This window comes from Sphingobium sp. BYY-5 (assembly GCF_022758885.1).
In the GTDB taxonomy this organism is placed as follows: Bacteria; Pseudomonadota; Alphaproteobacteria; order Sphingomonadales; family Sphingomonadaceae; genus Sphingobium.
On record NZ_JALEBH010000001.1, the window covers coordinates 2,611,817 to 2,839,748 of the forward strand.

The following is a 227,932-nucleotide window of genomic DNA, read 5'->3' on the forward strand; positions in this document are numbered from 1 at the left end:
GATACGATCGACTGGGATATTTCGGGTGCTTATGGTCAGAGCGAGCAGGTACAGACCCAAAAGGGCTACTGGCTGAATTCGCGCGTGCGCCAGGCTCTGCTGGCAACCAATACCACTAGCTGCCTTGATGATTCGAATGGTTGTGTTCCGCTCAATCTGTTCGGCCCCGACGGTTCGATTACGGCGGCCCAGAATGCGTTCCTGAATGCCAATAGCCAGGTCACGACCAAGACCTCGTTGGCACAGGTTAAAGGCACGGTCAGTGGCGATATTGGCATAGCGGCTCCTTGGGCATCTGATGCAGTCGCTTTCGCAATCGGTGGTGAATATCGCAAATATACCGCCACGCGCGAATCCGATCTGCTGTCCCAGTCGGGTGATCTCGGCGGCGCTGGCGGCGCATCGCCGAATGTTGATGGCGCCTATGACGTCTACGAAGCATATGGCGAACTGATTCTGCCGCTGGTGCAGGACAAGCCATTCTTCCAGGATCTGACCGCGGAGGCGGGCATCCGCTACTCCGACTACAGCGTCCGTGGGGGATCGGGCTACAAAACCACCACGTGGAAGGCGGGCGGTAGCTGGACTCCGGTCGATGGGATCAAGATTCGCGGTAACTACGCGCACGCTGTTCGTGCGCCTAATATTTCGGAACTCTTCTCGCCCCTCAACACCGTGCTGACCAACTTGTCGGCCGATCCGTGCGCGGGTATCGCTCCGACCCAGAATGCCAATCTTGCGGCAATCTGCATCGCGCAGGGGGCAACGGCTGCTCAGCTAGGTTCGATCATCAACGATCCGGCTGGCCAGGTGAACACCACTACGGGCGGCAATCTCGCTCTGAAGCCAGAAAAGTCGAACAGCTATACCATTGGCGTTGTGTTGCAGCCGACTTTCGCCCGTGGCCTGTCGATTACTGTCGATTATTACAACATCAAGATCACCGGAGCGATCACCAACCCGACGCCGGATGACGTGATCAATGGCTGTTTTGGCAATGTCACTGCGGCCAGTGCGACGGATCCGGCTTGTACGAATATCCGGCGTGACCCATCGACTGGTTCACTCTTTGGTGAAGCCGCGGTTGTGGGGGGCTTGTACCAGCCACTGTCGAACCTCGGTCGACTGCAGACGGATGGTATCGATGTTTCGCTGAACTATTCGAAGGACATCGGTTTCGCCCAGTGGTCGCTGGCCGCGACTGGTAACTGGACCCATTCTTCGAAGTTCCAGGCGACGCCGACTTCTGTTAACCGCGAATGTGTCGGCCTCTATTCGGTCAATTGCGGCTATAGTGGTTCGCTGCAGCCGGAGTTCCAGTGGTCGGTCCGTAACACCTTGTCCTTCGGCGTGGCTGATGTGTCGCTGCTGTGGCGCTATATCGACGGTATGAAGTATGAGGACGGTGATGCTTTCGTTGGTGAACTCAACGGCAAGCAGGTTGATTTCAACCATATTCCGGCTGAACATTATTTCGACCTGACCACGCGCTTCCATGCGTCGGATGAGCTTACCTTCACGCTCACCGTGCAGAACCTGCTGGACAACAAGCCCAAGGTTGTTGGTAACACGATTGGTGCAACCGCCTTCAATAGCGGTAATGTCTATCCGTCGACATACGACGCGCTCGGCCGTCGCTATGCGGTGTCCGCGAAGTTCCGCTTCTGATCAGCAATCGCGTTTAGACAAAAAGAAAGGGGCTGGTGGAAACACCGGCCCCTTTTTTATGTGTTATCGGGGAGGGAGCAGAAGGGATTTGAAATTCAGCCCAGAAGTGGGCGCGGCAACGTCATGGGAATGGCGGCATTAGTGGCGATGATGCTGGCCCAATGCATGACCTTCTCGACCTCTTCCCCATAGGTTTCGAGATCGCGCTGCGCCTGACGAGTGCGTTGGCCATCGACAAATTCGACGCCGCTTTTGGCATCGCGCGCGAAGACTGGGCCAGTGACGATCTCATCGATCATTGCTTCGTCCATGGACAGGCTGAACAATCCTGCCAGTGCGGTGAGGCTATCCTTCGGCCGCGCGACCAAAGTCTCGCTGTCGAGTGTTGCCACCCGATCGCCCAACCGCTGGGTAAGCATGAGAAACTGCCCTTGTTGTGCCAGCCAGCCAACCGCAGCAACCTGGATATCGGTTAAGTCCAGATATTGATCCGGTGCGATACCGACAGGCGCAAGCATCCCCTCTCGCATCAGCTTCTGGAACAGATCGCGGACCCAGAGTCGTCCCCACATGCCCTTGCGCGCGATTGAGGCGAGATACATGTCTAATGGGGCGTGTAGCAGCAAGGCTCGTGCTTGTGGTCGCAGGCCCATGATACCGGGGATCAGCGGATTGACGATGTTGGAAGGTTTGACCACTGTGGTTTCGCCGGGGTTGAATGGGCGGGCGAGCAAGCGCATCCCCTCGTCCAGCACCCGCGCCACGTCTGCCCCCTTGGCGCCTCGATGGCGCCAGCCGATCAGGTCGTTGAGCAGTACGGGTTCCTTGAGGCCCATGGCGATGCCGGTTTGATCGAAAGCGGCCGCCAGCAGGGTCGAACAACAATAGGCCGAATGAAAGAGGAAATGGATCGGTCCTGGCGCGGCGGCCTGTGCCATGGCATCAGCGCGACGCAGGACCATAGGTTGTTCCTGCCCTAGATACTCGTCGATCAGGAACGGAATCTCCGCATGCCGTTTGCGTGGAACGTGCAGCATGTGGAAAGCATCATGGCCAGGATCGTAGCGATGGGCGAGCCATTCGGCATTGGTCATGGCGTTATGGAGGGAAGGGGCGCTCATGACCATCAGCCTTCGCATGGTCGCCATATTCGCACAAGGTGACAAGATTTCACCCACTTGCCATGGCTAATGCGTCTGATAGCCTGACGGATCAAAGCTGGGGGGCTTTATGGATGTGACGGTTGGGCGGTTGTTGCAACAGGCGGTGGAGGCGCGGCGTCAAGGCCGTATCGCCGAGGCTGAACGAATGCTGGGGGATGCGCTCAAACATCAACCGGGTGAGCCGCAGGCGCTCAACCTGCTTGGTCTGATCGCTCTTGATCGACGCGACTTCGCGGCGGCGCATAGTCATTTTCTGGCGGCGGTGCAGGTTGATCCGAAGGAAGCCGCGTTGTGGATGAACGTTGCGTCGGCAGAGCGCGGATTGGTTGACGTCGAAGGAGAGCGCAGCGCGTTGATTCAGGCGATTGCGATCGATCAGCGTAACTTGATGGCGCAGGTTCGCATGGCCCAGTTGCAACAGAAGCAGGGGGAAGCGCAGGCGGCGGCTGATAGTTGGGGCAAAGTGCTGGCACTGACAGCGGGCCTGACCGATATTCCGCCTGCGTTAGCTAGCACGCTGGAGGAAGCGCGCCAGTTCGTTCGCGATCATAATGCCCATTTTGCTGCCTTTATCGAGGCGGGCGTGGCAGAAGGATTGAATGTAGCTGACACTGTTGCTCGGCGGCGTTTCCAGGCCTGTCTCGACCATGAGTTCGGCCGTCGCTCCATCTATCAGAATCACTGTTCCGGGTTGCACTATCCGTTTCTTCCGGCCGATGAATTTTTCGACCGGCAGCATTTCTCCTGGATGGCAGAATTGGAAGCGCAGAGCGATGCAATCCGCGCAGAGTTCCTGGCATTGATAGAGCGGGACGGCGCTAACGTTCGTCCCTACGTGCAACAGGACGCAGGGACTCCTGAGAACCAGTGGACGGCTCTGGACGGATCACTTGATTGGAGTGCCGCCTTTTTGTGGGAATATGGCGTGCGCAACGAGACAGTTTGTGCTGCCTGTCCGCAGACAGTGGCGGCGCTCGAAGCGCTGCCTCGCGCCGATATTCCCGGCCGCGCCCCTTCGGCCTTCTTCTCGCTGCTCAAGCCTCGAAGCCGAATCCCGGCTCATACCGGCGTCACTAATACCCGCGCCATCATCCATTTGCCGCTCATAGTTCCGCCCGGCTGCCTCTTCCGTGTCGGCGGCGAAACAAGGGCTTGGCAAGAAGGTATCGCCTTCGCCTTCGATGACACAATAGATCACGAAGCCTGGAATGATAGCGATCATTTGCGTGTGGTGCTGATTTTCGATGTCTGGAATCCACATTTGTCACTTGAAGAGCAGAAATTATTGAAGCAATTCTATGCAACGGCCGATGCCAGCAAGACGAAAGATATCCAGGTGAGCATCTGACCGACGGCAGGAGAGCGAATTGCGCCTCACAAGCGAAAGATCTTTTCCATTGCCTCTCAGGGAGATTTTAAGTGCATGTTTTAAAAGCAGTAACCGCGTCATGTCTGTTTATCATGGCCATGCCTGCACTGGCAGAAGACAAGCCCCAGGTGGCTCGGAATGATCCCAATGCCGTGCGCTGCAAGCGGCTTGAGGTTACCGGATCGCTGGTGCGCAAGGAACGAATCTGCAAAACTAATGCGGAATGGCGCGCTATCAGCGAGCAGCAAAATCGCGACGCCGATGACCTGATTACCCGCAGCCGCGTAGGGATGAATCCTAACAATTGATGCGCAGCCACCCGTCGGCAATCGGAACGACATTGCTGGGATGGCCGATTAGCAAAAGGCCCATCGTTCATGCGACGGGCCTTTTGCTTATATGACGCTCAGTTTCAGCGCCCCATCCCCATCCTCGACCTTCACCGTCGATCCATCGGGTACTTCGCCGCGCAGGATCAGGTCGGCGAGCGGGTCTTGCAGGTAGCGTTGCACTGCGCGCTTGAGCGGTCGCGCGCCATAGACGGGGTCATAGCCGACGCGGCCCAGCCACGCCCTTGCGCCGCTGGTCAGGTCGAGCACGATCTTGCGGTCCTTGAGCAGCTTGCCGATCCGGGCGACCTGGATATCCACGATGGGCGCCATATGGGCGGCGCCCAGGCGGTGGAACAGGATCACTTCGTCCAGGCGGTTCAGGAATTCGGGCCGGAAATGCGCGCGGACGATGTCCATCACCTGATCCTCGACCTTCTCGACCGGCTCGTCGTCGGTAAGGCTCGTCAGAAACTGGCTGCCCAGGTTCGACGTCAGCACGATGATGGTGTTGGTGAAGTCCACCGTGCGGCCCTGTCCGTCGGTCAGGCGGCCGTCGTCCAGCACCTGGAGCAGGATGTTGAACACGTCGCCATGCGCCTTCTCGACCTCGTCGAACAGGATGACCTGATAAGGGCGGCGGCGGACGGCTTCGGTCAGCACGCCGCCTTCCTCATAGCCGACATAGCCCGGAGGGGCGCCGATCAGGCGGGCGACGCTGTGCTTTTCCATGAACTCGCTCATGTCGATGCGGACCATCGCGCTGTCGTCATCGAACAGGAAGCCGGCCAGCGCCTTGGTCAGTTCGGTCTTGCCGACGCCGGTGGGGCCAAGGAAGAGGAAGCTGCCGAGCGGCCGGTTCGGGTCCTGTAGTCCGGCACGGCTGCGGCGCACGGCGGTCGAGACGGCCTTGACCGCGTCGGCCTGGCCAATGACGCGCTTGCCCAGTTCCGCTTCCATATTGAGCAGCTTTTCGCGCTCGCCCTCCAGCATCCGGTCGACGGGGATGCCGGTCCAGCGCGACACGACGGAGGCGATATCCTCGCTCGTCACTTCCTCACGCAGCATGGCGCCCTGAGTCACATTCTGCGCCTCGGCCAGCTTGCGTTCCAGATCGGGGATGCGGCCGTAAGCCAGCTCGCCCGCCTTGGCGAGGTCGCCCGCGCGCTGGGCCTGTTCCAGTTCCAGTCGCGCGGCGTCGAGCTGTTCCTTGACCTTCGCCTCACCGGCGATCTTGTCCTTTTCCGCCTGCCAGCGCTGGGTGAGTTCGGCCGATTGCTGCTCCAGATTGGCGAGGTCTTCCTCCAGCGCGGCCAGACGATCCGCCGACGCCTTGTCCGTTTCCTTCTTCAGCGCTTCCCGCTCGATCTTGAGCTGGATGATGCGGCGATCGAGATTTTCGATCTCTTCGGGCTTGGACTCCACCTCCATGCGCAGGCGGGACGCGGCCTCGTCCATCAGGTCGATGGCCTTGTCGGGCAGGAAGCGGTCGGTGATGTAGCGGTTGCCGAGCGTCGCCGCCGACACGATCGCGCCGTCGGTGATCCGCACGCCATGGTGCAGCTCGTACTTCTCCTTCAGGCCGCGCAGGATGGAGATGGTGTCTTCCACAGTCGGCTCGCCCACGAAAACGGGCTGGAACCGCCGCTGGAGCGCGGGGTCTTTCTCCACATATTTGCGATATTCGTCGAGCGTGGTCGCGCCGATGCAATGAAGTTCGCCGCGCGCGAGAGCGGGTTTCAGCAGGTTGCCGGCATCCATCGCGCCTTCGGATTTGCCCGCGCCGATCAGCGTGTGCATCTCATCGATGAACAGCACGACCTGCCCCTCGGCGGCTTTTACTTCGTCCAGCACGCCTTTCAGCCGTTCCTCGAACTCGCCGCGATATTTGGCGCCTGCGATCAGGCTGCCCATGTCGAGCGCCATCAACGTGCGGTCCTTGAGCGTATCGGGCACGTCGCCATTGGCGATGCGCAGCGCCAGGCCTTCCGCGATGGCGGTCTTGCCGACGCCGGGGTCGCCGATCAGGACGGGGTTGTTCTTGGTCCGGCGGGCGAGAATCTGGATGGTTCGGCGGATTTCCTCGTCCCGGCCGATCACCGGGTCCAGTTTGCCCGCCCTGGCTGCTTCGGTCAGGTCACGGGCGAATTTCTTGAGCGCGTCATAGCGATCCTCGGCGCCCGCCGTGTCGGCGGTGCGGCCACCGCGCAGGGCATTGATCGCGGCGTTGAGCGCTTCGGCCTTCACGCCCGCCGCCGCGAGCGCCTTGCCCGCCGTCGTGGTGGTGGCGAGGGTCAGCGCCAGCAGCAGCCGTTCGACCGTGACGAAGCTGTCGCCGGCCTTGGCTGCGACCTGCTCTGCGCTGTCGAGAACCCGCACGGCGTCATTGTCGAGGCCCGGCGTCTGCTGCGCGCCGCTGCCGGAGACGGACGGCACCTTGGCCAGCGCTGCGTCGGTGTCGCGCAGCGCGGTCGCCGCGTCGCCGCCCGCCGCTTTGATGAGGCCGGACGCCATGCCCTGCTGGTCCTCCAGCAGCGCCTTCAACAGATGTTCCGGGCCGATCCGTTGATGGCTCATGCGGATCGCCACTGTTTGCGCCGACTGGAGGAAGCCCTTGGCGCGGTCGGTGAATTTTTCGAGGTTCATGCGGTCCTCATGGAAATGGATTGCCAGCGATGTAATGTTGCCAAAAAGTCACACAAGGCCTGGCCTCGAAAAATCCTTATCGTCTTGCCTTGGCGGCTTGCGGTGCGAACAGGTCGCCGAAGAAGTCCTGCGCGAACCATTGGGGCAACGTATCGCTATCGGCCATGGCGCGGGTGATGCGGTAATTGGCTTCGGCAAAGCGCGCGCCTGCATTCCAGTCGATCTTCTGGCTCATGTCGTCGCCCGGATGATGATAGGCGCCGCCCAGGAAATCGCCCCAGGCTTTTTCGCCGCCATTGGCGTAGCCGGTGGCGAGAAAGACGGCGGGCACGCCCTGCTTCACGAACATATAATGATCGGAGCGGACGAAGATCGTCTCCTGCGGCATCGGGTCGGGGGAGAGCTTCACGCCCATCGGCGCGACGGCCTTGGCGACGATCGGCCCCAGCGTCGAATGGTCCGCGCCAAAGGCGATGAGGTCGGTGAAGGGGTAGAGCAGCAGCGGCATGTCGAGATCGACATTGCCGACGATCTGGTTGACCGGAACGCTTGGATGGCGCGCGAAATAATCGGCGCCCAGCAACCCTTTTTCCTCGCCGGTCGAGGCGAGGAAGATGATCGAGCGGCGCGGCTTGTCTGGCGATTGCGCCATGGCGCGCGCGACTTCCAGCATGGTCGCGACGCCCGCTGCATTGTCGAGCGCGCCGTTATTGATGCGATCCTTGTCTACCGGATCACCCGGTTTCGCGGGGCTGACCCCGATATGGTCGAGATGGGCGGACAGGACGACATATTGGTCCTTCAGCGCCGAATCGCTGCCCGGCAGGATGGCGACGACATTGGGGCTGGTGACGCGCTGGCTGATGCTGTCCGCCTTGATCTGTACGCTGGTCTTGAGTGCGAACCCCTTGGGCTTGCCGCCTACCTTGTCGGCGGTCCTGCGGATCGCGGCGATGGTCGTGGGCGCAGCGGCGAATACTGCGTCGACCGCCGGATCATTGAGCGAAGCCGATGCGCGGATGCCCGGCGCTTCGTCGAAAGGCACGCCCTGCGGTGAGACCCAGGTGAAATCGGGTTCGTCGGCAAACTGCACCATGCGCGCCCATGGCCGCGCTTTCATCGACTGGATCGTGCCGACCGAGACCATGCCGATCGCGCCATGCGCCTGCGCGATCATCGCCTTGGTGGCGGAGAGATGCGCGCCTTCCTCGCTCGGCAGCCCCTTGGGATAGCCGCGCAGGGTGACGACAATCTTCCCTTTGACGTCCAGCCCCGCATAGTCGTTGAGGCCCAGCGGCGCATTTTCCAGGCCATAGCCGACGAAGACGAGCGGCGCCGTGACGTCCAGATGCGGCTCGGCGGCGTTCAGCCCGACCAGCACGTCGCCGGCATGGGTGAAGCGCGTCGCGCCGCTGGGGCCGGTCACGGTCAGCGTGGCGGGCGTCTGCGCCCGCTCGGTCTTCTGGAAGGTGATGCGTTGCAGCCAGCTTCCATCATCGCCTGCGGGCTTGAGGCCCAGCCCGTCGAACTGGCTGGCGACGTAGCGGGCGGCGATCTCATGCCCTTCGCTTCCCGTATCGCGGCCCTTGAGCAGATCGTCGGCCAGAAATTCGACATGCGCGCGCACGGCGGCGGGCGAGAAGGCGGGATCGGTTGATGTCGCCCTTCCCGACGAAGATTGGGCGGACAGGGCGGCGGGAAGGGCGAGGGCGGTAGCGGCAGCCAGCAAGGCCAGGCGTTTCATGGATGGAAGGACTTTCGGAATATTATCTATGGCGACAGACTTGCCGCCCGCCTTTCGCCTTGTCCAGCATGGCGATGGCATTTGCCGCCGAACGCTCTTGTATATTGCGCCTCTACCACGCCCCGCTATGGTGCGGGTCATCGCGGCGCATATCCTTGGCCGCACGGTCCGTAGCTCTTGCCAGAGGCCTTTCATGATCCTTTCCCCTTTGTCGCGCCGGCTGCCCCTGCTGATCGGCCTGTCCGCGCTTGCCCTGACGCCGATGACCCAGGCGATGGCCCAGACCGGGTCCGCCACGCAGAGCGCGGCGCCTGCGCCGCTTTCCAGCCTCGTGTCGAAGGTAGATATTCCCTATGAGGAGTTCCGGCTGCCCAACGGCCTGCGCGTCATCGTCCACACCGACCGCAAGGCGCCGGTGGTGGCGGTGTCGGTCTGGTATCATGTCGGGTCGCGCTATGAGCCGGCGGGCAAGACCGGCTTTGCCCATCTGTTCGAACATCTGATGTTCTATGGCTCGGAAAATGCCGATGGGCCTTTCTTCGGGCGGCTGGAGGATATCGGCGCGACCGACTGGAACGGCACGACCTGGTTCGATCGCACCAATTATTTCGAGACGGTGCCGACCGGTGCGCTCGACCGGGCGCTGTTCCTGGAATCCGACCGTATGGGCCATCTGCTGGGCGCGGTGACGCAGACCAAGCTCGACGCCCAGCGCAGCGTTGTCCAGAATGAAAAGCGCATGGGCGAGAATGAGCCCTATGGCCTGGTCGAATATGCGCAGCTTGCCGCTTTGCTGCCGGAGGGGCATCCCTATCATCATTCGACCATCGGTTCGATGGCGGACCTGAACGCCGCAAGCCTGGCCGACGTCCAGAACTGGTTCAAGACCCATTATGGCCCCAACAATGCCGTGCTGGTGCTGGCCGGGGATATCGACGTCGTCACGGCCAGGGCGAAGGTGGGCAAGTGGTTCGGCAATATCCCCGCCGGCCCCGCGCCCAAGGATGTGGACGCGACCGTGCCGACCCTGGCCAAGGATGCCGAGGTGGCGATGCACGACAATGTCGCGGCGACCCGCCTCTATCGCAACTGGGTGGTGCCGGGTGTCAATTCGGCCGACCTGCCGCAACTTGACCTTGCCATGACCGTGTTCGGCGGTCTTGGTTCCTCCCGCCTCGACAATGCGCTGGTGCGCGACGAGAAGGTGGCGGTCGGGGTCAAGGCCAGCATCCAGCCTTTCGAGAAACTGAGCTTCGCGGAGATCACCGTCGATGTGAAGCCGGGGGCAGACCCGGTGGCGGTGGGCAAGCGGCTGGACCAGTTGCTGGCCGATTACCTCGCCAAGGGACCGACCGCCGATGAGGTGCTGCGCGCCGCGACGCAGCAGGCGTCGGGCACGATTTCGGGGCTGGAGAAGGTCGGCGGTTTTTCGGGCAAGGCGGTGACGCTGGCCGAGGGCGCGGTCTATTCCGACGATCCGGGCAAATATAAGAAGGATCTGGCCGTCTATGCCGCCGCGACGCCGCAGACGGTGGCGGCGGTCGCCCGCAAATGGCTGGGCCGGCCGGTGCTGCGCCTGACCGTCGCGCCGGGCGAGCGGACGGCGGCCGACAATGCGCTGGCCGGTAATGCAACCCACAAGCCTGCCTATTTCCGCAATCCCGATGCAGCCGCGCCCGCCGCTGCGACCCCGCCCGCGCCGACCAAGATCGCCGAACCGCCGATCGAGCCGGTCAAGGATCTGGTCTTTCCGGCTATCGAACATGCCACGCTGAAGAACGGCATTCCGGTCGTCTTCGCGCGCCGGACGGCGGTGCCGACCGTGCGCGTCTCGGTCGCCTTCGATGCGGGCAACGCCGCCGACGACAAGGCGAAGCTGGGCACGGCGGGCCTGACCACAGCGCTGCTGGATGAAGGCACGACGACCCGGTCGTCGGTGCAGATCGCCGAGGAGCAGGAGCGGCTGGGCGCATCGATCAGCGCGGGCAACAGCATGGATCGCACCAATGTCGGCCTGTTCGCGCTCAAGCCCAATCTCGACGCCTCGCTGGGCCTGCTGGCTGACGTGATCCGCAACCCCGCCTTCGCCCCGGCCGAGGTGGAGCGGCTGCGCGGGCAGGTGCTGACCCGCATCGCGGCGGAAAAGACCGAACCGATGGCGATCGCCCAGCGGATGCTGCCGCCGCTCCTTTATGGCCAGATGCATCCCTATGGCATCCCCTTCACCGGGTCGGGCACCGAAGCGGGCGTCAAGGCGGTGACGCGCGCCGACCTTATCACGTTTCATGACAAGTGGCTGCGGCCGGACAATGCGACCATCTTCGTCGCGGGCGACACGACGCTGGCCGATTTGCTGCCGCTGCTGGAAAAGCGGTTCGGCGACTGGCAGGCGCCCGCTGCGGCGAAGGGGGCCAAGCTCTTCCGCATGGATCGGATGATGCGTCCTGCGCGCATCGTGCTGGTCGACAAGCCGCAAAGCCCGCAGTCGATGATCCTGGCCGGGCTGCTGACCAACAAGGCGGGGACCGACAATCCGGTGACGCTGTCGACCGCGAATGAAGTGCTGGGCGGCAGCAGTTCCTCGCGCCTCATCATGGACCTGCGCGAGACGAAGGGCTGGGCCTATTATGCCGGCACCGCGCTGCCCGGCGTCAAGGAGACGATCCCGCTGCTGGTCTATGCCCCGGTGCAGACCGACAAGACCGGCGAATCGATCATCGCCGCGCGCAAGGACATCAGCGAGTTCCTGACCAGCAAGGGCACGACCGAGGCGGAGCGCAACCAGACTATCAACAGCCAGATACTGTCGCTGCCCGGCAGCTTCGAAACCTCGTCCGACCTGCTGACGGCGATGATGCGCAATAATCTGATCGGCCGGCCCGACGATTATTATGAGACGCTGCCCAAGACCTACCGCGCCATGACCGCGGCTGACCTGGACAAGGCAGCGCGCGAGGCGATCAATCCCGACCGGCTGATCTGGGTCGTGGTGGGCGATGCGAAACTGGTGCGGCCGCAGCTTGACGCGGTGGGCTTGCCGGTGGAAATGGGCACATTGGCTGATTGACGCCAACGTAAAGTTAAGGAGACAGGATATGGCTGCAGTGGATGGCGCCTATGATTGCGTGGCGAAGACGCCGATGGGCGACCAGAAGGGTGTGTTCACCGTCATCAGCAGCGGCGACCGGTTCAACGGCACCTTCGCCGGCATGATGGGGTCGCTGGACGTGATCGACGGCAAGGTCGACGGCGCCAGGCTGAGCTGGAAGATGGACATGACCATGCCCATGCCGATGACGCTGGAATGCGAAGCGGATGTGGCGGGCGACGCCATCACCGGCACGATGCAACTGGGCGCGTTTGGGGCTTCGGCCTTTACCGGGACGCGACGGGCGTAAAGGACGACATTCCAACCTCCGTTCGTTTCGAGTGAAGTCGAGAAACGAACGGAGGGAATGGCCCTTCCCAAATCGGGAAGTGCTACAGCGATGCGTACAGCTACATGCGCATTGACAATATTCATTAGTTAGCTATCTAATAAGAATGCCCCTTGCAGAGTCGAAGCGCGCGCTGGCGCATAAAATGGCGCCGGTCGCCCGGAACTGGCGGCAACTGGCCGACAGCATGTTGGCCGAGTTTGGCGTGTCGAACAGCGCGGGTTGGTGCCTGATCCATATCGATCGCATCGGTCCGGACGTGCGCCAGGCGGAACTGGCCGATTCGCTCGACATCAGCCAGCCGTCGCTGGTCCGCACGCTCGACCAGTTGCAGGCGGCGGGTCTGGTCGGCCGCTCGCCCCATCCCGAAGACAAGCGATCCAACATCATCGCGCTGACGCCTGCCGGACAGGAACTGGTCGGTCAGATCGAGGACAAGCTCGGGGCGCTGCGTGCCGACCTGCTGCGCGATGTTCCCGACGAGGCGATCGAGATCATGGTCGAGTTGCTCGACCTGCTCGGCCGCCGGATCGCCGAACGGCGGAGCCGGACGTGACGCTGCGCCTGCTCAGCGAAAAGCTTGGTGTCCCCGCCGCGCTCTTTTCCCTGAAATGCCTCGTTGCGGCGATGCTGGCGCTGTTCGTCGCGTTCAGTATCGGGCTGGAACGGCCCTATTGGGCGTTCCTGACCAGCTATATCGTCGCCCAGCCCATGGCCGGCGCGGTGATTTCCAAGGCGTTGTTCCGTATCGTCGGCACCTTTGTCGGCGCGATGTTTGCGGTCGCCATCGTGCCGCCGCTGGTCAATGCGCCCGAACTGCTCTCGCTTGCCATGGCGTCATGGCTGGGATTGAGCGTCTTCGTGTCGCTGCTCGACCGCACGCCGCGATCCTATATGTTCGTGCTGGCGGGCTATACCGCCTGCCTGATCGTCTTTCCCGACGTCGACACGCCGCAGACCGTCTTCACCGTCGCCTCGCTGCGCGTGCAGGAAATATTGATCGGCATCCTGTCGGGCGCTCTGGTGCATGGCATCATCCTGCCCGGATCGATCACCGGCGTGCTGCTGGGCCGGGTGGAGGCGATATTGCGCGATGCCGAACGCTGGTCGCGCGACGCCATCGCGATCGATCCGGTGCAGGGATTGGACGCCGAGCGCCGCCGTCTGGCGCAGGATGTCACCGAACTGCACCAGATGTCGGTCCATCTGCCCTTCGACATCAGCCGCCTCGCGCCCCGCGTCCGCACCGTGCGCGCGTTGCAGGACCAGTTGTCGCTGCTGCTGCAGCTGGGTGCGGCGGTGGAGGATCGGCTGGCGCAGCTCAAGGCTGCCAATCGCGGTGTCGTGCCGCGACGGGTCGAGAGGCTGATCGCCGATGTGCGGCTGTGGCTGGACACGCCGGTTGTCGACAATGGGGTGCGCGCGGAAAAGGCGCAGGCCCTGATCGATCGCTGCGTCGCGCTGGAGCCGGTGGTGCGCACCGGCATGGGCTGGCGCGATATGATGCGGCTCAGCCTCTATGCCCGGCTTGCCACGCTTATCGCGGTGCATCGCGACTGCCGCGACCTGTGCGACCAGATGGCGATCCATAGCCGCGCCGCCGTGACGCCCCGCGTCGCCGAACTGCTGGAGGGACGCCGCAACCGCGAACTGCACCGCGACTATGCCGGGGCGGCGCGCGGCGCCTTCGCCGCCTTCACGACCGTGGCCGTCGGCTGCGCGCTGTGGATCGGCAGCGGGTGGAAGGATGGCAGCACGGCGGTCATGCTGGCCGGCGTCTTCCTGGCGCTGTTTTCGGCATCGGACAATCCGCTGGCCCCGCTCAAGGGGTTCATGATCGGCACCATTGCCGCTTCAGCGCTGGGCGCTGTCTATGGCTATGCGATCATGCCCCGGCTGGATGGCTTTGCGATGCTGGCCATGGCCTATGCGCCGATGCTGCTGATATTGGGCGCGATGATGGCGTCGCCCCGCTGGATGGGGATTGCGCTGCCGACCCTGTTGGGGCTGGGCAGCCCGGTGCTGCTGTCCGACCATTATGTCAGCGCCTTTGGCGCCTACATCAACGGCGCGGTGGCGCAGATCGTGGGCATCTGGTTCGCGATCATCATGGCCGGGCTGCTCCAGTCGGCGGGCGTCGAGCGGGCGATCCGCAGGACCGTGCGTGCGGGCTGGACGGATATCGCCAATCGCGCGACATTGATGTCGCCGCCGGACGTGCGCGGCTGGATCAACCGGATGCTCGACCGGATCGCCTTGCTCGCGCCGCGCCTGGCCGCCACGCGCCGGGACAGCGGCAAGCCGCTCTACGACGCGCTGCGCGACCTGCGTACCGGCGTGGCGATCGGCGAGTTGCGGCAATTGCGGCTGGATCTGCCGCTTGATGAAGGCGCGCCGCTGGCCGATGTGCTGGGGGGCGTAAGCGCCCATTATCGCCGGCTGGACCCCGATGCGCCGCAAGCCGCCGATCCCGCCCTGCTCCAGCATATCGACGCGGCGATCGACGATCTGGCGGCCAATCCCGGTGCCGCGATCCGCCGTGAAGCGGTGCTGGGGCTGGTCAGCCTGCGCCGCAACCTGTTCCCGGAGGCGCAAGGCTATCGGAGGGCCGCCGCATGACCGGAGAAATCGCATTTGGGGGCGTCTTCGTGCCGACGCTGTTATTGCTCGCGCTGGTGGCGCTGGTCCTGGCCTGGGTCGTGACCCGGCTGATCGGTGCGGCGGGCCTCTATCGTTTCCTCGCCTATCGGGCGGCCGTCGACCTCAGTATCTTCATACTGATCCTCGGCGGACTCGCCCTCCTCGTCCCTGCCCTTGGAATCCGTCTATGAACCGCCTCACCAATTCAAAGCTTTTCGGGGGGCTGATCCGCAGCGCCGCCACCATCATCCTCGTCATCGCGGCTGCGCTCGTCGCGATCTGGATGTGGAACCATTATGAGCGCAGCCCCTGGACTCGCGACGGGCGCGTGCGGGCCGATGTGGTGCGGGTGACGCCTGATATCAGCGGCCTCGTCACATCGGTCGCGGTGCATGACAATCAGGTAGTGAAGGCGGGCGACCTGCTGTTCGTCATCGATACGCCGCGCTATGCGCTGGCGCTGGAGCAGGCGGAGGCGCAGATCGCCAGTGCGCAGGCGACGCTGGGGCAGGCGCGGCGTGAGGCGAAGCGCGACACGGCATTGGGCGATCTGGTGGCGGCCGAGACGCATGAGCAGAATCTGGCCAAGGTGGAGACGGCACAGGCGGCGCTGGCCGAAGCCTATAGCGGGCGCGACGCCGCCGCACTCAACCTCAAGCGGACGAAGATCGTCGCGTCGGTCAATGGCGTTGTCACCAATCTGGACCTGCATCCGGGCGACTATGTCGGCGCGGGCAGCCAGGCGATGGCACTGATCGACAGCGACTCCCTGCGGGTGGAGGGCTATTTCGAGGAAACCAAGCTGCCTTTGATCTGCATCGGCGCGCCGGTGACGGTGCGGCTGATGGGCGAGGCGCAGGATGTCCATGGCCGGGTTGAAAGCATCGCCTATGGCATCAATGACGACAGCCGCAGCAATTCGGGCAACCTGTTGCCCTCGGTCGAGCCGACCTTCTCCTGGGTACGACTGGCCCAGCGCATCCCGGTGCGGGTGAAGCTGGAGAAGGTGCCGGCGGGGCTGCGCCTGATTTCCGGCCGGACGGCCACGGTGACGGTGCAGCCGGCGACGAAGGACGCCAGGCCGGGGGAATGCCGCCATGGGTAAGGGCGTCTGGACGCCGTTGCTGGCGCTGGGCCTGGCCGCCTGCGCCACTGCCGGGCCGGACTATCGTCCGCCCGCACAGTCGGCCGCGACCGCGTCGGGGGCGACGGGGGCCTTCCATTCGGCGCAGGGCGCGCAGTTCAGCCAGGCGAAACTGCCCGACCATTGGTGGCGGCTCTATGCCGACCCGAAGCTGGATGCGCTGGTCGAGCAGGCGCTGACCGCCAATGCCGACCTGCGCGCCGCCGACGCCAATCTGGAGCGGGCGCAGGCGGTGTTGCAGGAGGCGCAGGCGGGGCGGACGATCAGCACGTCGGTCAGCGGCGGCGAGACGTTGTCGCGGCCATCGGGCGTGGCGCAGCATCTGCCTGGAACGATCGGCTATGACCTGGGCCTGAGCGCCGCCTATCCGCTCGACCTCAACGGCCGGATCAAGCGTGCAATCGAGGCAAGCGGGGCGGATGTCGAGGCGGTGACGGCGGCGCGCGACTATGTGCGGGTGAGCATCGCGGCCGCGACGGCGCAGGCCTATGCGCAGGTCTGCGCGGCCAATTACAACCTCGCCATCAACCGCAAGGTGGTGGCGTTGCAGCGCGATACGCTGGATGCGACGCGGCGGCTGGCGAAGGGTGGGCGCGGCACGGCCTTCGACGTGAGCCGGGCGCAGGCGGCGGTGGACAGCAGCGCGGCGGCGCTCCCGGCCTTCGACGCGCAGCGGCAGAATGCGCTCTACCTGCTCGCCACCCTGCTGGGCCGCCCGCCCGCCGATTACCCGCGCGAGGTAGAAAGTTGCGCCGCGCTACCGACGCTCGGCCAGCCCCTGCCGGTGGGGGATGGCGCTACGCTGATTCGGCGGCGGCCCGACATCCGTCAGGCGGAGCGGACGATCGCGGGCGACACTGCCCGGCTGGGCGTGGCGACGGCGGACCTCTATCCGCAGGTCAGCATCGGCGGGTCGGTGGGGCTGACCGGGCCGCTCAAGGATTTCGGATCGGGATCGGCCTTCGGTTTCAGCCTGGGGCCGCTACTGAGCTGGAGCTTCCCCAACCGGCCGGTGGTACGGGCACGGATCGCGCAGGCCGACGCGCAGGTGAAGGCCGACCTCGCCAGCTTCGACGCGGCGGTGCTGGAGGCATTGCGCCAGACTGAGACGGCGCTCGAAACCTATCGCCGCAATGCGGAGCAGGCGGCGGCGCTCGACCGGGCGCGTCATAGCGCAAGCGTGTCGGCGGGCCAGGCGGGCAAGCTGTTCCGCTTCGGGCGTGGCGACTTCCTCTCGCTGCTTGACGCGCAGCGCAGCCTGGCCGGTGCGGAGGCTTCCGCTGCGGCGGCGCGGGCGCAACTGGTGCAGGATCAGATCGCCATCTTCCTCGCGCTGGGCGGGGGCTGGAACTGATCTTCCACCTCCGTTCGCTTCGAGCGAAGTCGAGAAGCGGCCAACGCTGTGCCACCGTTTCTCGACACGCTCGAAACGAACGGAGATTTTACGCGATCGCATCGACCAGAGCGTGGGGAACGCGCAGTAAGGAACCGTGGCGGGCGCCCGGCGGCATGGTCAGGCGGGCGCTGACATCCTCCCACGTCACCATGTCGCGAGTCATGGCCGCGCCCCAGCGGCCTTCCTTATAGACATCATAATAGCAGACCAGCGCGTCGCCGATACGCGCGGTCATCGGGCCTTCGACCCAGGCGGGGGAGAAGGGTTTCGACAGCGGGCCGAAGGGGCCGGTGGGGCCGTCCGCCTTTGCGACTTGAAGCCATTTGCGCGGGGGCGCGACCGTTTCGTCCTTGACGATGAGGTAGAGGCCACCTTCCGGGGCATGGGCGAAGGTGCCGTCGATCACGCTGAAGCCGGGATCGTAGAGCGGCTCGGGCTTTGAGAAGCGCTCGAAATCGGCCGTGCTGGTGCGCCAGAGGCGATGATTATAGCCAGCTTCGGACGTGCCGGCACTTTCGGTGAAGCGGCCGGTGACGGTGCTGGACCAGAAGATTTCGTAACGGCCCGTGCGGGGATCGTGGATCGCTTCAGGCGCCCAGCAATTGCGGGTGCCGGGGACGTCCTGCATCACCGGGATCGCCTTCTGCCCGGACCAGTGGATCAGGTCGGCGCTGGTGGCATGGCCGATGGTCACACCTTCCCAGGCGGTGGTCCAGAGGAGGTGATAGACCTGCCCGTCGTGGAAGAGGAAGGGGTCGCGCAGCAGTTTCTTTTCGCCGACCTCCGGGACCAGCAGGCTGCGGCCGCCCGCCAGTGTGCGGAAGGTGAAGCCGTCCTCGCTGACCGCGAGTTTGAGGCCGTCCGCCTCGCCCTTCTTGCCGGTGGAGAAATAGGCGAAGACCAGGGGGTCGTCGCTGCGCGTCGTCCGGCCGGTGGCGCAGGCGGCAAGGCTCAGCGCGCCTAGGCCGAAGGTGAAGTCGCGGCGTTTCATGCTCATCACCGCGCGAGCCACCCGCCATCGACGGGTAGGGTGTGGCCATGGATATAGGTGGCGGCATTGGACGCCAGGAAGACGGCGGCCCCGCCGATGTCGCCTGGGTCGCCCCATCGGCCGGCGGGGATGCGTTCCTGGATCTGGCGGTTGCGGGTCTCGTCGGCCTGGAGCGCTGCGGTGTTGTTGGTGGCGATATAGCCCGGCGCGATCGCGTTGACGTTGACGCCCCTGGCCGCCCACTCGTTCGCCAGCAGCTTGGTCAGGCCCGCCACGCCGCTCTTCGACGCGGTGTAGCTGGGTACGCGGATGCCGCCCTGGAAGGACAGCAGGGAGGCGATGTTGATGATCTTGCCCGAACCTTGGCGCAGCATGTGCCGCCCCGCCGCCTGGCAGAGGAAGAAGACGGTCTTGAGATTGGTGTCGATCACCGCGTCCCAGTCCGCCTCGGTAAAGTCCACGCTGTCGGCGCGGCGGATGATCCCGGCATTGTTAATGAGGATATCGAGCCGTCCGAACGTCGCCAGCGTCTCATCCACGACGCGCTGGACCGGTTCGATGCTGGAGAGGTCGGCCGAGACGATCTGTGCCTTCCTCCCAAGCGCGCGGACCTGATCGACGCTATCCTGCGCGGGCGTGCGGCCCACTGCGGCGATATCCGCGCCCGCCGCGGCCAGCGACAGCGCGATCGCCTGGCCAATGCCGGTATTGGCGCCGGTGACGATCGCCACCTTTCCAGTGAGGTCGAAGGGGGTGGTCATCTTGCTTCTCTCCAAGAACATGCCTGTTGTGCATCCTCCCCTGGTAGGGGAGGTGGCAGGGCGAAGGCCTGACGGAGGGGTGTCACCCTATCGATAGGGGGGACACCCCTCCACCACTTCGTGGTCCCCTTCAGCAGAGTCACGTGCCTCTGCTGAACCTTACAGGGGAGGATTAAAGGCTTCAGCGCAACTGGCAGATGTCGAGGACATTCATGTCGGTATAATCCAGATTCTCGCCGCCCATCGCCCAGATGAAGGCGTAGCTCTTGGTGCCCGATCCCATATGCACCGACCAGGGGGGCGAGATCACCGCTTCCTCATTCTCGATGACGATGTGACGCATGGCGTCCGGCTCGCCCATATAATGGAAGACGCGGTCGCCGCCCTGAAGGTCGAAATAGAGATAGATCTCGCTGCGCCGGTCGTGGAGGTGCGGGGGCATGGTGTTCCACACGCTGCCGGTCTCCAGCACAGTGAGGCCCATCAGCAGTTGCGCGCTCTCGCACACGCCGGGGATGACGAGCTGGTAGATGGTGCGGTGGTTACTGTTGCTGAGGTCGCCGCGCTCCAGCGGATTGGCCTCACCCAGCGTGATCTTCTTGATCGGGAACGCCTTATGCGCGGGCAGCGAGGCGATGTAGAAGCGCGCCTCGGCCCCTTCGAAGATCACCTCCTTCGTGCCCATGGGCACATAGAGGCATTCCTTGTTGCCGATCTCATAGCGCGCGCCATCGACGATGATCGCGCCCGGCCCGCCGATATTGACGATCCCCGCCTCGCGCCGCTCCAGGAAGGGATGACCCGCCGCCGACGCCGGCTCGCTCTGGTCGGGCAGCCTGATGCTGCCGCCCGCCGGCACCGCGCCGCCGATCACGAAACGCTCATTGTGCGAATAGTTCAGCACGACCTGCCCATCCACGAACATGCCGCCCACCAGATAACGATCCCGCAAACTCTCATTGTCCACGCAATCCATCATCTCTGGATGCGTCGCATGATAGGTCTTCTCAAACACAGGAATCTCCCTAAAGGCTTTGCTATGCTTATAGCGTCCCGGATCAGGAAAGTAAGTCTATATTCCCGCAATGTGGAATTAAGTTCCGGAATGCGGTAGCTATTCCCGCAGCAGAATGATGTGCAGAAAGCGCGGGCCATGGGCGCCGCGCACATAGGTGCCCTCGATATCGGTCGTGCCCGAAACCCCTGTAATCCAGTAATGGGCGCGGGGCTGAGGGCCGGGCAGCGGCGCGTCCTCCAGATAGGGCATAATATCCCTGACCGCCAGCAGCACGATATGGTGTAGCGCCAGAAAATTGGGCAGCATCGGTGCGTGCGGTGCGGTTTCGAAGACCAGCGATCCGGTTTCGGCAATGCCCAGCCTTGCAATGGCGAGAGCGGCGGCTTCGTTCGGCGCGGCGGACTCGTGGAGGGTGAAGCTGCTCCAGTCGCATGTCGTCAGGCGCGGGTCGGGCGGCAGGCAGAGGATCAGGGGCTCGCCCTGTCCGTCCAGATAACGGGCGACGGCGGCGGGCAGCTCCGCGATGCTGTCGATCATGTCATGGCTGGCGCTGACGCTGGGGAGGGCGAGGCGGGCGAGAAATTCCGCTTCCAGCGTGCTGCCGTCCAGCGCCGGGCGCTCAGGCGCGATCAGCAGGGCGTCGGCTTCCGCCTTGTCGGGGGCGGAGCCTGTGAGGCGGGCGAGAATCGTGTCGCGGGCGCTCATTTGCGCCGCTCCTTGCGATATTGGGTCATGAAGGTCTGGGGCGCGGGTTTGGGCATGTCGCGATGGCGGGTCCAGCCGCCCGCGAGCGGCAGCGTGCCGATCCAGCCCTTCTTCCCCAGCAACCGCATGGCGCGGACGGCGATGCCGGTGCCGAGGCGATACAGACTCGGACGGCGCGCGACGAAGGCCCAGAGGCCAAGGCCCCAGCGCATGGACGTCGGCTCCAGCCCCTCGCGCCAGCTTTTCTCGCGCCAGCCGCGCAGTAGCGTGGGGAGTGGAATGCGAACCGGGCAGACTTCCTGGCATTTGCCGTTCAGTGTGCAGGCGTTGGGCAGGTCGCGGCTTTGCTTGAGGCCGTCGAGAACCGGGGTCAGCACAGCCCCCATCGGCCCCGGATAGGTGCCGCCATAGGCATGGCCGCCAATCTGGCGGAAGACGACGCAATGGTTCATGCACGCGCCGCAACGGATGCAGCGCAGCATCTCCGCCAATCCTTCCTCGCGCATTTTCGTGCGGCCATTGTCGACCAGGACGATATGCATCTCCTCCGGCCCGTCGCGGTCGCCGGGGCGTTTGGGGCCGGTGTAGAAGGTCGTATATTGGGTCAGCGCCGCGCCGGTGGCAGATCGCGCCAGCATCCGCAGCATATGGATGGCGTGTGGCATCGACGGCACGATCTTCTCGATCCCCGCCGTCACGATATGGACGCGCGGGGGGACGAGCGAGAGTTCGGCATTGCCTTCATTGGTGACGGTGCAGACGGCGCCCGTATCCGCGATCAGGAAATTAGCGCCGGATATGCCCACGTCCGCACCCAGCATCCGGGATCGCAATTCCCGCCGGGCGCTTTCGGCCATGGCGGCGATGCTTTCTTCCTGGTGCGGGGTGCGATGCTTCGCCTTGAAGAGGGCCGACACCTGCTCCCGCGTCTTGTGCATCGCGGGCCAGATGATGTGGGAAGGGCGTTCGTCCGCCAACTGGATGATATGTTCGGCAAGGTCCGTCTCGACCCGGCCGATCCCGGCTTCGGCCAAGGCATGGGGCAGACCGATTTCTTCGCCCAGCATGGATTTGGAGCGGGCCACGCTCTTCGCGTTCGCCGCCTTGCAGATGTCGATGACGATCTTGCAGGCTTCGTCGGCGGTGCTGGCCCAATGGACCTTGGCTCCGGCGGCGACGGCGTTAGCCTCGAACTCTTCCAGATACGCGCCCAGATGGGCGATCCCATGATCCTTGATCGCAGCGGCACGGGTGCGCGCGGCCTCGAAATCGGGGAAGGCGGAAACGGCGACGGTGCGCTTGGCTTCGGCAGTGCCGGCGGTGCGCTCTACCGCGATTTTCAGGATGGGGTCGCCCAAGGCGGCGTCGGCGCGTTCCTTGAAGCTCGCCGTGCCGGCGGGGGCCGTAAAGCCGCTCATGCCTCTTCCCCGATGGCAGGGCCGTCGCCCATGCCGGCGATCAGTTCGATGGCGTGATAGGCGCGGACTTTGGATCCGTTGCGGTTCAGCTTGCCTGCCATGTTCATCAGGCAGCCCAGGTCGCCCGCCAGCAGCAGGTCGGCGCCGGTGGCGTCGATCGCATCGGCTTTCTCCCCGACGATGGCGTTGGAGATGGACGGATATTTGACGCAGAAAGTGCCGCCGAAGCCGCAGCAGGTTTCCTCGCCTTGCAATGGAGCGAAGGTCAGGCCGTCGATATTCTTCAGCAACCGACGCGGCTGGGCTTTGATGCCCAGCTCGCGCAGCCCCGAACAACTGTCATGATAGGTGGCTTTGGCGTCGACGGTCACGCCTTCGGGCTTCCAGCCGCAGACCTGATCGAGATAGGTCATGATTTCCCAGGTCTTGGCCGCCACCGCCTGCGCGCGGGGGAGCCATAGGGGATCATGTTCGAAGATTTCGGGATAATGGCAGCGGATCGTCCCCGCGCAGGAGCCGGAGGGGACGACGATCGCTTCATAGGGTTCGAGCGCTTCGATCGTCTGCTTCGCCAATGCGGCGGCATGATCGCGGTCGCCGCTGTTGAGCGCAGGCTGGCCGCAGCAGGTCTGCCCTTCAGGCACCACCACGTCGCATCCCGCCGCCTCCAGCGCGCGAATCGCGGCGAAGCCGATGCGCGGGCGCATCAGGTCGACCAGGCAGGTGACGAACAGGGCGACGTGTCGAGTCATGCGCCGTGGCGCTTCGCGAAGGCGAGGAAGAGGTCGGGCCAGGGGGCGGAGGCTTCGGCCTGCGCGGTGATGCCGAAACCATGGCCGCCGGTTTCGAACAAATGGCATTCGGCCGGGATATTCCTGGCCTTGAGCGCGCTCAGCATGGCGACGCTGTTCTGGAACGGCACCACCTTGTCGTTGAGCGCGTGGGCGAGGAAGGCGGGCGGCGCGGTGTCGCTGACATTCTGGTCGAGCGAGTAAGCGTGCATCCGTTCGGGCGTAGGGTCGGGGCCGAGCAACTGGGTCCGCGATCCGGTATGAGCAAACGGCCCCTCCATCTGGATGACCGGATACATATAGGCGGCGACGGCGGCCTTGACCGGTTCGCGGTCGGCGGCGTCCACCGGACTGTAGCTTTCGGCGGTGCGGGTCGTCAGCCATGCGGCGAGGTGGCCGCCGGCGGAGAAACCGATGACGCCGATGCGGTCGGGATCGAACCGCTCGCGCGGGGCGAAGCTGCGGATCAGGCGCAGCGCGCGCTGGGCGTCCTGTAGCGGCGCTTCCGGCCCCGCGGCCCAGCCGTCGCCGGGCAGGCGGTAGAGCAGGACGAAGCAGACATAGCCGGCCTGCGCGAAGCGGCGGGCGATGCTGTAGCCTTCATGGCCGATGGCGACGCGGCTGTAGCCGCCGCCGGGGATCAGCATCATCGCTGCGCCATTGGACCGCGATCCAACGGCTTGGGGACGCAATATGGTGAGGGTGGGCGTGACGATATGCGCGAACACGCCGTCATCCGGGCCGCTGTCGGGGCGGCGGAGGGTTTCGACCTCCTGTACGGTGACATGCTCGCCGCCGGGTGCCTTGCCGGGCCAGATCGGGATACGCTCGAAACCCTGGGGGATGGGGAAGCTTTGCGCCATGGCGGCAGGGGCGAGGGCGGCGGTCGCGGCGGCTCCGGCCAATAGCGTGCGGCGGTCGATCAGGGTCATTGGCAGCTCGTCTTTCCCAGCGGCGTGGTGCGGGTGAGGGCGGGGCGCTGGTCAAGCACCTTGACGGAAATGGGGAGGTTGAGGGATTTGAGGCCGCCCGCCACCAGATTCGCGACATTGCGGGCGCCCAGTTCGCTGAAATGGGTGTCGTCCTTCACGCCCTTGGGAAAGCCGGGGGCGTGATCTTCGGGGCGGTAGTGCAGGAAATAGGCCTTGGACGCTTCGGTTCCAGCCCGGTCGACCCAGGCGCGGGAAAGGGATTCCAGGTCGATCAGCGGTGTGTGGGTGCTGGCTGCCAGTTCGCGCATCACGGCGGAATAGGCGGCGAAGTCGGCCTTGGCCTTGCCGTCCGGGCCGAAGCTGCGACGGGCGACGGGGGTGACGAGGACCGGGGTGCCGCCCGCGGTGCGCACGTCCCAGATGAAGCGCAGCAGGTTGTTGCGATAGTCGGTCTGCGCCGGCGCCCAGCGTTCGGGCTTGGCGCGGTTGGCGTCATTATGGCCGAACTGGATCAGCACCGTATCGCCGGGGGTGACTTCGCCCAGCAGCTTTTCCCAGCGGCCTTCGGAAAGGAAGGTGCGGGTGGAGCGGCCCCCCATGGCGTGATTGCTCACCCTGACTTCGGGCGAGAGTCCGCATGACAGCATCATGCCCCAGCCGGTCTGGGGATAGTTGCCGGACCTGTAATTGGCGGCGGTGGAATCGCTCGCGATCAGGATCGTATCGCCCGGCTGGGTGGCGAAAGCGGGCAGCGGGGCGAGCAGGGCGGCGAGGACTGCTGCGACTTTGGGGATGATCCTCATGGGTGGCTTTCTGTTTCGTCCCATTTTCCGTCATCCCGCCTTCGCGGGAATGACGGTGGTAGGGGCGGGTTCTTATTGCAGATTCACATACATGCCGCCATCTACCAGCAGCGCGGCGCCTGTGACATAGGCCGCCATGTCGGACGCAAGGAAAACGATCGGCCCGGCCAGATCCTCCGGCTGGCCCAGGCGGCCCAGCGGCGTGCGGCTTTCCATATATTGGCGCTTCTCGACATCGGCCAGATCGTCCTTGTTGATCTCGGTCAGGATGGTGCCGGGCAGGACGCTGTTGCAGCGTATGCCATGCTTGCCGAGCGCGATGGCCGTGGACTGCATCAGCGAATGCACGCCCGCCTTGGTCGGGGTATAATGGGTCTGATACTCGCCGCCGACCAGGGCTGAGATGGAGGAGACGGCGACGATCGATCCGCCATGCCCCTGTTTCACCATCTGCTGGGCGGCGGCCTGCACCATATAATAGGCGCCGTGCAGGTTGACGCGAAAGGTGCGTTCCACCGTCTCGACCGGCATGTCGAGGAAGGCGTGGAAGGGGCAGATGCCCGCATTGCTGACCATCACGTCGACCTTACCGAAGGCGTCCACCGCGCGTGCCACGAAATCCTGCGCGGTCTGCGGATCGGCGACGTCGCCCTTCACCGCGATGGCGCGCTGGCCCAGCGCCTCGATCGCCGCGACGCAGCTTTGCGCGGGGCCGTCGCTGTTGGCGTAGTTGAGGGCGACATCGGCGCCATGCTGGGCCGCGCCGATAGCGGCGGCGCGGCCGATGCCGGTCGACGCACCGGTGACGAGGACGGTCTTGCCTTCAAGCAGCTTCATGGGTCAGGCTTTCCTTGGTTTGACGATTTTTGGGTAAGAGGGAACGGTCATCCTCCCCTGGCAGGGGAGGTGGATGGCCGCAGGCCAGCCGGAGGGGTGTCTCGCTCTCGATAGGGTGACACCCCTCCACCGGCTTCGCCGGTCCCCTTCAGCAGAGTCACGTGCCTCTGCTCAACCTTGCAGGGGAGGATTTGGTTTGCGTATGTCACCACCCTAGCGCCGCACCGGGCGGCGGGGTGGTTTGACGCCGGGGGTCCAGCCCAGATCGGCGCTGATCCTGTGCGCAGTGTCGCGGACATCGGTGCTGAGTGTCTGCATCCGGTCGTCAGCCATATATTGGGCGGCGCTCGACAGGCTGATGGCGGCGATGATCGCGCCCGATGCGTCGCGGATCGGCGCGGCGACGCACCGGATCTGGTCCTCATTCTCTTCCAGATCGAAGGACCGGCCCGCCGCCGTATAGCCGCGCATCCGCTCCAGCCATGTCTCATAGGCGATGGGATGGGTGCCGGCGGCCTGGTCGGCATCGAACAGGCGGTGCCAATTGGCTTCGAGATCGTCGAGCAGCAGCGCCTTGCCCAGGCCCGTGGAGGTCAGCGGATGACGGTCGCCGATTCGGCTGGAAATCTCCACGCGGCGGCGGCCGGGAATCTTGTCGAGATAAAGCGCCTGATCGCCGTCCAGCCGTCCCAGATGCACCACATCCTCGCTGGCGGCGGCGAGCGCTTCCAGATGCGGTCGGGCGATCTGCACCACGTCCGCTTGCGCCTGCGCCAGGAAACCCAGTTGCAGCAGTTTCGGCCCCAGTTGATAGCCTTCGCGCGGCAGGAAAGTCAGGAAACCGCGCTCCACCAGCGCATTGGCCAGGCGGTGCGTGGTCGACCGGGTCAGGCCCATCCGATCCGACAGGTCGGCGAGCTTCACCGGTCCGTCGATCACCTGGTCCAGCAGATCCAGCCCCCGTTGCAGGGTTTGCGACCCCGACGCCTTGGCCGGGTCCGTCTTCTCCGGAGCCTTCGACATTTCCTCTCTTGCTCCCGATTCTGGGTTTGACGAATTTTGTCTCATCTACTAACACTCTATCCCACAAAATGAGAAAAACAAGGGGTGAAGGAGAGGCCGACATGATAGTTTGTGATCGCGCCAGATCCCTACTCCCCGCCATTATACTGCGAGTTTGACCATATATTGGAAGTATTTGCCGCTGTTTCCCACGATTTGAACAGCGGTCAGGCTCAAGGAGTGAGTGCGTGCCGATCGTGACCTTGCCGAAGATCAAACATGTCCGTGCCTTCACCGTGCGCGGGGGCGGCGCCGACTATCATGACCAGGGCGAAGGCCACTGGATCGACGACCATATCGCGACGCCCATGTCGCGCTATCCCGAATATCGCCAGTCGCGCCAGAGTTTCGGCATCAACGTGCTGGGCACGCTGGTGGTGGAGATCGAGGCGGAGGACGGAACCGTTGGTTTCGCCGTCACGACCGGGGGCGAACCGGCGGCCTATATCGTCGAGAAACACCTCGCCCGCTTCCTCGAAGGCCGTTCGCCCACAGACTATGAGAAGATCTGGGACCAGATGTATTTCTCGACCCAATATTATGGGCGCAAGGGCTTGGTCGTGAACGCCATTTCCGGCGTCGATCTGGCGCTGTGGGACTTGCTCGGCAAGCTGCGGCAGGAGCCGGTCTACCATCTGCTGGGCGGCGCGGTGCGCGACGAACTGCAATTCTACGCCACCGGCGCGCGGCCGGACAAGGCGAAGGAATTCGGCTTCATCGGCGGCAAGATTGCGCTGCACCATGGCCCGGCCGAGGGCGTCGAAGGCCTGAAGAAGAATATCGCCGAACTGGCCGATATGCGGTCGAAGGTCGGCGACGATTTCTGGCTGATGTGGGATTGCTGGATGGCGCTCGACGTCGACTATGCCACCCGCCTCGCCATCGCCGCCCATGACCTTGGCCTCAAATGGATCGAGGAAGCAATCAGCCCGGACGATTATTGGGGCTATGCCGCATTGAAGCGCAACGTGCCCAAGGGGATGCTGGTGACGACCGGCGAGCATGAAGCGACCCGCTGGGGCTTCCGCATGTTGCTGGAAATGGATTGCTGCGACATCATCCAGCCCGATGTCGGCTGGTGCGGCGGCGTCACCGAACTGCTCAAGATCAGCGCGCTGGCCGACGCCCATGGCAAGATGGTCGTGCCGCATGGATCGTCGGTCTACTCCTATCATTTCGTCATCACTCGCCACAATTCGCCCTTCGCCGAGTTCCTGATGATGCATCCGGGGCCGACGGAGGTGGTGCCGATGTTCCACCCCCAATTGCTGGGTGAACCGGTGCCGGAAAATGGCCGCATGAAGGTCAGCGCGCTCGATAAGCCAGGCTTCGGGGTCGATTTGAACCCTGATATCGCGATGCATCGTCCCTATACCCATTGATTGCCTGAAGAGAGAAAAGTCCCATGAAATTCTGCCGTTTTGGCCGGCGTGGCCAGGAAAAGCCCGGTGTCATCGACAGCGAAGGCCAGATTCGCGATCTGTCTGCAGTCGTCCCCGAACTGACGGTTGCGACCCTCGCCACCGCCAGGGGGGTGGATGTGGAAGCGCTCCCGATCGTCGAGGGCGAACCGCGCTACGGCGTGCCGGTCAAGGGTATCGGCAAGATCGTCGCCATCGGCCTCAATTATGAGGATCATGCGATCGAATCGAACCTGCCGATCCCGACCGAGCCGATGATGTTCATGAAGGCGCTCTCGTCGCTCAACGGCCCGAACGATGAAGTGGTGCTGCCGAAAAATTCGACCCATGGCGACTGGGAAGTCGAACTGGGCGTGGTGATCGGCGAAACCTGCCGTTTCGTAAGCGAGGAAGACGCGCTGTCGAAGGTCGCGGGCTATGTGCTGGTCAACGACGTGTCCGAACGTTTCAACCAGAAGCAGCGCGGGACGCAGTGGAGCAAGGGCAAGGGCCATGACACATTCTGCCCGGTCGGCCCCTGGCTGGTGACGGCGGATGAGGTGGGCGATCCCCAGAATCTGGCCATGCATCTGGATATCAACGGCGCGCGGATGCAGACCGGCAATACGAAGACGATGATCTTCAACGTCGCCCAGCTCATTTCCTATGTCAGCGAATATATCACCCTCTATCCCGGCGACCTGATGATTACCGGCACGCCGCCGGGCGTGGGGGAGGGCAAGAAGCCCGATGCCATCTACCTCAAGGCCGGTGACGTCATGGAACTGGGCATCGAAAAGCTGGGTACGCAGAAGCAGACCGTCTCCGCATGGCGCCATCTGGGCGATGAGGTGCTCGGATGAGCGTCTATACCGGACGCTATGAAGGGCGCTGCGCCATCGTCACCGGTGGTGCGTCAGGCCTGGGCAAGCAGGTCGCCGCGCGCATCGTCGCCGAAGGCGGCAAGGTGGCGCTGTGGGATCTCAATCCCGAAGCGCTCGCCGCCACCGCGCAGGACATCGGCGCGACCCATGTGGTTGCGCTCGATGTGTCCGACCAGGCCGCCGTCGTCGCCGCCGCCAAGGAAAGCGCGGCTGCGCTGGGCAAGATCGACGTCCTCATCTGCTCGGCCGGCATCACCGGCGCCACCGCAACGGTGTGGGACTATCCGGTCGATAGCTGGCAGCGGGTGATCGACATCAACCTGAATGGCCTGTTCTACTGCAACCGGGAAGTCGTGCCCTTCCTGCTCGAAAACGGCTATGGCCGGATTGTCAACCTGGCCTCGGTCGCGGGCAAGGAAGGCAATCCCAATGCGTCCGCCTATTCAGCTAGCAAGGCGGGCGTGATCGGCTTCACCAAGAGTCTGGGCAAGGAACTGGCGGGCAAGGGCGTGATCGCCAATGCGCTGACCCCAGCCACTTTCGAAAGCCCGATCCTGGCGCAGCTACCGCAGAGCCAGGTCGATTATATGCGCTCGAAGATACCGATGGGCCGCTTGGGCCTGATCGAGGAATCGGCGGCGATGGTCTGCTTCATGGCCAGCGAGGAGTGCAGCTTCACCACCGCGTCGACATTCGACACGTCGGGCGGCCGCACCACTTTCTGATTATGTTTTGTACGCGATTTCCGAGTCATCAGATGCAGGCATCTGATTAGAAATCGCTTCCGCAAGTCGCGCGGCGCGACCGGCCACCAAGAGCCGGCGCGCTGTAATCTCTCCTCCGTTCGGGCTGAGCCTGTCGAAGCCCCGCACTTTTTGAAGAAAAGAACAGCCCTTCGACAGGCTCAGGGCGAACGGGGATCAGGTTGATCCCGATTTAACGTCTGTGGCTCTGGTTCAGGGGAGAGGAAATATGGTCCCTTTTGTCGATGCCCATATCCATCTGTGGGATCTGAGGCACATCCGCTATGACTGGCTCAGCCCGCCCTTCTCCAACGAGGGGCCGAACGGCAGCGTCGAGGCGATCGCGCGGGATTATGGCGTCGCCGACTATCGCGCCGACCTTGCCCGCTGGAATGTCGTGGGCGCGGTCCATGTCGATGCGGGGGCGGCAGCGGAAAGCGCGCTGCGCGAAACCCAGTGGCTGGACGGCCTGGCCGAAATCGAAGGGCTGCCGACGGGCTTCGTCGCCTTTGCCGCACTGAACGACCCGCAAGTCGATGCGCTGCTGGGCCAGCAGGCCGCTCATCCGCGCGTCAAGGGCATCCGCCATATCGTCAACTGGCACGCCGATCCGGTGCGCACCTATGGCCCGGTCGACCTGACGCTCGATCCGGCATGGCAGGCGGGATATGCGTTGCTGGGCAAGCATGGCCTGTCCTTCGACCTGCAATGCTATCCGGGCCAGATGCCCGGCCTCATGCCGTTGATAGAACGTCATCCCGACATCCCGGTCATCATCAACCATATGGGGATGCCGGTGCTGACCGACCCCGATGGCCTTTCGGACTGGCGCCGGGGCATGAAGGCGCTTGCAGCCCTTCCCCATGTCGCGGTCAAGCTGTCGGGCATGGGTTTCATCCGCCGTGACTGGAGCCGCGAGACGGTGGAGCCGCTGATCCGTGAAACCATCGACCTGTTCGGGACGACACGTTGCGCCTTCGCCAGCGACACGCCGACCGACAAGCTGTTCGGCCCGATCGATCGCTATATGGAAGCCTATCACGCCATCGTCGCCGATTTTTCCGAAGCCGATCGCCGTGCGCTGTTCGCCGGCACCGCCAACCGCCTCTATCGCCTGGGACTTGACCTATGACCCCCAATCCTCTGCTCGGCGTTCTCTTCCACTGGCTGGGCGGCTTCGCCTCGGCCAGCTTCTACGTCCCCTTTCGCGGCGTCAAACGCTGGAACTGGGAAATCTTCTGGCTGACCGGGGGCATTTTTTCCTGGGTGATCGCGCCCTGGTTCTTCGCGTTCATCCAGACGCAGGACCTGATGGGCGTGATGCGCCAGGTGCCCGGCTCCGTCGTCGGCTGGTGCGTGTTCTTCGGCCTCCTCTGGGGCTTTGGCGGCCTGACCTATGGGCTTACCATGCGCTATCTCGGCCTGTCGCTGGGCATGGCGGTGGTGCTGGGCCTGTGCACCGTGTTCGGCACGTTGATCCCGCCCATCTTCGACGGGACGTTCATGACACAGATTGCAGGCACATTGCACGGGCAGATCGTCCTGGCTGGACTGGCCGTCACGGTGCTGGGCATCATCGTCGTGGCGCGGGCCGGCGCCCGCAAGGATGAGGCGCTGTCCCAGGAGCAGAAGGCAGCCGCCGTCGCCGAGTTCGATTTCAGGAAGGGCATTGCCGTCGCCATCTTTTCCGGCATCATGTCGAGCTGCTTCGCCTTCGGCCTGGCGGCGGGCGAGCCGGTCAAGGCGCTGTCGGCCGCCGCCGGCACCGGCCCGCTCTGGACCGGGCTGCCGACGCTGTGCCTCGTCATGTTCGGCGGCCTCATCACCAACGCGCTCTGGTGCGGCTGGCTGATCGTGAAGAACAGATCGGCCGGGCAATGGCTGGGCGCCGCGGACGCATCGGGCAAGCGCCCTGCGTTGCTGCCCAATTTCCTGCTGTGCGCGCTGGCCGGCACCGCCTGGTATTTCCAGTTCTTCTTCTACACGATGGGGGAGAGTCAGATGGGCCGCTTCGGCTTTTCGAGCTGGACGCTGCACATGGCCTCGATCATCATCTTCGGCACCTGCTGGGGCTTCGCCTTCCGGGAATGGAAGGACGCCGCACCCGCCGTCCGCCGCATGGTGTGGAGCGGGGTCGGTTTGCTGATCCTCGCCACCATCATCATCGGTTATGGCAACAGGCTGGCGGTCTGATGGGTAAGCTGCTGGCCGCCCTGCTGCTGGCGCTGGCCGTCCCCGCCGGGGCGGCCGACGCGCCGTTGCTGACCTCCCACCTGCGCATCCATGATCCCTGGGTGGTCGCCGACGATGCGGCCAGGACGTACTGGCTCTTCTCGAAGAATGATCCGGCGGTGACGGGCGACAAGAGGCTGGGCATCATGGCCTATGCCAGCGGCGACCTGGCCCATTGGCAAAGGCCGCGCGTCGTCTTCGCCCTGCCCGAAGGGCATTGGGCCAATGACGGCGGCTGGGCGCCCGAAGTGCATCGCTGGAAGGGTCGCTGGTATCTGTTCGCGACCTTCCACAATGAAGGCGCGGCGATCCCGTCCACGGTCCGGCGCCCGGCCTATCGCCGCGCGACCCTGCTGGCGGTGTCGGACCGGATCGACGGCCCCTATGCCCTGATCCACAAGGGGGAACCGATCACCCCCGCCACCGACATGACGCTGGACGGCACGTTGCATGTCGATGCGGCGGGCAAGCCGTGGATGGTCTATGCCCATGAATGGCTGCAACTGGGCGTCGGCACGATGGAGGCGGTGCCGCTCAAGGACGACCTGTCGCCCGCCGGCCCGCCCAGGCTGCTGTTCCGCGCCAATGAGGCCGACTGGGTCGTGGGCGAGAAGCAGCCCGAAGGCGACAATGGCTATGTCACTGACGGGCCGGAACTGTTCCGCACGAAGACCGGCGCCTTGCTGATGCTCTGGTCGAGCTGGGGCAAGGATGGCTATGTCCAGGCGCAGGCCCGGTCCCGATCGGGGACGCTGGCCGGTCCCTGGGAGCAGCTAGGCCCGCTGGTCGAGCGCGACAGCGGACATGGCATGATCTTTCGCGTCTTTGACGGGCGGCTGATGATGGTGCTGCACCGCCCCTTCAAGCAGGCGTTGGCGAAATTCTACGAGATGCGCGACGCGGGCGACCGGCTCGAAGTGGTGCGCGAGGCGGTGGAACTGGATGGCGAAGCCTATCCGACGCACGGATGCCCGATGGGGGGAACGGATGCTGGCTGCTGATCTGGTCTGGCCGCTGCATGATGCGGCGGCGGGCGCCTTCATGCTGGAGGATGCAGCCGTCGCGCCGGACCAGGCGGTCGTGACGGCCGTCGATCGGCCGGTGCTGCTCGGCTATGCGCCCGACAGGCCCAATGGCCGGGCGATGCTGGTGCTGGGCGGGGGCGGCTATACCGCGCTGATGGCCGGGCGCGAAGGCGTGCAGGTGGCGCGCTGGCTGAATGGGCTTGGCTATCATGCCTTCGTCCTGATCCACCGGTTCCCCGATGCGCGCGCCGGTCCCTCCGCGCCGCTGGACGATGCGCTGGCGGCGATGCGGATGATCCGGGCGAGCGGGCTGGCGACAGAGGGGCTGGGCGTGGTCGGCCTGTCTTCGGGCGGGCATCTCGCCGCCTGCCTGATCGCCACCTATCCGGCCGAATGGGGCAGGGCGGAGCCGCAACGCCCGGATGTGCTGGTGGTGGGCTATGCCCCGATTTCGACCAATGCGCGGGGGCGGACGATCATTCCCGACAAGCCGCCGCTGCCGCCGGTGGAAAAGCAGGCGCTCTATGATGCGCTCCAGCCCGATGCGCAGCTTCTGCCCGATCCGCCGCCGACCTTCATCGTCTATGTCGGTAACGACCCGGTGGTGCCGGTGGACAATGCCCGCCGCCTGTACGGTTCGCTGAACGCGGCTGGCGGCAGCGCGGAACTGCATATTTTCGCCGATGCGCCGCATGGCTTTGCGCTGGATACGGAAGGCCTGCCGGTGTCGATCTGGCCGACCCTGTGTGTGGCCTGGTTGCGACAGGTGGGCTTTCTTTGACGCCTCAATGCCGCGCCGGAACGGCGTCCGACTGGCGGCGGATGAGTTGATAGTCGAGCTTCACCCGGCCGGGCGCTCCTTCCTCCCTACCCTCGTCCTGGTTGCGGAAATAGATGCCCAGTAGGCCGATCGCCTCGCGCGCCATGTCGCGGATCGGCTGACGGATCGTCGTCAGCGCCGGCCAGATCGCGCTCGCCAGCGGCGTATCGTCGAAGCCGCAGATGGTGACGTCCGCCGGCACGTTGATCCGGCGCTGGTGCGCCACGGTGATGGCGGCGGCGGCCATATCGTCATTGCAGGCGAAGATGGCGCTCGGCGGCGTGTCGAGGCTGAGCAACTGTTCCGCCGCGTCCAGCCCTGAGCGATAGGAAAAGTCGCCCGGCACGATCCAGCGTTCGTCCAGCGTGATGCCGCGATCGGCCAGGCAGTCGCGAAAGCCCTGCAACCGTCGGGCGCTGGCGCGGTGGCGGGGATTGCCCTCGATAAAGCCGATCCGTCGATGGCCCAGGTCGATCAGGTGGCGGGTCAGGTCATAGGCGGCGTGCCGGTCATCGGTCCCGACCGACAACATGCCGGCCCCTTCCCGGTCATCGGGCGCGATCGCGACCACGGCAATGTCGCGCGCCTGGAGCTTTTCAACCAGTTCGGGCCAGTCGCACAGCGGCGGCGGCAGGATGACGCCCGCGACATGGGCATGGGCGACCTGATCGACAATCTCCTGCGCGAAGGCGCCGGGCGCGCATTGCTCGACCACCAGATGGAGGTGACGCTGCGGCGCTTCGCCCAGCGCGCCCAGCAGCAGTTCGCCCAGATAGGCGGAGGTGGTGGAGTTGCTGTGCAGCAGGGCGACGCGCCGGTCGGCGCTGCCGGCGAGCGCGCGGGCAGAGGCATTGGGGACATAGGCCAGTTCCGCCACGGCTCGTTCCACCGCCCGTTGCGCCTTGGCGCTGACCAGCGCCTTGCCGTTGATCGCGCGCGATGCGGTCATCACCGACACGCCGGCCCTGGCGGCGACGTCGCGGATCGTGGGGGGCTTCTTCTTCTCGCTTTTGTCCATCGCGCCCTTCCTAGCCGCTTTTACGGCTCAGGAAAATCGGGCGGATCAGGGATTTAAGCGGACATGGGTGGGGGCATCGCGATCGACGCTGATGATCCCGTCCTTCTCCTTCAACTCCGCGATCTGGAGCACGGTGCGGCGATGCCAGTCGGGATCAGCCTTGGCCTCCTCCTCGCCCTCCTGATGCACGAAGTAGATGATGTAGGCGCGGTTGCCCGCGACGACGATGTCGGGATGCTGCCCCTTCGCCTTGTCGGTCGGGTGGATGCCGGGCGTGGCGAGGATATGGCCCGGCTGGGTCGTCCAATGCTTTCCATCGTCGGAACGCATCACCAGCAACCCCTTCCATGCGTCGGAAATCAGCCAGTATCGCCCCTTCCAGCGGAAGGCCTTCGGTCCTTCGCCCGGCGTCTGGGTCAGCCGGTCCTTGACCGTCCAGTGAACAAGGTCGCTGCTGTCGGCAGTGCGGATCGCCTTGTTCATCCGCTCGTCGTTGAAGAAGAGGCGATAGCCGCCCTTTGGCAAGGCCAGCACGGCCGCGTCGATCACCCTGTCGGCGCCAAGATCGAGCCGATCGCCACAGGTCCATTTCCTGAGGTCGGGGCTGGTCAGATGGACGATGAAGCGCGGCGCGTTCCAGTCGCGATAGACGCCCGGCACCACCGTCAGCCACATATGCCACTGGCCCTCCAGCCATTGCACCTCGGGCGCCCAGAGCGTGTCGCCGGTGCAGCTTTTGGGAATGTCCGCCGTGCCGCCGTAGCGCCAGGTCGCGCCATCCTTCGACCGTGCGACGCCGATGGCGGTGCCATGGACCCAGCGCACGTCCTTGTCGTCCTCCAGCGGAAGGTCGGCACGACGGTTGGTGTAGAACATCACCCATTCGCCGGTCTTGCGGTCGCGAACGGTGGAGGCGTCGGCCGCACCGTCATGCACCGGGTCGCGGAACAAGGGTTTGGGCGCGATCGGGCCGCTCGCGGCGGCGGCCATCAGCAGCAGCGATGCGATCATTGGAACAGCTTCAGATCGACGGCGGCGGCCATGGCGCGGAAACCCTCGTCATTGGGATGGAGCGCGTCACCCACATCATAGGGCTTGGCCATGCGTGCCGGATCGGCGGGGTCGGCGATCGCCTTGGCCAGATCGATGAAGCCGTCCGCTTCGCTGTTGGTCCTTATCCAGTCATTGACCGCGACGCGGGTCGTGTCCCCCTCCGCGCTCCAATAGCCCGCGCCCTTATAGGGCAGGATGGTGGCCAGGATGACCTTCACGCCCCGGTCATGCGCGCGGGCGATCATCTGGCGATAGGCGCCGATCAGCGCTGCGGGCGGCAGCATCGGCAGCTTGTCGCGTGCCGCATTGCCAAGGTCGTTGACCCCTTCCAATATCACGACATGGCTGACACCCGGCACCGCCAGCACATCGCTGTCGAAGCGAGCAAGGGCGTTATAGCCGTCGCCTTCGGACAATAGCCGGTTGGCGCTGATCCCGGCATTGGCGACGCTGGTCAGCGTGCGCCCCGCCTGTTGCAGCCGCTCCGCGAGCAGGTCGGGCCAGCGGCGATTGCTGTCGGGTGTGGCGCGCACGCCGTCGGTGATGGAATCGCCCAGCGTGACGATGGTGTGGCCGGGCTTTCTATTCTCCACCTCGACGCCGGAGAGGATGACGCGCGGGCCGAGCGTGGCGGGATCGGACAGGTTGGTCGCCGCCGTCTGGTCGCCTGGCGCGGTCCAGCCGGTCGCGGCGGAATAGCTGTGTACCGTTGCATCGGGCGCACCCTGGGGCAGGTGGATGCTGATGGTCAGGCGGGTGAGCGGCTTCACCGTCATCGCGATCGGATCGCTTAGCAGCGGCGCGCGTGCGGGGATCGTCGCTCCCTGCGCCTGGTTGAAGGTTACGACATGATCGGTGCCGGGCAGGATCGCGCCATTCTCCCCCGCCAGCGCGACATGCACCGCGCCCAGCAGCAGCGGCTGGGTCGACATTTCGTTGGACAGGCGCAGGCGGATGCGTGTCCCCCCGCTGCTGATGCGCACCACCTGCCGCAGCGTGCGATTATGGAGGTCGGGGCGCTTTTCCGGTGGCGCCTTCGACACCAGGGGCGCGGCCATCCAACTGCGCGTCCAGCTTTGCGCACCGGCAGGCGTGGTCGCAAGCGCCAGCAGCAATGCCGCCGAAAGGGCCATTTTCCGCGTCATCCCGTCCTCCCCTTAGAGCATTTTCTAGTCAGGTGGCGTCACCTGACGACTCGGAAAATGCGTCAAACCAAAAACTTAAAGCGGTTCATCCGATGCAATCGGATCAACCGCTCTAACGCGTGGCCGATTGGGCCACCGGGTTATTGCCCCATAGCCGGTCGTAACGCCAGCCCGACAGATCCTCGACGATCGCGCCCGCTTCCGGCGTTGTGGGGGTCCGCCCGCCGCCGCGCAGATGCTCGATCTCGCGCATCAGCACGCCATGGGTGACGGGGCTGAGGCGGAAGCGGGTCGAAATGGTGATGCCGAAGGTCAGGCAGCCGATCGTGCCCGCGCCCAGCAGCAACGCCATGGTCAGGATCGCGCCATGGCTCTGCACCGGTGCGCCCGACACGAAGCCGCCCGCCTGCATGATAAAGCCCACGCCCGCGACGGCGGCGGCCTGCGTCGCCTTGCGCACGAAGGTCATGACGCCCGCGAAACTGCCCTCGCGCCGCTGGCCGGTGACGATTTCGTCCACGTCGGCCATATAATTATAGGTCGCCCAGGGAATATAGTTGAGCGCCCCCCGGCCAAGCCCGGCGAGGATGATCGGCAGCCAGATCATGGCGCTGTTCGCCGGGATGCCCGCCGCCCACAGGCCGATCAGGGTCAGCGCCCCGGCGGCGAAGGCGGCGGCCGCAATCTGGTAGGCACGGCTGGGAGAGGATCGCAACGCCAGGTTGATGGCGATGATGACCGCGACGAACTGGACGATATACATGGTGCCGAGCAGGCCGGAGGCGATGGCGGTGGACCCCGCCAGCGCGAAGATCACGAAGAAGGTGAAGGCCGCGTTAAAGATGTCCTGGCTGATATAGCCGCCCAGATACATGCCCAGATGCAGGCGGAACGCCCGAATGCGCATCGTCGAGAAGAGGTTGCGGTAAAGCGCCTTCAGCGCCTGCCCTGCGCCGCCGGCCCTGGGCGTTTCGGGCATGGCATCCGGTGCGCCGGGCATATGCCGTTCCCAGCTGAACAGATAGAGCAGCCCTGCTGTCAGCATGAACAGGGCGGCGAAGATCAGGCCCATGTAAAAGAAGGTGTCGGCGCTGTCGCGGCCCAGCGTGTTGATGAGCCAGAGCGGCAGGAAACCCGCCAGGATCGCCGACGCCTGACCGAAGAGGATGCGCGCGCCGGCGAACTTCGCCTTTGTCCTGTAGTCGCTCGACATCTCCGCCGCGAGCGTTTCGAACGGGATGATCTCCATCGCATAGACCAGTTCGAACAGCACATAGCTGACCAGATAATACCAGAATCCCTGCCCCGGCAGCCACATCAGCGCGAAGCTGGGCAGCAGCGGAATGGCGGCGAGGATGAAGAAACGGCGACGGCCGAAGCGACGGCCCAGCCATGTGCTCCCGAAATGGTCGGAGATATAGCCGATCATTGGCGAGGCGAAGGCATCAAGGATGCGCGCCACCGCGAAGATGGTCGCGGCCTGTCCGGCAGTGAGGCCGCAAAATTGGGTGTAGAAGATCAGCACCCAGCCGGAAATCACCGCCATCGACCCCGCGCCCAGCACGTCATTCGATCCATAGGCGAGATAATTTTGGAGGCGGACGGGCCGGGGTGCGGCTTTGGCTATGTCACTCACTCTCGGCCCCTCCGCCTCTTATATTATTTCGGTCCGGGCGGCGGCCGTCCTTCCACTCCAGCCGCCGCCCGGGTTCGACCATCCTCAGATATAGGTACGCAGGAACTCGCCCAGCGCGCAGATGGCCAGGCTCTGGCCATAGGGCATGGAGGTGAGCGCGATGTCCTTGTAGAATTGTTGCGTGTCGCCCATCGCGGTGCCGAAACTGACCTGCTGCAACTCGCCCGCCGCATCGATATTCGCCAGCACGCCGCGGACTGCCCGGATGCCGACCTCCTCATAATGGCGGGGCAGATAACCCTTCCGCACGGCCTTGAGGATACCATAGGCGAAACCGGCGGTGGCCGATGCTTCCAGATAGCTGGTCGGATCGACGATCAGCGTGTGCCACAGGCCGGTTTGCGCGTCCTGCGTCTCGCTGAGCGTCTTCACCTGCGCGGCCAGCGTGTCGATCAGGAAGGTGCGGAACGCATCGCCCTGCGGCAGGTCCAGTATCTCGATGATTTCGGGAATCGCGATCGTCACCCAGCAATTGCCCCGCGCCCACAACGCTTCCGCGAAATTGTGGCGGCCGTTGAAATCCCAGCCGTGGAACCAGAGGCCCGTCTTCTTGTCGAACAGATATTTGATATGGACCAGGAACTGGCGCCTGGCTTCCTCGACATAAGCGGGGCGATCCAGCAGCAGGCCGATCTTGGCCAGCGGCAGGACCGACATCATCAGCGTATCGTCCCACATCTCGCCGGGATTCTCGTCATTATAGACGATATGTTGGAAGCCGCCCTCTTGCGTCTTGGGCAGGCCATCATCGGCCATCAGCCATTCGGCCCAGCTATCCAGATAGGGGATATAGCGCGGGTCCGGTTCATGCTCATAGAGGTAGGCAAGCGTGATGAAGGGCGCCATGGTGTTGATATTCTTGGTCGGCGTGCCTTCGGCGAAGCGATCCTCGAACCACTGCTTGATGATGCCGAGCGCCTTGGCGTCGCCGGTCTGCTCATAATAGCGCCACATGCCGAACAGGCCGATGCCGTGGGTCCATTCCCATCCGGCCCAGCCCTTGGTGTCGATGATGCGGCCATCGTCCAGATGGAGCAGAAATTCGCCCGTCTCGTCCTGGATATTGACGAGATTGTCCATCAAACGATCGATCGCGTCGATGACCTGCGCGCGCGGTACATCATGCGTGAGAGCGGCCACGTTACTGTTTCTCCTTGAGATCTGAAGGGGCTTCCGGGGCGGCTGGCTGCTGCACCGGCAGGCCGCCCTTGACGTTGCGAAGGGTGACGATGCGCACGGTTTCGAGCGCATCGCCCGGCGCGCCGTCGGAAGTGACGGCAAGCGCGATATGGTTCTGGCCCCGGTGGTTCAATATGCCTTCGGGGATGGGGAAGGTCCGCTGCGGGCCGACATGGGCGATGAACTGGCCCATGTTCCAGCCGTTGACGAAGATCAGCACGCGATAGCGGACCGGGGAGCGCGGGGTTCGCGTGTCGCCGAACGCCAGCGCGATCGTGGCGTCCTGCCCCTTGGGCACGTCGAGGGTGAAACTTGTGCGATACCAGCTTGTCCCGGCATCGGCCTGGGTCGCGGGAATGGAGGTCTTGGCCCAGCCCGCATCGTTGAAGCCGGGCAGGTGCCAGCCCATGCGCTCGCCATATTGCCCGCCGTTGTTCGCAGGGCCACGTGCGACATCGGGCAGGTCTTCGCCGCCCTGCTTGCCCTGGATCTTCCACGCGATCGGCACGGCGAAGCTGCGTCCACCCGGCGCTTCCACCGAGGCGGAGACCAGGCCGCGCGCTTCCTTGTGGAAATCGTCGCTGTCCAGATCCCAATTATGGCCGTTGTTGCGGACCATGACGGAGACGACATGCTCGCCCGGTGTCTGCGCTCGCGCGGGCAGGGTGAAGCGCGCGGTGCCGGTGGTGATCGGGCGCGGCAGGCCACCGGGCGTTTCTGCCTCGCCCACGAACTGGCCGTCGACCCAGGCCTGCACCAGCCCCGAACCGCCCGCGCCATAATAGAGCGAGAGCGTCTTCGCGTCCGGCGTGCCGGTAAAGCGGCCGCGATACCAGACGTCGCCGTCATGGAAGCCATAGGCGTCCATGCTCATGTTCGGCTGGCCATCGGGCCGCGCGGTGATGCTGGCATAGGCGCGGTTGTCGATCGCCTGCCATGCGCTGTCGTCGAAGGCCGGATCGGTTTCGGGTGATCCCTTGGCCATGCGCCAGTCGGTCAGCGCAGGCAGGGCGAAGTCGACCGGGCCGGCAAGCGGCTGGACGGCGGCGAGGCTGCCGACGGCGGTGGTTCTGGTCGCGATCTTCGCGCCGTTCCAGGTGATGGAGCGGATGGCTTTGGGCGCCCAGATTTCAAGCGGGCTTGGCGCGGCGGTGTCGCCGGTCAGGGCGAGCGTGCTGCCCCTGGCGGAGGCGGTACGGACCAGTACGGGGCCGCGCACAAGCGCGTCGCCCTGCCGCCAATAATGCGCGCCCTCCGCCTCGTCGGCGAGGATCAGCGTCAGCGGCGGACGCCCGCCGCCCTCGATCCGCACCACGGTGCGACCCCGATGGGTGTAGCCAAGCTTGAGGTCGCCTTTCGTGGCGTCGAACGCGCTGGTCGCATTGCCTTCGACTACCTTCACCGTTGGTGCGGAAGCGTAGCGCAGCACCGTCTCGCCCGGTTCCCCGGCACGGCCGTAGAGGAGGAGCAGGTCGCCCAAATTCCTATCTTTGTCATTCCCGCGAAGGCGGGAATCCATCTCTTGACCGTTTCGCCTGGAACTACGGCTGGGAGATGGGTCCCCGCCTTCGCGGGGATGACGGTCTTGATGGAATGACAGCGCCGATTGCAGTTCGGAGGTCGAATAGACCAGCCGCTGTCCGCCCAGCGTCACCCCCGCGACCAGCCACTTCGCGTCGAAGCCGTTGAGCTGCATCGGCACCGTATAACGGCCATCGGGCAGGCCGGCGGTGAAGCTGAAACTGTCGCTGGTCCGCCCGTTGGACGGCTTGTGCGTCACCATCAGGAAGCGGGCGTCCGTTTCCGGGCTTTTATTATGATAGATCTGGATATTGGGCGAAGAAATCTCGACCGATCCGGCCGGGATCATACCTGCAAGGTCGGGTACGGAGGCGATCAGGCCGCCCAGTTGCTTCATCTCCATTGCCTTGTCGCGCAGGTCGCGCGGTTCGGAAATGGCGGCGCCATAATCATAGCTGGTGAACACCACCGGCGCGGGCAGCCAGCCCCAACTGGTGCCGCCATAGGTCATGTAGAAGCTCTGGATGCCGATGCCGTTGGCTAGGTTGGTGCCGTAGAAGACCCGCTGGAACCGCTTGCCGCGCTGGATCGCGTTGCATTCATAGCCGCCGTTCGACCCCCAATAGTCGAACCAGCCGCCGCCGAACTCCGCCAGGAAACCGGGGGTGTCGGGGGAGGCCGATGCGCCGCCCTTCGCGCCGCCGGGACCGTAAAAGCCCCAGTCGGGCGCTGCCGATTCGCGCGTCGGCTTGCCTTCGACCGTGCAGGTGCCGCCGGGATAGCCGTCGAACGCATACATGTCGTTGGGACCGGGAACGACCTTGTCCACTTTGGGGGTATTTGGGCTGCTTTCCGGCGTCCAGTAACCGTTGCGGCCCTGGTCATTGTGGAAGAGCGGGATGGTGATGCCGTCGGCGCGTGCCTTGGCGGTGAGATGGTCCATGTAGCGCCGCTGCGCCGGTGTGGTCAGCGCAAGCTCATTCTCGATCTGGTGCAGGATGACGGTGCCCTTATGGCCTTTCCCGTCGCCGTTGATCTGGTGGCGGGCGATGATCGCGTTGATCCGCGTCAGCCATTCATCCACCGCCGCCAGATAATCGGGATCGTCGGTGCGGGCGCGGGCGCGCTGGTTGACCAGCCAGCCGGGAAAGCCGCCGCGCGACAGTTCCGCATTCACATAGGGACCGGCGCGGGTGATGACATAAAGGCCTTCTTCCTGCGCCATGGTGAGCAGCCGGTCGATGTCGCGGATGCCGCTGAAATCATACACGCCTTGCTTCGGGCTGTGATAGCCCCAGTCGAAATAGAGGGCGACGGTGTTGAAACCACTCGCCTTCATCTTCTGGAGAATGTCGCGCCACAGGTCGGGCGAGGGCAGGCGGAAGGGATGGAACTCGCCGCCCCAGATCACCAGCCTTTTGCCGTCGACCATCAGCGAGCGCGCATCATAGGACACGCGGCCGAACGTCCTGACCGGAGCGGAAAGGTTGGCCGTGGGCTTCGCCTCCTGCGCGTACAGGGGCATGGCCAGCGTGGAGCCGAGCAGAAGGGCGGCGATGAAGGCGCGCATGGAAATCCCGGCTCAGTCCATATGGAACAGCAGGGGGAGCGGCCATTCCCTGGGCTGGTTGCCGGGCTGCACCTCCATCAGTGGGGCCATATAGTCCCACCAGCGCTTCATCACCGGATGATCGGGCAGGGTGTCGCGGCTGTTGTCGTCGCGCAGTTTCAGCACCGCGAACAGGCTCAGCGTGTCTTCGTCCAGGAAGATCGAATAGTCGTAAATCCCCGAATCGGACAACAAAGCGGACAGCTCCGGCCAGATTTCATCATGGCGCCGCTGATATTCCTCAACCACGCCGGGCTTGAGCTGCATTTTGAAGGCGTGGATGGCCATGTCTTCCCCTTAATGAACCATATTATGGAACTTGAGACCTATATTTGGTAGCATCGTCCCACATATTAGTCAATTGCCCAGAGGCGTTTGTCGGACGGACAGCGTTGCCACATCGTCGAACAGAAAGGGAGGGCGCGCATCCGGTGTCGCCGTTTCCGCCGTGAAGCGGTCGATCGTCAGCCGCTCGACATGGCGCGCCCAGAGCGCCCAGCTTGGCAGCACGCCGAACATGCTGGGTTCGGGATAGGCGTCGGGCAGTTCCGCCGGCACGCGCGCCGCATCCGCCGCCGTGCCACCGCCCCGATAGGCCAGGTGGATGTCGCGCAGCGTCACGTCGATGATGCGATGGCCGGGCAGGCCAGCGATGCTGGCGGGAAAGCGATGGTCGATCCCGCGTGCGTCCACTTCGCTGAGCATGACATGGCGGATCGCGCCGATGCCCGTCCCCTGCGGCCCGCGCCGCCGGTCGCCCAGCCGCAGGAAGAGCGGCGCGGTGGTGACGTCCCGCATGGTGAGGCCGCGGGCGACGATATTCTCCATCACCCCGCCGTCCACCGTCTCCAGCGCGAGGCCCCGGCAACGGGTGAAGCGGCAATCCTCGATCCGGATGTTGCGATAGCCGCCATTGCTTTCGGTGCCCAGCTTGATCCGGCCGGTCACGCGGTCGCGATCGGGCGCGATCTCCTGCGAGGTACGACGGGTGCCGTCGAGCAGCGATCCCATGTCATAGCCCAACACGTCGCAGTCACGGATGAGTATATCCTCCGCCGCGACGGCGCGGCCCAGCGCATGGCTGCTCTTGACCACGATCGCGTCGTCATTGGGCGAATTGACCCGGCAGCGCTCCACCCGCACGTCGCGCACGCAATCGAGGTCGATGCCGTCGCGCTCGGTGTCGATGGTCAACCCCTCGATCCGCAGCGTCCGCGTACCCGTGGCCAAGATCGCGAAATGCCCGCCCTTGAGGATGGTGAAACCCGACAGATGGATGTCGCGCCCGTTCCTGAACGCGATCGCCTTGTTGCCCAGCCCCTGCATTGCGGCGATGTCCGGTTCCAGATGGCCGATCTCCGCCGCCGTCATGCCCTGCATCGACAATGGCCGCTCGCCCGCCTGCTTCTTCCAGCGCGCGCCCGGCCCGTCGCGGGTGAGGCCGATCCCGTGGATCATGCCGGGGCCAAGGATCGCGACCTCCTCCACCCCATCGCCCCAGATCAGGCTGTTGCGCCAATGGCTGTGGCCGAAATCCTGATATAGCTGGTCGATACCCGGTTCGGGCAGGTCATAGCGTCCGGCATGGCGGGCCGGGTCGGCCGCCTCGATCACGGCGCCTTCGCCCAGCAACAGCGTGACGCGGCTCTGCAACCGGATCGAGAAGCAGAGATAGCGTCCGTGCGGCAGGATGACGGTGCCGCCGCCCACTTTCGACGCCGCCTCTATGGCGGCGTTGATCGCGCCGCTGTCGATCGCGACGCCATCGCCCCGCGCGCCATGATCGCGCACGTCGAAGCGGCGCGCGGCATGGCCGAGAAAGGGCAGGGCGGACGTGGGCAGGAACGCGACGCCCGCCGCCAGTCCCAGCGCTACGTCGCGGCGGTTCATGCGCATCGGTTCAACTGCCGGCCGGGCGTTGATCGCTGTGGATCAGGCTGGGGACGATCGCCACGTCGGCGGCCGAAGGCGGCCTGGCCGGAACGAAGACGGGCATGGTCACATGGCGGGCCAGGTCGGGAATCTGCGTGCGGATGCGCTGCGCCACGGCACTGGCGAGCAGCCAGGCGCCATAATCATTGTGATGCGTCTTGTCCACCCCGCCAGCATTGAAGGCGGTCGGCGCAGCTTCCGGGCCGAGCGCCTCGTAGAGGACCCGGCTGTCGGCATTGAGGTCGATCAGCGGTACGCCCTCTTCCGTCGCGACCTTGCGCGCTGCCGCTGCATAGCTGCCCAGCGTATCCTTGATCTTCCCATCCGTATCGAAATTGCGCCGTTCGGGGGATGTCACCAGCACCGGATGCGCGCCGCGCCGCCGCGCTTCGGCGATATAGGCGCGCAGCCAGGCCGGATAGGTGATGTCCGGGTCGACATAGGTCTGCGGCCATTCCTTCTTCTGGTCGTTATGGCCGAACTGGATGAACAGCCAGTCGCCCGGCTTCATGGCGGACAACAGCTTGTCGAAGCGCAGGTCGGTGAGGAAGGATTTGAGGGTCGCTCCCGACTTGGCATGATTGGCGACGGCGATCTGGTCGTCCAGCAGGGCGGGCAGCATCTGTCCCCAGCTTGCGGCCGGCTCGGCAAATTGGTCGGTCACGGTGGAATCGCCCGCCAGATAGAGCGTCGGCGCCTCCACAGGGGCGATCGTCACCGATCCGACCTGTGGCCGCCCGAGAAATTCCAGCGTCAGTTTCTCGTCCCACGTATATTCCTGCGCGTCGTGCGGGGCCAGGCGCACCGCCCGCCCACCCGGCGCATTGGCGGGCGGGGGCGGCAGCGCCGATGTGCGGATATTGACCAGGAAACTGCGTTCGACAAACTGCCCCTTGCGGGTCGCGACATTGCGCAGCATCAGCCGGCGCGCCTCCGCCTTGACCGTGGTATCGCCTGCCGTGCGCGCGTCCCCCAGGCGGAGCGTGACCCGGTAATTGCCGTCGGGCAGCGCCACCGAGAACAGATAGTCGGACGGCGTGCCACCCGGCTCCATGCCATGGCCGCCGGCCCGATAGACTTGCCGCCGCAACGGCGATGCGGCGCTGAGGTCGAATGTCTGCGGGCCGGGCGCGGCGGCTGCGGCCATCAGGAGCAGGAGGCTCAGCGGCATGGGGCGATGATCCTGTCGGCATGACGGAAAATGAGGGAATGCGCCAACATGGGCGCATTCCCCCAAAGCCGCCGCCCGTGCAGAGGCGGCGATAGCTGCGGCCCGCGCCGAACGGGGAAAAGCAGGGGCGAATGCCTCAAGGGATTCTCCATCCCGTTAATTAGGTCTTGAATCCATATAGCGGGACTGATGGCAGGGCAAGCCCCTTGTTCCACCATCGGGGTTTTTCCACAATATGGCCTATAAGATCATATAATGATTTTTTTGGCGAGGCCGCAAACAATAATATATAGAGGGACTAAGTTCCGTATTATGGAATAGTGCCAAGCCTGGAGAAAATGGAGAGGATGAACAACGGTGCCGCCACGTTAGCAGTTCGGCCATCGCGCGCTCTCAAGATCATCATTGAGGCGTAAGAACCTGACTGACGAACAGAACCGTCTCTCTATCGACAGCCGGCGTCAGGATGCGCTGTTCGAAACCCGGATCGGCCGCCCCTTCATCTTTGGCGTGACCTACCGGATGTAACACTTCCTCCCAACTGGAGGGCGCGGTCATTTATATGGACCGCGCCCTATTTTTTGGGTCAGATGCGAAATCGAGCGCCGCATTTCCTATCGGCGCGGCCCGCTATACCCCACCGCACCGCTGATCTGCTCGGCCGACCGCATCACCTGTTCGGCCAGGTTCGGACGCAGTTCGTCGGTCAGATAATGGGCGGCGCTGGCGATCGAGATGGCGATGCAGATCTTGCCCTTGGCGTCGCGGATTGGCACCGCGATCGAGCGGACCCCGTCGCCCAGTTCACTATCGTGCAGCACCGCGCCCCGCGCCTTGTGCGCGCGCATTTCCGCCAGAAAGGCATCAATCTGCTTGCGGGTGGCCTTGCCGCCCTTGGCCACGACATAGAGGCGTTCCCAGATCGCCTCATCCTCCTCCAGCAGCAGCGCCTTGCCCAGGCCGGTTTCGGCGATCGGCCGGCGGTCTCCCGGCGCGGTCGCGACGCGCAGCCGCTGCGTGCCGGTGACGCGGTCGAGGTGGCGGGAAAAATCATCTTCGCGCTTGCCGACGAACACGCAGAATCCGGTGCGATCCGACAGCAATTCCATGAAGGGGCGAGCGACGCGCACATAGTCGATCTGTTCAGTGGCGAGCACGCCCAGTTGCAGCAGCTTGGGGCCAAGCGCGAAGCCATCGCGCGTGACCGACAGATAATTGCGCGACCGCAGCGCCTGCACCAGCCGATGCGCCGTGGTCTTGCTCATGCCCAGCTTGCGCGCCAGGTCGGCGGCGCGGATCGGGCCGTCGATCACCTCGTCCATGATGTCGAGCGCGCGCATCAGCGTCTGCGTGCCCTTGACCCCCTGTTCCTGTTTATCGTCATTATCCTGCATGGTTGTCCCGTTCATGATCGCGTTCCACAACGCATCCCACATATAGGGAGTCTATCGACCAATTCGGGGTGTTTGTCAGCAGCTTTGTTACGCATAGAAAAGGCCCGCCGGTCGCGGGAACTGGCGGGCCTTTCATGATCCGGGAAAGGATCAATATTGGATGGTGACGGTCACGGCGCGGCGGTTCTGCGCCCAGGCCGCTTCGTCCGAACCCAGCGCGGCGGGGCGTTCCTTGCCATAGCTGACGGTGGTGATGCGGCCGGAATCGATGCCGAGCGAGGCGAGATAATTCTTCGCCGCATTGGCGCGGCGTTCGCCCAGCGCGATATTATAGTCGCGGGTGCCGCGTTCGTCGGCATGACCCTCGATCGTTACGCGCACGGTCGGGTTCTGCTGCAACCAGGCGGCCTGGCTTTGCAGCGTGGCCTGATCCTCGGCATCGACATCATATTGGTCGAGGCCGAAGAAGATGCGGTCGGACGCGACCGAGGCGATGAAGTCCTGCTGGCTGCCCTTGACCGGGCCGGACGGCGTGCTTGGGCCGGTCGGCGTGGTGACGTCACCGGTGCCGCCGGGGGCGGGGGGCAATTGTGCGGGCGGCTTCTTCGAACAGGCGGCCAGCGCGATGATGGCGGTCGCCATGACCAGGGTTCGGGATAATTTCATCGGGGATCTCCTTATTGCGCTGTCCACCGACCCGAAGGGACGGCGGCAGGGTTCGTGATATTCGTTACGCTGTCAAGACGATTGGGTTCCGCCGGGGCATGGATTCCTCGGAAATCTCAAGGTAGCAGCGGTCCCCAGGCCGGATCGGAGCCACTCAATGGCGTGGGGATGCGGCGTTCGTTGACCCCGGTCAGGTCGACCTGCCACACTTGGCTGGCGCCCTGCCTGCCGGGGGTGGTGCGGAAGAATTGCAACACCCGGCCATTGGGCGACCAGGTCGGCGCCTCGTCCTGCCAGCCATTGGTCAGGATGCGCTCATTGTCGCCGCTGGGCGACATGACCGCGATCTTGAAGTCGCCCGACAGCTTGGTGAAGGCGATCAGGTCGCCGCGCGGCGACCATTCCGGCGTCGCATAGCGGCCGCCGCCATGGCTGATGCGGCGCTGGTTGGAACCGTCCGCGTTCATGACATAGATTTGCTGTCCACCCGACCGGTCGCTTTCGAACACGATCTGCCGGCCGTCGGGCGAATAGCTGCCGCCCACGTCGATGCCGGGCGATGTGGTGAGGCGTACGGGCGATCCGCCGTTCGCGGACACGCGATAGATGTCGGTATTGCCCGCTACCGCCATGGAAAAGAGGATGTTGCGGCCATCGGGCGACCAGCGCGGCGCGAAGGTCGCGTTGGTGCTTTCCGTCACCAGCTTCTGCTGCCCGGTGCCGATGTCGTAGATGTAGATGCGCACCCGGCTGCCCAGATAGCTCACATAGACGATCGACTTGTAATCGGGCGAGAAGCGCGGGGTCAGGGCGATCGACTGGCCATTGGTGATGAAACGGTGGTTGGCGCCGTCCGAATCCATGATCGCCAGCCGCTTGACGCGATTATCCTTTGGGCCGCTTTCGGCGATATAGGCGATACGGCTGTCGAAGAAGGGGCTTTCGCCCGACAGGCGGGCATAGATGGCGTCGGCGCATTTGTGCGCGGCGCGGCGCCAGTCGCGCGGGGCGACGACATAGCCCTGGCGGGTCAGTTCCTGCTTGAGCGCCACGTCATAGAGATAGCAGCCGACGGTGATGTCCGCCTCACCCCCGGTCGTGCGGACGAAGCCCTGTGCCAGCGCCTGATAGGTGCCCCATTTGTCATATTGGGGGAAGGTCACTTCCGGGAAGGCGACGGCGGGCAGGCCGCCCGGACCCGATGGGTCGAACAGGCCGGACCCCTTGAGGTCCGATGCGATCACCTCGGCAATCTTGCGGCCCAGTTCGCTCGCAGTGCCAGCGGGTGTGGCCACGTCCTGCTGTGCGGGCAGGGCGGGGACGGCGATCTTCAGATTGCTGTCGATATCGCCGGTGACGTCGACCGATAGCTGCGCCATGGCGGGCGCGGACAGGATGGCGGCAAGCGCGGCGGTCGCCAGGGTCAGCCGGCGCAGCAAATTGATGTTCATCGGTTCAGCCTCGCGTCAAAGCGGAGTGGCCGGAGCCATTTCCATTGGTCATAATATTCGGGCGGCAGGTTCCGGAACGGCGCGGCGAGTTTCACCGCCTGGATCGCGCGTTCGGCATGGAGCTTTGCTTGCGGCTGGTTGCTGGCGGTGACGCCCAACTGGTCGATCACCTCCGGCGTGCCGATCAGCCCGCCATTCTTGTCGAGCCGCACTTCCAGCAGGGTGACGAGCTTGTCGGCGTCCGCGCCCGACGGCGCGCGCCAATGCGGTTTCAACTGCCGGCGGATCTCCGCGTCAAGCGCGGCTTTCTGCTGCGGCCCGATGGCGGCGGCGGGGGGGGGCGCTGCTTTACGCGGCGCATCCTCGGTTGTGTCGATGCCCTTGAGGAAATCCTTGCCCAGCAATGACCCCTTGGGCTTGTCCGCCTTGCCCGCGCCGGAAGCGCGCGCGGGCGCATCGCTTTTCGCCTTGGCGTCGCTCTTGGCGGGCCTGGACGGCGCGGCGGCGGCCCTGGGCTTTTCCGGGGCGGGTTTCGCCTTGGGCGCAGGCTTTTCGAGCGCATGCGCGGGTTTGGCTGGAGTCTTGGCGACGTCCTTCTTCGCCGGCGCAGGCCTTTCCTGGGGCTTGGGCGGCTGCGCCTTCACCACGGGCCTGGGCTGCGGCGGAACAGGTCTGGGCTGCGGCGGTGCGGGCGTCGGTTGAGGTTGCGGCGGCTCAGGCACAGGCGCGGGCTTGGCGTCCTCGGTCGGTCCCTGTTCGGGCGCGACGCTTGGCGGTGGAGGCTGGGTCGAAATCTGCGGCGCTGTGGATTGCAGCGCCACCTCGTCCACCAGGCTTATGTCCATCGGCGGCGATTTCAGCTTCAACGGATTGGGGGTGGCCAGGAATCCGGCGGACAGCAAGCCGAACAGCAGGACATGTCCTGCCGTCGCTACGCCAAGGCCGATTTTTTCCGCGCGCTCCATATAGTTGATCTATGGTCCCTATTCTGAACCGCCGCTGTCCGGCCCGGCGCCCGACCCGGCATCCGTGCTGACCAGCGACACCTTGTTGAGGCCCGCCCGGTTCAGCTCACCCATCACCCGCATCACCCGGCCATAGTCGAGTGCGGTGTCGGCGCGCAGGAATATCTGCGGCGGTTCGGGCTGGCCGGCATGGGCGGAGGCGATCTCGGCCAGGCGACCCGGCAGGTCGGCGTCGCTTATCTGCGCCTCGTCGATGAAGAGGCCGCCGTCGCGGTCGATCGACAGGATTGTCGGTTTGGCGTCTGCATCCAGTCCCTTGGCGCGGGTTTCGGGCAGGTTCACCGGCACGCCCGTCACCAGCAACGGCGCCGTCACCATGAAGATGATGAGCAGCACCAGCATGACGTCGACCAGCGGCGTCACGTTGATGTCCGCCATGGGCGCCCGCCCGCGCCCGCGACGGCCGGAAGGAGGGCCGGACATCGCCATCAGCGCGCTCCTTCGTTTGCAGCGATGCCCAAGTTCATCGCCTTTTCTTTTGCAGCGATGCCCAAGGTCATCGCTGCGCCTCCAGTTCACGGCTGAGCGTCGAATAGAAGCCGTCGGCAAAGCGCGTCAGGCTCGATTCCAGCCGGTTGATGCCATGGCTGAACCGGTTGTAGGCGATGACCGCGGGGATGGCGGCAAACAGGCCGATGGCGGTGGCGAACAGCGCTTCGGCAATGCCCGGCGCGACGACGGCGAGCGAACTGTTCTGCTCCGCCGCGATTGAGGTGAAGGCGCGCATGATGCCCCAGACGGTGCCGAACAGGCCGACGAAGGGCGCCACCGATCCGACCGTCGCCAATATGTTCAGCCGGTCGGACAGACGATCGACCTCTGCCGCGATCGTGCTCGACATGGTGGTCGACAGGCGATCGCGCGTGCCGTCGCGGTCGATCACCTTCTGCGCGGTCGATCGGCGCCATTCGCCGACCCCTGCCGCCATCACCTTGGCTGCGGGGAAATCCGCCTTGCCGCGCGATTCATAGAAGCGGTCGATATCTTCGGCCTTCCAGAAATCCTGCTCGAACTTCCGGCTTTCCTTGCTCGCCTTGCGCAGCGTGAAGCTGAAGCCGAGGATGATCGCCCAGGTCCAGATGCTGGCCAGCAGCAGGCCGAACATCACACCTTTGACGACGATATCGGCCTGCAGGAACAGAGCGAGAGGGGAAATGGTCGCGGCGTCGGTCATCGCGCCGGCAGGCAGGTTGAGGGTCATGGGTGGATGTCTTCCCCTTGGCAAAGGCGGGTAAAAATGTCGGTCCAGGCTTTGGGTTGCCGCTGCGGACGGCCTTGCGGCGTCAGCCAGGCGGCGGTGACGGTGGCGTCGGTCAACTGTTCCTCGCCCCGCATGACTGACTGATGAATGGAACAGCTTGCCGCGCGTACATCGACGACGCGGCTCACCACCATCAGGTCGTCGTCCAGCCGTGCCGGACGGCGATAGCGGATCTGGAGGTCGGCGACGGCATAGACGCCACTGCCACCTTCATGTTCGCCGCGCTGGTCGATGCCGGCGATGCGCAGCATGTCGGACCGGGCGCGCTCCATATAGCGCAGATAATTGGCGTGATAGACAAGGCCGGACAGGTCCGTGTCCTCGAAATAGATGCGCAGGGGGAAATGATGCACGGCGGCGACGAAGCGTCCGGTCGCTGGCGCTGGCATCAATTCGGAAACAGGCATGGCGGGCTTTTAAACATGGTGGCGGCCACACGCAAAGCCGGAAATGTCGAGGACGCGACCAATCCGTCCGAAGGGGCGGCAGGTTTCATCGTCTGAAGGATTTCTCGGAAGGCCCGCACTGGCCGTCGAGCGGCGGCGCGGTTAAGGGGAAGCGACGAGTCAAGACGGAGAGCAAGGCATGACGGATATTCGCACGGTGGGCGTGATCGGTGCGGGGCAGATGGGCGCGGGCATCGCCCAGGTCGCGGCGCAGGCGGGCTATGACGTCATTCTTTCCGACATCGATCTGCCGCGCGCGGAAAAGGGGCTGGCGGGCATCGCCAGGCTGCTCGGCAAGGCGGTCGAGAAGGAGAAGATCACCCGGTCCGACGCCGATGCTGCGCTCGCCCGGATCAGGCCGGTCGGCGACATCGCGCCCCTGGCCGACGCGCAACTGGTGATCGAGGCCGCGACCGAACGCGAGGAAGTGAAGCGCGGCATCTTCGCCAATGTCGGCAAGATATTGGCGGAAGGCGCCATCCTCGCCACCAACACCTCCTCCATTCCCATCACCCGGCTGGCGCAGGCTGCGCCCGACGCAGGCCGCTTCGTCGGCGTGCATTTCTTCAACCCGGTGCCGGTGATGGTGCTGGTGGAGGTCATTCGCGGCCTTGCCACCACGCCCGAAACGGTAGCGGCGGTGGAAGGCTTCGCCGCGAAGATCGGCAAGACGACCGTCCATGCCTTCGACGCGCCCGGCTTCGTCGTGAACCGCATCCTGCTGCCGATGCTGAACGAAGCGGTGTTCGTGCTGGGCGAGGGCGTTGGCAGCGTCGTGGACATCGATCAGGGCTGCAAGCTGGGCCTCAACCATCCGATGGGGCCGCTGACGTTGCTGGATTTCGTTGGCCTGGATACGGCTCTGGAAATCCTGAACGTGTTCCTGAGCACCACCGGCGATCCCAAATATCGCCCCGCGCCGCTGCTGGTGAAATATGTCGAGGCGGGCTGGTATGGCCGCAAGACGGGGCGCGGCTTCTACGACTATTCGGGACCGGAGCCGGTGCCGACCCGCTGAGGGGGCATGGCTTGCTTTCCAGACCCGCTTCCTCTAGGGACCGGCCCGTCATCTGGGGAGTAGCCAGCCGTTCCGCCTTGAGCGAACGGGCCATATGTCAACATATTTGGCCGAGAGGTCATGGCATATGGGAAGCGGCGATGGCCGCATCGGGCGAGACCAATGGCATCGGCGCTTTTCTGTCCGGCCGGGCGGAAGGCGACGATGGCATTGTGTCTGTCAACTTCGCCCGGCCCCGGAATAGATGATGGAAGCTCTCTTCACCTCCGCCGTGCTCGTCGCGCTCGCCGAAATGGGCGACAAGACGCAATTGCTCGCCATGCTGCTCGCCACCCGCTTCAGGAAGCCGGTGCCGATCATCCTGGGCATCCTGGTCGCGACCCTCGCCAATCATTTCCTGGCCGCGCTGGTCGGCCATTCGATCGCGGGCGTGCTGACCCAGCCCTGGTTCCGTTATGCGGTCGCGGCCTCCTTCATTGCGATGGCGGCCTGGACCCTCATCCCCGACAAGATCGATGAAGATGCGCCGCTGAAGGCGCCGTCCAGGGCGGGCGTGTTCGTCACCACGCTGGTCGCCTTCTTCCTGGTCGAGATGGGCGACAAGACCCAGGTCGCGACGGTGGCGCTGGGTGCGCGCTTCGACAATCTGCTCGCGGTGACGGCCGGCACCACGCTGGGCATGATGGTCGCCAACGTCCCCGCCGTGCTGTTTGGCGAGGCGCTGGCCAAGAAGGTGCCGATGCGCGCGTTGCAGGTGGGCGCGGCGTTCCTGTTCCTGTTCCTGGGCCTGTGGATGCTGGCCGACCTTCAGGGCTGGTTCGGGTAAAAAAGGAACGGGCTGCGTGGCTGGCGGTTGTCAGCGCGCGGCGGCTGTTGCAAGGGGATGGGCAGAGTCATTCCCCTTGGCGAAAGATATGGGACGCGCGTGATGAAGGACAGTCTGGTTACGATCTTCGGCGGCGGCGGTTTTCTGGGCCGGCAGGTCGCACAGGCGCTGATGGCGCGTGGCGCGCGCGTGCGCATCGCGCAGCGCGACCTCGCCACCGCGTTCAAGGTCAAGTCGCTCGGCAATCTGGGTCAGACCCAGTTCGTCGCCGCCGACATCCGCAAGCCGGAGACGGTTGCCCGCGCCATCACCGGCAGCGACATCGTCATCAATCTGGTCGGCATCCTTTCCGGCGATTTCGAAGCCTTCCATCATCAGGGCGCGGCCAATGTGGCGAAGGCCGCGGCGGCGGCTGGCGTCCAGGCGCTGGTCCATGTCTCGGCGATCGGTGCGGATGCGGCCAGTCCTTCGGCCTATGGGCGGTCGAAGGCCGCCGGCGAGGAAGCGGTCAAGGCCGCTTTTCCCGCTGCGACCATCATCCGTCCGTCGATCATCTTCGGACCGGAGGACCAGTTCCTCAACCGTTTCGCGGACATCGTCCGCGTGGCGCCGGTCGTGCCGGTGATCGGCGCGGCGACGAAGTTCCAGCCCGTCTATGTCGCCGACGTGGCGCAGGCGATCGCCCATGCCGCGGAGCAGCCGGGCGTTCATGGCGGCAAGACCTTCGAGGTCGCCGGCCCGCAGGTGATGAGCATGAAGGAAATCAACGCCTGGATTGCAAAGGCGATCGGTTGCGACAAGACGCTGGTTGAAGTGCCCGGCGGCATCGCGGCGCTGCTGGCCCTGCTGCCTGGCGGGCCGATCACGCGCGACCAACTCGCCATGCTGGGCCGCGACAATGTCGCCGCACCGGGGACGGAAGGATTGGAAGCGCTGGGCGTCGCGCCCACGCCGCTGGGCGCGGTCGCCGACAAATGGATGGTCCGATACCGTCGCCATGGTCGCTTCGCCGGTCGGGCCAAGGCCTGATCGATCCCTCGCGCTCGACGGGCCGATGATCGGCCGCGACCGGCCGTGATCGGGCGTCCTTGCCTTTTCGCTGCACTGCGGCATGGTGCGGCTCCCAATATGTTGCGCTCTACGGCCCTCTCCGCTTTCCGGGGAGGGTTTGGCGCGCCAAGCCCCGTCGAGGATCTCACAAACCCATGGACCTGCATTATCTGACCGTCATCCTGCTGGGCATTGTCGAGGGGCTGACGGAATTCCTTCCCGTTTCCTCCACCGGTCACCTGATCCTTGCCAGCGAATTGCTGGGATATGATGCTTCCACCTGGGCGATGTTCAACGTCGTCATCCAGTTGGGCGCGATCCTGGCGGTGGTCGTGCTTTACTGGCGCACCTTCTGGGCGGTGGGGATGGGGCTGCTGCGGCGCGAGCCGGTAAGCTGGCGCTTCCTGCGCAACCTTGTGCTCGCGTTCATCCCCTCCGCCATCATCGGCCTGGCGTTGCACGATTATATTGAGGTGCTGCTGGGCGCGCCGCGCGTGGTCGCCTGGGCGTTGATCGTGGGCGGCATCGCCATCCTGTTGATCGAGCGGGCGGTGAAGGAACAGCGCTTCCACGGTATCGCCGACATCCCGGCCGTGCGCGTGATCGGCATCGGCCTGATCCAGTGCATCGCCATGATCCCCGGCATCAGCCGTTCGGGGGCGACGATCATGGGCGCGCTGACGCTGGGCGTGGAACGGCGCACGGCCGCCGAGTTCAGCTTTTTCCTCGCCATCCCCACCATGCTGGGTGCGACGACGCTGGAACTGCTCAAGAAGGGCGATCAGATCACCAGCGGAACGGTAGGCTGGGACAGTATTGCGCTGGGTTTCATCGTCTCCTTCTTCGTCGCCCTGCTGGTCATCAAATGGTTCGTCGGGCTGGTATCGAAGCACGGTTTTGCCCCCTTTGCCTGGTATCGAATCATTGCCGGCGTGGCCGCGCTGATCTGGCTGACGATGAGGTAGGTCCGGATCGGTCTTAATTGCAGCCCGTTACTTGCGATTCATTCGCAACTAACAGCAAAAAGGCCAAATAATTGGTCAGTACAACTGTCCTATATGCCAGAATCCACGTGACTCCGTGAACGTTCCTGCTATGCGCGCTTCAGCAACATAGACAGGGACGCTGGTCATGGCCGATAATCCGATGCTGAAATTCGTGGGCAAGGCGCAGGTCTACCCGGAAAAGCGCGCCGCCGAGGATCGCGCCGAGGATTTCCTGGAAATCAGCCGCAGTTTCATCGTGGACAAGGCGGAGGAGCAGGCGTCGCGCTGTTCGCAGTGCGGCGTGCCTTATTGTTCGACTCATTGCCCGCTGCACAATCATATCCCGGACTGGTTGCGCCTGACCGCCGAGGGCCGGTTGCGCGAAGCCTATGAGCTGAGCAACCTCACCAGCACCATGCCGGAAATCTGCGGCCGCATCTGCCCGCAGGACCGGCTGTGCGAGGGCAATTGCGTCATCGAATTTTCCGGCCACGGCGCCGTCACCATCGGTTCGGTAGAAAAATACATCACCGACACCGCCTGGAAGGAAGGCTGGGTCGAGCCGCTGGTCGCAGGTAGCCCCACCGGCCAGTCGGTCGGTATCATCGGCGCAGGGCCGGCGGGTCTCACCACCGCCGAATATCTGCGTGTCGCGGGTTATGAGGTGCATGTCTACGACCGGCACGACCGCGCCGGTGGCTTGTTGACCTATGGCATTCCCGGCTTCAAGCTGGAGAAGGATGTGGTCATGCGCCGTATCCAGCGCCTCAAGGATGGCGGCATCATCTTCCACGAGAGCTTCGAGGTGGGTCGCGACGCGACGCTGGAGCAATTGCGCGAAAAGCATGACGCGGTCCTGATCGCCACCGGCGTCTACAAGCCGCGCGACATCCGCGCGCCGGGCGTCGGCGCGCCGGGCGTGGTCAAGGCGCTCGACTATCTGACCGCATCCAACAAGGCGGGTTTCGGCGATGCCGTGCCCAGCCATGAGGACGGCACGCTGCTGGCGACGGGCAAGAAGGTCGTCGTCATCGGCGGTGGCGACACGGCGATGGACTGCGTCCGCACCGCGATCCGTCAGGGGGCGACCTCGGTCAAGTGCCTCTACCGCCGCGATCGTGGCAATATGCCCGGATCGCAACGCGAGGTCGCCAATGCCGAGGAGGAAGGCGTCGAGTTCGTCTGGCTGACCGCGCCGATCGCGTTCGAAGGCACGGAACATGTCACCGGCGTCAAGGTGACGAAGATGCGCCTGGGTCAGCCCGACGCATCGGGCCGCCGCGCGCCGGAGCCTGATCCGGGCAGCGAACATACGCTGGAGGCCGATCTGGTCATCAAGGCGCTGGGCTATGATCCGGAGGAACTGCCCCGGCTGTTCGGTTCGGAAGACCTGTCCGTCACCCGCTGGGGTACGCTGCGCGTCGATCATAAGACCATGATGACCAGCGTCGACGGTGTGTTCGCGGCGGGCGACATCGTGCGCGGCGCATCGCTGGTGGTCTGGGCGATCCGCGACGGCCGCGATGTCACCGACCATATGCACAAATATCTGAAGGCCAAGGCCAAGGTGGGCGAGAGGGTCGCAGCATGAAAACGCTGTTGAAGAGCGGCCTGATCAGCCTGACGCTGGCGTCGGCCATGCCCGCTGCCCTGGCGCAGGAGAAGCCCGCGTCCGCCCCGGTGGCGGCAGCCGATCCCGCGCGCGTCGCGGCGGCGCGACCGGTGGTCGAAAAGCTGTTCCCGGTCGGCACCTACAGGCGGATGCTGGGTGAAACCATGTCCAAGATGATGGACGGGATGATGGGCAACATGATGAAGATGCCGATCGCCCAGATCGCCAGCATGAGCGGCGTGGCCGCCGACAAGCTGACCGGCATGAGCCAGGCTTCGCTGGAAGAGGTCAGCACGATCGTCGACCCGCATTTCCGTGAGCGCACCAAGCTGGGCATGGACGCTATGATGGCGGGCATGGCCGACATCATGAACGATTTCGAACCCAATGTGCGCGAGGCGCTGATCCGCGCCTATGCCCGCAAGTTCGACGTCCGGCAGCTTGGGGAGATCAACGCCTTTTTCATCACGCCCACCGGCAACAAGTTCGCCAGCGATTATATGTCGATGTTCATGGACCCCGACATCATGGGCGAGATGCAGGCGCTGATGCCGCAGATGATGAAGAAGATGCCAGAACTGGCCGAGCGCGCGAGGAAGGCCGCTGACAGCCTGCCGCCGCCGCGCAAGATCTCCGACCTGTCGAAGGCGGAAAAGGATAAACTGGCCCAGTTGCTGGGCGTGAAGGCCAATGAGCTGAACAACAGCCATGCCGGGGAAGGAACCGAATGATGACCGATCAGATGCACTTCATGGCCAGCCCGGAAGAACGTGCGCGGATCGCCGCCGAGGGCATGTATCATCCTGAGATGGAGGGCGATGCCTGTGGCGTCGGCCTGGTCGCGGCGACCGATGGGCGTCCCAGCCGCCGCGTGGTCGCCAGCGCGATCGATGCGCTCAAGGCCGTGTGGCACCGTGGCGCCGTCGATGCCGATGGCAAGACCGGGGACGGCGCGGGCATCCATGTCGACCTGCCGGTCCGTTTTTTCGACGACTGCATCGCCGACAGCGGACACAAGCCGCTGCCCAACCGCCTGGCCGTCGGCATGGTCTTCCTGCCGCGCACCGACCTTAGCGCGCAGGAAACCTGCCGCACCATCGTCGAGGCGGAGATCATCGACGCGGGCTACACCATCTATGGCTGGCGCCAGGTGCCGGTCGACGTGTCCGTCATCGGCGAGAAGGCGCAGCGCACGCGGCCCGAGATCGAGCAGATCATGATCGCCGGCCCGATGCCGGAAGAACGCGACATGGCCGAGTTCGAGAAGGATCTCTACCTGATCCGCCGCCGCATCGAGAAGAAGGCGATCGCCGCGCAGATCAACGACTTCTACATCTGCTCGCTGTCCTGCCGCTCGATCATCTACAAGGGGCTGTTCCTCGCCGAATCGCTGTCCGTCTTTTACCCCGATCTGCAGGACGAGCGGTTCGAGAGCCGCGTCGCCATCTTCCACCAGCGCTATTCGACCAACACCTTCCCGCAATGGTGGCTGGCCCAGCCCTTCCGGACCCTGGCGCATAATGGCGAGATCAACACGATCCGCGGCAACCAGAACTGGATGAAGAGCCACGAGATCAAGATGGCCAGCATCGCCTTTGGCGAGCAGTCGGAGGACATCAAGCCCGTGATCCCGGCGGGTGCATCCGACACCGCCGCATTGGATGCCGTGTTCGAGGCGATCTGCCGTTCGGGCCGCGATGCGCCGACCGCCAAGCTGATGCTGGTGCCCGAAGCCTGGCAGGCGGACAGCGCCGAACTGCCCAAGGCCCATGCCGATATGTATGAATATCTGGCCAGCGTGATGGAGCCGTGGGACGGCCCGGCCGCGCTGGCGATGACCGATGGCCGCTGGGTCGTGGCGGGGGTCGACCGCAACGCATTGCGTCCGCTGCGCTACACGCTGACCGGTGACAATCTGCTGATCGTGGGATCGGAAACCGGCATGGTGGTCGTGCCGGAAACCACCATCGTCAGGAAAGGTCGCATGGGTCCGGGCCAGATGATCGCGATCGATTTGCTGGAAGGCGAGATCTACGACGATCGCGGGATCAAGGACCGGATCGCGGGTGAGCGCCCCTATGGCGACCTCATCAAGGATTTCCTCGACATGGGCGACCTGCCCGACGCGCCGACCGCCCTGCCCGCATGGGACAAGGCGGAGCTGACGCGCCGTCAGGTGGCGGCGAACATGACGCTGGAGGATATGGAGCTGATCCTGGCCCCCATGGTGGAGGATGCCAAGGAAGCCATCGGTTCCATGGGCGACGATACGCCGCTGGCCGTCATTTCCGACAAGCCGCGCACGATCAGTCATTTCTTCCGCCAGAATTTCAGCCAGGTCACCAACCCGCCGATCGATTCGCTGCGCGAACGGCATGTGATGAGCCTCAAGACCCGCTTTTCCAACCTCCACAACATCCTGGAGCAGGACAAGCGGAACAGCCATGTGCTGGTGCTGGATTCGCCGGTGCTGACCAGCGCCGAATGGGCGCGGCTCAAGGCCTATTTCGGCCCGGCCGTGGCGGAAATCGACTGCACCTTTCCGGCGCAGGGCGGGCAGGAGCAGTTGCGCGCCGCCATTGCCCGCATCCGGGAGGAAGCCGAACAGGCGGTGCGTGAAGGCCGCAGCGAACTGTTCCTGACCGACGAGCATGTCGGGCCGGATCGCATCGCGATCGCCGGCGTGCTGGCGGCCGCAGCAGTGCATACGCATCTGGTGCGCAAGGGGTTGCGTTCCTATGCGTCGATCAACATCCGCTGCGCCGAGGCGCTGGATACGCATTATTTCGCGGTGCTGATCGGCGTCGGTGCGACTACGGTGAACGCCTATCTTGCCGAAGCAAGCATCGCGGACCGTCATGCGCGCGGCCTGTTCGGATCGCTGACCCTGGACGAATGTTTCGAGCGCCAGCGGACCGCGATCAACGAAGGCCTGCTCAAGATCATGTCCAAAATGGGCATCGCGGTCATCAGCAGCTATCGCGGCGGCTATAATTTCGAAGCGGTGGGTCTGTCCCGCGCGCTGGTGAACGACCTGTTCCCCGGAATGCCCGCCAAGATTTCGGGCGAGGGCTATGCCTCGCTCCACTATTCCGCGATGCTGCGCCATGAAAAGGCGCATGACAGCGCGGTGGTGCGCCTGCCCGTCGGCGGCTTCTATCGCCAGCGCAACGGTGGCGAGGCCCATGCCTATTCCGCGCAACTGATGCACCTGTTGCAGACGGCGGTCGCGACCGACAGCTATTCGACCTATCTGCAATTCTCGCGCGGCGTGCGCGATCTGCCGCCGGTCTATCTGCGCGACCTGATGGAGTTCAACTTCGCCCGCGAAGCCGTGCCGATCGATGAGGTGGAGGCCACCACGGAAATCCGCAAGCGCTTCGTGACGCCGGGCATGTCGCTGGGCGCGCTCAGCCCCGAAGCGCACGAGACGCTGGCGATCGCGATGAACCGCATCGGCGCCAAGGCGGTGTCGGGCGAAGGCGGCGAGGATGCGAACCGCTTCAAGCCCTATGAAAATGGCGACAACGCCAATTCGGTCATCAAGCAGATCGCGTCCGGCCGCTTCGGCGTCCATGCCGAATATCTGGGATCGGCCGAGGAGATCGAGATCAAGGTCGCGCAGGGCGCCAAGCCCGGCGAGGGCGGCCAGTTGCCCGGTTTCAAGGTGACGGAGTTCATCGCCAAGCTGCGCCATTCGACGCCCGGCGTGACGTTGATCTCACCGCCGCCGCACCATGACATCTATTCGATCGAGGATCTGGCGCAGCTCATCTACGACTGCAAGCAGATCAACCCGCGCGCGCGGGTCTGCGTCAAGCTGGTCAGCCAGGCCGGCATCGGCACGGTCGCGGCGGGCGTGGCGAAGGCTCATGCCGACGTCATCCTGGTCGCGGGCCATGTCGGCGGCACCGGCGCGTCGCCCCAGACGTCGATCAAATATGCGGGCACGCCCTGGGAAATGGGCCTGTCCGAAGCGAACCAGGTGCTGACCCTCAACGGCCTGCGCCATCGGGTGAAGCTGCGCACGGACGGCGGCCTCAAGACCGGGCGCGATATCGTGATCGCGGCGATCCTGGGCGCCGAGGAGTTTGGCATCGGCACGTTGTCGCTGGTCGCCATGGGCTGCATCATGGTGCGCCAGTGCCATTCGAACACCTGCCCGGTGGGCGTGTGCGTGCAGGATGAAAAGCTGCGGGCGAAGTTCACCGGCACGCCGGAGAAGGTCATCAACCTGATGACCTTCATCGCGGAGGAAGTGCGCGAAGTGCTGGCACGGCTGGGCTATCGCAGCCTGGATGAGGTGATTGGCCGCACCGAATTGTTGAAGCAGGTCAATCGCGGCGCCGAGCATCTGGACGACCTCGACCTGAACCCGATCCTCGCCAAGGTGGACGCCCCCGACGATCAGCGGCGGTTCAGCCTGACCGAAGGGCGCAATGCGGTGCCCGACAGCCTGGACGCGCAGATGATGCGCGACGCCAAGGCCGTGTTCGAGCGCGGTGAAAAGATGCAGCTCACCTATACGGTGCGCAACACGCATCGCGCGGTCGGTACGCGCCTGTCGGCAAAGATCACGGAAAAATTCGGCATGTCGACGCTGGCCGACGGGCATCTGACCGTGCGGCTGCGCGGCAGCGCGGGCCAGTCGCTGGGCGCGTTCCTGTGCAAGGGCATCAAGCTGGAAGTGTTCGGCGACGCCAATGACTATGTCGGCAAGGGATTGTCGGGCGGCATCATCTCGGTGCGCACGACCGTCTCCAGCCCGCTCTCGTCGAAGGACAACACCATCCTTGGCAACACCGTCCTCTACGGCGCGACCAGCGGCAAGCTGTTCGCGGCGGGGCAGGCGGGCGAGCGCTTTGCCGTGCGCAATTCGGGCGCGCAGGTCGTGGTCGAAGGCTGCGGCGCAAACGGATGCGAATATATGACTGGCGGCACGGCGGTCATCCTGGGCGAAACCGGCGCGAATTTCGGCGCGGGCATGACCGGCGGCATGGCCTTCATCCTGGACGAGGACGGCCGTTTCCCGACCCGTGCCAACCCGGAGAGCATCATCTGGCAGCGGCTGGAAAGCGCCCATTGGGAAACGGAACTGAAGGCGCTGATCGCCCAACATGCGGTGGCGACCGACAGCAAATGGTCGAACGCCATCCTGGACGATTGGGATCGCTGGCGCCGTTACTTCTGGCAGGTCTGCCCGAAGGAGATGATGGGGCGCCTCGCCCATCCGCTGAGCGATGCGCCCGCGCAGGTCGTGGCGGCTGAATAAGCTTCATTGGGGGCTGGCCGGGGCGACGGGGAGCAGAGGTTCCTCATCGGCGTGGGCAGCCCCTTCCTGCGCCATTGCCACGCCCTCTTCGAATCGCGCGATACTGGCCGGAAGCGGATGGACGAGGGCGGGCGGCGCCTCCCGGATCGGAAGCGGCTCCGCTTCGGCCAGATAATCCTGTTCCACCGGATCAGGGCTTTCCGCGATCATGCTGTTGCCGGTCCACCTGGCCATGTCCGCGGCGGAGCGTCGTTCGGCCAGGGTCGGGCCGCAGCCGGTGCAGCGGATTGCGACCGGCGACATGGTGCTTGCTTCCACGGCATGGGGGGCATCGCCGCTGTCCGCTTGCTCATAGAAGCCGGTTGCGCGTTCCAGTGGTGATCGCTGGGCGCTGGTCACATAGCCGCCCAACGCCAGTCCCATGGCCGTTGCGGCGACCATCGTTATCGTCGACAGCATCCACAGTCGCATCGCTGCACTCCCTGGCCCTGTCCACGGACGGGCCACGCCCCTTTTGCCACAATCATAACGCAGATGCAGATCGGTTGTTGCATGGGGCAAAAGCCTTTGCTAAGGGCCGCCTCCTACCAAGGCACCGGCCCCGCCGGTTTCCCTCTGAATGTGCGGTCGTGGCGGAATTGGTAGACGCGCAACGTTGAGGTCGTTGTGGCCGAAAGGCCGTGGAAGTTCGAGTCTTCTCGACCGCACCATTCATCCCCCGAAACAGGATATGCACTGCATCGGGCGGCGACTTCGTCGCTGCTCCATGATCGTGTCGGGATGCGTCGAGCAGGAAAAAGAGCGCCGGTCGCAATTGCGAGGCGCCCTTATACCTTTGGATGGCATCATATCGGAAGGGCGAGCCAAGCCCGCCCCTTGGCGTGGTGCTTCGAGGCTTTTTGAAAATGCGCGGAAGAGCGCATTTTGAGGCCGCACCGGCCCGTACCCCCAAAAACTCTTACCGGTCGGCCTTTTCCCGCGCCGCCTGCTGCCGCGCTGCCGTGGCGGCGGCGTCGGCGGCGGTCACGATGCCATCCTTGTCATTATCCTGCTCGGCAAAGGCACGCGCGCCCGATACGTCATATTCGGCTTGGGTCATCTTGCCGTCCCTGTCCTTGTCGAGCACAGCGAAGCGGACATGTGCCTGGCGGATCTGGCGCTGCCGTTCCTCCCCCTTCTTTTCCTCGGTGCGGTCGGAGGCGGCAAGCTGCTGTTCCAGCCGGTTGCGATATTCGCCGACATATTCCTCCTCCGATACCCAGCCGTCGCCATTGGCATCCGTGGCCTTGAAGCGCGCCAGCCGCCCGGCATCGAACTCGGCGCGTGTGACCTGGCCGTCATGATCGGCGTCATAGTCGCGGATGAAGGCGGACCCTTCGTGCGGGGCGGCGGCGGCCGTGCCGGCGATCGCCAGCAGGGCAGCGGTCAGGGGAAGCTGGATCTTCATATTGTCTCCGTCGAATGGAAGGGACGCGGCGCTCAGGCCGCGTCGAAGGTCAGGGTGTAGGTGTAGCTGCGATAGGGCGTTTCGGCCCCGGCCGGTGCCGGCCCGCGATGACGCACCAGGATCAGATAGGTGCCGGCATCTTCCGGCTTCAGGCTAAACCGGCCGTCGGCGCCGCTCCTGACCTGGGCCGCTACCTTGCGCCCGTCATACAGGCCGGCGCTGCGGAACAGGGTGATGTCGGCTTGTGGCAAGGGCTTGCCGTCGAACAGCAGCGCGAAGCGGGCGTCCGATCCCGCGACGATAGTGTTGGGATGGGTGATCGCCTGGATTTCCAGCCCCTTGCCAAGCGGTTTCAACGCCGTATCGGTCGGCTGGCCGCGCGTCACATAGGCTTCGGCCAGGGTCATGCTCTGTACATCGACCTGTTCGGCATTGGCGGGCGGCTCGCCGCCTTCGCCGCGCATCTGCCATGTGTCGCCCTGCCTGAACATCTTGCCCTTGCGCCCGGCGCGCTGGCCGGTGGTGACGCGATAGGTGCCGTTGGCGGGAATCGCCGCTTCGAAGATGCTGAGGTCGCGCAAATGGGTGACGGGGCCGATCGGCAGATCCGTCCCCTCCGGCCCGACCAGATGGAAGGGCGCGTCGCGCATGGCGACTTCGGGCAGGAAGGCGTCCTCGGCGAAGGCGGACTGGACGGTGATATGGTCGCCCTTCCCCACGTCGAACAGGGTCGGCAGCACATAGGGCATGTGCGCCTGGGCGACGGTGGCGCCGGTCAGCGTCAGCAGCAGGGCGGCGGCGCGGAATCGTGATGGTTTCATAGATACCCCTTTCTGCCTCGGCAGCTAACTCTAATGAGACTCACTTGCAATATCATTTCTAGCTGCTAGGTGCGAGGCCATTCGGGCGATCAACGTCCATCGCTTTGCCTACAGGGGGCCGCACAATGAAGAAGACCAGACCGATGCTGCTGTTGGGGACCGCGCTGATCGCCGCGCCGATCCAGGCCTGGGCGCAGGATGACGCGGATAGTCCGGACGTCACGCGCATGACGCTCGACCGCATGGTCATCTCCGCCGGCACGGAAAAGGTCGCGATCGACACGCCCCAGGCGGTCAGCGTCCTGGATCAGGAGGATATCGACCAGATCCAGGCGACGACGATCGGCGACCTGCTGGAAGGGATGCCGGGCGTCAACGTCCAGGGCGGCGTCGGTCAACTCGGTCAGGGCTTCAACATTCGTGGCATGGGCACCGCGATCGGCGACAGCGACAATCGCATCCTGTTGACCGTCGATGGCGTCACCAAATTCTACGAACAATATCGGATGGGCGCGCTTTTCACGGAGCCTGAACTCTACAAGCGGGTCGAAGTGCTGCGCGGTCCCGCCTCATCGACCCTCTATGGCGCAGGCGCGCTGGCGGGCGTCATCAACTTCACGACCAAGGATGCGTCCGATTTTCTGAGCGATGGCGATCCGCTGGCGGTGCGGCTGAAGGCCGCTACCGAAACCAATGCGGAGGCGCACACCCTGTCGGGCATCGTCGCCGCGCAGCCGGTGGAGGGCGTCGAACTGCTGGGCAGCTATAATTACCGCCGCAGCGACGATTATAAGAGCGGCAATGGCGAGACCGTCGCAGCCTCCGCCACCCTGTCCGATAGCTGGCTGGTCAAGGGTCGCGTGTCGATCGGCGGCAACAGGAAACACGCCATCTGGGCCAGCTACCAGGACTGGATCAGCGACGCGCCGCAGGTCTATGACCAGATTTCCGCCGCCACCGGCGCTTCCCTCATGCGCCGCCGCGTTCACGACAAGACCGCCGTGCTCGGCTATGACAACGACTTCGACGGCAGCAAGCTCTTCAATGTGGAGGCGCAGGTCGCCTATTCCCTGTCGAAAGTGCACCAGACCGAAACCAATTTCCTCGGCCCGCTCGCTTATTCCGATTTCTCCTATGAAAGCTGGCAGGCGAAGGTTCAAAATACCAGCGAGTTCGATCTGGGCGGCGACTGGAAGACCTTCCTGATTCTGGGTGGCCAGTGGAGCTTGCAGGAACGTCGCAATCCGCGCGTCGCCACCAATGGCACCGTGACGCCGGGTGCGGGCACGCATCCCGAAGGCGACATGACGCGCTATGGTCTTTATGGGCAGTTGGAGATCGTCTGGTCGGACAAGCTGACCATCATGCCGGGCGTGCGCGTCGATTGGAACGACCTAAAGTCTGGCGCCACGGTGGTCGGCGGCACGGTTCTCACCGACAAGGTCAAGGATAGCGGCGTTTCGCCCAAGCTGGCCGCCCTCTACAATCTGACGCCCTGGTTCGGCCTGTTCGGTTCGGTGGCGCGTACCGTGCGGATGCCCAATGTCGACGAAATCTTCACTCGCTCCGCCACCCGGCCCAACAATCCAGACCTGCGGCCCGAAAAATCGGACAATTATGAAGTCGGCTTCACTTTCTCCTTCGACGACACGCTGGGCAAGGGTGACCGGTTCCGCGCCAAGACCACCCTGTTCCAGAATGACGTCAAGGATCTGATCGTCAATGTCGCGGCGGCCACGGGGACGCCCTATTTCCAGAACATAAACCGCTCCCGCTTCAAGGGGCTGGAGGTCGAGGCCGAATATGGTGTCGGCGGCTTCTTCGCGCGCGGCAATGCCTCCTTCATCGACGGCAAGAATCGCCTGACGGGCGATTATCTGAATACCATTCCGGCCAACGACTATCGCCTGACCCTGGGCTATGCCGATGCGGCGACCGGGCTGTCGGGCGGCTGGACGGGCGAGTTTGCCGAGCGGCAGGACAAGGTGACGCCCGGCAGCTTCGCCTCGGCCGGGTCGGGCCTGCCGACGCCGGGCTACAGCGTCCATAATCTCTTCTTCGCCTTCAAGCCGCAGAGCGGCCCGGCCAAGGGGTTCGAGTTCCGCATCGCCGTGGATAACGTCTTCGACAAGCAATATCGCCGCCACCTCTCGGCGCTCGCGGCGGAAGGGCAGAACTTCAAGTTCACCGTGGCGAACACATTCTGACGCCATGGCACGGGCGGCGCACCCTTTCCGCATCGGTGGACCGGCGGCGGCTTCGCTGCTGGTCAACGGGCTGCTGATCGCGGCGCTGCTCAATCTGGGGATGGGACATGTCAGCCGGCGCACCGAATCACCGGCGCTGACGGTCCTGTCGCTGGCCCTGCTCAAGGGGGTGGAGCAGGGTCAGGAGAGGGCGGAGGCAGCGGCGCCCAGTGCGTCGGCCGCTGCCACCGTCCCGCCGCCGCCCGTCGAACCACCGCCCCCGCCATCGCCGTCGGTCGTTGTGCCTATGGCCCCTCCGATCGTGGCCGTGCCGTCCCGTATCGCGCTGTCCACGCCGATCCAGCCGGCGGCTCCGGCCGCCAGCCAGGCGGCAACGTCCACGCTATCGGCCCGGCCATCGGCGGTTGCGGCAACGTCTTCCGCCGCTGCGGCCACAGCACGGCGCGGCGTTGCGGATGGGCTGGACGTCAAGGCGCCGTCCGGCACCAGCCGCAGCTATGCCACCAAGATACGTTCCTGGCTCTATGCCCATAAAATCTACCCGCGCCGCGCCCGGATGCGGCGGGAGGAGGGGCGGGTGCAGGTGCGCTTCGTCCTCGATCGCGCCGGCCTGTTGCTGGAGGGGACGATTGTTCAGGGATCGGGCAATGCAGTGCTGGACGAAGAGGCGGCAGCGATGATGCGGCGCGCCTCGCCCTATCCGCGCGCGCCTGCCGAACTGCCCGGCGAACGGATCGAGTTTACCGTGCCGATCGAGTTCATCCTGCCGGCCTGATCGCGATCCCTGCCCCCCACCCTCCTACCCCTTGTGCCATCGGTGGCACGAATGCTATTCGGCGATCATGGATATGCTTTCGATGACAAGTTCGATGACAGGGCCGGCGCTGCCCGACGCCGTGCAGATCGCCCCGGAGGATCAGGTGGCGGTCGCCCTGCGCGCGCTGGAGGCAGGGGAGACGGTGCAGGTCGGCGGCATGGCGCTGCGCATCGCGGAACCGATCGGGCGTGGGCACAAGGTCGCGCTCCGGGCGATTGCGGCGGGTGAGCCGGTCAACCGCTATGGCTGGCCGATCGGCACCGCCACGCAGGACATCCCCGCCGGTCATCATGTCCACAGCCATAACCTCGTCACCAATCTCAAGGCCGAGGAGCCTTATGATTATGCGCCGCTTGCTCCGCGCGTGCAGCCTGCGCCGGGCGAATGGCGGTTCGAGGGATATCGCCGGGCCGACGGATCGGTCGGCACGCGCAACGAAATATGGGTGATCCCGACCGTCGGCTGCGTCGCCCGCACCGCCGAGCGGGTGGCGCAGCGCGCCGCCGGTCGCCATGCCGGCCGGGTCGATGATATCCTGGCCTTCCCGCACCCGCTGGGCTGTTCGCAGCTTGGCGACGATCTGGATGGCACGGCACGCCTGCTCGCCGCGCTGGCCAGCAGCCCCAATGCCGGTGGCGTGCTGCTGATGGGGCTGGGCTGCGAGGAGAATCAGCTCGGTGCGCTGGTGGATCGCGTGCCGGTGGCGCGGCGTGATCGCATCCGCACGGTCGGTGCGCAGATCAGCGCCGACGAATATGAAGCGGCGGCCGGGGCGATCGACGAGTTGGTGGCGATTGCGTCGCGCGACCAGCGCGAAACGGTGGATTTGAGCGCCATGCGGATCGGCCTCAAATGCGGGGGATCGGATGGGCTGTCCGGCCTGACCGCCAATCCGCTGATCGGCCGCATCGCGGACATGGTGACGGCGGCGGGCGGCCAGGCGATCCTGACCGAAATACCCGAAATTTTCGGCGCCGAACGGCTGCTGATGCAGCGGGCTTCGGACCATGTGGTGTTCGAGGAACTGGTCGCGCTGGTGAACCGCTTCAAACGCTATTTCATCGATCATGGCGAGCCGATCTCCGAAAATCCCAGCCCCGGCAATGTTGCGGGCGGCATCACCACGCTGGAGGAAAAGTCGCTGGGCGCGGTGCAGAAGGGCGGCCATGCGACCCTGACCGACGTGCTGGCCTATGGCGAGCGGCTGCGCCGTCCGGGCCTGTCGCTGCTGGAAGCGCCGGGCAATGATGCGGTGTCGACCACCGCACTCGCTGCCGCTGGTGCGACCGTCACCCTTTTCTCCACTGGCCGGGGCACCCCCCTTGGCAGCCCGGTGCCGACGCTCAAGCTGGCGACCAATCATGACCTGGCCGCGCGCAAGCCCGGATGGATCGACTTCGATGCGGCGCAGGTGCTGGACGAAGGTCTGGATGCGGCCGCCGACGCGCTGATGGCCCGTATCTGCGCCATCGCTTCGGGTGAACCGGCGCGCAACGAAAGCAATGGCGAGCGCGACATCGCTATCTGGAAGCGCGGCGTGACGCTCTGAATCAGGCCGTGACGCGGGCGGTCCGGTCGCGTTTGGCCTGGACTGCGCGGCGGGCTTCCTCGACCGCTTTTTCCTCGGTGGCGAACAGCAGGCTTTCGAGGACCGCCGACAGATGCGCCCGCATTGCCGTGCGTGCGGTGGCCGGGTCCCGGTCCTTCAACCCTTGCAGCACGGCGCTATGTTCATCGACCACCGGCTTGATATTGGCCGTCCGCGCCTTCTGGTGGAGCAGGGAGGCTTCGGGCGAACTGTCGCGCAGCCGCCAGAGCTGCTCGACCGCCTCATAGACCGCCTGGTTGCGCGTCGCGCGCGCAATCGCGAGGTGAAAGGCACGATCCGCCTGGACCGATCCGGCCGGGTCCTGGTTCTCACGGGCGATCTTGGCGACCAGCGCCTCGATCTCGACCAGTTCCGCGTCGGTGATCTGGGTGGCGGCCAGCGCTGCGGCCTCCCCTTCGAACAACAGTCGCGCTTCGGTCAATTCGATGGCGGAGATGTTGAAGCCGGGCACATCTTCCTTGCCCGGCAGGCGGACCACATAGGCGCCCGACCCGATCCGCACCTCCACCAGCCCCTGGACTTCCAGCGCGATGATCGCTTCACGCACGGTGGGGCGGCTGACGCCATGCTGCTGCGCCAGTTCGCGTTCGGCCGGCAGCCGCGCACCAACGGGGTAGCGACCGGCCGCAAGTTCCTCCAGCAGCGCGCGCGCCAGATCCTGATAGAGCCGTTCCTGTCCGCGCGGGGTCATGGCCATTCCTTTGGTTTTACCGGATTGATGATAGGGCCTTACCAAAAAAGGGTCAACGCACCGGCCCGTGGAACTCCGCCTCGACAATGCCCAGATGCCAGCCCGGCGGCACGGCGTCGGCCCCGGTGTCGCCCGCGGCCTTGGCATTGTTAAGCTCCACCACCTTGCCGAATGCGTCCCGATCCGCCACCGGGCCGGTCTGGCGGATGCGCAGGGTCCGGCCGGTGGTTGCGGGAAAGTCCAGCGTCACATAGCCCAGCGACCGGTCGGTTGTGCCGTGCCAGACGCTCTTGCCGTCGATGCTGATATCCAGCGGATAGGCGCGCGAACGCCATCCCACCAGCTTGAGGTCGACCGCATTGAGTTCGACCGGCTGGGCAAAGCGATAGTCGATCCATGCGGTGTCCGGCCGGCCGTCGCTCGACCAGCGGGTCAGCTCATTATCGTCGAACGACTGGTTCGCCTCTGCCTGCCCGGAGCCTGCGCTGGTCTGCTGCGGCATATGGCTGGTGCGATGCGGCTGGAAGGACGGCCCCGCCGGAGTCGGCCCGCGCACCAGCGATCCTGGCTGATGATCTTCGGGGAAATCGTCGGACAGGCCGCCCGTCGCTGGCTTCACCGCCTTGCCCGCGATCGACAGGCGGGCGGGGGGCAGACCCGGTGCGGTCACGGTTAGGTCGACCGCCCCGGCTTTCGTCCCGGCGCGCAGCAATATGCGGTTGATCCCGCCTTCCAGCGGCAGATCCCGCGACAGGATATAGTTATCTTCATCGCGCGCCGTGCCGGCGTAGCTGGTCGTGCCGTCGACTGCATGAGCCTTGGTCACAACGGCCTCGCCGACGGTTTCGCCCGCGCGCCGCTTGCCGGTGGAATCGCCCTGGGCGATGCCACCGCGCCACTGCGCCGGACCGTTCAGCGTGAAGTGCAATGGGCGATTGTCGATCGGCACGCGCCGCCCCTGCACATCGACGGCCTCGACATCGACCAGCGCGATGTCCGCCCCGTCCATGACGAAACCGCGCGGCGAGACGTGCGGCGTCAGTTTCAGCGCCACGACGGGGCCTGTGGTTTCGAGCCTATATTCCGACGCGCGACCATCCTTGCGGGTCGCCACCGCGCGCAGCGTTCCCGGCGCGAACGCCACATCCTTCCAGCGGAAGAGGAAGCTGTCGCTGCGTTCGCCCTGGCCCAGCGAATGGCCATTGAGGAACAGTTCGACCGCCTCGCCATTGGACACGACCGTCACATCCTTGCGCGTGCCGGGCGCATAGGTCCAATGGCCGATAATGTGGGTGGCGGGCGTGATGCTGTCGACCCAGTCGCTCCACATCACCCTATGCGCGAAGAAGCCCTGTTTGGGGATGCGCACCGCGTCGACCTCGCCCGAGCGGCGGTAATTATTGTCGCCGCGATAATGGGTATTGGAGTCGCTGAAGATGATGTTGACCCCACCCGAACTGACCCGCGTCCCCGTGCCCGGCCGCATCCGGTAATAATCGTTCCAGCGCCGCACATCCTCGATCGCGTGGCTGTCCTGATTGCGGTTATAGTCGGGCGCATCCTTGTGGAAGGGCGGGCTATAGTCGTCCTGATAGAGCCGGGCGCCCTCGTCCCGCGAATATTCCATCGCCCACATCGGATGCTTCGCGCTCTTGTTGATGTAGAGCATCTCGCCGCCATATTCGGCGATCTTGCTGTCCAGCATCTCGCGCGACCCGATCGCCCGGCCGCCATGCGGGTCATAGTGGTCGCGAATGGCCTTCAACTCGGCCATATGCGCTTCGCTGATATTCTCGTTGCCCCCTTCATAGAAGAGGATGGAGGGGTTGTTGCGGTTGTAGATGATCGCGTCGCGCATCACTTCCTTGCGCTGCTCCCAGCGCCGGCCGCTGGTGTCGCTTTCCGCGTCGCCCGCCGGCATGGCCTGCATCAGTCCCACGCGATCAGCCGATTCGATATCCTGCCTGGACGGCGTCACATGCATCCAGCGCACCAGATTGCCGCCGCTCTCGACCATCAGCGCGTTGGAAAAATCGCTGATCCAGGGCGGGATCGACACGCCGACCGCAGGCCATTCGTTGGACGTGCGCTGGGCATAGCCATGAACCTGGATGGCCCGGCCGTTGAGTTCGACCATGCCGTTGCCGAAGCGCGTCTGGCGAAAGCCGGTCCTGGTGTCGATGCTGTCGATCACCCTGCCCGCTTCGACCAGGCTGGTGGTCACGGTGTAGAGATAGCCATAGCCCCAGCTCCAATAATGCAGGTCGCCGACCGTCTGCGCGGCGGAGAGGGTTGCGGTTTCGCCCGGCGCGACCTGCGTTTCGGCGCTGTCATAGCGGGCGACGCGCTTGCCCGACGGATCGCGTATCTCCACGCGGACGGTCAGGCGGCGCGCGTGGTCGCTTTCGTTGCGGACCTGGGTTTCGGCATGGATGGTGGCGCTGCGCCCGTGCAGGTCGAAACCGTCGGCCCAGACATATTGGCCCGTGGTGCCCAGTCCGGAAAAGAGCGGCAGCGTCTGGTAGACCGGGCCGGTCAGGTGCAGCCGGACATTCTTGGTGATGCCGCCATAGTTGACGTTGAAATTGTCGTTGTTCCACTGGAAGCCGCTGCCAGAGGCGCGTTCCTTATATTTCCAGTCATTGTCGACCCGCACCGCAATGACATTCCCGCCCGGCCGCAGCGCCGCCGTGATGTCCGCGCCAAAGGCCATGACGCCATTTTCCGACAAGGCCACCGACCGGCCGTTGACCCAGATTTCGGCGGCCTGCCGTACGCCCTCAAACTCCAGCAGCGCCTTGCCCCGTGGCGCGCCGCGCGGCAGGGTGACGCGCTTGCGATACCAGGTGATGCCGGTCGATAGTTGCTTGATGTCGCGGCCGAAGGCCTCCGTCTCGTTGAAGGCGTTGGGCAAAGTCACCGGGTGCCAGCTACGATCGTCGAAGTCCGGCTGCTGCGCCCCGGCCTGGTCGCCGGTGGTGCTCAGCCAGCCGGGATTGAGATTATAGGTGCGGCGGGGAGAGGCTACGGCGCGGGAGGCGTCATGGGCAAAAGCGGACACCGACATGGACAGGTCCGCAGCCATTGTCAGCAGAGCCAGCCCGATGAGCGCACCGCCCGACTTCCACCGGTCATGCCCGTTTCCCATGCCCTGCCCTCTCCTGATCTGGTCAGGCCAGTTTGACGGAGTTCAGGCAAGCGGTCAACCACAATCCCAAAAAGCGGCGCAGTGGTTCACATGTTAGAATGAAATGACTTCAGCGTGCCAGTTGCGCCACGATCGCCCTGGCCGCCCGCGTCACATCGTCCCAGGTGATATCGAACCCGGCATCGTCGCCGAAATAGGGATCGGTGACGCCGCTGCCCTCGCGCCCCGGCACCAGGTCCATCAGCAATTGCAGGCGCGCCCTACCGTCCGAAGGGCGGATGCGTTTCAGGTTACGCAGATTGTCCGCATCCAGTGCGAAGACATGAGTGAAGCGGCGGAAATCCTCCGCCGTCACCTGCCGTCCGCGATAGCCCGAAATGTCGATCCCCTGCCGCAGGGCGACGGCCTGCGCGCGGGTGTCGGGCGGGCTGCCGACATGCCAGTCGCCCGTGCCGGCCGAATCGACGATCAGGTCCAGCCCTGCCTTCGCCGCCTCCGCCCGCAGCGCCGCTTCGGCCAAGGGCGAACGGCAGATATTGCCGAGGCAGACGAAGAGGATGGCAGGATCGCTCATCCGTCCGCCGCCGCTGTGGACAGGCCCAGGCCCGGCACGCCGATCGATCGCTTGCCCGAAAAATCGGTGCGCGCGACGATGACGCCCAGCTTTTCCATATAGTCGATCAGCCGTCGCACCCGCCCCGGCGAACTGGTGCCATAGGCGCGCGCCAGAGCCGTGTCGTCGGGGCAGGGCTGCCCATCCAGCGCCGCGCGCGCGATCAGCAGGAAGGGAGCGAGCATATCCTCCGGCACCGGATCGGCGGCTTTGATCGCATCCTGCCAGCGCGGGTCGTCGGCGTCGGCCATGCCCGCCTGCGCCATGGCGAAGCGCTTGCGGAAGGCGGGCAGGTCGAGCGGCGAGCGCTTCAGGCCCTTCATCCGGCAACGTACGCCGAAATCCTGGAAGAGGGCCGACACGCTGGGCGCGGCCTCGCCCAGATCGGCGACGATATCCTCCAGCACGGCGATGACGATCGGCTCATTCTGGCCGAAGTCCAGTTCCGGCGCGGCGGGCTTTGCCGACGGCACATCGGCCAGCGCGCGCATGATCTCCTCTGCGGCGCGCGGCGGCGGATCGGCGCGGGGCGGGGGAGGGGGCAGCGCTTCTTCCTCGACATTGGCGAAGAGCAGTTCCTGAAAATCCTCGCCGGTCGTGACTGGGGGCGGCATCAGCTTGTGGGTGCCGCCGCGCGTGCCGGTCTTGACCGCGCCGATCTTCACCGCCACCGGGCGGCGCGCGATCGCGGGGCCAAGGCCCAGGAAGCGGCCGCGCTCCAGATCGCGGATCTGCTCGGCCTGCCGCCGCTCCATGCCCAGCAGGTCGGCCGCGCGGGCCATGTCGATATCCAGAAAGGTGCGCCCCATCAGGAAGTTGGACGCCTCGGCCGCGACATTCTTGGCGAGCTTGGCGAGCCGCTGGGTGGCGATCACGCCCGCCAGACCGCGCTTGCGCCCGCGGCACATCAGGTTGGTCATGGCGGCGAGGGACAGGCGGCGCGCTTCGTCCGACACATCGCCTGCGGAGACGGGCGCGAACATCTGCGCCTCGTCCACCACCACCAAAGCGGGATACCATTGGTCGCGCGGCGCATCGAACAGGGTCGACAGGAAGGTCGCGGCGCATTTCATCTGCGCTTCCAGTTCCAGCGATTCCAGGCTCAGCACCACCGACGCGCGATGTTCGCGGATGCGCGCCGCCATCTTGACGATCTCGCGCTCATTATAGTCGCCCGCGTCGATCACCACATGGCCATATTCGTCGGCCAGCGTGACGAAATCGCCCTCCGGGTCGATCACCACCTGCTGCACCATCGGTGCGCTTTCCTCCAGCAGGCGGCGCAACAGATGCGATTTGCCCGACCCTGAATTGCCCTGGACGAGCAGACGGGTGGCGAGCAATTCCTCCACGTCGACCAGAACGGCATTGCCGTTGCTGTCGGTTCCTATGCTGATGCTGGCGGTCACGACTGCGTCTTTGGCCCAGCCTGTGGCATGGGCGCAACCCGCTTTACGCGAACCATGCGGTGAAGGGCGGATTTCCTTGACCATCTCGGTGTTGCGATGCAGCATCGGCCGCCTATGGCGACTCTGTTATCCACCCCCGCATCCCCTGCCATCACGCAGAATCCCGACATCCGTTATCTGGGCCGCCTGCTGGGTGACGTCATTCGCGCCTATGGGGGGGAGAAACTCTACAAGCAGACCGAATATATCCGGTCCGCCTCGGTCGATCGGGCGCGGGGCATCCAGGGGGCGGACGTCACCGATACGGGGCTTGCCGCGCTCACCCTGGACGACACGCTCAATTTCACGCGCGGCTTCATGCTCTTCTCGATGCTCGCCAACCTGGCCGAGGACCGGCAGGGCGTGGCGGCCGAGCCGGGGGCGGACGTCGCCTCGGTGCTGGAACGGCTCGAATCGCATGGCATTGGCAAGGATGCTGTGCTCGACCTGCTGGCCCATTCGCTGATCGTCCCGGTGCTCACCGCCCACCCGACCGAGGTGCGGCGCAAGAGCATGATCGACCACAAGAACCGCATCGCGGACCTGATGCACATCAAGGATGCGGGCCGGACCGAGACCGACGATGGCGAGAATCTGGACGAGGCGATCTTTCGCCAGATCGCCCTGCTCTGGCAGACGCGCCCGTTGCGGCGGGAAAAATTGTTCGTTCAGGACGAAATCGACAATGTCCTGACCTATTTTCGCGACATCTTCCTGCCGGTGCTGCCCGCCCTCTATGCCCGCTGGGAACGGGTGCTGGGCGCGCGGCCGCAAAGCTTCCTGCGTGTGGGCAACTGGATCGGCGGTGATCGCGACGGCAATCCCTTCGTCCAGGCGGCGCAACTGCGCTCGGCGCTTGGACGCGGTTGCGAAGCGGCACTCGCCTTCTACATGGACGGCGTCCATGCGCTGGGCGCGGAACTGTCGCTTTCGACCGAACTGGCCCATGTGCCGCAGGCGGTGCTGGACCTGGCCGAAGCGAGCGGGGACGCTTCGCCCAGCCGCAAGGATGAACCCTATCGCCGCGCGATTTCGGGCATCTACGCCCGGCTCGCGGCCACCTGCGTCGCGTTGACCGGCGCGCAGCCGGCGCGGCCCTCCAGCCTGAAGGGCGAAGCCTATGGCGCGCCGCAGGAATTGCGCCGCGACCTGGTGACGGTCGCGCAGGGCCTCGCCAGCGAGGGCGACGGCGCATTGGCGACCGGCGGCGCGCTCGGCCGCCTGATCCGGGCAGTCGAAACCTTCGGCTTCCACCTCGCCACGCTCGACATGCGGCAGAACAGCGCCGTGCATGAGCGGGTCGTCGCCGAACTGCTGCGGCAAGCCGGGGTGGAGGCGGACTATCTCGCCCTCGACGAATATGCGCGCATCGCCCTGCTGCGCCGGGAACTGGCAAACAACCGGCCGCTGGGGTCGCGCTTTTCCGACTATTCGGAAGAGACGGCGTCGGAACTGGCGATCGTCCATGCCGCCGCCGAAGCGCATCGCGTCTACGGTCCGCAATGCATCACCCATTATATCATCTCCAAGGCCGAAAGCGTGTCCGATATGCTGGAGGTCAACATCCTGCTCAAGGAAGCGGGCCTGTGGCGCGCGGGCGCGGACGGTGCGCCGCCCCAGGCTGCGATCATGGCGATCCCGCTGTTCGAGACCATCGCCGATCTGGAGGCCGCGCCGTCGATCATGACCGCCTATTTCGGTCTGCCCGAAATCGCGGATGTGGTGCAGGCGCGGGGCCATCAGGAAGTGATGATCGGCTATTCGGACAGCAACAAGGATGGCGGCTACATCACCTCCACCTGGGGCCTGTACAAGGCGAGCCAGGCGCTGGAGCCGGTCTTTGCCAAGGCGGGTGCATCGATGCAGCTTTTCCACGGCCGGGGCGGCGCGGTCGGGCGCGGGGGCGGGTCCGCCTTCGCGGCGATCCAGGCCCAGCCCAAGGGCAGCGTGCAGGGCCGCATCCGCATCACCGAACAGGGCGAGGTGATCGCCGCCAAGTTCGGCACGCGCGACGTCGCCATGACGAACCTGGAGGCGATGACCAGCGCCACCCTGCTCGCCAGCCTGGAGCCGGAGGGCATTTCGCAACATGATGCCGCCCGTTTCGCCGGCGCCATGGACGAACTGTCGAAAAACGCCTTCGCCGCTTATCGCGACCTGGTCTACGACACGGAGGGGTTCAAGGATTTCTTTCGTCAGTTGACCCCGATCCAGGAAATTTCCGGCCTCAAGATCGGTTCGCGCCCGGCCAGCCGCACCAAGAGCAGCGCGATCGAGGATCTGCGCGCCATCCCCTGGGTGTTCAGTTGGGCGCAGGCGCGCGTGATGCTGCCGGGCTGGTATGGCGTGGGCCATGCATTGGCGGCGTTCGAGGACAAGGCGCTGCTGGCCGACATGGCGCAGAGCTGGTCGTTCCTCAAGTCTGCGCTCGCCAATCTGGAAATGGTGCTGGCCAAGTCGGACCTGGGCATCGCCGCGCAATATCTGCCGCTGGTCGAGGATCAGGGGCAGGCCGAGAGCTTCTTCGGCCGCATCCGCGAAGGCTGGGGGCTGGCCCATGATGGCCTGCTCGCCGTCACCGGCCAGTCGCGGTTGCTGGAAAAAAGTCCAAGCCTCGAAACCTCGATCCGCCTGCGCCTGCCCTATATCGAGCCGCTGAACCTGCTCCAGGTGGAATTGCTGAAACGCCACCGCGCCGGTGAGGATGATCCGCGCATCAAGGAAGGGATCGAACTGTCGATCAACGCCATCGCGACGGCGCTGCGCAACAGCGGTTGAGGGGCAGGGGGAACAGGGCAGCGGCCGACTATCGCCGTCGCTTCTTGTTCTTCTCATGACTTCCGGACGATCAGGCCCAGAATTGCGCCAGTTTCTGTACGGATGCGGCGGCGGCTTCATGGTCGACGTCTTCGTTGGCGTCGCCATAGCCGAACCATTCGTCCTGTCCGACCTCCTGGACGACGATGCCGTCGCGACGTGCGAGCATGGACAGCGCCCCGTAATAGATGCCGTAGGTCGCCCCGGCCTGCGGGATCAGCCATGCGATCTGCCCGCGCACGGGCACGATGCTCTCGTCGCGCCATAGCGCCCGCGCACCATAGCCGGTGCAGTTGATGATCGCCTTCTGCTTGAGGCGGGCAAGCTCACCGGGTTGGTGAAACTCCATCGGCACGATGCGGCCACCGGCAATCAGGAAATCATTGGTCAGTTGATGCGCCAGGTCGGCGACATTGAAGGTCAGCGAACTGTTGCGGCGGACAAAGGCGGGGCGGAAGGGATGCGTGCCGGGCGCCATGTCGACCGATCGCGGCATGATGTCGCGCAGCCGGCTTTCCAGGTGGAGAAACTCGTCGGGCCGTTCCACCGTCGTCGCAGCCGGTCGGCGGCCCTCGCCGAACGGCGTGTCGGACAGGATATAGCGGTCGGTCCATTCGACCGGATCGCCCGGCAGGCCGAGATAGCTTTGGTATATATTGAAGGAGGCGCGCGCCATCGCTTCCCATCGGGCGCCGAAGCCGGGATCGACGGCCTTCTGCATCGCGACGCGGCTGTCGGGCGACCAGGTGCCCGTGGCGCGGGCAGAGCGGACCTGGGGGAATTGCTCCTTGGCATAGATGGTGACGTTTGCACCGGCCCGCTGCGCGGTGAGCGCGGCGGTGATGCCCAGCGCACCCGCGCCGATCACCGCCACGTCGCGGATGCCGTCGGCCAATGCCATGCCCACCGCGATGTCGGCCGACCCCCAGCTTAGCGACCAGCCGCTGCCGCCATGACCATAATTATGGACGACCCGCTTGCGTCCGACCTCCTCAACCTCGATGCGTGGTCCTGCGGCGCGAAAGGGGCGCAGGCAGACGGTCGTGCGGAAAATGCGATCGGGGGTCGCGCGGATCGGCTCGATTCCGGCGAAAGGATCGAAGGGAGCGACCGCCCGTGCGGCGGTTGCGAGCGTGACTGCGCCCAGGCCGCCGATCGTCCGCCCCAGAAATGCCCGTCTGTCCATCGACTGTCCCCCACATCCGGCTGAGAGTTTGTCTCGAAATGCGCCTTTGGCGCATCCGCACTGGCCCACACCCCCACCCGACCGCCCAGACATGGTATCCTGATGGGCGGTCGGGTGGGGGTGTGGGCCGGTGCGGCCTTTCGAAATGCGCTCTTTCGCGCATTTCGAGACAGGCTCTGAGATAAAACGAAGTTTCCCGGCATAACCGCAACTATGCCGACGGGCGCCCTGTCGCACAAGCGCTGGCCCCGCGCCCGCAACGGGCGGGAGCAAGGGGCCTCTGCCCGCCATGTGGGTGAAAAAACCGCTTCTGCGATGGCCATGCCGCCCAAACTATTGGCCTGCGTGATAATTTCCGGTTGATCGCGGGCGTTGTTCGTGAAATTCTTATGACAGGGTCATATAAGGAGGACGGGGTCTTGGCGACGATATTGGACGATCGGGGGCAGGGGCGCACCGGTTATGCCAAGCGGATCAGCAGTCACCTTGCGGCCGCGCTCGTCACTTTCTGCCTGCTTCAGATTTTCATCGTCGCGAAGATGGGCGGATCGCTCGCCCTGCATCTGGGCATCATCATTGCGATAGGCGGCTATGCCGTTGCCGCGCGCGCGCTGGAACGGCGCTGGCAGATGCTGGAACAGGGCGGCCTGTCGCGAGGCGGCCTGGCATTGCGTTTCCGGCGCGACCTGCTGCAGCTTTGGGGCGCCAGCCTGGTCGGCGCGCTGCTGTGGATTCCGGTGGCGATCATCTTCCGCTTCCTCTTCGGCTGACCGCTCGCCAACATTGGGCGGGCAATGATGATTTATCCCGCGCTCAGCCCATGTTTCTTCATGCAATGGCGTAACTGGTCATAGGTCAGGCCCAGGCCCTTGGCCGTCGCGCGCTGGTTGTAGCGATAGCGCTCCAGCGCCGCCCGCACGATCGCCGCTTCATGGGCATCGACCGCCATGCGCAGATCGTTGATCTCCTCGACCGCCAGGGTTGAAGAGGCCGGCGCGGATAGCGCGGTTTCCGCATGGGGTTCCGGGTTCGCCCTGGGCATCAGCGGCTGCGGCTTCCATGGCGAGGCGAAGGGGTCGAAGGTGATGCGGCTGATCGGTCGCGTCGGCTCGTCCCAGCGATAGACCGCCCGTTCCACTACATTGCGCAATTCGCGCACATTGCCCGGCCAGCCATGGCCTTCCAGTTCCGCCTGGGTCGCCGCGGTAAAGCCCGGCCATTGCGGCCAGTTGAGTTCGGCCGCCATGCGCCGCCCGAAATGATCGGCCAGTACCGATATGTCGCCTTCGCGCGCGCGCAGCGGGGGCAGGGTGATGACCTCGAAACTCAGCCGGTCGAGCAGATCGGGGCGGAAGCGACCGGCATCGGCGGCGGCGGGCAGATCCTCGTTCGTGGCCGCGACGATGCGCACGTCGACCGTCATCGGCCGCGACGCGCCGATCCGCGTCACCTCGCCATATTCGATCACGCGCAGCAGCCGCTCCTGCGCCGCCATCGACAATGTGCCCAGTTCGTCCAGGAAGAGCGTGCCGCCATCCGCTTCCTCGAACCGCCCCGGCCGCGCCCGGTTGGCGCCGGTGAAGGCGCCCTGCTCATGGCCGAACAACTCCGCCTCGATCAATGTCTCAGGCAGCGCGGCGCAGTTCATGACGATCAGCGGTTCCCCCCATCGGGGGGAGAGGTGATGGAGGCGCTCGGCGATCAGTTCCTTGCCGGTCCCGCGTTCGCCGATCACGAGTATGGGCCGGTTCAACTCGGCCGCACGGCCCGCCTGTTCGACCGCATCGAGAAAGGCGAAGGACTGGCCGACGAACTGGGTATTTTTCTCCATGCGCCAACTTATGGTGAAATTTCCCACTCCTTGGCAAGTGGTATATCGACGCAACCTGACCGAATGCATGAAAAATCCCGAAAATCCGCCAATTTTCGAAATTGGCACGCCCCCTGCAAAGTTACGGGCAATCCGCATCGAAACGCGGAAAGCATATGAAGGCCAAGGTTCAGGGAGTAAGACTATGGAAAAGCAGACCAACAGCATTCGCGAAATCGGCCAACTGATGTCGGTCGCCATCGCCGCCGTCCTGTTCGGATCAACCATGATCCTTTCGGCGGTCGGTCCGGCCCGCGCCAGCGAAGCCCCGATACTCGCGACCCAAGCTACCCCTGCGACCCTGCGCTATCTGGCGTAGGGATCGCGATACCCCGGCCGGGGCGGGAATGCCCCCTCTCGCCCGCCCCGGCACTTGATATAGAAGAGACGACCAGGAGTATAATGATGGGTATTTTCTCCCGCACCCGCGACATCATCGCCGCCAATGTGACCGACCTGCTCGACAAGGCGGAAGACCCCGCGAAGATGATCCGCATGATCATCCTCGAAATGGAGGAGACGCTGGTCGAGGTGCGCGCATCGGCGGCCCGAACCATCGCCGACCAGAAGGAAATGCGCCGCCATATCGCCAAGCTGGGCGCGCTGCAGGACAGCTGGACCGACAAGGCGCAGCTCGCGCTGTCGAAGGATCGCGAGGATCTGGCCAAGGCCGCGCTGGTCGAGCGCCAGAAGGCGACCGACATGGCCGATCATCTCTCCCACGAGATCGAGACGCTCGACGATGCGCTCAAAGCCGCCGAGGAAGATATCGCCAAGCTGCAGGCCAAGCTGCGCGAGGCGCGCGCTCGCCAGAACAGCCTGGTGACCCGGATGCAGAGCGCCGAGAACCGCCTGCGCGTCCGCGAAGCCTATGCCGGCGAGAAGGTCAATGAGGCCTTTGCCCGCTTCGACATGCTGGAACGCCGCGTCGACATGGCCGAGGGCCGCGCCGATGCGATGAGCCTGGGCCAGCAGCCCAAGACGCTGGAAGAGGAAATCGCGGAGCTGAAGTCGGCCGACAAGGTCGATGCCGATCTCGCCGCGCTCAAGGCCTCGATGAACAAGGAAGCCTGATACCATGGAAGACGTGTTTCTGCCCGTGGTCGTGTGCGGCATGTTGTTCATCGGTATGCCCTGGCTGATCTTCCACTATGTCACCAAGTGGAAGCAGGCGCCCAAGATCACCGATGAGGATGAGCGGCTGCTGGACGAACTCCACCTGCTCGCCCGCCGCCTGGAGGAAAGGCTGCTGACGGTCGAACGGATCGTCGCCGCCGACAACCCCGATTTCCGCCCGCAACGCCCGGTACAGGGTGATGACGATTATAATTTCGACCGGAGGAACTGACATGAGCGCCCGCCGCACCAAATTCTATCTCGACAAGCAGAATGGCAAGTGGATGGGCGTGTGCTCCGGCATCGCCGACTATACCGGGATCGACGTGGTCTGGGTCCGGGTCGGCGCGGTGCTGGTGACGCTGATGGGGGCCTTCCCCTGGACGCTGATCGCCTATTTCGCCGCCGCCTATTTCGCCGACAAGAAACCTTTGGGCCTCTATGCCGACCGGGACGACGAGAAATTCTGGCAGGGCGTGCGCACCAACCCGGCGCGCTCCACCCGCGACGTCCGCTCCAAATTCCGCGACATCGACCGCCGCCTCGCCGACATCGAGATCTATTATACCAGCCGCAACACGCGCCTGGCGGACGAGATTGACAGCCTGCGCTGAGCGCCTGGGAACATGATAGCAGGGAGTTGCAGTGATGAATTTCGCGGGACCGACCTTCGTACTGGCCATTGTCGCGATGTCGACCCTTGGCTGGATGTTCACCACCTGGGTTCGCGCGCGCCACGGTTATCCCGTCGAAAATGAATGGACGGGAACCGTTCATCGAACCGATCCCGACGCCGGTCGAAAAATCGACCTTCTTTCAAATGAAAACGAAAAGCTGACCGGCCGCATCAGTCGCCTTGAGGAACGCATCGCCGTGCTGGAGAGGATCGCCACCGATCCTGCCGCCCGCACCGCGCGCGAGATCGACGCGCTGCGCTGACACGGACGCGCGAAGGGGAGTAGAGGATCATGAACAAGACCGACATGGTGGATGCCATCATCATGCCCAACCTGCCGTGGATCATCGGCGGCGGTTTGCTGATCGGCGCGATGGCGGTGGCCGGCTGGATCTTCACCACCTGGCTGCGCGTCCGCCACGGCTATCCGCTGGACGGGGCCTGGGGCCAGGCGGTCTATCCGCAGAAGAATGAGGAAATGGTCGAGCGCATCAAGCTGCTGAGCCAGGAAAATGCCCAGCTCCGCGCCGAGATCGGATCGATGAAGGATCGGCTCGCCGTGGTGGAGCGGATCGTCACCGATGAAAGCCATCAACTGAACCATGAGATCGAACGGCTGCGCGGCCCCGCCAACTGAGATTCGGACAACCGACGCGCCAATAGGGAGTGAGACATATGAATCCGTTTGAAATGGTCGTCGCCATCGTTGCGATCGCTTCCATCGCCAGCGTCATCCGCGCCAAATATGGCGTCGTGCGCCGGGGCAGGGGCGAAGAATTGATCCAGCGCGGGCCGGATCCGGAAGCGGAACGGCTGCGCGCCGAGGTGAAGGCGCTCAAGGACCGGGTGGCCGTGCTGGAACGGCTGGCGACGGACGGCTCCAACGCGCTGGAGCGGGAATTTGAAAAACTCCGGGACCGCGACTGATCGCGTCTGTCCGGACAGGGAGGCTTATATGCAAGACCCCTATCTCTATCTTACCCTGGCGGCGACCGGTCTGGCTGGTCTCGCCATCATCGCGACCGCCGGGCTTCGCGGCTGGAATGGCTGGCTGGAACTGAAGCGTGCGGAACTGGGCCGCCGCGTCGAAGAGGCCGCGCCGCCTTCGGCCGTTGCCCGGATCGAGGTCGCCGACCTCAAGGAACGCATCCGCAAGCTGGAAGCCATCGCTGCGGGCGTCGACCTCTAAATGGCAATGCGGGGCGCCTGCCGGCGCTCCGCATTTCAGTTTTTACACCATCTCGCCGGTCAGCAGGCGGGGCAAAGCACCGGACTGGCCCCGCGCTTCGGCCATGAAGCGGTTCTTGAGCAGCGACGTGCGCTGCACCGCCGCCAGTCCCGCCCGGCGCACCAGCGAAGGCAGGCGTCCCGGCACGTCGAACAGGCGGACCAGTCCATCCATCGCCACGCTGGTCATCATCGCATCCAGCCCGCGCCAGCGCTGATAGCGCGCCAATAACTGCGCATCGCCCGGATCGAGACCGAGGCGCATTCCGTCCACCAGCACCTCGACCAGCGCGGCCACGTCGCGGAAGCCCAGGTTCAGCCCCTGTCCCGCGATCGGATGGATGGCGTGCGCGCTGTCGCCGACCAGCGCCAGGCGCGTGTCGGTGATGCGGGCGGCATGATGGAAACCCAGCGGATAGGAAGAACGCGGCCCGGCAAGGCTGATCTCACCCAGGAAACCGCCGATCCGTTTTTGCGCTTCGGCCAGCCAGGCGCGCTCGGAGAGCTTCATCATCGCCGGCGCCTGCTGCGTTGGCACGGTCCACACCACGGCGGAACGGGTGCCGGGCAGCATCGGTAGCAGCGCGAAGGGGCCGCCGGCATAGAAAATCTCATAAGCCGTATTGGCGTGCGGCACCTCATGGTCGATCGCCGTCACCATGGCGCTGTGCTTATATTGCCAGCGCGTGGTGTTGATGCCTGCTGCCTCGCGCGTGGGGCTGTTGCGTCCCTCCGCCGCGACCAGCAGCGCGCCCTGGATCGTCGCGCCGCTCGCCAGCGTCAGCGTGACGCCATCCTCATTGCGATCGACATGGGTCGCACGGTCGGGCTGGAAGCGGGTCAGGTTTTCGGCGGTGGCCGCCGTCTGCGCCAGGGCGATGCGCAGGTCGCGATTGGGGACCATCGTCCCCATCACGCCATCATCCGCGTCCGGCGCGAAATCGAGCGCGCCCGGCTCCAGCCCGTCGCTGACCCAGATGCGGTCTATCGGGCAGCCCTTGCCTTCCAGATGCTGGCCCACGCCGATCGCCGACAGCATGGCGAAACTGGTCGAACTGATCGCCGACACGCGCCCGTCGAAGCCGGCGGCGGTCGTGTCGACCGGATCGGCCGGATCGATCACGGCGGTCGTCACGCCATGGCGGGAAAGAGCGATGCCCAGGGTGAGGCCCACCAGGCCCCCGCCCAATATCACGACGTCGAAGTGTTCCATGGGGGAGTGTCTAGGCGCTTGGGAGGGGATTGGGAAGCGACCTGGATCAAATAGCATGTGCTCCTGCGAAAGCAGGAGCCTAGGTGTATAGTCCCATCATGTGATGGTGTAGATTTGACCTCATCACAACGGAGGGAGCTATGGGCCAGGTTCTCCACGGCAGCGCCAAGACCACGCACGCCATTCGAGGCGAGCTACAGCGATCGCAAGCTTCGGTCGCGAACCTCGCGAAGCGATACGGGATCAACGAGAAAACCGTCTTGAAGTGGCGCAAGCGGCAGTCGGTCGAAGACCTGCCGATGGGGCCAAAAGAGCGCCGCAGCACCGTCCTCTCGCCCATGGAAGAAGCCGCTATTGTTGCTCTGCGCGTACAGGCGAGGCTTCCGTTGGACGATGTTTACATCGCGCTGAAGGACGTGATCCCACATCTGACGCGGTCGTCGCTGCATCGCTGCCTGCAGCGGCACGGGATCAGTCGCCTGCCCAAAGCGGACCGCGAGAAACCCAAGAAGTTCAAGGCCTACGAGATCGGCTATTTCCACATCGATATCGCCGAACTGCGACACGAGGGCGGCAAGGCTTTCCTCTATGTCGCTGTCGATCGCACATCAAAGCTGGTCTTTGCCCGCATCTATCGCAGGGCGACCAAGATGGTGGCAGCCGGCTTCCTCAAATCGCTGATCCGCACAGTGCCCTACAAAATCCACACTGTACTGACTGATAATGGCGTGCAGTTCGCTCAGTTCGAGCGCGGCACGGGTCTGAAGCGTCCCGGGTTTTCCGGAGGCTCCGAACTGTGAGAAGGAGCATCCGGTATGAGCAAGATGGGAAACAGATTTTCGCCTGAGGTCCGTGATCGAGCGGTGCGAATGGTTGGCGAGCACCGTGCGGATTACGGCTCGGAATGGGAGGCGATGAGTTCGATTGCCTCGAAGATCGGCTGCACGGCCGAGACGCTGCGCCGCTGGTGCCGCACGGAGGCAGGCCGACGGGCGGCACCAGCGGCGCAGGGTGTTGATGATAAGGCCCGGCTCAAGCTGCTGGAGCGCGAGGTCAAGGAGCTCCGTCGAGCCAACGAGATCCTTCGCAAGGCGTCGGCATATTTTGCGATGGCGGAGCTCGACCGCCGCGAGAGATGATGATGTCGTTCATCGACGTCCATCGCGAGGACCTGGGTATCGAGCCGATCTGCCGCGAACTGGCGATCGCCCCGTCCTCCTATCACGAACACGCGGCCCGTCTTGCCGATCCGGCGAAGCGTTCCGCCCGTGCGCGCCGGGATGACGACATGTGCGAGCAGATCCGGCGCGTTCACGAGGCCAGCTTCGGACTCTACGGCTCGCGCAAGGTCTGGCATCAGTTGCGGCGCGAGGGCCTTGATGTCGCCAAGTGCACGGTCGAGCGACTGATGCGTAGCATGCGGCTGGCCGGTATTCGTCGAGGGAAGAAGACGACCACGACCGTCAGCAATCCCAAGGCGCCATGCCCGCTCGACAAGGTGAACCGGGAGTTTCGTGTGGACCGGCCGAACGCCCTGTGGGTAGTCGATTTCACCTATGTCCACACCTGGGCAGGGTTCGTTTACGTGGCCTTCGTGATCGATGCCTATGCGCGGCGCATCGTGGGCTGGAAGGTCAGTACTTCAGCCACGGCCGGGTTCGTTCTGGATGCCCTTGAGCAGGCGATCCATGCGCGCAGACCCGGCCCGGATGACGGCTTGATCCACCACAGCGACAGGGGCGTGCAATACCTCGCCATGAACTACACCCAGCGCCTGGCGGAGGCCAACCTCGTGCCCTCGGTCGGCAGCGTCGGCGACAGTTACGACAATGCTTTGGCCGAGACGATCAATGGCCTTTACAAGGCCGAGGTCATCTGGCGCCAGCGGTCCTGGCCAAGCGCATCGGCGGTGGAAATGGCGACGCTGAGCTGGGTCGACTGGTACAACAACCATCGCCTTTTCGGCCCGCTCGGCTACATCCCACCCGCCGAGGCCGAAGCTAACTACTATGCGGCCATTGAGACCCTCGATATGGCTGCCTGAGTCAAACTGCACAGCCTCCAGAAAACCCGGGACGCTTCAGTCTGATCTTCCCGCACATCTTCGGTCGTGTCGCCCAGGAGAATGGTATCGAGCATCGGCTGACCAAGCCCTACCATCCCTGGACCAACGGTCAGGCCGAACGCATGGTGCGGACCATCAAGGAAGCAACCGTCAAATCCTTCCATTATGCTTCCATCGTCGAGTTGCGACGACACGTCCGTGACTGGCTGATAGCCTACAACTTCGCCAAGCAGCTCAAGGCTCTCAGGTTCAAAACCCCTTACGAGGCCATCGACGAACTCTGGAAATCAAAGCCAGACGTCTTTATCGTCAAGCCACACCATCACATGATGGGACTAAACAACTAGGGCGCCAAAGCACGCCGTTCGACCCTGGGCTCCTGCTTTCGCAGGAGCACGCAGAGTCCCGAATTTACACCGTGCGCACCCAGCCGGCCGGATCGGCGACGGTGCCGCGCTGGATGCCCGTCAGTTCCGCGCGCAGCGTTTCCGTCACCAGCCCGCCATCGCCATTGCCGATGGTGAAGTCGCCGCTGCTGCTCTTGACCGTGCCGATCGGCGTCACGACCGCGGCGGTGCCGCAGGCGAAGGCTTCGCGCAGCTTGCCGTTGACCGCATCCGCGCGCCACTGGGCGAAGCTGTATGGCTCCTCGCGCACCTCATGCCCCTTGGCGCGGGCCAGGCTGATGATGGAGTTGCGGGTGATGCCGGGCAGGATGGTGCCGGCGAGCGGGGGCGTGACGATCGATCCGTCCTCCATCACGAAGAAGACGTTCATGCCGCCTAGTTCCTCGACCCACTTATTCTCGGCAGCGTCGAGGAAGACGACCTGGTCGCAGCCATGGCCGATCGCTTCCTTCTGCGCCACCAGCGACGCGGCATAGTTGCCGCCGCACTTGGCAGCGCCCGTGCCGCCGCGCGCCGCGCGGGTGAAATGTTCCGACACCCACAGGGTCACGGCTTTCTTGCCGCCCTTGAAATAGGCGCCTGCGGGCGAAGCGATGACGCAGAAAATATATTCATTGGCCGGACGCACGCCCAGGAACGCCTCGCTCGCGAACAGGAAGGGGCGCAGATAGAGGCTGCCTTCCCCCGACGGAATCCAGTCGGCGTCGGTCTTCACCAGCAATTCGATCGCTTCCAGGAACAGATCCTCCGGAATCGCCGGCATCGCCAGACGCTCGGCCGATTCGACGAAGCGACGGGCATTTTCCTCGGGGCGGAACATGGCGATGCTGCCATCCTCCAGCCGATAGGCCTTCATCCCTTCGAAGATTTCCTGCGCATAATGCAGCACTGCGCAGGCGGGATCGAGCTGGAAGGGTTCGCGCGGGCCGAGGGCATGGCTGTGCCAGCCCTGCCCTTCGGTATAGCGGATCGTCACCATATGGTCGGTGAAGAGCCGGCCGAAACCGGGGTCTTCAAGCAGTATCGCACGCTGGTCCGCCGCCACAGCCTGGCTGTTGCGGGTGACGGTGAAGCGCGACTTCTGCTCGGCGGCCATGGTGAGTCTCCTTTTCTGGCTCGGACGGGGCCGCCTATGTCACAGAGCGGCTCATGAAACAATTGGTCATATGTACTGACCCATTTTTCCGGAAAAGTGCCAGTCGCGCCCACCTGGACTCTTCCCGCGCCGCAACCGCCCCGCTATCGCTGGCCGATGCACTTTTTTTCCGACAATGCCACGCCGATCTCCCCCGAAATCCTGGCCGCGATCGCCGCCGCCGACCGGGCCGACCATGGTTATGATGGCGACGCATGGAGCGCGCGGCTGGACGGCGCTTTTTCGGACCTGTTCGAAACGCGGGTGAAAGCGCTGTGGATATCCACCGGCACGGCGGCGAACAGCATCGCGCTCGCCTGCCTCTGCCCGCCCTATGGTGGCGTGCTGACCCATGAGGAGGCGCATATCGTCGTCGACGAATGCGGCGCGCCCGGCTTCTTCACCCATGGCGCGACGCTGATGCCGCTGCCGGGGGAGGGTGCGAAGCTGACGCCCGAAACAATGATCGAACGGTTGAAGGCGATCCGCCCCGACGTGCATCAGGTGCCGGCGCGCGCGATCAGCATCACCAACGCCACCGAATATGGGCTGGTCTACACGCCGGAGGAGGTCGCGGCGCTGGGGGATGTGGCGAAGGCGCATGGCCTGGGCTTCCACATGGACGGTGCGCGCTTCGCCAATGCGGCGGCGCATCTGGCCTGTGCGCCCGCCGACGTCACATGGCGCGCGGGCGTGGAGGCGCTGAGCTTCGGCTGCGTCAAGAATGGCGGCATGGTGGGCGAGGCTTTGCTCTTCTTCGGCCCGCAGGCCGAGGCGCGCGCGGTCGAGGCGAAGCGCTGGCGCAAGCGGTCGGGCCATCTCTTTTCCAAGGGGCGCTATCTCGCCGCGCAGATATTGGCGATGGTCGAGGACGATCTGTGGCTGCGCAACGCCCGCGCGGCCAATGCCGCGGCGCAGGCCCTGGCGGAGGCGGCGACCGGACGGCTGATGCATAAGGTGCAGGCCAATGAATTGTTCGTGCGGCTGACGGCAGAGGAGGCCGCCGCCCTGCGCGCGCAAGGCTTCGATTTCTACGATTGGGGGGAGGGCGCGGCGCGGCTCGTTACCAACTGGGCGCAGGATGCGGCGAGCGTCGTGCCGTTGGCGGCAGCGCTCCGGGCGCTTGACCATGGCTGAGGACAGGAGGGGCGGTGTCGCCCTGCCCTTCATTCTGGTGACGCTGATCTGGAGTTCGACCTGGATCGTCATCCGCGACCAGATCGGATCGGTTCCGGCCAGTTGGTCGGTCTGTTATCGCTTCCTGCTCGCGGGGGTCGCCATGGCCGCCTTTGCCAAATGGCGCGGCGTTCCCCTGTGGATCGGCTGGCGCGGCCTGGCCTATGCCGCGCTGCTGGGCGTGGCGCAGTTCGTGCTGAACTTCAACTTCGTCTATCGTGCGGAATATTATCTCACCTCCGGCGTGGTGGCGGTCGTCTACGCGATGCTGCTGATCCCCAATTCGATCCTGGCCTTCCTCATCTTCCGCCAGCCGGTCGGCCGCGCCTTCATCGGCGGGTCGGTGGTGGCGGTGACGGGCATCGTCCTGATGTTGGGCCATGAATATCATGCGGCGACGGTGCGGCCCGATATGGTGCTGCTGGGCGCGGCCTTCTCGTTCGCCGGGCTGATGAGCGCATCGACCGCCAATGTCATGCAGGGAATGGAGATCGCCCGACGGCTGCCGATGGTGGCGGTGCTGGCCTGGGCGATGCTGATCGGCGCGGGCGTGGACGCGCTCTTCGCCTGGGTGACGGTCGGGCCGCCGACCTTCGATCCGCGCCTTGGCTATATATTGGGCGTCGGCTGGCTGGGTCTGGCCGGGTCGGTCGTGACCTTCCCGCTCTATTTCACCCTGATCCAGCGCATGGGCGCGGGCCGCGCAGCCTATACCAGCGTCCTCATCCCGGTGATCGCGATGCTGATCTCCACCATGGCGGAGGGCTATCGCTGGTCGGCGCTGGCGATGATCGGCGCGGTGCTGGCGGTCGCCGGGATGGCGATCGCGCTGCGTTCCAAGGCGGCTTAGCGGAAGGCGCCCGGTTGGTAGCGCAGCTTGGCGGCGTTCACCTTGTCGAGCAGGCTGGCGATCGATTCGGACGACGCGGCGGCGCGACCGGGCGCGGAATGATCGTGCATCCTATGGCTGAGCGCGGAAAAGGCCCTGTCGATACGGGCGTCGATGCGGGTCATGGGACTTCCCTTGTGAAGCGATGTCCCCCTTTTCCGCCAGTCCGGTTAACAAGGCGTAAACCATGAGGCGGGCCGCATCGGAGGCCGCATCAGAAGCAGGCGCGCAGCCCTTCGCGATAAGTGGGATAGCGGGGGGACCAGCCGAGCAGGCGCTTGGCGCGGCCGTTCGCCACCCGGCGGTTTTCAGCGTAGAAGGACCGCGCCATCGGGGAAAGCTGCGCCTCCTCCAGGCTCAGCAGCGGCGGGAGCGGCTGGCCGAGGATCGCACAGGCTTCCTCGATCAAACGGTTTTGCGCGCAGGGCAGATCATCGGACAGATTGTAGATGCCGGGCGGGCCGCGGCGGAGCGCGGCGACGATGCCCGCGACGATATCGTCGATATGGGCACGGCTGAACACCTGATCGGGCAGGTCGATGCGATGTGCGCGTCCCTCCCGCACGCGGTCGAGCGCCGAACGGCCGGGGCCGTAGATGCCGGGCAGGCGGAAACGGCGGATGTCGGGGCGGAGCGCACCCCAATCGGCATCGGCCTGCGCGCGCGCGACGCGGTGGCCCAGGCGCATGGGGCTGGATTCATCGACCCAGGCGCCCGCCGCATTGCCATAGACGCCGGTGGAGGAGAGGTAGCCGGTCCAGATCGCGTGGGCGGCTCCTATGGCAGGACCGTAGCGGGTCAGGACGGGATCGACCTCGCCTTCGGGCGGGACGGAGGAGAGGATGTGGGTCGCCTGCACTATGGCGACGCGGACGGCGCTGTCGTCATCGAAGGCGAAGGTTTCGGCATCGGCCGCGCGGCGGACGCCGGTGATGCGCCAGCCTTCGGCGCGCAGGCGGGTCGCGAGGCGCGATGCGGTATAGCCCATCCCCAGGATCAGCATATGGGGCATGGGCGGCGATCCTCAGACCGTGAAGCTCTCGCCGCAGCCGCAACTGCCCTTGGCATTGGGATTGTTGAAGACGAAGCCAGCGGTGAAGTCGTCCTCCACCCAGTCCATGGTCGATCCGATCAGGTAGAGCACCGACGCACCGTCGATATAGAGGACACCGCCGGGCGTTTCGATCTTCTCGTCGAACCTGGCTTCCTCGCGCACATAGTCGACCGAATAGGCAAGGCCCGAACAGCCGCGCTTGGGCGTCGACAGCTTGACCCCGATCGCGCCTTCGGGCGCCTGGGCCATCAGGTCGGCAATGCGCTGCTGCGCGCTCGGCATCAGGATGACGGCGGCAGGACGGGCGCGAACCTTGGTTTCGACGGTCATCAGAGCATCCCCAGTTCGAGCTTGGCTTCGTCCGACATTTTCTGCGGGTCCCATGGCGGGTCCCAGACGAGGTTGACCTGTGCGTCACCGACGCCCGGCACCGCACCGACGCGCAGTTCGACTTCGCCCGGCATGGATTCGGCGACCGGGCAATGCGGCGTGGTCAGCGTCATGGTGACGACGGCATGGCCGTCCTCCGTCACGTCGACGCCGTAGATCAGGCCCAGATCATAGATATTGACCGGAATTTCCGGGTCGTAGATTTCCTTGAGCGCATCGATGATCGCTTCATACAGGTCGCCGCCCGGCTCGCCCTTGGGGGCGTCGGATGGCTGTGCGCTCAGGAACCCGTCGAGATAATCGCGCTGGCGCGGCTCCTCGACCCGCGCCTTGGGCGGTGCTTCGACGGCGTCTACTTCTTCCACCATGATCCTGTTTTCCTCGGTCATCCGAAGATCTTCCTTACCCGTTCAAGTCCCGCGACCAGCGCATCCACATCGCTTTCGTCGCTATAGATGCCGAAGCTCGCCCGTGCGGTCGCCTCAACGCCCAGATGGCGCATCAGCGGCTGGGCGCAATGATGCCCGGCGCGGATCGCGACACCCGTTTCGTCCAATATGGTGCCGACATCGTGCGGATGCACCCCCTCGACCTCGAAAGAGAGGATGCCGGCCGAATCTTCCGGCCCGAAGACGCGCACGCTGTTGAGGCTTTGCAGCGCGGCCCGCGCCTTGGCCACCAGCGCGCCTTCATGGGCATGGACCCGATCGAGGCCGATGGCCTGCACATAATCGATCGCCGCCGACAGGCCGACGACGCCGGTGATATGCGGCGTCCCGGCTTCGAACCGGGTCGGCGCGGGGGCGTAGGTCGTCTTCTCGAACGTCACCTTGTCGATCATCGACCCGCCCCCCTGATAGGGCGGCATGGCGTCGAGCAGCTCCTTGCGCGCCCACAGCACGCCGATGCCGGTCGGGCCGTAGAGCTTGTGCGCGGAAAAGACGTAGAAATCGCAACCGAGCGCCGTCACATCGACGGCAAGGCGCGGCACCGCCTGGCAACCGTCGATCAAAATCTTCGCGCCAACCATATGGGCGATGTCGGCGGCGCGGCGCACGTCGAGCAGGCTGCCCAGCACGTTCGACACATGGGCCAGCGCGACCATCCTGTGCGCGGGCGTAATCATCGCGCGCATCGCGTCGAGATCGATCCGGCCGTCGGCGGTCAGCGGCACGACGTCGATATGGGCGCCGATCTTTTCCGCGACCATCTGCCACGGCACGATATTGCTGTGATGCTCCAGCATCGACAGCAGGATGCGATCGCCGGCTTTGAGCTGCGTCCCAGCCCAGCATTGCGCGACCAGGTTGATGCCCTCGGTCGCGCCGCGGACATAGACGATCTCGCTGTCCGATGCTGCGCCGATGAAGTCCGCAACCTTGCGCCGCGCCGCTTCATAGGCGAGCGTCATATTGGCCGAGCGTTCATAGACGCCGCGATGGACCGTCGCATAATCCGGGCCATAGGCGCGGGCGATGGCGTCGATCACGGCATTGGGCTTCTGCGCGGTGGCGGCGCTGTCGAGATAGTGCCAGTCGCCGACACCAGGGAAATCATCGCGAAGCCGCAAAGTCTGGGCGAGATCGGTCATACCAGCGTCTCCAGCTTGGCGATCGCGGCGGCTTCCAGCCTGTCCTTGACCGCTTCGTCGGCCACATCGTCGAACACGCCGGCGACGAAGGAGCGCAGCAGCAGCGTCTTGGCCGTCGCCGGGTCCATGCCGCGGCTGGCCATGTAGAACAGCGCCGCCTTGTCCAGTTCGCCCACGGTAGCGCCATGCGCGCATTTGACGTCATCGGCGTAGATTTCCAGCTCCGGCTTCGCGTTGGCCGTGGCGGTGCGGTCGAGCAGCATTGCCTTCACCGACTGGAAGGCGTCCGTGCGCTGCGCGTCGCGGGCTACGTTGATGCTGCCCAGATAGCTCCCCGTCGCGCGCTGGCCCAGGATCGATCGGATGGTCTGGCCGCTGGTCGAATCCGGCTTCGCATGGGTGACGGCGGTGATGATTTCCAGCACCTGGTCCCCGCCGCCGATGATCGCGCCGTTCAGTTCGAAATGCGCGTTGCTGCCGAGCGTGACGGTGAAGGTCACGCGACCCAGCTTGCCGCCGATATTCAGCACATGGAAATCGCACCGCGCGCCGTCGGCGATGGTGATGACATAGTCATGCACCGCCGCCACGCCGTCGGTCGCGTCCTGCAACAGGTGATGGCGCGCCGTTTCCCCGGCGGCGACATCGATGCGCGTCGGGGCGGGCAAGGGCCAGATGGCGGCGACAGCCTCCAGATCGCTGTAACGCCATTCCTCGAGCTTGCGCGTGGGCAGGGCGAGGGCGGTCATGACCGAACCTCCTCCGCGGCTCCGCGGCTCCGCGTGAGAAAAATTTGTTCACGCGGAGGCGCGGAGACGCGGAGAGAAAGAGAGATGCCGGCGGCGCTCATGCGGCAACCACCTCCGCATAGCCCTCACGCTCCAGTTCCAGCGCGAGTTCGGGGCCGCCCGACTTCACGATCCGGCCCGCCGCCAGCACATGCACGAAGTCCGGCTTCACATAGTCCAGCAGGCGCTGATAATGGGTGATGAGCAGCACCGCCTTGTCCGGCTTGCGCATGATGCTGTTGATCCCTGCGCCCACGATCTTGAGCGCGTCGATGTCGAGGCCGGAGTCGGTTTCGTCCAGGATCGCCAGCTTCGGGTCGAGAATGCCCATCTGCACCATTTCGGCGCGCTTCTTTTCGCCGCCCGAAAAGCCGACATTCACCGGGCGCTTCAACATTTCCATGTCGAGGCCGAGGAGGCCGGCCTTTTCCTTGGCCAGCTTTATGAACTCGCCGCCATTATATTCCTTTTCGCCGCGCGCACGGCGCTGGCTGTTCAGGCTCTCGCGCAGGAATTGCAGGTTGGACACGCCGGGGATTTCGACGGGATATTGGAAGCCCAGGAACAGGCCGGCGGCGGCGCGCTCATGCGGCTCCAGTTCGAACAGGTCTGTGCCCTCGAACGTCGCGGCGCCGCTGGTCACGTCATAGCCGGGACGGCCGCCCAGCGTATAGGCCAGCGTCGACTTGCCCGCGCCGTTCGGCCCCATGATCGCGTGGATTTCGCCCGCGTTGATGGAGAGCGACAGGCCTTTCAGGATCGCCTTGCCGTCGATTTCGTTGGTGAGGTTGTCGATATTAAGCATCAATTTGTCCCGGCAGTGCGGCTTGAGTTTCGATCCTCCCCTGTAAGGGGAGGTGGCAGGCCAAAGGCCTGACGGAGGGGTGTCCCGCTATCGAGAGGGGTGACACCCCTCCACCGGCTCCGCCGGTCCCCTTCAGCAGAGTCACGCGCCTCTGCTGAACCTTACAGGGGAGGATTAAAGATGCAGCACCCGGCGTCATTTATCCCTCATGCGCGCGCTGGAGCGTCCGTGCGGTCCAGAAGGCCATGTCGCGCACATCGCCCGGCGCGGGGAACAGCGTGTCGATATGACGCTTGATCGGCATATAGGGCCACCAGTCGGCACCGGGTTCGGGCGCGCCCTTTTCCAGCAGGGCGACGACAAATTCGCTGACCGGGCCCATGCGGGCGAGGTTGGGCGCTTTCGCCTTGTGGAACGCCTTGTCGGTGCGCAGCTTCTCGGTGAAGGCGACGTCGCCCTTCTCCAGCGCGGCACGGCTTTCCGCCTCGAACGCATCGAGATCGCCGAAATCCTTGAGCGCGCGCGGTTCCAGCTCGCCCTCTTCCAGCTCATAATCCTCGGTCAGGATACGGATCGCGGCGGTCCATGCCTGGCCATTGCCGACATCCTCCGCGAAATCCGCGAGGGCATCCTGAATATCGTCTTCGTCGCTCATCTGTTGCTCGTCTTCTCGTTGATCTCAAAAAGCCCCTCCCCTGAAGGGGAGTTTAGGCGGCGTGCCTGATCCAGAGGGTCTGGTCGATCAACCGACCGACCCTTCCAGGCTGATCCCCAGCAGCTTCTGCGCCTCAACGGCAAACTCCATGGGAAGCTGTTGCAGCACTTCGCGGGCGAAGCCGTTGACGATCAGCGACACGGCGCTTTCCGCGTCCAGCCCGCGCTGCATCGCGTAGAAAAGCTGGTCGTCGCTGATCTTGCTGGTGGTCGCCTCATGCTCGATCTGCGCGCTGGGATTGCGCACCTCGATATAGGGTACGGTGTGCGCGCCGCACTGGTCGCCCAGCAGCAGGCTGTCGCATTGGGTGAAGTTGCGCACGCCTTCCGCGCCGGGCGCCACGCGCACCAGCCCGCGATAGGTGTTGTTCGAACGTCCGGCGCTGATCCCCTTGGACACGATGGTCGAGCGTGACCCCTTGCCATTGTGGATCATCTTGGTGCCAGTATCGGCCTGTTGCAGATTATTGGTCAGCGCGACGGAGTAGAACTCCCCTACGCTATTCTCGCCGTTCAGCACGCAGCTTGGATATTTCCACGTAATCGCGCTGCCGGTTTCGACCTGGGTCCAACTGACCTTGCTGTTGCGGCCCTGGCAGAGCGCGCGCTTGGTCACGAAATTATAGATGCCGCCCTTGCCATTCTCATCGCCCGGATACCAGTTCTGGACGGTCGAATATTTGATCTCCGCATCGTCCAGCGCGACCAGCTCGACCACGGCGGCGTGGAGCTGATTCTCGTCGCGCATCGGCGCGGTGCAGCCTTCGAGATAGCTCACATAGCTCCCTTCGTCCGCGACGATCAGGGTGCGCTCGAACTGCCCCGTATTCTCCGCATTGATGCGGAAATAGGTGCTGAGTTCCATCGGGCAGCGCACGCCCTTGGGAATGTAGACGAAGGTGCCGTCGGAAAAGACCGCGCAGTTCAATGTGGCGAAATAATTGTCGTGCATCGGCACGACCTTGCCCATCCACTTTTTCACTAGGTCGGGATATTCGCGCACGGCTTCGGAGATCGAGCGGAAGATGACGCCCGCTTCCTCCAGCTCCTTGCGGAAGGTTGTGGCGACCGAGACGCTGTCGAACACCGCGTCCACCGCGACCTTGCGGCTGCCCTTCACCCCGGCCAGCACTTCCTGCTCGGCGATGGGGATGCCCAGCTTCTGATAGGTCGCCAAAATCTCCGGATCGACCTCATCCAGCGACTCCAGCTCGGCCTTCTTCTTCGGCTCGGCGTAATAATAGGCGTCCTGATAATCGATCGGCGGCACGTTGAGCTTGGCCCAGTCCGGCGCTTCCATCTTCTGCCACATGGCGAAGGCTTTCAGGCGCCAGTCGAGCAGCCATTGCGGCTCCTTCTTCTTGGCGGAGATGAAGCGGACGGTATCTTCGTTCAGCCCCTTGGGCGCGAAGTCCTGCTCGATGGCCGATGACCAGCCATGCTCGTAGGTGGAGGCGCGGTCGGCGGCCTCCTGCGCTTCGAGGTTGCGAACGGTCGTTGCTTCTTCGGTCATGCCATTTCTCGTGTCAGGCTGGCGATGGTTACGCTCGCAAGCGCTTCGCGGATCGCGTTGTTCGCCACATTCATGTGCGGGCGGATGCGGCAATCCTGTTCCAGATTGCAGTCATGCGTGCCCATTTCGCTACAGGCGGTCATGGCGATCGGTCCTTCGACCGCTTCCACCACATCGGCCAGGGTGATCGCAGCGGGCGGGCGGGAGAGGCGCACGCCACCGCCCGTGCCCCGGCTCGATTCGAGCAGCCCCGCCGCCGACAGCCGGCTCACCAGCTTCTGCGCGGTGGGCAGGGGGATACCGGTTTCAGCCGACAGCGTGGTCGCGTTCATCCTGGCCGCTCCGCAATGGCGCGCGGCGGCGGACATCAACACGACCGCATAGTCAGCGAAGCTCGATAATTTCATATCCGTTGCGAACCATTCTCAAATCGGACCGATTCCATCCGATTGGGTGCATGTGGTCGCAAGCGGGCGCTTAATCAAGGAAATTCTGCACGAAAATGCGCCGACAAGGACAGGATAAGGTCAACTCAACCGGTTGAGCACGGCCACATCGCCGCCAAGCGAACGGCGTAGCAGGGTAAGTTGCGCCACGGCCGATGGCTCGGTCTGCAACTGATGTGGGGTGAGGCCGATGAAATGCTTGATTTCACGGATGAAATGCGACTGGTCGTAAAAGCCGCCCTCATCGCATAATTGCTGCCAGCTTTCGCCGTCCAGCGCGATTCGCGCCGAACAGCGCAGCGCGCGATATTTGCGCGCCAGCAGCTTGGGCGGGGCGCCATAATATTTGTTGGTGAGGCGGGCGAGTTGGCGTGGCGACAGTTCGGTGGTCTCCACCAGCGCCTCGATCCGTGGCGATCCTTCGTCCATCAACCAGGCGTCGACCGCCCCAAGCAACGCCCATGTCGCCTTGCGCACCGGCTTGGTCAGGCGGCCAAGTTCCTTCCAGCACAGCGCCGCCATCTCTTCGGCCTGGCTGTCGTCCATCTTGCGCAACCGGTCGAGCAGCGAGGCATAGGCCGACCCGCGATCGGTCGCCATGTCGCACAGCCGGTCGGCGAGGATGTTCGCATCGCCGCCATGAAGCGACATCCAGCCGGCCGGAAGCAGCGATATGCCAAGGACCCGCGCCTGGCCTTCCAGCGCGAAACGGGTCGCGCCCATGGTCGGCCCCAGCAGGCAGACCTGCGGCGTCGCCATGACCGCGCCGTCCTGGAAATGATAATTGCCGCCGCCCGCCAGCATGAAACGCAATTGTGGCACATCGGCACGGGTTGCGTCGGAATATTGATCGGCGGTGACGGTGAAGAGGTAGAGTGAACCGAAATAGGCGCGCAAATGTTCAGGCGGTGCGAAATAGCGCAGCCGAACCGGTCCCTGTGCCGCGGCGACCGTGTAGGAAAGCGGTCCTCTGGCGTCCGGAAGAGCGACATTGCTCCCCGGCTCATTTGATGGATGCAACCCCATATTCTTCACCCCAGGCGAGAACTATGCGCCAATTTTGCCCCGACGCAAGCGACAGGATTGAAAAAGCGTCTTTTTCACGCCTTGTTCCCATGCCGGAAAAAAATGACCCGACGGTTCAGCACCGCCGGGTCAGGAAAAGGTCTCATCGGCCATGGGCCTAAGAGCCTTCGGGTCGCAAGGCTGCTTTACGTCCGAATCAGGGAAATATTATTGGATGGATCGGACATTTTTCCGTCTCAAACAGTCTCATTCATGACGTTTCCTGTCATGAAATGTCATGAGGGACCGGATGTGGCCCTTCCGCCACAGTGACTCGACGGGCGCGCACGCCGCTGGCATAGCCCCGCCCATGTCCTATCGCCTGATCCGTCCCCTCCTCTTCGCGCTCGATGCCGAACGCGCCCATCATCTCTCGATCGCCGCCCTGCGGATGATGCCGACGCCAAAGCCGCTGGCGGTCGATCCGATGCTGGAAACGACGGTGGCGGGCATCCGCTTTCCCAATCCGGTGGGGCTGGCGGCGGGCTATGACAAGGATGGCCGCATCGCGCACAAGATGCATGGCCTCGGCTTCGGCTTTGCCGAACTGGGCACGCTGACCCCGCTCGCCCAGCCCGGCAACCCGCAGCCGCGCCTGTTCCGCCTGGTGGAGGATCGCGCGGTCATCAACCGGTTCGGCTTCAACAATGGCGGGCAGGGCGCGGCGGCGGACCGCATCGCCCGTTACCGCCGTCCGGCGGGCGACGGCCCCGTCATCGGCATCAATATCGGTGCGAACAAGGATGCGACCGCTGCGGGACGCGGCGTCGCCGACTATGTGACCGGCGTCACCTGCATGGCGCCGCTGGCCGATTATCTGACGGTCAACATCTCCTCCCCCAATACGCCCGGCCTGCGCGCGTTGCAGGATCGCGCCGCGCTCGACCAGTTGCTGGGCGCGGTCATGGCCGCGCGCGGCAGCGGCACGACGCCGATCTTCCTGAAGGTCGCGCCCGACCTGGAGCCGGCCGATGTGGAAGATATCGCCGCCGCCTGCCTCGACCACCGGATCGACGCGCTGATCGTGTCCAACACCACCATCACCCGGCCCGCGCTGCGATCGGCCCATGCGGGGGAGGCGGGGGGGCTGTCGGGTGCGCCGCTCACCGACCTGTCGCTGGCGCGGCTCAAGGATTTCCGTCGCCTGCTGGGCGCGCGCCTGCCGCTGATCGGGGTGGGCGGCATCGCCAACGCCGACCAGGCCTATGCCCGCATCCGCGCCGGGGCGTCGCTGGTGCAGCTCTATAGCGCGCTGGTCTATGAGGGGCCGTATCTGGCCCGGCGGATCAATGCGGGCCTCAAGGCGCGGATGGCGCGCGACGGCATCGCCACCATAGAGCAGGCGATCGGCATCGACGCCTGAAAGGCGCGAAGGCGGGTTGCGAAACGCAACCGGGGCGGTAGGGTGCGGGCCATGATCTCCCGCTTGTCCGGCCTGCTGGCCTCCTTCGCTCTGGTTGCTTTCCTCCCCGCTCCGCTTGCGGCGCGCGAGCCGGTATCGACCAACGCCACCGTCTCCGCCGCCGACCCGCGCGCCGCGCAGGCGGGGCAGGAAATCCTGCGCAAGGGCGGCAGCGCCACCGACGCCGCAATCGCGATGATGCTGGCGCTCAATGTCGTGGAGCCGCATAATAGCGGCATCGGCGGCGGCGGCTTCCTGATGCATCATGACGGCCGGACCGGCGTGCTGGAATCGATCGACGGGCGCGAGACGGCGCCGGCCGCCGCCCGGCCCGATCGCTTCATCGGTCCCGATGGAAAGCCGCTCGCCTTCCGCGACGCCTGGCCGGGCGGTTATTCGGTCGGCGTGCCGGGCAATCTGCGCCTTGCCTGGGACGCGCACAGCAAATGGGGCAAGCTGCCCTGGGCCGACCTGTTCCAGCCCGCCATCCGTTATGCGGAGGAAGGGTTCGAGGTGCGCGAGCGGCTCGACACCGCGATGCGGGCGGTTGCGCCGATCTGGGCTGACTTCCCCGAGATCCAGAAATATTTCTGGATCGACGGCAAGCCCGCGCCCAAGGGCACGATCCTCAAGAACCCGCCGCTTGCCGCCCTGTTCAAACGCATCGCGGCGGAAGGGCCGGACGCCTTCTACAAGGGCGAGAATGCGACGATGATCGCCGCCGCCGTCACCAACGCGCCGAAAAATCCGGTGCCGATGACGGAAGCGGACATCGCCGGCTACCAGGCCAAGCCGCGCAAGCCCGTTTGCGGCAGATATCGCGTCTATACCGTGTGCGGCATGGGGCCGGTCTCTTCGGGCGGCGTCACCGTGCTGGAGATATTGAGCATGGTCGAACGCTTCCCGCTGGCGCAGTGGGGCAAGGACGATCCGCGATCCTGGCATGTGATCGGCGAAGCGATGCAGCTTGCCTATGCCGACCGCGACACCTGGCTGGGCGATCCCGACTTCGTGTCGGTGCCGCTCAGCGGCATGATCGACCCCGCTTACCTGAAGCAGCGTTCCGCGCTGATCCGGCTGAACAAGGCGCTGACCGCCTACAGGCCCGGCACCCCGCCCGGCGCGCAGCCGCGCACCACCGCGCTGCCCCAGCCCGAAAGCGGCACCAGCCATTTCGTCGCGGTGGATCATGATGGCGACATCGCCGCCTGGACCTCCACCATCGAGAGCTTCTTCGGCAGCCAGCTGGTGGCCAATGGCGTCATCCTCAACAACGAACTGACCGATTTCAGTCTGTCCCCGGAAAAGGACGGCGCGCCCGTCGCCAACCGGGTGGAGGCCGGTAAGCGGCCGCTGTCGTCCATGTCGCCGACCATCGTCTATGACGAGAAGGGGATGCCCATCTTCACCGTCGGCGCGGCGGGCGGCAAGACCATCATCATGCAGGTGGCCAAGGCGCTGATCGCCCATTTCGACTGGGGCCTGTCCGCGCAGGATTCGATCGCCCAGGGCCTGATCTTCTTCGACGGCAACGGGCTGGTGCTGGAGCAGGGGACGTCGCTGGAGGCGATGAAGACGCCGCTGGAGAAGCTGGGCCATCGCGTGACCGTCAGCCGCCTCGGTCTCAAGGCCAATGCCGCCGAACGGATGCCCGACGGCCGCTGGGTCGGCGCCGCCGATCCGCGCAGCCCCGGCGTGTCGTTGCAGGAATAAGGCAGGCCCAAGCCGGGCGGCGTAGGCAAATGCGGACATAAACCCTCCCCTTACAGAGGAGGATGATCGAAGACGGCCAGTTTTTGCCATCCATGTCGAAATGGCCTTGCCCGTGACCAGACTTAGAGCACGCTGCGTTCAATCCGACGCAGCTGGCTCCAATCTTGCCACTGCCCCTTACATTACAAATTGGCAACTTTTGATGCTGGCGCTTTGCCTGGCTTTGCAACGTCGATATTCTTCGACGCGAACCCGACAGGGAGGTTGTTTATGATGCGGCCTGCTACTTGCTTGCATATCATTGCTGGCACGATTCTCGCGGCAACGCTGCTTCCAAGTAGCGGAACGGCTCAAACCTACCTCGTTCGCAAAGTCGGATCGACGTCGCCAAAGGGCTATGACGACGTACATATTTCGAAAGCCGCAATCGCCGGGCAGCAGGTACGGATATGGTGGGCAACGCTTTTGAATCCCGACTGCACCGCAGCCGGTACGATGACCACCCAGATTCTGGATCAGCCTCGCCACGGTCAGGTCCGCATCTCCGACGACCTCTTCTATCCCAATTTCGTTCAGCCTAATCCGCGCGCATCATGTGACAGGCAAAAGTCGCCGGGGAAGCAGGCTTTCTATACCGCTGATGCCGGTTTCCATGGTCACGACAAGCTCGTCATCAACAATGCCACTTCGGAGGGCAGGATCAGGCGGATCATCGTTGATATCGACGTGCGATAACCAAGCCGACTGTACCCTGCCCACCCCATTCCCAAGTCAAAAAAAGGGCGGCCTTTCGAGCCGCCCTTTCCTTTTTCCGCTTATTTCTTCGCCGCGAACCAGGCGTTGGTGGGCGCCTTCAACCGGCTTCGCGTCTCGATCCGCGTCTTGATCGCGGCGATCGCGCGGTCGACCACCTTGCGCGATTCGGGCGTCAGATACTGGGTCGCATAGGCGTCCAGCTTCGTCACCATCGCCGGGTCGGCCGATCCGCCGCCCAGCCGCGCAAGGGCCTGGCTGCGCGCCGACACGTCGATCAGCGCCTCATATTGCGCCTTGTGCGCCAGCACATAGTCCACCGCCTGCATCGGATGCGCCGCGCCGACCTGTCCGATGATCGCGGCGCTGGTGGTCTTGCCCGGTTCGTCGGTCAGGGCGAGGTCGAGCGCCTGGCTTCCCAGCTTCTCGTCCTTCGCCTTGCCCAGCAGCGCATAGAGCGTGCTCTTTTCCAGGTCGCTCTTCGCGCCCCTGGCCATGACGCGCAGTCTGTCCCAGGTCGCCTGGTCGGCATTTTGCGCGATAATGCCCAGCCAGACGTTGCGCAGCGGCCCGTCCAGCGCGGCCGGATTGCCCGCCAGCGCGGCGAAGCGCTTGTTCGCTTTGGCCACCACGGCCTTGTCGCCCATGCTGCCCAGGGTCGCGATCAGGCTGGAGCGCAGCACCGGCACCTGCGGGCTTTCACCGGCCTTGGCGTCATAGCCGATCGCCGCCAGCACCGGGGTCAGCTTCTTCGACGCATAGGCCGCGACCCGCGCCTGGCCGGTCGCATCGCCCTCCAGCATGTCATAGCTGCTCTTGAGATAGCCGGGCACCTCGGCCAGCACTGCCGGGCTGCCGTTGGCGGGCACCGCGTCGACCAGGTCCAGCGCCAGCCCGACCGGTTGATATCCGCCCAGCGCGAGCTGGAAATTGTCGGCCAGCAGGCCGGTCTGGTCGATGCTGGCGAGCGTGCCGAAATCCCTGGCCAGCGCCTTGACGTTCGCTTCGGGATAGAGCGAGCGATAATAGCCCGTCTGCCCCGCATTGATGACATAGGCGCCACAACCCGGCAGCGTGACCTGCCCCCTGCCGCCGGTCAGGATCAGGCGTTGCGCCTCGCCGCCCAGCGTCTGCGCCTTCACCGGCACGTTCCAGCTTTGCGGCGCCTTGTCTTTGGCGTCGCGGCTGAACTCGCCCTGGCTCAGCGTCAGCAGCGTGTTGCCGCCCTGGCACTGGGCGCTCTCCACCTTGACCAGCGGAATGCCCGGCTTGGACGTGAAGTCATGCGCGATGCTGACCAGCCCTGTGGCACCTGCGCCCTCGACCGCCTTCCACAGGTCGTCGGTCACGGTGTTGCCATAGGCGTGGGCCTTCATGTAGCTGCGGATGCCGCTGCGCCAGACATCCTCGCCGGCATAGCCTTCCAGCATGGTGATGACGGCTTCGCCCTTCTGATAGGTGATGGCGTCGAACGCCTGGTTCACCTCGTCCACCGTATGGATTTTCTGCACCACGGGATGGGTGGTCCTGAGCGCATCCAGGCTCATCGCGGCCTCGCGCCCGTCGACGCGGGAGAGCAGGGTTTCCCATTGCGGGTTCAGCTTGTCCGTGACCTTGGTCGCCATCCAGCTCGCAAAGCCCTCGTTCAGCCAGAGATCGTCCCACCAGGCCATGGTGACGAGGTCGCCGAACCATTGGTGCGCCATTTCATGCGCGACGATTTCGTAGATGGTGCGGCGCGTCTCTTCGGAGGTGAAGCGCGGATCGACCAGCAGAGCGCGTTCGAAGGTGAAGATCGCACCCCAATTCTCCATCGCGCTGAAAAACTGGCTCTGGCCCGGCCCGGCGACATTATCCAGCTTGGGCAGGGGGAAGGGAACGCCGAAATAGTCGTTATAATAAGGCAGGATCGCCGCCGACGCATCGAGCGCCAGTTGCGCCTTGCCGGTATTGCCCCTGCCGGTGATGACGCCGACTTCGGTCGGCCCGGCCATCTTGGTCGCGCGGTCCAGTTCGCCCAGGCCGAAGAACAGCAGGTAGGAGGACATTTTCGGGCTGGTGCCGAACGTCACCAGCTTCTTCGCTCCGCCCAGATCCTTGCTTGTTTTGACCGGCATGTTGCCGACCGCCAGTTGGTCCGCCGGGACGACGGCCGACAGGTCGAAGGTCGCCTTGTAGCTCGGTTCGTCGAAGCTCGGCACGAAGCGGCGGGCGTCGGGCGCTTCGAACTGGGTGAAGAGCGCGCGCTTCGCGGCCCCCGCATTGTCGGTATAGTCGAGCGCGAACAGGCCATTGGCCTGCTGGTTGATGACGCCGGCATAGGTGACGTTGAGCTTGTAGCTGCCCGGCTGGATCGGCTTGCCGAAATCGAAGGTCACGGTCTGCGCATCGGCGTCGATCTTTGCCGTGCCGGTGATCGCCTGGCCTTTCGCCGGGGTCAGGGTGACGGTGGAGAAGGTCAGGTCGGCGGCGTTCAGCACCAGCGCGGGCAATGTCGCGGCGACGCTGACGTCGATCGTCACCTTGCCGGTGAATGTCAGATTCGCCGCGTCGGGCGTCACCTCGATCGCATAATGGCTGGGCGCGGCGCCGCGCGGCAACTGGGTGGTGATGTCCGCCGCCGGACCGGTGGGCGCGGCGCCCTGCGCCAGTGCGGGGGTGGCCAGGGCGATCGGGGCGGCCGCGATCAGCAGCGGCAGGATTTTGGAGAAGGACATAAGATTTCAGACTCCGACACGTCTTGAAAGGCGCAATGAGACACTATCACGCGCCGCTATGAACGCGGGATCGGTCCTTTCGCCACGGGGGTCAAGTGAACTATCCGCAAGAGAATGTCGTTGGTCGAACCCTGTTGGCCGTTCGTCAAGCAGGAAGCGCCGCAGGCAATGAACCTTGTGCTGCCATACCGCGCAACCGGTGCCTGTCCCTCCGCGTCTCCGCGCCTCCGCGTGAACAAATTTGGTTCGCGCGGAGGCGCGGAGACGCGGAGAAGAAAGAGGCAGTCTTCCGGTGAGGAGGCGGCTTAGAATTTGTTTGAAAATGCGCCTATCGGCGCATTGCGGCACCGGCCTTCAAACGAGTCACGTGCCTCGTTTGAAGGCCGGTGCGGTCTCAAAATGCGCATTTTCAAACAGACTCTTAGCCCCGCCCGCGATAGCCCGGTACGTCCTGCGACGGCAGCCACAGTCCGGCCGGTGGTTCGCCCGATTGCCAGAAAACGTCGATTGGGATGCCGCCGCGCGGATACCAGTAACCGCCGATGCGCAGCCAGATCGGCTGCATCTCGGTGAACAGCCGCTCGCCGATGCCCACGGTGCAATCCTCGTGGAAGGCGGCATGGTTGCGGAAGGCGCCCAGGAACAGCTTCAGCGACTTGGATTCGACGATTGTTCCGCCCGGCGCATAGTCGATCACCAGATGGGCGAAGTCGGGCTGGCCCGTCACCGGGCAGAGCGAGGTGAATTCGGGCGCGGTGAAGCGCACCAGATAGGGCTTGCCGGGGCGCGGATTGGGAACATAATCCAGCACGGCCTCTTCCGGCCGGGCGGGAAGCGCACTGGTCTGGCCCAGATGCAGCGGAGTCGAGGAAAGGTCAGTCATGCCGCGCCGTCTACGCCATCGCACGCTTGATGTCATCGTTCCGCATTGTTCACTTGCGGTTCAGTCATTCTTGTGCCTTGGCGGCGGGATGGGGTTCCCGGTTCGTCTGTTTCTTCTTGCCGCCGCGCCGTTGTTGCTGGCTGCGCCTGTTCATGCGCAGCAGGCACAGGAGCCGGCTCCGACATTTTCCCTGCCGCCCGCCGGCACTGCCCCGGCGCCCAATCCGAACCGGCAGGGGCCGGAACTGGACGTGTATCGCGACCAGCCGCGCACGGCGCCCCCAGTCGTGGCGCCGACCGTCGTGCCCCCGCCCGTTCCCGTGCAGCCCGCGCCGACGCCCCAGTCTACCCCTCCGCGTCCGATGCCGGTGCGACCCGCGCCCGAACAACCACGCGCCACGCGCCCGGCCGAGCGGGAAGCGCCAGCCACCGTGCAACCGACGCCCGCACCGGTCGCGCCGACCAATGCCGTCGAACCAACGAACGAAACCGCGCCCATCATCGCGCCATCGCTTCCCGCGCCGGCGACCAACGCCGTCGAAACGCCCGAAGCCGTCCCTGCCATACCGACGGAGCAGGGGAGCAAGCTGCCCTGGGTCATCGGCGGCGCACTGGCGCTCGTCGCGCTGGCTGCTTTCCTGCTGTTGCGCCGCCGCCGTCCGGTAGAGGTAGAGGAAGAACCGGCTCCGCCAGCGGTGGAGGTTCCACCGCCCGCGCCTGCCCCTGTCGCCCCCCCTGCGCCGGTGGAGTCCGCTCCCCCGCCGCCAGCGCCAGTCGCTGCGCCCGAACAACGGATCGCCACCACCGGCCGCCCCTGGCTCGACATGGACATGGCTGTCAGCCAGGCGCGCTATTCGCTGATGGGCCTGACCATCGTCTACAGCCTCATTCTTCATAATCGCGGCGACCGCCCCGCGCAGGATATCCTGATCCGCGGCATCGTCGGCAATGCGGGCGCGCAGCAGCAGGCGTTGCTCCAGGGCTTCTTTGCCGGCGACGATGGCCTGCCGCTTCACAGCGCGGTGTCGATCGAACCGGGCGAGACGCGTCAGCTTGCTGGCGAACTGCGCCTGTCGCCTGAACAGATCGTGCCGGTGGAAATGGGCCAGCGCAGCCTGCTGATCCCGCTCGCCGCCTTCGACCTCGCCTATCGCTGGGACGCGGTGGAGGACGAAGCGCTGGGCCATGGCCGCACCGCGCGCGCCTTCATCGTCGGGCAGGAGCAGGAGCCTCGCGCCGCCCGCCTCGCGCCCCTGCGCCTGGATCAAGGACCGCGCCAATATCGCCGCCCGGCCGCTCGCGCCGCGGCGGAACTGGCTCCCGCCTGAAGCCATCTCTTTCCAGCCCCGGCAGGCCCGCCTAGAAGAAGCCGAGGAACAAGGACATAAGGGACCCGCATGACCATCTTCGTTTCCACCGAGTGGCTCGCTGCCGAACTGGGCAAGTCGGATTTGCGCATCCTGGATGCCAGCCTGTTCCTGCCCGGCACGCCGCGCGACGCCCGCGCCGAGTTTGAGGCCGCCCATATCCCCGGCGCGGCCTTTCTCGATCTTGATACGCTGGCCGACCCGATCGATCCCGCGCCGCATAGCTTGCCGCCCGACGCGCTGATGACGCAGCGTGTCCAGGCGCTGGGCATCGATGCCGACAGCCGCATCATCCTCTATGACAACAGCCCCATCCGCAGCGCCGCGCGCGCCTGGTGGATGATGCGTCTCTATGGTGTCGGCGCGTCGGCCGCGATTCTCGACGGCGGCCTGCCCAAATGGCTGGCGGAGGGGCGGTCCACGGACAGCGGTGCCGCCATTCCCGCCCCCGGCACTGCTGTCGCCCGCATCGACCGCGCGCAGGTGCGTACCAAGGCCGATCTGCGCGCCAATATCGACAGCGGTAACGCCCAGGTGCTGGACGCCCGTGGCGCCGGCCGCTTCACCGGCACGGAGGCGGAGCCACGCCCCGGCATGGCGTCGGGCCATATTCCCGGATCGCGCAACCTGCCCTATTCCGCGCTGTTCGCGGCCGACAACAGCCTGAAATCGCCCGATGAACTGCGCGCCCTTTATGAAGGCGCTGGCATCGACCTTAACCGTCCCGTCATCACGACCTGCGGCAGCGGCGTCACTGCCGCCATCCTGCTCGCGGGCCTCGAATCGCTCGGCAAGACCGATATCGGCCTCTATGACGGAAGCTGGTCCGAATGGGGCTTCGATCCCGCGACACCGAAAGCGACAGGTGCGGCATGAGCGACGACGCTTTCGACAAGGATGAACGCAAGCCGCTGACCAGATTGGCGCAGGCGGGCCGCAAGCCCGAATGGACCGGTATGCCCGGCCAGCCCGGCAGCATCGTCAGCCCGCCGGTCTGGCGCGCCTCGACCATCCTCTATGACGATGTTGCCCATTTGCGGAAGGCGGCGGGCAGCAGCACGCATGAGCGCCTCTTCTACGGGCGCAAGGGTACGCCGACCGCCTGGTCGCTGGCCGATGCGCTCACCGAAATGGAACCGGGCGCGGAGGGGACGATGCTCTTCCCCTCGGGCGTGGCGGCGATCGCCTGCGCGCTGATGGCGGTGCTCAGGCCCGGCGACCGGCTGCTGATGGTCGACAGCACCTATGATCCGACCCGCAATTTCTGCCAGCAACTGCTGAAGAATTACGGCATCGAAACAGTCTATTATGATCCCGCGACCGTCCGGTTCGATGCCTATCTTGAGGCTGGCCCCATCCGCGCCATCTTCCTCGAAAGCCCCGGCAGCCTGACCTTCGAGGTGCAGGACATCCCCGCCATCACCGCCTGGGCCAGGGCGAACGGGGTCGTCACCCTGCTCGACAATACATGGGCGACGCCGCTCTATTTCCCGGCCTTGTCCCATGGCGTCGACATCTCGATCCTCGCCTGCACCAAATATATTGTCGGCCATTCGGACGTGATGATCGGCAGCGTCACCGCCAATGCGGACTGGTTCGCGAAGGTCCGCCAGACCGCCTATCTGTTCGGCCAGATGACCAGCCCCGACGACGCCTGGCTCGCCGCGCGCGGGCTGCGCACGCTGGGCGTCCGGTTGCGGCAGCATCAGGACAGCGCGCTCGCCATCGCCCGCTGGCTCAAGGACCAGCCCGATGTCGCCAGCGTCCTCCACCCGGCGCTGCCCGATTGCCCCGGCCATGCGCTGTGGCAGCGGGATTTCAGCGGCTCCTCAGGCCTCTTCACCTTCATCCTGCGCGGCGGCGATGAACAGGCGCGCGCGGCGCTGATCGACGGACTCGCCCATTTCGGCATCGGCTATAGCTGGGGCGGCTTTGAGAGCCTGGCGCTGCCGGTCGATCCGGCCCGCTATCGCAGTGCGACGACATGGCAAGCGGAAGGCCCCGCCGTCCGCCTGCATATTGGTCTGGAAGACCCGGCGGACCTGATCGCGGACCTCGACGCCGGTCTCGCCCGCTTCCGCGCGATCCGCGACGCAGGCTGAGCGTGTGGAAGCAGATATCCCGAACCTAGGCCAAGATCGACATTCACGGTATTAGGTGCTTCCTACGCCGTCATGCCGGACCCTTCGGCAGGCTCAGGACAGGCTTGATCCGGCATCCAGAGTCGCAGGTGCCGCCCTTTGTGGCCCTGGATGCCGGATCAAGTCCGGCATGACGTTGAAAATGAAGCCAGGGCTTCTGCTTTAACCCGAATGTCGATCCGCCCTGATATTCCTCTCCCTTGAAGGGGAGGATTTTCATAGGGTCCGCACGCCTCCCTTGCCCCTGTTCAGCAAGCGCGTTTGTAAACGCCGTCATCGCCAAAACCCTATCCCGCCCCCCATGCACCACAGGGACCGGCCGATGCCGCCTGTCCGATCTTGTTGCAGTCCAGCAACATTAAGGCAGCAAAAGACATCAAACAGCAATAAATTCTTGTGCGCCGCAGCGTAGAAAGGCATTTCCAGCATCGTTGAGGCAGCCCGCCCGTCCCGATCGGGAACAGAGAGGCAGGCGTCTGAACGCAGGCGGGACGATCGCAGAACCACCATCAAGGGGAATCCCATGCGTAAGTCCATCATCGGCCTCTCGGCCCCTGTTCTTATCGGCGTTCTTGCCGCCATTTCGGCGCCGGCCATGGCCCAGGACGCGCCGACCTCAGATCTCACCGTCACCGGCAATGCGGCTGTCGTCACCGACTATCGCTTCCGCGGCATTTCGCAGACCGACAGGCGCTTCGCCCTGCAGGGCGGCATCACCGTCAGCCATAGTTCGGGCCTCTATGTGTCGACCTGGGGCAGCTCGATCGACGATTATGTCGCGTCGGGCAGCGACCAGGAGCTGGACCTGATCGCGGGCTATACCAAGACCATCGGCGCGGCCACGGTCGATGTCGGCGTCCTCTATTATTATTATCCCGGCTCCGGCGGGGCGAATACCGACTTCGTCGAGCCTTATGCCTCGGTAAAGGGCACGTTCGGCCCTGCCACCGCCAAGCTGACCGTCAATTACGCGCCCAAGGCGAAGGCGCTGTCGGTCGGCAACGGCAAGGAGGATAATCTCTATGTCGGGGGCGACCTGTCGGCCTCCATCCCCAATACGCCGCTGGGCGTGTCCGCGCATCTGGGCCACAGCTTCGGTCCCAGCTATCTGACCATCGGCAAGGAATATACCGACTGGAATATCGGCGCGACCTACACCTGGAGCCACCTGACCTTCGGCGTTTCCTATGTCGACACCGACAAGTCGAGCTTCAGCCCCAGCGGCCGCAACATCGCCAAGGCGGGCATCGTCGGATCGGTCACAGCCTCCTTCTGATCCCATCCTATTTCCGAATCTGGGCAAGGCCGCGACTTCCGAAAGGGGTTGCGGCCTTTTCGCGTCTTGGGCGCTATTACGGGTCGCACCGGCGCGCCCACGCCCCTATAATGGCTCCATGTCGCCCATTTCCCTCCTGCTGGTCTTCGTCGTCACCGTCGCCGCGATGGAGGGCTTCGCCTATGTCATGCACCGCTGGGTGATGCACGGCCCCGGCTGGTTCCTGCACGCGAGCCACCACAGGCCCAGAACCGGCTGGTTCGAGGCGAACGACCTCTATTTCGTGATCTTCGCCATGCCTTCCATCCTGCTGCTGCTGGGCGGGGTGCAATGGGGCTGGGGCAATTGGGCGACGGCGTGCGGTGCCGGGATCGCCGCCTATGGCGCCATCTATCTCGGCTTTCACGACATCATCGTCCATCAGCGGGTGAAACACCGCTATGTCGCGCGCTCGCGCTACATGAAGCGCATCGTCCAGGCCCATCGCCTCCACCATGCAGTGGAAACGAAGGAGGGGACGGTCAGCTTCGGTTTCCTGGTCGCCCCCCATCCAAACGCGCTCAAGCGCGAACTGGCCCGTCGCCATCGGGCCGGCGTGCGTGCTCCTGCTATTTCGGCAGATCCAGCCCCGCGACATTGAACTGGAAGGGCGTGGTCTCGTTCTTCGGTCCGGTGGCCAGATCGACCTTCACCGCCTTGGACGCGGCGATCACCTTATAGGCATTTTGCGACGGCGCGATCTCGATCCCGTCATCGGTGTCGGTCATCCGGCCCGTCCAGCGATGGGTCTTGCCGTCGTCGCCGGTCGCGCTGACCGCACAATCGGACATGTCGCAGTGGAAGGGCGCACCGACCAGCTTCACCGTCACGATCTTCTCGCCGTTGCTCATCGGCTGGACCAGCAGGACGGAGAAAGTGTCCGACGCGGTCATGGTCTGCACGCTGTTGGTGCTGCCGATATAGGCGAGCTTCGCCTTGGCGCCTTGCCCGCCCTCATATTTCCAGACATGGCCGATCTGGTCGCGCTGGGTCGGTCCCGCCTTGTCCCCGGACGAGCAGGCGGCCAGCAGGCCGATCGATGCCAGGGCGATGATGTGACGCATAAACTGTCTCCTTGTGACAAGAAGACAACGCGCTCGCTCCAATCCCGTTTCAGGCGTAGCGGTCGGCCGTTTCGCGGATCAGGGCAATCATGTTGGGGATGCCCTGGGTACGGTTGGAACTGAGCTGGTTGCGAAGGTCGAAGGGCGCGAGCGCGCCTTCGATGTCGGTCGCGCCGATCTGCGCGGGCGCGCGGTCCTGCACCGTCAGCAGCACCAGCGCGATGATCCCCTTGGTGATCGCGGCATTGCTGTCGGCCAGGAAATGCAGCCTGCCCCCCTTACCGGAATCGGCGTCCAGCACCGTGGGATAGACCCACACGGCCGCCGAACAGCCGCGCACCAGTGTTGCATCGGTCTTGAGCGCGTCGGGCATGGCTTCCAGCGTGCGCCCCAGGTCGATCAGCAGGCGATAGCGATCGTCCGCGTCGAGAAATTCATATTCTTCCTGAAGATCGGCCAGGGCAGGCATGGGGGCAGGCACGGGGGCGGGCATCTCGGTCATGCCCGCCCATATAAGGCCATTGCGGCGCGGCGAAAGCCCTAGGGCCGATCGACATTCAGATTAAAGCAGAAGCCTAAGCCTCATTTTCAATGTCATGCCGGATCAGGTCCGGCATGACGGCTTGGGAAGTGCCTAAAACTGTGAATGTCGATCCGCCCTAAGAGTCGGTTTGAGAATACGCCTTTTCGGCGCATTGCTGTACTGGCCCTCTCTCCCGCGCATTTTCAAACAACATCTAAGCGTAAGCGCCTAGCCCTGACGATTGGCGACCAGATTATCCACCACCGACGGGTCGGCCAGCGTGCTGGTGTCGCCCAGCGCCTGCGCCGACACTTCCCCCTCGGCAATCTTGCGCAGGATACGGCGCATGATCTTGCCGCTGCGGGTCTTGGGCAGGCCCGGCGCGAACTGGATCGCGTCGGGGGTGGCGATCGGGCCGATTTCGGTGCGCACCCACTGCACCAAAGTCTTGCGCAGCGCGTCGCTCGCTTCCTCGCCGCTGTTCAGAGTGACATAGGCATAGATGCCCTGGCCCTTGATATCGTGGGGGAAGCCGACCACCGCCGCCTCGGCCACGCTTTCGTGCAGCACCAGCGCGCTTTCGACTTCGGCCGTGCCCATGCGGTGGCCCGACACGTTGATGACGTCATCGACCCGGCCGGTGATCCAGTAATAGCCGTCCGCGTCCCGCCGCGCGCCGTCGCCGGTGGTATATTTGCCGGGGAAGGTGGTGAAATAGGTCTGGAAGAAACGTTCATGGTCGCCCCAGACGGTGCGCATCTGGCCCGGCCAGCTTTGGGCGATGACCAGATTGCCTTCGGCCGCGCCCTCCTGCACCACGCCTTCGGCATCGACGATCTGCGGCACCACGCCGGGCAGGGGGAAGGTGGCGGAGCCGGGTTTGAGGTCGGTGGCGCCCGGCGTCGGCGCAATCATCGCCGCGCCCGTCTCGGTCTGCCACCAGGTATCGATGATCGGGCAGCGATCCTCGCCGACGACATGATGATACCAACGCCACGCCTCCGGGTTGATCGGCTCGCCCACCGTGCCCAGCAGGCGCAGCGAGGCGCGGCTGGTCTTCGTGACGAAATCATCGCCCTCCTTCATCAGCGCGCGCAGCGCCGTGGGGGCGGTGAAGAGGGTCTGTACCTGATGCCGGTCGACCACTTCCCAGATGCGGCTGGGCGTCGGATAGTTCGGCACGCCCTCATACATCAGCGTCGTCGCGCCGTTCGCCAGCGGGCCATAGACGATATAGCTGTGTCCCGTGACCCAGCCGATATCGGCGGCGCACCAGTAGATGTCGCCGGGGCGATAGTCGAAGCACAGCTCATGCGTCAGGCTGGCCCAGAGCAGATAGCCGCCGGTCGTGTGCAGCACGCCCTTGGGCTTGCCGGTCGACCCGGAGGTGTAGAGGATGAACAGCGGGTCTTCCGCATTCATCGGTTCGGGCGCGCAGTCGGGCGACACCCTGGCGGTTTCCTCATGCAGCCACAGGTCGCGGCCGTCCTTCATCGTCACCGCGCCGCCGGTGGCCTTCACCACCACGACCTTCCTGACACACGGGCATTCGCGCAGCGCCGCATCGACATTGGCCTTCAAGGGCACCGTCTTGCCGGCACGGCGTCCTTCGTCGGCGGTGATGACCAGCGTCGAATCGCAATCGATGATGCGGCCGGCCAGCGCTTCGGGAGAGAAACCGCCGAAGACGACGCTGTGGATCGCGCCGATCCGCGCGCAGGCGAGCAGGGCGAAGGCGGCCTCCGGGATCATCGGCAGGTAGATGGTGATCCGGTCGCTCTTCTTCGCGCCGGCGGCCTTCAGCACATTGGCGATGCGGCACACCTCCTCATGCACCTGCGCGTAGCTATAGCGGCGCGGCGCGGCATCGGGCGAATCGGGTTCCCAGATGATCGCGGTCTGCTCCGCGCGTTCGGCCAGGTGGCGGTCGATGCAATTGACGCTGACGTTGAGCACGCCGTCGGCGAACCATTTCACCCCGAAATCACCCTCGGCAAAGCTGCTTTCATTGGTCCGGGTGGGCGGCGCGATCCAGTCGAGGCGCTGCGCCCGCTCCAGCCAATAGGCGTGGGAATCGTCGATCGAGCGGGCATAATCCGCTTCCCGCGCCGACCGGTCCATCAGTGCCGTTGAGGCCCAGTTGTCCGGCACCGGGAAGAAATCGTCAGACATCAAGCATCCTTTCCGTAGCGAAACTGTTTCCGCTGCTCCTTCTATCCCCAACCTAGCGCGATCGGAAGCGAGGTCCATGCCGTTTGAGGTCGTTCTTTTGGAGAATCGGACCGAAGCCTGCGCGCCTCATTTTCCTAATTTGTCGCTTCCCCGAACGCGCGGGCGCGCCTAACAGGAATCGTCTATGTGGCTTCTCTATCAATTCCCGCTTTGTCCCTTTTCCCGCAAGGTCCGGCTTCTCCTGGGTGAGAAGGGGATCGGCTATGATCTGGTGCGCGAATCGCCCTGGATGATGCGCGACGAGTTTCTCGATCTGAACCCGGCCGGGACCACGCCGGTGATGGTGGATCAGGAGCGCGGCATCACCCTGATCGACAGCCAGGCGATGTGCGAATATTTCGAGGAGACGGTGGAAAAATTCCCGCTCATCTCCGGCACCGCTGCTGGCCGGGCGGAGGTGCGGCGGCTGACCGCCTTTTTCGACCAGAATTTCTACGGCGATGTCGTCGGCCCCTTGCTGCACGAGCGGATGAAGAAGCGGCTGGTGGAGCGCGCTTCGCCCGATGCGCGCGTGCTGCGTGAGGCGATGAAGCGCGCCAATGTCCATATGGACTATATGGATTATCTGCTCGACCATCGGAGCTGGATGGCGGGCGCGACGCTCAGCCTGGCCGATATCGCGGCGGCGGCGCATCTGTCGGTCGCGGACTATCTGGGCGGCATCGACTGGGCGGGGCATGAGCCGGTCAAGCGCTGGTATGCCGGCTTCAAGTCACGCCCGTCCTTCCGCCCCCTGCTTTCGGAGCGGATGGAGGTCATCACGCCTCCGCCCCATTATGAAAAGCCGGATTTCTAGGGCAGATTTCCCTCCCGCTTGCGGGAGGGATCAGGGGAGGGGGCTCCCTCCCTTCTCAATCCGTTTCCGTCGCCAGATAGACGCGGTTGCGGCCATGTTCCTTGGCCAGGTAAAGCGCCCGATCCGCCGCCTTGAGCGCGCCGCGCGGATCGTCATAGGCCAGTACATTGGCGACGCCGGCGGAAAAGCTCACCCGTTCCATCCGCTCGCCATTGGCCCGGTTGACCAGGCTGCGATTGGCCAGATCCTCGCGCACGCCGTCCACCGCCTCGCAGGTTTCGGCCGCTGTCTTGCCGCGGAACAGCATCACGAACTCCTCGCCGCCATGGCGCGCGACATGGCAGCGGTCGTTCGATATCCTGGCCAGCAGCCCGGCGACGAATTTAAGCACCCGGTCGCCCGTGTCATGGCCATGGGTGTCGTTGATGCGCTTGAAATGATCGATATCGCAGAAGGCGACCGACAGCGGTTCCTGCAGCTTGTGCGCCAGCACCAGCTCCTCGCGCAGCACGCCGTCGAAGGCGCGGCGGTTGGGCAGGCCGGTCAGATGGTCATGCTCGGCGGCGCGGCGCGCATTTTCCAGGCTGGATTTCAGCGCATGGGTCTGTTTCTGATTCTCGCGCAACTGGCTTTCCACCTGCCGCGTCTTTTCCACCATCGACCGGGTCAGGCCGACCAGGCGCGACAGGATCGGCTCGCTGTCGCCGCCGGCGGCCAGATCCTTGGCCTGCTTCTGCAGGGCGGCGCCATAATCCTTGGCGGAATTGCGCGATTCATGCATCAGGCCGGTGAACTGGTTCAGATTTTCCTCGACCTTGTCGAGCATCGAGGCGAGCGCTTCGGGCGTCACCTCGTCGGCGCGCTGTTCGGAGGCGATCGATTCGATCCAATTGTTGGTGATCTTGCCGCGCTCCATCATCACCGCGCGGATCGCTTTTTCGATGCCGATATTCGCGCCGGTCAGATAGTCGAGCGCGACGCTGAAATTGATCGGCGTCAGGTCCAGGTCATGGGCGAAGAGGAAGTCGCCAATGTCCGCGTAAAGCTGGCGGCGGCGATTGACTTCCCGGTTGGAAGCGCCGCCGGGGCGCGACCGCCCTTCTTCGGATTCCTCTTCATCTGGCTTGCCCGAAAGGCCTCTGGCCCAACGGGTCAGTCGGTCGGTCAGTCCATCATAGGGACTTGTGGAAGAGTCTGCCCCGGTCATGCTCGCTATAACGGTCGTAGCAAAACAAGGTTAAGGATATGCCTGCAAAGAAACGCAAGCGCAATGATCTTGAAGCCTGTTCGGAAATGCACGGAAGAGCGCGTTTTTTGAGAGCCGGTGCGGCAATGCGCCGAAAGGCGCATCCGCAAACAGGCTCCTAGATATCGGCCGCCACCAGCCAGTCGCGGAAGATGCGCACGGCCCGCGTCTGCAGCGCGCGCGGGCGGCAGACGAAGAAATAGCGATAGGGGCTTTCGACATGGATCGGGAACAGCCGCACCAGCCGCGGGTCGCCCGATTGTTCGAAATGGCTGGCGTGCATCACCGCCACCCCCAGCCCCTGCGCGGCCGCCTCCAGCATCAACTGGCCCGAATCATAATTGTCGACGGCAAGCGGTTGCAGGTCGGACAGGCCTGCCGCTTCCTTCCATGCTTCGAAGGACAGCGCCATGTCGCGGTGGAGCAATATGGTCTGCTGCGCCAGTTCTTCGGGCGAATTGAGCGCATGTGGTCCTTCGAGCAACTGCCGCCGCCCGATCAGATAGACTTCCTCATGATCCAGTTCATGCGCGTAGAGCGCTGGATCGATGTCCTTGGCCATCAGCACGATCGCCGCATCCAACCCTTCGCCCAGTCGCGCGATGGCGTGAGGGGTGGTTTCGATATCGATATGGAGCTGGGGATGCTGCTGCCGCAACTGGCCGAGATGCGGGAAAAGGCGCTGGGTGGCAAAAAGCGGCATCACCGCGAGCCGCAGGCGCAACTGGTTGCCGCCGCTCTGGATATTCTCCAGCGCCTGGCTGAGCGAATCCAGCGCCGGCGCGATGTCGTCGAGCAGCCTCTGGCCGTCGATATTGATCTCCAGCGCCTGATGCTTGCGGTCGAACAGCGGGCGGCCGATGAAACGTTCGAGCGCCTGGACGCGCCGACTGAGGGCAGGAGTCGAAAGCGCAAGCTCTTCCGCCGCGGCCTTTACGGAACCGAGGCGGGCAACCTGAACAAAGGCCTCCAGGGCCGTAAGGGGCGGCAGTCTGCGCATAACCTGTCAAAAATCCGAAGCCGATCCGCTGCGCCGCGTCAATTCTGTTTATCGAACGGCGCGCGTTCCGGTTCCAAGCATCCTCTCCATAATGAGCAGGAAAAAGCGGAAAATGGCAAGATGCAATTTTTGCAACTCACCAGATTATTTCGCACTTGCAAAAAACCACGTTGCAGTGCACATAGAAACGGCCTTTCAGGCATCCTCTCCTAAAACTTTCAGGGCTGGCTTTCGGGCTGGCCCTTTTTTTGTCCTGTCATGGTGCAACCATGGGGACTTTCCTAACGTCGCTGCGTTTCCTATCTCGTTACGGGAACGATAAGGACAGGATGGCTCGTGGCCGATCAGGAAAGAACAGGACGCAGGATTCAGGTCGCCAATGCGCGGCCGGAGGATGCAGGGCGCGGTCTTGCCCGGTTGCCGCTCGCGGTGATGGCCGAATTGCATCTCAGCGAAGGCGACATGATCGAGATTGTCGGCAAGCGCACGACACCGGCGCGCGTGGTGCGGCCCTACAAGGAAGATGAGGGGCTGGACGTGGTCCGCCTCGACGGTTTGCAGCGTGCCAATGCCGGCGTGGGGTCGGGTGATTTCGTCCAGATCGCCAGGGTGGACCCGCGTCCGGCCCAGCGCGTCGTGTTCGCACCTGCACAAAATAACCTACGATTACAGGGCAATCCCGAAGCGCTGAAGCGAGTTTTCTTCCAGCGGCCGCTCACGGCGGGGGATGTGGTGGCGACCGCGGGCCAGCAGCAGGTGCCCCCCGGCGACATGCCGCCCCAGTTGCGTCAGATGCTCGCGGCCCCTGCTTATGCGCTACAGGAAATCCGGCTCGTCGTCGTGTCGACCACGCCCAAGGGCATCGTCCATATCGACGCGGATACCGAGGTGGAACTGCGCGCCGAATATGAGGAGCCGCGCGAATCCCGCCGTGCCGACGTGACCTATGACGATGTCGGCGGCATGGCCGAAGCGATCGACCAGTTGCGCGAGATGGTGGAGCTGCCCCTGCGCTATCCCGAATTGTTCGAGCGGCTGGGGGTCGATCCGCCCAAGGGCGTCCTGCTCCATGGCCCGCCGGGAACGGGCAAGACGCGCCTCGCCCGCGCCGTCGCCAATGAATCCGAAGCCGAATTCTTCCTCATCAACGGCCCGGAGATCATGGGATCGGCCTATGGCGAGTCGGAAAAGAAGCTGCGGGAGATTTTCGAGGAAGCGACCGCGGCCGTGCCCTCGATCCTCTTCATCGATGAGATCGATTCGATCGCGCCCAAGCGCGGCAATGTGACCGGCGAGACGGAAAAGCGTCTCGTCGCCCAGTTGCTGACGCTGATGGACGGGCTGGAACCGCGCACCAACCTGGTCGTCATCGCCGCGACCAACCGGCCCGAAGCGATCGACGAAGCGCTGCGCCGTCCCGGCCGCTTCGACCGCGAGATCATCGTCGGCGTTCCCGACGAACGCGGCCGGCGCGAGATATTGGGCATCCATACCCGGGGTATGCCGCTGGGTGACCGGGTCGACCTGGGCGAACTCGCTCGCATGACCTATGGCTTTGTCGGGGCGGATATGGCCGCGCTCACCCGCGAGGCCGCGATCGAGACGGTGCGCCGCTTCATGCCGCGCCTCAACCTGGAGGAAGGGACGATCCCGCCCGACGTGCTAGAGGAACTCTCCGTCACGCGGGAGGATTTCATGGCCGCGATCAAGCGTGTCCAGCCGTCCGCCATGCGCGAGGTGATGGTGCAGGCGCCCAATATCGGCTGGTCCGATATCGGCGGTCTGGACGATGCCCAGATGCGCCTGAAGGAAGGGGTGGAGCTGCCGCTCAAGGACCCCGAAGCCTTCCGCCGCATCGGCATCCGCCCGGCCAAGGGATTCCTGCTCTACGGCCCACCCGGCACCGGCAAGACGCTGCTGGCCAAGGCGGTCGCGCGCGAAGCGCAGGCCAATTTCATCGCCACCAAGTCGAGCGACCTCCTGTCCAAATGGTATGGTGAGAGCGAGCAGCAGATTGCGCGCCTCTTCGCCCGCGCGCGACAGGTGGCGCCGACGGTCATCTTCATCGACGAACTGGACAGTCTGGTCCCCGCGCGTGGCGGCGGCCTGGGCGAACCGGCGGTGACGGAGCGGGTGGTCAACACCATCCTCGCCGAGATGGACGGGCTGGAGGAATTGCAATCGGTGGTGGTGATTGGCGCGACCAACCGGCCGACCCTGGTCGATCCGGCGCTGCTGCGGCCGGGCCGTTTCGACGAGCTGATCTATGTGCCCGTCCCCGACCAAGCCGGGCGCAGGCGCATCCTGGCTATCCACACCGGGAAGATGCCGCTTGCCGGCGATGTCGATCTCGACAGGCTGGCGGAGAGGACCGAGCGCTTCACCGGCGCGGACCTGGAGGATCTGTCGCGTCGCGCTGGTCTGGTCGCGTTGCGCCAGTCGCTCCGCGTCGAGGCCGTGACGATGGCCCATTTCGAGGCGGCGCTGGAGGAAACCCGCGCATCCGTCACGCCTGAGATGGAGCGTGAATATGAACAGATCCAGGCGACGCTGAAACAGAGCGCGATGCAGGTCGATCCGATCGGCTTCGTGACGCCGGGCATGTTGCGCGCGCGGGAGCGCTGATGACTGGCCGGACGGCGGATTGAACCCATCCGCCGTCCGCGCGTTCGATCTCAAGGCGTGCAAAGCCGCTTGCCAGCGGCTGCCAATTTTGCGACGCCGGAACCGACAGTCAGACAGGCAGATATTGATGGCCTCCATTCCCTTCAAAGATAAGAAGAAAACGGTCTCGACGGGCGCCAAGGGCGCTACTTTCCTCAGCCAGTGGGGCATGTTCTTCCGGCAGTTCGTCAAACATCCCGGCATGATCGGCTCGATCATTCCGTCTTCGCAGGCGTTGGTCGATGCGGTGCTGGACCAGGTGGACTGGAGCCGGACCCGGCTGTTCGTCGAATATGGACCGGGCGTGGGCACCTTCACCCGTTCCATATTGGACCGCCTGCATCCCGACGCGATCCTGCTGGCGATCGATATCAACCTCGATTTCGTAGCTTATCTGGAAGCCCAGATCGACGATCCACGGCTGCGCGTGGTTCATGGATCAGCGGCTGACGTGCGCCGTTTCATCCGGGAGGCGGGTCATCACCAGGCCGATTATGTGCTGTCGGGCATTCCCTTCTCCACCCTGCCCGATGGCGTGGGCAAAACCATATGCGCTGAAACTCGCATAGCGTTGCGGTCGGGCGGCGAACTCCTGATCTACCAATATTCGCGCTATGTGCGCCGTCTGCTCGACCCGCTGTTCGGTGCGGTCAACGACCGGCTGGAATGGCGCAATATTCCGCCCTGTCGGATATTTCGCGCTATGAAGGAAGAGAGTCTGGCCCAGGCGGCCTGATTCTCCCGATACAGATCGGCCATTTTGGCTTCCTTCGCTTTCATGCTAAGCCGCCGCGCGACTGCATGGCGAGACCCTCGATGAACGACCTGACCCAGACTCCCGAAATGCTGATCGCAACGTTGGGCGCGCGCGCGCGTAGTGTCGCGACCGTGATCGCGCAGGCGAGCGATGCGCAGAAGGCTGACGCACTGCGCCGCGCCGCGCAGGCGCTGCGGGATCAGGCGCCGGCGATCCTCGCCGCCAATGCGCGCGACATGGACAATGCCGTCGCCAACGGCCTCTCATCCGCCCTGCTCGACCGGCTGAAGCTGGACGAGGGCCGGATTGCCGCTGCCGCCGCTGGCGTGGAGCAGGTCGCCAGCCTCGACAATCCGCTGGGCAGCGTGATCGACAAGCAAGTCCGGCCCAACGGGCTGGAACTGTCGCGCGTGCGCGTGCCGCTGGGCGTCATCGGCATCATCTATGAAAGCCGCCCCAATGTGACGGCGGATGCCGCCGCCCTCTGCCTGCGCGCGGGCAATGCGGTGATCCTGCGCGGCGGCAGCGAGGCGAAGGAAAGCAACCGCGCCATCCACGCCGCCATGGTTGAAGGGATCGTCGCCGCAGGCCTGCCGGCGGAGGCGGTGCAACTGATTCCCACTACCGATCGCGCGGTGGTTGGCGCGCTGCTCAAGGCGGCGGAGTTTGTCGACCTGATCGTGCCGCGCGGTGGCAAGAGCCTGGTCGCGCGCGTGCAGGAGGAAGCGCGCGTGCCCGTGCTCGCCCATCTCGACGGCATCAATCACAGCTATGTTGACGGCGCGGCTGATCCCGCCATGGCGCTCACGCTGGTGGTCAATGCCAAGATGCGTCGCACCGGCATTTGCGGTGCGACCGAAACCGTGCTGATCGACCGCGCATTTCAGCAGGCGCCCGCGCTGGTGAAGGCGCTGCTCGACGCCCAGTGCGAAGTGCGCGGTGACGATGCGGTGCGGGCGATGGATGGCCGGGTGAAGCCCGCTTCCGACGAGGATTGGGATACCGAATATCTCGACGCCATCGTGTCGGTGCGGCTGGTCGATGGCGTGGAGGAGGCGATTGCGCATATCGCCGCCCATGCCAGCCACCATACCGATGCGATCATCACTGAGGATGCTGCCAGGGCCGAGCATTTCCTCAACGCCGTCGACAGCGCGATCGTGATGTGGAACGCCTCCACCCAGTTCGCCGATGGCGGCGAATTCGGCCTGGGCGCGGAAATCGGCATTTCCACCGGCCGCCTCCACGCACGTGGCCCGGTGGCGCTGGAAGGGCTGACGACCTATAAATGGATCGTGCGCGGAACGGGACAGGTGCGGCCTTAAAGACTAGCTCCCGCCGTTCGGGCTGAGCGAAGTCGAAGCCCTTGTCTGAGCGGAGGCGAAGGCATCTCCCTGCGGACGGCTGGGGATTTACCCCTTCACCACCGCATCGATCGCCTTGAGCTTTGCCAGCATCGGCGCGACCCATTCCAGCGGCAGCATCACCGGCCCGTCGGACGGCGCATGGTCGGGATCGTCATGCGCCTCGGCAAAGATCGCCGCGACCCCGGCCGCCACCGCGCTGCGCGCCAGCAGCGGCGCGAACTCGCGCTGTCCGCCCGACGCGGACCCAAGGCCTCCGGGCTGCTGCACCGAATGGGTGGCGTCGAACACCACCGGATAGCCGGTCTGCGCCATGGTCGGCAGCGCGCGCATGTCGCTGACCAGCGTGTTGTAGCCGAAGCTCGCCCCGCGTTCGGTCAGCAGGATGCGCTCGTTTCCGGTGGAGGCGAGCTTCTGCGCCACCGCCGCCATGTCCCAGGGAGCAAGGAACTGCCCCTTCTTGACGTTGATGACCGCGCCGGTCCGCCCCGCCGCGACCAGCAGGTCGGTCTGGCGGCAGAGGAAGGCGGGGATCTGCAATATGTCCACCACCTGCGCCGCCGCCTCGACCTGCTCCGGTCCATGAATGTCGGTCAGCACCGGGCAGCCCAGCGCTGCCTTGACCTCTGCCAATATCGCAAGCCCCGCGTCGATACCGACACCGCGCCGGCCCGACACCGACGTCCGGTTCGCCTTGTCGAAGCTGCTCTTGAAGATGAAGGGCACGCCGGCCTTGTCTGCCTTGCCTGCCAGCGCGTCGGCCATGAACAGCGCATGGTCGCGGCTTTCGATCTGGCACGGGCCGGAAATCAGGACGAAGGGCAGATCGTTGCCGATCGTCACCGAACCGACCGTCACATGTTTGGATTCTGTCATGGCGCTCATTTGGGCGCTTTGGCGAAGCGGCGCAACAACTGCCCGCGCCACAGCCCCTTGCCCGGATGATAATTCCAGCAGAACCAGCCAAACGCCAGACAGGCAAGCAAGGATGGCAGCGCCATCGGGTCGCCGTTGGATTTCATGTGGCGGTAAAATATCATATCCGCGCGCCACCGGTCGCGTTCGCTGCCGCCGCCGTTGATGCCGTACATGTTGTCATGCTTCCGGCAACCGACATTGCGGTTGTATTTGCGGTGGTCGATGAAATAGCAGTAGTCGCGTTCGGGCGTGGTCATGCGCCAATTAGGGCGATGCAGTTGGAAAAGTTCAAGCGTAAAGTCTTCTACCTGGGTGGTTTCGATCCGCGCGGCGTTCGTTTTTATCACCAGCTCTATCGTGAGCAGGCCGCCCGCCATGCCGCGCTGACCGGTCAGCCGCTTGCTGTCAGCGCGCGCCGCACAGGTCCGGCCAGCTCCGCGATCTGGACGGTGGACAATCCCAAGAATGGGGTCGAGACCGACTATGAATATTTCCGGTGGGAGGATCTGGTCGGCAAGGTCTGGATTCGCAATCCGCTGACGCTCGCCCTCCGCTCGATTGCCACCTATGCCGGCCATGCCCGTTTCATGCAGTTCGGGCGGATGCGCAGGTTGCGGCACGGTCCGGTCATCACCATCCTCTACCCGCCTGTGCTGGCGCTGCTGATTCCGCTGCTGCTCGCGCTCGTCCCCGCACTCGTGCTTTCGCTGCTGGTTCCCTTCTGGGCCGCCGCGCTGGTCGGCATCGCGATCAGCGCGCTGCTGTCGGGGCGCCTGCTCAACAAGCTGGTCGTCCCCTGGCTGCTGCGCTTTCTCTATTACCATCATTGCCTTGCCGCCGACGGACCGGGCGACGCGCTCGATGCCCGCATCGATCAGTTCGCGGAGCGCATCGCGCAGGAACTGGACGGCGACTGGGACGAAGTGCAATTCGTCACGCACAGCGCGGGGACGATCCTGGGAATGCGCCTGATGCGCCGTCTGCTCGCCCTGCGCGGCGGGCGGTTGCCGGATCATTTCGTGATGCTGGGCCTGGGGCAGGTGGTGCCGGTCATCGGCCTGCGCCGCGATGCCGCCTGGTATCATGACGATCTCAGGGCATTGGCGGACAAGTCATTCCGTTATGTCGATATCAGTTCGCCGCCCGACGGCGCGGCCTATTACAACGTCAATCCGTTCCATCTTGTCGCGGATCACCATGCGGCGCGTGTCGACATGCTATCGCCGCGCTTCCACCTCTTCTATGATCCGGAAAATTATCATGGCGGCTGGTCGAACAAATATGAGGCGCATTTCGATTATCTGCGCGTGGGCGACCGCCTGTCCCCGCTCGACTTCATCAGCCTGACCGCAGGCCGCCGCACCGTGGACGACGCCGTAGCCGCCTTCAGGACGATTCCGTGACCGATCTTTTCACGCCGCCTTATCCCCAGCCGCCGAAAACGAAGCGCGGCCTCGTCAAGCGTTTCCTGAGCGGCTGGCATAGCTGGATTCACGTCCTCTTCGACAAGAGCTACACGATGAAGATGGGCGAGATCCGGATGCCCGGCCGGACCATGTATATCGCCAACGAACTGTCGCTGGTGGACCAGATATTGCGCGGCGGCACCGCCTTTCCCAAGCATAGCGAACTGGTCCGCAACCTCGATCCGCTGATCGGCAATTCGGTCTTCTCGGCCAATGGCGCGGACTGGGAAAGCCAGCGGGCGATGGTCAACCCCGCCTTCGCCCATACCGCGCTGGGCCGGTCCATGCCGCTGATGGTCGCGGCGGCCGATGACCTGCTCGCCCGGCTCGACGCGGCGGACAGGAGCAGGCCGGTCGATATCGACCCGATGATGACCCATGTCGCGGCCGACATCATCTTCCGCACGCTCTTTTCCCAGACCCTGGACGAACCGCGCTCCAACATCATCCACACCGCCTTCGGGCGGTTCCAGCGCCTTGCGCACAGCGCCTCGATGTTGCGCCTCTACGGCATTCCGGCGGGCTGGTTCGAGAAACGCTCGAAAGGCCCGGCCCGCGCCATCCATGATGTGTTCCGCCCGATCGTCGAGGCGCGTTACGAGGGCTATCATGCACGCGGGCAAACGGACCAGCGCGACATCCTCCAGTCGCTCATAGAGGCGAAGCACCCCGGAACTGGCGCGCCTTTCACCTGCGAACAGGTGATGGAGCAGGTTTCCACCATCTTCCTCGCCGGTCATGAAACCTCCGCCAGCACCATGACCTGGGCGCTCTACATGCTCGCCGAATGCGCCCATATCCAGGACCGGGTCCGCGTCGAGGTGACGGGGATCGCGGGCGACGCGCCGCTGACCGCGCCGATGCTCAAGGATATGGGCCATGTCCGCAACATCTTCCGCGAGACCCTGCGCCTCTATCCCCCCGTCTCCTTCCTGCCGCGCGAAGTCACCTGCCCGATGGACATGCGCGACAAGCATCTGGAACAGGGCGCGATGCTGGTCGTCGCCCCCTGGCTGACCCAGCGCAACAAGGATAACTGGGCCTGCCCTCACAGCTTCGATCCCGACCGTTTCGACGACCCTGCCAATGCGGAGATGGCGAAACAGGCCTGGTTCCCCTTCGGCCGTGGCCCCCGCGTCTGCGTCGGCGCGGGCTTTGCCCAGCAGGAGGTGATGACGGTGATCGCGTCGGTCGTGCGTCGCTATCGCCTGACCGTGCCCGTCGGTTTCAAGCCCGAACCCATCAGCCGCCTCACCATCCGTCCGAAGACGGGGATGCCCTTGTTGTTCGAGCGGGTGGACTGACCTATTATCCTCCCCTGGAAGGGGAGGGGGACCGCTCGCAAAGCGAGTGGTGGAGGGGTGTCACCCTATCGATAACGGGACACCCCTCCGTCTGGCCTTCGGCCATCCACTTCCCCTTACAGGGGAGGATGCTCATCTCCCCGCCGGCACCTCGACCTGAATCTGCGCCGGGATCGGCGCGGCCATGATGGCGATCCCCGCCGCCAGTCCCAGCACGCCCCATACCCAGCGCTTCGCCCGCAAATCCACGACGCCGCGCGCCAGGCAATAGAGGCCTGCCAGAACCAGTATGACGGCGGCGATCATGCGACTTCCTCCTCTTGCGGCGCGACATCGACCATCACCCGCTGGCTCTGGCCCGCGCCGCCGACGAACAGCCCGTCCATCGGCGCGACATCGGCATAATCGCGGCCCATGGCGACGAACAGATGCCCATCGCCGGTGATGCAGCCATTGGTGGGATCAAAGCCGATCCACCCGCGCGTCGGTCCGCACCACAGCATCACCCAGGCGTGCATCGCGTCCGCGCCCACCAGCCGGGGCATCCCCGGCGGCGGCAGTGTGCGCAGATAGCCGCTGACATAGGCGGCGGGCAGCCCCGCCAGCCGCAGCGCGACCACCATGACATGGGCGAAATCCTGGCACACGCCATGGCGTGCGGCAAAGGCGTCGGCGACGGGCGTGCCCGCGTCGGTGACGCCGGGCTGATAGGCGAACTCGGCCCGGATGCGCCGCGCCAGGTCCAGCGCAGCGGCGACGATCGGGCGGTCGGGGGCTAGGCCCACGCCTGCCCACCGGCCGATCTCCGCCAGCATCGGCGCGCGCGTCGAGGCGTAGAGATAATGGGCTGGCGCGGCCGGTCCCATGTCCCGGTCGGCAAGCGCTGCCTGCGCCACCACGCCGATCGTCGGGTCGTCGCCTTGCGGGGCGATCGCGCGGCCCTGCACACCCGCGCGGAATCGGCTTTCGATCGTCAATTGCCGGATCGGGCTTTCGATTACCAGCCGCGCGACATGGACCGGCCAGCCGCTGGGCCGCGCTTCGATGATGGCCGGGGCGGGATCGACCGACAGCACATAGTCCGACGTCCATTGTCCCGGCCAGGGCGCGGGCTTCAATCGCAGGTTGAAGCGGGCCAGCCGCACGGGCGCGGCATAATGGAGCATGGTCCGGTGCCGGACATGATAGATCATGCGAGCATGTCCGGGCTTTCGGTCTTGCGGACCTGCAGGAAATAGCGCTGGCCGATCGCGTCGGACAAGGCGAACAGCCGGCTTTCGGCGTCGGCGATATCCGCTTGTGTCAGCACATCGCCGGTCAGCGGCGCCAGTCGCGCCACCAGCGCATCGGCCAGCCGGTGCGGCTCTTCCGGCATTCCGTCGGCGCGCAGGGTGGGCAGGGCCGCGACATGCTCGGCCAGCCGCAGTGCCTGCCAGGCAATGGCGCGCGGGTTGTACGGCTCCAGCGCCAGCATATCGCGCACCGGGGCAAGCGCCGGGCCGGTGAGGTAGCGGGTGCGATAGCTGATCTGGCTGTCCATCAGGTCGAGCAGCACGGTCAGATCATCGTCCGACGCTTGGTCGCCGCCGAACAGGCTGATGAGGCGACAGCCATTGACCGCCCGCTCCATCCGCCGGCCCATATCGTGGAAGCGCCAGCCGTCCGTTCGCCCCATATTTTCCGCCGCCAGCCCCGCCAGCGCGGAAATCCGTTCGATCATGCGCGACGATGCGTCAAGCAGCGTCTCCGTAACCGCGCCATCGAAGGGAGGAAGGGGCAGGCGCACTAGCCGCCAGAAATCGCTGGCCAGCCGGTCGCGCAGCCCTTCGCCGATATTGGCGACCACGCCCATCAGCGCGCGCACGCTGCCGGGCTGGTTTCCGTCACCCAGCGCTGTGGCGCAGAGTGGCCCGACCGCCGCGCCGCTGCCCGGCACCGCCCCCCACCGTGCAAGCTGATCGACCAGCCGCGCCATGGTCGGGCTGGCGAGCGACGGGCCAAGGTCCGCCTCGATCGACCCGCCAGCAATGGCGCGGATCAGGCGCAGCGTCATTTCGGCCCGCTCGATATAACGCCCCAGCCAGAAGAGATTGTCCGCCGCCTTGGCCGGCAACATCCCGCCGATCCGCCGGATGGCGGGCGCGCCGCCGCCCAGCAGCCCACCCCCCATTAGACTGTCGAGCGGCACCGGCTTGCCGTCGATCACGCACATGTCCGCCGACATGTCCCCCTGGCCCATCAGCGCGGCGCGAATGTCGCCATGCCCCGCCAGCCGTGCGAAGGCGCCCGGCATCACCCGCCACTGGCCCGCGCCGTCCCGCGCGACGAAGATGCGCAGGGTGAAGGGCAGGGGGGTGAGACGCCCGTCGATCACCGCCGGGGTGGTGGACAGCTTCACCACCTCCTGCCCCACATAATCCATCGGCCGCCGCGCCATCGCCTCCAGCAACGCTGCGCGCTGCGCCTCGTCCAGCGATGCGCCGGGGATGAAATGCGCGCCCGGCAGCCCGGCCACATCCTGGTCGAAGGCGGAACCGACCACCAGATTGTCCATCTGCGCTTCGACATGCGCGCTCTCGCGCGGCTGGCCGCACCACCAGGTTGCGATATTGGGCAGGATCAGCTCCGCCCCCAGCATCGCCTTGGCAAGCTGCGGCAGGAAAGCGGCGAAGGCGCGCGATTCGATTACCCCCGCGCCCGGCCAGTTGCTGACCATCAGCCCGCCATGCGCGCAGGCGTCATACAGGTCGGGCACGCCGATCCGCGACTTGCCGTCGAACGCGAGCGGATCGAGGAAGCGGCTGTCCATCCAGCGCCACAAGCCGTCGACCCGCTTCAACCCCTGGATCGTCCGTACGAACAATCGCCCGTCCGACACGATAAGGTCATCGCCCTCGACCAGCAGTAGGCCCAGATAGCGGGCGAGATGCGCCTGTTCGGCATAGCTCTGGTTGAAGCGGCCCGGCGTCAGCAGGCCGATGCGTGGGTCCGACCGGGCGCAATCGGCCGCCAGCCCCCGGCGCAGATCAGCGAAGAAGGGGGCCAGACGGCGTGCGTTCATCGCGCCCAGCAGGTCGCCGGTGGCGCGCGACAGGGCCAGGCGATTTTCCAGCGCATAACCGACGCCCACCGGCGTCCTCACCCGGTCCGCCAGCACCCGCCATTCGCCATTGGGGCCGCGCCCGATATCGGCGGCGTAGAAATGGAGGTGATGGCCGTGCGGCGGCGGCGTGCCGGTCATCACCTGCCAATGGTGCGGGCTGCCGGTGACAATGCTGGCCGGCAGCTTGCCGTCGCGCACCAGCGACCGCGTCGAATAAATGTCGGCGAGCACCCGGTCGAGCAGTTGCGCGCGCTGAGTCAGGCCGCTTTCGATATGCGCCCATTCGGCCGCGCCGATCAGCAGCGGCACGGGGCCGAGCGGCCAAGCCCGTTCCTGTTCGTCGCCGGTCAGGCGAAAGGCGAGGCCCAGGTCTGCCGCCTGCCGCCCGACATGGTCGGCCAGCGTCGCCGGATCGCCCTTCGCCTGGATCGACAGCCGCTCCAGCATCGCGCGCCAATGCGCCGCCAGTTCGGGCGACGCGCCCGCGAACAGGTCGCCCTGCGGCGCAGAAGCCAGATAGGCGTCCGCCCAGTCTAGTCGGGTTTCGGTATCCACCGGATCATCCTTAGCCGCCCGGATGCCGGAACCGCAAATCGAGCGTCATCGGAAACTCGCCCGGCAATTCGGCGGGCGGCATGTCGACTTGCCCCGGCGTATGGCCATGATCCTGGAACCGCGCTTTGCGCCGCGATTCCGCTTCATAGCCGTTGATCGGCAGCGTGTCGTAATTGCGCCCGCCCGGATGCACGACATGGTAGACGCAGCCGCCCAGCGATCGCCCGCTCCAGCTATCCAGCACATCGAAGGTCAGCGGCGCGTTGACCGGCAGGTTGGGGTGCAGGCAATTGGCGGGCGCCCATGCCTTGTACCGCACGCCGCCCACCCCCTCGCCGGGTACCGCCGTTGCCGTCATCGGCACCCGCCGTCCGTTGCAGGTGACGATATGGCGGCCCGCGATCAGGCCGGTGGCGCGCAGTTGCAGCCGCTCGGTCGAACTGTCGACATAGCGCACCGTCCCGCCGATCGCGCCGGTTTCGCCCAGCACGTTCCACGGTTCCAGCGCGTGGCTGACCTCCAGCCCGACGCCGCCCGCATCGACCGCGCCATGGACGGGGAAGCGGAACTGGCGCTGCGCCTCGAACCAGTTGGGATCGAAGTCGTAGCCCGCGCCCTTCAGATCGCCCAGCACCTCCAGGAAATCGGCCCAGACGAAATGGGGCAGCATGAACCGGTCGTGCAGCGCCGTGCCCCAGCGCACCAGCCCGCCCTGTTGCGGCTGGCGCCAGAACCAGGCGGCAAGCGCCCGGATCAGCAATTGCTGCGCCAGGCTCATCCTGGGTTCGGGTGGCATTTCGAAACCGCGAAACTCCAGCAGCCCCAGCCGCCCGGTCGGACCATCGGGCGAGAACATCTTGTCGATACAGATTTCGGTGCGATGGGTGTTGCCCGTCACGTCGACCAGCAGGTTGCGGAACAACCGGTCGACCAGCCAGGGCGGCGGCAATTTATCCACGCCCTCGACAATCGGATCGGGCACCTGTGCCAGCGCGATCTCCAGCTCGTACAGGCCATCATGCCGCGCCTCGTCGATGCGCGGCGCCTGGCTCGTCGGGCCGATGCAAAGCCCGGAGAAGAGATAGGAGAGGGCGGGATGCCGCTGCCAGTAGAGGACAAAGCTCTTGAGCAGGTCAGGCCGCCGGATGAAGGGCGAATCCTCCAGGCTCGGCCCGCCCAGCACGATATGATTGCCCCCGCCGGTGCCGACCGACCGGCCATCGACCATGAACTTGTCGGCGGTAAGCTGGCATTCGCGCGCGGCCGCATAGAGGCGTTCGGTTATGTCCACCGTCTCGTCCCAACTCGCGGCGGGCTGGACATTCACCTCGATCACGCCGGGGTCGGGTGTGGCTTTCAGCACCTGCAAGCGCGGGTCGGGCGGCGGGGCATAGCCCTCGATCCGCACGGGGATGCGGGTCGCCTCGGCCACCGCCTCCACCTGCGCCACCAGTTCCAGATAATCCTCCAGCGCCTGTACCGGCGGCAGGAAGACGGAGAGATAATAGCCGCGCGGCTCGATGGTGACGGCGGTGCGCACCGCACCCTCGATCATCACCTGTTCGACCCGCTCCTGCGGCGCGGCGCCGCCCTCGACCTCACCGACGCGCTGCACCGGCTGGGCGTGCGCTTCCTCGTACGTCGCCGCTTCGCTGACCTGCGTGCGGAAATCGGGCATCGGCCCGCGCGGTTCGCTGGTGTCGCGCGGGTGGATATAGGGATAGTCGGATGGCGGCACATAGGGCAGCGACCCCAGCGGCAGGCGGTATCCCAGCGCCGAATCCCCCGGCACTGCGAACAGCTTGCCCCGGCGCAACTGCCAGATCTCGCTCTGCCAGCGCGGGGTGGCGACGGCGCTCTGCCAGCGCTGCACCGGCAGCACATAGCCGACCGGCTGGTCCAGCCCGCGCGCGAACGCCTTCACCATCCGCGCCCGCGCTTCGGGATCGCTGATCTTGGGGTCGTCCGGCGATGCATTGACCGGCAGATCGGCCTCCTTGACCGCCCAGACCACCGGGTCTTCGTAGACAGCGTGGGTATAGCCGGCGGACAAGCCCATATTGTCCGCCATATGCGCCAGGAAAGCCCGCGCATCCTCCGCGCCGATGGTTCGCGCTCCCGCCGGTGCCTCATCAGCGGCGATCAGGTCTGCATTGCGCCACACCGGCACGCCGTCCTTGCGCCAATAGACGGCATAGGCCCAGCGCGGCAGGCTTTCGCCCGGATACCATTTGCCCTGACCATGGTGCAGCAGGCCGCCCGGCGCGAACTCGGCGCGCAGCTTGCGGATGAGGCGATCGGCAAAGCCGGCCTTGGTCGGTCCCACCGCATCGCCATTCCATTCGCCCGCCTCGCCGCCATCCTCCGCGACGAAGGTCGGCTCGCCCCCGGTGGTCAGGCGCACGTCCTGGCGCTCCAGGTCGGCGTCCACCTTGGCCCCCAACGCCATCACCGCGTCCCAGCGCGCGTCGGTGAAGGGCTTGGTGATCCGCACCGCTTCGGCAATGCGCGACACGCCCATGGCGAAATGGAAATCGACCTCGGCCGGCTCGGCCATGCCGCTGATCGGCGCAGCGGAGCGATAATGTGGCGTCGCGCAGAGCGGGATATGGCCTTCGCCCGCGAACATGCCGCTGGTCGCGTCCAGCGCCACCCAGCCCGCGCCCGGCACATAGGCCTCCGCCCAGGCATGGAGGTCGACCACATCCTGCGTCACGCCCTTCGGCCCTTCCAGCGGCTCGACATCGGCGACCAACTGGATCGAATAGCCCGACACGAAACGTGCGGCGAACCCCAGCCGCCGCAGCAATTGCACCAGCAACCAGGCCGAATCGCGGCAGGAGCCGGTGCCGATCTCCAGCGTCTCCTCCGGGCTTTGCACGCCCGTCTCCATGCGGATGACATAGCCGACGCGCTGCTGGAGCCGCCGGTTCACCTCGACCAGGAAATCGACCGTCCGCTCTTGATGCCCGTGATGTTCGGCGACCAGCGCGTCGAACAGCGGGCCTTGTTCTTCCAGGTCGAAATAGGCGGCCAGATCGGTCTTGATCTGCTCGTCATAGGCGAAGGGGTAATTTTCCGCATAGGGTTCGACGAAGAAATCGAACGGATTGATGATGTCGAGATCGGCGAGCAGGTCGACCTCGATCGAGAAATGATCGACCGGATCGGGAAAGACGATCCGCGCCAGCCAGTTGCCGTGCGGGTCCTGCTGCCAGTTGAGGAAATGGCCCGCAGGCTCGATCTTCAGCGCATAATTGGGCACCCTGGTCCGGCTGTGCGGCGCAGGACGGAGGCGGATCACCTGCGGTCCTAGTCGGATCGGGCGGCTATAGCGGTAGGACGTCAGGTGGTGGAGCGCGGCCTTGAGCATAAGCGGATCAAACGCCACCCCCTGCTGCAATGCAACAACCAATCGGTCGCGCGGCAAAGTTTCCTGTCATACCAGCATATATTGATGGGGACTCATGAAGACCTGTTCCCCGGCGAAGGCCGGGGTCCAGTTCCACGGCGCGAACTGGACCCCGGCCTTCGCCGGGGAACAGCAACCAGTCGATCCTGATGAGTCATTCTCTACGCAGTCTGGCATAAGGGGCGGATGCTTCAGGCTTTCGCCGCTCTACTTCCCCTCCAACTGCTGGCTGAAATAGACCATCTGCATCGCCTGCAACCGCGCGCCCTGTTCGATGTCGGCGTCGCCCGAATGGCCGCCGGCTATATCCTCGTAGAAATGATAGGGGATGCCATAATCCTTCAGCCGCGCCGCGAATTTGCGGGCGTGCTGCGGGCCGACGCGGTCGTCCTTGGTCGTGGTCCAGATATAGGGCGTGGGATAATGCACGCCCTTGCGGATGTTCGCATAGGGCGAAATCTTCTCCAGGAACGCCTTCTCCGCCGGTACGGAGACGCTGCCATATTCGTCCACCCAGGACGCGCCGGCCGCGATCTGCTCGTAACGGATCATGTCGAGCAACGGCACCTGGATCACCACCCCGTTCCACAGGTCGGGATGCTGGTTGAACTCCACCCCCATCAGCAGCCCGCCATTGGACCCGCCATAGATGCCGAATTTGGCGGGGGATGACAGTTTCCGCGCGAAGATATCCTGCGCCACGGCGGCGAAGTCGTCATAGATGATCTGCCGCTTGGTCTTCAGCCCCGCCTCATGCCAGGCCGGGCCGAACTCGCCGCCGCCCCGGATATTGGCAAGGACGAAGCTGTTGCCCCGTTCCAGCCACAGCTTGCCGGTGATCGCGGCATAGCTGGGCGTCATCGGCACCTCGAAGCCGCCATAGGCGGTCATGATCGTCGGGGTGGCGCCGTCCTTCTTCATATCCTTCCGATGGACGATGAAATAGGGAATCTTCGTCCCGTCGGTCGATGTGGCTTCAAACTGTTCGACCACCAGCCCCGCCGCGTCGAAGCGCGCGGGCATCGCCTTCACCTGAACCGGCTTGGGATCGGCGGCATCCATTGCCCAGAGCGTCGTCGGCGCCAGGAATCCGGCCACCGACAGATAGGCCTTGTCGCTCTTGTCGGTCGCTGTCGCGATCGAGATGGTGGCATTGTCGGGCAGCGTGACCGGCTTGCTCGTCCAGCCCGCCGTCCCCGGCGTCAGCACCTGCACTCGCCCGCGCACATTGTCATTGATTGCCAGGATGACATGGCCCTTCGTCGCCGCCACACCGTCGATCGACTGGCGCGCATTGGGCGCGAACAGGATTTGCGGCTTCAGCGTCTCGCCCGATTGTAAGGCTTTCAGCGGCACGGCGGCCAGCGATCCGCTCGGCACGGTCACGCCGCCGCTGGTCCACGCCTCGCTGGTCTGGATCAACACCTGGCCCTCGACCATGCCCTGCAATTGGCTCTTGGCCGGCAGCGGCAGCTTCTTCACGCCGCTTGTCCCGACCAGATAGGTCTCGTTGCCGAAGAAGGTCACGCCGCGATAGAGGAAGGCAGCGCGGTTGCCCGATCCGTCCGACAGGATGAGGGGGAAGGTGCCGACCTGATCGCTCGCTTCGCCGCGATAGATTTCCTTCGCCGCCGACAGCGATTCGCCGCGCTTCAGCATCTTGACCACGAAGGGATAGCCCGACCTGGTCATCGTCCCTTCTCCCCAGTCGCGGGCGATGAGGATGGTCTCCCTGTCCAGCCACCCCTCATTCTGCTTCGACTTGGGAATGTCGAACCCGCCCTGCACGAACTGGCCCGTTTCCAGGTCGAACTCGCGCAGCGTCACGGCGTCCTCGCCGCCGTCGGACAGGTTGATGAGCGCCAGCCGCTCCTCCGGGTTCAGGACGGTCGCGCCCTTCCACACCCATTTCCTGCCTTCCGCCTTGGACAGGGCGTCGAGGTCCAGCACGATGGTCCAGTGGGGCGCGTCGGTCGCATAATCGGCTTCGCTGGTGTAACGCCACACGCCCTGCGGATGATCGGCATCGCGCCAGAAATTATAGACCCGGCCATGGATCAGCATCGGCATGGCAATCCGGTCCTTGGCCGACGCGATGGCCAGCGCCTGCCTGTAGTAACCGGCATAGCGCGGATCATTCTGGAAGGCGGCGACGGTCGCCTCATTCTCCGCCTCCACCCATTGCATCGCGCGCGGGCCGGTCCAATCCTCCAGCCACACGAACGGATCGTCGGCGGGCGGGGGAGGCGTTGGCGCACCGGCGCCGGTCAGAAGGGCAGCGGAAACCAAGCTCATCATCCTTTTCTTCATGTCCGTTGAGTCTCCCCCATCTGCAACCGCCCCCTCACATAGCGCCGCCGCAGCACCGCGCTGGCCACCAGCAGCGGCAGGGCAGCCAGGCAGGCGATCAATCCCAGCAGGACCGGCGACCAGCCGCCAATATTGTGGATGCCAAAGGCCGACGGCGCGATCAGCAGCAGCGCGCCGATCGCCAGCAGCCATAACCCCCAGCGTCGCGGCCACACCGCCACCATGCGCATTTCGTGCCGCCAGGCCTTGCGGCCGGCCCTGGTCGAAAGATCGGGGGGCTGATGATCCAACATAGACGCTGGACCTTGTGCCGTTTCCTCCCTATCCTGTCCAGCATCCCCGGGGGACCGTCCATAGGCGGTTGAGAGGCGGTTATTGGGAACCGCGACCCGTTGAACCTGATCCAGTTGACACTGGCGGAGGGAGGGAAGCGTCTGTCCAGCTACAGTCCGCATCCGCTTTCCGCCCCTTGAAGAGGAGGAGAGACGGCCATGGACACGATTTCCATCCTTACCCTTCGCCTGGCCGAAGCGATGGGCCTCTACATGATCCTGATCGGCATCGGCGGTCTTGCCGGCCCCGCGCGTTGGCGGGCGGTGATGGACGATCTCAATCGATCGCCGGGGCTGGTCGTTGCGCTGGGCTTTTCCGTCTTCGTCGTCGGCGTTACCCTGGTCATGATCCACAGCGTCTGGACCGACCCGCTGGCGATCATCGTCAGCCTTGTCGGCTATGTCGCCCTGATCGAGGGCGCACTGCTCCTCGCCGTGCCGGGACCATTGATCCGGGTCGGCCACTGGTCGCTCGGCTTCATTCGCGCCTGGGCGATCATCGCGCTCGTCCTCGGCATCCTTCTTTTCCTCGCCGGCCTCACCGGCCGCGCCACTTTTTCCGTCTGAAAGGTAAATTCATGGCCGACGTTCCCGCCCGCACAGAGATGCGCGTCACCACCGGACCCATTCGCGGTTCCCGCAAGATCCATGTCGGTCCGCTGAAGGTCGCCATGCGGGAGATCGACCTGGAACCCGGCAGCGGCGAAGCGCCCGTGCGCGTCTACGACACGTCCGGTCCCTATACCGACCCGAACGCCCGCATCGACATCATGGCGGGCCTGCCCACACTGCGCCGCGACTGGATCATGGCGCGGGGCGATGTCGAGGAATATGACGCCCGCGAGCTGAAACCGGAAGATAACGGCCTCAAGGGTCCGGATCGTTCGGGCGGTGTCCAGCCCTTCCCGAACCTCGTCAAACGCCCCCTGCGCGCCAAGCCGGGCGCGAACGTCTCCCAGATGCACTATGCCCGCCGCGGCATCATCACGCCGGAGATGGAATATGTCGCCGAGCGCGAAAATCTCGGCCGCGCGCGCCTGAAGGAATATGTCCGCGACGGCCATGACTGGGGCGCGGAAATCCCCGACTATGTGACGCCGGAGTTCGTCCGCGACGAAATCGCGCGCGGCCGCGCCATTATCCCCAACAATATCAACCACCCGGAAAGCGAGCCGATGGCGATCGGCCGCAATTTCCTGGTGAAGATCAACGCTAATATCGGCAATTCGGCGGTTGCCTCCGACGTCGCCTCCGAAGTCGATAAGCTGGTCTGGTCGATCCGCTGGGGCGCGGACACGGTGATGGACCTGTCGACCGGCCGCAACATCCACGACACCCGCGAATGGATCATGCGCAATTCGCCGGTGCCGATCGGCACCGTGCCGATCTATCAGGCGCTGGAGAAGGTCGGCGGCGTCGCTGAAGACCTGACCTGGGAAATCTTCCGCGACACGCTGATCGAGCAGGCCGAACAGGGGGTCGACTATTTCACCATCCATGCGGGCGTGCGCCTCGCCTACATCCCGATGACTGCCAAGCGCGTCACCGGCATCGTCTCGCGCGGCGGGTCGATCATGGCGAAATGGTGCCTTTCCCATCACAAGGAAAGCTTCCTCTACGAGCATTTCGACGAGATCACCGAGATATGCAAAGCCTATGACATCGCCTATTCGCTGGGCGACGGCCTGCGTCCCGGATCGATCGCCGACGCCAATGATGAAGCGCAGTTCAGTGAACTCTACACGCTGGGCGAACTCACCAAGCGCGCCTGGGAACAGGATGTGCAGGTGATGATCGAAGGGCCGGGCCATGTGCCGATGCACAAGATCAAGCAGAATATGGACAAGCAGCTCGAAGCCTGCGGCGAGGCGCCCTTCTACACGCTTGGGCCGCTCACCACCGACATCGCGCCGGGATACGACCATATCACCAGCGGCATCGGCGCGGCGATGATCGGCTGGTACGGCACGGCGATGCTCTGCTACGTCACGCCCAAGGAGCATCTGGGCCTGCCCGACCGCGACGATGTGAAGGTGGGTGTCGTCACCTACAAGCTCGCCGCCCATGCCGCCGACCTTGCCAAGGGCCACCCCGCCGCCAAGGTCCGCGATGATGCACTGAGCCGCGCCCGCTTCGAATTCCGCTGGCGCGACCAGTTCAACCTGTCGCTCGACCCCGATACGGCGGAGAAGTATCACGACCAGACGCTCCCGGCGGAAGGCGCCAAGAGCGCGCATTTCTGCTCCATGTGCGGTCCCAAATTCTGTTCGATGAAGATCACGCAGGAGGTGCGGGACTTCGCCGCCAAGCAGAACCAGCCTGCCGACGCCTTCATCGCCGCCGCCACCGAGGAAGAAGCGGAAAAGGGCATGGCGCAGATGAGCGCGCTCTACCACGAAACCGGCCGCGAACTGTATATGGGCGCGGGCGATCGGGAGCATGATTGAGGCGTTGTCTTAGCGTTCAGGGAGTCGCGCCCGGTCGCGGCGCGACTCCTGCAATCCCCCGTTCTGGAGGTTTCGTCCAATGACCTATGCGCGTGACGCCGTCGGCCCTTTCTATCATGGCACACGCGCCGACCTGTCGCCGGGCGACCTTATCGTACCCGGCTTCGCGTCCAACTATGGCACGGGCAAGGTTGCGTCCTGGGTCTATCTCACCGGCACGCTCGAAGCGGCGATATGGGGCTGCGAACTGGCGGTGGGCGAGGGGCGCGAACGCATCTACATTGTCGAACCGACCGGTCCCTTTGTCGATGATCCCAACCTCACCGACCAAAAATTCCCCGGCAACCCGACGCAATCCTATCGCTCGCGCGAACCGTTGCGCGTCATGGGAGAAATCGTTGAATGGCAGGGGCATTCCGCCGACCAGTTACAGGCCATGAAGGATCACCTCGCCCGCTTGAGCGCGCAGGGTATAGAAGCCATCGACTGATCGGTCCTTTTGTCGTCCCATCGACTATGTTATAACCCCCGTATGAACATGCCCCTCAAAATCACGAAGATCGGCAATAGCGCCGGGGTGATCCTGCCCAAGGAGCTGTTGGCGCATCTTCACGCCGTCGCCGGTGACAGCCTTTCGGTGATTCTCACGCCGCGCGGGATCGAACTTTCCGCTGCCGAGCCGGATTTCGACGCTCAGATGGCCGCCGCGCGCGAAGTCATGGCACGGCGCAAGCGGGCGCTGCGCGAACTCGCAGAATAATGGCGCGGGAAAGCTGGGTCTGGGTCACGCTCGCCGTGGCCGAGGCCGCTCATGCCGAACAGGTTGCCGAACATGGCGGCGGAAGCGACGCACTGCGCGATCGCGGCCTGTTCGAAAGCGCCATGGCCCGGCCGCAGCAGATCGCCCATTATGGCGAACCCGATGTCGCCGCGCTGGCGGCCGCTTATGCCTATGGCCTCGCGCGCAACCATCCCTTCATCGACGGCAACAAGCGGATCGCGGCGGTCGTCAGCGAAACCTTTCTGATGCTCAATGGCTATAATCTGATGGCGACGGACGCCGAACTGGTCGTCGCCTTTCTCGAACTCGCCGCCGGCACACTCTCGGAGGAAGAATTGGCCGACTGGTTCCGCCAGCATCTAGCCGACGGCTGAGGACGCCCCGCGCAAATCCCCTTTCCTACTCGGATTTGCTCTGATCTATCCTGTCGGATGGAACAGAACCCCTCATCCCCCATCGACCGCGCGCACTGGACTCCGGCCAAGCAGCGCAGTTTCCTCACCGCCCTGCTCAACATCGGCAGCGTCACCCATGCCGCGCGTGCGGCGGGCATGTCGCGCTCCAGCGCGCATCGCCTGCGCCGGCGTCTTGCCGGCACGCCGTTCGACCGGACTTGGGACCGGGCGCTGGCGCTGCACGCTCGCCGTCTGGCCGATCCTTTCGCGCTTGAAATCCAACAGCCTGCCGCGTCGAAGCGGCGTGGGTGACGCGGGGGTGGCGCATTCATGGCGCATCCCAGTCGCTTCGGTGTCGCGTTTCGGTCGCCTTTGCGGCGCAAATGACCAAAATCGGGCTAAAATTGCTCCAGACGGTGTGAACTTCGCCCGATCCCGCCGCGATGCTCGATCCGCGTCCGCAGGCGCGGCGTCTTCAGCCCTCGATCGCCACGACCCCGCGCCGCTTCTTCCAGTCCAGCGACACCGCGATCCGTTGCCCCCAACTGCCGTCCCAGTCGGTGGTCAGCCCATGCGCCTCCAACTGCTCGACGACGCGATGCCCGATCGCGATCGCGGCCTCCTCGCCTTCGGCACAGGCGCCGTAGTTCAGATAGAGACCATGGCCCTCCACCGCCGATTCGGTGTCCTGCATATGGAAAAAGGCATAGCCGTCCGCCGCTTCTCCCGCCTTCTGCACCGCCTCGACCTCGTCCCATATCTCGGACGCGCCGCAGGTGCCGCAGCAGGTGAAATTCTGCCGCGCAATCACCCCTTCCTCTTCCAGCGCGGCGAAGGCGGCGTCCAGCCGGTCGCAGTCGGTCGCTTCGGTCCAGCCCTGCTCGGCGGTGCGATGCTCGGCCAGCGCCGCGCGCAGCGCCGCCGACGCTTCGATCCGCAGCGTCGGCCGGGGTAATTCCTCGTCGAACTGGTCGTGCGCGTTGGTCAGGATGGCGTCCTCATCATAGAAGCCGCCCGCAACATCGCGTCGCACCTGATCGCGCAACGCCTCTATCGGGTCATAAGAGGGAATGTCCTTCCGCGGCTCTGTGGTGGTCGCCCTGGTCCCGAAAATCCGATTCCACAAAGTTCCGAACATGCGCTCGTCTTGCCTCCCGCGCTGTGTCGCGTGGCCATATCATGCCGCGCTCCGCTGGAAAGGGAAAGGGGGGATGAGGGGGAGATGCAGCGGCTATCTCTGGGGCGTTCCGTTTCCGCGCCATTGGATAAGCGCGTCGCAGCGCCTAAATAGATGCAAATGCCGCCTTCAACGCCCGATTCCACGCCGATCCCGCCCATATGGGCCACGATGCGGCGTTTCCTGCCCTATCTATGGCCTGCCGATGCGCCCGCGTTGCGCCGCCGCGTCGTGCTGGCCATGGTGCTGGTGCTGCTGGCCAAGGCGATCAGCCTCGCCATGCCCTTCGCCTACAAAGCGGCGGTCGATCGCATGGCGCCGGGGCTGGAACCCGCCGTCGGTCTCGCCATCGCCCTGGTGGTCGCCTATGCCGGCGCCCGCTTCGGCAGCGTGTTTTTCGACAACCTGCGCAACGCCGTGTTCGAAAGCGTGGGGCAGGAGGCCGGCCGGCGCCTGTCCGACGCCGTCTTCGTCCATCTCCACCGCCTGTCGCTGCGCTTCCACCTCGACCGCCGCACCGGCGCCGTCACCCGGATCGTCGAGCGCGGCACCAAGAGCATCGATACGATGCTCTATTTCCTGCTCTTCAACATCGCCCCGACCCTGATCGAACTGGCGGCGGTCTGTGCCATCTTCCTCGTGAAGTTCGGTCCCGGCCTGGTGGCCGCGACGCTGGCGATGGTCGCGCTCTATATCTGGTTTACCCGCACCGTCACCGAATGGCGCAACCAGCTTCGCCGCGACATGGTGGACATGGACACCAGCGCCGTCGCCCATGCCGTCGACAGCCTGCTGAACTTCGAGACGGTCAAATATTTCGGGGCGGAAGACCGGGAGGCGAAGCGCTACGGCACCGCCATGCGCCGCTATGCCCAGGCGGCGGTGAAATCGGAAAACAGTCTCGCCTGGCTCAATATCGGCCAGTCGTTCATCACCAACCTGATGATGGCGGGCGCCATGGGCTACACCGTCTGGGGCTGGAGCCGGGGGCAGTTCACGACCGGCGACGTGGTGCTGGTGAACACGCTTTTGAGCCAGCTTTTCCGCCCGCTCGACCTGCTCGGCATGGTGTATCGCACCATTCGCCAGGGGCTGATCGACATGGAGGCTATGTACAAGCTGATCGACACTCAGGCGGAGGTCGCCGATGCGCCCGATGCCCCACGGCTGTTGGTGGCGGGCGGGGAAGTCCGCTTCGATCATGTCCGCTTCGGCTATGATCCCGAACGTGAAATCCTCCACGGCGTCAGCTTCACCGTCCCGGCGGGCAGGACGCTGGCGATCGTCGGCCCGTCGGGCGCGGGCAAGTCCACCATCGCCCGCATCCTCTTCCGCTTCTACGATATTCAGGGCGGCAGGGTGACGATCGACGGGCAGGATATCGCCGGAGTCGGCCAGCAGTCGCTGCGCGCCGCGATCGGCATCGTGCCGCAGGACATGGTGCTGTTCAATGACACGGTCGGCTATAATATCGGCTATGGCCGCGAGGGCGCGACCCAGGTGGAGATCGAGGCGGCGGCCAGGGCGGCATCGATCCACGACTTCATCATCAGCCTGCCGCAGGGCTATGACACGCGCGTGGGCGAACGTGGCCTGAAACTCTCAGGGGGTGAGAAACAGCGCGTCGCCATCGCCCGCACGCTGCTGAAAGATCCGCCGGTGCTGGTGCTCGACGAAGCGACCAGCGCGCTCGACAGCCGCACCGAAACCGAAATCCAGACCGTCCTGCGCGACATCAGCCGCAAGCGCACCACGCTGGTGGTGGCGCATCGCCTCTCCACCGTGGTCGATGCCGACGAGATTATCGTGCTGGACAAGGGCCGCGTCGTAGAGCGCGGCCGCCATGCCGACCTGGTCCGTGCCGATGGCCTCTACGCCACCATGTGGGCACGTCAGGCGGCGGAGCGGGCGGTCACGCCGGCCGAACCGGGCGTCGAGGATATGTTCGAAGTGGTGCCGCCTTTATCTTAGAGCATTTTCTAGTCAGGTGATGCCACCTGACTAGAAAATGCGTTAAACCAAAAACTTAGAAGGGTTGATCCGATGCAATCGGATCGCAAACCGTTCTAAGGCTCGCCCTGGCTCTGCTGCATCCGTCGTTCTGCGAACCATTGCGCCAGCATCTGGGCGGTGCAGCCCGTAAAGCCGCCCGCGCCGTTGGCCGAGCAACTGTTGGGCAGATTCTGCCGCTGCACCTGCTCCATCGTTGCCACCTGGCTGCCCCAGCCGGGACCGCCCGTGGGCGCCGGCTTTTCGCGCAGCTTCTTGGGAATACGATACCGTTCGGATTCCGGTCGCCGGGCGCAGACGACGATCTCGTCGCCCTTGCCCTGCGGACAAGGATCATCGCCATAGACGAGCAAGTTGATGGTCCGTTCCGGCGGCGGCTCCGGTTGCGCTGCCACCGGAAGGGGAAGCAGGGCGACCAGCGTGAGGCCGATCAGGGGAAGTGCGCCTTGGCGTGGCATAGGGTCTTGTCCTTCATTCCCCCTGTGGCGAAATCTCCGGTACTGTCCCTGTCCCGGTCCTATGGTCAGGACGGTGCAGGGCCGCCCGAACCGTCATTTCTGCGGCGGCGTGGTGCCGTCCTGTTGCTGCTTGGCCTTGGCTTCGGCCGCTTCTTCGGCCTTGGCCTGCGCCTCGATCGCCTTGCTGTCCGCGTCGATGGTCGACAGGCGCTTGGCGCGTTCGGCTGCGACCAGATCCTTCCAGCTCGCATTGTCCGCCTGCTGTCGTTCCGCCTTGGCGAGGCGGGCAAGCTGGGCGAAGCAGCCGGTCGTGCCGCCGCTGCCCGACGGCGAACAGCTTTCGGTGCCCGACCGGCCGACATATTCCATCGACCGCACCCGTTCGCCCCATGCCTGATTGCTCGGCTTGTTGGGGTCGCCGCGCAACGGTTCGGGGATACGATAGCGTTCTTCCTCCCCCTTGCGCGCGCATACGACGATGTCGCCGCCTTGACTTTGCGGGCAGCTATCGTCGCCATAAACGATGACGATATTGACCTTTTCCGTACTGCTGCTGGCGGCGTCGGATGCACTGTCCTGCTGCGCCAGCGCGGGGACGGCGGCGCCCATCAGGGCGAGCGTGGCGATCATCACTGTCTTCTTCATCTGTCCGTCCTTATCAGATGCGCTTCGACAGCGCGATGGCGGCGCGGCAGCCCAGCCGAATGGCGCCGGACAAGAGGGGATAGGCCGGCGCCTGCTCCGCGCCATGAGCAAGGGCGGCGTCGCGATGCTCCAGTTCCTCCGCCTGGAAATCCGCGATGGCGGTGGAGAGTTCCAGATCGTCCGTGCCCAGTTGCTCCAACTGATCGGCATAATGTTTGTCGATTTCCGTCTCGACCGCAGCGGTGCAGGCCATCGCGGCCTTCGGTCCCATGGCGGCGGTGACCGCGCCCAGGGCGAAACCGGCGACGTGCCAGAAAGGGGTGAGCGCAGTCGGGCGCACGCCGCGCCGCGCGATCATCGCGTCGAAGGCGGCGCGGTGCCGCTCCTCCTGCGCGGCCATGCCCGCGATCAGGCGGGCATAGGGATGGCGGTCGCCCATGACGGCAAGCTGCCCGGCATAGATGCGGGTGGCGCCGAACTCGCCCGCCTGGTCGACCCGCACCATAGAGGCGCGGTCGGCATCGGTCAGCCTTTTGCCCGGTCGCGGGAAATCCTTGGAGGCGCTCATGCTTTCCTCGCTTTCAACAGCAAGGCCAAGATGGCGAGCGCGACCGCGCCCGACAAGAGGCCGTTATAGCCGGCGAGCGAAATACCAAACAGGCTCCAGGGCGCGACATCGCAGCGAGTGATAGGGCTGGCCATGATCTGGTTCAGCAGGTCGGCGGCGCTGCCGCTCGATGGAGAGGTGGAGCAGGTGGTCAGCCCTTCCCACCAGCCATATTCGACCCCGGCATGGAACAGACCGATACCGCCGCTGATACCGACAGCCAGTCCCGCCAGCCCGGCGAACAGGGCGCTGATGCAGGCGCGTCCCTGTGCCGCATAGGCGACCAGCGCCAGCGGGATCGCCACCATATGGGGATAGCGCTGCCACCAGCACATTTCGCACGGGTGCAGCCCGCCAATATATTGGGAGGCATAGGCGCCGCCCAGCAGCAGCAGGGGTGTCAGCAGCGCGAGGGCGCGGGCCTTGGCGAGGGACGGGGATCGGTTCTTCATACCAGCCCGCTTAAACCCTCACCCTGCTTTCGTCATGCTGAACTTGTTGGCCGACCACAACCAGAAGGGGCTATTTCGCCCCCGGCTTGCGTGCGGCCATCTGCGCCTGGGCGATCGTCGCCGCGGGCGTGCCGGCCAGGCGCGAGATTGTCTTGAGCGCATAGTCGAGCTGGAAGTCGGTGACGCCCTTCTTTTTCAGGTCCTCGGCGGACATGGCGAAGCGCGGATCGTCCTTGCTGTCCTCTTCCAGCGCCACGTCGTCGGTCTTGATCTCGTTGATGAGATGGCGACGCAGATCGCTTTCGCGGAATTTGGGCCGGTTCTTGTAATCGGGGTCGGAAAGCTGCGGCACGCGGATATCGGGCTGGATGCCGCCTTCCTGCACGCTGCGGCCCGATGGCGTGTAATAGCGCGCGGTCGTCAGCTTCAGCGCCGTGGTGTTCGACAGTGGCAACATGGTCTGGACGCTGCCCTTGCCGAAGCTGCGTTCGCCCATCACCAGCGCGCGATGCTGGTCCTGCAACGCGCCCGCGACGATTTCCGACGCGGAAGCCGAACCGGCATCGACCAGCACGATTATGGGCAGGCCCTTCGCATCGTCGCCCGGCTTGGCATAATAGCGTTCGACATCGCCCTTGGCCCGGCCGCGCTGCGACACGATCTCGCCGCGCTCTAGGAAGGTGTCGCTGACCGACACGGCTTCATCCAGCAAACCGCCGGGGTTGGAACGCAGGTCGAGGATATAGCCGGTGGGTTTGTGGCTCAGGCTCTTGTCGATGCTGCGGATCGCCTGGCGCACGTCCGCCCCGGTATTGGCCGAGAAGCTGACGATGTTGATGACGCCGATGCCATTCTTCACTTCCCACTTCACCGGCTTCAACTGGATGATTTCGCGTGTGAGGGTGAGTTCGATGGGTTTGTCGCGGCCGGGGCGCACGATGGTCAGCTTGAGGCTGGTGCCCGGTGCGCCGCGCATCTTGTCCACTGCCTCGTCCAGCGTGCCGCCATAGATCAACTGGCCGTCAATATGCGTAATATAGTCGCCCGCCTTGATCCCCGCGCGCCAGGCCGGGGTATCCTGCGTCGGCGCGATCACCTTGACCGCGCCATCCTCCTGCGTGACGGACAGGCCCAGGCCGCCATAGCTGCCCTCGGTCTGGGTGCGCAGATTCTGGAAGTCGCGCGCATCGAGGAACGATGAATGCGGGTCGAGGCTGGCGAGCATCCCGTCGATCGCGCCCTTTATGAGCTTTTCGTCGTCGACCTTTTCCACATAATCGCTGCGGACCTTCTGGAACACGTCCATGAATTCATCGAGCGCCTTGTAGCTCGACGCTTCCCCGTCGGCGAGTGCGGCGGTAGTGGCAGGAATGAGCGCAAGCGCCCCAAGCGCAACAGCGCCCTGGAGGAAGGTGGATTTCATGGCTGTCCTTGGAGTCCGCATCAATGGATCGATATAGGCCGATTCGCGCGCCAACGCAAAACCGGGCTTCGACCAATGTCGCTGTGCGACGATGAGCGTCGGGTTAATGCCGTCATCCCAGTCCTACCAGCGGTACGATATCGACCGGGCGGCCGTTGCGGCGCAGTTCGACGGTGATATTGGGCTGCTCCGCGCCGGTGATGCCGACCGGTTCGCCCTGGCGCACGCTGTCGCCTACCCGCGCGGTGACGCGGTGGAGGCCGGTGATGAGCGTGGTCCAGCCCTGGCCATGGTCGATGATGAGGATCTGGCCATAGTCGCGATAGGGTCCGGCGAAGGCGATGCGGCCGGCCGTCGGCGCGATGGCTTGCGCGCCCGGCTGCGTCACCAGGGTCAGGCCGCGTGAGCGCACGCCGCTGTCATTGACCTCGCCCATGCCGGTGACGAGCTGGCCGATCACAGGCAAACGATAGGGCGGCGGGCCGCCGGCAGAAGCCTCACGTTCAATGGCGGGGGCGCTAGCCTGATCGGGCCGGGCGGGGCGGAGCAGCGGGCCGGATAGGGCCGCCAGCCGGTCGCGCAGACTGCCCGCTTCTTCCAGCCGGTCCATCAGATCGACAATATCGCGCGCCCGCTCGCCCAGTGCCAGCGCGCGGTCGCTTTCCAGCCCCGCATCGGCGCGATAGTCGCGGGCGGCGACACGCTTGCGCACCTCCAGCGAAGCGAGCGCGGCCTGTTGCTGCTTGCGGTCGGCCTGCGCCTGGGTCAGGGCGTCGGCGGCCTGTTGCGCGCTGGCGCGCAGGGCGCGGCTGCGCTCCAGTTCGGCGCGGAGGCCCGCAGTGCGCTGCTGGATGACCGGCAATATCTGGCCCAGCATGGCGCGCATATGGACGGCGTCGCCGACCGATCCGGGCTGCACCAGCGCCAGCGCCAGCGGGCGGCGAGCCATCATTTGCAGCGCGGCGGTCAGGCGGACCACTGGCTCCTGCCTGGCGGCGAGGCGGGCGGCCTGGATGCGCTGCATCCGGTTGAGGATGGCGATGCGGGCCTGCGCCGCCTGGATATCCGCCTCCGCCTGCTGGATGCGGGCGGCGACGGCGGCGGCGCGGCGGCGGGCCTGTTCGGCCTCGTCGCGGGCGGCGGTGGCCTGCTGCTCTAGGCGGGCGGAACGATCGCGCGCCTCGTCCGACTGGCGGCGCGCGTCCTTGAGCGCCTGCTGCTCCTGCGGCAGGGTGGTGCCAGCGGTGCCGGGCAGGATGATGGCGTCGCCATCGGCTGCGGGCAGGCGCGTGGCGGCGAGGGCCATCAGGCCCGCCAGTCCGCCAGCGATGATGATGGTGCGCATCACCCGTTGCCCCGCCCTTGATCGCCCTTGCCTAGGGAAAAAAGCGAGGCGGTTCTAGTGTGGTGGATTTGAAATACGCCACATTATGGCGGCTTGGTAGGGAGCGTATTTCAAATCCATAAACCACACCGGAATCAAATATTTGCTAGTGACCCTTGTGAATCTGAAGTTCGTTCAACGCCTACCAAATGGTGTGACGAACTTCATATTCGGGTCACTAGCCTTCGCGATGATAGGGGTGGTTGGCGAGGATCGAGCAGGCGCGCCACAATTGTTCGGCCAACATCGCGCGGGCCATCATATGGGGCCATGTCATCGCGCCGAACGCGATCAGCAGGTCGGCATTGGCGCGGTCGGCATCGTCGAAGCCATCCGCCGCGCCGATCAGGAAGCGGCACTCCCGCATGCCCGCGTCGCGCCAGCCCTCTATGCGACGAGCGAAGTCCATGGACGACAGTTGCTTGCCCTTCTCGTCCAGCATGACCGTGACGGTGCCGGGCGCGAGGGGAGGTACTTTCCCACCCCGGTCGGGCATTTCGGTGATCTTGTGCGGCATGGTCAGCCGCTTGACATAGCGGTCGACCAGTTCGGCTTCGGGCGAGCGCCCGATCTTTCCGCGCGCAATGATGTGGAGGAGCATGGGCGCCTCCCTAACGTCTCATTGCGCGCCTGTCGAAGGGCAGCGCGTCAGGCGTTGCCCGCGACCGGCGCGTCGACGAAGCCCCACATCCGTTCCAGATTGTAGAAGCTGCGCACTTCCGGCCGGAACAGGTGGACGATCACGTCGCCGGCATCGATCAGCACCCAATCGGCGACCGGAAGGCCCTCGACCCGCGCGGAGCGGCCCGTTTCCTTCTTGATCCTCTCGGCCAGATGCTGGGCCATCGCCGCGACCTGGCGCGTCGAGCGACCGCTCGCGATCACCATGTGATCGGCGATGCTGCTCTTGCCTTCCAAGGGGATGGAGATGGTTTCCTGAGCCTGGTCGTCGTCGAGCGACTGCATGACAAGGGCGTGCAGGGCGGCCACGGAATCGGCGCTGGGCGCCGTATCGTTGGCAGGGGCGAGGTTAGTCAAACATACTCCAATCTAGACGATCAACCGGCGCGTGAGCGGATCGCGCACACACGTTGCTTCATATTCGCGATGCCAGAGGGGGTCCGCCTGCCGCAGCAGGGTCGCCGATCTTGGATCAGGGCGAAAGCGCAATAGCACGAGCGCCGGTGGTCTCCAATTCGTCCAATCTGCACTCTGGCGCGCGGGCCGGACGAAGCGCCGCAGCCAGCCCATGGCCACAGAGCCACGGGCATCGTCATCATAACCGGGACGGGCGATCACGGCAATGGGCATCTGCCGCGCAATGCCGCGCCAGTCCTTCCACTGGGCGAATTGCGCCAGATTATCCGCCCCCATCAGCCAGATGAAGCGATGACGCGGATAGCGGCGGACAAGCGCGCGGAGGGTATCGACGGTGTAGCGGGTCCGCAATTGTCGCTCGATCGCGGTGGCGCGAATCGGGGCGCGGCGGGCGGTCCGCTGCGCCTGGGCGACGCGCGACGGGAGCGGCGCCATGCCCTTGGCGGGCTTCAACGGGTTGCCGGGCGACACCAGCCACCAGACTTCGTCCAGGCCCAGTGCCTCGTGCGCGAAGAGGGAAATGGCGCGATGCCCCCCATGCGCAGGATTGAAGGAACCGCCGAGCAGGCCGATGCGTGTCATGGTACCGCCATGCCAGCGCAGGGACGGGGCGGCAATGGACATATGTGGGAGGGCAGGCGGGCGGGAGCGGGGCGCCGGAAAATGGGGAAAGGCGCGTTTGACGTCGCGCATTTCCCGTGAATTTTGAAATTTGCGAACGGGCTATGGCTATCAGTAGATGATCGGAAAGATCGGATTTCCCTCACTCCGCGGCCGGCAGCGCCCTTGCCTCGTCCGTCTGTGCGTCCCTCGCCAGCACGTCCAGCGGTTCGACCGTCTCGATCTCCTTGCCGCCGGTTTCGATGTCCAGGTCACGGAATTTGCGGCCGGTGGAGAGGACGCGGGTTTCGAAGCTGCCGATGAAGCTGTTGTAATTGGCGACTGCGCTATTGAGGCCGGAGCCGAGGCGCTTCAAATGCGTCGCAGCGACGGACAGCCGCTCGTACATTTCCTTGCCGAGCTGGCCGACCTGCTGTGCCTGCTCCTGCATCTTGGCCTGGCGCCAATGACCGGCCAGCGTGCGGGCGAGGGGCAGGAAGGTGGCCGGGCCACAGATGATGACGCGGTTCTTGGCCGCGCGTTCCCACAATTCCATGTCGGCTTCTAAAGCAGCGGTGACGAAATTATCGCCCGGCACATACATGATGACAAAGTCGGGCGCCTTGGCGAACTGCTCCCAATAAGCCTTGCGCCCCAGCGCGTCGGCATGGGTGCGCACGGCGCGGGCATGATCGCTCATGTAACGATCACGGGTGGCCGGATCGACCTGATCGACGGCGTTCAGATAGGCTTCCAGCGAGCATTTGACGTCGACCACCAGCTGCTGGTCGCCCGGCAGGCGTATGATGAAGTCGGGACGCAGACGACCTTCCTCCACCGCGACGGACACTTCTTCCTGAAAATCGACGAAGGGAGAAAGGCCGGCGGTTTCGATCAGATTCTTGAACTGCTGCTCGCCCCAGCGACCGCGGGTCTTGGGCGCGGCACGCAGGGCGTTGACCAGCTTGGCCGTCTCGTCGCGTACCTGGCCCTGGCCAAGCTGCACCTGCGAGATCGCCTCGCGCAGTTCGGCATAGCTGCCCACGCGGTCCTTCTCGACCCGTGCGAGCCCTTCCTCATAGCGTTTCAGCGTGGTTTCGACTGGATTGAGCAGGGTCTTCAATTGCGCCTCGCTCTTTTCGCTCGCCTGGGCAAAACGCTGGTCGGCGCGGGTCAGGAACTGGGTCTGCGCCTGATCGAGCAGCTTGCCACCGATCTCGCTGAACTGGGCGGAGAGTTGTTCCTTCGCGTCCTTGAGCGCAGCGATCTGCTGCTGGAAGGCCTGGGTGCGCGCTTGGATGTCGGACTGGAGCGCGGCCAGTTCGCGCAGCGCGCCTTCGCGTTCGGTCTGCACCACGCCGAGGCGCTCGTCCGATGCGACCTGAGCCGATTCGAGGCGGGCGATATGGGCTGCCGCCTGCGCCACACGCTCCTTCTCCACCGCCAGTTCGGCGATGGCGCCGTTGCGCTGGGCGGCGGTAGTGTCGAGTTTCACAGCAAGGTCCGCCTTCTCGGTCGCCAGCGGCGCAAGCGAATTGCCCTTGAGCAGCCAGCCTATTGCGAGGCCGATCAGCAGCGCCACCAAGATCAATATTGCGGCCAAGCTGTCCACCAAAAACCCTTTCACACGATTTCTTCCCGTTCACCCGAAGCAAAGGCGAAGGGCTGGACCGACCGATAGGGAGGTCACTTCGCTTCGCTCAACGGAGGGCTTCGACAGGCTCAGCCCGAACGGTCATTTTATTGATGCGAGCGCATCGGAACGAAACAGGAACTTAGCTGTCTCCGTTCCGCCCTGCAACCCTTCTCACGCCAATGTCATGCCGCATTGGCGCGCGGGACGGCGAAGCGGGTGCGATAGTCGCCCGGTGACAGGCCGATCAGGCGATGGAACAGTTTGCGGAAAGCGGCAGCGTCTTCATAGCCGACGCTCCATGCGATCTGGTCGACGGTGCGCTTGGTGAATTCCAGATGTTCGCGCGCCTTCGCGACGCGCAGATGCTGGACATATTCGATCGGGGTCATGCCCGTTGCGCCCTTGAAGCGGCGCTGGAAGGTACGTTCCTCCAGCCCGGCCTGCGCCGCCATCTGTCCGACGCTGCCGGCGTTGGCTTCCCGCGCGGCGAGCCAGTGCTGGACTCTCAGGATCGGTTCGTCGCCATGAGTCATGCGCGGCGCGAAGCGGGCATAATGTTTCTGTTCCCGTCCGGCCGGGTCGACCAGCAGGAACTTGCCTGTGTCGAGCATCACCGTCGGCCCCAGCAGCCGGTCGACGAGGCGCAGGCCAAGGTCCGTCCAGGCCATCAACCCGCCCGCAGTCAGGATGTCGCCATCGTCAATGACGATGCGGTCGCAATCGAGCTTCACATCGGGAAAGCGAGCGCGGAACTGGTCGGCGAACGACCAGTGAGTCGTCGCCGGCCGGCCGTCGAGCAATCCCGTCGCCGCGAGCAGGAAGGCGCCGCCGCAATTGGAGGCGAGCGTTGCGCCCTGGGCATGGCGGTCCAGCAACCAGCGTGCATAGGGCGCGGCCTCCTCCGCTTCCGGGATACCGGACAGGCGGCCGGGGACGAGCCAGATGTCCGGCGCGCCGGGCAGCCCGTCATGCGTGTCATGGCTGCGCGCGAAGCGGCCGTCGGCCTGCTGCCCATGCCAATGGCTGACGCGCAGCGCCGGGCCACCATGCTGGCGCGAAAACTGGCTGGCGATATCGATGAGGTCGGTCATGCCATGGACCATCGCCTGCTGGCATCCGGGGTAGAGGAGGATGCCGACTTCTGCCCTGGGATGACCCATTTCATCCATTCCGCTTCGCCTTTGTCGGAATCGGCCCGCTTAATGTCGGCGCCGCCAATATGCAGCATCCGCCATCTCCCCTAAATCTGCAAGCGCAGGGCGTGAAGGATGCCCCTTCGACGCCGTTCAGCACAGGCTTCGACATGAGAGGGAAAGGGAATTTCATCATGAGCAATATTATCACCACCAAGGATGGCACCCGCATCTTCTACAAGGATTGGGGGCCGCGCGATGGCCAGCCGATCCTCTTCTCCCATGGCTGGCCACTCAGCGCCGACGCCTGGGACGCGCAGATGGTCTATTTCGCCAATCAGGGTTTTCGCACCATCGCCCATGACCGCCGCAGCCATGGCCGGTCGGATCAGGTGTGGGACAATAATAATATGGATCAATATGCCGATGATCTGTCGGACCTGATCGAGGCGCTGGACCTGCACGACCTGATCCTGGTCGGCCATTCGACCGGTGGCGGCGAAGTCACCCGTTATGTCGGCCGGCACGGTACGGCGCGGGTCGCCAAGCTGGCGCTGATCGGCGCGGTGCCGCCGTTGATGCTGAAGACCGAAGCGAATCCGGGCGGCCTGCCGATCGATGTGTTCGACGGCATCCGCAAGGGCACGTTCGACAATCGCAGCCAGTTCTTCAAGGATCTGAGCATCCCCTTCTACGGCTATAACCGTGAGGGGGCGGTGATTTCGGAGGGTATCCGTGAGGAATTCTGGCGGCAGGGGATGATGGGTGGTCTCAAGGGGCAACTCGACTCGATCCGCGCCTTCTCGGAAAGCGACTTCCACGCTGATCTCGCCAGGGTCGATGTGCCCACGCTCGTCCTGCATGGCGACGATGACCAGATCGTACCGATCGGTGCATCCGCCCTCTCCACCATGAAGATCGTTACGCACGCGGTCCTGAAGGTGTATGAAGGCGTAGACCATGGGCTGACGCAGACTCAGCAGGACCGGTTCAATGCCGACCTGCTTGAGTTCATCCAGAATTGAACGGCGCACGGGCGGCGCAGCATTGCCGCCCGCTATCCCAAGGAGTTAGTGACGATGGCACAGGATAGCATCCTCCCTACCGGCGCGTCGGACGGCATCGGCGCCGTCTATGCTGACCGATTCGTTTGGCGTGGCACCAACCTCCCCGCGCACGGCGCTTCGTCTCAACCTGTCGCATAAGGATGCGGCGGCCCGTTATGCGGTGATCGCCTGATTTTTCCTCTCGCTCCCGCCCGTGCGGGGCGAGGGGAAGCACCGCTTTTGCCAAGGAGACTTCCTATGATCCTCGGTCTTACCATTCCCGCTTTCATCGCCCTGCATGTTGCGATCAGTCTGATCGGCATCGTTACCGGCCTCATCGCCCTGTCTGCGCAGGCGAAGGGGCATTTCCTGCGCCGCATTCAGGCGCTCTTCCTCGTCACGACCCTGCTTACCAGCCTGACGGGATTTCTTTTCCCCTTCCGCGGTTTCACGCCCGCGATCGGGGTAGGGATCATGTCGACCCTGGTGCTGGTTGTCGCCTTCGTCGCGCTCTACGGCTTCAGGCTGCGCGGATGGGCACGGGGCGTCTATGCGGTGAGCGCGACGGCGGCGCTGTGGCTCAACCTGTTCGTGCTGGTGGTACAAGGCTTCCTCAAGGTGCCGGCGCTCAACGCCCTGGCCCCGACCGGCAGCGAACCGCCCTTCCTTGCGGCACAGGGCGTGTTGCTGATCGTGATGCTGATCCTGGGCGCGGTGATCCTCCGTCAGCCGAGCGCCTTGCGAAAGGCGGCGAGCCGCTCGATCGCCTGATCCAGTGTTTCGTCCGTCTTTGCAAAGCAGAGGCGGACGAGATGCGTGACAGGTGCCTCCGGATAGAAGGCTGAGATCGGGATCGCCGCCACCCCCGCTTCCTCGATGATCCGTTCGCAGAAGGTCACATCGTCGAGCGCGATACCCGAAGCGGGGAGGTCGATCGACAGGAACCAGGTCGCCCCGCTGGGCCGTACGACATAGCCCGCCGCCGTGAGGCCGCGCGCCAGCCTGTCACGCGAAGCCTGGCAGGTGGCGCGCTGCGCGTCGAACCAGCTATCGGGATAGGCCAGTCCTTCCGCCACTGCCCATTGCAGATTGGGCGGGGTGGTGAAGGTCAGGAACTGGTGCGCGGGCAAGCAGGGTGGCGATGGCGGGCGCGGCGCACATCCAACCGACCTTCCAGCCGGTGACGGCGAAGATCTTGCCCGCCGATCCGATCTTGACCGTTCGATCGCGCATCCCTGGAAAGGCCATCAGCGGGCGGTGGATGATGCCGTCATAGGTCAGTTGCTCCCAAACTTCGTCGCAGATGGCGATCAGGCCGTGCGCGACACAGAGATCGGCCAGCAACGCCAGCTCCTCCTCGCGCAGGACAATGCCGGTGGGGTTCACCGGATTGTTCATCAGGAGGAAGCGAGTGCGGGGCGTGATTGCTGCCGCCAGCGCGTCGCGGGTGATACGCCAGTCGGGCGGGGTCAGCTTCACCACCCTGGCCACCCCGCCGGCGCGCTCCACCAGCGGCAGATAGGCGTCGTAGAGCGGAGCGAGCATCAACACTTCATCGCCCGGCTTCACCAGCGCCAGCAGGCTCGCCGCGATCGCCTCGGTCGCGCCGGAAGTGACGATCACCTCCTGCGGCGACAGGTCCAGCCCCTGGTGCCGCGCATAATGGTCAGCCACGGCCGCGCGCAGTTCGGTCAGGCCCGGCATCGGCGGATACTGGCTGGACCGGGTGAGCAGCGCGTCGGCTGCCGCTTGCAGCACGTCGCGCGGTCCCGGCCCTTCAGGAAAACCCTGGCCCAGGTTGATTGCGCCCGTCGCGCGCGCGCGGGCGGACATATGCTCGAAGATGGTGGTCGGCATGTCCCGGTAGACGGGGTGGCCGAGGGCAGGAGTGTCGCTCATGCGACGGGATGTTCCCGATGGATGGAGACGGGTCAAGCGAGGATGGTTTATAACAGACGTTGTTCCGGCGTGATGAGGCGATGGATGATGATCAACCGACTGTTTCTGCAACATCCGCGGACGGTGGGGGAAAGCTATCCCCAGCATATGGGGGTGGCGATGCGCTTCGGTTTCCTGATGGTGCGATCGGGGCTGGCCTGCATGATCCACGGGATCGTTCCGGCACTGTTCATGCGCACGGGCAGTAGCATGGTCAAGCGTCTCTATGGCGAGATGCGCCAGCGCCAACCCGATCTGGAACAGGGGACTCCGGCCTATCTCAGCCCGCAATGGCGGCCGGAATATGAGATTTGAGGGAGGAATGAGACGAGAAAGCGCTCGGCTGGCTATGGCTGAAGAGAGGCGCAGAGACTGGAGATCGGTATGGTTTACGCGGGAGCCGAAGGCATTTGAGTTGTGGCCACCGCTGGAGGCGCATGTGTCGTTGATAGCGACCAGCTTTTCATGACATTCTTGTCGGAAGCTCTACAGTTCGATGTTGAAGTAGCACGCTCTGGAACGAACGGCCTCTTTCGAGCACGCGCGGTAGAGTGTGGATGTTCATAATAGAGCGCACGGGCCTCGGCAGCGAGCGACGCTAGTTGGCAGTTGAGGCACAAGTTTTCATTTTTCCAGGTGCGGACCGTCAGCTTCGCGACTGTTGGGCCCAGCAATGCCGTAGCAGCCTTCCGACGTCGACGACGTGCCGATACATCGGGCCCTCATTTTCATGTCGCTTATGAGTTGACCGATGGAACGACCGCAAGAAGTCCAATGATATGCATAGAGCGCCTCACCCGCGGGCAGCTTAGGCTGTCATGGGCTTTACCCGCCAATAGGTCGCATAGCGTTCATGTGCGATGCGGTAATAAGGGATTAGCCGCACCGGTGCGCCGTCTGCGCCCGCGATGGTGAACTCCAGTGGTCCCGTCCCCGGTTTTATCTGCTGTGCCAGAAGTTTCGGATCGCCCGTGATGGTCGGTACTGCCACCTCGCCCTTATTATATTCTCCATATTTGCGTTCATTGATGATGATGTCCGCGCCGGGGGCCAGCCCCAGCCGCCCCAAAGCGCCCGCCAGCACGATCGGCCCGTAGGTGAAGGCGACGATGTCGGGCGCGGCCGGCGCGCTTTCCACTGCCGGTTCCATGTTCAGGTGCAATTCGACATGGTCGCCATCCTTCCACATCCGCGAGACCTGGACATAGCTGCCGGGCGTCACGGAGCGTGCGACCTCATGATCGTTCACCAGCACCACCGCCGTCCGGCTCCAGCGCGGGTGCCGCAGTTGCAGCGCGATCTCCGTCGGCGCGCGCAGCCTCCATCGCAGGCTGGTCGTCGGCATATCGGGGAAGGTCGTGCGCTGGATCAGTTCCGCCCCTTTCTCCTTCCAGGCAACGGACGACGGCACGAACAGGTTCACATAGATCGACTTGGCATCGTGAAAATAGATGGAATCCCGATATTTGACGTGGTTCTCCATACCGGTACCCGTGCAGCACCAGAAACTGTCCTCTGGGGTGTGATACAGCTTCATGTAGCCCGGCTGCGCGCCTTGAAAATAGGTGGCCATCCCACTGTCCGGGTCCTGCGAAGCGAGAATGCCGTTATAGAGCGTGCGCTCATAATAGTCGGCATAGTCGGCCTGCGGGTCCTGCATGAACAGCAACCGCGCCAGCTTCAGCATATTGTGCTGGCAGCAGGTTTCCGACCCCTTGGCAGAAAAGACATGTTTGTCGAAATCGGCCATGGCGAAAAAATGCTCATTGTCACCATGCCCGCCTGTCGCAAAGGAACGGGTGTGCGCCACCGTGCGGAAGAAGAAGGCCGCCGCCTGGGCATAACGATCATCGCCCGTCACCTCATAGACGCGCTGGAAACCCACGATCTTGGGCACGTTCGTATTGGCGTGCATCCCGTCCAGCAGGTCGCGGTCCTTGACCAGCGGTTCCATCACCGCCTTGTGGGAAAAGCGCTGCGACAGGGTGCGATACTCTTCCTTGCCGGTCATGACGTAGATGTCGGCGTAGATTTCATTCATGCCACCATGTTCCGTGGCTAGCATCGTTTCGAACTGCGCGTCGCTAAGCGGCCTGGTCGCGACCACTCCCCAGTCCGCCAGCCGGATCAGCACCTCGCGCGATGCCGTGCTGTCCGCCAGCAGCGCGCCATCGCGCAGGCCAGCATAGACCTTGTGCAACGTATACCAGGGAACGCCGGTAATTTTGTCCCCGCGAATATGTGCCGCCATCAACGCCGGCCCGTCCGGGAAGGCGCAGACGAGGCCCGATCCCGCCGCCTGCTGGCATACCGCCAGTTCGCTCGCGATATAGTCGATCCGCTGCCTGAAGCGATTATCCCTGGTGGAACGATAGGCGAGCGCGCAGGCGGACAGATAATGGCCCAGCGTGTGACCATGGCAGTTGATCTCGGCCCAGGACGGCTCGGACTCCCAACCGCCATAGACTGCCGCCTTCGGTTTCAAACCCGCATTGACACGGAAGTTGTGCAGCATCCGATCTGGCTGGAGCCGAAGCAGATAGGCTTCCGTCATGCGCTGGGCGTGCAGGAATGGCCCGTCCGCCAGGGTCACATCCGCCATATCGAAGGGCTTAAGGCGCGCCGGCTTTACATCTGCCGTCGGTTCGGCCGCCGCAGCGGATGCCGGCAGCATCGCGCTCAGACTTGCCGTCATTGCAACGACGCCTGCATTGGCAAGCAGATCCCGACGTGATGGCACGGTGCAACGGCAAGAATCGGACACGAGTTTCTCTCCTATGGCCAGCGTAGAGCCGCAGCCTCGCAAGCAATTGGAGATTATACTCAGACAAAATGCGGCCTTATTCAAGGCTCCATGCATGGCGCGTTGGTGGCGCCTGTAGAGTGGCCGATCGTTGACGAATATGCTCGCTCGTGCGTCGGCGAAGGGCCGGGACGTGCCCCAAAGAGGCGATTGCAACTGAGAGAGGCGCAGCCGAGCCGCAACGGCCCATCTTCAATTCAAACCGTGGATCAAGCTGAAAGATGACTTGTCCCTAGCCGAAGCGTCATCGACCAAAGTTTCTGGGTCGGCTCCAGAGCATTTTCGCCTCCGCCGGCCAGTGTCGCCAGCACTCCCTGCGCCAAGGCGAGGCCGAGTTCGTTCAAATCCAAAGTGAAGCAGGTTAGATCGGGCGATAATGCCCGACATGCCGGATTGTCGCGTAGTCCTATGACCGCAACGTCGCACCCCGGCTGCAATTCTAGATCACGTAGTGCTCTATAAGCGCCTACTGGCGCGGTTTCGCCCATGAGCAGAAGGGCCGATGGCCTGTCCTTCAGGGTCATCAGTTCGCGGACGGTTGCTTCCCCATCGGACTCGTCCGTCGCTCCATTATGGATCAGTGCGGGGTTCGGCTCGATGCCCGCGGCTTTCAGCGCTGCGCGGTAGCATTCCACCACGATATGGCTGTTATTGATCGTGGCGGGTGGTGCCACCAATCCGATGCGGCGATGCCCTGCCGAAATGAGGAGCGCCATCGCTTCTTCAACCACACGCTCGAAGTCGAGATCGATCCACGCATAGTCCCGCGCGGTCGAGGTGCGCCCGAGCGCGACGAACGGGATGTTCCGGTCGAGCAGGAAGGCGATCCGCTGATCGTCATACTGGGTGGCGGACAGCAGCCACCCGTCGACCGTCCCGCGCGAAACATGCCGACGAAGAAAGGTCAGCCCATCCTCGCCCTTGCGCGCGAGCAACACGATCAGATCGAGATCATGCGCGCTCAAACCGCTTTGCACGCCTTCCAGGAGAGCCATGAAGAACGGGTCGCCGTGAATCGCGCTGTCATGCTCGAGCGTCAACATGAAGCCGATCGTGCCTGTACGTCCGCTGCGGAGCGTACGCCCCGACTGATTCGGCGTGTAGCCAAGCGTTGCAGCGGCCTCGATAACCCGTTGGCGGGTTGCCGGGCTGACGTCCTTGCGATCGTTCAGCGCGCGCGACACCGTGCCGATCGATAAGCCGAGATGGCTGGCAAGAGTGCGGATATCCATGTCCCCTGATTGCGGGAGGCGGCGGTTATGGCAAGCCCCCTTGACAATCCAGCCCCATCACGCGACTAACCGTAAACGTTTACGGGTCCATGAGGAACCGCCGGTGACGGCACGAGAGAGGATTGTTGATTTCCACTGAGAAGTGACCCGGGTTTTCCATCGAGAAGTGACCCGTCTGCGGATTATGTTTCGGGTGTCATGGGCGGGTCAACCCGTGGTTTTCTCCTTTCGGTTCTGATCTGCTTGGCAGAGCTGTTTTTGAAGCGGAAGCTATCGTTGCCGGTCTCCAGGATGTGGCAATGATGGGTAAGCCGATCGAGAAGCGCCGTGGTCATTTTGGCGTCGCCGAACACGGTGGCCCATTCGCTGAAGCTGAGGTTTGTGGTGATGATGACGCTGGTGCGCTCGTAGAGTTTGCTCAGCAGATGGAAGAGCAGCGCGCCCCCTGAAGCACTGAACGGCAGATATCCAAGCTCATCCAGGATAACGAGATCAGAGTGCAGGAGGCGATTGGCGATCTGACCGGCCTTGCCCTGTGCTTTTTCCTGCTCGAGCGCATTGACCAGTTCGACCGTCGAGAAGAAGCGGACGCGCTTTCGATGATGTTCGATGGCCTGGATGCCCAGCGCCGTTGCCACATGGCTCTTGCCGGTGCCAGGACCGCCGACCAGCACGATATTGTCGGCGATGTCGATGAAGTCGCAGCGATGCAACTGACGCACCAGAGCTTCATTGACCTCGCTACTGGTAAAGTCGAAGCCGGCCAGATCGCGATAGACAGGGAAGCGCGCGATCTTAAGCTGATAGGCCACAGATCGAACCTCCCGTTCTGCTGTCTCGGCTTTGAGCAACTGGGAGAGGATCGGAATGGCGGCTTCGAAGGCTGGAGATCCCTGTTCCATGAGATCGGTGACGGCCTGCGCCATGCCATGCATCTTGAGGCTGCGGAGCATGACGACGATGGCGCCGCTGGCAGGGTCATGACGCATGACGCTTCTCCTTGCGCAGATCATCATAGCGTTCGACATTGGCCATCGGCTCGCTGACCAGCTTGAGCGCCTGGGGCGCCGTCACCGGCGGCGTGGAGATCGGTTTTCCGTCGACCAGCCTGTAGAGCAGATTGAGGATATGGGTCTTGGTCGGAACGCCAGCCTCCAGCGCCATGGTGACCGCCGTCAACACCAGTTGCTCATTATGATGAAGAACCAGCGCCAGTATTTCGACCATTTCCCTGTCGCCGCCAGGATTGCGCAACAGATGTCGCTGCAGACGCTGGAACGCATCGGGTAGCTCAAGGAAGGGCGCACCGTTGCGCAGGGCGCCGGGCTTGCGCTGCACGACCGCCAGATAATGGCGCCAGTCATAAACCGTATGACCTGGACCGTCGTGAGAGCGGTTGATGATGCGCTGATGCGTGCAGATTGGCTGTCCCTCGGCGACGACCTGGAAGCGATCAGGATAGACGCGCAGGCTGACAGTGCGATTGGCGAAAGAGGCCGGTACGCTGTAGCGATTGCGCTCAAAGTGGATGAGGCAGGTCGGCGATACCCGTTTGCGATATTCCACAAAACCATCGAAGGGCCTGCCCGCAACCATCAGACACTCAGATTCATCGGCCCAGGCATTGGCAACCGATCCGGGTTCGATCCCGTGAGGGATGTCCTCCCATAACGCCTTGCAGCGCTCCTCCAGCCACAGGTTCAGCGCATCAAGGCTCTCGGCCTGCGGCGTTGGTTGCCACAGACGGTGCCGCGCATCCTGGACATTCTTCTCGACCTGCCCCTTTTCCCATCCCGCAGCCGGGTTACAGAACTCAGCTTCGAACAGATAGTGGCTGACCATCGTCAGGAAGCGTGCGTTGACGGTGCGTTTCTTGCCACGCCCGACCTTGTCGACGGCAGTGCGCATATTGTCATAGATACCCCGGCGCGGCACGCCGCCCAGCACGCGGAAGGCGTGATTATGGGCGTCGAACAGCATCTCATGGGTTTGCAGAAGGTAGGCACGCACGATGAATGCCCGGCTGTAACTGAGCTTGAAATGCGCGACCTGCAGCTTGGTCCGAACCCCGGCGATGATTGCCCAGTCCTCGCTCCAATCAAACTGAAAAGCTTCCCCCGGCGCGAACGATAGGGGCACGAATGTCCCACGCCCGCCAATCTGTTGCTGGCGCCGATAATCTTCGCGCCAGTCCCGAGCAAAAGCGGCAACCCGGTTGTAGGATCCTTCATAGCCCAGGCTCACCAGATCGGCGTGAAACTGCTTGATCGTGCGCTTCTGCTTGCGCGATCGGCCCATCTCGCGCCGCAGCCAGGCCGCCAGATGCTCAGCAAATGGGTCCAGTTTGCTTGGTCGATCGGGCACCTTGAACCGCGGATCGATCGTCTCGGACCGCAAATATTTGCGGATCGTGTTGCGTGATAGTCCGGTGCGCCGCGCTATCTCCCGGATCGGTAGATGATCGCGAAAATGCCAGCGCCGGATAACGCTTAATAACGCCATGTCCAACACTCCATATACCCTCGCTTGTCAAAGCCAGGGACGAGTTCAACATGGGTCAATTCTCAGTGGAAATTTACGCCCTACCCGGGTCACTTCTCAGTGGAAATCAACAGTCGAATGCGATAAAGTTTAAACTACCCGTTCTCATGCAGTGAAGCGTCCCGGGTTTTCTGGAGGCTGTGCAGTTTGACTCAGGCAGCCATATCGAGGGTCTCAATGGCCGCATAGTAGTTAGCTTCGGCCTCGGCGGGTGGGATGTAGCCGAGCGGGCCGAAAAGGCGATGGTTGTTGTACCAGTCGACCCAGCTCAGCGTCGCCATTTCCACCGCCGATGCGCTTGGCCAGGACCGCTGGCGCCAGATGACCTCGGCCTTGTAAAGGCCATTGATCGTCTCGGCCAAAGCATTGTCGTAACTGTCGCCGACGCTGCCGACCGAGGGCACGAGGTTGGCCTCCGCCAGGCGCTGGGTGTAGTTCATGGCGAGGTATTGCACGCCCCTGTCGCTGTGGTGGATCAAGCCGTCATCCGGGCCGGGTCTGCGCGCATGGATCGCCTGCTCAAGGGCATCCAGAACGAACCCGGCCGTGGCTGAAGTACTGACCTTCCAGCCCACGATGCGCCGCGCATAGGCATCGATCACGAAGGCCACGTAAACGAACCCTGCCCAGGTGTGGACATAGGTGAAATCGACTACCCACAGGGCGTTCGGCCGGTCCACACGAAACTCCCGGTTCACCTTGTCGAGCGGGCATGGCGCCTTGGGATTGCTGACGGTCGTGGTCGTCTTCTTCCCTCGACGAATACCGGCCAGCCGCATGCTACGCATCAGTCGCTCGACCGTGCACTTGGCGACATCAAGGCCCTCGCGCCGCAACTGATGCCAGACCTTGCGCGAGCCGTAGAGTCCGAAGCTGGCCTCGTGAACGCGCCGGATCTGCTCGCACATGTCGTCATCCCGGCGCGCACGGGCGGAACGCTTCGCCGGATCGGCAAGACGGGCCGCGTGTTCGTGATAGGAGGACGGGGCGATCGCCAGTTCGCGGCAGATCGGCTCGATACCCAGGTCCTCGCGATGGACGTCGATGAACGACATCATCATCTCTCGCGGCGGTCGAGCTCCGCCATCGCAAAATATGCCGACGCCTTGCGAAGGATCTCGTTGGCTCGACGGAGCTCCTTGACCTCGCGCTCCAGCAGCTTGAGCCGGGCCTTATCATCAACACCCTGCGCCGCTGGTGCCGCCCGTCGGCCTGCCTCCGTGCGGCACCAGCGGCGCAGCGTCTCGGCCGTGCAGCCGATCTTCGAGGCAATCGAACTCATCGCCTCCCATTCCGAGCCGTAATCCGCACGGTGCTCGCCAACCATTCGCACCGCTCGATCACGGACCTCAGGCGAAAATCTGTTTCCCATCTTGCTCATACCGGATGCTCCTTCTCACAGTTCGGAGCCTCCGGAAAACCCGGGACGCTTCACAGCCCCGCCGAAAGTATAGTTGAGATATTTCAATTTATTGGCGAATTATAATATCTCGTATAGGTCATCTTCGGACAAGCCTTTCGCTACTGTGGAGAGTTAAGGTCGAATTCGACCTTGGCATCGCAATCTGCTATCAGTTGTCCATCCTTGCAGATCAGCTCCGCAACGTGGATGATGGTCCGCTGCCCCAATAGGAATCCGTAACCGCTTCCGGCTCGCAGCTTTGGTGTACGAAGTAGTGATACTGTCAGTTTGATGCGAATTCGTCTCCGCGGATGTTCTTCGGGCGAGAAGGGCAGGCGATATGCCATGAGAGATTGCCACTCGATCTCGGTGGCTAAGCATCTTTCCTTGTAAGTTTTTCGGTCAATCGGCTGGTGCTCGAGAGAGATGATTGTGAAAGCTCGCATGGACGGAAGTGAATTTTTGCGGGGCCTTCATCTGCCGATCGCGGATACCCAATTTTTCGAGAGCGGCGCCCCATGATTGCATCAGGGGCCAAATCTCCCTGCCCAGTTGATCGCATTTGCAAGGATGCGGTGGTAATTCGGGTCGTCGTAGCTTTCAGGCGAATGCCCCAGCGCAGAGTAGAAGACGCGCCCTTTCGCCGCGGGATTGATCCAGATCACCGGATGATTGCCCATCATCAGCTTGGCGCCAGGGCGGTAGCTGGCTTCGTCGATCCGCGCGAGCGCCGTCATGCCACGCATTTCGGGGTTTGCATCGAACGAATACCACTCATCGACGGGTGTCCAGGGCAGGGTCACGCCAGCCATGATCGGATGCCGTGGCTGATCAATAATGACACGCGCGGATTGAAACTGATCTTTGTCGCCGGGATGCCCGATGAATTTGGTCCCGATGATCGTCTTGGTGTACCAAGGTGCCGTATGGCTATTGTCCCCCGCGGCATGCAGCGCGACCACGCCACCCCCGCGCGCAACGAAGCGAGCGAAAGCTGACTGCTGTTCCTGGGTCAGGAAATCGCCGCTTGCGCTGTTGAGGACGACGACTGAAAAATGACGTAGTTGCTCGTCGTTGAAGATCGCCGCGTTTTCGGTGGTGTAGCTGGCACGCCCCAAACTCTTGGCTATGTCGGCGAGCACCGCATTTGAATGCGGTATATGCTCAATATGCCTCCAACCATTGGTCTTGGAAACGATCAGGACTGCCCGATCGAGGTTTTTCGGGAGCGTGGGGGCGACCGTATCGTAGATGGCGGTCGGTAGATGAGGGTTGGGCGCAGCCTGGGCCGTGACCAATAGCGCGATAATCGCCAGCACTCTATACATGATGCATCCTCTCCCACGCTCGCTCATATTGAAGCCCGGCGCCGTACGTGTAAAAAAGCGTGATTGGCCGCTGATTTGTGTCGTCTGCGCCAGCGGCCGTGGATCTGATGGCAGCAGATGAAACGGACCGAGTGGCGCGCCCGATCAGATCACGCCCGCCTTCATCTGATTGACGGCATGGTCGGCAGCGCGCGCGGTCATCGCCATGAATGTGAGCGACGGATTGACGCAGGAGACCGAGGCCATCTGGGCGCCATCGGTAACGAACAGATTGGGCGCATCGTGCGCCTGGTTCCATCTGTTCAGCACCGACGTGCCGGGATCGTTCCCCATGCGTGCGCCGCCCATCTCATGGATCGCCTCGCCGGGAACGTGCTTGCCGCGACCGCCGGACACGTTCGTCAACCCCGCCTTGCGAAGCATCAGCACGCCCTGTTCCAACGCATCGTCCATCATCTTGATTTCGTTGTCGCGGAAGCGGACGTCGAAGCGCAGCAGGGGCGTGCCGAAGCGATCGGTCTTGCTATGGTTCAGCATGACGCGATTATCTTCATAAGGCAGGCATTCCCCGAACGCGCCCATCGAAAATCGCCAGGGGCCATATTCGCGCATGCCATGTTTCATCGATGCGCCGAACCCCTCAGGCGCGGAGGCCTGACGACTCGCACCGCCCTGATAGCCATAGCCGCGCTTGAAGGGCAGATCCTCCATTTCGAGATTGCGGAAGCGCGGAACGTAGACGCCGCCGGGTCGCCGGCCATATTCAACAAATTCGCTCATGCCCGGAATGTCGCCCGAGACGCCGACGCGAAAGATATGATCCATCACGGCGCTCCCGAGCGCGCCGTTGGAATGGAAGTAGCTGCGTTCGCTGCCTGCAGGTCGCGAGTTCAGCAGGACATGGAGCGAACTCATCGCCGAAGCGCACAGGAACACCATCCGCGCCTGAACGACTTCCTCCTGACCGGTGTTGGCATCGACCATTCGGACGCCCGTGACGCGCTTACGGGCCGGGTCATATTCCAGGTTGGTGACCCAACTGTCCGAACGGAGCGTCAGCCGTCCCGTCGCGCGAGCGGCGGGCAGCGTCACCGCCTGCGTCGAGAAATAGGCGCCGAAGCCACAGCCACGGTCACATTGCGCGCGCTTCTGACAGCGTGAGCGGTTCTGTTCGGGTTTGTCCTCGGTGATGTTGCTCAGCCGAGCATTGATCAGCTTGCGGCCGGGAAATTCGCTCTCCAGCCGCTCCTTCATCCACTTTTCAGCGATATTCATCGGGAAAGGCGGCATGAATTCACTGTCGGGGAGATACGGCAAATTCTCCCGACCGCCCGATACCCCGATATAGTTTTCGACATAGCTGTACCAGGGCGCGACATCCTCGTAGCGGATCGGCCAATCGGTGCCTACGCCCTCGCGCTTGTTGGCCTCGAAGTCGGCCGGGCTCCAGCGAAAGCTCCACCGCCCCCAGGTCAACGACTTGCCGCCGACCACCGATGGACGGACCCAATTGAATTTGTTGGGCGCGTCATAGTCATAGGGGTTGAGCCGATCGTTGATGAAGAACGGCTGGGTGGCAGGCGAAACCCAGCCGTTGAGCGCGAAATAATCCCTTTTGGCAAGCGCGGCCGGCATCCTGCCGCGCGCCGGGATGTCGTAGGCCGACTTGCCGTCGAACGGATAGTCCTCCCCATGTTCGACCATCCGGCCGCGATCGACCATCAGGACACGAAGCCCCTTTTCCGTCAGTTCCTTCGCGGCCCAGCCGCCGCTCACGCCTGAGCCGATTACGATTGCGTCAAAACGATCTGTTGCTGCCATGGATAATGCCTGCCCGATGAGTGCCGGAAATTGATGAGGTCGAGGGTCGAGGGCGACAGCCCGCTATGACGAGAAGATCCTTTTGACCTTCGCATAGGGATAGGCACCATCATAATCGCCGGGGACGGGCAGATAGTGCCGCTCCTGCGTGATACCTATTTCAGAGGTATAATAGCCGGTAATTACAAGCTGCCGGAACGCCTGGAAAAATGGGGCAGCGCCGGGCAGTTCGCCATTCATCGCCAGCCTCAGCAAGGCATCTTGCTGCGCGGCCGAAGCCTTCACTGCCGTTGTCCTGTAGTCGGCCATGCTGCGCGCATCGATCGCGGCAAGGCCGTCGATGATCGTCGCGCGATCATCATCAACTGCCCAGTCTCCGAGCATATGCTCAATATATTCCGGCACTCCGGCCGCAATCGCGCCGGGCGTGTCCGTGGTGGGCAGGATGCGCTCACTCAGGGCTGCGACCAGCGCTCGCTGTGCGGGCGTGAACACGATCTCCGGTGGCCCGGTATTGATCTTCGGGTTCGGCTGATATTCGACGGCTCGCGCCAGCGGGGCGAACAAATTCGCGCCAAAGATGGCTACCACACCGGCAAGGGCAGTTCTGCGATCGATCAACGCACGCCTCCCTGCAAATTCTCGACGGTGGAACGGGTCTGGAACACTTCCACAAAATGAAAGGCGGTGCCTGCAGATGTGGCGCGCACGTATGTTAGCGCTACCAATTTATCGCGCGCGAACGTTACCCCGGAATGCCCTGCAGTCATTCACCCCTCCAAACTATTTTAGCTTACAACCGAGTTATTCACACGTTGATGAAACAGTCAATGCCTACGAAACGCGAAGGACGGGCATAGTGGGGTGGTAAAACCGGCAGCCGCAGCCGGCGCTCCCGAAGAGTTCTGGCCATTTCTGACCTCGATTGTCGCTCGTCTTGCCCAGACTGCACGCTAGGACGATGGCGACCTAGCCCACTCGGCGCTATGGCTCGCCGATGACATGGCTATCCGGGGGGGCGAGCACAACTGTCATCCCAGATTGGCGCGCGCCGGCTGTACAGGCGGCGCCGCGCACCGATGATCCTTCACCGGTTGTTCTAACGGGCAGGCGCTGTCGTCTGGGGCAGGACCATAGGAATAATCGGATGAGACCAGCTGAATGTCTCCCTCATTCCCACTCGATTGTTCACGACCCCATAACCAATTGTTTTATTTGAGGAAAAATATTTTTCAGCCCAGTCTTACCGATCGCTAGGACTGCAAAAAGCTTCCCTTTTGATTTCAAACGGAAAATCCCGCCATTTGCTGAAACCTCACTTTCAGGGACAATCGACAGTGGCGCGGAGCCGGTTCCTGAAGTCGACTGCTTGGTACCGCAATCAATGCTGGTCCGTTTTTACCGTCACCGGCGGGAATTCACAACCGGGAGTGCCCCAAAAAGGTGGCGCCAGACGTTCGAGAGCGGCGCCATCATTGGCGGCGACGACCCGACCGATGAAACTCGCGCTGCGGCGGAGATCCGACAAGATCGAGCGGCTGCTGGCGCGGGGAGCTGCGAGGCTGGAAACGATGCGGCTTACCGCCTGACGGCGCGCACGTGTTGATTGATGCTATTATTCCTTCGGCAACGCACCCGCAGACAGCCGCGGCGCGCTGTCGCTATCAATGATCACCACTCCCACAAACTGATCGAGAGGTCGCCGGAACAATAAACATTGACTCATGTTATGATATATCCTTACCAGACCTCGGCTGCTGCATCGCAACAGACTGCTTTTGCCGAGGGGGTAGAATTGAAGCACGGACTCAAGGGGAACATCGCGCGCAAGCAGCATTCGCGTCTGAAACTTTTGGCTCTCTGCGCATCCTTGCCGTTCGTCTGGCCAGAGGCGGCGCTTGCTGAAGATGCAGAGGAAAACGACGAGATCATCGTCACAGGCGTCGCCGATCGCCAACTTCTGCTCGATGCCCGGACGGAGACGGGCAGCCGCCTCGGCCTCAGCGTCCGCGAGACACCGGCGATCGTCGATATCCTCTCCCAGGAATTGATGCAGGAACGAGGGCTGCGCACCAGCGTGGAAGCGCTGAACGCCACTCCCGGCGCGACCTCGGGCGAACTTGCCAGCAGTCCGGGCCAAATGTCGATGCGCGGCTTCACGGCCGGTGCGATCTCCTTGCTTTATGACGGCGTTCGCCAGACCAACTCGGCGCTGATCATTCGCAATCTCGATAGTTGGAGCTTCGACCGGATCGAGGTGCTCAAAGGCCCGGCCGGCGTTCTCTATGGTGAGGGCTCGTTGGCAGGGGCCGTCAATCTCGTTCCCAAGAAGCCCCGATTCGGCGAAACCGCCTACGCCGTGACGGCCGGATATGGCAGTTTCGATACGGCACGGGTGGGCGTCGACGCCAACTTCGTGCTCAGCGACAAGGTAGCTGTCCGCGGCGTAAGCAGCTTCAACCGCACCAGTGGCTTCATCGACGACACTGACGCGCGGTTTTTCGCAACGACGCTCTCGGCGACCTTCAAGCCCACCGAACGCCTGACTATCGAACTCGCTGGCGATTATTTCGGCGACGAATATGGCACCGCTTATTGGGGCACGCCGCTGCTGCCGGCGGCCGTGGCGCGCGATCCGAGCGGACTGGTCACGACGACCGACGGCTTCGTGATCGACAAGGCGCTGCGCAACAAGAACTACAATGTCACCAATGCCGATCAGGGATCGGATGCCTGGTGGCTGCGTTCCCGCGTCGCCTATGAGATTTCCGACGCGCTGACCTTCACCAACGAACTCAGCTACTATGATGCCGATCGTCGCTTCCGCAATTCGGAAGTCTATACATATCTCGCGCCGTCGATCGCGCTGCCGAACGGGTCGTTCCGGCGCAGCACGACCCGGATCGACCATGACCATCAGTTCTTCGTGGAGCGCGCCGTTCTGGCCAGCGACACGCAGATTGCCGGCCATCGCAATCGCCTGTCGATCGGCGCCGAATATAGCCGAAGCGATTTCGATTCGGTGCGCCGCTTCGGCAATACCACGGCGGTCGACCTATATGATCCCGTCCGGGGAACATTCGCCGCGCTGGACGACACGGCCGCCAACTTCCCGGGGGCCGACAACCGCGCGAACTTCATTTCGCGCACGACGATCACGTCAGTCTTTGCCGAGGAAGCGTTTAACCTCACACCGAAGCTGCTGCTGGTCGGCGGCATTCGCTACGATCATATCGCGCTGGATCGCAGCGTCGAGGACCTCAACGCGGGGACGTTCACGCCCTTCTCGCGGTCCTACGATCCGATCTCGTGGCGCGCTGGCGTCGTCTATGACATCGCGCCCAAAACCCAGATCTTCGCGCAGTACAGTTATGCGGTAGCACCGGTCGGCAGCCTCGCGCTGATCTCGGCTACCAATGCGAAGTTCAACCTCACGACCGGCCGCTCGGTAGACGGAGGGCTCAAGACCAGCCTGTGGAACGACCGCTTCGACCTAACTTTGGCGGGATACTGGATCAAGCAGGACGACATTCTCACGCGCGATCCCAACAATCTCAACGTCTCGATCCAGGGCGGAAGCCAGTCTTCGCGGGGAATCGAACTGTCGGTCTCGGCAGCGATCACTAAACAGTTCCGGCTCGATGCGAGCTTGGCCGTACTCGACGCCAAGTTCGACGAACTGATCGAAGCGGGCGGCGCCAATCGGTCGGGCAACACTCCGCCGGTCGTGCCCGAGCGCGTAGCGGGCGTGTTCGGCATCTACCGCTTCGAGGATGTACCGATCACGCTGTCGGGCGGCGCACGCTACGCCAGCCATTTCTTCACCGACAACGCCAACAGCATACGGGTTCGCGGCGGCGCCGTGTTCGACGCGGCGATCGGCTACCGGTTGCCGTTCGGCGACATCATCCTGCGCGGCCGCAACCTGACAGATCGCCTCTATGCCAATTGGTTCGGCGGCTCGGTGCGTCAGATCACGCTCAGCGCGCCGCGCAGCGTCGATATCAGCTTCATCGCAAGGTTCTGACCATGGCCCAAGACCCCATCCTAGCGCTCGACGACGTGTCGATCGCCTTCAACGGCAATCAGGCTCTCGACCGACTCTCACTCACGATCACGCCTGGAGAGGTCTATGCCCTGCTAGGCCCGAACGGCGCGGGCAAGACGACCACCCTCAATCTCATTCTCGGCTTCCTCGCCCCCGATAGCGGCGCCATCACGCTCGACGGGATCGATGCGATCGACGACCCGATCGGAGCCCGCGCCCGCATCGCCTATCTGCCTGAGACCGTGATGCTCCATCCAGCGCTGACCGCGGTCGAGAATCTGGAATATTTCGCTCTGCTCGCGGGCCGTAAGATCAATGCCGCCGCCGCACGCGGGCTGCTGTCCGACGCTGGCCTACAAGCCGAAGCACACGATCGCCGCGCCGCCGGCTTCTCGAAGGGTATGCGGCAGAAGGTCGGCGTCGCTATCGCGCTGGCCAAAGAGGCACGGCTGCTGCTGCTCGACGAGCCGACATCGGGCCTCGACGCCGGCGCCGCGAACGACCTGTCGGCTGTGATCCGCACGGCCTCGGCACGCGGCATCGCCGTGCTGATGGCTACGCACGACCTGTTCCGGGTGAAGGATGTCGCCCATCGCCTCGGCATTCTGCGCGCAGGCAGACTGGTCGACGAGCGCGACGCCGCCGCGATCGGCCCGGTCGAACTCGAGCGCCTCTATCTTGAGAAGCTGGCAGCATGATCAGTCTCGTTCGCTTCGAGCTGGAGATCGTGCGGCGGGATCGACGTGCCTGGTGGGCATTGCTGTGCCTCGCCTCTCTGATCCTGCTCGCCTTCGCGAGCGTGAGCCTCGATACCGCGCGCGGCGATGCCGAAAAGCGCGCCGTCGCCAACGCCGAACGCGCACGCTGGATCGGGCAGGGTGAGAAGGACCCGCACAGCGCGGCTCACTACAGCATCTTCGCTTTCAAACCCTCGCCGGCGCTTTCCGCGCTCGATCCTAGCGTCGGCCCATTCGTCGGGCAGAGCGTCTGGCTGGAAGCGCACCATCAGAACGACATGCTGGGTCGGCCCTTGCAGAATGCGTCGCTGCTCCAGCGCGCCGGGCTTGCCAATCCGGCCTCGCTGCTCCTGACCTTTGCGCCGCTGATCGTCTTCCTCCTCGCCTTCGTCGTGGTCGCTCAGGACCGGGAACGTGGGACGATGCGGCTGGCGCTTGGTGCCGCCGTCCATCCTGCCGCGATCATTCGCGCCAAGGCGCTCTCCATCTGGGGGGCTTCCACGAGTCTGCTGGTCCTGCCGGTGACGTTGTCGGGGCTGGCGCTCAGCGGCATCAATGGCCGCCTCGACGGGGACGTGCTCGGGCGGCTGGCGCTTTGGACAATGATGATGTCCGGCTATCTTGCGGTGCTGGCGGCCATCGGCATCGTGGTGTCGCTGCGCGCGCGGGACGCCCGAATCGCGCTGGCGCTGCTGTTCGGCATCTGGATCGTCATCGCGCTGGTTCTCCCGCGCGCGGGCAGCAGCGTCGCGGACAGCCTACGGCCGCTGCCGTCGAGCCAGGCGGTGCGGCAGCAGACGCTCGACGAGGCCGCCGCCTATTGGTCGGCGGAAGATTCGGCCCGGCACAAGGCCCAGCTCCTTGCCCGCCACGGCGTCACGAGGATCGAGGACATCCCCAATCCGCGCATGGCCGAGCTCGACATGGTCGAGCGGCACAGCCATCGGGTGTTCGACCGGATATTGGGGGGCTTCTACGGCCGGGTCGTTGGCCAGGATCGGCTGTTCGCGGCCTTCGGCTTCCTGTCGCCGACGATCGCGACGCAGAGCCTGTCGGCGTCGCTCGCGGGCAGCGACTTCAGCCATCACCAGGATTTCATCTGGACCGCCGAGCACTATCGGCGCGATCTGGTGAACCGGATGAACGGCGACGGCATGGCGCATAGAGCCCATGGCTCAGAGCGTCACACCAACGACCAACGCCTGTGGTCGCAGATTCCCGAGTTCGCCTACAGCGCGCCCGCGCTGGGCCGAGCGAGCGCCACGGCGCTGCCGGCGCTCGCGGCGCTGCTGTTGTGGCTGGGCGGCGCATGGCTGCTGCTGGCGGCCACCGCACGGAGATTGAAACCATGAGCGCACCCCGCTTCGTTGAGCTGTTCGCATGGGAATGGCGGCAGGTCGGCCGCACGCCGCTCCTCTGGGCCGTGCTGCTTACGCTGGCCGCAAGCTTCCTGTGGGGGGCGGTCAACACCGCTAACTTCCACCGCGCACAGGTGCAGGCGCAGGCCCGCACACTTGCGGCCGAAGCCGCGCATCGCGCCAGCTTGGAGAAGCGCGCCGCCGCCTATCGCGCGCCGGTCACACCGGATGCGCCTGCCGTTCCCTATTGGCAAGATCCGACCAACGTCTCCGGCTTCAGCCAGTATTTCGTGTTCCAGCACGCGATGAAGCCGCATCTGCCGCTGTCACCGCTCGCGGCCGGCGTGAGTGATCTTGCGCCCAGCCGGCTGCAGGTGAAACTCAACACGATCTTCGGCTTCGACGACAGCTATGACTTCGAGAACCCGCGCGTGCTGGCGCTGGGACGCTTCGATCTTGGGTTCGCGGTGGTCTATCTGCTGCCGATCGCATTGATCCTGCTGTTCGGCCTGCTCGTCACCTTTGAGCGCGACAGGGGAATGCTGCGGCTGGTGGCGGCACAATCGACGGGGCCGCGGCTTTGGTTGGGCGCGCGCGTGGCGGCGATCCTCGCCTGGAGCACGCCGACTGTACTCGTCGCGATTGTGTTGGCGCTCGGCGTTGCCGGAGTCTCGTTCGCTGCGGCTTGGCCGGAATTGATCACGGCCTTGCTGTTGACCGCCGCCTACATGCTGCTGTGGGCAGGCATCGCTACCCTCGTCCTCTCGCGTCTGCCGGGCGCGGCCAGTGCGTTGGGCACATTGGCCGCCATCTGGACGATGCTCGCGATCGGTCTGCCGCTGCTTGGTTCGATTCTGATATCCGCCCTCTCTCCGCCGCCGTCCGGTGTCGCCTATGTCGACATCCGGCGCCAGACCGGGGATGCGATCGAGGCCGATCGCAACGCGATCCTGAAGCGGGCCATTGCCGCGCGCCCCGATCTCAGCGCTGCGCGGGATCGTATCGACGACATCGATTACGCGACCGAGCTTACCTTCTTGGCCCCGGAAACCGAAAAACGGTTGGCTCCGTCCTACGAGGCCATCACCGCACATGCCGACCATCAGGCAGGCATCGCGGCCTTTGCCGGCTATCTGTCTCCCCCGCTCGGACTGGAATCCGCCCTGGCCACGCTGGCGGGGACCGATAGCGGGCGCCACCGGGCGTTCGAGGCGCAGACCCGCGCCTACCAGCTTCGCCTGCGTGGAATCCTCTATCCGCTCGTGCAGAAGGAAATCGTCGATCCCACCCCGATGAATGAGCCCGCCATGCGGGGGCGGTTCAACCTGATCGAACGGGACTTCCTACCGCGCTTCGCCATGAGTGAGGAACCGCCATCCACCCGCGTGGCCGCGGCTCTACCACTTGCGGTCTGGCTGCTGCTTCTGGGCGGCGCGCTGACCGTCCTGGGTCTGCGCCGAGCGGTCCGCTGGCCTCGGGAAGTCTGACCATGCGCCCGATTGCGCGCCTGCTGGCGCTGAGCGCCGCATCCGTCGCAGACCCCGTGATCGCGCAACGCGCGGACGACAATGCAGTGACGGCGGCCGAGGATGCTTTCGGCACCTCGATCGGCAACGAAACCATCGGCCTCTACAGCAGCAGCCAGGTGCGCGGCTTCTCGCCGGTCAGCGCAGGCAATGTGCGGATCGAAGGCGTCTATTTCGATCGGCAGGCCAGTCTCTCCGAGCGCCTGGTTTCCGGCTCCACCATCCGCGTGGGGCTTTCGGCGCAGGGCTATCCCTTCCCGGCGCCGACAGGGATCGTCGATTACAAGCTGCGCAGCGTCCGAGACAGGCCGATCATCAGCCTGGTCGTAGGCAGCTTCGAATATGGCGCGCCGACGATCGAAGTCGATGCGCAAATTCCTATCGACGGGGAGCGGCTCGGCATCGCGGCGGGCGCATCCTACGCGCACGAGAAATATTATGACGGATCAGACGCGCACTACATCCGCGCGGCGATCATCCCGCACTGGCGCCCAAGCGACGGCATCGAGCTGGCCCCGTTCTGGTCGATGACGATCGGCAAGGACGAACAAGTCGCCCCGACCATCGTTACCGCCGGTTCTTTCGTCGCACCCGAAGCGCCACGGCGGCGTTACTTCGGCCAGGAGTGGGCAGCCAAGGACAGCCGCGGCATCAATGCCGGCGTGATCGCCAAGGCGCGGATCGGTCGGGATTGGTTCGTGGTCGTCGGTGCGGTTCGTTCGATCTTCGTGAACGAGCAGAATTTTGCCGAACTGTTTGTCGACACCACCCAGGATGGCCAGACCCGTGAGCGGATCATCGCCGATCCGGGGCAACGCTATGCCTCGACCAGCGGAGAACTGCGCGTCAGCCGGAGCTTCTTCGACGGGCCGCGGCTGCATACGCTTCACGCCTCGGTTCGCGCCCGTCGCCTCGATAGCTTCTATGGAGGTGCTGCCGAGCCGATCGACCTCGGTCAGCGCAGGCTGGGGATGCCGGTGCCGGTTGCGCAACCAGCTTCATACAGTTTCGGCGAACGCGTCCATGACAGTGTTCGGCAGACCACTATCGGCCTCGCTTACGAGGGGCGCTGGAAGGACGTCGGCGAGCTTAGCCTGGGCGTCCAGCGCGCCAGCTATAGCAAGACGATTGACCTTCCCGGCGATGCGCAGACCACCCGCACGCATGATAAACCTTGGCTGTTGAGCGCCTCCGCCGCCGCCTATCTGACCGACACCCTGGCCCTCTACGCCGGCTATACGCGCGGACTCGAAGAAAGCGGGCTCGCACCCAACAACGCCGCCAACAGAAACGAGGCGCTGCCCGCCATTCGCACGCGTCAGGCCGACGCCGGAATACGCTGGGCAATCTCGCCGCGTATGAAGCTGGTCGCCGGCGTCTTCGATGTTCGCAAGCCCTACTTCAACACCGACGAAGCCAATGTCTTCACCATCCTCGGCGATGTGCGGCACCGCGGTGTCGAACTGAGTCTGTCCGGCAATCCGACCGATCAACTCAGCGTCGTGGCGGGTGCCGTCCTCATGCAGCCGCGTGTTACCGGAGAAGCGGTCGAACTCGGTCGGGTTGGCCGCAAGCCGCTTGGCCAGTCCGCAACGATCCTGCGCGGTAATGCCGACTATCGGCTGCCGTTCCTGCCAGGCGTCTCCTTGGATCTCGCATTGTCCTGGTATGGAAAGCGCCCCGCTTCGCGCGACAACCTCGTCTCGGTCGATCCCTATGCGTTGATAGACATCGGCGCGCGGTATCGTTTCAAGCTCGGCCGGTCTCCCGCGACGTTCCGCATCCAGATGCAGAACGTGACCAACACCTTCGCGTGGAATATCGTCGGCAGCAACAGCTACGGCCTCATGGACAAACGTCGCTTCACCGCCTTCCTCGCGGTAGATTTGTAGTGCTTCGTTGGTCCGAGCTCCGACATGATTCTGGCCCGTTGCTTCGGGATGATTGCCCAGATGCTACAGGAATAACCGATTGCCGCCTCGACCTACCGAATGACGGCGCAGGCAATCCTCTCGCCCGCACCGCCGATCGGCTGGGTCTTGTAGTCGTCCGGATTGGCGTGGATCACCAGCGCAGACCCGTCGGCGTCCCGCAGCGCGGGCCGGTCGCCGTTTCTCCCGACGGAAACCAAGGTCGAATATAGCTCCACCGTTACGCTGCCCTCGGTTCCGACAAACAAATTCGGCTGATCCCCGGCGTCATTCGCGCCTTCGACCAGCAAGCCGTGTACGATGGGTTTCGCCGAGTGAACATGTCCGCCAGCGCGCTTGAACTCTGCGTCATCGCAATCCGCCGTTTCATGAAAGTGGACGCCGTGCCAGCCGGGCGGCAGGCCCTTCGCTTCGATCCGAAGCAACACCCCTTTGGGCCCGTCGGTTACCGTAATCATGCCCAGCTCATTACCGACATTGTCATATAGTGTACCGGGCCGACGTTCGGCGGCATCCGCCGGTGCTGCAGCAAACATGGCTCCCATCGCCGTCATCAGCGCCATTAGCCCCCTCGTTCCGATAGTCATCGCCCCGTCCTTTCGTTTCGCTGAGGATTTGAGGTTCGCTTCGTCTCTTTGCGCACATTCCGCACAGAGCCCGGACGCTTCAACGATCGAGCGTGATGGAGAATGACCCGTAGCCCGACACAATCTTTCCAGCTCTGCCTGCAAAGCGGAAACCGAAAATCTCTGCACCGTGCGGCAACATCGGCAGATGAGGAACCCGCAACGCCCTCCTTGCGCGGGGAGATAGGCCGACAGCAGTTCGATACGCTGGACTTTGTTGCTGCAAATCAGCCGGTCGAGCACACGATAGACTTGCGCAGCGGTGATAGGCGATCCTTGACCGCTACTCCGCTCTGCGATCTCGTAGGCCGTTAAGGGCCGGTTGCTCTGCTCCAGCAGGGCCAACACCAGAGTATCGAGGATGGCCGGTCCGCGGTAAGGGCGGCGATCCCGGGGTGCGGGCAGTTCCGGTTGGCAATTGTTTACCGGCTCAGGCAGCATGTGCCCGGAGCCGCCAGTTCATTGTGTGACCGGTGATCAGCAACAGACTGCCCGCCACGGTGATCCCGAGTTCGGCGCCTCTACCGAGGCCGGGCAGAAGCGCGACGACGAGGCAGGCCATCCCTGCGAGACCGATGACGGCGGGACGGCGCGCGCGGTGTCGCCGGTAGCCGATCCAGAACGCGGCCAGCGCCGCAGGGACGACCAGCGCCAGGGCGACATAGTGGAACGCGTCCGTCCGCGCGAACATACCGATAGCGCCTGGAAGCAACAGCAATAGCAGCGGAAGCGCGAGGCAATGCACGAGGCAGAGTAGCGAAGCGGAGACCGCCGTGCCCTCGATGACGTTTGTCCGTCGATCCTTTGCATGATCCTCTTGACCCTGTGCGTGCATTCGACTCAAAATCCTGCTTGTGTGATGTTATAACGTCTCTTATTAGGCCCCACATCTCAAGCGCAAAAGGGGCCAATCGTGAAAATTCGTATCTTCCTTCTCTCCGCCGTCTCGATCCCGGCCATGACTCCTCATGCGGCATTCGCCGCCCAGGCGGGTAGCATCGCAGATCGCGACATCGTGGTGACCGCCTCGGCGCTGGAGCAGAAGGCGGACGAGACCGCGACGCCGGTGGTCACCTTGTCCGGCGAGGATTTGGTTCATCGCCGCCAGGCGACGTTGGGCGATACGCTCGCCGGCCAGCCCGGCATCAGCTTCGACAACTTCGGCGGCGGCGCCAGCCGCCCGGTCATTCGCGGCCAGACAGCGCCGCGCGTCCAGTCTTTGACCGATGGCGCGAACATTCAGGACGCCTCGGCGATCTCGCCCGATCACGCCGTCACCACGGAGCCATTGCTTCTGCGTGGTATCGAAGTGCTGCGCGGTCCCGCCGCCCTTCTCTATGGCGGCGGCGCGATCGGTGGCGCGATCAACCTGCTCGATGACAAGGTGCCAACGGCGATCCCCGAGGGCGGTATCTCCGGCGTTGCGGAAGGCCGTCTGGGCACCGCCGACAAGGAACGCTCGCTTGTCGGTGGATTGACCGCTGGTGTCGGCCCATTCGCCTTTCACGTCGAAGGCGTCCATCGCAGCTCCGACGACTACCGAGTGCCGAAGCGCTTCGGCGACCGGCATGTCGACGGTTCCTACAATGATACGTCCACCTTCAGCGTCGGCGGCTCGTGGATCGGTGACGGCGGCTATCTGGGCGTCGCCTATACGCGCCAGCGGAGCGAATATGGCTTGCCCGGTCATGCTCACGAATATGAGGACTGCCATCCACATGGGAGCAGCCTGCACTGCGGCGGCCATGATGATCATGAGGAAGACCATGATCACGGGCACGAGGGTGAGCACGAGGAAGTGCCTTTCGTGAAGCTGCGGAGCGAACGTTTCGACATCCGCAGCGAATATCGCGACCCGCTGCCGGGCTTCGAGAAGGTGCGCTTCCGCATGTCGTTCACCGACTACGAGCACGACGAGGTCGAGGAGGACGAAGTCGCAACAACCTTCAAGAACAAGGCGCACGACATCCGGTTAGAGCTGACCCACAAGTCGATCGGCGGGCTGCGCGGTGTCTTCGGCGTCCAGCATTCGGAAAGCGATTTCAGCGCGCTCGGCGAGGAAGCCTTCCTGCCTGAGAGCGAGACCGGCAATACTGCGCTCTTCCTGATGGAGACATTGCAGGCAGGGCCGATACGGTTTGAGCTCGCCGCGCGGCACGAATGGCAGCGCATCAAGACCACGCTGAATCGGCGGGCCGAGCACAATCCGTTCTCGATTTCGGGCGCGGCCGTTTGGGACATCAATGGAGATTATTCGTTGGCGCTGTCCCTGGCGCGCTCGCAGCGCGCGCCCAACGTCCAGGAACTTTATGCCCGAGGGGTTCACCTCGCGACTAACACCTATGAGCTGGGCACTGCCACGCTCGGCAAGGAGACGGCGAAGTCGATCGATCTCACCTTCCGCAAGACCACCGGAGCGACCACCTTCACCATCGGCGCCTATCATCAGCACTTCGACAACTATATATTCGCGGACACGCTCGACCAGTTCGAGGACTTCCGCCTGATCCGCTACACGGCAGCGGATGCAACCTTCACCGGCATCGATGGCGAAGTCCGCCATCAGTTCACGTCCGACTTCGGCGTGTCGGTGTTCGGCGATTATGTCCGCGCCAAGCTGAAGGACGACCTTGGCAACCTTCCGCGCATTCCCGCCGGGCGCCTCGGTGGGCGCGCCGATGGCAAATGGGGAGCGCTGTCGGCCGACGTGGAATATTACCACGTCTTCGAGCAGGGCAAGGTGGCGTCCTTCGAGACGCGCACGCCGGGCTACGACATGTTCAACGCCACGCTGGCCTACAAGCTTGAGCTGGGGCCGAAGGCCGACGCCGAGTTGTTCGTGCGGGCGAACAACTTGACCAACGATCTCGCCTTCAACCATGCGTCGTTTATCAAGAATGCCTCACCGCTACGCGGACGCAACTTCACGTTCGGCTTGCGAACAGCGTTCTGAGGATCAGCAATGGGCCGGAGAGGCGGATCGATCCCCTGCCTCTCCGGCCGTCAGCGCGGATGCCGGAAGCCATGGCTCAGGCGTAGCTGACCCAGCCCCGCCAGGTGAAACCCGCATAGAACAGTTCGACATCGGAAAAGCCCGCTTCGCGCAGGATCGCCTCGTCCTCTTCCGGGCTAAGCATTGGCACATGGGCATCGACGGTCTCGCACATCTTCTCCACCTGATCTGAGGGCGCACCTGAGGCCAGCGCGAAGGCCGCATAGCGTGACAGCCAGCGCGCGCGCTGCCCGTCGTCCTGCGGGAAGCTCGAATGCGCCGCGACGAAAGCCGCGCCCGGTTTGAGCCGGCGATGCAGCTCTCGCACTGTGCGGGCTCGCTCCGTGGGCTCGAGAAAATGCAGGGTCAAAAGGCAAGTTGCGCCGTCGAACGGTCCTTCGGGCGCGTCATCGATATAGCCTTCGCAGAAAGTCACGCGATCCGCATCGGGGCCGAGCACGCGCGCAGCCTCGTCCAGCATAGCCTTCGCGGGATCGACCCCTAGAAATGTCCAGCCAGGCTGTGCCTGCGCCATGGCCCGCAACTCGAGCCCCCCACCTGCGCCGAGAACCAGGACGCGTGCATCCCTCGGCGCGCGCTCGGCCAGGGCGATCGTCGTCATCCGATGCAGATCGGCGAAGCCGGGCACGAACAATTGCGGGCCGTCGCCGTAGCGCTTCGCATGTTCGGGGTCGTTGAAGGACGCGAGCAGCGACTGCATCGTGACATCATGCGGCATGAATGGTCTCCAGATCGAAGGATTGCTTGTGCGCGGTCAGCCGCTCGTGGAAATCGGCGCCGAGTGCGGCGAGCGTGACTGCGCCGAAGCGTGACAGCAGCAGGGCTTCGGCGTCGTCGAAGGCGCGGCCGAGCGCCGCATTGACGGCCTGCTCGACAAGGCAGCCAGGCGACTCCGTCCTATTACCGATCGCCAGCAGCGAAGGTTCGCCCAGCGCCTCGTAGACATCGCGCAGGGTGAGCGCCGAAAGATCGCAGGCGAGCGTCCAGCCACCGCCATGCCCCTTCTCCGAGCGCACATAGCCGCGATCACGCAGGCCCGCCATGATCCGGCGCACCACCACCGGGTTGGTCAGCATCGCTCTGGCCAGCATTTCGGATGTAGCCGGCCCATCATGCTCGGCCAGGTGCAGCAGCGCATGCAGCACACTCGACAATCGGCTATCACGTTTCATGTAACATCAGTTATTGCGTGAAATGCGAAGAGTCAACGCGCACTGTATCCTGCAGCTATTCCGCTGCTGGTTGCGCCGCGATCACATAGTCGTGCCCGTGCCGAAGCGCTCCGTCCCGCATGATTTGCTCGATGGCTCGGGCGCGCAGTTCCTCGCCTTCAGCTCTCAGGGCGCCAGCCAGCGCACGGTTTGCGAGCTTCGCCAGACGCGGGCCGCACATGTCGATCTGGCTGTTTACGAACCGCTCCTTGTAGCGGATCGGGAATCGCTTGGCTGCGGTGACCTGGAACCCCGACGCCTCGAGATGATCGACGACCCACTGCGCCGGATATTCGCGATAGGGGGTGTCTCCCGTCAGCAGCATGCAGGCATCGCGGAAGCGGCCGATCTCCCGGATCAGGTCTCCGGCCGGCGTGTCCGCCGCTGCATTCACATAGGGCTCAAGGCCGACGATGTAGAGACGGCGACCGACGAGTGGCCGCAGCCGGACAAACATCTTGTGCTGGAAATAAGGCGCGAACCCTTCGACCGCGCCAATCAGGTAATCGGCCAGAACCGTGTCATAGCGTTCGCCCGCGAGCAGTGTGGGGGCAGCCCAGTTGCCGAGCACGATGCGATCCTGCGGGCGGCGAGCCGCCTCAACGGCGTCGCGAACCTGAACGGCATGGCCTTCTGCTCCGGTCACGGCGGTCCAGCGGTTCGTCGCGAGGTTCGATATCCATTCGATCGAGTTCGTGCCCGTTCCGGCATCGAGAACGCTACCCCATGGGATTTCACGCTGAAGGCCTTCGATATAGCGGAACAGCGCGGACGCCTTTCGCGGCTTAGACAACTCAGCCCGGTCGGGCATTTCTGAGCCTGTAGAAGATGCCGCTTTCATCCTGCCCCGTCAGCTCCAGCGTGCCGGTGATGACGGTCGGGTTCATCTCGTCGACCCTGACCGGAACCGCGGCATAAACCTCGATGAACTGATTAGGCATCGCGTGCATATGGAAAGGGCATCCTGGTGGGTAGGCGAGCAGTACGAAATGCTTTTGTCGGGCGCCATTCTCCAACGGCATCATCCACCCTGCCACCTTGATTTGCCTGCCAGCGAGCGCCTGGATAGCAGGCGGGAAGGCCGGTTTCGTGTAGATCATACGAGTCTTGGGGTCGGTGCGGTCGTTGAGCCTCGTGGTTTCCAATAGCTTCCATGACGTGCCGCCGGGCGGTGTTTTCGCCGGCTGCCAGACATCCTGCACCGGGGCCTTTCCGCTCTCCTGCATCGCAGCGGGCGCGGGACCGGACATTAGAAAGACTACGCAGAAGACCGCACTCAGGGATTTCAAAAAACGAGGCTTCATGGAATCAGCTTGCCCTTGCCAGTGTCGCGGCGAGATCGATGCGGAAAACGCGGAGCGCAGGGACCAGCGCAGCAGTGAGTCCGATCGCGATCACTGCCCCGAGGATCGCAAGCTCGCCGCGATGCGGTTGCCATGGCTGCAAGCCCAATTCGCTCAGTGCCGTGAAACTCCGCACTGCCGCAGCGAGAGCGACATGGCCGAGAAGGACGCCAAGCACCCCGCCGACGAACGCCATCGCCAGCCCCTCGGTCATGACCGTGCCGAATATCCGCGCGTGGCTCGCGCCCATGACACGCAGCAGGGCGAGATCGCCTTCCCTCGCGCTCGCGGCATTGAGCAAGGTGACGAAAATCGATAGGCCGCCGACGGCCGCAAGCAGCCAGGCGAACAGCCTTGCGCCATCGATGCCCGCGCCCAAAAGCGACAAGAGCCGCGTGGTCTCGATCGCCGGAACCGCCGCCTGCAAATCGGTCTGGCGGTTGACCATCGACGGAATTCGAACGGCACCCGCCGCATTACGGTAGCGCACAAGCAGGGCGGTAACCTCAGGCGCCAGTTGGCCGCGGCCATCGGTGATTGCGGCGGTCTTATCGTCGTGTTCGGCATGAGCCTCATGCTCATGGGCTTCCTCGCCACGGTCATGGTCCTGATCGTCCTGGGCAATGCCGTGGACGTCCCACACGGTCTCGACCGAGGTCAGGATCAGCCGGTCGATCACCGTACCAGTGGGTTTCAATATGCCAATCGTTGTGAAGGGATGGGCATGATGTTCGCCGGCTCCCTCGCCGTCGCCCAGGCCGTGACTACCGATGAACTTCTGGCCAAGCCCGGCACCGAGCCTGGCCGCCACCGTTGCGCCCATTACCGCTTCGCCCTGCTTCTCGAACATGCGTCCGCTCCCCAGCTCAGCACCGTAGAGCCCGGCATAGGAGGGCTCGGTGCCAACGATCCGGTAGCCCCGGAAATTGTCGCCGAGCGCGAGTGGCACGACCTGCGCCACCGCCGGGTCACGCCGCAGCAGGTCGATGCTCGCCAGCGGGATGTTCCCGGTCGGCTGATCCATCTGGTAGATGCTGGACAGGATGAGCTGGAGGGGCGAGCCCTTGGCGCCGACCACGAGATCGATCCCCTGCGCATTGCGTTCGAGCCGCTCGGCCAGCTGCGTCGACGCCAGCAGCAGGATGGCCAGCGTTGCGACCGCGAGCGCCAGCAACAGGATATTGAGACCGGTGACCGACCGCCGATCCTGCATGTAGGCAAAGGCAAGACCGAGCATCAGGCCGCTTCGCTCACAGCGCTGCCGAGCGACAAAGCGTTCGGAATGAATGCCCGCAGGCGGTGATCGTGCGTAGCGACGAGCAGCGTCGTGCCCCGTTTCCTGGCCGTATCCAGCAGCAGGTGCGCGATCGTTTCCGCATTCAAATCGTCAAGCGCGCTCGTCGGTTCGTCTGCGACCAGCAGATCGGGCCGGCCTACCAGAGCACGAGCAATGGCGGCGCGTTGTGCTTCGCCCTGGCTGAGTTGGCGCGGCCGCGCGTCGGCACGATGTGCGATACCGAGCGTGCCAAGCAGGCCCTCGATCTCGGCATCATTCGTACTGCCATGGCTCAGTCGCTGCGCCAGGCGCAGATTCCTGCGGATGCTGAGGGCGGAGACCAGACGCAATGTCTGGAAGATGATCCCGATCCGCCTGCGGCGCAGATCGTCGCGTGCGGCGCCGCCAAGGCCCGTCATGGGTTCACCGGCAATGACGACCTCTCCCGAATCCGGCGTCAACAGCCCGGTAATGAGGTTGATGACCGTGCTCTTCCCCGATCCGGACGGCCCAAGCAGCAGAAGATGCTCGCCAGGCGCGACGCTGAACGTCAGATCTCGCAAAACGGGAGCGGCGCCATAAGCTTTGGATAAGCCGCGCACTTCGAGGACATCGACGGCTCCTTCCCCTCCACTGGAGCCGCCATGTCGCATCTGGAAGGGTTCGTATCTTGAATTCACACGCAGGTCGGTCATAAGTGACGATATAACATCTCTATCTTGAAATGGACAAGACACGATCATGGCGCTGACCGAACTACCAGAACGGGTCGCAGGCAATCAGGTTGATCTGGACGTCAGGGTAGCACCTGCAGTCCATGTTTCCTGCCCAACAGCCCTTCGCCAAATTCACAACAGGGATACGGCACTGACGGTCTGGCGGCGGAGCCTTTCCGATGATGTCGACGCGGAACTGGCAGGTCTCGTACTGGGTGAAGTCGACGACATACTCTTCGCAAGCGAGACTGGCGCGCTGGAGACAGCGCTGCCCGGCGCCATGGAGCAAGCCGGTTATCCCGGCCTTCCCGCCCTCACGGCCGACATCGCCATGCTCGCGCGGCAGCACGCGGCGGTCACGGGTGATGCCAAGATCAGGATCAGACTCGAGGTGGTGGAAACCGACGCCTGCCGGAAGTTCCATTCCGACTATGTGACGCTCAGGACGATCACCACCTATCTGGGTGAGGGAACACAGTGGATCGAGGTAAAAGCCCGGGACATGGCCGGCCTTTCCGGCGAACCCGAGATCCGGCAACTTGGTGTGGGCGACGTCGGCATGTTCAAGGGGCGATTGTGGCAGGAGGCTCCTACGATCCTGCACCGCTCGCCGCCGATCGGAGATACTGACGCGCAACGGCTCGTGCTGGTGATCGACCCGGCACCGGATGAAGATGAGAGGGCGATCAGATTGGAAGAAAAATGCGCGTGAAGTGGAGCGTCCGGATCGTCGCAGGTTGCGCGTTTGCCGCACTTGCCTCCCCCGCCACGGCCAATGAAGGCATGTGGATGCCGCAGCAGGTGAAGGACGTCGGGGCTGCGATGCGTGGCGATGGGCTCCAGCTCGATCCGGCATCGCTCGGCCGCTTCGATGCGCCGCCGCTCAACGCCATCGTCTCGCTCGGCGGATGCTCCGCCTCTTTCGTCAGCCCCGAGGGGTTGGTCGCGACCAATCACCACTGCGTGCTGGGTTCCATCCAGTACAACAGCAAGGCGGGCCAAGACTATCTGACCAATGGCTTTCTGGCCAAGAACCACGGCGAGGAGTTGCCCGCCGTGCCGGGCACGCGGGTCTATGTGATCGAGGATCTGCGGGATGTGACGAGCGCCATGCTCAAGGGTGTGACCGCGAAGCTGGAGGGCCTTGCCCGCTACGAGCGGCTCGACGCCAATCGCAAGGCGCTGATCGCAGAGTGCGAGAAGCAGCCCAATCGCCGCTGCGACGTCAGGCCCTATTATGGCGGGGCATCCTATTATCTTCAGCAGCAGCTAGAAATTCAGGATGTCCGGCTGGTTTATGCCCCTGCACAGGGAATCGGCAATTTCGGTGGCGACACCGACAACTGGATGTGGCCGCGCCATACCGGTGATTTCGGATTCTACCGCGCCTATGTGGCGCCCGATGGTTCCTCGCGTCCCCATGCCGCCGACAACGTGCCCTATCGTCCGAAGAGCTGGTTGAAGATAGCACGCGAGGGCGTGAAGGAAGGCGACTTCGTGATGGTCGCCGGCTTTCCGGGCACCACCAATCGCCTGCGAACGGCCGAGGAAGTGCGGTTCAACTTCGCCGAATACGAGCCGCTCTGGCAGCGGCTGCTCGCCGACTATGCCGCTCAGATCAAGCGTGCGACGGCCGGCGACCGCGAGGCTCAGATCCGCTATGCCTCGATCCTCCAGGGCGCCGAGAATTACGAAAAGAAGCTGGCGGGCGACCTCGCGGGTGCCGATGCGATCGGCCTTGACGCGCGCAAGAATGCCGAAGAGGACGCCTTCCGCGACTGGGTCGCGGCCGACCGCGCACGCCAGACGCGCTATGGCGCAGCGATCGAAGTGCTGGACGCGGTGGTCATCGAGAACAACCGGGAATCGCTCAAGGGCCTGCGCCAATCACTTCTCAATCGTGCGCAACTCCTCTCATCGGCGCGCACCCTCTACCGCTGGGCGAGGGAACGCGAGAAGCCTGACGCTGCCCGGGAAAACGGCTATCAGGATCGCGACCGCAGGCTGATCGCCGACCGGTTGACGCAGGTCGAGCGGCGGTTCCTGCCCAGCGTCGATCGCAAGCTGTTCGAGGCCGCGCTCGAGGAATATCGCCAGTTGGAGCCGGCCGACCGGGACGCGCGGTTCGAGACGGCGCTTAGCGAGATCGGCCTCGACCGGCTCTATGCCGGTACAAGGCTAGGCGACGCCGCCACGCGGCTTGCCTGGCTCGACAAGCCGGCGTCCGCATTCGAGGCGTCCGATGATCCCTTCATCAAGCTGGCTGCGGCGCTCTATCCCGGCGACATCGACAGCGAGCGCAAGGAAAAGGATCGCGCCGGGCGCACGCAGGCAGCCCGCTCGGCCGCCATGCAGGGGTTGCTCGCCTATCGGGCTTCGATCGGTCAGCCCTCGTATCCAGATGCCAATGGCTCGCTTCGCCTGACTTGGGGCAAGGTGACAGGGCGCACGCGCGACGGTCAGATCTGGACGCCCTTCACCACCGCCGAGGGTCTGCTCGCCAAACATACCGGCAAAGGCGAGTTCGATGCGCCCGATGCTGCGGTCGCCGCAATCCGCGCCAGGGACTATGCTCCCTATGTTTCGGAGGAGCTGAAAACGCTGCCCGTCGACTTCATGTCGACGGTCGACATCACCAATGGCAATTCGGGTTCGGCAACGCTGAATGCGCGCGGCGAGTTCGTTGGTCTTGCCTTCGACGGCACGCTCGATGGGGTGATTTCCGACTGGGCTTATGCGGCCGATCGCAACCGCACCATCCATGTCGATAGCCGCTTCATGCTCTGGACCATGGACAAGGTCGATGGTGCGCACCGGCTGCTCGAGGAGATGGGGTTACGGCCGGCGCCAAGGCTCCTGAACCGATCGATGGTTGGTTTTCGCTTCGCGGTTCTTGAGGGGCAGGCTGTGGCGGTTCATAGGAGTAGGATGGCTCACACACCCGATGCGCATCTTGCCCTGAAGGATTCGTCGCTCCTTGATGCGGCGCGCACGGTTCTGACTGCCGACGGCGAGCAATGGACCGAGATGCGCGCCCATGTCTTCGAGATACTCGCCCGGACTGGTCAGCCGATCAGCGCCTATGAGGTGGCCGAGCAACTGAGCACGATCATGGGCCGGCGGATCGCACCGAACAGCGTCTATCGGATCCTCGACCTGTTCGTCGCGCGCAATCTGGCGCTTCGCGTCGAGAGCCAGAATGCATTTCTGGCGAACGATCATCCGGGCTGTGTCCACGACTGCATCTTCCTGATCTGTGACATGTGTGGTGCGACCACGCATATGGACGACGACAAGGCCGCTCAGACCGTTCGGAAAGCGGCAACCCGGAGCGGCTTCCAGGCCACACGGCCGATCATCGAGGTTCGCGGCAAATGCGGCGCCTGCGCGGCCAGTTGACCTGATCTGGCCCTTCTACCGTTGAAGGGCCATCGGGCGCGGTCCGACCCAAATGGCTGACGCTGTTCCTTGACTAACCGCTTCTTGCAATTGTATGTGACGTTATAACGTAACACACAGGAGTTCGCGTGGGCCTTATCCTTCGTGGCGACCAGTCGCTCATCCCTATCTCGGTGCTCACCGGCTTCCTGGGGAGCGGCAAGACCACCGTGCTGAACCGGCTCGTGCGCGATCCCGCCATGAGCCGGGCGCTGGTGGTCATCAACGAGTTCGGCGCGGTCGGGCTGGATCATGACCTGGTCGCTCGTTCGGACGAGGATCTCGTGGTTGAGATGATGGGTGGCTGCTTGTGCTGCACCATCCGCGGCGACCTGGTGCGCACCCTGCGCGATGCGCCCTTCCGCTTCGCGCGTGATGGCAAATGCTGGTTCGACCGCCTCGTCATAGAAACCACCGGCCTCGCCGACCCGGCGCCGATCCTGCACACGCTGATGACCGACGACCATTTGCAGACGCTCTACCGCCTCGACGGCGTGATCGCGACCGTCGATGCCGCGACCGGCATGGCGACGCTCGATGCGCAGGAGGAATCGGTAAAACAGGCGGCGGTCGCCGACCGGCTGCTGCTGACCAAGACCGATATCGCGTCCGACGCCGACATTCGGGCGCTGGAGGCACGGCTGCGGACGCTCAACCCCGCCGCGCCTATCATCAGGACGACGAATGGCGAGGTTACGGCGGAGCGACTATTCGATGCCGGGATCTACAATCCGGCCACCAAGAGCGTCGACGTCCAGCGCTGGCTGAATGCCGAGGCATATGAAGACGATCACCACCACAACCATCACCATGACGTAAACCGGCATGATGATCGCATCCGCGCGATCTGCCTGACCTTCGACATGCCGCTGAAGGATACGGCCTTCGACCGCTGGATCGGTATCCTCACGACCTTCAAGGGACCGGACGTGTTGCGGATCAAGGGCATCGTCAACATCGAAGGGCTGGACAAGCCGCTCGTCATTCACGGTGTTCAGCACGTCCTGCACACGCCGGTCGCGCTCGACGCCTGGCCGAGCGAGGATCGTCGCACTCGCATGGTGTTCATCGTCCGCGACATGGACGAAACCGATCTGCGCGGCACGCTGACGCTGATGACGCTGGGGCTGGAGAATTTCGCGCTCCAGGGCGATGACGGTTTCAATCTCGGTACAGCACCGGGACTGATCCCCGATCGTCCTGAGCCAGCCATGGGCGGATATGACGGTTGGCGTGGCGCATCATGACGGCGACCTCGTCCATGTTCGCTGAGCGCCTGTCGATCGAGCAAATCGAGCTGGGTGATGACCTGGCGCCCCGTTTCGATGTGGAGGGCCTGTTGCCGGCGATCGTCGTCGATGGCGCAAATGGCCAGATCCTGATGCTCGGGCAAATGAGCGCGGAGGCGCTGCAACTGACCATTGCCACCAGGCAGGCGCACTTTTGGTCGCGCAGCCGGCAGAGGATCTGGCGCAAAGGCGAGCATAGCGGCTTCATACAGACAGTCGAACGGATGCTGGTCGATGACGATCAGGACGCCGTCATCCTGTCCGTGCGCGTGGATGGACCGGGAAGCTGCCATGTCGGATTCCGCTCCTGCTTCTATCGCGAGATTGATCTGGAAAGCACCGATCGTCCGCAAGCAGTCCGGCTCCGGCGGATCGAGGCCGCACCCGCCTTCGATGCCGAGACCGTCTATGCCGGCCTGCCCAACCCGACGAAATTGTGAGGCCGCTGCCGACCGGCACCGTCCCTGGATTGAAAGAGGTCAACATGCTTGCGACACCTGACAAGCGACTGCCCGTCACCGTCCTTTCCGGCTTCCTCGGCGCCGGCAAGACCACGCTCCTCAACCACATCCTCGCCAATCGCGAGGGCAAGCGCGTGGCGGTGATCGTCAACGACATGTCCGAGGTGAACATCGACGCCGATCTGGTCCGCGGCGGCGACGCCGCGTTGTCGCGAAGCGAGGAAAGCCTGGTCGAGATGACCAATGGCTGCATCTGCTGCACCTTGAGAGACGACCTCCTGAAAGAGGTTCGCGCACTCGCGGAAAGTGGCCGGTTCGACTATCTGGTGATCGAGAGCACCGGCATCTCCGAGCCATTGCCGGTGGCGACCACCTTTTCCTTCCGCGACGAGGCGGGCCTCTCGCTTGGTGACGTTTCGCGGCTCGACACCATGGTAACGGTGGTCGATGCCATCAACTTGCTGAAGGATTATTCGAGCCAGGATTTCCTGGCCGACCGGGGGGAGTCGCTCGGCGAGGACGATACACGCAGTCTTGTCGGACTACTGGTTGAACAGATCGAGTTTGCCGATGTGGTGATCGTCAACAAGGCGAGCGCCGTGACGCCGGATCAGCTCGCCGTCGTCAAGAAGCTGGTCGCCTCGCTCAATGCCGACGCGAGAATCCTTACCTGCGATCATGGCGAGGTTTCGCTCGACGCCATTCTCGACACGAGGCTGTTCGATGAACAGCAGGCGGCGCGGCATCCGCTATGGGCCAAGGAACTCTACGGCTATGCCAACCATCAGGCGGAAACCGAGGAATATTGCATCGAGAGCTTCGTCTATCGCGCGCGCCAACCCTTCGATCCAGCGAAGTTCCACACGTTCCTGATCGACGGCGGTCTCGATAATGTCGTGCGCGCCAAGGGGCATTTCTGGCTGGCCACGCGGCCCGGCTGGGTCGGCGAACTAGCGGTGGCCGGTTCCCAGACGATGACCTCCCGAATGGGGCGGTGGTGGGCAAGCATTCCGAAGAACCAATGGCCCGATGATGATCGCTTCGAGCAATTCGTTGCCGGACATTGGGACAGCATTTGGGGCGACCGGCGACAGGAACTGGTGTTCATCGGCATCGGCATGGATGAGGCCCGTATCCGCAGCGGTCTTGATACCTGCCTCTTGCCGGTGCGCGTTTTCACGCCGGAACTGTGGATGGGGCTGCGCGATCCGTTTCCTTCCTGGGGGGAAGTCGTGCCCCAGATGACATGAGCTCCGCATCGAGAGCACCCATTTCGATCTCATCTCTGGAAAGTGAGCCGAAGTGGTGATCGAGTTGCGCCAGCTCCGCTATCTGATTGCGGCGGCCGAAGCGGGCAGCTTCAGCCGTGCGGCGCGCAACCTCAACATTAAGCAGGCGACGCTGAGCCGCCACATCCTCGAAACAGAGAAGCGGCTGGGCATGGCGCTGTTCGATCGCAAGACGCGCGGCGCGACCCTGACGACAGATGGGGCGATCTATTTGCGCACTGCGCAGCGGATCGTGAAAGAGTGGGAGGAACTGAACGGCTGGGTCCGCTCGACCCGCAACGGCGAGGCGGGCAGGCTGGCCGTGGGCTTCTACACTTCCTTTTCTGCCGGCAATCTGCGCGCAACCGTGGGCGAGTTCGGCGAACGCCATCCCGAGGTCAAGGTGCACGGGTTCGAGCGCGACCGCGACATGTTGCTGGCCGGGATTGAGAGTGGCCTGCTCGATATCGCGATCATGATCGGCGAGGCGCCTTACCCGGGAGCGATGAGCCGCCCTTTCTGGAGCGAACGCATCCTGGTGGCGATGCCGGAAGATCATGCGCTAACTGCACGCGAGCGCATCCACTGGACCGACCTGACCGGCGAACGCTTCCTGCTGACCGAGCGAGATCCCGGCCCGGAGACGCGCAATATGCTCTTGGCCAAGCTCGGGATGCCCGGTTACACGCCGGAGATCGACATGGATGACATCGGGCGCGAGACGGTGCTGAGCGCCATCCCGCTCAGCGGTCGCCTATCGATCGTGGCGGAATCGGCGCTCGGCATTCAGGTCCCGGGTGTGGTCTTCCGCGAGGTCCACGAGACCAACGGCCACATGCGGATCGGTTTCTCCGGTTACTGGCGCGCGGACAATGAGAATGCCGTGCTGCGCCGATTCCTTGATTTCGTCGCCGTCCGCTATTCGCTGCCGCCCGTGTCGGGGCCGCAGCCATCGTCTCAGCAACCGGGAAAGGAGCAGTCATGACGCAAGGCAAGGCACTCATCATCGTGTTGGTCATGCTGGTCATCGGGTTCGGCGCGGGTTTCGTGCTGCGCCCGGTGATCATCCCAGCGGGACAGACCGCGGCGGTCGCCGGGCCGCTTGCCGCTGTCTCGGCCCCGGCCGAACTGCGCGGCCGGCAATATTTCGCGGCGCATCTGGATGAAGCGCGGCAGGTCATGGCGCAATGCGCGGAAGGCTCGGTGCGGGGCGACGAGTGCGCCAACGCGGAGCAAGCCGTGATCGAAGCTGAAGGCCGGGACCGCTTCAAGCGGTTCATGGGGAATTGAGGCGGGCGACCTTCACCTTCAATTCCCCTGCGCGCGATGCCGGCGAAAGGCCCGGTCGGTTTCCATGAACCGGGCCAGCATCGGCGCGACCAGCTTCTCAGGTGGAACCGGCGATCCCCCGGTCTCGGCTGCGAGCGCGGCGGCATAAGCGACAAGATCGCGGTGGAGCGGCGCCGGCACCTCCACGGTGAGTTTGACCGGCCGGTCGTCGGCGAGCGGCCCGAGCTTCAACTTCGTCATCGTGTCGCTCCAACAGGTTCGAGCACCAGGTCGCGGGTCAGAACGACCCGCAACGGATGGCCCGGCCTAATGGTGAGCGTCGGCTGCACGTTCAATTGCCGCCGCACGATCTGCTGGCCGGTCTGGTTGATGGTGTCCTGCGAGCCGCGGCGCAGCGCGCGGGTGAGGTCGTCGTCCTCGTCCGCGCCCAGCTCTGTACCAACGCCGAGGAGCGTCGAGATGGCGGCAGCCTTGAGCAAATTGCCCCAATGCTGGTTCACGCGGTCCTGCAAGCCGGCGAACCCGGCTGCGTCCGCGCCGGGCTGGCGCTCGAGAACGATCGAGCGCCCGTCCGGCAATATCAGCCGATCCCAGGCGAGCAACACGCGGGGCTGCCCGGCGGCGATCTCGCTGTCATATTCTCCGATCAGCCGCGCGCCCTGCGGGATGAGCAGGATACGCCCGGTCGGACTGTCATAGACGTTGGCCGTCACCTGGGCGGTGATCTGGCCGGGAAGGTCGGAGCGGATGCCGGTGATGAGCGCGGCCGGGATGATGCTGCCGGCCTGCACGACATTGGGCGATGGCGGAGCTGCAAGTCGCTCGACGCTCACCGTGCGCTGGCTCGACGCTTGCGCCATGAAGGCCCGCTTGGCGGCCTGGTCTCCCTGCGCCGTTTCGGCGGGCTGGGCGGCGGCGTCCGGCGCGGCGGCAGCAATGTTCGGCAGCGAAGGGATGGCTGCGGATGCGCCTCCGCTCCCTCCACCGAGGAACACGCCGCTCATGCGCGCGGCATCGCGCTCCTGCTGGGCGCGCTGGCGGGCGGCTTCCTCGGCCTGAGCGCGAGCGTCGACCTGGGCGCCGACCGGCGGGACCGGCACATTCTCGCCGCGCTGCTGGGCCGAGACAATCGGGCCGCCGAGGTCGCCGGGAAGCGGCGGGCCGAGGCGCGGCGCCTGGCCATAATCCTTCGGCCCCGACGTAATCGTCTCGGCCGTGGCGCGGCTCTCGGTGCTGTAGAGTTCCTTCGCTTCCTTCTGGCCTGCCGGCTTGAGCGCATAGATCAGCGAGCCGCCGATGCCGAGGCCGGCGACGACGCCGATGACGGCCAATGCCTTTCTCGACAGGCGCATGACACGGGGCGGGTCGCCGCGAAGCTGAAAGGCTTGCGGATCGGAGCGCGGTGCCTGCGGCGCGGCCGGTTCGATGGGATCGGTCACGGCCGCCCCCTGCGTCCGTCGTCGCGCACGATGCGGACACGCTGCTCGCTGCGTTTGTCGCCCAGCCGCAGCTCGGCGGCGGCGAACAGCCGATCGACCACCATGTAGCGGCCCTGCACGCGGTAATTGACCAGCTCGGCGTCGCCGGTCGTGCCAGTCACGAACAGCGGCGGCATCTCGCCCTGCGAGATCCCGGCCGGAAACTCGATGAACACCTGGGCGGAATCATCGAATGCACGGACAGGTTTCCACGGCGCGCGGTCGCCTTCGATCCGGTAGCGGAAATTGAGCGCTGCCACGTTCACGCCGGTCGCTGCCGGCGCGGCGGATGCGGCGGCGGCGTTGTGCGCCTGCAAGGCGATCAGGGCATCGTGCGGATAGCTCCACGAGACCGACGCCATGTAGGTCGCAGCCGTGGCGCGCAGCTCCAGATGATAGGTGCGGCGGTCGGTATTGATGACGAGGTTGGTGGCGAGGTCGGGCCGCGTTGGCTTCACCAGGATATGCACGCGGGCCGTGGCGCCGCGGCCGCTCACCGTGTCGCCGATGATCCAGCGCACGGTGTCACCGGCCGCCACCGGCCCTGCGCCCACGAGCTGCTCGCCCTCCTGCAAGGCGATGTCCGTCACCTGGCCGGGCGCGGTATAGACCTGATAGAGCGCGCCATCGGTCCAGGGATATTGCTGGATGGCATTGAGGAATCCGTCGCGCACCGGCTGCACGCGGGCGGCGGCATTGGCCGCGCCGACACGGCGACGAGGATCGGCAGGCTCGGGCGGCGGCGCGGATTCCCCGACCGGCTTCAACTGACCGGGAAGCGGCAGCGGCTCGGGGATCGTCACCACTTCGACCGCGCGCGGGGGTTCCGCGGCAGGTGTCGCCGCGATCTCTACGGGCGAATTGTCATAGGCGATGGCGGGCGGCTTCGCCGAGGTGGTGGCACAGCCGGCGAGCGCGGTGGCGGAGACCAGCAGGACCACCGAGGCGGAGCGGCAGAAAGGCGTGTGCGTCATTGCGACAGCTCCTTTGACCAGTTGAGGGCGTTGACGAAGACGCCGAGCGGATTCTTGCGCAGCGCATCGGGGGTGCGCGGCGGTTGCACGACGATGGTGAGGATGGCCGACCAGCGTTCGGTGGCGGCGAGGCTGCCATCCTGATAGCGCCGCTCGGTCCAGGCGACGCGGAAGCTGTCGGGCGAGGCCCGGATGACGCTGGATACGTCCACCGCGACCTGCACCTTGCCGACCTGTGTGAACGGGTCGTTGCTGCGGGCATAGTCGTTGAGCGCCATCGCCCCGCGATCGGTCGTGAAGTCGTAGGCGCGCAGCCAGTTCTGGCGGACGATGACCGGATCGGTGGGAATCGCGCGGACTTGCTCGATGAAGCGAGCGAGATGGAACGCGATCTGCGGATCGGTCGGACGGTAGCCGGCGTCGGCCGGCGCGACCGCTTGCGCCTCGCCAAGCCGATCGACTTGCACCACCCAGGGCACGATATGGCCGCGCGCCGACTGCCAGATGAGGCCGCCGGTGAGGCCGCCCGAAAGAGCGAGCGCGCCGAAGAAGGCGAGCCGCCAGTTCTTCGCCTGCACGCGGGCCGAGCCGATGCGGTCATCCCAGACCTGCGCGGCGCGCTGGTAGGGCGTGACGGGTTCGGCGGTCTGGCCGTAGCGGATGGTGGGGCGTCGGAACATGGATCAGTCCTTCTCTTTGATGTCGGGACCACCGCCGCCACCGTGGCTGTCACCCGCCTTCATGGTGTGGGCGAGGACGGTCGCGCCGTGGGTCATCGACTGGCGGTGTTTCATCGCGGCCGCCCAGGCGGGCGCTCCCGAGGCGCTGGCGGCGGAGGATGCTGTCGCCGTGCCGGCGGGCGCGGCGGGTGGCGCGGGCCCGCCGGTGATCGTGCCGCCGCTGGCGGTGAAGCCGGCGCGGGCGCCCGCGCGGAAATTGGCCTTCATCGCCTCGCCGCCCTTGGCGGCCGCCTTGCGCAAGGGGGAGAGGACGGCGTTCGCCGCGCTTCCTGCCGCCGCCTGGCCGACCGCGGACATACCGCCCGCGACGGCGCCCGCGCCGCTCTTGCCCAGGGAGCCGAGGCTGTAGGCGCTGGTCGCGCCGCCTGCCATCTGAGCGCCACCCCGCGCGGCGGCGCCGGTCATCCGGGCGGCCGCGCCGGCGGCGGAACCGGCGGCGCCCACACCGAGCCGTGCTGCGGCTGCGCCGCCGACCAAGGCGCCCGCTGCCGCGAGCGCGGTGCCGGCCGCCGCGCCCGCGCCGAGCTGCGGGCCGCCCGAGACGATGCCGTTGGCGATGCCGGGGCCAAAAATCGCGAGGCCCAGCAGCGACAACGCGGCGAGCGCGATGGCCATGACCTGATTGATGTCCGGCGCGACACCGAGGTTCGCGCCGGTGAACTGGCTGAACAGCGTGGTGCCGATGCCGGTGATGACGGCGAGGACCAGCACCTTGATGCCGGTCGAGACGACATGGCCCAGCACGCGCTCGGCCATGAAGGCGGTCTTGTTGAAGAAGGCGAAGGGCAACAGGACGAAGCCGGCCAGCGTCACCAGCTTGAACTCGATCAGCGTGATGAAGACCTGCACCGCGATGATGAAGAAGGCGAGCACCACGATGACCCAAGCGAGCAGCAGCACGAGGATGAGCGCGAGGTTCGAAAACACGGCCCAGAGGTTGGAAAATTGGCCCGCCGCGTCCATCAGCGGCTTGCCCGCTTCCAACCCCTTCGCGGCGATCATGCCGGGCTTCATGAAATCGGCGATCGACATCGCGCCGCCGCTGGCTTGGAGGCCGAGGCCCGCGAAGCTCTCGAAGACGATGGTGGCCAGGGTCGAGAAGTTGCCGATGATGAAGGCGAAGGTGCCGATATAGAGCGTCTTCTTGACGAGGCGCTGAAGCACGTCCTCGTCCGCGCCCCAGGCCCAGAACAGGCCGGCCAGCGTCACGTCGATGGCGATCAGCGTGGTCGAGAGGAACGCGACCTCGCCGCCGAGCAGCCCGAAACCGCTGTCGATGTAGCTTTGGAAAACGCCCAGGAAGGTGTCGATGACGCCGGTGTCGTTCATGGTGCGGCGCCTTCGGCGGACGGCGACATACTGCCATCGTGCTTTGTTGCGGCGGCGCCCTCGTCTTGGCTGAAGAAGCGGCGGCGGTTCTCGGCCCAGGCGGCTTCGCAGCCCGAGTCCGGCATGGTGAGCGTGGCGCAGCGGTCGAGCTCACGCGCGAGCCGGTCCTGGCCCGCTTCCGCCGGCAGCGCGAAGGGCGGCGGCGGCGCAGGCTCATCGGGCTGGACGGCGGCGACGATCGCCACCGTCATCATCAGCCCGGCCAGCGCCGCCACTCCCGCGATCTTCACCGTGCGCGACATAGCCTGCCTCAGTTGCCCATGAAGCGGCGGAACCGCTCGCGCCCCTCGGCCTCTTCTGCGGCCTGACGGGCGGATTGCAGCGCCTGCGCCCGGCCCTGCGCCGCGACCGCGGCAGTGAGGTCGGCGAGCTGCTGCGATTGCAGAGCGAGAAGCTGGTTGCCCGCCTGGGTCGCCTGAAGCGCGCCGGTGGCGGACTGGCTGGCCGAAACCAGGCCGTCCATCGTCGTGCGCGCGCCCTCGATATTGCCGACCACGCCGGCCTGGACACGCATGGCGTCCTCGAACGCCCCGACGCTATCCTCCCAGCGCGCATTGGCGTTGACGACCATGCGGGCGTGATCGCCGGTCAGCGCCGCACCCTTGTAGCGATCGGTGAACGCCTCCTGGACGTTCTGCACATCGTAGGCGATGCGCTGCGCCTCGCCGAGAAGCTGCTGGGTGCGCTGCACCTGCTGCTGCAACTGCTGGAGCGAACTGAAGGGCAGCGAGGCCAGGTTGCGTGCCTCGTTGATGAGGCTGGTCGCCTGGTTCTGGATTTGCTGGATCTGGTTGTTGATTTGCTGAAGCGACCGCGCGGCCGTCAGCACGTTCTGCGCATAGTTAGTGGGGTCATAGACGATGCCCCCGAACTGCGCGTGGGCGGGCATGGGCGCGACGGTCGGCGCGATGGCCAGGGCGGCGAAGACGCCGGCCACGAGGGCGCGGCGGGCGGGCGGCAGTTTCATGAGGAAATCTCCATGTCAGGCGTGAGGGGGAGTTCGGGCTGGCGGTCGAACACAGGTTCCGGCAGCAGCTCGACGGCCCAGGCGCAGCCGCGATGCCGCAGCCATTCGGCGACGAAGGCGGATGCGCCGTGGGTTTCGATGATCTCGGCGATGCGGAGTTGGTCGGCCTTGGCCGAGGTGGCGGTGAAGGCCAGCGCGACCTCGCCCAGCCCCAGCTCGAACAGCCGGTTGCCGCGCCGCGACTGGCAGTAATAGTCGCGCTTGGGCGTCGCCCGGCTCAGTATCTCGATCTGGCGGGCATTGAGCCCGAACCGCTCATAGATCGCCGCGATCTGCGGTTCGGCGGCGCGCTCGTTGGGCAGGAAAATGCGCGTCGGGCAGGACTCGATGATGGCCGGCGCGATGCTGCTGGTCTCGATGTCGGCCAGGCTCTGTGTGGCGAACACGACGCTGGCGTTCTTCTTGCGCAGCGTCTTCAGCCACTCGCGGAGCTGCGCCGCGAAATCCGGGCTGTCGAGCACCAGCCAGCCCTCGTCGATGACGATGAGCGTGGGGCTTCCGTCCAGCCGGCCTTCGATCCGGTGGAACAGATAGGAGAGCACGGCCGCGGCCGATCCCGCGCCGACCAGGCCCTCGGTCTCGAACACCTGCACATCGGCTTCGCCCAGCCGCTCGGCCTCGGCGTCGAGCAACCGGCCCCACGGTCCGCCGATGCAATAGGACGCCAGCGCCTGCTTGAGCTGCTGCGACTGGAGCAGCACCGCCAGGCCCGTCAGCGTGCGTTCCGACATAGGCGCCGACGCCAGCGAGCCCAGGGCCGACCAGATATGCTCCTTGGCCTGCGGATCGACTGCGACGCCTTCAGATGCGAAGATCGCCGCCAGCCATTCGGCGGCCCAGGCCCGCTCGGCGGCATCGTCGATATGGGCGAGCGGTTGAAGCTGAACGCCATCGCCCGCCTCGTCCGCGAGCATCCCGCCCAAGTCCTGCCAATCGCCGCCCATGCCGAGCGCGGCGGCGCGGATCGAGCCGCCGAAGTCGAAGGCGAAAACCTGCGCGCCTTCGTAACGCCGGAACTGCATCGCGATCAGCGCGAGCAGGACGCTCTTGCCCGCCCCGGTCGGACCGACGATCAGCGTATGGCCGACATCGCCGACGTGAAGGGAAAACCGGAACGGGGTCGAGCCTTCGGTCTTGCCGTGGAGCAAGGGGGGTTGTCCGAAGTGCTCGTCCCGTTCCGGCCCCGCCCATACCGCTGACAGGGGGATCAGGTGGGCGAGATTGAGGGTGGAGACCGGCGGTTGCCGGACATTGGCGTAGGTGTGGCCGGGTAGGCTTCCCAGCCATGCCTCGATCGCGTTCATCCCCTCGGGAATGACGGTGAAGTCGCGGCCCTGGATGATCTTCTCGACCAGCCGCAACTTCTCGGCCGCGATGGCAGGATCACGGTCCCACACCGTCACCGTCGCGGTGACATAGGCCATCCCCGCATAGTCGGCGCCCAGTTCCTGCAGGGCGGTGTCGGCGTCGGCGGCCTTGTTCGATGCGTCGCTGTCGAGCAGCGTGCTCGCCTCGTTGGTCATCACTTCCTTGAGGATCGCCGCGACGGACTTGCGCTTAGCGAACCACTGGCGACGGATGCGGGTGAGCAGCCTGGTCGCGTCGGTCTTGTCGAGCATGATCGCGCGGGTGGACCAGCGATACTCGAAGGCCAGGCGGTTCAGCTCGTCGAGCAGGCCGGGAAAGGTGACGCTCGGAAAGCCGATGATGGTCAACGTGCGCAGATGATGATCGCCCAGGCGGGGCTCCAGCCCGCCGGTTAACGGCTCGTCGGCGAGCAGCGCGTCCAAGTGCATCGGGGTTTCCGGCACGCGCACGCGCTGGCGCCGGGTCGAGATCGTGCTGTGCAGATAGGTCAGGGTCTCGGCGTCATCGAGCCAGCGGACCTCGGGCACGAAGCCTTCGACCAGGTTGAGCACCCGGTCGCTGCGGTCGCTGAAGCCCTTGAGCAGCTCCCACGGATCGACGCCTGTATTCGCGCGGCCCTCGTAGAGCCAGGCTTCGGCCCGCGTGGCGTCCTCGGCCGGCGGCATCCACAGCAGCGTCAGATAGTAGGCGCTCTCGAAATGCGCCCCTTCCTCCCGGAACTGTTCGCGCCGCTCCATGTCGACCAGGGCCGACACCGGATCGGGAAACTCAGCGTCGGGATAGTCTAGCGCCGGCGTGCGTTGAGCCTCGACAAAGATCGCCCAGCCCGATCCCAGGCGGCGCAGCGAATTGTTGAGCCGCGCCGTGGTGGCGACCAACTCGGCGGGCGTGGCGCTGTCGAGATCGGGGCCGCGGAAACGGGCCGTGCGCTGGAACGAGCCGTCCTTATTGAGGACGACGCCCTCGGCGATCAGCGCCGCCCAAGGCAGGAAGTCGGCCAGGTGCGCGGCTTTGCTGCGGTATTCGCGCAAGCTCATCATGGCTGCATCCAGCTCGGATGACGGAGGTGGCGGCGGGCCACGTCCACGAATTGCGGATCGCGGCGCGCGGCCCAGACGGACAGCGAATGGCCGATCACCCAGATGACTAGGCCGGCGATCCAGAGGCGCAGGCCGAGGCCAATCGCGCCCGCCAGCGTGCCGTTGACGATGGCGAGCGCGCGCGGGGCGCCGCCGAGCAGGATCGGCTCGGTCAGCGCCCGGTGGACGGGGGCATAAAAACCCGCGGTCGGCTCGGCTGTGTCCATCAGACCAGCGCCCCGCCGCCAAACGAGAAGAACGACAGGAAGAAGCTCGACGCGGCGAACGCGATCGACAGGCCGAACACGATCTGAATAAGCTTCCGCGCGCCGCCCGACGTGTCGCCGAAGGCGAGCGTCAGCCCGGTGATGATAATAATCAGCACCGCTATGATCTTGGCGACCGGGCCCTCGATGCTTTCGAGGATCGACTGGAGCGGGGCTTCCCACGGCATCGACGATCCGCCCGCATGGGCCGGAACGGCGAAGGTCAGCGCGACGACGCTAGTAGTGGCGGCAAGCATGGCGCGGCGTGCGCCATGCCGAAGGGCATGGATCATGGCAGGTCTCCCGGTTGGGTGGTGGAAAGCGAAGTGAGGCGGTAGTCGCCGGTGGCGGGGTCGAGCCCCTCGACACGGGCCAGGTCGGCAAGGCGGCGGCCGTGTCCGTCGCGGACCAGCACGGCGATCAGGTCGATGGTCTCGGTCAGGAGCGCGCGCGGGACCGTGATGACGGCCTCCTGGATGAGCTGCTCCATGCGGCGCAGCGCGCCAAGCGCGGTCCCGGCGTGGATCGTGCCGATGCCGCCGGGGTGTCCGGTGCCCCACGCTTTGAGGAGGTCGAGCGCTTCTGCGCCGCGCACCTCGCCGATCGGGATGCGATCAGGCCGCAGGCGCAGCGACGAGCGGACCAGCTCGGACAGCGAGACCACGCCATCCTTGGTCCGCATGGCGACAAGGTTGGGCGCGGCGCATTGCAGCTCGCGAGTATCTTCGATCAGGACGATGCGGTCGGAGGTCTTGGCGACTTCGGCCAGGAGCGCGTTGACCAGCGTGGTCTTGCCGCTGCCGGTTCCGCCAGCGACGAGAATGTTGGCGCGGGTTTCGACGCCGTGCCGAAGCGCCTCGGCGTGAGACGCCGACATGATCCCGGCCGCCGCGTAGTCGTCGAGCGTGAACACGGCGACGGCGGGCTTGCGGATCGCAAACGCCGGTGCGGCGACGACGGGCGGCAACAGCCCTTCAAATCGCTCGCCGCCCTCCGGCAGTTCGGCCGAAACGCGGGGGCTCCGGGCGTGAACCTCGACGCCGACATGGTGTGCGACCAGGCGAACAATGCGTTCGCCGTCAGCAGCGGTCAGCAACTCGCCGGTGTCGCTGATGCCTTCGCCCAGCCGATCGACCCAAACTTTGCCGTCCGGGTTCAACATCACCTCGATGACGGCAGGGTCTTCCAGCCAAGCCGCGATCGATGGCCCCAGCGCCGTGCGCAACATCCGCGCGCCGCGTGATCGAGCCTCGGATCGGAGTGAGTAAGCGGTCAACAACTAGCCCCTGGATTGGACCGGGCGAACCGCCGCCCGGCGTCAGGGGCACATCAAGAGAGACAGCAAAGGCCAGGATTCAACAAGTAAATGCAGGCGTCGTAGTCTGGCGAAGAAAGACAGGGAGCAGCGTAGGCGGCTCATTCTTCTTGGGGCGGCAAGTCTTCGCTGATCTCCTGCCGGACTTTCGGACCTTTCGCGAGTCGACGGCCCAACGCCTCCATGAAAGCGTCGTAGCGATCACCGCCCTGGCGGCGCATGGCGGCCCGCTCCGCTTCGGGCGGCGGCGGCGTGTTCGACAGCCAGAAGCGCACGAACAGCGCAATCATCTCGACACCGATCCCCACATCACGCTCCAGCCGGGTCGTGCGCCGGTCCAGCCGGTCGATCCGCTTGGCGATGGCTGCTTCGCGCTGCTCGTCGGCGTCGGGCGACAGGAATGAGGCGATGGCGGCCTCGGCGACCAGGGAGCGGGATTTGCCGCGCCGGTCGGCATAGGCCGCGAGCGCGTTCATCAGCTCGGGGTCGAGATAGACCGAGAACGGCGTCTTGGTGCTCATAGCTCGATGCCGTCGCCGGGATCGAGCGACGCCCTCTGTGCGAGCCCCTGCATCTGGCGACGCACCGCCGCCTGCCGCGCCGCGTCGGTGTCGGTGTCGGCCTCGATTTCGTCCAGCTCGAACTCGTTGGCGGGCGCAGGCTTGGGCGGGGGCGCAACGTCGATATGGCGTTCCATGTCGGGCTGGCGGCGCAGGCCCGCATTCGCCGGGTCCTCATCCTCGCCGGCGGTCTCGCGCGGCTGGTCCTGCTGCGGCGGTTCGGGTTCCGGCGGCGCAGCGATCGGGGACAAGCCGCTCCAATCGTCGGGACGTGGCTTGCCAGCGCCGGCCTTCACGTCCGGCGGCGGTAGCACCCTTTCGGTGAACCGCCGGTCCTTATAGTAGCGGACCTTCTTCGCCCGGATCGGCGCGATGCCCGCGACCATGACGATCTCGTCGTCGGGCGGGAGCTGCATCACTTCGCCGGGGGTCAGGAGCTGGCGGGCGGTCTCGGAGCGCGACACCATCAAATGCCCGAGCCAGGGCGAGAGGCGATGCCCGGCGTAATTTTTCATCGCCCGCATCTCGGTCGCGGTGCCGAGCGCGTCCGATATGCGCTTGGCGGTGCGCTCGTCATTCGTGGCGAACGACACCCGCACATGGCAGTTGTCGAGGATCGCATTGCTCGGCCCGTAAGCCTTCTCGATCTGGTTGAGCGATTGGGCGATCAGGAAGCTCTGGATGCCGTAGCCGGCCATGAACGCCAGCGCGCTCTCGAAGAAGTCGAGCCGCCCCAGCGCCGGGAACTCGTCGAGCATCAAGAGCAGGCGGTGGCGCGATTGCCGCGCCTGCAAATCCTCCGTCAACCGCCGTCCGATCTGGTTGAGGATGAGGCGGATGAGCGGCTTGGTGCGCGAGATGTCGGACGGCGGCACGACGAGGTAGAGCGTCGCCGGCCGCTCGTCCTCGACCAGATCCTTTATGCGCCACTGGCAGGTCCGCGTGACCTGCGCGACGACGGGATCGCGGTAGAGGCCCAGGAACGACATGGCGGTGGACAGCACGCCGGATCGCTCGTTGGCGGATTTGTTCAGCAGCTCGCGTGCAGCGCTGGCGACGACGGGATGCACACCGGCTTCGCCCAGGTGCGGCGTCGTCATCATGGCATGTAGCGTGGACTCGATGGGCTGGCGCGGGTCCGACAGGAAGGCGGCGACACCGGCCAGCGTCTTGTCCTCGCCCGCATAGAGGATATGGAGGATCGCGCCCACCAGCAGCGCGTGGGAGGTTTTTTCCCAATGATTGCGCTTCTCGAGGCTGCCTTCCGGGTCGACCAGCACGTCGGCGACGTTCTGCACGTCGCGGACTTCCCAGGCGCCCTTTCGGATTTCGAGCAGCGGGTTGTAGGCGGCCGACGCGGCGTTGGTCGGATCGAACAGCAGGACGCGCGTGTGCTGTGCGCGGAAGCCGGCGGTGAGCTGCCAGTTCTCGCCTTTGATGTCATGGACGATGGCGGAGCCCGGCCAGGTGAGCAGCGTCGGCACGACCAGGCCGACACCCTTGCCCGATCGCGTCGGCGCGAAGCACAGCACATGCTCGGGGCCATCATGCCGCAGATAGTCGCGCCCGAGCCGCCCGAGCATGACGCCGTTCGGCCCGAGCAGCCCGGCTGCGCCAACTTCCTTGCGCGCCGCCCAGCGCGCCGAGCCGTAGGTCTGGGCGTTCTTCAGCTCGCGTGCCCGCCATACCGACATAGCGATGGCGACGACGATCGCGGCGAACCCGCCAGAGGCGGCGATGAAGGCGCCGGTCTGGAATATCTCCGGTGCATAGGCGTCGAACGAAAACCACCACCAAAAGAAGGCCGGCGGCGGATAGACGGGCAAGTCGCCGAGCCTGAACCAGGGCGGGCCGAGTTCCGGCTGATAGGCCAGCGCCGCGGCCGTCCACTGCGTCGCCGCCCAGACCGCGGCGAGCACGATCAGAAAGACGGTGATGACCTGGCCCCATAGAATCTTGGTCGCGGACATGAACTATCTCCTTTGCCGGCTCACAGGCCGAGCCCCCGGCCGCGCCCGAACGACCAGTCCACGCCGCCGTCGCCGCGCATGACGCCCGAGATGTGCTTGCCGATCTGGCGGTCGAGCGAGGGGGACCAGGGCACGAGCTGGAAGCCGAGGCCGTTGTCGATCATGGCGAAGCGGCCCGAGGCCAGCGTCAGGCGCTGGCGCACGGTGCCGGCGACATACTCTCCGGCCTTGGACGGTGTGTGCCGCAGGCCGATCTCGGCCGACAAGTCCTTAGCGGTCGTGTCCAACTCGCGCCGTTTGAGCGTGTCGAGCAAGTTGCGGGCGAAGATGATCCGCTGCCCCTGCCGCCGCGCCAGCTGCTCGTCGGCGAGATGTTCGGCGCGCGCCTCCATCGCGGCGCGCACCTCAGTCCCGAACCGACCGCCAAGATTGCGGCCATCACCCGACAGGTTGCGGCGGTCGAGCCAGGTGGCGCCCTGCGCGCGGACCTGCGCCGACAAGTCCATGTCCGAGCGCACGGCCAGCGCCACCCGCCGCCGGCCCTTACGATCCTCGAAATGGCGCAGCTCGACGATCGCGCCAGGCCTGCAATCGCCGGTCGCCTCGATATCGGAAAAGCGGATGTGGTGGGTGCGCCCGTCGATGCCGTCCACGATCGCATAGGCGCCGCCGGTCAGTTCGTCATGCAAGCCGCGATCGACCAGCCTGCCGATGACGGGCTGGGCGGGATCGGCATCGAGCACATAGCTGGCCGCGCCCCGGTCGATGCCTCGCGCGGTCATCGCCTGGTGCATCCGCTTGATGATGTCGTCGCGCTCGCCCAGCTCGCGTAGGACTCCCTGCGCATCGCCCGCCAGTGTCCATTGGCCGGGTGCGATCTCGCTGGCGAGGCCGAGACCCTCCAGCTTGCGCAGCCGCCCCATCCGCAGTGCATGGTCGCCGTCCGGCCGCGCGCCGGGCTCGGGCGCCATGTCGATCATCCCGTCGCGCTGCAGGGTGCGAGACAGGTCGCGGTCGATCTCGGTCCAGCGTTCGGCCTCGACCTGCCGCTCCAGCGACTGCCGGATGTCGAGGTCGCTGCGCAGCCCCAGCTCGCGAGTGACGAACTGGCGCGCCTGCGCCCGCATCCCCTCGCCGATATAGTCGCGCGAGATGACCAGGTTCTGCCCGTCCTCGCCGACGCCGCGCACGATGATATGGACGTGGGGATTGTCGGTGTTCCAATGCTCGACCGCCCGCCAGTCGAGGCGCGTGCCGAGATCCTTTTCCATCCGCGTCATCAGCTCGCGGGTGAAGCCCTTGAGGTCGCGCATCTGATCCGCATCCTCCGGCGAGACGATGAAGCGGAAATGATGCCGATCGTCCTCGCAGCGCGCGGCGAACGCATTGCGATCGAGTCCGTCCGCTTCGGCGCCGAACAGCACGCCCCGCTCGCCGTGGCGGGTGACGCCATCGCGTTGCAGGTAATTGAGATGGGCCGCGACCGAGGCCCGGCCGCCATGCCGGACGACGCGCGCCTTGACGATGACCTGCCGCGATCGGTGGCCCAGCCGGTGGGTGGCGCGCACGCTGGCGATCCGGCCGCGCCCGAAGGTCGAACGGCCCGGCGCGACGATCCGGCCGCTTCGTGAAACATGACCGCCGGCACGCTGGGCGGCGGCGAGCGCCTGGGTGATGATGGGCCGCGCACGCTGGCTACCCCGCGAGCGGATGCGGCCTGGCCGGATGCGGAAATCGTCGTCGCGGCTCATGACACGACGCGCCGCAATGTGCGGCAAACCCTGATCTGTGCTGATGTCCGGCGGTCGCCACACATTGCGCGGTTTCCGCGCACATTGCGCAGCAATGCCCCAAAGCCTTGAGAATCAAGGCCGCAACCGGGGCAAAATGGCATCGTACATTGCCGCCCTTTATCTTGCCCTCGACCTTCCCCCTTCAGAAAGACAGCCCTGCTTCCTTCCGGCGCTGCGAAAGCCCGCGCCCGAACCAGCCAAAGCGCGCGAGAGCCGCTCATTGCGGAGGCCGGTGGGAAACGGGGACGAACAGGCCGTCCGAGGTAGGCGTGATGGCGGCCACCGCAACGCCAGCGCCATCGGTCGGCAGGTGCTCGGCCTGCACGTCGATGGCATCGTTTTCGGCCTGCGGTTGAGCCGTCGAAACCGCACATGATCGTACCGCGAACAGCGCCGCGCGACGCCAGGCGAACGGGTCGGACGGCGGCGCGGCGGCGAACTGAGTGTCATCCGAACCGCCGGTGATCGACGCCAGCTTTGTGAGATAGGCGCGCGTCTCGGCGGGTAGCGGACGACCGCGCGACAGATGCTCGTCATAGCGGCCCGGCCCCGCATTGTAGGCGGCCAGCATCGCCGTCGCGTTGCCGTAGCGGTCGTGCATCTCGCGCAGATAGGCCGCGCCCGCCATGATATTGTCGCGGGCGTCGAAGGGATCGGAGCCGAGCCGGTAGCGAGTGCGCAAGGTCGCCCAGGTCGCGGGCATGATCTGCATCAGGCCCATCGCTCCGGCCGTCGACACAGCGCGGACATCGCCGTTGCTCTCGACGCGCATCACCGCCCATATCCAGACTTCCGGGATGCCGAACCGCCGCGCCGCATCGGCGACATGGGCCGCATAGGGACGGCTCGCGGCCGCGCGCTCGATCGGCGGGGTCTGCGCCGACGCAGCGAACGGCACAGCGAGGCCCGACAGCAGCACGGTCGCAAGCGCGACGGCCAATCCGCCCCCGCAACGACGCCAGCCTGCCAGCGCGCTCGCTCCGGTAAAGGGTGCGCGCGAGGCGCCGGCCGATGGCCGCCCTTGACCTTCGCTGCGCGCGCCGGCCGGACTGTGCCCGAGCGGGACGAAGGGATGAGACGGTTTTTTCGCGAACAAAGGGATGGTCGGGAAAAGCGCGATCACGGCGATGGTGCGACCGGGGCAACGCACGGCCTCAGTCCTGCTCGCGGCGCTTCTGCGGCCGATTCCACCGCAGCGACCAAGACGATTTGTCGTCGCCGTTCTGAAACAGCGCGGCGCGGATCGGCTGCACGAGGGCGGGATCGTCGATGCGCAGCGACACGTAATCGCCGGCGCGTTCGCCTGTCTCGTTCCAGCCTGCGCCGACCTCGGGGCCATCCTCGCTATCGCCGAGATGAATGCGCCAGTCCGGCATATTCTCGCCCTCTTGGCGCTCGGCCGGAACGAGGCAGATGGACGCGTCGAGTGTCAGCGTATGAATGCGGCCCTCATAGCCGCGGCGGGTGCGGGTGAAGCTGCCGATCTGCATGGGATGGTCCTTTCGGTTGGCAGGGTGGATGCAAGGGACATGGCCGGAGGCCGCGCCATTCGAGCGGCGCGTGCGGTGCTTTGCGAGTGAGGATCGGCGTTGCACGGCCGAGCAACGCGGAGGCTGGCAACGGGCCGAAATAGCGGCCATCCAGACTGTCGGGGACGGACGGATTGAGCAGCAGAAGCTCGTCGGTCTTCAGCGTCCGGCAACCCTGCCAGATTGGGAGCGAACGGCCCCGGCCATCACGCGCGCGGGCGATGGCGACGGGCCGTGCATCGACGCTCACCACGTCGCCCTTTCGGCATACCCGCTGCCCGGCCTTTGCGGCGACATGCTTCAACAGCGGGACGCCTTCAGGGAGATAGCGGCGCCCCGCCAGCCAGCGGGCCAGCGGCGGGGGCGGCATTACGGCAACCAGCGAGCCGGCCGGCGGATCGCTGTCGGGATGGATGCGGTAGAGCCCGATCGGCGCGCTGGCGCTGGCGTTCCAGATGACACGCGAGTGTGGATCGAGAATCGCCACCGCGGCGAACAGTCCGGCGAACAGCCCGACCGCCAGCACTGTTGCGATGACATAGCCGAAGCGCGTCATCTCTCGATCTCCCGGCGCTTGAGCCAGGCGCTATGGCGCTCCATCGTGTAGGGACGCGGCTTATGGCCTGCGGCGATGCGGTTGTGGACATGCCGCCAGTGGTCGGGCGCGGCGTCGCAGGCATCGACGCCGGCCGCTTCCACCGCGTCGATCGCGGCGAGCACCTGTTGGACCTTCGGCCAGCCCTCGACTTTGAGCAGGATGTCGCCGCCGGGCCGCACGAAGGGCAGTGTCGTATGGGGCTGGCCAACGCCAACGGCCTGCACCACGTCGATGCGCGAGATGATCGTGCCGAAGTCGTTCGACGCCCAGCGAACGAACGCGAAGACGGCGCCCGGCCGGAAGCTGGCGATGCGCCGTCGCCGGTCGATGATGCGGTCCTGCGCGACGCGCCCGAACCTGATCCAGTGCTCGATCTTCTGCTCGATCCAGGTCAGCTCGACATGGGTGAGACCGTCTGCGGCAAGCGTGCTGAGCGCACCGCCGCCACGCGGTCCGGCGGGCCAGTTGTCGCTCATCGGTTGTCTCCAGGATGATGGCGGAGGCCTGGCTGGCCGCGCGCGCTCGCGGCCGCGCTGTCCACAGCGGCGCGTGGCGTTAGCAAGAATCCGAAGGATTCTTTTCTATTAGCACTGTTAGAAGGGGGTCGATTTCGCGAGGATTTCTGCGGGTTTGCGGAAGCCGAGCGTTCCCGAAAGCCCGAGTCTCGCGTTCCCGGAAGTCCGAATCCGGCTGTTCCCGATAGTCCGAACCTCATGGCCAGTTTTCCACAGGCTTGAGGCCGACGCGGCGCATGGCGGCGTCGATCGGATCGACGGGGACGGGCGTGAAGTTCAGCCGATCGCGGCCCAGCGCATGTTTGAGCGAGAGGACGTAGCCGGGGAGCGGTTGGCGCGCGACGATGGCGCGCAGCTCGAAGGCGAACCGGCGGAGCGGCGAGAGCACGCCCGACTTCAGGTAGAGGTGCGGAACGTCGAAGCTCCAGCCGCCTTGCTGCCGGCCACCATGTTTGCGCACGATGCGGTAGAGCCAGCGTTCGAGGCCGCCGGCGAGATCGAAATAGGCGCGGTCGATCGTCAGCACGAGCGCGCGGCCCAGCACGCCGGCATAGAACCAGTCGGGCAGGATCAGCTCGATGCCGAGCGCCCGGCCGTTGCCGTCCGCCAGCTCGCGCCATTCGTTGATCCAGGAGAAGCGATGGCGGCGGCGCTGATGCTCCTGCCGGATCGAGGTGGCGACGGTGGTGGATTGCAGCCGGTCGAGCGCGGCCTTCAACCGCTCGTAGCTCGCCTTGCCGGTGCCGCGCCGGGTGAACGCCAATATTTCGTGCGGCGTCGTCACCATCAGGCGCGAGGTCGGCCGCCCCGCGTCGCGCGCCTCGATGAGCTGGCTCGCCGCCCAGATCAGCACATCGGCGTCCCAAATAGTCGCCATCCCGTGTTCGGGAACGGCCTCGACGGATATCGAGGTCGCGCCCATGCGGAACTCGATCGGCGCGATGCGCCTAGCCTTGGCGAGGCTGAAGAACGGCCAGGCCATCAAGTCCTGCGCGTCGCGGGCAGCGAGGTCGCCGGGAACCGAACGGAACAGCTCAAGCTGCGTGCGTTCGGTACTGGACCGGCCGGAATGGGAGCGTGCGCCGGGCATGGGGCCGTCAGCGCCGCACGCAGTCGGTGGGCAGACGCTTGGCGGGATGGACCATGCCGTTGCCGGGATCGGAGGTCGAGCGGCGGGTGCCGAGCGTCGCCCAGGCATCGAGGTCGTCGATCGCATAGACGATGCGGCCGCCGAGCCTGCGGAACACCGGCCCGGTGCCGTAGCAGCGATGCTTTTCCAGCGTCCGGGCCGACAGTCCCAAGTGAATCGCCGCGTCCGGCGTCTTGAGATAGCGTGGGGTTGCGGCGGTGACAGGCTTGGCCATGATGATCCTCCTGATGATGGCCGGCCCCGAAATCGTGGGACCGGCGGACAGGAGGCCATGGTGGCGGAATGGCCCGGGCGCGGAGAAGGGACACCGCCGAAGGTGCGAGAAATGTCCCCTCAGCCGCCGCGCAACAGGCGGACGTAGCCGCCGTCCCTGAGTTCGAGCGCCTCGGTGATCCATCGGCCGATGCGCTTGCGCTCGCGGCATTCGACCCATTCGGCCGCGCTGTAGCCTGTGACGCCGCCGTCGATCAGCGCTGCCGCCAGCTCCTTGCGGCTGGCGCCGGCCTCACGACCGTCGAGCACCCGCAGAAGCGTGAGGAGGTGTTGGAGCCGGAACGGAGGCGGTCGCAGAGCCGGTGGCCCGGTCGCGATACCGAGCAGGCGGCGGCGCAGGCGCTCGGCGGAGGCAAGCCTTGCAATGAGATCGGCTCCGATCGGCAGCATCATGGCCAACGGCTTGTCGAGCGAACCCGACACCCAGACATGCGCGTCACCGTCGGGGTCGGCGAGAATGAAATGGAGCAAACCACCGAGCGTCATGCGCGCACGCACGGCCCCCAGCATCTTGAGATCGAGGCGCTGGGCCGTGCCGAGATCGGCCGGAGCGGGCGCGAGGATGACGCTGGCCGGCGAGAGGTCGGGCCGGGCTACCGCGAGCTTCGGGTCATAGGCCGAAGGCGGAGCGGCGTGGAAGCTGATGCCCCAGCGGCGAACCAGAGCGGCGGTGGCTTCGTCGGCGGAGACGGCGCCGCGTTTCACGCGGGCGAGGGCACGGGCGTAGTCGGCCCTGTAGCGCAGATTGCGGCTGACATAGCCGAGGGCGATGTCCGCATACTGCAGCGCGTCGCTCCCGGCGTTTTTTTCCGGGGGCGCGCGCCAATCCCTCTCAGGCGGCATGTGCCCTCCCAAGCATGACCTTGTGCGAAGTGCATCGGAGATGTTTGCGGTTGGGCGGTTGGGAGGAAGTCCTGCTCGCCGGGCGGCCGCATAGCGGAATTGAGCCAGCGTGCCGGCGGGATTCTCCCGTAGTTGCGGCGCGGCAGAATTTAGGACTTAAGACTTCGGCGGATGCAGATAATGGCGGTATCCGGCCTCGGACATCCAGCGGGCGCGGGCCAGATGCGTCTCGTAGACGAGCCGGGCTCGCTCCGGCTCGGCCGCTGGGTCAATGCCGAAAATGATCCGAACGGCCTCGCACCAGTTCGCCTTTTCCGCCGCCGCATCGAGCAGCCGCCAATAGGTCTGGTGGTGGCGTTCGTCATATTCGGTGACGTGCGGCACGTCCGGAGCGCGATCCTCGAAGGAGGCTTCTGTCATAGCCTCGGTCCCCTCTCAGCCATTGCCCCCTGCATGTGCTGATTCACGAAATATACACCATAATGGAGCGAAGTAATGATACCGGCCCGGCTATGACCTGGTGATGACGAGCAGATAATTGGGGCGTCAGGCCGCTCGGCTATTTCGCCGATCTTGCCGGCGCGCCGCCCACCAGCAATACGCCCTCGCCGCGATCCGAATTGAGAAAGACGATGCCCGCCCCCTCCAGCACCTTCACCACCTGGTGACGCGTGTCCTCGCGCACGGGCAGATCGTTCTCCGATTCCAGGCGCTTGAGCGCGGTCAACGCGACAAGGGCCTCGTCGGCAAGCATCTCCTGTGTCCAACCGAGAAGCGCACGAGCGGCCCGCACCTGGCGGGAAGTGATCATGCAAGATCACGTCTACAACCCGAGCGCTGCACGCCATGAAAACGACTATTATAGTCGTCTTTGGCTTTTGGGAATATAGAAATGCGAGCCGGGCGAACGCCCGGCGAGCTCGTCCGCCAGCGGTCGGGCGGACCTTTGGACCGCGCGCTCGCCGCCGATCCCGGTGACGGGTCGGCGGCGTGATGCAGTCTGAACGAGGCAAAGCCGCAGGGCGGGAAGTCCGGCCCTGCGGCGGCTGTGTCAACCCGCTTTGAGACGCTGCATCCCCTCGGCCAGCGTCCAGAGCGCGCGGTTGAGCGTCACATTCTGGTCGATGCCGTTGATGGCGCGGGTCTGGCTGCGGCGGATACGGCCCTCGGCATTGCGCTTGCGGCCCTGCAGTCCGCCCCGAATGACGTTCTCCTGAATGACGTTGAACGTGCGCCACAGGCTGTTGCCGATATCCTCGCGGCGGCGTGGCTCGATAATCTGCTCGGGGCGAACCGGGCTTTCGTCCTCGCCATAGCGGGCAACCAAGCTAACCTCGCCCAGCAACCGCCGTTCATCCTCGGAAAGCTGCATCGCCTTCATGCCCTCGCTGGCGTCGATCAAGCGCGGGAAGTCCTCGGCGACGGTGTAAACGCCCTCGATGATGTCGTGCTGGATATTGCCCTTGTGCGGCACCCGGACTTCCTCGAACCGCTCGCCTGCGATCATGCTGTTGGTGCAGACAAAGCGCAGCATTCCGGCAAATAACTGGAACGCAGATGTGCCATCATGGCTGTTGACGATGATGACTTCGGCGGCCTCGGGCTTGCCGATGCCGCCATCCCGGCGCAGGCGCAGCATGTGCTTGGCATGGCCGTGGCGGCTGCCGTCGCGGGGGACGGACTGCACGGCGAAGAACGGGAACCATCCTTCCCGACGCAGCCCCTCCACAATGTCGATGGTGGGGACATAGACGTAACGCTCGGAACGGCTGTCGTGCGCCTCGCGGGCGAAGATGGACGGGACGTGCCGATACAGCGCCTCATTGTCGAGCGCTTCGCGCCCGATGATCTGATGGCTGTTGCGGCCGAACCGGGTGGCGAGTTGGTGATACATGGTCGTTCCTTTCGGTGCTGGGGTTCAGCGCAGCGCTGCTGCCGCGCCTGAACTCCTGCCCGTCGGCGAGACCGGGGGTGCAAACAGAGGGGCGGCTTCGCGGGGAACCGGCTGCACGGAACGCGAAGCGTGGAGGAAGCTGGGCGGAAGCCGATCCGAAGTGCGCCAGGGGCAGAGCCCCAAGCATCCGCCGCGTCTGCGGCGCACCACAATTCTAGTTCGCCGGCTATCCGGGTTGCGATGGCGCGGAGACGTCGAGGCAGCTAAGGCCGAACGATGGCGGCCACCGATCTTCTCGACGACGCGCAATTGTTGTTCGAGCGCGCCCAGGCGCACAAGCGCGAGCTTGGCGGTCTCCTCGGCGCCGGACCTGGCCTGCTGTGGAACATCGGGCGCTCGGCCTCACCCGAGGGCCAGCATCGCGCCGAGTTGCGGATCGACCGCAGTGCGCAGCGTCGAGCCAAGCCGATCCTGGCCGATGTCGCCAACAATCTCGTCCATGCGCTCGACCATGTCACGGCCGCGGCGCGCAAATCCGCTGGTCTCCCCAACCCGAGGAATCTTTATTTCCCGATCGAGCGCGACGACGAGGACTATGCCAAGGCCATTGAAAAGAAGGTCGCGGTTCATCTCGACCAGCCTTGGATCGACATCTTCACTACTGCACGCGAGACGCACCGTCCCTATCTTCACTATCTCCAGCTGGTCCGGATTCTTTCGCGGGAGTCGAAACATTGGGAACTGGCCGCTGGGACCGCAGGAGCGCTCGCCGTTCAATGGTTCCCACCTGGATCGCAGCAGCATCGGATCGTAGAGATGTCGCCGGATCATTTTGCCGCGAACGACAGCTATCTGATCTGGGAAGCCGCCGAGCCCTTTCCGAACGTCGGGGTCCAGATCCTCACAAACTACCGGATCGCTGGTGAGGACATCGAGGAAGCGTCGCTGGAGTCGGTGCTGTCGACCAGCTTCACCTTCGTGGCCGGTGTGATCGCCACGAGCCGAGAGTATCTGGCAACCTTTCCTCTCCCAAATTGACGGCTGCCACGCCAAGGCTGCATGACGGCCCTGACGATGACAGCACCTTCCGGCACCATGTCGTGCTGCTGACTGCGACACTCCTGCTTCGGCGGTTCGATCGGGGAGCACCGTCGTGACAAGGGGCAGATCGGACTTGGCGATCCCACGCGGGAAGCTGAAAAAAAGGAGCGCCCCGCTCGGTTGAGCGGGGCGTCGTCGGTTGCTCAGCGGGACCAGATGAGGGCGTATTCGCCGGCGGTGTCGGTCCCGGACAGCGTGGCGTAGACCGGAGCCGGGAAGCTCGGATCGTCCAGCTTGACCGAGATGTAGTCGCGGCCTTCACGGCTGGTCTTCTTCCAGGCGGCACCGATGTCCATATCGGCGGCCCGGATGCGGAAGTCGGGGGACTTCTCGCCTTCCTTCTCGACCGGGCGAAGGATCGCCTTGGTGCTGAGGGTGAGCGTCTTGATGACGCCGGTGAACTCGCCCTTGGTGTTGGCGGTGAAGGTGCCGATCGTAGTCATGTCGTAATCTCCTGCTTGCTCGGACCGCGCCCATCGCGGCCTCGATGGCGCTTCGTCGGCTGGGGACGATTGACCGCGCACCCGAAGGGCCGCAGCGGAGCGGAGGATGGCGGAGCGGCGCTTTTTTGCTTCGCGATGCAAAGCCGCAGGCGGCGGAAAAAAGCGCCGCTCCGCCATTGCGGGAAGGCGAGCGGCCTCGGGCAGACCAGCCATTGGAGAGGCCGTTTGGGCAGCGCTGGACCACGGATAGCAGAAGAGACAGTGCGACCGTCGCGCACACGGCGCGGAACGCCAAAGGTGAGGGATGCCCATCATTCCCACGAAGATGCTACGCCAGCGCGATGACGAATCACGGCGGCCAGCAGGAAGATCAAGACCCTCGCGAGGGTCTGACGGAGGAGGGATTGCTCTCGCCCCTGATCGAGGACTGGCGGGCAATCTACATCGAGAATTATGCGCCGTGGTTCGAGCTCGCGCGTGACGTCAACCGCTACGCCACCTGGCTCTTCCAGGAACATCAGGACGCCGGCAATGGCGGGCCGGCCAACGCACAGGCTCCGACGGCGGTGCGCATGTACGGGCGGGCGATGAACGCGTTCGCGGCATCTGTCATGTTGGCCGAGCGCGGCATGGCCATTGAAGCGGCGGGCGCCGTGCGAGCGATCTATGAAGTGGGATTCTGGCTGAGCCTGCTCGCCACCGATCCGCTCAAGGCGCTGGAGGCGCTAGAGATTGACGAGCACGACAACGCTATCCAGCGGGAGACGCTGCTGCGTGAAGAGCACCCCACGGACACCGCCATGATCGCCGCGTCCCTGAAACGTCAGGAGCATCATGTGGCCAAGCTGGCCAAACGGAAGGGCCTCAGCATCAAAAAGATCGCTCGGACCATGCCCAAACGGTCGGGCTATCTCGAATATCGAGTGGTCAGCGCCTTTTACGGCCATCTGTCCAGCAGCAGCCTCAATGGCCTGAAGAAGAGGAACGGCAAGGGCGGCGTGACCAATATTCTGGGTCCGTTCGAGACGGAGATCCCCAAGGCGCTCTCCTTCGCACTGGACGCGATGCTTCGTTCCACCCGTTATTTTGAAGTCATGATGAAGGAAGGCCGGCAACCGGATCGTCTGGAGAAGGCCCACGACATCTTACTGGAACTGCAGGCTGCGGCCTGATCGGCTGAGCACCTGCGCCGCAAGCCGGTGCTCAGCGGGCCCTTAGCACCGTCCAGAATGTTGTTGCGCGCGATTCCAGCGCGAGATTGAACGCAATTCACGGCAATCCATGCTTGGCGCGAGCGGCGTCGATCGCGGCGGTGATCTGCTCGGTCACGCCGGGGTCGGCGGCCGAGCCTTTCGGAACTTTGACATTGGCCAGGAACCATCTTGCGAGTTCGACGCCTTCGGCTGCCCACTTCGGATCGTCGCTTTCCAACGGATCGAGGATACGGCGGATAATAACCGGATTGCGCGACGAACTGCCGCCCCGGATCGAGGTGTGCGGAAAGTCCGGTAGCGCGAAGGCCATGTTGAGATTGAGCGCGGCCGATCGCCGATCCGATTCCCCCTTGTCGTAGATCAAGCCGTCCAGCGGCATGCCCATGCGGCCATAATATTCGGGCTGCCGGGTCAGGATGTCCCGGTGGGTCACAGTCGGCGCGCCCGGATCGCTGCGCGGAAACATCCGCTCGTCGAGCGGGCAGATCAGGCGGCGGATGGCGAACACCATCTGGTCGAGCATATGAAGGTCTTCGCTCCGGGTGACGTAGCCATAGATCAGGTAGCGATTATCGGCGTTGCCGTTGCGCAGGAGATGTTCGATGAATGCCTCAGCCGTCCGCTCGAACCAATGATGGATTTCGAGATCAGCCGGCTTTTGCAGCCGGTCCGGCAACAGCGGTCCCGCGAGCAGCTTCACGTCAGCGTAGAGCTTTACGATGTCGTGGCCGTAGGGTTTGGACGACTTGCCGTTCACTAAGAGGACGGCCTTCAGGTATTTTTCCAGGGCATGGACCGCTAGCCAAAGGAAGTCGGTATTAAGCTGGTTGATCGCGCACCAACGCGCGGTGATGTAGTTCTCGTCAGCCGTTCTTACGAAAAGCTCATGGGCGAGATTGTTCTTCGAGGCCGAGAGGGTCACATCCTGATCCAGTAGTAAAATGGCGGTGCCCATGTAGCGGCACCTGAAGTCGCAGGCGACCATGAACGGCTCAGGATGGTCGATGGGAAATAGCTGCCGTCGTTCATAACCGCGAGCCGGGCCATAGCCCGGCGAGCGCGACAGCTATCCCGCGCGACGCGATCCCCCCCCCCCCGCATCTCATGGACGCACGGGCGACGGCCCTGATTGAACGGAAGGCCGGGACCGCTTACGTGGCCCCGGCCCGATGCCGCTATTCGGCGGCGACGGCGTAGGACGCTTCGCCGTCCTGCGCTTCGGTATCGGGACACTCCGCTTCGGGCGGCTGCACCATGGTCTCGGCATCCTCGGCCTCGACGGGTGCGGGCTGATCCGCCTCCGGCTCGGAGGTCCGCAGGATCGCAGGAAGCCAGCCGATCCCGGCCAGAAGCTGCTCGGCGGCTTGCGCCATGTCCGGCTTCTTCATGTCCGCGATACGGCAGGCGGCATCCTCCGATACGCCTTCGGTCACGGCCTCGACGATATGCGCCTTGGTGACGCGGCCAAGGTAGCTGTCCACGGTCGGCGTCCAGTCCTTCGCCACGTCGAGCGCCAGCGCAGTCGCCAGCCTGTCCGCCGTTTGCAGCGAGCGGGGCTTGCGATCCCACGGCAGACGTAGCGCATTGACGGTGCGGGACGCGCAATGCGCCAGCAGCGCCAGTCGCTTCTCATCGTCCAGCCCGACGATGAAGCCCCACAGGTCGGCCACGTCACGTGGCATCCGCTCGGCCCACGCCTCATGCGCCTCGCTCGCCCGCGCCGCCAAGGGCGTGTCCTCGATCCCGTCCGCATGGCTGCCAAGCGGCGTCACGGTCGGACGAACCTCAAGGCAACCGGCCTCGGTGTAGCTGTAGAACAGTTGCGCCGTGAGCGTGTGGGTCAAGGCGATCAGCGCCAGATCGGGCCGCTCGCCAAGCGCCACGCGCAAGGCCAGCGTCCGATGGGCGGACAGGTCGCGGGTGAGGCTGTCGGAAATCGGCTTGCCCGGCTCTTCGTCTTCTTCCTCAATCTCCTGCACGTCCTCGCCGCCGTCCTCGGCCTGCTCGTCCTCCACGGCCTCCCGGTCGATGGCTTCGCCTTCGCACTCCTCCTCTGGCTGCGGGTCGGCCAGCGCCTCATCCTCGAGACGGACGAATCCGCGCTTGATCCTGACCGTGCCGTCATGGTGAAGCACGACGAACGCGCCGCCATGCACGATCACGTTGGCGTCGTAGGCGTACCGCTTGGCCGAAATGGCGTTAATCTCGTCGGACATCGCCTCCAGCTTCTCGGCCACGTCCTCGGGCATCTCGTCATAGGACGAATAACCCTCGGCCAATTCGTCATGCTCGGTGGACAGCGCCTCCAACCGGGCCTCGTCCTCGTCGGACAGGGCGACGGTCTGCGGATAGAAGCGCCGCATCCCGTGGGCGTGGGGATAGTCGATATGCGCCTCGGCCCATTTCCAGCCCTCGGCCTGCACGGTCCCGGCGATCTCGCGCAGCTTTTCGATGGCGAGCATGTCGAGCAAGCCCGCATCCTCGAAGAACCCGCCCCGGTCCTCGCTGAACAGGTCACGGATGATTGCGCCGCCCGCTTCCTGATACGCCTCGGCTCCCACGAAGATCGCACGGCGATCCTGCGCAGGCACGTTGGCGGCGGTCATGTCCCGGCGGATGATCCACGGCTCTCGGTTGTGATGCAGGTTCTCGAAAACCTGCTCCTGCCGGGCATGGTCCTCGGAAATCCCGAAGGCTATCAACTGGTCCAGCGTAAGGCCGTCCTCACGATAGACCTGCAACAGCTTCGGGCTGACCGCGCCCAAGCGAAGCCGCTGCTTCACCACGGAAGCCGACACGCCGAACCGCGCGCCGATCTCCTCCGCGCCCCATCCCTTGTCACGGGAAAGCTCCGCGAACCGCTCGAACTGGTCGGCGGGATGCATCGGGGTACGGGTGACATTCTCGTCAAGGCTGACCTCGGCCGGATCGTTCGCGGTATCCAGCCAGCAACGGACAGGCTCTGACTTCTTGATCTGCTTGCGCTTGGCGCGCAGCAGCATCGCCAGCCTGCGGCCCTCGCCAGCTGTCACGAAATAGCAGCCCGTGGGCTCGCCATCCTTGACCTCGGGCTCGACCACAAGGTTCTGGATCATGCCCTTGTACTGGATCGAAGCGGCCAGCGCCTCGATGGCGGTTTCCCCATGCGGCACTTTGCGGGCATTGCGCGGAGACTTCTTGAGCTTGGCGAGCGGCACGAAAATCTCGACGCCCGACACAGGCTCGGCGGCTACGGTTTGGGTAACAGCGTTCATCACACTACTCCTTCTAAACCACACACACCGGATTGGGGTGGGCGGCGAAAGAGCGACCGGCAGGCCCGCCGGCAGAGCCGGGCAGCACCCGAAGGGCCGAAACGCAGAGAAGGTAAGCGCGGCACGCGCGTTGCGGCTAGGCGCGGCGGGCCTAAAGGGAAGCGACGCCCACCCCATCGCGGAGTGCAGCGACCGATCGCGCGATCGGGCCGGCGCAGCCCTGGCCTGATCTCCGCAGATACGGAAAGGCGCAAAGCCGCGAATGCGGATTTACGGATCGGCGTGGTTACGCCGCATCGCCAGTCTGATCGTCACCCGCATGGGCCGAAACCCGTGAGGGGTTCGGTCGGAGCGCAGCGGAGATAGAGCAGCGGTCCCGCAGGGAGGCGCCAATTTAACGGCATCATCCTCCACGCGCGTCCTTCTCGTAGCTCGTGCATCCGGCTAAGTCAGGGCCATGTCCTCCAGCACCAGAAAGAAACGGCCGAAAGAAAAACGACCCGATCCCATGCAGGATCTGGTGGCGAACGCTGTCGACTTTCTGACACTCGGCACTGAAGAGTTCACGGCACGGCCGAAGCATTCGATCATCGCTTTCCACTCGGCCGTCGAGCTGTTCCTGAAGGCGCGGCTGATGCAGGAGCACTGGAGCCTGGTCGTCAGCAAAACGCCCGATCTGGCGAGCTTCCAAACCGGCGACTTCATCTCCGTCAGCTTCGAGGACGCGTGCCATCGCCTGGCGAAGGTTGTGGGCAGCCCGCTGCCGGAGTCGACGCGGCGAGCATTCGACATCGTCCGGAAGCATCGCAACAAGCTGGTCCATTTCTTTCAGGACATCGACGAGCCCACGGTTCGCGAGCAGATCGCGGTCGAGCAGCTCAACGCCTGGCACGGGCTCGTCGGCCTGCTGAAGCGCCAGTGGTGTGACGTCTTCGACCGGTTCGAGCTCGATCTGGAGGCGATGGATCGCCTGTTTGCCGAGCATCGCCTCTATCTCAAGACACGCTTTGACAGCTTGGCCCCCGAGCTGGCAGCGCTGAAGCAAGCGGGCAAGGTTCTGGAAGCCTGCGGTCGCTGCGGTTTCGAGGCGGCCGAAACCCAGGCCGTGGTAGGCGAGCTGCAACAGACAAAATGCCATGTATGCCAGTTCGCGCCGCGCTGGTTGATGCTCGAATGCACCAACTGCGAGGCGCCGTTCCGCGTCGAGGGTGATGAGACCTCGACCTGCTCAGGCTGCGGAACGGAGTTCGACCAGGGCGACATCGCCGAAATCGTCGACGACGATCCGGTCACATACGATAACTATGACCATAGCACGCCGGCGAACTGCTCTTTCTGCGACGGACATCAAACGGTCGTGTCGTTCCACGACCATTATCTCTGCACCGCCTGTCTGCACCTGAGCGAAGATCTCAGCGCGTGCGGCTGGTGCAGCGAAGGGAACAATGGCGATATGGAAGACAGCATGTGGCGGGGCTGCAACTTCTGTGACGGGCGGGCGGGCTGGGACCGGGATTAGCGCTCCGGCGCTATCACGGGAGGGTTTATGTCGGCCCAATGCGTAATTTCCTCGAGCAGATGCATGCTTTCCGGATCTTCCCAGACCTCGCGTTGGCTATCCCAACGCCCAATTACCGGGAGATCACCCTCCCAGAGCAGCATGCGACGGCCATCCTTTCGGTTCTCCGGCAGTGTGGCGATCGGCTCCCAAGGGATGTGCTTGGAGGTGATCATGCAAATTCTTTCGCGCGATGGATCAAGCGCTGCATATAGCCTGTCGCACTCCTATATACGAGGCCAGCGGATCGACTGACGATTGCCGTTCTCGGATGTCGCTCGGAGGTCCCTTGGCCCGCAGCGCGATGGTTGAGGCTGACTGGGCGAGTGAGACTGGAGGCCAAACGCATACGCCACTAGTCAGGGCGCTTGAGTGCAGCGCGCGATAAAGCCATTGATGACAGATGATTGACCCGATCCTCGGCACCCCCTCTGATGCAGTGACCAGCGACGTCGCTGCAAATGGATCGAGTACACCGTCCGCCACTGCGTTCCACCGCTGCATCACCTCATCGGAGCCGTTGGCATGACGGCATCAAAAAACCGATATGAGCTGCGGCAGTATCTTCGGTTTCAGCTTGAACAGATGAGCGCGAAGAACCAACAGCATCACTTCGAAGAACTGGCATTTGAGTTGGCGCGCCAAACGATATCGAGGCGGATTGTTCCGGCGACCGGCCCGGTTCAGGCAGGGGGCGACCAGGGCCGCGATTTCGAAAGCTATCGAACCTATCTGGCTTCAACGCCGATCGCATCAAGCCTGTCGGTCGCCGCGGAAGGCACGGACACACTGGTGTTTGGCTGCACCTTAGACAAGGCGTTGACCAACAAGATCAAGCGCGACTTGCGCTCGATGTTCGGTGGCACACCGAAACCAACCGTCGTTTATTATTATGCAGTACCGGACCTGCCGGTGGCGAAGCGCCACAATCTGCAGAAGCTCTGCCACGACGCCTATGGCGCGCATCTGGAAGTCTTCGACGGCCAGGCGATCGCCGATCTGCTCGCTGAGCCAGAGACTTTCTGGATCGCGGAGCAGTTTCTGTCGGTGCCGGCAGACATGTTCCCTGCCGTCGAAGCCGATGCCGACTATGCCGCGCTTCGGCGCCGATGGTTTGACGAAGTCCGCGAGATCGGGAGCTATTCCGACTTCATCGAGGTGAAGCGGGGGCTGCGCAGAGCGACCTTCTCCCCCGAGCTGCGAGCCGACCTGGGCCTGTGGTCGGATCTGCTGAAGGAAACGCTCGGGAAGTTCGGGCCCGTCATCGAGCGCAAGGCCTTGTATGAGATTGCCGTCGCGCAATTGCGCGGCCGCGGTTCGCTGGATCCAGCAGTATGGGCAGTCTCGCGCTACTTCGAAATGCTCGACGAGACATCTCCGCCGAACGAAGTGGAAGATGCGACCGTTCTCGCCTCCTATGCGGTGTCGGCGCGCCTGCGAGGCGAATTCAACGCCGCGCCCGAGCTGGTCGAAGGCTGGCGCGAAAAGGCGCGCGCCGCGATCGAACGGTCGCTGGCCGAGGACATCAACGACGGCTCTCGCTACCGATTGCTGCTCGTCCGGGGCCATCTCGATTTCGACGAACTGGGAACCGCCGATGTCGATGAGCGGGCCGAGCGGCTCCTCCTCCATTGGGAAGCCGCCGCGAAGATCGCAGCAATCTCGCCTTTCGCCGACATCGACGCTCTGGCCGGTTTGCTCGAAATGGTCCTGCCGATCATCGGCGATCACGCGCGATATCGGGATCTCGCCGACCAGGTCGATGCTATCGTCGCCGAGCGTGGCGGGAAATTCACCGCTGCCGAGCAGGGCCGCAACAGGGCGGTCCAGTATCTGAAGGCGGACAAGGTGGCGTTGGCCGTGGATCAGCTTCAGCGCGCAAAAGATGGCTGGTTTTCCGCAGAGACCATGCGCGGCTCCGTCCTTGCAATGCTCAATCTCGCCGAATGTTACGCGCTACTGCACCTGCCGCTGGCATCGCGCTATTATGCGGCGGCCGCTTTGCATCTGGCCGGTCGCTCGGACGATGAAAGCTTGAGGCCGCTGGTTGCCGAAGCCGCTTTCCTCGTTGCGGACAGCTATATGCTGAATGGCGAGGGGCTGAGCTACCTTGCGGCATTCGGCGGGGCTGCCGCACTTCACATGCACTTCGCGACCGACCCCGAAGAATTGGAGCGGCACGCCAAATTCTCGGCCGGCCTGGTCCAGGCCACGCAGATGCGCACGCTATTGGTGAAAAACGCGCCGCACCTCGAAGCCGCGGCCGATGCGATCGTCGACGGCTGGAAGCTCGATCCGGCCTATGCGAACAGCATAAGGCAGCTCGGGGACAAGCCACCCTGGGCCACGATGTCGCTTCCCGAGATCGCAGCGCTTCTCGCGGAGCAGCTCGGCCAAGGCCTGTTCGGCGACGTAGGCGGACGCGTTCAGTATCAGTGGCACGCGCTGGGCATCAACTGGTCGATCGAAGCGGCAGAAGATGCGCGTCTCGATGCCGGGCGCTTCGGCGCGGCGCTTCAGATCGCGCTTGTCGATCTGTCCGACCGCGATCTGCTGATCATTCCCAGCGACGTGCATGTCAGGATCGAAACAGGAAGTGCCGGGCCATCTTCCTTGCGTCAGGATCCCGACAACGGAACTTTGCGGTTCATCATCACCCTGCCCGAAGGTGGCGATCAGACCGAAGAGGTCGAGCGCACATTTGCCATGACCGCGACCATGGTCGCGCAGGCGACTGCGCTTCCCTTCGTCGATTTCAGGACGATCCTGGACGGAAAGATGGAGCGAGGGCTCATGACTCGCGCCTTCTGGGTGCAGCCGGTCAGCGCATTGCTGAAAGATGTTCGCGACTTGCTCATTGGCGACATGCCCGACCTATCGCAGCAGCATGCCCCGGCGCTCGCCATCGCACCCGCGCTCGTGCACCCTGACCTGGCGTGGCGCTCCACGCCGGCACCCGGCTATTCGCGCGAGAAATCGATACAAGCTCTGGAGAATCGCTATCGACGGACTGGCCCCGTCATGCTCGCGATCGTCCCATTGCTGATGGGCGAGGAAAAATCACGCGACGTGCTCCAAGCGTGTCACGCCGAAGGAATGCCCGACTGGCAGCTGTGCAACTGCATCTACAATTTCACCTTGAACGCCGCGATGGAGGAGGAGCTGGGCGGTCCGCTGCTCGGCGGGACGCCCGACGCCCAGGGCGTTATGAACCGCGCGATCAAACGGATCGAAAACGGCGCTATGCCCAAGGTCGATCTGGCAAAGTTCGACAAGGCCTTTGTCGATTTCCAGCTCGGTCTGAACACCCTCGCTACCTTGAAAGGCTGGGGCCTCCAACTTCACCGGCAGACCCCCAACAGCATCGCCACGAAGCGCTTTCTTGATGCGCGATACATGAATTCCTCGGACGATATCGACCATGAGGACGTCTTCGGCTGGAATGCGGCCGCATAGCGCATTTGAACGTGGCGCGATCAGGAATGCCTCGAACGACTACCACGGTTCGACTTCGCCATCCTTGGGCTCCGGCGGGGTCACCCGGAAATGGCCCCACGCCAGCGCCTTTCGCCACCACTCATGTTCGGGCGCACTTTTGCGTGCGCGTGCGAGCTGATGCTTGACGATGTGGATTGGAAAATGACCTTGGCCGTTCCCGCGTGGGCGCTTGGGTACAAATCCTCGGTCATCTCATGCAGCTACCGAGGTTTCGTAACATGAACGTCCCGGGTCGTACTGGAGCGCGATCCGCCTTTAAGCCGATTTAGCGGCCGCGGCAGCACCTTATGGCATCGCTGCCGCCTTCGCTTTCTTCGGCTTTAGGGTGCTCGTCGGATAGCCGAAGGCGAAAAAGAAATGCGATACCCGGATCGTGCCATGGCTGGGCGCGAGGACCGGATCGCGCTCATGTTCAGTGTCGAAGTCGGCGGTCGCGAACAGGGTTGACGGCCGTGCGTAGGGTTCTCCGGCGGCGGTCGGCCGCAGTCGCAACAGGGTTGCAAGCGCAGCCTCGCTCAGCGCATTGCGGATCGGTGGTACGATCTCATCTTCGGGATCGAGCAGCACACCGACCATGGCCGCAACCGCCTGGCCCCGGCTGTAGATGCCGGTGACGAATCGGCCGAGCCCCTTGTCCCGCAGATAATGGTCGCGATGCCGTTTCTGGCGTCCGAGCCGCTTAAACTCAAACACCAGCTTCATAGCCTGAACCTCGCTGTTCCAGCCGTAGACGATGTCGGTCCTGCGCTCCTCAATCAGCTCGCCGCTCACCGGGTCAGTGTCGCCGATGATGTCTTCAGCCGCCCACATGCCCAGCAGGCCGCGCTCTCGCGCTACATGGTTTTCGACGTAGACCTTGAGGCGCTTGGTTAGCGCGTCTTCCTTGGTCTTGGGATTGAAGTCCGGCCTCGGCGACGCCGCCAGCTCCGACCAGCCCTGCCGCAAGGCTTCGACCGCTTCGGTCGCTGGCTGTAGCGGAAAGGCCGAAAGCCAGTCACTAGCTCCCGTCACGCGGGCGCCCCCAACTTGGTGGAGCCGGCACGGGACTGAACAGTGCGCACAATATGTTCGGCGTCGCGCAGCGCCTGGCGCACGGTCCAACTGCGCTGGGTCAGCGGTCGCACCAGGTAGAGACTGCCGTCGATCCACAGATGCGCATCCGGCACGAGGGTCAGGTAATTGCCAGAGGGGATTGTGCGCAGGCCCGACTTTCGCAGCACAACCAGGGTCGCGATCACGAGCTCATCATTGACGACTGCCGCGACGCCGGGCGCAGCCTGGCCCTTTTCGGCATAGCTGACCTTTACGATTCCCGAGGGCCCGGCGCGTGCCGGGTCGCTCGCGACGACATCGACCTGGAAACGGCCTCGACCGCCCGTCCGATCGCGCCAACTGGTAAGTGCTTTGGCCAGCGCATCCGCGTAAATTCTGAAATCCTCCACGTCCGCCGGCCGCTGGGCCGGCGTGTCGAGACTCTTGAAACTGCGGGGCCGTATCGACGGCATGAGCACTTCGACCGTCTCGGAGACAAGCGTCCGCTCGTCGGCGGTCAAACCGAAATAGGCGAAGACGGCAGCATCCAGTGTGGCGCGCACGCCCTCGTAATGGGTCCGCTGGAGCAACTCGGGCTGAGCGGTAAGATCGTCGACTTGGGCAGTAATCGACGCGAGTGCCGAGGCGGCCGCCTCCGGGTCGGGGGCGTCGGCGGGCAGAAAGAACGGGAAGGCGTCTACATCGGTCAGATGTATGCCGTTGCGCTCGCACAGCATCTTCCAGCCGCGCATCATCAAGAAATAGCGCGCAAGCGTTGAGCGCAGATAGACGGCCGCGAACTTTAAGAGGGGCGCATCCGCCTTGGGGCCCGCGATCACGCCGATGCTGTGTGTGAAGCTCGCCGGACCGTCATAATAGACTGCGCGGACATTCTGTTGCTCTCGCGAGAAGCCGTCGGGAAAGATCACGCGCGGACCACCGAACACGGCGAGCACAGCATCGTTGAGCCCAACAACGGTCTTCTTGTCTTCGGGCCAAGGCCGCAGCAGATCCGGATGTAGCACGGGTACGCCAGCGCTGAGCGCGACGATCGGCACATGCGACATGTCGCGAAGCGGACCGGGATCGACCGCGACCCGGCTCTTGTCCTCCAGGTGGATACCCTTGCGGTAAGTCCAGCGCCGGAATTCGCGGGGACCGCGCCAGAAGTTGGCGAAGGTGCCGCGCACGCTTAGACGGCTCCAGATCGCTAGGTCGTTGGCGTCGCCCCACATCATAGTGACGAGGAGTTGCGGATCTTCGGCGACGGAGCGGGTCTGCAGGGCATGGCGATCGGCCGATTGCATGGTGAGGCGGCCGAGAGCGAGGCTGAGATCAGCCTTGGGAACGAGATAGTCGAACGTCTCGCCGAACGGGATTGACTGCGGAACCGCGGCGCCCCGGCGCTCGGCCAGAAACACGTGGCAGGTGTTTTCAGCAGTTGGGAATAGCAGCCCCTGCAGGTCGCCGAAATTGATGATGCGGCTCGGCTTGTACGCGCGCAGGAGAAAGGAGACGAAAGCTTCGCTCGATGCGCCGAGGAGCTGGCCAATCGGCAGGATGAGGCAGGTCCTCCCGCCCTCTTCCAGAAAATCAAGGGCGCGCAGCGCATAG

General features: G+C 64.7%; 207 protein-coding genes, 1 tRNA gene, 4 pseudogenes, 2 riboswitches and 2 other annotated features (2 of these 216 cut by a window edge). Of the genes and pseudogenes, 85 read left to right on the forward strand and 127 right to left on the reverse strand.

All coding sequences use genetic code 11. The annotated features are described in order from the left end of the window. Positions 1–1,668, forward strand: partial view of a TonB-dependent receptor gene (locus tag MOK15_RS12565; protein ID WP_242931923.1) — the 3' portion only. 1,341 nt of this gene lie to the left of the window's left edge; the window shows 1,668 of its 3,009 coding nt (coding positions 1,342–3,009); the start codon falls outside the window, past its left edge; its stop codon occupies positions 1,666–1,668. 95 nt (positions 1,669–1,763) lie between these two features. Here MOK15_RS12565 and MOK15_RS12570 read toward each other — a convergent pair whose 3' ends face one another. Beyond that, entirely contained in the window at positions 1,764–2,789 is a 1,026-nt protein-coding gene (locus MOK15_RS12570) for a hypothetical protein (RefSeq protein WP_347567195.1), read from the reverse strand. 109 nt (positions 2,790–2,898) lie between these two features. Between MOK15_RS12570 and MOK15_RS12575 the strand changes: the two genes are divergently transcribed. Together MOK15_RS12575 and MOK15_RS12580 are read left to right on the forward strand one after the other, a co-directional pair. Beyond that, positions 2,899–4,179: an aspartyl/asparaginyl beta-hydroxylase domain-containing protein gene (locus MOK15_RS12575; protein ID WP_242931924.1), complete on the forward strand. Its 1,281-nt coding sequence runs from the start codon at positions 2,899–2,901 to the stop codon at positions 4,177–4,179. Between the two features lie 113 nt (positions 4,180–4,292). Beyond that, positions 4,293–4,508, forward strand: a complete 216-nt coding sequence (locus MOK15_RS12580) for a hypothetical protein (protein WP_242932741.1) — start codon at positions 4,293–4,295, stop codon at positions 4,506–4,508. Between the two features lie 87 nt (positions 4,509–4,595). Here the strand turns inward: MOK15_RS12580 and clpB are convergent, their stop codons facing one another. Together clpB and MOK15_RS12590 are read right to left on the reverse strand one after the other, a co-directional pair. Continuing rightward, a complete protein-coding gene (gene clpB / locus MOK15_RS12585) occupies positions 4,596–7,175 on the reverse strand; it encodes an ATP-dependent chaperone ClpB (protein WP_242931925.1) in 2,580 nt (859 codons plus the stop codon). A gap of 76 nt (positions 7,176–7,251) precedes the next feature. Beyond that, positions 7,252–8,919, reverse strand: a complete 1,668-nt coding sequence (locus tag MOK15_RS12590; protein WP_242931926.1) for a M28 family metallopeptidase — start codon at positions 8,917–8,919, stop codon at positions 7,252–7,254. A 193-nt stretch (positions 8,920–9,112) separates the two neighbouring features. On the opposite strand from MOK15_RS12590, the gene MOK15_RS12595 reads away from it, so the two are divergent. From MOK15_RS12595 to MOK15_RS12625, 7 genes are all read left to right on the forward strand, one after another. After that, on the forward strand, positions 9,113–11,986 hold the full coding sequence (locus MOK15_RS12595; protein WP_242931927.1) for a pitrilysin family protein: 2,874 nt from the start codon (positions 9,113–9,115) through the stop codon (positions 11,984–11,986). A gap of 28 nt (positions 11,987–12,014) precedes the next feature. Beyond that, positions 12,015–12,317: a hypothetical protein gene (locus MOK15_RS12600; protein ID WP_242931928.1), complete on the forward strand. Its 303-nt coding sequence runs from the start codon at positions 12,015–12,017 to the stop codon at positions 12,315–12,317. A gap of 145 nt (positions 12,318–12,462) precedes the next feature. Next, on the forward strand, positions 12,463–12,912 hold the full coding sequence (locus MOK15_RS12605; protein ID WP_242931929.1) for a MarR family transcriptional regulator: 450 nt from the start codon (positions 12,463–12,465) through the stop codon (positions 12,910–12,912). A 2-nt stretch (positions 12,913–12,914) separates the two neighbouring features. Beyond that, a complete protein-coding gene (locus MOK15_RS12610; protein ID WP_242932742.1) occupies positions 12,915–14,975 on the forward strand; it encodes an FUSC family protein in 2,061 nt (686 codons plus the stop codon). Next, positions 14,972–15,187: a DUF1656 domain-containing protein gene (locus tag MOK15_RS12615; RefSeq protein ID WP_242931930.1), complete on the forward strand. Its 216-nt coding sequence runs from the start codon at positions 14,972–14,974 to the stop codon at positions 15,185–15,187. Before MOK15_RS12610 ends, MOK15_RS12615 begins: the two co-directional genes overlap by 4 nt. Beyond that, entirely contained in the window at positions 15,184–16,101 is a 918-nt protein-coding gene (locus MOK15_RS12620) for an efflux RND transporter periplasmic adaptor subunit (protein WP_242931931.1), read from the forward strand. The genes MOK15_RS12615 and MOK15_RS12620 overlap by 4 nt, the downstream gene beginning before the upstream one ends. Then, positions 16,094–17,494: an efflux transporter outer membrane subunit gene (locus MOK15_RS12625; protein ID WP_242931932.1), complete on the forward strand. Its 1,401-nt coding sequence runs from the start codon at positions 16,094–16,096 to the stop codon at positions 17,492–17,494. The genes MOK15_RS12620 and MOK15_RS12625 overlap by 8 nt, the downstream gene beginning before the upstream one ends. Before the next feature lie 88 nt (positions 17,495–17,582). On the opposite strand, the gene MOK15_RS12630 is transcribed toward MOK15_RS12625, so the two are convergent. The 10 genes from MOK15_RS12630 to MOK15_RS12675 all read right to left on the reverse strand — a co-directional run bounded on the left by MOK15_RS12630 (position 17,583) and on the right by MOK15_RS12675 (position 26,815). Then, positions 17,583–18,533: a glycoside hydrolase family 43 protein gene (locus MOK15_RS12630; protein ID WP_242931933.1), complete on the reverse strand. Its 951-nt coding sequence runs from the start codon at positions 18,531–18,533 to the stop codon at positions 17,583–17,585. After that, positions 18,533–19,288, reverse strand: a complete 756-nt coding sequence (gene kduD / locus MOK15_RS12635) for a 2-dehydro-3-deoxy-D-gluconate 5-dehydrogenase KduD (protein ID WP_242931934.1) — start codon at positions 19,286–19,288, stop codon at positions 18,533–18,535. The genes MOK15_RS12630 and kduD overlap by 1 nt, the downstream gene beginning before the upstream one ends. A gap of 181 nt (positions 19,289–19,469) precedes the next feature. Continuing rightward, a complete protein-coding gene (gene kduI / locus MOK15_RS12640) occupies positions 19,470–20,303 on the reverse strand; it encodes a 5-dehydro-4-deoxy-D-glucuronate isomerase (RefSeq protein ID WP_242931935.1) in 834 nt (277 codons plus the stop codon). Between the two features lie 99 nt (positions 20,304–20,402). Continuing rightward, a complete protein-coding gene (locus MOK15_RS12645) occupies positions 20,403–21,011 on the reverse strand; it encodes an LUD domain-containing protein (RefSeq protein ID WP_242931936.1) in 609 nt (202 codons plus the stop codon). After that, entirely contained in the window at positions 21,008–22,429 is a 1,422-nt protein-coding gene (locus MOK15_RS12650; RefSeq protein WP_242931937.1) for a lactate utilization protein B, read from the reverse strand. The genes MOK15_RS12645 and MOK15_RS12650 overlap by 4 nt, the downstream gene beginning before the upstream one ends. Continuing rightward, positions 22,426–23,181, reverse strand: coding sequence for a (Fe-S)-binding protein (locus tag MOK15_RS12655; protein WP_242931938.1), 756 nt, complete (start codon positions 23,179–23,181; stop codon positions 22,426–22,428). Before MOK15_RS12655 ends, MOK15_RS12650 begins: the two co-directional genes overlap by 4 nt. Further along, a complete protein-coding gene (locus MOK15_RS12660) occupies positions 23,178–24,152 on the reverse strand; it encodes an alpha/beta hydrolase (RefSeq protein WP_242931939.1) in 975 nt (324 codons plus the stop codon). Before MOK15_RS12660 ends, MOK15_RS12655 begins: the two co-directional genes overlap by 4 nt. Next, the gene (locus MOK15_RS12665; protein WP_242931940.1) at positions 24,149–24,955 is read right to left on the reverse strand and encodes a rhamnogalacturonan acetylesterase; all 807 of its coding nucleotides are present in this window, start codon (positions 24,953–24,955) and stop codon (positions 24,149–24,151) included. Before MOK15_RS12665 ends, MOK15_RS12660 begins: the two co-directional genes overlap by 4 nt. A 72-nt stretch (positions 24,956–25,027) precedes the next feature. After that, the gene (locus MOK15_RS12670; RefSeq protein ID WP_242931941.1) at positions 25,028–25,792 is read right to left on the reverse strand and encodes an SDR family NAD(P)-dependent oxidoreductase; all 765 of its coding nucleotides are present in this window, start codon (positions 25,790–25,792) and stop codon (positions 25,028–25,030) included. A gap of 213 nt (positions 25,793–26,005) precedes the next feature. Next, entirely contained in the window at positions 26,006–26,815 is an 810-nt protein-coding gene (locus MOK15_RS12675) for an IclR family transcriptional regulator (RefSeq protein ID WP_242931942.1), read from the reverse strand. A gap of 236 nt (positions 26,816–27,051) precedes the next feature. Here MOK15_RS12675 and rhmD point away from each other — a divergent pair, with 236 nt between their 5' ends. The 7 genes from rhmD to MOK15_RS12710 all read left to right on the forward strand — a co-directional run bounded on the left by rhmD (position 27,052) and on the right by MOK15_RS12710 (position 33,919). Continuing rightward, positions 27,052–28,236: an L-rhamnonate dehydratase gene (gene rhmD, locus MOK15_RS12680; RefSeq protein ID WP_242932743.1), complete on the forward strand. Its 1,185-nt coding sequence runs from the start codon at positions 27,052–27,054 to the stop codon at positions 28,234–28,236. Positions 28,237–28,259: 23 nt separating this feature from the next. Beyond that, positions 28,260–29,117, forward strand: coding sequence for a fumarylacetoacetate hydrolase family protein (locus MOK15_RS12685; protein WP_242931943.1), 858 nt, complete (start codon positions 28,260–28,262; stop codon positions 29,115–29,117). Continuing rightward, positions 29,114–29,863, forward strand: coding sequence for an SDR family NAD(P)-dependent oxidoreductase (locus MOK15_RS12690; RefSeq protein WP_242931944.1), 750 nt, complete (start codon positions 29,114–29,116; stop codon positions 29,861–29,863). The genes MOK15_RS12685 and MOK15_RS12690 overlap by 4 nt, the downstream gene beginning before the upstream one ends. A gap of 247 nt (positions 29,864–30,110) precedes the next feature. Continuing rightward, the gene (locus MOK15_RS12695) at positions 30,111–31,013 is read left to right on the forward strand and encodes an amidohydrolase family protein (protein WP_242931945.1); all 903 of its coding nucleotides are present in this window, start codon (positions 30,111–30,113) and stop codon (positions 31,011–31,013) included. Then, positions 31,010–32,074, forward strand: a complete 1,065-nt coding sequence (gene rhaT / locus MOK15_RS12700) for an L-rhamnose/proton symporter RhaT (protein ID WP_242931946.1) — start codon at positions 31,010–31,012, stop codon at positions 32,072–32,074. Before MOK15_RS12695 ends, rhaT begins: the two co-directional genes overlap by 4 nt. Next, on the forward strand, positions 32,074–33,114 hold the full coding sequence (locus MOK15_RS12705; RefSeq protein ID WP_242931947.1) for a glycoside hydrolase family 43 protein: 1,041 nt from the start codon (positions 32,074–32,076) through the stop codon (positions 33,112–33,114). Before rhaT ends, MOK15_RS12705 begins: the two co-directional genes overlap by 1 nt. Then, positions 33,101–33,919, forward strand: a complete 819-nt coding sequence (locus MOK15_RS12710; protein WP_242931948.1) for an alpha/beta hydrolase — start codon at positions 33,101–33,103, stop codon at positions 33,917–33,919. The genes MOK15_RS12705 and MOK15_RS12710 overlap by 14 nt, the downstream gene beginning before the upstream one ends. Positions 33,920–33,923: 4 nt before the next feature. Here MOK15_RS12710 and MOK15_RS12715 read toward each other — a convergent pair whose 3' ends face one another. The 17 genes from MOK15_RS12715 to MOK15_RS12795 form a co-directional block, all read right to left on the reverse strand. Beyond that, positions 33,924–34,976 carry a LacI family DNA-binding transcriptional regulator gene (locus MOK15_RS12715; protein ID WP_242931949.1) on the reverse strand — a complete coding sequence of 351 codons (1,053 nt, stop codon included), beginning with the start codon at positions 34,974–34,976 and terminating at the stop codon, positions 33,924–33,926. A 45-nt stretch (positions 34,977–35,021) separates the two neighbouring features. Then, positions 35,022–35,987, reverse strand: coding sequence for a glycoside hydrolase family 43 (locus MOK15_RS12720; RefSeq protein ID WP_242931950.1), 966 nt, complete (start codon positions 35,985–35,987; stop codon positions 35,022–35,024). Further along, entirely contained in the window at positions 35,984–37,174 is a 1,191-nt protein-coding gene (locus MOK15_RS12725; protein ID WP_242931951.1) for an SGNH/GDSL hydrolase family protein, read from the reverse strand. The genes MOK15_RS12720 and MOK15_RS12725 overlap by 4 nt, the downstream gene beginning before the upstream one ends. Positions 37,175–37,286: 112 nt before the next feature. After that, a complete protein-coding gene (locus tag MOK15_RS12730; RefSeq protein WP_242931952.1) occupies positions 37,287–38,810 on the reverse strand; it encodes an MFS transporter in 1,524 nt (507 codons plus the stop codon). A gap of 84 nt (positions 38,811–38,894) precedes the next feature. Continuing rightward, complete coding sequence (locus MOK15_RS12735) at positions 38,895–40,010, reverse strand: glycoside hydrolase family 88 protein (RefSeq protein WP_242931953.1); 1,116 nt, start codon at positions 40,008–40,010, stop codon at positions 38,895–38,897. Position 40,011: 1 nt separating this feature from the next. Further along, a complete protein-coding gene (locus MOK15_RS12740) occupies positions 40,012–43,140 on the reverse strand; it encodes a beta-galactosidase (protein ID WP_242931954.1) in 3,129 nt (1,042 codons plus the stop codon). Between the two features lie 12 nt (positions 43,141–43,152). Continuing rightward, entirely contained in the window at positions 43,153–43,467 is a 315-nt protein-coding gene (locus tag MOK15_RS12745; protein WP_242931955.1) for an L-rhamnose mutarotase, read from the reverse strand. A gap of 69 nt (positions 43,468–43,536) precedes the next feature. Further along, entirely contained in the window at positions 43,537–45,069 is a 1,533-nt protein-coding gene (locus tag MOK15_RS12750) for a glycosyl hydrolase family 28-related protein (RefSeq protein ID WP_242931956.1), read from the reverse strand. Between the two features lie 10 nt (positions 45,070–45,079). Continuing rightward, entirely contained in the window at positions 45,080–46,282 is a 1,203-nt protein-coding gene (locus tag MOK15_RS12755; protein ID WP_242931957.1) for a rhamnogalacturonan acetylesterase, read from the reverse strand. A gap of 402 nt (positions 46,283–46,684) precedes the next feature. Beyond that, entirely contained in the window at positions 46,685–46,840 is a 156-nt protein-coding gene (locus MOK15_RS12760) for a hypothetical protein (protein ID WP_242931958.1), read from the reverse strand. 56 nt (positions 46,841–46,896) lie between these two features. Then, positions 46,897–47,691 carry an IclR family transcriptional regulator gene (locus MOK15_RS12765; RefSeq protein ID WP_242931959.1) on the reverse strand — a complete coding sequence of 265 codons (795 nt, stop codon included), beginning with the start codon at positions 47,689–47,691 and terminating at the stop codon, positions 46,897–46,899. A gap of 135 nt (positions 47,692–47,826) precedes the next feature. After that, the gene (gene pal / locus MOK15_RS12770; protein WP_242931960.1) at positions 47,827–48,342 is read right to left on the reverse strand and encodes a peptidoglycan-associated lipoprotein Pal; all 516 of its coding nucleotides are present in this window, start codon (positions 48,340–48,342) and stop codon (positions 47,827–47,829) included. A 116-nt stretch (positions 48,343–48,458) separates the two neighbouring features. After that, positions 48,459–49,793 (reverse strand): Tol-Pal system beta propeller repeat protein TolB, encoded by a 1,335-nt coding sequence (gene tolB, locus MOK15_RS12775; protein WP_242931961.1) that lies wholly within the window; start codon positions 49,791–49,793, stop codon positions 48,459–48,461. Further along, positions 49,790–50,758 (reverse strand): cell envelope biogenesis protein TolA, encoded by a 969-nt coding sequence (locus MOK15_RS12780; RefSeq protein ID WP_242931962.1) that lies wholly within the window; start codon positions 50,756–50,758, stop codon positions 49,790–49,792. The genes tolB and MOK15_RS12780 overlap by 4 nt, the downstream gene beginning before the upstream one ends. A gap of 18 nt (positions 50,759–50,776) precedes the next feature. Beyond that, positions 50,777–51,247, reverse strand: a complete 471-nt coding sequence (locus MOK15_RS12785) for an ExbD/TolR family protein (RefSeq protein WP_242931963.1) — start codon at positions 51,245–51,247, stop codon at positions 50,777–50,779. A gap of 67 nt (positions 51,248–51,314) precedes the next feature. Then, positions 51,315–52,019, reverse strand: a complete 705-nt coding sequence (tolQ, locus tag MOK15_RS12790) for a protein TolQ (RefSeq protein ID WP_242931964.1) — start codon at positions 52,017–52,019, stop codon at positions 51,315–51,317. After that, positions 52,016–52,486, reverse strand: coding sequence for a YbgC/FadM family acyl-CoA thioesterase (locus tag MOK15_RS12795; protein ID WP_278254150.1), 471 nt, complete (start codon positions 52,484–52,486; stop codon positions 52,016–52,018). The genes tolQ and MOK15_RS12795 overlap by 4 nt, the downstream gene beginning before the upstream one ends. Before the next feature lie 178 nt (positions 52,487–52,664). Here MOK15_RS12795 and MOK15_RS12800 point away from each other — a divergent pair, with 178 nt between their 5' ends. From MOK15_RS12800 to gltB, 7 genes are all read left to right on the forward strand, one after another. Next, positions 52,665–53,543, forward strand: a complete 879-nt coding sequence (locus MOK15_RS12800; RefSeq protein WP_242931965.1) for a 3-hydroxyacyl-CoA dehydrogenase NAD-binding domain-containing protein — start codon at positions 52,665–52,667, stop codon at positions 53,541–53,543. Between the two features lie 41 nt (positions 53,544–53,584). Beyond that, positions 53,585–53,721: riboswitch (yybP-ykoY riboswitch) on the forward strand. Between the two features lie 69 nt (positions 53,722–53,790). Continuing rightward, the gene (locus MOK15_RS12805; RefSeq protein ID WP_242932745.1) at positions 53,791–54,369 is read left to right on the forward strand and encodes a TMEM165/GDT1 family protein; all 579 of its coding nucleotides are present in this window, start codon (positions 53,791–53,793) and stop codon (positions 54,367–54,369) included. Between the two features lie 102 nt (positions 54,370–54,471). Then, positions 54,472–55,398: a complex I NDUFA9 subunit family protein gene (locus tag MOK15_RS12810; RefSeq protein WP_242931966.1), complete on the forward strand. Its 927-nt coding sequence runs from the start codon at positions 54,472–54,474 to the stop codon at positions 55,396–55,398. Positions 55,399–55,574: 176 nt separating this feature from the next. After that, the gene (locus MOK15_RS12815) at positions 55,575–56,384 is read left to right on the forward strand and encodes an undecaprenyl-diphosphate phosphatase (protein WP_242931967.1); all 810 of its coding nucleotides are present in this window, start codon (positions 55,575–55,577) and stop codon (positions 56,382–56,384) included. A gap of 166 nt (positions 56,385–56,550) precedes the next feature. Further along, positions 56,551–57,996 (forward strand): NAD(P)-dependent oxidoreductase, encoded by a 1,446-nt coding sequence (locus MOK15_RS12820; RefSeq protein ID WP_242931968.1) that lies wholly within the window; start codon positions 56,551–56,553, stop codon positions 57,994–57,996. Then, positions 57,993–58,748, forward strand: coding sequence for a DUF2059 domain-containing protein (locus MOK15_RS12825; RefSeq protein WP_242931969.1), 756 nt, complete (start codon positions 57,993–57,995; stop codon positions 58,746–58,748). Before MOK15_RS12820 ends, MOK15_RS12825 begins: the two co-directional genes overlap by 4 nt. Continuing rightward, positions 58,748–63,289 (forward strand): glutamate synthase large subunit, encoded by a 4,542-nt coding sequence (gene gltB / locus MOK15_RS12830; protein WP_242932746.1) that lies wholly within the window; start codon positions 58,748–58,750, stop codon positions 63,287–63,289. The genes MOK15_RS12825 and gltB overlap by 1 nt, the downstream gene beginning before the upstream one ends. Before the next feature lie 3 nt (positions 63,290–63,292). On the opposite strand, the gene MOK15_RS12835 is transcribed toward gltB, so the two are convergent. Continuing rightward, a complete protein-coding gene (locus MOK15_RS12835; protein ID WP_242931970.1) occupies positions 63,293–63,760 on the reverse strand; it encodes a hypothetical protein in 468 nt (155 codons plus the stop codon). A 152-nt stretch (positions 63,761–63,912) separates the two neighbouring features. Between MOK15_RS12835 and MOK15_RS12840 the strand changes: the two genes are divergently transcribed. Beyond that, a tRNA-Leu gene (locus tag MOK15_RS12840) sits at positions 63,913–63,999 on the forward strand. A gap of 248 nt (positions 64,000–64,247) precedes the next feature. Here the strand turns inward: MOK15_RS12840 and MOK15_RS12845 are convergent. Together MOK15_RS12845 and MOK15_RS12850 are read right to left on the reverse strand one after the other, a co-directional pair. Continuing rightward, positions 64,248–64,736, reverse strand: coding sequence for a hypothetical protein (locus MOK15_RS12845; RefSeq protein WP_242931971.1), 489 nt, complete (start codon positions 64,734–64,736; stop codon positions 64,248–64,250). 32 nt (positions 64,737–64,768) lie between these two features. Continuing rightward, the gene (locus tag MOK15_RS12850) at positions 64,769–65,557 is read right to left on the reverse strand and encodes a DUF4198 domain-containing protein (RefSeq protein ID WP_242931972.1); all 789 of its coding nucleotides are present in this window, start codon (positions 65,555–65,557) and stop codon (positions 64,769–64,771) included. 125 nt (positions 65,558–65,682) lie between these two features. Here MOK15_RS12850 and MOK15_RS12855 point away from each other — a divergent pair, with 125 nt between their 5' ends. The 3 genes from MOK15_RS12855 to MOK15_RS12865 all read left to right on the forward strand — a co-directional run bounded on the left by MOK15_RS12855 (position 65,683) and on the right by MOK15_RS12865 (position 70,130). Continuing rightward, complete coding sequence (locus MOK15_RS12855; RefSeq protein ID WP_242931973.1) at positions 65,683–67,764, forward strand: TonB-dependent receptor; 2,082 nt, start codon at positions 65,683–65,685, stop codon at positions 67,762–67,764. Between the two features lie 4 nt (positions 67,765–67,768). Then, positions 67,769–68,539, forward strand: coding sequence for an energy transducer TonB (locus MOK15_RS12860; RefSeq protein ID WP_242931974.1), 771 nt, complete (start codon positions 67,769–67,771; stop codon positions 68,537–68,539). Positions 68,540–68,621: 82 nt separating this feature from the next. Beyond that, positions 68,622–70,130 carry an altronate dehydratase family protein gene (locus MOK15_RS12865; protein WP_242931975.1) on the forward strand — a complete coding sequence of 503 codons (1,509 nt, stop codon included), beginning with the start codon at positions 68,622–68,624 and terminating at the stop codon, positions 70,128–70,130. A gap of 1 nt (position 70,131) precedes the next feature. Here the strand turns inward: MOK15_RS12865 and MOK15_RS12870 are convergent, their stop codons facing one another. The 4 genes from MOK15_RS12870 to MOK15_RS12885 form a co-directional block, all read right to left on the reverse strand. After that, complete coding sequence (locus MOK15_RS12870) at positions 70,132–70,887, reverse strand: FadR/GntR family transcriptional regulator (RefSeq protein ID WP_242931976.1); 756 nt, start codon at positions 70,885–70,887, stop codon at positions 70,132–70,134. Between the two features lie 46 nt (positions 70,888–70,933). Then, a complete protein-coding gene (locus tag MOK15_RS12875; protein WP_242931977.1) occupies positions 70,934–74,029 on the reverse strand; it encodes a DUF4982 domain-containing protein in 3,096 nt (1,031 codons plus the stop codon). 109 nt (positions 74,030–74,138) lie between these two features. Further along, positions 74,139–74,603: a low molecular weight protein-tyrosine-phosphatase gene (locus MOK15_RS12880; RefSeq protein ID WP_242931978.1), complete on the reverse strand. Its 465-nt coding sequence runs from the start codon at positions 74,601–74,603 to the stop codon at positions 74,139–74,141. Further along, positions 74,600–76,051 (reverse strand): ATP-binding protein, encoded by a 1,452-nt coding sequence (locus MOK15_RS12885; RefSeq protein ID WP_242932747.1) that lies wholly within the window; start codon positions 76,049–76,051, stop codon positions 74,600–74,602. Before MOK15_RS12885 ends, MOK15_RS12880 begins: the two co-directional genes overlap by 4 nt. Positions 76,052–76,165: 114 nt before the next feature. On the opposite strand from MOK15_RS12885, the gene ppc reads away from it, so the two are divergent. Next, entirely contained in the window at positions 76,166–78,868 is a 2,703-nt protein-coding gene (gene ppc, locus MOK15_RS12890; protein ID WP_242931979.1) for a phosphoenolpyruvate carboxylase, read from the forward strand. A 70-nt stretch (positions 78,869–78,938) separates the two neighbouring features. Here the strand turns inward: ppc and MOK15_RS12895 are convergent, their stop codons facing one another. After that, the gene (locus MOK15_RS12895) at positions 78,939–80,093 is read right to left on the reverse strand and encodes an FAD-dependent oxidoreductase (RefSeq protein WP_242931980.1); all 1,155 of its coding nucleotides are present in this window, start codon (positions 80,091–80,093) and stop codon (positions 78,939–78,941) included. Between the two features lie 419 nt (positions 80,094–80,512). Between MOK15_RS12895 and MOK15_RS12900 the strand changes: the two genes are divergently transcribed. Then, positions 80,513–80,863, forward strand: coding sequence for a hypothetical protein (locus tag MOK15_RS12900; RefSeq protein ID WP_242931981.1), 351 nt, complete (start codon positions 80,513–80,515; stop codon positions 80,861–80,863). 32 nt (positions 80,864–80,895) lie between these two features. Here MOK15_RS12900 and pspF read toward each other — a convergent pair whose 3' ends face one another. Continuing rightward, a complete protein-coding gene (gene pspF, locus MOK15_RS12905; RefSeq protein WP_242931982.1) occupies positions 80,896–81,924 on the reverse strand; it encodes a phage shock protein operon transcriptional activator in 1,029 nt (342 codons plus the stop codon). Between the two features lie 184 nt (positions 81,925–82,108). Between pspF and MOK15_RS12910 the strand changes: the two genes are divergently transcribed. The 8 genes from MOK15_RS12910 to MOK15_RS12945 all read left to right on the forward strand — a co-directional run bounded on the left by MOK15_RS12910 (position 82,109) and on the right by MOK15_RS12945 (position 84,944). Then, positions 82,109–82,282 (forward strand): hypothetical protein, encoded by a 174-nt coding sequence (locus tag MOK15_RS12910; protein WP_242931983.1) that lies wholly within the window; start codon positions 82,109–82,111, stop codon positions 82,280–82,282. An 86-nt stretch (positions 82,283–82,368) separates the two neighbouring features. Then, the gene (pspA, locus tag MOK15_RS12915) at positions 82,369–83,037 is read left to right on the forward strand and encodes a phage shock protein PspA (protein WP_242932748.1); all 669 of its coding nucleotides are present in this window, start codon (positions 82,369–82,371) and stop codon (positions 83,035–83,037) included. A gap of 4 nt (positions 83,038–83,041) precedes the next feature. Continuing rightward, positions 83,042–83,311 carry an envelope stress response membrane protein PspB gene (gene pspB, locus MOK15_RS12920; protein ID WP_242931984.1) on the forward strand — a complete coding sequence of 90 codons (270 nt, stop codon included), beginning with the start codon at positions 83,042–83,044 and terminating at the stop codon, positions 83,309–83,311. 1 nt (position 83,312) lies between these two features. Then, positions 83,313–83,693 (forward strand): envelope stress response membrane protein PspC, encoded by a 381-nt coding sequence (gene pspC, locus MOK15_RS12925; protein WP_242931985.1) that lies wholly within the window; start codon positions 83,313–83,315, stop codon positions 83,691–83,693. A 34-nt stretch (positions 83,694–83,727) separates the two neighbouring features. Further along, positions 83,728–84,018 (forward strand): hypothetical protein, encoded by a 291-nt coding sequence (locus MOK15_RS12930; RefSeq protein WP_242931986.1) that lies wholly within the window; start codon positions 83,728–83,730, stop codon positions 84,016–84,018. Between the two features lie 29 nt (positions 84,019–84,047). Next, positions 84,048–84,392: a hypothetical protein gene (locus MOK15_RS12935; RefSeq protein WP_242931987.1), complete on the forward strand. Its 345-nt coding sequence runs from the start codon at positions 84,048–84,050 to the stop codon at positions 84,390–84,392. 38 nt (positions 84,393–84,430) lie between these two features. Next, positions 84,431–84,682, forward strand: a complete 252-nt coding sequence (locus MOK15_RS12940) for a hypothetical protein (RefSeq protein WP_242931988.1) — start codon at positions 84,431–84,433, stop codon at positions 84,680–84,682. A 28-nt stretch (positions 84,683–84,710) separates the two neighbouring features. Continuing rightward, complete coding sequence (locus tag MOK15_RS12945; RefSeq protein ID WP_242931989.1) at positions 84,711–84,944, forward strand: hypothetical protein; 234 nt, start codon at positions 84,711–84,713, stop codon at positions 84,942–84,944. A gap of 42 nt (positions 84,945–84,986) precedes the next feature. Here the strand turns inward: MOK15_RS12945 and MOK15_RS12950 are convergent, their stop codons facing one another. Beyond that, positions 84,987–86,195 (reverse strand): UbiH/UbiF/VisC/COQ6 family ubiquinone biosynthesis hydroxylase, encoded by a 1,209-nt coding sequence (locus MOK15_RS12950; RefSeq protein ID WP_242931990.1) that lies wholly within the window; start codon positions 86,193–86,195, stop codon positions 84,987–84,989. A 140-nt stretch (positions 86,196–86,335) separates the two neighbouring features. On the opposite strand from MOK15_RS12950, the pseudogene MOK15_RS12955 reads away from it, so the two are divergent. The 3 genes and pseudogenes from MOK15_RS12955 to MOK15_RS12965 all read left to right on the forward strand — a co-directional run. Next, a pseudogene (locus MOK15_RS12955) lies at positions 86,336–86,932 on the forward strand (IS481 family transposase); the annotation flags it as partial. A 78-nt stretch (positions 86,933–87,010) separates the two neighbouring features. Next, a protein-coding gene (locus tag MOK15_RS12960; RefSeq protein ID WP_242931456.1) for an IS3 family transposase occupies positions 87,011–88,239 on the forward strand; the annotation gives its coding sequence in 2 pieces (ribosomal slippage) (positions 87,011–87,299 and positions 87,299–88,239; 1,230 coding nt in all). Next, positions 87,292–87,406: a sequence feature (AL1L pseudoknot), on the forward strand. Its footprint overlaps the gene before it by 115 nt. Before the next feature lie 41 nt (positions 88,240–88,280). Continuing rightward, positions 88,281–88,607 (forward strand): annotated as a pseudogene (locus tag MOK15_RS12965) (integrase core domain-containing protein); the annotation flags it as partial. A gap of 64 nt (positions 88,608–88,671) precedes the next feature. Here the strand turns inward: MOK15_RS12965 and MOK15_RS12970 are convergent. Further along, positions 88,672–89,763 (reverse strand): branched-chain amino acid aminotransferase, encoded by a 1,092-nt coding sequence (locus MOK15_RS12970; RefSeq protein ID WP_242931991.1) that lies wholly within the window; start codon positions 89,761–89,763, stop codon positions 88,672–88,674. Positions 89,764–89,919: 156 nt separating this feature from the next. Here MOK15_RS12970 and MOK15_RS12975 point away from each other — a divergent pair, with 156 nt between their 5' ends. Together MOK15_RS12975 and MOK15_RS12980 are read left to right on the forward strand one after the other, a co-directional pair. After that, positions 89,920–90,939: a beta-eliminating lyase-related protein gene (locus MOK15_RS12975; RefSeq protein WP_242931992.1), complete on the forward strand. Its 1,020-nt coding sequence runs from the start codon at positions 89,920–89,922 to the stop codon at positions 90,937–90,939. After that, a complete protein-coding gene (locus MOK15_RS12980; protein ID WP_242931993.1) occupies positions 90,932–91,828 on the forward strand; it encodes an EamA family transporter in 897 nt (298 codons plus the stop codon). Before MOK15_RS12975 ends, MOK15_RS12980 begins: the two co-directional genes overlap by 8 nt. Here the strand turns inward: MOK15_RS12980 and MOK15_RS12985 are convergent. The 11 genes from MOK15_RS12985 to MOK15_RS13035 form a co-directional block, all read right to left on the reverse strand. Beyond that, positions 91,825–91,992, reverse strand: coding sequence for a hypothetical protein (locus MOK15_RS12985; protein WP_242931994.1), 168 nt, complete (start codon positions 91,990–91,992; stop codon positions 91,825–91,827). The genes MOK15_RS12980 and MOK15_RS12985 overlap by 4 nt on opposite strands. A gap of 89 nt (positions 91,993–92,081) precedes the next feature. After that, positions 92,082–92,879 (reverse strand): SDR family NAD(P)-dependent oxidoreductase, encoded by a 798-nt coding sequence (locus MOK15_RS12990; RefSeq protein WP_242931995.1) that lies wholly within the window; start codon positions 92,877–92,879, stop codon positions 92,082–92,084. Positions 92,880–92,891: 12 nt separating this feature from the next. Continuing rightward, entirely contained in the window at positions 92,892–93,251 is a 360-nt protein-coding gene (locus MOK15_RS12995) for an iron-sulfur cluster assembly accessory protein (protein WP_242931996.1), read from the reverse strand. Then, positions 93,251–93,700: an SUF system Fe-S cluster assembly protein gene (locus MOK15_RS13000; RefSeq protein ID WP_242931997.1), complete on the reverse strand. Its 450-nt coding sequence runs from the start codon at positions 93,698–93,700 to the stop codon at positions 93,251–93,253. The genes MOK15_RS12995 and MOK15_RS13000 overlap by 1 nt, the downstream gene beginning before the upstream one ends. Beyond that, entirely contained in the window at positions 93,697–94,902 is a 1,206-nt protein-coding gene (locus MOK15_RS13005; protein WP_242931998.1) for a cysteine desulfurase, read from the reverse strand. Before MOK15_RS13005 ends, MOK15_RS13000 begins: the two co-directional genes overlap by 4 nt. Beyond that, entirely contained in the window at positions 94,899–95,651 is a 753-nt protein-coding gene (locus MOK15_RS13010) for a SufD family Fe-S cluster assembly protein (protein WP_242931999.1), read from the reverse strand. The genes MOK15_RS13005 and MOK15_RS13010 overlap by 4 nt, the downstream gene beginning before the upstream one ends. A 97-nt stretch (positions 95,652–95,748) precedes the next feature. Further along, positions 95,749–96,495, reverse strand: coding sequence for a Fe-S cluster assembly ATPase SufC (gene sufC / locus MOK15_RS13015; protein WP_242932000.1), 747 nt, complete (start codon positions 96,493–96,495; stop codon positions 95,749–95,751). A gap of 199 nt (positions 96,496–96,694) precedes the next feature. Continuing rightward, the gene (locus tag MOK15_RS13020; RefSeq protein ID WP_242932001.1) at positions 96,695–97,150 is read right to left on the reverse strand and encodes a hypothetical protein; all 456 of its coding nucleotides are present in this window, start codon (positions 97,148–97,150) and stop codon (positions 96,695–96,697) included. Positions 97,151–97,237: 87 nt separating this feature from the next. Continuing rightward, a complete protein-coding gene (gene sufB / locus MOK15_RS13025) occupies positions 97,238–98,722 on the reverse strand; it encodes a Fe-S cluster assembly protein SufB (RefSeq protein WP_242932002.1) in 1,485 nt (494 codons plus the stop codon). After that, on the reverse strand, positions 98,719–99,129 hold the full coding sequence (locus MOK15_RS13030) for an Rrf2 family transcriptional regulator (RefSeq protein WP_242932003.1): 411 nt from the start codon (positions 99,127–99,129) through the stop codon (positions 98,719–98,721). The genes sufB and MOK15_RS13030 overlap by 4 nt, the downstream gene beginning before the upstream one ends. A 120-nt stretch (positions 99,130–99,249) precedes the next feature. Further along, on the reverse strand, positions 99,250–100,194 hold the full coding sequence (locus tag MOK15_RS13035; RefSeq protein ID WP_242932004.1) for a helix-turn-helix domain-containing protein: 945 nt from the start codon (positions 100,192–100,194) through the stop codon (positions 99,250–99,252). Positions 100,195–100,543: 349 nt separating this feature from the next. On the opposite strand from MOK15_RS13035, the gene MOK15_RS13040 reads away from it, so the two are divergent. From MOK15_RS13040 to MOK15_RS13050, 3 genes are all read left to right on the forward strand, one after another. After that, positions 100,544–101,596: a quinone-dependent dihydroorotate dehydrogenase gene (locus MOK15_RS13040; RefSeq protein ID WP_242932005.1), complete on the forward strand. Its 1,053-nt coding sequence runs from the start codon at positions 100,544–100,546 to the stop codon at positions 101,594–101,596. A gap of 51 nt (positions 101,597–101,647) precedes the next feature. Beyond that, positions 101,648–103,348 carry a gamma-glutamyltransferase gene (gene ggt, locus MOK15_RS13045; protein WP_242932006.1) on the forward strand — a complete coding sequence of 567 codons (1,701 nt, stop codon included), beginning with the start codon at positions 101,648–101,650 and terminating at the stop codon, positions 103,346–103,348. 189 nt (positions 103,349–103,537) lie between these two features. After that, entirely contained in the window at positions 103,538–104,083 is a 546-nt protein-coding gene (locus MOK15_RS13050; protein WP_242932007.1) for a hypothetical protein, read from the forward strand. An 80-nt stretch (positions 104,084–104,163) separates the two neighbouring features. Here the strand turns inward: MOK15_RS13050 and MOK15_RS13055 are convergent, their stop codons facing one another. Together MOK15_RS13055 and queF are read right to left on the reverse strand one after the other, a co-directional pair. Next, positions 104,164–106,818 carry a M1 family metallopeptidase gene (locus MOK15_RS13055; RefSeq protein WP_242932008.1) on the reverse strand — a complete coding sequence of 885 codons (2,655 nt, stop codon included), beginning with the start codon at positions 106,816–106,818 and terminating at the stop codon, positions 104,164–104,166. 421 nt (positions 106,819–107,239) lie between these two features. Beyond that, positions 107,240–107,701 carry a preQ(1) synthase gene (gene queF / locus MOK15_RS13060; protein WP_242932009.1) on the reverse strand — a complete coding sequence of 154 codons (462 nt, stop codon included), beginning with the start codon at positions 107,699–107,701 and terminating at the stop codon, positions 107,240–107,242. Between the two features lie 88 nt (positions 107,702–107,789). Between queF and MOK15_RS13065 the strand changes: the two genes are divergently transcribed. From MOK15_RS13065 to metC, 3 genes are all read left to right on the forward strand, one after another. Next, entirely contained in the window at positions 107,790–109,028 is a 1,239-nt protein-coding gene (locus MOK15_RS13065) for a hypothetical protein (RefSeq protein ID WP_242932010.1), read from the forward strand. A 69-nt stretch (positions 109,029–109,097) separates the two neighbouring features. Continuing rightward, positions 109,098–109,943: a 3-mercaptopyruvate sulfurtransferase gene (sseA, locus tag MOK15_RS13070; RefSeq protein WP_242932011.1), complete on the forward strand. Its 846-nt coding sequence runs from the start codon at positions 109,098–109,100 to the stop codon at positions 109,941–109,943. Beyond that, positions 109,940–111,169, forward strand: a complete 1,230-nt coding sequence (metC, locus tag MOK15_RS13075; protein ID WP_242932012.1) for a cystathionine beta-lyase — start codon at positions 109,940–109,942, stop codon at positions 111,167–111,169. The genes sseA and metC overlap by 4 nt, the downstream gene beginning before the upstream one ends. A 70-nt stretch (positions 111,170–111,239) precedes the next feature. Here metC and MOK15_RS13080 read toward each other — a convergent pair whose 3' ends face one another. Beyond that, positions 111,240–111,428 carry a hypothetical protein gene (locus MOK15_RS13080; RefSeq protein WP_242932013.1) on the reverse strand — a complete coding sequence of 63 codons (189 nt, stop codon included), beginning with the start codon at positions 111,426–111,428 and terminating at the stop codon, positions 111,240–111,242. Between the two features lie 303 nt (positions 111,429–111,731). On the opposite strand from MOK15_RS13080, the gene MOK15_RS13085 reads away from it, so the two are divergent. Beyond that, entirely contained in the window at positions 111,732–112,484 is a 753-nt protein-coding gene (locus MOK15_RS13085; RefSeq protein WP_242932014.1) for a TorF family putative porin, read from the forward strand. Between the two features lie 118 nt (positions 112,485–112,602). Further along, complete coding sequence (locus MOK15_RS13090) at positions 112,603–113,124, forward strand: sterol desaturase family protein (RefSeq protein WP_242932015.1); 522 nt, start codon at positions 112,603–112,605, stop codon at positions 113,122–113,124. Here the strand turns inward: MOK15_RS13090 and MOK15_RS13095 are convergent. The 3 genes from MOK15_RS13095 to acs all read right to left on the reverse strand — a co-directional run bounded on the left by MOK15_RS13095 (position 113,093) and on the right by acs (position 116,282). Next, positions 113,093–113,587 (reverse strand): hypothetical protein, encoded by a 495-nt coding sequence (locus MOK15_RS13095; protein WP_242932016.1) that lies wholly within the window; start codon positions 113,585–113,587, stop codon positions 113,093–113,095. The two genes, MOK15_RS13090 and MOK15_RS13095, sit on opposite strands and share 32 nt — an antisense overlap. Positions 113,588–113,636: 49 nt before the next feature. Next, on the reverse strand, positions 113,637–114,089 hold the full coding sequence (locus MOK15_RS13100) for a SufE family protein (RefSeq protein ID WP_242932017.1): 453 nt from the start codon (positions 114,087–114,089) through the stop codon (positions 113,637–113,639). A gap of 249 nt (positions 114,090–114,338) precedes the next feature. Next, complete coding sequence (gene acs, locus MOK15_RS13105; RefSeq protein WP_242932018.1) at positions 114,339–116,282, reverse strand: acetate--CoA ligase; 1,944 nt, start codon at positions 116,280–116,282, stop codon at positions 114,339–114,341. A gap of 184 nt (positions 116,283–116,466) precedes the next feature. Here acs and MOK15_RS13110 point away from each other — a divergent pair, with 184 nt between their 5' ends. Beyond that, the gene (locus MOK15_RS13110; RefSeq protein ID WP_242932019.1) at positions 116,467–117,138 is read left to right on the forward strand and encodes a glutathione S-transferase family protein; all 672 of its coding nucleotides are present in this window, start codon (positions 116,467–116,469) and stop codon (positions 117,136–117,138) included. A gap of 55 nt (positions 117,139–117,193) precedes the next feature. On the opposite strand, the gene MOK15_RS13115 is transcribed toward MOK15_RS13110, so the two are convergent. Continuing rightward, the gene (locus MOK15_RS13115) at positions 117,194–118,345 is read right to left on the reverse strand and encodes a GGDEF domain-containing protein (protein WP_242932020.1); all 1,152 of its coding nucleotides are present in this window, start codon (positions 118,343–118,345) and stop codon (positions 117,194–117,196) included. A gap of 157 nt (positions 118,346–118,502) precedes the next feature. Then, entirely contained in the window at positions 118,503–119,384 is an 882-nt protein-coding gene (locus MOK15_RS13120; protein WP_242932021.1) for a LysR substrate-binding domain-containing protein, read from the reverse strand. A gap of 336 nt (positions 119,385–119,720) precedes the next feature. On the opposite strand from MOK15_RS13120, the gene MOK15_RS13125 reads away from it, so the two are divergent. The 3 genes from MOK15_RS13125 (at position 119,721) to MOK15_RS13135 (ending at position 124,130) form a co-directional block, all read left to right on the forward strand. Then, positions 119,721–122,009, forward strand: a complete 2,289-nt coding sequence (locus MOK15_RS13125) for a CDC48 family AAA ATPase (protein WP_242932022.1) — start codon at positions 119,721–119,723, stop codon at positions 122,007–122,009. Positions 122,010–122,136: 127 nt separating this feature from the next. After that, the gene (locus MOK15_RS13130; RefSeq protein WP_242932023.1) at positions 122,137–122,784 is read left to right on the forward strand and encodes a methyltransferase; all 648 of its coding nucleotides are present in this window, start codon (positions 122,137–122,139) and stop codon (positions 122,782–122,784) included. 80 nt (positions 122,785–122,864) lie between these two features. Continuing rightward, positions 122,865–124,130, forward strand: a complete 1,266-nt coding sequence (locus MOK15_RS13135; protein WP_242932749.1) for a glutamate-5-semialdehyde dehydrogenase — start codon at positions 122,865–122,867, stop codon at positions 124,128–124,130. An 87-nt stretch (positions 124,131–124,217) separates the two neighbouring features. On the opposite strand, the gene kdsA is transcribed toward MOK15_RS13135, so the two are convergent. Further along, the gene (kdsA, locus tag MOK15_RS13140; protein WP_242932750.1) at positions 124,218–125,045 is read right to left on the reverse strand and encodes a 3-deoxy-8-phosphooctulonate synthase; all 828 of its coding nucleotides are present in this window, start codon (positions 125,043–125,045) and stop codon (positions 124,218–124,220) included. A 5-nt stretch (positions 125,046–125,050) separates the two neighbouring features. Continuing rightward, on the reverse strand, positions 125,051–125,344 hold the full coding sequence (locus tag MOK15_RS13145) for a hypothetical protein (RefSeq protein WP_242932024.1): 294 nt from the start codon (positions 125,342–125,344) through the stop codon (positions 125,051–125,053). 21 nt (positions 125,345–125,365) lie between these two features. On the opposite strand from MOK15_RS13145, the gene MOK15_RS13150 reads away from it, so the two are divergent. Together MOK15_RS13150 and MOK15_RS13155 are read left to right on the forward strand one after the other, a co-directional pair. After that, positions 125,366–126,490, forward strand: a complete 1,125-nt coding sequence (locus MOK15_RS13150; RefSeq protein ID WP_242932751.1) for a hypothetical protein — start codon at positions 125,366–125,368, stop codon at positions 126,488–126,490. Beyond that, on the forward strand, positions 126,487–127,857 hold the full coding sequence (locus MOK15_RS13155) for a cytochrome P450 (protein WP_242932025.1): 1,371 nt from the start codon (positions 126,487–126,489) through the stop codon (positions 127,855–127,857). The genes MOK15_RS13150 and MOK15_RS13155 overlap by 4 nt, the downstream gene beginning before the upstream one ends. Before the next feature lie 132 nt (positions 127,858–127,989). On the opposite strand, the gene MOK15_RS13160 is transcribed toward MOK15_RS13155, so the two are convergent. From MOK15_RS13160 to MOK15_RS13185, 6 genes are all read right to left on the reverse strand, one after another. Then, the gene (locus MOK15_RS13160; protein ID WP_242932026.1) at positions 127,990–128,163 is read right to left on the reverse strand and encodes a hypothetical protein; all 174 of its coding nucleotides are present in this window, start codon (positions 128,161–128,163) and stop codon (positions 127,990–127,992) included. After that, positions 128,160–129,050, reverse strand: coding sequence for a transglutaminase family protein (locus tag MOK15_RS13165; RefSeq protein ID WP_242932027.1), 891 nt, complete (start codon positions 129,048–129,050; stop codon positions 128,160–128,162). Before MOK15_RS13165 ends, MOK15_RS13160 begins: the two co-directional genes overlap by 4 nt. Beyond that, positions 129,047–131,515: a circularly permuted type 2 ATP-grasp protein gene (locus tag MOK15_RS13170; RefSeq protein WP_242932028.1), complete on the reverse strand. Its 2,469-nt coding sequence runs from the start codon at positions 131,513–131,515 to the stop codon at positions 129,047–129,049. The genes MOK15_RS13165 and MOK15_RS13170 overlap by 4 nt, the downstream gene beginning before the upstream one ends. Before the next feature lie 10 nt (positions 131,516–131,525). Beyond that, complete coding sequence (locus tag MOK15_RS13175; protein WP_242932752.1) at positions 131,526–134,888, reverse strand: transglutaminase family protein; 3,363 nt, start codon at positions 134,886–134,888, stop codon at positions 131,526–131,528. A 246-nt stretch (positions 134,889–135,134) separates the two neighbouring features. Then, the gene (locus MOK15_RS13180) at positions 135,135–137,225 is read right to left on the reverse strand and encodes a prolyl oligopeptidase family serine peptidase (protein ID WP_242932029.1); all 2,091 of its coding nucleotides are present in this window, start codon (positions 137,223–137,225) and stop codon (positions 135,135–135,137) included. An 8-nt stretch (positions 137,226–137,233) separates the two neighbouring features. Further along, complete coding sequence (locus MOK15_RS13185; protein ID WP_242932030.1) at positions 137,234–137,530, reverse strand: hypothetical protein; 297 nt, start codon at positions 137,528–137,530, stop codon at positions 137,234–137,236. Between the two features lie 37 nt (positions 137,531–137,567). Next, positions 137,568–137,679: riboswitch (TPP riboswitch) on the forward strand. A 49-nt stretch (positions 137,680–137,728) separates the two neighbouring features. Between MOK15_RS13185 and MOK15_RS13190 the strand changes: the two genes are divergently transcribed. The 6 genes from MOK15_RS13190 to MOK15_RS13215 all read left to right on the forward strand — a co-directional run bounded on the left by MOK15_RS13190 (position 137,729) and on the right by MOK15_RS13215 (position 141,504). Further along, positions 137,729–138,136, forward strand: a complete 408-nt coding sequence (locus MOK15_RS13190) for a DUF2065 domain-containing protein (RefSeq protein WP_242932031.1) — start codon at positions 137,729–137,731, stop codon at positions 138,134–138,136. 11 nt (positions 138,137–138,147) lie between these two features. Continuing rightward, positions 138,148–140,016: a phosphomethylpyrimidine synthase ThiC gene (gene thiC, locus MOK15_RS13195; protein WP_242932032.1), complete on the forward strand. Its 1,869-nt coding sequence runs from the start codon at positions 138,148–138,150 to the stop codon at positions 140,014–140,016. Positions 140,017–140,095: 79 nt separating this feature from the next. After that, positions 140,096–140,506 carry an NAD(+)--rifampin ADP-ribosyltransferase gene (arr, locus tag MOK15_RS13200; protein WP_242932033.1) on the forward strand — a complete coding sequence of 137 codons (411 nt, stop codon included), beginning with the start codon at positions 140,096–140,098 and terminating at the stop codon, positions 140,504–140,506. A gap of 42 nt (positions 140,507–140,548) precedes the next feature. Then, on the forward strand, positions 140,549–140,776 hold the full coding sequence (locus MOK15_RS13205) for an AbrB/MazE/SpoVT family DNA-binding domain-containing protein (protein ID WP_242932034.1): 228 nt from the start codon (positions 140,549–140,551) through the stop codon (positions 140,774–140,776). After that, a complete protein-coding gene (locus MOK15_RS13210; protein ID WP_242932035.1) occupies positions 140,776–141,171 on the forward strand; it encodes a type II toxin-antitoxin system death-on-curing family toxin in 396 nt (131 codons plus the stop codon). Before MOK15_RS13205 ends, MOK15_RS13210 begins: the two co-directional genes overlap by 1 nt. Positions 141,172–141,228: 57 nt before the next feature. Then, positions 141,229–141,504: a LysR family transcriptional regulator gene (locus MOK15_RS13215; protein ID WP_242932036.1), complete on the forward strand. Its 276-nt coding sequence runs from the start codon at positions 141,229–141,231 to the stop codon at positions 141,502–141,504. 163 nt (positions 141,505–141,667) lie between these two features. Here the strand turns inward: MOK15_RS13215 and MOK15_RS13220 are convergent, their stop codons facing one another. Further along, positions 141,668–142,330 (reverse strand): hypothetical protein, encoded by a 663-nt coding sequence (locus MOK15_RS13220; protein WP_242932037.1) that lies wholly within the window; start codon positions 142,328–142,330, stop codon positions 141,668–141,670. Between the two features lie 159 nt (positions 142,331–142,489). Between MOK15_RS13220 and MOK15_RS13225 the strand changes: the two genes are divergently transcribed. Next, positions 142,490–144,340: an ABC transporter ATP-binding protein/permease gene (locus tag MOK15_RS13225; protein WP_242932038.1), complete on the forward strand. Its 1,851-nt coding sequence runs from the start codon at positions 142,490–142,492 to the stop codon at positions 144,338–144,340. A gap of 95 nt (positions 144,341–144,435) precedes the next feature. Here the strand turns inward: MOK15_RS13225 and MOK15_RS13230 are convergent, their stop codons facing one another. The 11 genes from MOK15_RS13230 to MOK15_RS13280 form a co-directional block, all read right to left on the reverse strand. Then, positions 144,436–144,837, reverse strand: a complete 402-nt coding sequence (locus MOK15_RS13230; RefSeq protein WP_242932039.1) for a hypothetical protein — start codon at positions 144,835–144,837, stop codon at positions 144,436–144,438. Positions 144,838–144,930: 93 nt separating this feature from the next. Continuing rightward, positions 144,931–145,482, reverse strand: a complete 552-nt coding sequence (locus tag MOK15_RS13235; protein ID WP_242932040.1) for a hypothetical protein — start codon at positions 145,480–145,482, stop codon at positions 144,931–144,933. 13 nt (positions 145,483–145,495) lie between these two features. After that, entirely contained in the window at positions 145,496–146,050 is a 555-nt protein-coding gene (locus MOK15_RS13240; protein ID WP_242932041.1) for a demethoxyubiquinone hydroxylase family protein, read from the reverse strand. Then, on the reverse strand, positions 146,047–146,541 hold the full coding sequence (locus MOK15_RS13245; protein ID WP_242932042.1) for a disulfide bond formation protein B: 495 nt from the start codon (positions 146,539–146,541) through the stop codon (positions 146,047–146,049). The genes MOK15_RS13240 and MOK15_RS13245 overlap by 4 nt, the downstream gene beginning before the upstream one ends. A gap of 70 nt (positions 146,542–146,611) precedes the next feature. Next, positions 146,612–147,964, reverse strand: a complete 1,353-nt coding sequence (locus MOK15_RS13250; protein WP_242932043.1) for a S41 family peptidase — start codon at positions 147,962–147,964, stop codon at positions 146,612–146,614. Between the two features lie 112 nt (positions 147,965–148,076). Continuing rightward, positions 148,077–149,312, reverse strand: coding sequence for a peptidoglycan DD-metalloendopeptidase family protein (locus MOK15_RS13255; protein WP_242932044.1), 1,236 nt, complete (start codon positions 149,310–149,312; stop codon positions 148,077–148,079). 214 nt (positions 149,313–149,526) lie between these two features. After that, positions 149,527–149,949, reverse strand: coding sequence for a 23S rRNA (pseudouridine(1915)-N(3))-methyltransferase RlmH (locus MOK15_RS13260; RefSeq protein WP_242932045.1), 423 nt, complete (start codon positions 149,947–149,949; stop codon positions 149,527–149,529). 47 nt (positions 149,950–149,996) lie between these two features. Continuing rightward, positions 149,997–150,386 carry a ribosome silencing factor gene (gene rsfS, locus MOK15_RS13265; RefSeq protein ID WP_242932046.1) on the reverse strand — a complete coding sequence of 130 codons (390 nt, stop codon included), beginning with the start codon at positions 150,384–150,386 and terminating at the stop codon, positions 149,997–149,999. 12 nt (positions 150,387–150,398) lie between these two features. After that, positions 150,399–151,028, reverse strand: a complete 630-nt coding sequence (locus MOK15_RS13270; RefSeq protein ID WP_242932047.1) for a nicotinate-nucleotide adenylyltransferase — start codon at positions 151,026–151,028, stop codon at positions 150,399–150,401. 181 nt (positions 151,029–151,209) lie between these two features. Next, the gene (gene rmuC, locus MOK15_RS13275) at positions 151,210–152,658 is read right to left on the reverse strand and encodes a DNA recombination protein RmuC (protein WP_242932048.1); all 1,449 of its coding nucleotides are present in this window, start codon (positions 152,656–152,658) and stop codon (positions 151,210–151,212) included. 206 nt (positions 152,659–152,864) lie between these two features. After that, the gene (locus MOK15_RS13280; RefSeq protein WP_242932049.1) at positions 152,865–153,851 is read right to left on the reverse strand and encodes a GlxA family transcriptional regulator; all 987 of its coding nucleotides are present in this window, start codon (positions 153,849–153,851) and stop codon (positions 152,865–152,867) included. Positions 153,852–154,009: 158 nt separating this feature from the next. Here MOK15_RS13280 and MOK15_RS13285 point away from each other — a divergent pair, with 158 nt between their 5' ends. Beyond that, a complete protein-coding gene (locus MOK15_RS13285; RefSeq protein WP_242932050.1) occupies positions 154,010–154,840 on the forward strand; it encodes an alpha/beta hydrolase in 831 nt (276 codons plus the stop codon). Between the two features lie 279 nt (positions 154,841–155,119). After that, entirely contained in the window at positions 155,120–155,632 is a 513-nt protein-coding gene (locus tag MOK15_RS13290; protein WP_242932051.1) for a hypothetical protein, read from the forward strand. Here the strand turns inward: MOK15_RS13290 and MOK15_RS13295 are convergent. Continuing rightward, positions 155,587–156,760: pseudogene (locus MOK15_RS13295) on the reverse strand (aminotransferase). The gene MOK15_RS13290 and the pseudogene MOK15_RS13295 overlap by 46 nt on opposite strands. Before the next feature lie 87 nt (positions 156,761–156,847). On the opposite strand from MOK15_RS13295, the gene MOK15_RS13300 reads away from it, so the two are divergent. Next, positions 156,848–157,114 carry a DUF6356 family protein gene (locus MOK15_RS13300; RefSeq protein ID WP_242932753.1) on the forward strand — a complete coding sequence of 89 codons (267 nt, stop codon included), beginning with the start codon at positions 156,848–156,850 and terminating at the stop codon, positions 157,112–157,114. Between the two features lie 493 nt (positions 157,115–157,607). On the opposite strand, the gene MOK15_RS13305 is transcribed toward MOK15_RS13300, so the two are convergent. The 8 genes from MOK15_RS13305 to MOK15_RS13340 form a co-directional block, all read right to left on the reverse strand. Then, positions 157,608–159,494: a beta-L-arabinofuranosidase domain-containing protein gene (locus tag MOK15_RS13305; protein ID WP_242932052.1), complete on the reverse strand. Its 1,887-nt coding sequence runs from the start codon at positions 159,492–159,494 to the stop codon at positions 157,608–157,610. Between the two features lie 317 nt (positions 159,495–159,811). After that, positions 159,812–160,834 carry a substrate-binding domain-containing protein gene (locus MOK15_RS13310; RefSeq protein WP_242932053.1) on the reverse strand — a complete coding sequence of 341 codons (1,023 nt, stop codon included), beginning with the start codon at positions 160,832–160,834 and terminating at the stop codon, positions 159,812–159,814. 182 nt (positions 160,835–161,016) lie between these two features. Beyond that, positions 161,017–161,823 carry an IS21-like element helper ATPase IstB gene (istB, locus tag MOK15_RS13315; protein WP_242930106.1) on the reverse strand — a complete coding sequence of 269 codons (807 nt, stop codon included), beginning with the start codon at positions 161,821–161,823 and terminating at the stop codon, positions 161,017–161,019. Further along, positions 161,813–163,336 (reverse strand): IS21 family transposase, encoded by a 1,524-nt coding sequence (istA, locus tag MOK15_RS13320; RefSeq protein ID WP_242930107.1) that lies wholly within the window; start codon positions 163,334–163,336, stop codon positions 161,813–161,815. The genes istB and istA overlap by 11 nt, the downstream gene beginning before the upstream one ends. 191 nt (positions 163,337–163,527) lie before the next feature. Beyond that, positions 163,528–164,756 (reverse strand): IS3 family transposase gene (locus tag MOK15_RS13325; RefSeq protein ID WP_242931456.1). Its coding sequence is split into 2 segments (ribosomal slippage): positions 163,528–164,468 and positions 164,468–164,756, totalling 1,230 coding nucleotides; the frame shifts between segments, so codons are not numbered across the junction. Further along, positions 164,361–164,475: a sequence feature (AL1L pseudoknot), on the reverse strand. (Overlaps the previous gene by 115 nt.) Positions 164,757–165,304: 548 nt before the next feature. Further along, the gene (locus MOK15_RS13330) at positions 165,305–166,105 is read right to left on the reverse strand and encodes a ThuA domain-containing protein (RefSeq protein ID WP_242932054.1); all 801 of its coding nucleotides are present in this window, start codon (positions 166,103–166,105) and stop codon (positions 165,305–165,307) included. Positions 166,106–166,249: 144 nt separating this feature from the next. Further along, positions 166,250–167,926, reverse strand: a complete 1,677-nt coding sequence (locus tag MOK15_RS13335; protein WP_242932055.1) for a GMC family oxidoreductase — start codon at positions 167,924–167,926, stop codon at positions 166,250–166,252. Positions 167,927–167,989: 63 nt separating this feature from the next. Beyond that, entirely contained in the window at positions 167,990–168,493 is a 504-nt protein-coding gene (locus MOK15_RS13340; RefSeq protein ID WP_347567197.1) for a gluconate 2-dehydrogenase subunit 3 family protein, read from the reverse strand. A 1,228-nt stretch (positions 168,494–169,721) separates the two neighbouring features. Here MOK15_RS13340 and MOK15_RS13345 point away from each other — a divergent pair. From MOK15_RS13345 to MOK15_RS13365, 5 genes are read left to right on the forward strand one after another with little or no spacing between them, the layout of a single operon-like run. Next, complete coding sequence (locus MOK15_RS13345; protein WP_242932057.1) at positions 169,722–171,953, forward strand: TonB-dependent receptor; 2,232 nt, start codon at positions 169,722–169,724, stop codon at positions 171,951–171,953. 2 nt (positions 171,954–171,955) lie between these two features. After that, entirely contained in the window at positions 171,956–172,672 is a 717-nt protein-coding gene (locus MOK15_RS13350) for an ABC transporter ATP-binding protein (protein ID WP_242932058.1), read from the forward strand. After that, on the forward strand, positions 172,669–174,063 hold the full coding sequence (locus MOK15_RS13355; RefSeq protein ID WP_242932059.1) for a DUF3526 domain-containing protein: 1,395 nt from the start codon (positions 172,669–172,671) through the stop codon (positions 174,061–174,063). The genes MOK15_RS13350 and MOK15_RS13355 overlap by 4 nt, the downstream gene beginning before the upstream one ends. Then, a complete protein-coding gene (locus tag MOK15_RS13360) occupies positions 174,060–175,556 on the forward strand; it encodes a DUF3526 domain-containing protein (RefSeq protein ID WP_242932060.1) in 1,497 nt (498 codons plus the stop codon). Before MOK15_RS13355 ends, MOK15_RS13360 begins: the two co-directional genes overlap by 4 nt. Before the next feature lie 2 nt (positions 175,557–175,558). Beyond that, entirely contained in the window at positions 175,559–177,487 is a 1,929-nt protein-coding gene (locus MOK15_RS13365; protein ID WP_242932061.1) for a TonB-dependent receptor, read from the forward strand. A gap of 92 nt (positions 177,488–177,579) precedes the next feature. Here MOK15_RS13365 and MOK15_RS13370 read toward each other — a convergent pair whose 3' ends face one another. Next, positions 177,580–178,593 carry a superoxide dismutase family protein gene (locus tag MOK15_RS13370; protein ID WP_242932062.1) on the reverse strand — a complete coding sequence of 338 codons (1,014 nt, stop codon included), beginning with the start codon at positions 178,591–178,593 and terminating at the stop codon, positions 177,580–177,582. Continuing rightward, on the reverse strand, positions 178,583–178,987 hold the full coding sequence (locus tag MOK15_RS13375; RefSeq protein ID WP_242932063.1) for a MerC domain-containing protein: 405 nt from the start codon (positions 178,985–178,987) through the stop codon (positions 178,583–178,585). Before MOK15_RS13375 ends, MOK15_RS13370 begins: the two co-directional genes overlap by 11 nt. A gap of 78 nt (positions 178,988–179,065) precedes the next feature. On the opposite strand from MOK15_RS13375, the gene MOK15_RS13380 reads away from it, so the two are divergent. Next, positions 179,066–181,105 carry a TonB-dependent receptor gene (locus MOK15_RS13380; protein ID WP_242932064.1) on the forward strand — a complete coding sequence of 680 codons (2,040 nt, stop codon included), beginning with the start codon at positions 179,066–179,068 and terminating at the stop codon, positions 181,103–181,105. A 76-nt stretch (positions 181,106–181,181) separates the two neighbouring features. On the opposite strand, the gene MOK15_RS13385 is transcribed toward MOK15_RS13380, so the two are convergent. The 6 genes from MOK15_RS13385 to MOK15_RS13410 are packed head-to-tail and all read right to left on the reverse strand — an operon-like array spanning position 181,182 to position 185,690. After that, a complete protein-coding gene (locus MOK15_RS13385) occupies positions 181,182–181,883 on the reverse strand; it encodes a class I SAM-dependent methyltransferase (protein ID WP_242932065.1) in 702 nt (233 codons plus the stop codon). Continuing rightward, positions 181,873–182,337, reverse strand: coding sequence for an Rrf2 family transcriptional regulator (locus MOK15_RS13390; protein WP_242932066.1), 465 nt, complete (start codon positions 182,335–182,337; stop codon positions 181,873–181,875). The genes MOK15_RS13385 and MOK15_RS13390 overlap by 11 nt, the downstream gene beginning before the upstream one ends. 55 nt (positions 182,338–182,392) lie before the next feature. Beyond that, complete coding sequence (locus tag MOK15_RS13395; RefSeq protein ID WP_242932067.1) at positions 182,393–183,187, reverse strand: class I SAM-dependent methyltransferase; 795 nt, start codon at positions 183,185–183,187, stop codon at positions 182,393–182,395. Further along, positions 183,171–183,680 carry a DUF3299 domain-containing protein gene (locus tag MOK15_RS13400; RefSeq protein WP_242932068.1) on the reverse strand — a complete coding sequence of 170 codons (510 nt, stop codon included), beginning with the start codon at positions 183,678–183,680 and terminating at the stop codon, positions 183,171–183,173. The genes MOK15_RS13395 and MOK15_RS13400 overlap by 17 nt, the downstream gene beginning before the upstream one ends. Before the next feature lie 4 nt (positions 183,681–183,684). Continuing rightward, complete coding sequence (locus MOK15_RS13405) at positions 183,685–184,956, reverse strand: ABC transporter permease (RefSeq protein ID WP_242932069.1); 1,272 nt, start codon at positions 184,954–184,956, stop codon at positions 183,685–183,687. Next, a complete protein-coding gene (locus MOK15_RS13410) occupies positions 184,956–185,690 on the reverse strand; it encodes an ATP-binding cassette domain-containing protein (protein ID WP_242932070.1) in 735 nt (244 codons plus the stop codon). The genes MOK15_RS13405 and MOK15_RS13410 overlap by 1 nt, the downstream gene beginning before the upstream one ends. Before the next feature lie 46 nt (positions 185,691–185,736). Here MOK15_RS13410 and MOK15_RS13415 point away from each other — a divergent pair, with 46 nt between their 5' ends. The 8 genes and pseudogenes from MOK15_RS13415 to MOK15_RS13450 all read left to right on the forward strand — a co-directional run bounded on the left by MOK15_RS13415 (position 185,737) and on the right by MOK15_RS13450 (position 193,457). Next, positions 185,737–186,423 carry a DUF1826 domain-containing protein gene (locus tag MOK15_RS13415; RefSeq protein ID WP_242932071.1) on the forward strand — a complete coding sequence of 229 codons (687 nt, stop codon included), beginning with the start codon at positions 185,737–185,739 and terminating at the stop codon, positions 186,421–186,423. A gap of 71 nt (positions 186,424–186,494) precedes the next feature. Then, positions 186,495–188,534: pseudogene (locus MOK15_RS13420) on the forward strand (S46 family peptidase); the annotation flags it as partial. A gap of 105 nt (positions 188,535–188,639) precedes the next feature. Beyond that, positions 188,640–189,110 carry a transcriptional repressor gene (locus MOK15_RS13425; protein WP_242932754.1) on the forward strand — a complete coding sequence of 157 codons (471 nt, stop codon included), beginning with the start codon at positions 188,640–188,642 and terminating at the stop codon, positions 189,108–189,110. 128 nt (positions 189,111–189,238) lie between these two features. Further along, on the forward strand, positions 189,239–190,396 hold the full coding sequence (locus MOK15_RS13430; protein WP_242932072.1) for a GTP-binding protein: 1,158 nt from the start codon (positions 189,239–189,241) through the stop codon (positions 190,394–190,396). Then, positions 190,393–190,878 carry a phosphoribosyl-AMP cyclohydrolase gene (gene hisI / locus MOK15_RS13435; RefSeq protein ID WP_242932073.1) on the forward strand — a complete coding sequence of 162 codons (486 nt, stop codon included), beginning with the start codon at positions 190,393–190,395 and terminating at the stop codon, positions 190,876–190,878. Before MOK15_RS13430 ends, hisI begins: the two co-directional genes overlap by 4 nt. A gap of 44 nt (positions 190,879–190,922) precedes the next feature. Then, complete coding sequence (locus tag MOK15_RS13440) at positions 190,923–192,149, forward strand: GTP-binding protein (protein WP_242932074.1); 1,227 nt, start codon at positions 190,923–190,925, stop codon at positions 192,147–192,149. Positions 192,150–192,204: 55 nt separating this feature from the next. Next, complete coding sequence (locus MOK15_RS13445) at positions 192,205–193,152, forward strand: LysR family transcriptional regulator (RefSeq protein WP_242932075.1); 948 nt, start codon at positions 192,205–192,207, stop codon at positions 193,150–193,152. Next, on the forward strand, positions 193,149–193,457 hold the full coding sequence (locus MOK15_RS13450) for a hypothetical protein (RefSeq protein ID WP_242932076.1): 309 nt from the start codon (positions 193,149–193,151) through the stop codon (positions 193,455–193,457). The genes MOK15_RS13445 and MOK15_RS13450 overlap by 4 nt, the downstream gene beginning before the upstream one ends. 18 nt (positions 193,458–193,475) lie before the next feature. Here MOK15_RS13450 and MOK15_RS13455 read toward each other — a convergent pair whose 3' ends face one another. The 24 genes from MOK15_RS13455 to MOK15_RS13570 form a co-directional block, all read right to left on the reverse strand. After that, positions 193,476–193,697 (reverse strand): DUF2274 domain-containing protein, encoded by a 222-nt coding sequence (locus MOK15_RS13455; protein ID WP_242932077.1) that lies wholly within the window; start codon positions 193,695–193,697, stop codon positions 193,476–193,478. Continuing rightward, positions 193,694–194,896 (reverse strand): TrbI/VirB10 family protein, encoded by a 1,203-nt coding sequence (locus MOK15_RS13460; protein WP_242932078.1) that lies wholly within the window; start codon positions 194,894–194,896, stop codon positions 193,694–193,696. The genes MOK15_RS13455 and MOK15_RS13460 overlap by 4 nt, the downstream gene beginning before the upstream one ends. Continuing rightward, positions 194,893–195,909 (reverse strand): P-type conjugative transfer protein TrbG, encoded by a 1,017-nt coding sequence (gene trbG, locus MOK15_RS13465; RefSeq protein WP_242932079.1) that lies wholly within the window; start codon positions 195,907–195,909, stop codon positions 194,893–194,895. Before trbG ends, MOK15_RS13460 begins: the two co-directional genes overlap by 4 nt. Next, positions 195,906–196,589, reverse strand: coding sequence for a conjugal transfer protein TrbF (gene trbF / locus MOK15_RS13470; RefSeq protein WP_242932080.1), 684 nt, complete (start codon positions 196,587–196,589; stop codon positions 195,906–195,908). Before trbF ends, trbG begins: the two co-directional genes overlap by 4 nt. 3 nt (positions 196,590–196,592) lie before the next feature. Then, positions 196,593–197,978 carry a P-type conjugative transfer protein TrbL gene (trbL, locus tag MOK15_RS13475; RefSeq protein ID WP_242932081.1) on the reverse strand — a complete coding sequence of 462 codons (1,386 nt, stop codon included), beginning with the start codon at positions 197,976–197,978 and terminating at the stop codon, positions 196,593–196,595. Continuing rightward, on the reverse strand, positions 197,975–198,280 hold the full coding sequence (gene trbK-alt, locus MOK15_RS13480; protein WP_242932082.1) for a putative entry exclusion protein TrbK-alt: 306 nt from the start codon (positions 198,278–198,280) through the stop codon (positions 197,975–197,977). Before trbK-alt ends, trbL begins: the two co-directional genes overlap by 4 nt. Positions 198,281–198,288: 8 nt before the next feature. Then, positions 198,289–199,005, reverse strand: a complete 717-nt coding sequence (gene trbJ, locus MOK15_RS13485; RefSeq protein ID WP_242932083.1) for a P-type conjugative transfer protein TrbJ — start codon at positions 199,003–199,005, stop codon at positions 198,289–198,291. After that, positions 199,002–201,473 (reverse strand): conjugal transfer protein TrbE, encoded by a 2,472-nt coding sequence (gene trbE / locus MOK15_RS13490; RefSeq protein ID WP_242932084.1) that lies wholly within the window; start codon positions 201,471–201,473, stop codon positions 199,002–199,004. Before trbE ends, trbJ begins: the two co-directional genes overlap by 4 nt. Beyond that, positions 201,470–201,739: a VirB3 family type IV secretion system protein gene (locus tag MOK15_RS13495; protein WP_242932085.1), complete on the reverse strand. Its 270-nt coding sequence runs from the start codon at positions 201,737–201,739 to the stop codon at positions 201,470–201,472. The genes trbE and MOK15_RS13495 overlap by 4 nt, the downstream gene beginning before the upstream one ends. Continuing rightward, positions 201,739–202,071 (reverse strand): TrbC/VirB2 family protein, encoded by a 333-nt coding sequence (locus MOK15_RS13500; RefSeq protein ID WP_242932086.1) that lies wholly within the window; start codon positions 202,069–202,071, stop codon positions 201,739–201,741. The genes MOK15_RS13495 and MOK15_RS13500 overlap by 1 nt, the downstream gene beginning before the upstream one ends. Continuing rightward, positions 202,068–203,054 (reverse strand): P-type conjugative transfer ATPase TrbB, encoded by a 987-nt coding sequence (gene trbB, locus MOK15_RS13505; RefSeq protein WP_242932087.1) that lies wholly within the window; start codon positions 203,052–203,054, stop codon positions 202,068–202,070. Before trbB ends, MOK15_RS13500 begins: the two co-directional genes overlap by 4 nt. Positions 203,055–203,194: 140 nt before the next feature. Beyond that, the gene (locus MOK15_RS13510; RefSeq protein WP_242932088.1) at positions 203,195–203,614 is read right to left on the reverse strand and encodes a CopG family transcriptional regulator; all 420 of its coding nucleotides are present in this window, start codon (positions 203,612–203,614) and stop codon (positions 203,195–203,197) included. Next, the gene (locus tag MOK15_RS13515; RefSeq protein ID WP_242932089.1) at positions 203,611–205,623 is read right to left on the reverse strand and encodes a conjugal transfer protein TraG; all 2,013 of its coding nucleotides are present in this window, start codon (positions 205,621–205,623) and stop codon (positions 203,611–203,613) included. Before MOK15_RS13515 ends, MOK15_RS13510 begins: the two co-directional genes overlap by 4 nt. Before the next feature lie 20 nt (positions 205,624–205,643). Then, on the reverse strand, positions 205,644–207,374 hold the full coding sequence (locus tag MOK15_RS13520) for a VirD2 family relaxase/mobilization nuclease (protein ID WP_242932090.1): 1,731 nt from the start codon (positions 207,372–207,374) through the stop codon (positions 205,644–205,646). Between the two features lie 259 nt (positions 207,375–207,633). Next, a complete protein-coding gene (locus MOK15_RS13525; protein ID WP_347567224.1) occupies positions 207,634–208,356 on the reverse strand; it encodes a lytic transglycosylase domain-containing protein in 723 nt (240 codons plus the stop codon). A 214-nt stretch (positions 208,357–208,570) separates the two neighbouring features. After that, a complete protein-coding gene (locus MOK15_RS13530) occupies positions 208,571–208,906 on the reverse strand; it encodes a DUF736 domain-containing protein (protein WP_242932091.1) in 336 nt (111 codons plus the stop codon). Then, positions 208,866–209,501 (reverse strand): S26 family signal peptidase, encoded by a 636-nt coding sequence (locus MOK15_RS13535; protein ID WP_242932092.1) that lies wholly within the window; start codon positions 209,499–209,501, stop codon positions 208,866–208,868. Before MOK15_RS13535 ends, MOK15_RS13530 begins: the two co-directional genes overlap by 41 nt. Next, positions 209,498–210,019 carry a DUF2840 domain-containing protein gene (locus MOK15_RS13540; protein WP_242932093.1) on the reverse strand — a complete coding sequence of 174 codons (522 nt, stop codon included), beginning with the start codon at positions 210,017–210,019 and terminating at the stop codon, positions 209,498–209,500. Before MOK15_RS13540 ends, MOK15_RS13535 begins: the two co-directional genes overlap by 4 nt. A 235-nt stretch (positions 210,020–210,254) precedes the next feature. After that, on the reverse strand, positions 210,255–211,148 hold the full coding sequence (locus MOK15_RS13545; protein ID WP_242932094.1) for a replication initiator protein A: 894 nt from the start codon (positions 211,146–211,148) through the stop codon (positions 210,255–210,257). A 7-nt stretch (positions 211,149–211,155) separates the two neighbouring features. Beyond that, positions 211,156–211,422: a helix-turn-helix domain-containing protein gene (locus tag MOK15_RS13550; RefSeq protein ID WP_242932095.1), complete on the reverse strand. Its 267-nt coding sequence runs from the start codon at positions 211,420–211,422 to the stop codon at positions 211,156–211,158. A gap of 119 nt (positions 211,423–211,541) precedes the next feature. Next, positions 211,542–212,324 carry a DUF2285 domain-containing protein gene (locus MOK15_RS13555; RefSeq protein ID WP_242932096.1) on the reverse strand — a complete coding sequence of 261 codons (783 nt, stop codon included), beginning with the start codon at positions 212,322–212,324 and terminating at the stop codon, positions 211,542–211,544. 156 nt (positions 212,325–212,480) lie between these two features. Further along, complete coding sequence (locus MOK15_RS13560) at positions 212,481–212,744, reverse strand: DUF2285 domain-containing protein (protein WP_242932097.1); 264 nt, start codon at positions 212,742–212,744, stop codon at positions 212,481–212,483. Between the two features lie 139 nt (positions 212,745–212,883). After that, positions 212,884–213,135 carry an XRE family transcriptional regulator gene (locus MOK15_RS13565; RefSeq protein WP_242932098.1) on the reverse strand — a complete coding sequence of 84 codons (252 nt, stop codon included), beginning with the start codon at positions 213,133–213,135 and terminating at the stop codon, positions 212,884–212,886. A gap of 240 nt (positions 213,136–213,375) precedes the next feature. Further along, positions 213,376–214,218 carry a DUF932 domain-containing protein gene (locus MOK15_RS13570; protein WP_242932099.1) on the reverse strand — a complete coding sequence of 281 codons (843 nt, stop codon included), beginning with the start codon at positions 214,216–214,218 and terminating at the stop codon, positions 213,376–213,378. Between the two features lie 276 nt (positions 214,219–214,494). Here MOK15_RS13570 and MOK15_RS13575 point away from each other — a divergent pair, with 276 nt between their 5' ends. Beyond that, complete coding sequence (locus tag MOK15_RS13575) at positions 214,495–215,256, forward strand: hypothetical protein (protein WP_242932100.1); 762 nt, start codon at positions 214,495–214,497, stop codon at positions 215,254–215,256. Between the two features lie 206 nt (positions 215,257–215,462). On the opposite strand, the gene MOK15_RS13580 is transcribed toward MOK15_RS13575, so the two are convergent. Next, positions 215,463–215,762 (reverse strand): DUF736 domain-containing protein, encoded by a 300-nt coding sequence (locus tag MOK15_RS13580; protein WP_242932101.1) that lies wholly within the window; start codon positions 215,760–215,762, stop codon positions 215,463–215,465. A gap of 341 nt (positions 215,763–216,103) precedes the next feature. Between MOK15_RS13580 and MOK15_RS13585 the strand changes: the two genes are divergently transcribed. Further along, positions 216,104–216,934: a DUF5677 domain-containing protein gene (locus MOK15_RS13585; protein ID WP_242932102.1), complete on the forward strand. Its 831-nt coding sequence runs from the start codon at positions 216,104–216,106 to the stop codon at positions 216,932–216,934. A gap of 97 nt (positions 216,935–217,031) precedes the next feature. Here MOK15_RS13585 and MOK15_RS13590 read toward each other — a convergent pair whose 3' ends face one another. Together MOK15_RS13590 and MOK15_RS13595 are read right to left on the reverse strand one after the other, a co-directional pair. Continuing rightward, entirely contained in the window at positions 217,032–217,931 is a 900-nt protein-coding gene (locus MOK15_RS13590) for a HEPN domain-containing protein (RefSeq protein ID WP_242932103.1), read from the reverse strand. 220 nt (positions 217,932–218,151) lie between these two features. Next, positions 218,152–220,230, reverse strand: coding sequence for a ParB/Srx family N-terminal domain-containing protein (locus MOK15_RS13595; protein WP_242932104.1), 2,079 nt, complete (start codon positions 220,228–220,230; stop codon positions 218,152–218,154). 457 nt (positions 220,231–220,687) lie between these two features. On the opposite strand from MOK15_RS13595, the gene MOK15_RS13600 reads away from it, so the two are divergent. Continuing rightward, a complete protein-coding gene (locus MOK15_RS13600) occupies positions 220,688–221,749 on the forward strand; it encodes a hypothetical protein (protein WP_242932105.1) in 1,062 nt (353 codons plus the stop codon). On the opposite strand, the gene MOK15_RS13605 is transcribed toward MOK15_RS13600, so the two are convergent. Further along, positions 221,746–221,964: a hypothetical protein gene (locus MOK15_RS13605; protein ID WP_242932106.1), complete on the reverse strand. Its 219-nt coding sequence runs from the start codon at positions 221,962–221,964 to the stop codon at positions 221,746–221,748. The genes MOK15_RS13600 and MOK15_RS13605 overlap by 4 nt on opposite strands. A gap of 349 nt (positions 221,965–222,313) precedes the next feature. On the opposite strand from MOK15_RS13605, the gene MOK15_RS13610 reads away from it, so the two are divergent. Further along, on the forward strand, positions 222,314–225,244 hold the full coding sequence (locus MOK15_RS13610; protein WP_242932107.1) for a hypothetical protein: 2,931 nt from the start codon (positions 222,314–222,316) through the stop codon (positions 225,242–225,244). A 327-nt stretch (positions 225,245–225,571) separates the two neighbouring features. Here MOK15_RS13610 and MOK15_RS13615 read toward each other — a convergent pair whose 3' ends face one another. Both MOK15_RS13615 and MOK15_RS13620 read right to left on the reverse strand, forming a co-directional pair. Further along, the gene (locus MOK15_RS13615; RefSeq protein WP_242932108.1) at positions 225,572–226,297 is read right to left on the reverse strand and encodes a hypothetical protein; all 726 of its coding nucleotides are present in this window, start codon (positions 226,295–226,297) and stop codon (positions 225,572–225,574) included. Then, on the reverse strand, positions 226,294–227,932 hold the 3' portion of the coding sequence (locus tag MOK15_RS13620) for an N-6 DNA methylase (protein WP_242932109.1). It continues 1,469 nt past the right edge of the window; only the last 1,639 of its 3,108 coding nucleotides appear in the window; its start codon lies beyond the right edge, outside the window — the gene reads right to left on this strand; it ends in the stop codon at positions 226,294–226,296. The genes MOK15_RS13615 and MOK15_RS13620 overlap by 4 nt, the downstream gene beginning before the upstream one ends.

What these genes read in the sequence shown, in the direction of transcription:
- MOK15_RS13035 (WP_242932004.1), bottom strand. Translation starts at nt 100,194, where the DNA reads ATGGGGTTGCATCCATCAAATGAGCCGGGGAGCAATGTCGCTCTTCCG.
- MOK15_RS12870 (WP_242931976.1), bottom strand. Translation starts at nt 70,887, where the DNA reads ATGGCCATGACCCCGCGCGGACAGGAACGGCTCTATCAGGATCTGGCG.
- MOK15_RS12605 (WP_242931929.1), top strand. Translation starts at nt 12,463, where the DNA reads ATGCCCCTTGCAGAGTCGAAGCGCGCGCTGGCGCATAAAATGGCGCCG.
- MOK15_RS12695 (WP_242931945.1), top strand. Translation starts at nt 30,111, where the DNA reads ATGGTCCCTTTTGTCGATGCCCATATCCATCTGTGGGATCTGAGGCAC.
- MOK15_RS13580 (WP_242932101.1), bottom strand. Translation starts at nt 215,762, where the DNA reads ATGACTACGATCGGCACCTTCACCGCCAACACCAAGGGCGAGTTCACC.
- MOK15_RS13080 (WP_242932013.1), bottom strand. Translation starts at nt 111,428, where the DNA reads ATGAAAATCCTCCCCTTCAAGGGAGAGGAATATCAGGGCGGATCGACA.
- MOK15_RS12650 (WP_242931937.1), bottom strand. Translation starts at nt 22,429, where the DNA reads ATGAGCGGCTTTACGGCCCCCGCCGGCACGGCGAGCTTCAAGGAACGC.
- MOK15_RS13600 (WP_242932105.1), top strand. Translation starts at nt 220,688, where the DNA reads ATGTCCTCCAGCACCAGAAAGAAACGGCCGAAAGAAAAACGACCCGAT.
- MOK15_RS13215 (WP_242932036.1), top strand. Translation starts at nt 141,229, where the DNA reads ATGGAACAGAACCCCTCATCCCCCATCGACCGCGCGCACTGGACTCCG.
- MOK15_RS13240 (WP_242932041.1), bottom strand. Translation starts at nt 146,050, where the DNA reads ATGAGCGCCTCCAAGGATTTCCCGCGACCGGGCAAAAGGCTGACCGAT.
- MOK15_RS12875 (WP_242931977.1), bottom strand. Translation starts at nt 74,029, where the DNA reads ATGGGAAACGGGCATGACCGGTGGAAGTCGGGCGGTGCGCTCATCGGG.
- MOK15_RS13395 (WP_242932067.1), bottom strand. Translation starts at nt 183,187, where the DNA reads ATGCCCGACCGGGCTGAGTTGTCTAAGCCGCGAAAGGCGTCCGCGCTG.
- MOK15_RS12805 (WP_242932745.1), top strand. Translation starts at nt 53,791, where the DNA reads ATGGAAGCTCTCTTCACCTCCGCCGTGCTCGTCGCGCTCGCCGAAATG.
- MOK15_RS13145 (WP_242932024.1), bottom strand. Translation starts at nt 125,344, where the DNA reads ATGACCACGCCCGAACGCGACTACTGCTATTTCATCGACCACCGCAAA.
- ppc (WP_242931979.1), top strand. Translation starts at nt 76,166, where the DNA reads ATGGCGACTCTGTTATCCACCCCCGCATCCCCTGCCATCACGCAGAAT.
- MOK15_RS12655 (WP_242931938.1), bottom strand. Translation starts at nt 23,181, where the DNA reads ATGACTCGACACGTCGCCCTGTTCGTCACCTGCCTGGTCGACCTGATG.
- tolQ (WP_242931964.1), bottom strand. Translation starts at nt 52,019, where the DNA reads ATGACCCTCAACCTGCCTGCCGGCGCGATGACCGACGCCGCGACCATT.
- MOK15_RS13570 (WP_242932099.1), bottom strand. Translation starts at nt 214,218, where the DNA reads ATGTATCACCAACTCGCCACCCGGTTCGGCCGCAACAGCCATCAGATC.
- MOK15_RS12810 (WP_242931966.1), top strand. Translation starts at nt 54,472, where the DNA reads ATGAAGGACAGTCTGGTTACGATCTTCGGCGGCGGCGGTTTTCTGGGC.
- kduD (WP_242931934.1), bottom strand. Translation starts at nt 19,288, where the DNA reads ATGACCACCCCCTTCGACCTCACTGGAAAGGTGGCGATCGTCACCGGC.
- MOK15_RS12595 (WP_242931927.1), top strand. Translation starts at nt 9,113, where the DNA reads ATGATCCTTTCCCCTTTGTCGCGCCGGCTGCCCCTGCTGATCGGCCTG.
- MOK15_RS13595 (WP_242932104.1), bottom strand. Translation starts at nt 220,230, where the DNA reads ATGAACGCTGTTACCCAAACCGTAGCCGCCGAGCCTGTGTCGGGCGTC.
- MOK15_RS13510 (WP_242932088.1), bottom strand. Translation starts at nt 203,614, where the DNA reads ATGAGCACCAAGACGCCGTTCTCGGTCTATCTCGACCCCGAGCTGATG.
- MOK15_RS12740 (WP_242931954.1), bottom strand. Translation starts at nt 43,140, where the DNA reads ATGCGCGCCTTCATCGCCGCCCTTCTGCTCGGCTCCACGCTGGCCATG.
- MOK15_RS12970 (WP_242931991.1), bottom strand. Translation starts at nt 89,763, where the DNA reads ATGGCCGCCGAGCAGAAGTCGCGCTTCACCGTCACCCGCAACAGCCAG.
- MOK15_RS12825 (WP_242931969.1), top strand. Translation starts at nt 57,993, where the DNA reads ATGAAAACGCTGTTGAAGAGCGGCCTGATCAGCCTGACGCTGGCGTCG.
- MOK15_RS12935 (WP_242931987.1), top strand. Translation starts at nt 84,048, where the DNA reads ATGAACAAGACCGACATGGTGGATGCCATCATCATGCCCAACCTGCCG.
- sseA (WP_242932011.1), top strand. Translation starts at nt 109,098, where the DNA reads ATGACCATCTTCGTTTCCACCGAGTGGCTCGCTGCCGAACTGGGCAAG.
- MOK15_RS13065 (WP_242932010.1), top strand. Translation starts at nt 107,790, where the DNA reads ATGGGGTTCCCGGTTCGTCTGTTTCTTCTTGCCGCCGCGCCGTTGTTG.
- gltB (WP_242932746.1), top strand. Translation starts at nt 58,748, where the DNA reads ATGACCGATCAGATGCACTTCATGGCCAGCCCGGAAGAACGTGCGCGG.
- MOK15_RS12705 (WP_242931947.1), top strand. Translation starts at nt 32,074, where the DNA reads ATGGGTAAGCTGCTGGCCGCCCTGCTGCTGGCGCTGGCCGTCCCCGCC.
- MOK15_RS13565 (WP_242932098.1), bottom strand. Translation starts at nt 213,135, where the DNA reads ATGATCACTTCCCGCCAGGTGCGGGCCGCTCGTGCGCTTCTCGGTTGG.
- MOK15_RS13285 (WP_242932050.1), top strand. Translation starts at nt 154,010, where the DNA reads ATGAGCAATATTATCACCACCAAGGATGGCACCCGCATCTTCTACAAG.
- MOK15_RS13185 (WP_242932030.1), bottom strand. Translation starts at nt 137,530, where the DNA reads ATGTTGGATCATCAGCCCCCCGATCTTTCGACCAGGGCCGGCCGCAAG.
- pspF (WP_242931982.1), bottom strand. Translation starts at nt 81,924, where the DNA reads ATGGAGAAAAATACCCAGTTCGTCGGCCAGTCCTTCGCCTTTCTCGAT.
- MOK15_RS13090 (WP_242932015.1), top strand. Translation starts at nt 112,603, where the DNA reads ATGTCGCCCATTTCCCTCCTGCTGGTCTTCGTCGTCACCGTCGCCGCG.
- MOK15_RS13030 (WP_242932003.1), bottom strand. Translation starts at nt 99,129, where the DNA reads ATGAAATTATCGAGCTTCGCTGACTATGCGGTCGTGTTGATGTCCGCC.
- MOK15_RS12685 (WP_242931943.1), top strand. Translation starts at nt 28,260, where the DNA reads ATGAAATTCTGCCGTTTTGGCCGGCGTGGCCAGGAAAAGCCCGGTGTC.
- MOK15_RS13405 (WP_242932069.1), bottom strand. Translation starts at nt 184,956, where the DNA reads ATGCTCGGTCTTGCCTTTGCCTACATGCAGGATCGGCGGTCGGTCACC.
- MOK15_RS13115 (WP_242932020.1), bottom strand. Translation starts at nt 118,345, where the DNA reads ATGACCGGGGCAGACTCTTCCACAAGTCCCTATGATGGACTGACCGAC.
- MOK15_RS12980 (WP_242931993.1), top strand. Translation starts at nt 90,932, where the DNA reads ATGGCTGAGGACAGGAGGGGCGGTGTCGCCCTGCCCTTCATTCTGGTG.
- clpB (WP_242931925.1), bottom strand. Translation starts at nt 7,175, where the DNA reads ATGAACCTCGAAAAATTCACCGACCGCGCCAAGGGCTTCCTCCAGTCG.
- MOK15_RS12780 (WP_242931962.1), bottom strand. Translation starts at nt 50,758, where the DNA reads ATGGAGCGCGCGGAAAAAATCGGCCTTGGCGTAGCGACGGCAGGACAT.
- pspB (WP_242931984.1), top strand. Translation starts at nt 83,042, where the DNA reads ATGGAAGACGTGTTTCTGCCCGTGGTCGTGTGCGGCATGTTGTTCATC.
- sufC (WP_242932000.1), bottom strand. Translation starts at nt 96,495, where the DNA reads ATGCTTAATATCGACAACCTCACCAACGAAATCGACGGCAAGGCGATC.
- MOK15_RS12895 (WP_242931980.1), bottom strand. Translation starts at nt 80,093, where the DNA reads ATGGACAGACGGGCATTTCTGGGGCGGACGATCGGCGGCCTGGGCGCA.
- MOK15_RS13400 (WP_242932068.1), bottom strand. Translation starts at nt 183,680, where the DNA reads ATGAAGCCTCGTTTTTTGAAATCCCTGAGTGCGGTCTTCTGCGTAGTC.
- MOK15_RS13135 (WP_242932749.1), top strand. Translation starts at nt 122,865, where the DNA reads ATGAACGACCTGACCCAGACTCCCGAAATGCTGATCGCAACGTTGGGC.
- MOK15_RS13290 (WP_242932051.1), top strand. Translation starts at nt 155,120, where the DNA reads ATGATCCTCGGTCTTACCATTCCCGCTTTCATCGCCCTGCATGTTGCG.
- MOK15_RS12990 (WP_242931995.1), bottom strand. Translation starts at nt 92,879, where the DNA reads ATGCCCCATATGCTGATCCTGGGGATGGGCTATACCGCATCGCGCCTC.
- MOK15_RS13605 (WP_242932106.1), bottom strand. Translation starts at nt 221,964, where the DNA reads ATGATCACCTCCAAGCACATCCCTTGGGAGCCGATCGCCACACTGCCG.
- MOK15_RS13300 (WP_242932753.1), top strand. Translation starts at nt 156,848, where the DNA reads ATGATCAACCGACTGTTTCTGCAACATCCGCGGACGGTGGGGGAAAGC.
- MOK15_RS12580 (WP_242932741.1), top strand. Translation starts at nt 4,293, where the DNA reads ATGGCCATGCCTGCACTGGCAGAAGACAAGCCCCAGGTGGCTCGGAAT.
- MOK15_RS13005 (WP_242931998.1), bottom strand. Translation starts at nt 94,902, where the DNA reads ATGACCGATCTCGCCCAGACTTTGCGGCTTCGCGATGATTTCCCTGGT.
- MOK15_RS12975 (WP_242931992.1), top strand. Translation starts at nt 89,920, where the DNA reads ATGCACTTTTTTTCCGACAATGCCACGCCGATCTCCCCCGAAATCCTG.
- MOK15_RS13410 (WP_242932070.1), bottom strand. Translation starts at nt 185,690, where the DNA reads ATGACCGACCTGCGTGTGAATTCAAGATACGAACCCTTCCAGATGCGA.
- MOK15_RS13515 (WP_242932089.1), bottom strand. Translation starts at nt 205,623, where the DNA reads ATGTCCGCGACCAAGATTCTATGGGGCCAGGTCATCACCGTCTTTCTG.
- MOK15_RS13235 (WP_242932040.1), bottom strand. Translation starts at nt 145,482, where the DNA reads ATGAAGAAGACAGTGATGATCGCCACGCTCGCCCTGATGGGCGCCGCC.
- istA (WP_242930107.1), bottom strand. Translation starts at nt 163,336, where the DNA reads ATGGCGTTATTAAGCGTTATCCGGCGCTGGCATTTTCGCGATCATCTA.
- MOK15_RS12795 (WP_278254150.1), bottom strand. Translation starts at nt 52,486, where the DNA reads ATGCCTGTTTCCGAATTGATGCCAGCGCCAGCGACCGGACGCTTCGTC.
- MOK15_RS13270 (WP_242932047.1), bottom strand. Translation starts at nt 151,028, where the DNA reads ATGACACGCATCGGCCTGCTCGGCGGTTCCTTCAATCCTGCGCATGGG.
- MOK15_RS13350 (WP_242932058.1), top strand. Translation starts at nt 171,956, where the DNA reads ATGGCCCAAGACCCCATCCTAGCGCTCGACGACGTGTCGATCGCCTTC.
- MOK15_RS12575 (WP_242931924.1), top strand. Translation starts at nt 2,899, where the DNA reads ATGGATGTGACGGTTGGGCGGTTGTTGCAACAGGCGGTGGAGGCGCGG.
- MOK15_RS13450 (WP_242932076.1), top strand. Translation starts at nt 193,149, where the DNA reads ATGACGCAAGGCAAGGCACTCATCATCGTGTTGGTCATGCTGGTCATC.
- trbE (WP_242932084.1), bottom strand. Translation starts at nt 201,473, where the DNA reads ATGATGAGCTTGCGCGAATACCGCAGCAAAGCCGCGCACCTGGCCGAC.
- acs (WP_242932018.1), bottom strand. Translation starts at nt 116,282, where the DNA reads ATGTCTGACGATTTCTTCCCGGTGCCGGACAACTGGGCCTCAACGGCA.
- MOK15_RS12855 (WP_242931973.1), top strand. Translation starts at nt 65,683, where the DNA reads ATGAAGAAGACCAGACCGATGCTGCTGTTGGGGACCGCGCTGATCGCC.
- MOK15_RS13175 (WP_242932752.1), bottom strand. Translation starts at nt 134,888, where the DNA reads ATGCTCAAGGCCGCGCTCCACCACCTGACGTCCTACCGCTATAGCCGC.
- MOK15_RS12850 (WP_242931972.1), bottom strand. Translation starts at nt 65,557, where the DNA reads ATGAAACCATCACGATTCCGCGCCGCCGCCCTGCTGCTGACGCTGACC.
- MOK15_RS13000 (WP_242931997.1), bottom strand. Translation starts at nt 93,700, where the DNA reads ATGACCGAGGAAAACAGGATCATGGTGGAAGAAGTAGACGCCGTCGAA.
- MOK15_RS12845 (WP_242931971.1), bottom strand. Translation starts at nt 64,736, where the DNA reads ATGAAGATCCAGCTTCCCCTGACCGCTGCCCTGCTGGCGATCGCCGGC.
- MOK15_RS12750 (WP_242931956.1), bottom strand. Translation starts at nt 45,069, where the DNA reads ATGAACCGCCGCGACGTAGCGCTGGGACTGGCGGCGGGCGTCGCGTTC.
- MOK15_RS13010 (WP_242931999.1), bottom strand. Translation starts at nt 95,651, where the DNA reads ATGACCGCCCTCGCCCTGCCCACGCGCAAGCTCGAGGAATGGCGTTAC.
- MOK15_RS12645 (WP_242931936.1), bottom strand. Translation starts at nt 21,011, where the DNA reads ATGAGCGCCCGCGACACGATTCTCGCCCGCCTCACAGGCTCCGCCCCC.
- MOK15_RS12570 (WP_347567195.1), bottom strand. Translation starts at nt 2,789, where the DNA reads ATGAGCGCCCCTTCCCTCCATAACGCCATGACCAATGCCGAATGGCTC.
- MOK15_RS13245 (WP_242932042.1), bottom strand. Translation starts at nt 146,541, where the DNA reads ATGAAGAACCGATCCCCGTCCCTCGCCAAGGCCCGCGCCCTCGCGCTG.
- queF (WP_242932009.1), bottom strand. Translation starts at nt 107,701, where the DNA reads ATGACTGACCTTTCCTCGACTCCGCTGCATCTGGGCCAGACCAGTGCG.
- MOK15_RS12670 (WP_242931941.1), bottom strand. Translation starts at nt 25,792, where the DNA reads ATGAAGCTGCTTGAAGGCAAGACCGTCCTCGTCACCGGTGCGTCGACC.
- MOK15_RS12765 (WP_242931959.1), bottom strand. Translation starts at nt 47,691, where the DNA reads ATGAACGGGACAACCATGCAGGATAATGACGATAAACAGGAACAGGGG.
- MOK15_RS12930 (WP_242931986.1), top strand. Translation starts at nt 83,728, where the DNA reads ATGAATTTCGCGGGACCGACCTTCGTACTGGCCATTGTCGCGATGTCG.
- MOK15_RS12860 (WP_242931974.1), top strand. Translation starts at nt 67,769, where the DNA reads ATGGCACGGGCGGCGCACCCTTTCCGCATCGGTGGACCGGCGGCGGCT.
- MOK15_RS13250 (WP_242932043.1), bottom strand. Translation starts at nt 147,964, where the DNA reads ATGAAATCCACCTTCCTCCAGGGCGCTGTTGCGCTTGGGGCGCTTGCG.
- MOK15_RS12590 (WP_242931926.1), bottom strand. Translation starts at nt 8,919, where the DNA reads ATGAAACGCCTGGCCTTGCTGGCTGCCGCTACCGCCCTCGCCCTTCCC.
- MOK15_RS12620 (WP_242931931.1), top strand. Translation starts at nt 15,184, where the DNA reads ATGAACCGCCTCACCAATTCAAAGCTTTTCGGGGGGCTGATCCGCAGC.
- MOK15_RS13365 (WP_242932061.1), top strand. Translation starts at nt 175,559, where the DNA reads ATGCGCCCGATTGCGCGCCTGCTGGCGCTGAGCGCCGCATCCGTCGCA.
- istB (WP_242930106.1), bottom strand. Translation starts at nt 161,823, where the DNA reads ATGCGTCATGACCCTGCCAGCGGCGCCATCGTCGTCATGCTCCGCAGC.
- MOK15_RS13360 (WP_242932060.1), top strand. Translation starts at nt 174,060, where the DNA reads ATGAGCGCACCCCGCTTCGTTGAGCTGTTCGCATGGGAATGGCGGCAG.
- MOK15_RS13085 (WP_242932014.1), top strand. Translation starts at nt 111,732, where the DNA reads ATGCGTAAGTCCATCATCGGCCTCTCGGCCCCTGTTCTTATCGGCGTT.
- trbG (WP_242932079.1), bottom strand. Translation starts at nt 195,909, where the DNA reads ATGACGCACACGCCTTTCTGCCGCTCCGCCTCGGTGGTCCTGCTGGTC.
- MOK15_RS12800 (WP_242931965.1), top strand. Translation starts at nt 52,665, where the DNA reads ATGACGGATATTCGCACGGTGGGCGTGATCGGTGCGGGGCAGATGGGC.
- MOK15_RS13095 (WP_242932016.1), bottom strand. Translation starts at nt 113,587, where the DNA reads ATGCGTCACATCATCGCCCTGGCATCGATCGGCCTGCTGGCCGCCTGC.
- MOK15_RS12710 (WP_242931948.1), top strand. Translation starts at nt 33,101, where the DNA reads ATGCTGGCTGCTGATCTGGTCTGGCCGCTGCATGATGCGGCGGCGGGC.
- MOK15_RS13390 (WP_242932066.1), bottom strand. Translation starts at nt 182,337, where the DNA reads ATGAAACGTGATAGCCGATTGTCGAGTGTGCTGCATGCGCTGCTGCAC.
- MOK15_RS12630 (WP_242931933.1), bottom strand. Translation starts at nt 18,533, where the DNA reads ATGAGCATGAAACGCCGCGACTTCACCTTCGGCCTAGGCGCGCTGAGC.
- MOK15_RS13610 (WP_242932107.1), top strand. Translation starts at nt 222,314, where the DNA reads ATGACGGCATCAAAAAACCGATATGAGCTGCGGCAGTATCTTCGGTTT.
- MOK15_RS13110 (WP_242932019.1), top strand. Translation starts at nt 116,467, where the DNA reads ATGTGGCTTCTCTATCAATTCCCGCTTTGTCCCTTTTCCCGCAAGGTC.
- MOK15_RS12615 (WP_242931930.1), top strand. Translation starts at nt 14,972, where the DNA reads ATGACCGGAGAAATCGCATTTGGGGGCGTCTTCGTGCCGACGCTGTTA.
- MOK15_RS12690 (WP_242931944.1), top strand. Translation starts at nt 29,114, where the DNA reads ATGAGCGTCTATACCGGACGCTATGAAGGGCGCTGCGCCATCGTCACC.
- MOK15_RS13585 (WP_242932102.1), top strand. Translation starts at nt 216,104, where the DNA reads ATGACGAATCACGGCGGCCAGCAGGAAGATCAAGACCCTCGCGAGGGT.
- pspA (WP_242932748.1), top strand. Translation starts at nt 82,369, where the DNA reads ATGGGTATTTTCTCCCGCACCCGCGACATCATCGCCGCCAATGTGACC.
- MOK15_RS12665 (WP_242931940.1), bottom strand. Translation starts at nt 24,955, where the DNA reads ATGAGGATCATCCCCAAAGTCGCAGCAGTCCTCGCCGCCCTGCTCGCC.
- thiC (WP_242932032.1), top strand. Translation starts at nt 138,148, where the DNA reads ATGGCCGACGTTCCCGCCCGCACAGAGATGCGCGTCACCACCGGACCC.
- trbL (WP_242932081.1), bottom strand. Translation starts at nt 197,978, where the DNA reads ATGAACGACACCGGCGTCATCGACACCTTCCTGGGCGTTTTCCAAAGC.
- sufB (WP_242932002.1), bottom strand. Translation starts at nt 98,722, where the DNA reads ATGACCGAAGAAGCAACGACCGTTCGCAACCTCGAAGCGCAGGAGGCC.
- MOK15_RS13455 (WP_242932077.1), bottom strand. Translation starts at nt 193,697, where the DNA reads ATGACGAAGTTGAAGCTCGGGCCGCTCGCCGACGACCGGCCGGTCAAA.
- kdsA (WP_242932750.1), bottom strand. Translation starts at nt 125,045, where the DNA reads ATGACAGAATCCAAACATGTGACGGTCGGTTCGGTGACGATCGGCAAC.
- MOK15_RS13205 (WP_242932034.1), top strand. Translation starts at nt 140,549, where the DNA reads ATGAACATGCCCCTCAAAATCACGAAGATCGGCAATAGCGCCGGGGTG.
- MOK15_RS13260 (WP_242932045.1), bottom strand. Translation starts at nt 149,949, where the DNA reads ATGCTCCTCCACATCATTGCGCGCGGAAAGATCGGGCGCTCGCCCGAA.
- MOK15_RS13220 (WP_242932037.1), bottom strand. Translation starts at nt 142,330, where the DNA reads ATGTTCGGAACTTTGTGGAATCGGATTTTCGGGACCAGGGCGACCACC.
- MOK15_RS13385 (WP_242932065.1), bottom strand. Translation starts at nt 181,883, where the DNA reads ATGCCGCATGATGTCACGATGCAGTCGCTGCTCGCGTCCTTCAACGAC.
- MOK15_RS13370 (WP_242932062.1), bottom strand. Translation starts at nt 178,593, where the DNA reads ATGCTGCCTGAGCCGGTAAACAATTGCCAACCGGAACTGCCCGCACCC.
- MOK15_RS13330 (WP_242932054.1), bottom strand. Translation starts at nt 166,105, where the DNA reads ATGTATAGAGTGCTGGCGATTATCGCGCTATTGGTCACGGCCCAGGCT.
- MOK15_RS12745 (WP_242931955.1), bottom strand. Translation starts at nt 43,467, where the DNA reads ATGGCCATCCACGCCTTCAAAATGCAGCTCAAGCCCGGCGTGGTTGAG.
- MOK15_RS12950 (WP_242931990.1), bottom strand. Translation starts at nt 86,195, where the DNA reads ATGGAACACTTCGACGTCGTGATATTGGGCGGGGGCCTGGTGGGCCTC.
- hisI (WP_242932073.1), top strand. Translation starts at nt 190,393, where the DNA reads ATGACGGCGACCTCGTCCATGTTCGCTGAGCGCCTGTCGATCGAGCAA.
- MOK15_RS13100 (WP_242932017.1), bottom strand. Translation starts at nt 114,089, where the DNA reads ATGACCGAGATGCCCGCCCCCGTGCCTGCCCCCATGCCTGCCCTGGCC.
- MOK15_RS13415 (WP_242932071.1), top strand. Translation starts at nt 185,737, where the DNA reads ATGGCGCTGACCGAACTACCAGAACGGGTCGCAGGCAATCAGGTTGAT.
- MOK15_RS13020 (WP_242932001.1), bottom strand. Translation starts at nt 97,150, where the DNA reads ATGAGCGACGAAGACGATATTCAGGATGCCCTCGCGGATTTCGCGGAG.
- MOK15_RS13440 (WP_242932074.1), top strand. Translation starts at nt 190,923, where the DNA reads ATGCTTGCGACACCTGACAAGCGACTGCCCGTCACCGTCCTTTCCGGC.
- MOK15_RS12720 (WP_242931950.1), bottom strand. Translation starts at nt 35,987, where the DNA reads ATGATCGCATCGCTGCTGCTGATGGCCGCCGCCGCGAGCGGCCCGATC.
- MOK15_RS12910 (WP_242931983.1), top strand. Translation starts at nt 82,109, where the DNA reads ATGGAAAAGCAGACCAACAGCATTCGCGAAATCGGCCAACTGATGTCG.
- MOK15_RS13540 (WP_242932093.1), bottom strand. Translation starts at nt 210,019, where the DNA reads ATGAGCGACAACTGGCCCGCCGGACCGCGTGGCGGCGGTGCGCTCAGC.
- arr (WP_242932033.1), top strand. Translation starts at nt 140,096, where the DNA reads ATGACCTATGCGCGTGACGCCGTCGGCCCTTTCTATCATGGCACACGC.
- MOK15_RS13375 (WP_242932063.1), bottom strand. Translation starts at nt 178,987, where the DNA reads ATGCACGCACAGGGTCAAGAGGATCATGCAAAGGATCGACGGACAAAC.
- MOK15_RS13535 (WP_242932092.1), bottom strand. Translation starts at nt 209,501, where the DNA reads ATGACGCGCTTCGGCTATGTCATCGCAACAGTGCTGGCGGTCGGGCTG.
- MOK15_RS13355 (WP_242932059.1), top strand. Translation starts at nt 172,669, where the DNA reads ATGATCAGTCTCGTTCGCTTCGAGCTGGAGATCGTGCGGCGGGATCGA.
- MOK15_RS13520 (WP_242932090.1), bottom strand. Translation starts at nt 207,374, where the DNA reads ATGAGCCGCGACGACGATTTCCGCATCCGGCCAGGCCGCATCCGCTCG.
- rhaT (WP_242931946.1), top strand. Translation starts at nt 31,010, where the DNA reads ATGACCCCCAATCCTCTGCTCGGCGTTCTCTTCCACTGGCTGGGCGGC.
- MOK15_RS13160 (WP_242932026.1), bottom strand. Translation starts at nt 128,163, where the DNA reads ATGATCGCCGCCGTCATACTGGTTCTGGCAGGCCTCTATTGCCTGGCG.
- MOK15_RS13545 (WP_242932094.1), bottom strand. Translation starts at nt 211,148, where the DNA reads ATGCCCGGCGCACGCTCCCATTCCGGCCGGTCCAGTACCGAACGCACG.
- MOK15_RS12715 (WP_242931949.1), bottom strand. Translation starts at nt 34,976, where the DNA reads ATGGACAAAAGCGAGAAGAAGAAGCCCCCCACGATCCGCGACGTCGCC.
- tolB (WP_242931961.1), bottom strand. Translation starts at nt 49,793, where the DNA reads ATGAACATCAATTTGCTGCGCCGGCTGACCCTGGCGACCGCCGCGCTT.
- MOK15_RS12820 (WP_242931968.1), top strand. Translation starts at nt 56,551, where the DNA reads ATGGCCGATAATCCGATGCTGAAATTCGTGGGCAAGGCGCAGGTCTAC.
- MOK15_RS13310 (WP_242932053.1), bottom strand. Translation starts at nt 160,834, where the DNA reads ATGGATATCCGCACTCTTGCCAGCCATCTCGGCTTATCGATCGGCACG.
- MOK15_RS12835 (WP_242931970.1), bottom strand. Translation starts at nt 63,760, where the DNA reads ATGCGACTGTGGATGCTGTCGACGATAACGATGGTCGCCGCAACGGCC.
- MOK15_RS13165 (WP_242932027.1), bottom strand. Translation starts at nt 129,050, where the DNA reads ATGATCTATCATGTCCGGCACCGGACCATGCTCCATTATGCCGCGCCC.
- trbJ (WP_242932083.1), bottom strand. Translation starts at nt 199,005, where the DNA reads ATGAAACTGCCGCCCGCCCGCCGCGCCCTCGTGGCCGGCGTCTTCGCC.
- trbF (WP_242932080.1), bottom strand. Translation starts at nt 196,589, where the DNA reads ATGTTCCGACGCCCCACCATCCGCTACGGCCAGACCGCCGAACCCGTC.
- MOK15_RS13190 (WP_242932031.1), top strand. Translation starts at nt 137,729, where the DNA reads ATGGACACGATTTCCATCCTTACCCTTCGCCTGGCCGAAGCGATGGGC.
- pal (WP_242931960.1), bottom strand. Translation starts at nt 48,342, where the DNA reads ATGAAATTATCCCGAACCCTGGTCATGGCGACCGCCATCATCGCGCTG.
- MOK15_RS13560 (WP_242932097.1), bottom strand. Translation starts at nt 212,744, where the DNA reads ATGACAGAAGCCTCCTTCGAGGATCGCGCTCCGGACGTGCCGCACGTC.
- MOK15_RS13120 (WP_242932021.1), bottom strand. Translation starts at nt 119,384, where the DNA reads ATGCGCAGACTGCCGCCCCTTACGGCCCTGGAGGCCTTTGTTCAGGTT.
- MOK15_RS12995 (WP_242931996.1), bottom strand. Translation starts at nt 93,251, where the DNA reads ATGACCGTCGAAACCAAGGTTCGCGCCCGTCCTGCCGCCGTCATCCTG.
- ggt (WP_242932006.1), top strand. Translation starts at nt 101,648, where the DNA reads ATGATCTCCCGCTTGTCCGGCCTGCTGGCCTCCTTCGCTCTGGTTGCT.
- MOK15_RS13425 (WP_242932754.1), top strand. Translation starts at nt 188,640, where the DNA reads ATGGCTCACACACCCGATGCGCATCTTGCCCTGAAGGATTCGTCGCTC.
- MOK15_RS13130 (WP_242932023.1), top strand. Translation starts at nt 122,137, where the DNA reads ATGGCCTCCATTCCCTTCAAAGATAAGAAGAAAACGGTCTCGACGGGC.
- MOK15_RS13055 (WP_242932008.1), bottom strand. Translation starts at nt 106,818, where the DNA reads ATGTCCTTCTCCAAAATCCTGCCGCTGCTGATCGCGGCCGCCCCGATC.
- MOK15_RS13230 (WP_242932039.1), bottom strand. Translation starts at nt 144,837, where the DNA reads ATGCCACGCCAAGGCGCACTTCCCCTGATCGGCCTCACGCTGGTCGCC.
- MOK15_RS13225 (WP_242932038.1), top strand. Translation starts at nt 142,490, where the DNA reads ATGCCGCCTTCAACGCCCGATTCCACGCCGATCCCGCCCATATGGGCC.
- MOK15_RS13500 (WP_242932086.1), bottom strand. Translation starts at nt 202,071, where the DNA reads ATGATCCATGCCCTTCGGCATGGCGCACGCCGCGCCATGCTTGCCGCC.
- MOK15_RS12755 (WP_242931957.1), bottom strand. Translation starts at nt 46,282, where the DNA reads ATGCCGCTGAGCCTCCTGCTCCTGATGGCCGCAGCCGCCGCGCCCGGC.
- MOK15_RS13210 (WP_242932035.1), top strand. Translation starts at nt 140,776, where the DNA reads ATGGCGCGGGAAAGCTGGGTCTGGGTCACGCTCGCCGTGGCCGAGGCC.
- MOK15_RS12940 (WP_242931988.1), top strand. Translation starts at nt 84,431, where the DNA reads ATGAATCCGTTTGAAATGGTCGTCGCCATCGTTGCGATCGCTTCCATC.
- MOK15_RS13590 (WP_242932103.1), bottom strand. Translation starts at nt 217,931, where the DNA reads ATGGGCACCGCCATTTTACTACTGGATCAGGATGTGACCCTCTCGGCC.
- MOK15_RS12880 (WP_242931978.1), bottom strand. Translation starts at nt 74,603, where the DNA reads ATGAGCGATCCTGCCATCCTCTTCGTCTGCCTCGGCAATATCTGCCGT.
- MOK15_RS13550 (WP_242932095.1), bottom strand. Translation starts at nt 211,422, where the DNA reads ATGGCCAAGCCTGTCACCGCCGCAACCCCACGCTATCTCAAGACGCCG.
- MOK15_RS12815 (WP_242931967.1), top strand. Translation starts at nt 55,575, where the DNA reads ATGGACCTGCATTATCTGACCGTCATCCTGCTGGGCATTGTCGAGGGG.
- pspC (WP_242931985.1), top strand. Translation starts at nt 83,313, where the DNA reads ATGAGCGCCCGCCGCACCAAATTCTATCTCGACAAGCAGAATGGCAAG.
- MOK15_RS13575 (WP_242932100.1), top strand. Translation starts at nt 214,495, where the DNA reads ATGGCGGCCACCGATCTTCTCGACGACGCGCAATTGTTGTTCGAGCGC.
- MOK15_RS12675 (WP_242931942.1), bottom strand. Translation starts at nt 26,815, where the DNA reads ATGTCGAAGGCTCCGGAGAAGACGGACCCGGCCAAGGCGTCGGGGTCG.
- MOK15_RS13530 (WP_242932091.1), bottom strand. Translation starts at nt 208,906, where the DNA reads ATGCAGATCGGCAGCTTCACCCGCACCCGCCGCGGCTATGAGGGCCGC.
- MOK15_RS13280 (WP_242932049.1), bottom strand. Translation starts at nt 153,851, where the DNA reads ATGGATGAAATGGGTCATCCCAGGGCAGAAGTCGGCATCCTCCTCTAC.
- MOK15_RS12785 (WP_242931963.1), bottom strand. Translation starts at nt 51,247, where the DNA reads ATGGCGATGTCCGGCCCTCCTTCCGGCCGTCGCGGGCGCGGGCGGGCG.
- MOK15_RS13040 (WP_242932005.1), top strand. Translation starts at nt 100,544, where the DNA reads ATGTCCTATCGCCTGATCCGTCCCCTCCTCTTCGCGCTCGATGCCGAA.
- trbK-alt (WP_242932082.1), bottom strand. Translation starts at nt 198,280, where the DNA reads ATGTCGCGCACGGTGAAGATCGCGGGAGTGGCGGCGCTGGCCGGGCTG.
- MOK15_RS13305 (WP_242932052.1), bottom strand. Translation starts at nt 159,494, where the DNA reads ATGACGGCAAGTCTGAGCGCGATGCTGCCGGCATCCGCTGCGGCGGCC.
- MOK15_RS13555 (WP_242932096.1), bottom strand. Translation starts at nt 212,324, where the DNA reads ATGCCGCCTGAGAGGGATTGGCGCGCGCCCCCGGAAAAAAACGCCGGG.
- MOK15_RS12760 (WP_242931958.1), bottom strand. Translation starts at nt 46,840, where the DNA reads ATGACCGCGCCCTCCAGTTGGGAGGAAGTGTTACATCCGGTAGGTCAC.
- MOK15_RS13335 (WP_242932055.1), bottom strand. Translation starts at nt 167,926, where the DNA reads ATGGCAGCAACAGATCGTTTTGACGCAATCGTAATCGGCTCAGGCGTG.
- metC (WP_242932012.1), top strand. Translation starts at nt 109,940, where the DNA reads ATGAGCGACGACGCTTTCGACAAGGATGAACGCAAGCCGCTGACCAGA.
- MOK15_RS12945 (WP_242931989.1), top strand. Translation starts at nt 84,711, where the DNA reads ATGCAAGACCCCTATCTCTATCTTACCCTGGCGGCGACCGGTCTGGCT.
- MOK15_RS12625 (WP_242931932.1), top strand. Translation starts at nt 16,094, where the DNA reads ATGGGTAAGGGCGTCTGGACGCCGTTGCTGGCGCTGGGCCTGGCCGCC.
- MOK15_RS12865 (WP_242931975.1), top strand. Translation starts at nt 68,622, where the DNA reads ATGACAAGTTCGATGACAGGGCCGGCGCTGCCCGACGCCGTGCAGATC.
- MOK15_RS13495 (WP_242932085.1), bottom strand. Translation starts at nt 201,739, where the DNA reads ATGGACACAGCCGAGCCGACCGCGGGTTTTTATGCCCCCGTCCACCGG.
- MOK15_RS12600 (WP_242931928.1), top strand. Translation starts at nt 12,015, where the DNA reads ATGGCTGCAGTGGATGGCGCCTATGATTGCGTGGCGAAGACGCCGATG.
- MOK15_RS12985 (WP_242931994.1), bottom strand. Translation starts at nt 91,992, where the DNA reads ATGACCCGCATCGACGCCCGTATCGACAGGGCCTTTTCCGCGCTCAGC.
- MOK15_RS13180 (WP_242932029.1), bottom strand. Translation starts at nt 137,225, where the DNA reads ATGATGAGCTTGGTTTCCGCTGCCCTTCTGACCGGCGCCGGTGCGCCA.
- MOK15_RS12660 (WP_242931939.1), bottom strand. Translation starts at nt 24,152, where the DNA reads ATGACCCTGATCGACCGCCGCACGCTATTGGCCGGAGCCGCCGCGACC.
- MOK15_RS12725 (WP_242931951.1), bottom strand. Translation starts at nt 37,174, where the DNA reads ATGACGCGGAAAATGGCCCTTTCGGCGGCATTGCTGCTGGCGCTTGCG.